The sequence below is a fragment of the Nostoc sp. genome, from assembly GCF_036917615.1.
GTDB lineage: Bacteria > Cyanobacteriota > Cyanobacteriia > Cyanobacteriales > Nostocaceae > Nostoc.
The window spans coordinates 57,672-288,357 of record NZ_JBALCZ010000031.1; the positions used below are offsets into that span (position 1 = coordinate 57,672).

189 protein-coding genes, 15 pseudogenes and 3 riboswitches (2 of these 207 only partly in view) are annotated in these 230,686 nt (G+C 41.6%); of the genes and pseudogenes, 126 read left to right on the plus strand and 78 right to left on the minus strand.

The window, feature by feature from the left end; translation table 11 throughout:
• The 8 genes and pseudogenes from V7K85_RS36480 to V7K85_RS11545 all read left to right on the plus strand — a co-directional run.
• Positions 1-230 (plus strand): annotated as a pseudogene (locus V7K85_RS36480) (type I polyketide synthase); its annotated part reaches 2,461 nt to the left of the window's first position; the annotation flags it as partial.
• Between the two features lie 567 nt (positions 231-797).
• Positions 798-2,786 (plus strand): annotated as a pseudogene (locus tag V7K85_RS36485) (SDR family NAD(P)-dependent oxidoreductase); the annotation flags it as partial.
• 132 nt (positions 2,787-2,918) lie between these two features.
• Positions 2,919-3,434 (plus strand): phosphopantetheine-binding protein, encoded by a 516-nt coding sequence (locus V7K85_RS36490; protein WP_442940578.1) that lies wholly within the window; start codon positions 2,919-2,921, stop codon positions 3,432-3,434.
• Complete coding sequence (locus V7K85_RS11525; RefSeq protein WP_334813686.1) at positions 3,427-5,007, plus strand: condensation domain-containing protein; 1,581 nt, start codon at positions 3,427-3,429, stop codon at positions 5,005-5,007. Before V7K85_RS36490 ends, V7K85_RS11525 begins: the two co-directional genes overlap by 8 nt.
• Positions 5,008-5,100: 93 nt before the next feature.
• Positions 5,101-10,875, plus strand: a complete 5,775-nt coding sequence (locus V7K85_RS11530) for an amino acid adenylation domain-containing protein (protein WP_334813687.1) — start codon at positions 5,101-5,103, stop codon at positions 10,873-10,875.
• Between the two features lie 72 nt (positions 10,876-10,947).
• Complete coding sequence (locus tag V7K85_RS11535; protein WP_334813689.1) at positions 10,948-12,351, plus strand: aspartate aminotransferase family protein; 1,404 nt, start codon at positions 10,948-10,950, stop codon at positions 12,349-12,351.
• A 90-nt stretch (positions 12,352-12,441) separates the two neighbouring features.
• Positions 12,442-13,194 (plus strand): class I SAM-dependent methyltransferase, encoded by a 753-nt coding sequence (locus V7K85_RS11540; protein ID WP_334813691.1) that lies wholly within the window; start codon positions 12,442-12,444, stop codon positions 13,192-13,194.
• A gap of 1 nt (position 13,195) precedes the next feature.
• Positions 13,196-13,378: a hypothetical protein gene (locus V7K85_RS11545; protein WP_334813692.1), complete on the plus strand. Its 183-nt coding sequence runs from the start codon at positions 13,196-13,198 to the stop codon at positions 13,376-13,378.
• 96 nt (positions 13,379-13,474) lie between these two features.
• Here V7K85_RS11545 and V7K85_RS11550 read toward each other — a convergent pair whose 3' ends face one another.
• From V7K85_RS11550 to V7K85_RS11560, 3 genes are all read right to left on the minus strand, one after another.
• The gene (locus V7K85_RS11550; RefSeq protein ID WP_334813694.1) at positions 13,475-13,936 is read right to left on the minus strand and encodes a hypothetical protein; all 462 of its coding nucleotides are present in this window, start codon (positions 13,934-13,936) and stop codon (positions 13,475-13,477) included.
• A 98-nt stretch (positions 13,937-14,034) separates the two neighbouring features.
• Positions 14,035-15,297 (minus strand): sensor histidine kinase, encoded by a 1,263-nt coding sequence (locus V7K85_RS11555; RefSeq protein WP_334813696.1) that lies wholly within the window; start codon positions 15,295-15,297, stop codon positions 14,035-14,037.
• A gap of 30 nt (positions 15,298-15,327) precedes the next feature.
• Positions 15,328-17,214 carry an ATP-binding protein gene (locus V7K85_RS11560; RefSeq protein ID WP_334813698.1) on the minus strand — a complete coding sequence of 629 codons (1,887 nt, stop codon included), beginning with the start codon at positions 17,212-17,214 and terminating at the stop codon, positions 15,328-15,330.
• A gap of 269 nt (positions 17,215-17,483) precedes the next feature.
• Here V7K85_RS11560 and petN point away from each other — a divergent pair, with 269 nt between their 5' ends.
• The 4 genes from petN (at position 17,484) to V7K85_RS11580 (ending at position 22,135) form a co-directional block, all read left to right on the plus strand.
• Positions 17,484-17,573, plus strand: a complete 90-nt coding sequence (gene petN / locus V7K85_RS11565; RefSeq protein WP_012408302.1) for a cytochrome b6-f complex subunit PetN — start codon at positions 17,484-17,486, stop codon at positions 17,571-17,573.
• A gap of 4 nt (positions 17,574-17,577) precedes the next feature.
• Complete coding sequence (locus V7K85_RS11570) at positions 17,578-17,742, plus strand: hypothetical protein (RefSeq protein WP_334814022.1); 165 nt, start codon at positions 17,578-17,580, stop codon at positions 17,740-17,742.
• A 156-nt stretch (positions 17,743-17,898) separates the two neighbouring features.
• Positions 17,899-21,039, plus strand: coding sequence for a GAF domain-containing protein (locus tag V7K85_RS11575; protein WP_334813700.1), 3,141 nt, complete (start codon positions 17,899-17,901; stop codon positions 21,037-21,039).
• A gap of 340 nt (positions 21,040-21,379) precedes the next feature.
• Positions 21,380-22,135 carry a hypothetical protein gene (locus V7K85_RS11580; RefSeq protein ID WP_334813702.1) on the plus strand — a complete coding sequence of 252 codons (756 nt, stop codon included), beginning with the start codon at positions 21,380-21,382 and terminating at the stop codon, positions 22,133-22,135.
• Positions 22,136-22,297: 162 nt separating this feature from the next.
• Here V7K85_RS11580 and V7K85_RS11585 read toward each other — a convergent pair whose 3' ends face one another.
• Together V7K85_RS11585 and V7K85_RS11590 are read right to left on the minus strand one after the other, a co-directional pair.
• On the minus strand, positions 22,298-22,609 hold the full coding sequence (locus V7K85_RS11585; RefSeq protein ID WP_334813704.1) for a hypothetical protein: 312 nt from the start codon (positions 22,607-22,609) through the stop codon (positions 22,298-22,300).
• Positions 22,593-22,736, minus strand: a complete 144-nt coding sequence (locus tag V7K85_RS11590) for a hypothetical protein (RefSeq protein ID WP_334813706.1) — start codon at positions 22,734-22,736, stop codon at positions 22,593-22,595. Before V7K85_RS11590 ends, V7K85_RS11585 begins: the two co-directional genes overlap by 17 nt.
• A gap of 88 nt (positions 22,737-22,824) precedes the next feature.
• Here V7K85_RS11590 and V7K85_RS11595 point away from each other — a divergent pair, with 88 nt between their 5' ends.
• Positions 22,825-23,598 carry a DUF3800 domain-containing protein gene (locus V7K85_RS11595; protein WP_334814014.1) on the plus strand — a complete coding sequence of 258 codons (774 nt, stop codon included), beginning with the start codon at positions 22,825-22,827 and terminating at the stop codon, positions 23,596-23,598.
• A gap of 360 nt (positions 23,599-23,958) precedes the next feature.
• Here V7K85_RS11595 and V7K85_RS11600 read toward each other — a convergent pair whose 3' ends face one another.
• The 4 genes from V7K85_RS11600 to V7K85_RS11615 form a co-directional block, all read right to left on the minus strand.
• A complete protein-coding gene (locus tag V7K85_RS11600) occupies positions 23,959-24,240 on the minus strand; it encodes a hypothetical protein (RefSeq protein ID WP_334813708.1) in 282 nt (93 codons plus the stop codon).
• Positions 24,241-24,420: 180 nt separating this feature from the next.
• Positions 24,421-25,827, minus strand: coding sequence for an NAD(P)(+) transhydrogenase (Re/Si-specific) subunit beta (locus V7K85_RS11605; RefSeq protein ID WP_334813710.1), 1,407 nt, complete (start codon positions 25,825-25,827; stop codon positions 24,421-24,423).
• The gene (locus V7K85_RS11610; protein WP_229547018.1) at positions 25,824-26,117 is read right to left on the minus strand and encodes an NAD(P) transhydrogenase subunit alpha; all 294 of its coding nucleotides are present in this window, start codon (positions 26,115-26,117) and stop codon (positions 25,824-25,826) included. The genes V7K85_RS11605 and V7K85_RS11610 overlap by 4 nt, the downstream gene beginning before the upstream one ends.
• A 31-nt stretch (positions 26,118-26,148) precedes the next feature.
• Entirely contained in the window at positions 26,149-27,315 is a 1,167-nt protein-coding gene (locus V7K85_RS11615) for a Re/Si-specific NAD(P)(+) transhydrogenase subunit alpha (RefSeq protein WP_334813712.1), read from the minus strand.
• Between the two features lie 357 nt (positions 27,316-27,672).
• On the opposite strand from V7K85_RS11615, the gene V7K85_RS11620 reads away from it, so the two are divergent.
• The 9 genes from V7K85_RS11620 to V7K85_RS11660 all read left to right on the plus strand — a co-directional run bounded on the left by V7K85_RS11620 (position 27,673) and on the right by V7K85_RS11660 (position 32,683).
• Positions 27,673-27,831: a hypothetical protein gene (locus V7K85_RS11620; protein WP_334813714.1), complete on the plus strand. Its 159-nt coding sequence runs from the start codon at positions 27,673-27,675 to the stop codon at positions 27,829-27,831.
• A gap of 242 nt (positions 27,832-28,073) precedes the next feature.
• Entirely contained in the window at positions 28,074-28,586 is a 513-nt protein-coding gene (locus tag V7K85_RS11625) for a DUF2808 domain-containing protein (RefSeq protein ID WP_334813716.1), read from the plus strand.
• Positions 28,587-28,884: 298 nt separating this feature from the next.
• On the plus strand, positions 28,885-29,019 hold the full coding sequence (rpmH, locus tag V7K85_RS11630) for a 50S ribosomal protein L34 (protein ID WP_099102484.1): 135 nt from the start codon (positions 28,885-28,887) through the stop codon (positions 29,017-29,019).
• Between the two features lie 25 nt (positions 29,020-29,044).
• Positions 29,045-29,467, plus strand: a complete 423-nt coding sequence (rnpA, locus tag V7K85_RS11635; protein WP_334813718.1) for a ribonuclease P protein component — start codon at positions 29,045-29,047, stop codon at positions 29,465-29,467.
• Positions 29,454-29,846: a PH domain-containing protein gene (locus V7K85_RS11640; protein ID WP_334813720.1), complete on the plus strand. Its 393-nt coding sequence runs from the start codon at positions 29,454-29,456 to the stop codon at positions 29,844-29,846. Before rnpA ends, V7K85_RS11640 begins: the two co-directional genes overlap by 14 nt.
• A 57-nt stretch (positions 29,847-29,903) precedes the next feature.
• A complete protein-coding gene (locus V7K85_RS11645) occupies positions 29,904-30,110 on the plus strand; it encodes a hypothetical protein (protein WP_334813722.1) in 207 nt (68 codons plus the stop codon).
• A gap of 50 nt (positions 30,111-30,160) precedes the next feature.
• Positions 30,161-31,312: a membrane protein insertase YidC gene (gene yidC / locus V7K85_RS11650; RefSeq protein ID WP_334813724.1), complete on the plus strand. Its 1,152-nt coding sequence runs from the start codon at positions 30,161-30,163 to the stop codon at positions 31,310-31,312.
• Positions 31,309-31,836 carry a Jag family protein gene (locus V7K85_RS11655; protein WP_334813726.1) on the plus strand — a complete coding sequence of 176 codons (528 nt, stop codon included), beginning with the start codon at positions 31,309-31,311 and terminating at the stop codon, positions 31,834-31,836. Before yidC ends, V7K85_RS11655 begins: the two co-directional genes overlap by 4 nt.
• Before the next feature lie 331 nt (positions 31,837-32,167).
• Complete coding sequence (locus V7K85_RS11660; protein WP_334813728.1) at positions 32,168-32,683, plus strand: YceD family protein; 516 nt, start codon at positions 32,168-32,170, stop codon at positions 32,681-32,683.
• Between the two features lie 278 nt (positions 32,684-32,961).
• Here V7K85_RS11660 and V7K85_RS11665 read toward each other — a convergent pair whose 3' ends face one another.
• Complete coding sequence (locus V7K85_RS11665; RefSeq protein WP_334813730.1) at positions 32,962-35,148, minus strand: NACHT domain-containing protein; 2,187 nt, start codon at positions 35,146-35,148, stop codon at positions 32,962-32,964.
• 9 nt (positions 35,149-35,157) lie between these two features.
• Complete coding sequence (locus V7K85_RS11670) at positions 35,158-35,610, minus strand: hypothetical protein (RefSeq protein WP_334813732.1); 453 nt, start codon at positions 35,608-35,610, stop codon at positions 35,158-35,160.
• A 425-nt stretch (positions 35,611-36,035) separates the two neighbouring features.
• On the opposite strand from V7K85_RS11670, the gene V7K85_RS11675 reads away from it, so the two are divergent.
• Complete coding sequence (locus V7K85_RS11675; RefSeq protein ID WP_334813734.1) at positions 36,036-37,547, plus strand: AAA family ATPase; 1,512 nt, start codon at positions 36,036-36,038, stop codon at positions 37,545-37,547.
• Positions 37,548-38,027: 480 nt separating this feature from the next.
• The gene (locus tag V7K85_RS11680; RefSeq protein WP_334813736.1) at positions 38,028-38,537 is read left to right on the plus strand and encodes an SH3 domain-containing protein; all 510 of its coding nucleotides are present in this window, start codon (positions 38,028-38,030) and stop codon (positions 38,535-38,537) included.
• 27 nt (positions 38,538-38,564) lie between these two features.
• Here the strand turns inward: V7K85_RS11680 and V7K85_RS11685 are convergent, their stop codons facing one another.
• A complete protein-coding gene (locus tag V7K85_RS11685) occupies positions 38,565-38,852 on the minus strand; it encodes an ATP-binding protein (protein WP_334813738.1) in 288 nt (95 codons plus the stop codon).
• A 206-nt stretch (positions 38,853-39,058) separates the two neighbouring features.
• On the opposite strand from V7K85_RS11685, the gene V7K85_RS11690 reads away from it, so the two are divergent.
• A complete protein-coding gene (locus V7K85_RS11690; RefSeq protein WP_334813740.1) occupies positions 39,059-40,501 on the plus strand; it encodes a peptidoglycan-binding protein in 1,443 nt (480 codons plus the stop codon).
• A 226-nt stretch (positions 40,502-40,727) separates the two neighbouring features.
• Here V7K85_RS11690 and V7K85_RS11695 read toward each other — a convergent pair whose 3' ends face one another.
• The 6 genes from V7K85_RS11695 to V7K85_RS11720 all read right to left on the minus strand — a co-directional run bounded on the left by V7K85_RS11695 (position 40,728) and on the right by V7K85_RS11720 (position 47,414).
• Positions 40,728-41,510: a hypothetical protein gene (locus tag V7K85_RS11695; protein WP_334813742.1), complete on the minus strand. Its 783-nt coding sequence runs from the start codon at positions 41,508-41,510 to the stop codon at positions 40,728-40,730.
• A gap of 130 nt (positions 41,511-41,640) precedes the next feature.
• Positions 41,641-42,720, minus strand: a complete 1,080-nt coding sequence (locus V7K85_RS11700; protein ID WP_334813744.1) for a WD40 repeat domain-containing protein — start codon at positions 42,718-42,720, stop codon at positions 41,641-41,643.
• A gap of 17 nt (positions 42,721-42,737) precedes the next feature.
• On the minus strand, positions 42,738-43,100 hold the full coding sequence (locus tag V7K85_RS11705) for a hypothetical protein (RefSeq protein WP_334813745.1): 363 nt from the start codon (positions 43,098-43,100) through the stop codon (positions 42,738-42,740).
• Between the two features lie 281 nt (positions 43,101-43,381).
• On the minus strand, positions 43,382-43,642 hold the full coding sequence (locus tag V7K85_RS11710) for a hypothetical protein (protein ID WP_334813747.1): 261 nt from the start codon (positions 43,640-43,642) through the stop codon (positions 43,382-43,384).
• A gap of 85 nt (positions 43,643-43,727) precedes the next feature.
• Positions 43,728-46,754, minus strand: a complete 3,027-nt coding sequence (locus V7K85_RS11715; RefSeq protein ID WP_334813749.1) for an SMC family ATPase — start codon at positions 46,752-46,754, stop codon at positions 43,728-43,730.
• A gap of 477 nt (positions 46,755-47,231) precedes the next feature.
• Positions 47,232-47,414: a hypothetical protein gene (locus tag V7K85_RS11720; RefSeq protein ID WP_334813750.1), complete on the minus strand. Its 183-nt coding sequence runs from the start codon at positions 47,412-47,414 to the stop codon at positions 47,232-47,234.
• Positions 47,415-47,570: 156 nt separating this feature from the next.
• On the opposite strand from V7K85_RS11720, the gene V7K85_RS11725 reads away from it, so the two are divergent.
• The 5 genes and pseudogenes from V7K85_RS11725 to V7K85_RS11745 all read left to right on the plus strand — a co-directional run bounded on the left by V7K85_RS11725 (position 47,571) and on the right by V7K85_RS11745 (position 50,525).
• Positions 47,571-47,882 (plus strand): NB-ARC domain-containing protein, encoded by a 312-nt coding sequence (locus tag V7K85_RS11725; RefSeq protein ID WP_334814015.1) that lies wholly within the window; start codon positions 47,571-47,573, stop codon positions 47,880-47,882.
• A gap of 7 nt (positions 47,883-47,889) precedes the next feature.
• Positions 47,890-48,579, plus strand: coding sequence for a hypothetical protein (locus V7K85_RS11730; protein WP_334813752.1), 690 nt, complete (start codon positions 47,890-47,892; stop codon positions 48,577-48,579).
• A 45-nt stretch (positions 48,580-48,624) separates the two neighbouring features.
• A complete protein-coding gene (locus V7K85_RS11735; RefSeq protein ID WP_334813756.1) occupies positions 48,625-49,173 on the plus strand; it encodes a tetratricopeptide repeat protein in 549 nt (182 codons plus the stop codon).
• A gap of 6 nt (positions 49,174-49,179) precedes the next feature.
• Positions 49,180-49,605 carry a tetratricopeptide repeat protein gene (locus tag V7K85_RS11740; protein WP_334813758.1) on the plus strand — a complete coding sequence of 142 codons (426 nt, stop codon included), beginning with the start codon at positions 49,180-49,182 and terminating at the stop codon, positions 49,603-49,605.
• Between the two features lie 75 nt (positions 49,606-49,680).
• Positions 49,681-50,525: pseudogene (locus tag V7K85_RS11745) on the plus strand (IS5 family transposase).
• Between the two features lie 21 nt (positions 50,526-50,546).
• Here the strand turns inward: V7K85_RS11745 and V7K85_RS11750 are convergent.
• A complete protein-coding gene (locus V7K85_RS11750; RefSeq protein WP_334813760.1) occupies positions 50,547-50,795 on the minus strand; it encodes a hypothetical protein in 249 nt (82 codons plus the stop codon).
• Positions 50,796-51,620: 825 nt separating this feature from the next.
• Between V7K85_RS11750 and V7K85_RS11755 the strand changes: the two genes are divergently transcribed.
• A complete protein-coding gene (locus tag V7K85_RS11755; RefSeq protein WP_334813762.1) occupies positions 51,621-51,935 on the plus strand; it encodes a hypothetical protein in 315 nt (104 codons plus the stop codon).
• 263 nt (positions 51,936-52,198) lie between these two features.
• On the opposite strand, the gene V7K85_RS11760 is transcribed toward V7K85_RS11755, so the two are convergent.
• From V7K85_RS11760 to V7K85_RS11775, 4 genes are all read right to left on the minus strand, one after another.
• Positions 52,199-52,396 carry a hypothetical protein gene (locus V7K85_RS11760; RefSeq protein WP_334813764.1) on the minus strand — a complete coding sequence of 66 codons (198 nt, stop codon included), beginning with the start codon at positions 52,394-52,396 and terminating at the stop codon, positions 52,199-52,201.
• Positions 52,397-52,457: 61 nt separating this feature from the next.
• The gene (locus tag V7K85_RS11765; protein ID WP_334813766.1) at positions 52,458-53,174 is read right to left on the minus strand and encodes a hypothetical protein; all 717 of its coding nucleotides are present in this window, start codon (positions 53,172-53,174) and stop codon (positions 52,458-52,460) included.
• Positions 53,134-53,628, minus strand: a complete 495-nt coding sequence (locus V7K85_RS11770) for a hypothetical protein (protein WP_334813768.1) — start codon at positions 53,626-53,628, stop codon at positions 53,134-53,136. The genes V7K85_RS11765 and V7K85_RS11770 overlap by 41 nt, the downstream gene beginning before the upstream one ends.
• On the minus strand, positions 53,621-54,076 hold the full coding sequence (locus tag V7K85_RS11775) for a hypothetical protein (RefSeq protein ID WP_334813769.1): 456 nt from the start codon (positions 54,074-54,076) through the stop codon (positions 53,621-53,623). The genes V7K85_RS11770 and V7K85_RS11775 overlap by 8 nt, the downstream gene beginning before the upstream one ends.
• A gap of 349 nt (positions 54,077-54,425) precedes the next feature.
• Here V7K85_RS11775 and V7K85_RS11780 point away from each other — a divergent pair, with 349 nt between their 5' ends.
• Both V7K85_RS11780 and V7K85_RS11785 read left to right on the plus strand, forming a co-directional pair.
• Entirely contained in the window at positions 54,426-54,869 is a 444-nt protein-coding gene (locus V7K85_RS11780) for a tyrosine-type recombinase/integrase (protein ID WP_334813771.1), read from the plus strand.
• Entirely contained in the window at positions 54,866-55,018 is a 153-nt protein-coding gene (locus V7K85_RS11785) for a hypothetical protein (RefSeq protein WP_334813773.1), read from the plus strand. The genes V7K85_RS11780 and V7K85_RS11785 overlap by 4 nt, the downstream gene beginning before the upstream one ends.
• A gap of 149 nt (positions 55,019-55,167) precedes the next feature.
• On the opposite strand, the gene V7K85_RS11790 is transcribed toward V7K85_RS11785, so the two are convergent.
• The 5 genes from V7K85_RS11790 to V7K85_RS11810 all read right to left on the minus strand — a co-directional run bounded on the left by V7K85_RS11790 (position 55,168) and on the right by V7K85_RS11810 (position 57,407).
• On the minus strand, positions 55,168-55,539 hold the full coding sequence (locus tag V7K85_RS11790; RefSeq protein ID WP_334813775.1) for a hypothetical protein: 372 nt from the start codon (positions 55,537-55,539) through the stop codon (positions 55,168-55,170).
• 445 nt (positions 55,540-55,984) lie between these two features.
• The gene (locus V7K85_RS11795; RefSeq protein WP_334813777.1) at positions 55,985-56,341 is read right to left on the minus strand and encodes a hypothetical protein; all 357 of its coding nucleotides are present in this window, start codon (positions 56,339-56,341) and stop codon (positions 55,985-55,987) included.
• A gap of 69 nt (positions 56,342-56,410) precedes the next feature.
• On the minus strand, positions 56,411-56,935 hold the full coding sequence (locus tag V7K85_RS11800) for a hypothetical protein (RefSeq protein WP_334813779.1): 525 nt from the start codon (positions 56,933-56,935) through the stop codon (positions 56,411-56,413).
• Positions 56,935-57,222, minus strand: a complete 288-nt coding sequence (locus V7K85_RS11805; RefSeq protein WP_334813781.1) for a hypothetical protein — start codon at positions 57,220-57,222, stop codon at positions 56,935-56,937. The genes V7K85_RS11800 and V7K85_RS11805 overlap by 1 nt, the downstream gene beginning before the upstream one ends.
• Positions 57,219-57,407 carry a hypothetical protein gene (locus tag V7K85_RS11810; protein WP_334813783.1) on the minus strand — a complete coding sequence of 63 codons (189 nt, stop codon included), beginning with the start codon at positions 57,405-57,407 and terminating at the stop codon, positions 57,219-57,221. Before V7K85_RS11810 ends, V7K85_RS11805 begins: the two co-directional genes overlap by 4 nt.
• Before the next feature lie 63 nt (positions 57,408-57,470).
• Between V7K85_RS11810 and V7K85_RS11815 the strand changes: the two are divergent.
• Positions 57,471-57,758 (plus strand): annotated as a pseudogene (locus tag V7K85_RS11815) (IS630 transposase-related protein); the annotation flags it as partial.
• A 47-nt stretch (positions 57,759-57,805) separates the two neighbouring features.
• A pseudogene (locus V7K85_RS36495) lies at positions 57,806-58,391 on the plus strand (IS110 family transposase); the annotation flags it as partial.
• Between the two features lie 183 nt (positions 58,392-58,574).
• On the opposite strand, the gene V7K85_RS11830 reads toward V7K85_RS36495, so the two are convergent.
• The 4 genes and pseudogenes from V7K85_RS11830 to egtC all read right to left on the minus strand — a co-directional run bounded on the left by V7K85_RS11830 (position 58,575) and on the right by egtC (position 61,513).
• Positions 58,575-58,811, minus strand: a complete 237-nt coding sequence (locus tag V7K85_RS11830) for a hypothetical protein (protein WP_334813788.1) — start codon at positions 58,809-58,811, stop codon at positions 58,575-58,577.
• Between the two features lie 227 nt (positions 58,812-59,038).
• Entirely contained in the window at positions 59,039-60,073 is a 1,035-nt protein-coding gene (gene egtD / locus V7K85_RS11835; RefSeq protein ID WP_334813790.1) for an L-histidine N(alpha)-methyltransferase, read from the minus strand.
• Between the two features lie 178 nt (positions 60,074-60,251).
• A pseudogene (locus V7K85_RS11840) lies at positions 60,252-60,586 on the minus strand (SUMF1/EgtB/PvdO family nonheme iron enzyme); the annotation flags it as partial.
• 138 nt (positions 60,587-60,724) lie between these two features.
• Positions 60,725-61,513, minus strand: coding sequence for an ergothioneine biosynthesis protein EgtC (egtC, locus tag V7K85_RS11845; RefSeq protein ID WP_334813792.1), 789 nt, complete (start codon positions 61,511-61,513; stop codon positions 60,725-60,727).
• A 1-nt stretch (position 61,514) separates the two neighbouring features.
• Between egtC and V7K85_RS11850 the strand changes: the two are divergent.
• A pseudogene (locus V7K85_RS11850) lies at positions 61,515-62,030 on the plus strand (nucleotidyltransferase domain-containing protein).
• 662 nt (positions 62,031-62,692) lie between these two features.
• On the opposite strand, the gene V7K85_RS11855 reads toward V7K85_RS11850, so the two are convergent.
• From V7K85_RS11855 to bchM, 4 genes are all read right to left on the minus strand, one after another.
• Positions 62,693-62,953, minus strand: coding sequence for a hypothetical protein (locus tag V7K85_RS11855; RefSeq protein WP_334813794.1), 261 nt, complete (start codon positions 62,951-62,953; stop codon positions 62,693-62,695).
• Between the two features lie 383 nt (positions 62,954-63,336).
• The gene (locus V7K85_RS11860; protein ID WP_334813796.1) at positions 63,337-63,717 is read right to left on the minus strand and encodes a DUF423 domain-containing protein; all 381 of its coding nucleotides are present in this window, start codon (positions 63,715-63,717) and stop codon (positions 63,337-63,339) included.
• Positions 63,718-63,803: 86 nt separating this feature from the next.
• On the minus strand, positions 63,804-64,283 hold the full coding sequence (locus V7K85_RS11865; RefSeq protein ID WP_334813798.1) for a hypothetical protein: 480 nt from the start codon (positions 64,281-64,283) through the stop codon (positions 63,804-63,806).
• Positions 64,284-64,531: 248 nt separating this feature from the next.
• On the minus strand, positions 64,532-65,218 hold the full coding sequence (gene bchM, locus V7K85_RS11870) for a magnesium protoporphyrin IX methyltransferase (protein WP_334813800.1): 687 nt from the start codon (positions 65,216-65,218) through the stop codon (positions 64,532-64,534).
• Positions 65,219-65,284: 66 nt separating this feature from the next.
• Between bchM and V7K85_RS11875 the strand changes: the two genes are divergently transcribed.
• Complete coding sequence (locus V7K85_RS11875; protein ID WP_334813802.1) at positions 65,285-65,497, plus strand: hypothetical protein; 213 nt, start codon at positions 65,285-65,287, stop codon at positions 65,495-65,497.
• Here the strand turns inward: V7K85_RS11875 and V7K85_RS11880 are convergent.
• The 4 genes from V7K85_RS11880 to V7K85_RS11895 all read right to left on the minus strand — a co-directional run bounded on the left by V7K85_RS11880 (position 65,479) and on the right by V7K85_RS11895 (position 67,835).
• Complete coding sequence (locus V7K85_RS11880; protein ID WP_334813804.1) at positions 65,479-65,670, minus strand: hypothetical protein; 192 nt, start codon at positions 65,668-65,670, stop codon at positions 65,479-65,481. The two genes, V7K85_RS11875 and V7K85_RS11880, sit on opposite strands and share 19 nt — an antisense overlap.
• A gap of 253 nt (positions 65,671-65,923) precedes the next feature.
• Entirely contained in the window at positions 65,924-67,039 is a 1,116-nt protein-coding gene (locus V7K85_RS11885; protein WP_334813806.1) for a carboxylate-amine ligase, read from the minus strand.
• 214 nt (positions 67,040-67,253) lie between these two features.
• Positions 67,254-67,448, minus strand: coding sequence for a hypothetical protein (locus tag V7K85_RS11890; protein ID WP_334813808.1), 195 nt, complete (start codon positions 67,446-67,448; stop codon positions 67,254-67,256).
• Between the two features lie 9 nt (positions 67,449-67,457).
• Entirely contained in the window at positions 67,458-67,835 is a 378-nt protein-coding gene (locus tag V7K85_RS11895; RefSeq protein ID WP_334813810.1) for a hypothetical protein, read from the minus strand.
• A 78-nt stretch (positions 67,836-67,913) separates the two neighbouring features.
• Here V7K85_RS11895 and V7K85_RS11900 point away from each other — a divergent pair.
• Together V7K85_RS11900 and glpK are read left to right on the plus strand one after the other, a co-directional pair.
• A pseudogene (locus V7K85_RS11900) lies at positions 67,914-68,968 on the plus strand (IS630 family transposase).
• Between the two features lie 516 nt (positions 68,969-69,484).
• On the plus strand, positions 69,485-70,999 hold the full coding sequence (glpK, locus tag V7K85_RS11905; RefSeq protein ID WP_334813811.1) for a glycerol kinase GlpK: 1,515 nt from the start codon (positions 69,485-69,487) through the stop codon (positions 70,997-70,999).
• Positions 71,000-71,319: 320 nt separating this feature from the next.
• On the opposite strand, the gene V7K85_RS11910 is transcribed toward glpK, so the two are convergent.
• Positions 71,320-72,486: a choice-of-anchor tandem repeat GloVer-containing protein gene (locus V7K85_RS11910; RefSeq protein WP_334813813.1), complete on the minus strand. Its 1,167-nt coding sequence runs from the start codon at positions 72,484-72,486 to the stop codon at positions 71,320-71,322.
• An 849-nt stretch (positions 72,487-73,335) separates the two neighbouring features.
• Here V7K85_RS11910 and argC point away from each other — a divergent pair.
• Positions 73,336-74,352, plus strand: coding sequence for an N-acetyl-gamma-glutamyl-phosphate reductase (gene argC, locus V7K85_RS11915; protein WP_334814016.1), 1,017 nt, complete (start codon positions 73,336-73,338; stop codon positions 74,350-74,352).
• Positions 74,353-74,881: 529 nt separating this feature from the next.
• Here the strand turns inward: argC and V7K85_RS11920 are convergent.
• Complete coding sequence (locus V7K85_RS11920) at positions 74,882-75,937, minus strand: DUF1350 family protein (RefSeq protein ID WP_334813815.1); 1,056 nt, start codon at positions 75,935-75,937, stop codon at positions 74,882-74,884.
• A gap of 865 nt (positions 75,938-76,802) precedes the next feature.
• On the opposite strand from V7K85_RS11920, the gene V7K85_RS11925 reads away from it, so the two are divergent.
• From V7K85_RS11925 to V7K85_RS11945, 5 genes are all read left to right on the plus strand, one after another.
• Positions 76,803-77,444, plus strand: a complete 642-nt coding sequence (locus V7K85_RS11925) for a hypothetical protein (protein WP_334813816.1) — start codon at positions 76,803-76,805, stop codon at positions 77,442-77,444.
• A 10-nt stretch (positions 77,445-77,454) separates the two neighbouring features.
• Complete coding sequence (locus V7K85_RS11930; protein WP_334813818.1) at positions 77,455-78,261, plus strand: pentapeptide repeat-containing protein; 807 nt, start codon at positions 77,455-77,457, stop codon at positions 78,259-78,261.
• A gap of 794 nt (positions 78,262-79,055) precedes the next feature.
• Positions 79,056-80,501: a PQQ-dependent sugar dehydrogenase gene (locus V7K85_RS11935; RefSeq protein WP_334813820.1), complete on the plus strand. Its 1,446-nt coding sequence runs from the start codon at positions 79,056-79,058 to the stop codon at positions 80,499-80,501.
• 375 nt (positions 80,502-80,876) lie between these two features.
• A complete protein-coding gene (locus V7K85_RS11940) occupies positions 80,877-81,104 on the plus strand; it encodes a hypothetical protein (RefSeq protein ID WP_334813822.1) in 228 nt (75 codons plus the stop codon).
• A gap of 511 nt (positions 81,105-81,615) precedes the next feature.
• Positions 81,616-81,758: riboswitch (cobalamin riboswitch) on the plus strand.
• Between the two features lie 764 nt (positions 81,759-82,522).
• Positions 82,523-83,524, plus strand: coding sequence for a methyltransferase domain-containing protein (locus V7K85_RS11945; RefSeq protein ID WP_334813823.1), 1,002 nt, complete (start codon positions 82,523-82,525; stop codon positions 83,522-83,524).
• Here V7K85_RS11945 and V7K85_RS11950 read toward each other — a convergent pair.
• Positions 83,507-83,635, minus strand: coding sequence for a hypothetical protein (locus V7K85_RS11950; protein ID WP_334813825.1), 129 nt, complete (start codon positions 83,633-83,635; stop codon positions 83,507-83,509). The genes V7K85_RS11945 and V7K85_RS11950 overlap by 18 nt on opposite strands.
• A 36-nt stretch (positions 83,636-83,671) precedes the next feature.
• On the opposite strand from V7K85_RS11950, the gene V7K85_RS11955 reads away from it, so the two are divergent.
• From V7K85_RS11955 to V7K85_RS11970, 4 genes and pseudogenes are all read left to right on the plus strand, one after another.
• Positions 83,672-85,009 carry a hemolysin family protein gene (locus V7K85_RS11955; protein WP_334813827.1) on the plus strand — a complete coding sequence of 446 codons (1,338 nt, stop codon included), beginning with the start codon at positions 83,672-83,674 and terminating at the stop codon, positions 85,007-85,009.
• Positions 85,010-85,525: 516 nt separating this feature from the next.
• Positions 85,526-86,659: a heavy metal-binding domain-containing protein gene (locus V7K85_RS11960; protein ID WP_334813829.1), complete on the plus strand. Its 1,134-nt coding sequence runs from the start codon at positions 85,526-85,528 to the stop codon at positions 86,657-86,659.
• Between the two features lie 612 nt (positions 86,660-87,271).
• Positions 87,272-88,582 carry a TonB-dependent siderophore receptor gene (locus V7K85_RS11965; RefSeq protein WP_334814017.1) on the plus strand — a complete coding sequence of 437 codons (1,311 nt, stop codon included), beginning with the start codon at positions 87,272-87,274 and terminating at the stop codon, positions 88,580-88,582.
• A 413-nt stretch (positions 88,583-88,995) separates the two neighbouring features.
• Positions 88,996-89,523: pseudogene (locus V7K85_RS11970) on the plus strand (ISAs1 family transposase); the annotation flags it as partial.
• 82 nt (positions 89,524-89,605) lie between these two features.
• Here V7K85_RS11970 and V7K85_RS11975 read toward each other — a convergent pair.
• Positions 89,606-90,016: a DUF1636 domain-containing protein gene (locus tag V7K85_RS11975; RefSeq protein WP_334813831.1), complete on the minus strand. Its 411-nt coding sequence runs from the start codon at positions 90,014-90,016 to the stop codon at positions 89,606-89,608.
• Between the two features lie 486 nt (positions 90,017-90,502).
• On the opposite strand from V7K85_RS11975, the gene V7K85_RS11980 reads away from it, so the two are divergent.
• Positions 90,503-91,120: a TonB-dependent siderophore receptor gene (locus V7K85_RS11980; RefSeq protein WP_334813833.1), complete on the plus strand. Its 618-nt coding sequence runs from the start codon at positions 90,503-90,505 to the stop codon at positions 91,118-91,120.
• Positions 91,121-91,140: 20 nt separating this feature from the next.
• Complete coding sequence (locus tag V7K85_RS11985) at positions 91,141-91,314, plus strand: PepSY-associated TM helix domain-containing protein (protein ID WP_334813835.1); 174 nt, start codon at positions 91,141-91,143, stop codon at positions 91,312-91,314.
• A gap of 462 nt (positions 91,315-91,776) precedes the next feature.
• On the opposite strand, the gene V7K85_RS36500 is transcribed toward V7K85_RS11985, so the two are convergent.
• From V7K85_RS36500 to cobW, 7 genes and pseudogenes are all read right to left on the minus strand, one after another.
• Positions 91,777-91,998, minus strand: coding sequence for a serine hydrolase (locus V7K85_RS36500; protein WP_442940576.1), 222 nt, complete (start codon positions 91,996-91,998; stop codon positions 91,777-91,779).
• A complete protein-coding gene (locus V7K85_RS36505; RefSeq protein ID WP_442940577.1) occupies positions 91,965-92,399 on the minus strand; it encodes a serine hydrolase in 435 nt (144 codons plus the stop codon). Before V7K85_RS36505 ends, V7K85_RS36500 begins: the two co-directional genes overlap by 34 nt.
• Positions 92,400-92,481: 82 nt before the next feature.
• A pseudogene (locus V7K85_RS36510) lies at positions 92,482-92,592 on the minus strand (AMIN domain-containing protein); the annotation flags it as partial.
• A 615-nt stretch (positions 92,593-93,207) separates the two neighbouring features.
• Complete coding sequence (locus tag V7K85_RS12000) at positions 93,208-93,549, minus strand: hypothetical protein (protein ID WP_334813837.1); 342 nt, start codon at positions 93,547-93,549, stop codon at positions 93,208-93,210.
• 431 nt (positions 93,550-93,980) lie between these two features.
• Positions 93,981-94,442: a hypothetical protein gene (locus V7K85_RS12005; RefSeq protein WP_334813838.1), complete on the minus strand. Its 462-nt coding sequence runs from the start codon at positions 94,440-94,442 to the stop codon at positions 93,981-93,983.
• Between the two features lie 175 nt (positions 94,443-94,617).
• A complete protein-coding gene (locus tag V7K85_RS12010) occupies positions 94,618-95,082 on the minus strand; it encodes a hypothetical protein (protein WP_334813840.1) in 465 nt (154 codons plus the stop codon).
• Positions 95,069-96,124 carry a cobalamin biosynthesis protein CobW gene (gene cobW / locus V7K85_RS12015; RefSeq protein WP_334813842.1) on the minus strand — a complete coding sequence of 352 codons (1,056 nt, stop codon included), beginning with the start codon at positions 96,122-96,124 and terminating at the stop codon, positions 95,069-95,071. The genes V7K85_RS12010 and cobW overlap by 14 nt, the downstream gene beginning before the upstream one ends.
• A 450-nt stretch (positions 96,125-96,574) precedes the next feature.
• Positions 96,575-96,715: riboswitch (cobalamin riboswitch) on the minus strand.
• Positions 96,716-96,860: 145 nt separating this feature from the next.
• Between cobW and V7K85_RS12020 the strand changes: the two genes are divergently transcribed.
• The 13 genes from V7K85_RS12020 to V7K85_RS12080 all read left to right on the plus strand — a co-directional run bounded on the left by V7K85_RS12020 (position 96,861) and on the right by V7K85_RS12080 (position 111,888).
• The gene (locus V7K85_RS12020) at positions 96,861-96,995 is read left to right on the plus strand and encodes a hypothetical protein (protein WP_334813844.1); all 135 of its coding nucleotides are present in this window, start codon (positions 96,861-96,863) and stop codon (positions 96,993-96,995) included.
• Between the two features lie 279 nt (positions 96,996-97,274).
• The gene (locus tag V7K85_RS12025; RefSeq protein WP_334813846.1) at positions 97,275-98,270 is read left to right on the plus strand and encodes a helix-turn-helix transcriptional regulator; all 996 of its coding nucleotides are present in this window, start codon (positions 97,275-97,277) and stop codon (positions 98,268-98,270) included.
• A gap of 127 nt (positions 98,271-98,397) precedes the next feature.
• Entirely contained in the window at positions 98,398-100,953 is a 2,556-nt protein-coding gene (locus V7K85_RS12030) for a TonB-dependent siderophore receptor (RefSeq protein ID WP_334813848.1), read from the plus strand.
• A gap of 23 nt (positions 100,954-100,976) precedes the next feature.
• Positions 100,977-101,117 (plus strand): hypothetical protein, encoded by a 141-nt coding sequence (locus V7K85_RS12035; protein ID WP_334813850.1) that lies wholly within the window; start codon positions 100,977-100,979, stop codon positions 101,115-101,117.
• Between the two features lie 124 nt (positions 101,118-101,241).
• Positions 101,242-101,475 (plus strand): hypothetical protein, encoded by a 234-nt coding sequence (locus V7K85_RS12040; RefSeq protein ID WP_334813852.1) that lies wholly within the window; start codon positions 101,242-101,244, stop codon positions 101,473-101,475.
• A 306-nt stretch (positions 101,476-101,781) separates the two neighbouring features.
• Positions 101,782-102,792, plus strand: coding sequence for an AraC family transcriptional regulator (locus V7K85_RS12045; RefSeq protein WP_334813854.1), 1,011 nt, complete (start codon positions 101,782-101,784; stop codon positions 102,790-102,792).
• A 192-nt stretch (positions 102,793-102,984) separates the two neighbouring features.
• Positions 102,985-105,708: a TonB-dependent siderophore receptor gene (locus V7K85_RS12050; protein ID WP_334813856.1), complete on the plus strand. Its 2,724-nt coding sequence runs from the start codon at positions 102,985-102,987 to the stop codon at positions 105,706-105,708.
• A gap of 29 nt (positions 105,709-105,737) precedes the next feature.
• Positions 105,738-106,907, plus strand: a complete 1,170-nt coding sequence (locus V7K85_RS12055; protein WP_334813858.1) for a PepSY-associated TM helix domain-containing protein — start codon at positions 105,738-105,740, stop codon at positions 106,905-106,907.
• Between the two features lie 153 nt (positions 106,908-107,060).
• Positions 107,061-107,438 (plus strand): hypothetical protein, encoded by a 378-nt coding sequence (locus tag V7K85_RS12060; RefSeq protein WP_334813860.1) that lies wholly within the window; start codon positions 107,061-107,063, stop codon positions 107,436-107,438.
• Positions 107,435-108,049: a helix-turn-helix transcriptional regulator gene (locus tag V7K85_RS12065; protein WP_334813862.1), complete on the plus strand. Its 615-nt coding sequence runs from the start codon at positions 107,435-107,437 to the stop codon at positions 108,047-108,049. Before V7K85_RS12060 ends, V7K85_RS12065 begins: the two co-directional genes overlap by 4 nt.
• A 60-nt stretch (positions 108,050-108,109) precedes the next feature.
• A complete protein-coding gene (locus V7K85_RS12070; protein ID WP_334813864.1) occupies positions 108,110-108,814 on the plus strand; it encodes a Uma2 family endonuclease in 705 nt (234 codons plus the stop codon).
• 411 nt (positions 108,815-109,225) lie between these two features.
• Positions 109,226-109,780, plus strand: a complete 555-nt coding sequence (locus V7K85_RS12075; RefSeq protein WP_334813866.1) for an AMIN domain-containing protein — start codon at positions 109,226-109,228, stop codon at positions 109,778-109,780.
• On the plus strand, positions 109,747-111,888 hold the full coding sequence (locus V7K85_RS12080; RefSeq protein ID WP_334813868.1) for a TonB-dependent siderophore receptor: 2,142 nt from the start codon (positions 109,747-109,749) through the stop codon (positions 111,886-111,888). Before V7K85_RS12075 ends, V7K85_RS12080 begins: the two co-directional genes overlap by 34 nt.
• Before the next feature lie 236 nt (positions 111,889-112,124).
• Here V7K85_RS12080 and V7K85_RS12085 read toward each other — a convergent pair whose 3' ends face one another.
• Positions 112,125-112,301 (minus strand): hypothetical protein, encoded by a 177-nt coding sequence (locus tag V7K85_RS12085; protein ID WP_334813870.1) that lies wholly within the window; start codon positions 112,299-112,301, stop codon positions 112,125-112,127.
• A 291-nt stretch (positions 112,302-112,592) separates the two neighbouring features.
• Between V7K85_RS12085 and V7K85_RS12090 the strand changes: the two genes are divergently transcribed.
• The 6 genes from V7K85_RS12090 to V7K85_RS12115 all read left to right on the plus strand — a co-directional run bounded on the left by V7K85_RS12090 (position 112,593) and on the right by V7K85_RS12115 (position 121,010).
• A complete protein-coding gene (locus V7K85_RS12090) occupies positions 112,593-113,615 on the plus strand; it encodes a serine hydrolase (RefSeq protein WP_334813872.1) in 1,023 nt (340 codons plus the stop codon).
• Between the two features lie 418 nt (positions 113,616-114,033).
• Positions 114,034-114,183: riboswitch (cobalamin riboswitch) on the plus strand.
• A 381-nt stretch (positions 114,184-114,564) separates the two neighbouring features.
• Complete coding sequence (locus V7K85_RS12095; RefSeq protein ID WP_442940579.1) at positions 114,565-116,607, plus strand: TonB-dependent receptor plug domain-containing protein; 2,043 nt, start codon at positions 114,565-114,567, stop codon at positions 116,605-116,607.
• A gap of 34 nt (positions 116,608-116,641) precedes the next feature.
• Entirely contained in the window at positions 116,642-117,514 is an 873-nt protein-coding gene (locus V7K85_RS12100; protein WP_334813876.1) for a (2Fe-2S) ferredoxin domain-containing protein, read from the plus strand.
• Positions 117,515-117,667: 153 nt separating this feature from the next.
• Positions 117,668-118,885, plus strand: a complete 1,218-nt coding sequence (locus V7K85_RS12105; RefSeq protein WP_334813878.1) for an ABC transporter substrate-binding protein — start codon at positions 117,668-117,670, stop codon at positions 118,883-118,885.
• A 2-nt stretch (positions 118,886-118,887) separates the two neighbouring features.
• Positions 118,888-119,976 (plus strand): iron ABC transporter permease, encoded by a 1,089-nt coding sequence (locus V7K85_RS12110; protein ID WP_334813880.1) that lies wholly within the window; start codon positions 118,888-118,890, stop codon positions 119,974-119,976.
• Positions 119,973-121,010: an ATP-binding cassette domain-containing protein gene (locus tag V7K85_RS12115; RefSeq protein WP_334813882.1), complete on the plus strand. Its 1,038-nt coding sequence runs from the start codon at positions 119,973-119,975 to the stop codon at positions 121,008-121,010. The genes V7K85_RS12110 and V7K85_RS12115 overlap by 4 nt, the downstream gene beginning before the upstream one ends.
• Positions 121,011-121,707: 697 nt before the next feature.
• Here the strand turns inward: V7K85_RS12115 and V7K85_RS12120 are convergent.
• On the minus strand, positions 121,708-121,950 hold the full coding sequence (locus tag V7K85_RS12120) for a hypothetical protein (protein ID WP_334813884.1): 243 nt from the start codon (positions 121,948-121,950) through the stop codon (positions 121,708-121,710).
• A gap of 572 nt (positions 121,951-122,522) precedes the next feature.
• On the opposite strand from V7K85_RS12120, the gene V7K85_RS12125 reads away from it, so the two are divergent.
• The 6 genes from V7K85_RS12125 (at position 122,523) to V7K85_RS12150 (ending at position 129,438) form a co-directional block, all read left to right on the plus strand.
• A complete protein-coding gene (locus tag V7K85_RS12125) occupies positions 122,523-123,005 on the plus strand; it encodes a hypothetical protein (protein ID WP_334813886.1) in 483 nt (160 codons plus the stop codon).
• A 194-nt stretch (positions 123,006-123,199) separates the two neighbouring features.
• Complete coding sequence (locus V7K85_RS12130; protein ID WP_334813888.1) at positions 123,200-123,340, plus strand: hypothetical protein; 141 nt, start codon at positions 123,200-123,202, stop codon at positions 123,338-123,340.
• A gap of 92 nt (positions 123,341-123,432) precedes the next feature.
• The gene (locus V7K85_RS12135; protein ID WP_334813890.1) at positions 123,433-125,343 is read left to right on the plus strand and encodes a lipoxygenase family protein; all 1,911 of its coding nucleotides are present in this window, start codon (positions 123,433-123,435) and stop codon (positions 125,341-125,343) included.
• A 113-nt stretch (positions 125,344-125,456) separates the two neighbouring features.
• Positions 125,457-126,806: a cytochrome P450 gene (locus V7K85_RS12140; protein ID WP_334813892.1), complete on the plus strand. Its 1,350-nt coding sequence runs from the start codon at positions 125,457-125,459 to the stop codon at positions 126,804-126,806.
• 76 nt (positions 126,807-126,882) lie between these two features.
• Positions 126,883-127,485 carry a hypothetical protein gene (locus V7K85_RS12145; RefSeq protein ID WP_334813894.1) on the plus strand — a complete coding sequence of 201 codons (603 nt, stop codon included), beginning with the start codon at positions 126,883-126,885 and terminating at the stop codon, positions 127,483-127,485.
• Positions 127,486-127,764: 279 nt separating this feature from the next.
• Positions 127,765-129,438: an alpha/beta hydrolase gene (locus V7K85_RS12150; RefSeq protein WP_334813896.1), complete on the plus strand. Its 1,674-nt coding sequence runs from the start codon at positions 127,765-127,767 to the stop codon at positions 129,436-129,438.
• 128 nt (positions 129,439-129,566) lie between these two features.
• On the opposite strand, the gene V7K85_RS12155 is transcribed toward V7K85_RS12150, so the two are convergent.
• Positions 129,567-129,776 (minus strand): hypothetical protein, encoded by a 210-nt coding sequence (locus V7K85_RS12155; protein ID WP_334813898.1) that lies wholly within the window; start codon positions 129,774-129,776, stop codon positions 129,567-129,569.
• Between the two features lie 171 nt (positions 129,777-129,947).
• Here V7K85_RS12155 and V7K85_RS12160 point away from each other — a divergent pair, with 171 nt between their 5' ends.
• Together V7K85_RS12160 and V7K85_RS12165 are read left to right on the plus strand one after the other, a co-directional pair.
• Entirely contained in the window at positions 129,948-130,580 is a 633-nt protein-coding gene (locus V7K85_RS12160; protein WP_334813900.1) for a DUF1003 domain-containing protein, read from the plus strand.
• A 108-nt stretch (positions 130,581-130,688) separates the two neighbouring features.
• Positions 130,689-130,904, plus strand: a complete 216-nt coding sequence (locus V7K85_RS12165; RefSeq protein WP_334813902.1) for a hypothetical protein — start codon at positions 130,689-130,691, stop codon at positions 130,902-130,904.
• 234 nt (positions 130,905-131,138) lie between these two features.
• Here V7K85_RS12165 and V7K85_RS12170 read toward each other — a convergent pair whose 3' ends face one another.
• The 3 genes from V7K85_RS12170 to V7K85_RS12180 all read right to left on the minus strand — a co-directional run bounded on the left by V7K85_RS12170 (position 131,139) and on the right by V7K85_RS12180 (position 134,773).
• A complete protein-coding gene (locus V7K85_RS12170) occupies positions 131,139-131,627 on the minus strand; it encodes a TIGR00725 family protein (RefSeq protein ID WP_334813904.1) in 489 nt (162 codons plus the stop codon).
• Positions 131,628-131,787: 160 nt separating this feature from the next.
• Positions 131,788-132,264: a hypothetical protein gene (locus V7K85_RS12175; RefSeq protein WP_334813906.1), complete on the minus strand. Its 477-nt coding sequence runs from the start codon at positions 132,262-132,264 to the stop codon at positions 131,788-131,790.
• A 676-nt stretch (positions 132,265-132,940) separates the two neighbouring features.
• Positions 132,941-134,773 (minus strand): iron uptake porin, encoded by a 1,833-nt coding sequence (locus V7K85_RS12180; protein ID WP_334813908.1) that lies wholly within the window; start codon positions 134,771-134,773, stop codon positions 132,941-132,943.
• A gap of 622 nt (positions 134,774-135,395) precedes the next feature.
• On the opposite strand from V7K85_RS12180, the gene V7K85_RS12185 reads away from it, so the two are divergent.
• The 6 genes from V7K85_RS12185 to V7K85_RS12210 all read left to right on the plus strand — a co-directional run bounded on the left by V7K85_RS12185 (position 135,396) and on the right by V7K85_RS12210 (position 142,344).
• Positions 135,396-135,584, plus strand: coding sequence for a hypothetical protein (locus V7K85_RS12185; RefSeq protein ID WP_334813910.1), 189 nt, complete (start codon positions 135,396-135,398; stop codon positions 135,582-135,584).
• Positions 135,585-136,479: 895 nt separating this feature from the next.
• A complete protein-coding gene (locus V7K85_RS12190; protein ID WP_334813912.1) occupies positions 136,480-138,900 on the plus strand; it encodes an arylsulfatase in 2,421 nt (806 codons plus the stop codon).
• A 296-nt stretch (positions 138,901-139,196) separates the two neighbouring features.
• Entirely contained in the window at positions 139,197-139,346 is a 150-nt protein-coding gene (locus V7K85_RS12195) for a hypothetical protein (protein ID WP_334813913.1), read from the plus strand.
• Positions 139,347-139,893: 547 nt separating this feature from the next.
• Positions 139,894-141,018, plus strand: a complete 1,125-nt coding sequence (locus V7K85_RS12200) for an acyl-CoA dehydrogenase family protein (RefSeq protein ID WP_334814018.1) — start codon at positions 139,894-139,896, stop codon at positions 141,016-141,018.
• The gene (locus V7K85_RS12205) at positions 141,008-141,757 is read left to right on the plus strand and encodes a PIG-L deacetylase family protein (RefSeq protein ID WP_334813915.1); all 750 of its coding nucleotides are present in this window, start codon (positions 141,008-141,010) and stop codon (positions 141,755-141,757) included. The genes V7K85_RS12200 and V7K85_RS12205 overlap by 11 nt, the downstream gene beginning before the upstream one ends.
• A complete protein-coding gene (locus V7K85_RS12210) occupies positions 141,754-142,344 on the plus strand; it encodes a class I SAM-dependent DNA methyltransferase (protein ID WP_334813917.1) in 591 nt (196 codons plus the stop codon). The genes V7K85_RS12205 and V7K85_RS12210 overlap by 4 nt, the downstream gene beginning before the upstream one ends.
• A 101-nt stretch (positions 142,345-142,445) precedes the next feature.
• Here the strand turns inward: V7K85_RS12210 and V7K85_RS12215 are convergent, their stop codons facing one another.
• On the minus strand, positions 142,446-143,660 hold the full coding sequence (locus tag V7K85_RS12215; protein ID WP_334813919.1) for a glycosyltransferase family A protein: 1,215 nt from the start codon (positions 143,658-143,660) through the stop codon (positions 142,446-142,448).
• Positions 143,661-144,057: 397 nt separating this feature from the next.
• Between V7K85_RS12215 and V7K85_RS12220 the strand changes: the two genes are divergently transcribed.
• The 4 genes and pseudogenes from V7K85_RS12220 to V7K85_RS12235 form a co-directional block, all read left to right on the plus strand.
• The gene (locus tag V7K85_RS12220) at positions 144,058-144,240 is read left to right on the plus strand and encodes a hypothetical protein (protein ID WP_334813921.1); all 183 of its coding nucleotides are present in this window, start codon (positions 144,058-144,060) and stop codon (positions 144,238-144,240) included.
• Between the two features lie 565 nt (positions 144,241-144,805).
• Complete coding sequence (locus V7K85_RS12225; RefSeq protein ID WP_334813923.1) at positions 144,806-145,231, plus strand: pre-peptidase C-terminal domain-containing protein; 426 nt, start codon at positions 144,806-144,808, stop codon at positions 145,229-145,231.
• On the plus strand, positions 145,228-145,446 hold the full coding sequence (locus V7K85_RS12230; RefSeq protein ID WP_334813925.1) for a hypothetical protein: 219 nt from the start codon (positions 145,228-145,230) through the stop codon (positions 145,444-145,446). Before V7K85_RS12225 ends, V7K85_RS12230 begins: the two co-directional genes overlap by 4 nt.
• A 582-nt stretch (positions 145,447-146,028) precedes the next feature.
• Positions 146,029-147,288: pseudogene (locus tag V7K85_RS12235) on the plus strand (peptidase domain-containing ABC transporter); the annotation flags it as partial.
• A 211-nt stretch (positions 147,289-147,499) separates the two neighbouring features.
• Here the strand turns inward: V7K85_RS12235 and V7K85_RS12240 are convergent.
• Positions 147,500-147,610: pseudogene (locus V7K85_RS12240) on the minus strand (IS1 family transposase); the annotation flags it as partial.
• Between the two features lie 309 nt (positions 147,611-147,919).
• Between V7K85_RS12240 and V7K85_RS12245 the strand changes: the two are divergent.
• Both V7K85_RS12245 and V7K85_RS12250 read left to right on the plus strand, forming a co-directional pair.
• Positions 147,920-148,231, plus strand: a pseudogene (locus tag V7K85_RS12245) (IS6 family transposase); the annotation flags it as partial.
• A gap of 448 nt (positions 148,232-148,679) precedes the next feature.
• Positions 148,680-151,334, plus strand: coding sequence for a beta strand repeat-containing protein (locus V7K85_RS12250; RefSeq protein ID WP_334813929.1), 2,655 nt, complete (start codon positions 148,680-148,682; stop codon positions 151,332-151,334).
• Positions 151,335-151,851: 517 nt separating this feature from the next.
• Here the strand turns inward: V7K85_RS12250 and V7K85_RS12255 are convergent.
• The 3 genes and pseudogenes from V7K85_RS12255 to V7K85_RS12265 form a co-directional block, all read right to left on the minus strand.
• Positions 151,852-152,313, minus strand: a pseudogene (locus V7K85_RS12255) (transposase family protein).
• 86 nt (positions 152,314-152,399) lie between these two features.
• A pseudogene (locus V7K85_RS12260) lies at positions 152,400-152,936 on the minus strand (IS5 family transposase); the annotation flags it as partial.
• Between the two features lie 515 nt (positions 152,937-153,451).
• Positions 153,452-154,594 carry a BMP family ABC transporter substrate-binding protein gene (locus tag V7K85_RS12265; protein WP_334813931.1) on the minus strand — a complete coding sequence of 381 codons (1,143 nt, stop codon included), beginning with the start codon at positions 154,592-154,594 and terminating at the stop codon, positions 153,452-153,454.
• Between the two features lie 283 nt (positions 154,595-154,877).
• Between V7K85_RS12265 and V7K85_RS12270 the strand changes: the two genes are divergently transcribed.
• The 4 genes from V7K85_RS12270 (at position 154,878) to V7K85_RS12285 (ending at position 157,941) form a co-directional block, all read left to right on the plus strand.
• Positions 154,878-156,380 carry an acyl--CoA ligase gene (locus V7K85_RS12270; protein WP_334813933.1) on the plus strand — a complete coding sequence of 501 codons (1,503 nt, stop codon included), beginning with the start codon at positions 154,878-154,880 and terminating at the stop codon, positions 156,378-156,380.
• A 207-nt stretch (positions 156,381-156,587) separates the two neighbouring features.
• Complete coding sequence (locus V7K85_RS12275; protein WP_334813935.1) at positions 156,588-156,932, plus strand: ArsR/SmtB family transcription factor; 345 nt, start codon at positions 156,588-156,590, stop codon at positions 156,930-156,932.
• Positions 156,922-157,419 (plus strand): SRPBCC domain-containing protein, encoded by a 498-nt coding sequence (locus tag V7K85_RS12280; RefSeq protein ID WP_334813937.1) that lies wholly within the window; start codon positions 156,922-156,924, stop codon positions 157,417-157,419. The genes V7K85_RS12275 and V7K85_RS12280 overlap by 11 nt, the downstream gene beginning before the upstream one ends.
• 120 nt (positions 157,420-157,539) lie before the next feature.
• The gene (locus V7K85_RS12285) at positions 157,540-157,941 is read left to right on the plus strand and encodes a VOC family protein (RefSeq protein ID WP_334813939.1); all 402 of its coding nucleotides are present in this window, start codon (positions 157,540-157,542) and stop codon (positions 157,939-157,941) included.
• A gap of 286 nt (positions 157,942-158,227) precedes the next feature.
• Here V7K85_RS12285 and V7K85_RS12290 read toward each other — a convergent pair whose 3' ends face one another.
• Positions 158,228-158,431: a hypothetical protein gene (locus V7K85_RS12290; RefSeq protein ID WP_334813941.1), complete on the minus strand. Its 204-nt coding sequence runs from the start codon at positions 158,429-158,431 to the stop codon at positions 158,228-158,230.
• Positions 158,432-159,215: 784 nt separating this feature from the next.
• Here V7K85_RS12290 and V7K85_RS12295 point away from each other — a divergent pair.
• The 5 genes from V7K85_RS12295 (at position 159,216) to cobJ (ending at position 162,795) form a co-directional block, all read left to right on the plus strand.
• Entirely contained in the window at positions 159,216-159,617 is a 402-nt protein-coding gene (locus V7K85_RS12295; RefSeq protein ID WP_334813943.1) for a hypothetical protein, read from the plus strand.
• A 115-nt stretch (positions 159,618-159,732) separates the two neighbouring features.
• Positions 159,733-160,068, plus strand: a complete 336-nt coding sequence (locus V7K85_RS12300) for a DNA methyltransferase (RefSeq protein ID WP_334813944.1) — start codon at positions 159,733-159,735, stop codon at positions 160,066-160,068.
• Between the two features lie 178 nt (positions 160,069-160,246).
• Complete coding sequence (locus V7K85_RS12305; RefSeq protein WP_334813945.1) at positions 160,247-160,618, plus strand: hypothetical protein; 372 nt, start codon at positions 160,247-160,249, stop codon at positions 160,616-160,618.
• Positions 160,615-161,001: a hypothetical protein gene (locus tag V7K85_RS12310; RefSeq protein WP_334813946.1), complete on the plus strand. Its 387-nt coding sequence runs from the start codon at positions 160,615-160,617 to the stop codon at positions 160,999-161,001. Before V7K85_RS12305 ends, V7K85_RS12310 begins: the two co-directional genes overlap by 4 nt.
• Before the next feature lie 63 nt (positions 161,002-161,064).
• A complete protein-coding gene (gene cobJ / locus V7K85_RS12315) occupies positions 161,065-162,795 on the plus strand; it encodes a precorrin-3B C(17)-methyltransferase (protein WP_334813947.1) in 1,731 nt (576 codons plus the stop codon).
• 255 nt (positions 162,796-163,050) lie between these two features.
• Here the strand turns inward: cobJ and V7K85_RS12325 are convergent, their stop codons facing one another.
• Positions 163,051-163,209: a hypothetical protein gene (locus V7K85_RS12325; protein WP_334813948.1), complete on the minus strand. Its 159-nt coding sequence runs from the start codon at positions 163,207-163,209 to the stop codon at positions 163,051-163,053.
• 287 nt (positions 163,210-163,496) lie between these two features.
• Between V7K85_RS12325 and V7K85_RS12330 the strand changes: the two genes are divergently transcribed.
• Positions 163,497-165,098, plus strand: a complete 1,602-nt coding sequence (locus tag V7K85_RS12330) for a GAF domain-containing sensor histidine kinase (protein ID WP_334813949.1) — start codon at positions 163,497-163,499, stop codon at positions 165,096-165,098.
• 400 nt (positions 165,099-165,498) lie between these two features.
• On the opposite strand, the gene V7K85_RS12335 is transcribed toward V7K85_RS12330, so the two are convergent.
• Together V7K85_RS12335 and V7K85_RS12340 are read right to left on the minus strand one after the other, a co-directional pair.
• The gene (locus V7K85_RS12335; RefSeq protein ID WP_334813950.1) at positions 165,499-168,393 is read right to left on the minus strand and encodes a glycerol-3-phosphate acyltransferase; all 2,895 of its coding nucleotides are present in this window, start codon (positions 168,391-168,393) and stop codon (positions 165,499-165,501) included.
• Positions 168,394-168,568: 175 nt separating this feature from the next.
• Positions 168,569-168,709 (minus strand): hypothetical protein, encoded by a 141-nt coding sequence (locus V7K85_RS12340; RefSeq protein ID WP_041565237.1) that lies wholly within the window; start codon positions 168,707-168,709, stop codon positions 168,569-168,571.
• Positions 168,710-169,006: 297 nt separating this feature from the next.
• Here V7K85_RS12340 and gatA point away from each other — a divergent pair, with 297 nt between their 5' ends.
• A complete protein-coding gene (gatA, locus tag V7K85_RS12345; RefSeq protein WP_334813951.1) occupies positions 169,007-170,467 on the plus strand; it encodes an Asp-tRNA(Asn)/Glu-tRNA(Gln) amidotransferase subunit GatA in 1,461 nt (486 codons plus the stop codon).
• 85 nt (positions 170,468-170,552) lie between these two features.
• Here gatA and V7K85_RS12350 read toward each other — a convergent pair whose 3' ends face one another.
• Positions 170,553-171,011 carry a helix-turn-helix domain-containing protein gene (locus V7K85_RS12350; protein ID WP_334813952.1) on the minus strand — a complete coding sequence of 153 codons (459 nt, stop codon included), beginning with the start codon at positions 171,009-171,011 and terminating at the stop codon, positions 170,553-170,555.
• A 193-nt stretch (positions 171,012-171,204) separates the two neighbouring features.
• On the opposite strand from V7K85_RS12350, the gene V7K85_RS12355 reads away from it, so the two are divergent.
• Complete coding sequence (locus V7K85_RS12355) at positions 171,205-172,107, plus strand: alpha/beta hydrolase (protein WP_334813953.1); 903 nt, start codon at positions 171,205-171,207, stop codon at positions 172,105-172,107.
• 298 nt (positions 172,108-172,405) lie between these two features.
• On the plus strand, positions 172,406-173,032 hold the full coding sequence (locus tag V7K85_RS12360) for a PadR family transcriptional regulator (RefSeq protein ID WP_334813954.1): 627 nt from the start codon (positions 172,406-172,408) through the stop codon (positions 173,030-173,032).
• A 66-nt stretch (positions 173,033-173,098) separates the two neighbouring features.
• On the opposite strand, the gene V7K85_RS12365 is transcribed toward V7K85_RS12360, so the two are convergent.
• On the minus strand, positions 173,099-173,785 hold the full coding sequence (locus V7K85_RS12365; protein ID WP_334813955.1) for an HAD family hydrolase: 687 nt from the start codon (positions 173,783-173,785) through the stop codon (positions 173,099-173,101).
• A gap of 214 nt (positions 173,786-173,999) precedes the next feature.
• Between V7K85_RS12365 and V7K85_RS12370 the strand changes: the two genes are divergently transcribed.
• Both V7K85_RS12370 and V7K85_RS12375 read left to right on the plus strand, forming a co-directional pair.
• The gene (locus tag V7K85_RS12370) at positions 174,000-174,773 is read left to right on the plus strand and encodes a glucosamine-6-phosphate deaminase (RefSeq protein ID WP_334813956.1); all 774 of its coding nucleotides are present in this window, start codon (positions 174,000-174,002) and stop codon (positions 174,771-174,773) included.
• Positions 174,774-174,931: 158 nt separating this feature from the next.
• Positions 174,932-176,992: a potassium channel family protein gene (locus V7K85_RS12375; RefSeq protein WP_334813957.1), complete on the plus strand. Its 2,061-nt coding sequence runs from the start codon at positions 174,932-174,934 to the stop codon at positions 176,990-176,992.
• Between the two features lie 487 nt (positions 176,993-177,479).
• Here the strand turns inward: V7K85_RS12375 and V7K85_RS12380 are convergent, their stop codons facing one another.
• Positions 177,480-178,421, minus strand: a complete 942-nt coding sequence (locus V7K85_RS12380) for a WGxxGxxG-CTERM domain-containing protein (protein ID WP_334813958.1) — start codon at positions 178,419-178,421, stop codon at positions 177,480-177,482.
• A gap of 955 nt (positions 178,422-179,376) precedes the next feature.
• Positions 179,377-184,086, minus strand: coding sequence for an amino acid adenylation domain-containing protein (locus V7K85_RS12385; RefSeq protein WP_334813959.1), 4,710 nt, complete (start codon positions 184,084-184,086; stop codon positions 179,377-179,379).
• A 234-nt stretch (positions 184,087-184,320) separates the two neighbouring features.
• Between V7K85_RS12385 and V7K85_RS12390 the strand changes: the two genes are divergently transcribed.
• Positions 184,321-185,424: an alpha/beta fold hydrolase gene (locus V7K85_RS12390; protein WP_334813960.1), complete on the plus strand. Its 1,104-nt coding sequence runs from the start codon at positions 184,321-184,323 to the stop codon at positions 185,422-185,424.
• A 54-nt stretch (positions 185,425-185,478) separates the two neighbouring features.
• Here V7K85_RS12390 and V7K85_RS12395 read toward each other — a convergent pair whose 3' ends face one another.
• The 4 genes from V7K85_RS12395 to V7K85_RS12410 form a co-directional block, all read right to left on the minus strand.
• Complete coding sequence (locus V7K85_RS12395) at positions 185,479-186,675, minus strand: glycosyltransferase (protein WP_334814019.1); 1,197 nt, start codon at positions 186,673-186,675, stop codon at positions 185,479-185,481.
• Positions 186,676-186,684: 9 nt separating this feature from the next.
• Entirely contained in the window at positions 186,685-186,984 is a 300-nt protein-coding gene (locus tag V7K85_RS12400; RefSeq protein WP_334813961.1) for a hypothetical protein, read from the minus strand.
• Between the two features lie 286 nt (positions 186,985-187,270).
• Complete coding sequence (locus V7K85_RS12405; protein WP_334813962.1) at positions 187,271-190,543, minus strand: non-ribosomal peptide synthetase; 3,273 nt, start codon at positions 190,541-190,543, stop codon at positions 187,271-187,273.
• A gap of 8 nt (positions 190,544-190,551) precedes the next feature.
• Positions 190,552-194,844: a non-ribosomal peptide synthetase gene (locus V7K85_RS12410; protein WP_334813963.1), complete on the minus strand. Its 4,293-nt coding sequence runs from the start codon at positions 194,842-194,844 to the stop codon at positions 190,552-190,554.
• A 326-nt stretch (positions 194,845-195,170) separates the two neighbouring features.
• On the opposite strand from V7K85_RS12410, the gene V7K85_RS12415 reads away from it, so the two are divergent.
• Both V7K85_RS12415 and V7K85_RS12420 read left to right on the plus strand, forming a co-directional pair.
• Entirely contained in the window at positions 195,171-195,332 is a 162-nt protein-coding gene (locus V7K85_RS12415; RefSeq protein WP_334813964.1) for a hypothetical protein, read from the plus strand.
• Positions 195,333-195,646: 314 nt separating this feature from the next.
• Positions 195,647-196,849: an AAA family ATPase gene (locus tag V7K85_RS12420; protein WP_334813965.1), complete on the plus strand. Its 1,203-nt coding sequence runs from the start codon at positions 195,647-195,649 to the stop codon at positions 196,847-196,849.
• 221 nt (positions 196,850-197,070) lie between these two features.
• Here V7K85_RS12420 and V7K85_RS12425 read toward each other — a convergent pair whose 3' ends face one another.
• Positions 197,071-197,958, minus strand: a complete 888-nt coding sequence (locus tag V7K85_RS12425; protein ID WP_334813966.1) for a response regulator transcription factor — start codon at positions 197,956-197,958, stop codon at positions 197,071-197,073.
• Positions 197,959-198,099: 141 nt separating this feature from the next.
• The gene (locus V7K85_RS12430) at positions 198,100-200,079 is read right to left on the minus strand and encodes a scytonemin biosynthesis sensor histidine kinase (RefSeq protein ID WP_334813967.1); all 1,980 of its coding nucleotides are present in this window, start codon (positions 200,077-200,079) and stop codon (positions 198,100-198,102) included.
• Positions 200,080-201,833: 1,754 nt separating this feature from the next.
• Between V7K85_RS12430 and scyA the strand changes: the two genes are divergently transcribed.
• From scyA to aroF, 17 genes are all read left to right on the plus strand, one after another.
• On the plus strand, positions 201,834-203,714 hold the full coding sequence (gene scyA / locus V7K85_RS12435; RefSeq protein WP_334813968.1) for a scytonemin biosynthesis protein ScyA: 1,881 nt from the start codon (positions 201,834-201,836) through the stop codon (positions 203,712-203,714).
• Positions 203,715-204,054: 340 nt separating this feature from the next.
• Positions 204,055-205,116, plus strand: coding sequence for a tryptophan dehydrogenase ScyB (scyB, locus tag V7K85_RS12440; RefSeq protein WP_334813969.1), 1,062 nt, complete (start codon positions 204,055-204,057; stop codon positions 205,114-205,116).
• A gap of 25 nt (positions 205,117-205,141) precedes the next feature.
• Positions 205,142-206,113 carry a scytonemin biosynthesis cyclase/decarboxylase ScyC gene (gene scyC / locus V7K85_RS12445; RefSeq protein ID WP_334813970.1) on the plus strand — a complete coding sequence of 324 codons (972 nt, stop codon included), beginning with the start codon at positions 205,142-205,144 and terminating at the stop codon, positions 206,111-206,113.
• Positions 206,114-206,143: 30 nt separating this feature from the next.
• Positions 206,144-207,424: a ScyD/ScyE family protein gene (locus V7K85_RS12450; protein WP_334813971.1), complete on the plus strand. Its 1,281-nt coding sequence runs from the start codon at positions 206,144-206,146 to the stop codon at positions 207,422-207,424.
• Between the two features lie 135 nt (positions 207,425-207,559).
• Positions 207,560-208,936 (plus strand): ScyD/ScyE family protein, encoded by a 1,377-nt coding sequence (locus tag V7K85_RS12455; RefSeq protein WP_334813972.1) that lies wholly within the window; start codon positions 207,560-207,562, stop codon positions 208,934-208,936.
• A 174-nt stretch (positions 208,937-209,110) separates the two neighbouring features.
• The gene (scyF, locus tag V7K85_RS12460) at positions 209,111-210,307 is read left to right on the plus strand and encodes a scytonemin biosynthesis PEP-CTERM protein ScyF (protein WP_334813973.1); all 1,197 of its coding nucleotides are present in this window, start codon (positions 209,111-209,113) and stop codon (positions 210,305-210,307) included.
• 199 nt (positions 210,308-210,506) lie between these two features.
• A complete protein-coding gene (locus tag V7K85_RS12465; protein ID WP_334813974.1) occupies positions 210,507-211,796 on the plus strand; it encodes a glycosyltransferase family 4 protein in 1,290 nt (429 codons plus the stop codon).
• Positions 211,797-211,814: 18 nt separating this feature from the next.
• A complete protein-coding gene (gene tyrA, locus V7K85_RS12470) occupies positions 211,815-212,912 on the plus strand; it encodes a bifunctional chorismate mutase/prephenate dehydrogenase (RefSeq protein WP_334813975.1) in 1,098 nt (365 codons plus the stop codon).
• Positions 212,913-212,928: 16 nt separating this feature from the next.
• The gene (locus tag V7K85_RS12475) at positions 212,929-214,125 is read left to right on the plus strand and encodes a 3-dehydroquinate synthase (protein WP_334813976.1); all 1,197 of its coding nucleotides are present in this window, start codon (positions 212,929-212,931) and stop codon (positions 214,123-214,125) included.
• A gap of 460 nt (positions 214,126-214,585) precedes the next feature.
• Positions 214,586-216,787 carry an anthranilate synthase gene (locus V7K85_RS12480; protein WP_334813977.1) on the plus strand — a complete coding sequence of 734 codons (2,202 nt, stop codon included), beginning with the start codon at positions 214,586-214,588 and terminating at the stop codon, positions 216,785-216,787.
• Between the two features lie 152 nt (positions 216,788-216,939).
• Positions 216,940-217,773, plus strand: coding sequence for an indole-3-glycerol phosphate synthase TrpC (trpC, locus tag V7K85_RS12485; protein ID WP_334813978.1), 834 nt, complete (start codon positions 216,940-216,942; stop codon positions 217,771-217,773).
• A gap of 194 nt (positions 217,774-217,967) precedes the next feature.
• Entirely contained in the window at positions 217,968-218,387 is a 420-nt protein-coding gene (locus tag V7K85_RS12490) for an alcohol dehydrogenase catalytic domain-containing protein (RefSeq protein WP_334813979.1), read from the plus strand.
• Positions 218,388-218,681: 294 nt separating this feature from the next.
• Entirely contained in the window at positions 218,682-219,515 is an 834-nt protein-coding gene (gene trpA / locus V7K85_RS12495; protein ID WP_334813980.1) for a tryptophan synthase subunit alpha, read from the plus strand.
• A 132-nt stretch (positions 219,516-219,647) separates the two neighbouring features.
• Entirely contained in the window at positions 219,648-220,877 is a 1,230-nt protein-coding gene (locus tag V7K85_RS12500) for a tyrosinase family protein (RefSeq protein ID WP_334813981.1), read from the plus strand.
• A 71-nt stretch (positions 220,878-220,948) separates the two neighbouring features.
• Positions 220,949-222,190, plus strand: coding sequence for a tryptophan synthase subunit beta (gene trpB, locus V7K85_RS12505; protein ID WP_334813982.1), 1,242 nt, complete (start codon positions 220,949-220,951; stop codon positions 222,188-222,190).
• 26 nt (positions 222,191-222,216) lie between these two features.
• On the plus strand, positions 222,217-223,308 hold the full coding sequence (gene trpD, locus V7K85_RS12510; protein ID WP_334813983.1) for an anthranilate phosphoribosyltransferase: 1,092 nt from the start codon (positions 222,217-222,219) through the stop codon (positions 223,306-223,308).
• 322 nt (positions 223,309-223,630) lie between these two features.
• Positions 223,631-224,731, plus strand: a complete 1,101-nt coding sequence (aroF, locus tag V7K85_RS12515) for a 3-deoxy-7-phosphoheptulonate synthase (protein WP_334813984.1) — start codon at positions 223,631-223,633, stop codon at positions 224,729-224,731.
• Positions 224,732-224,995: 264 nt separating this feature from the next.
• Here the strand turns inward: aroF and V7K85_RS12520 are convergent, their stop codons facing one another.
• Positions 224,996-225,808, minus strand: a complete 813-nt coding sequence (locus V7K85_RS12520; RefSeq protein WP_334813985.1) for an SDR family NAD(P)-dependent oxidoreductase — start codon at positions 225,806-225,808, stop codon at positions 224,996-224,998.
• 206 nt (positions 225,809-226,014) lie between these two features.
• Here V7K85_RS12520 and V7K85_RS12525 point away from each other — a divergent pair, with 206 nt between their 5' ends.
• A complete protein-coding gene (locus V7K85_RS12525) occupies positions 226,015-226,992 on the plus strand; it encodes a threo-3-hydroxy-L-aspartate ammonia-lyase (protein WP_334813986.1) in 978 nt (325 codons plus the stop codon).
• A 229-nt stretch (positions 226,993-227,221) separates the two neighbouring features.
• On the opposite strand, the gene V7K85_RS12530 is transcribed toward V7K85_RS12525, so the two are convergent.
• Positions 227,222-230,686 carry the 3' portion of a trifunctional serine/threonine-protein kinase/ATP-binding protein/sensor histidine kinase gene (locus V7K85_RS12530; protein WP_334813987.1) on the minus strand. Its footprint extends 1,878 nt past the window's final position, so 3,465 of the gene's 5,343 nt are visible here — the last part of the coding sequence; the start codon falls outside the window, past its right edge — the gene reads right to left on this strand; it ends in the stop codon at positions 227,222-227,224.

Sequence of the window (230,686 nt, forward strand, 5' to 3'; positions counted from 1 at the left end):
ATGAACTGATAGCACTAACCTCTATACGGCATCCTCAAGAGCAACAATCAGATGTAGCATTTTTACTCAACACCTTGGGTAGGCTTTGGTTATTAGGGGTTCAAATTGATTGGTCTGGTTTTTACGTAGATGAAAAGCGTCATCGCATACCTTTACCTACTTATCCTTTTGAGCGTCAGCGTTACTGGATTGAACCCCAAAAACAGGCACTTTTAGAAAGACAGGTCAAGCAAAAATCAACAGCATCAGAGCTTTGGAAATCTCTTGTGGAGGCTTGTCAGATACAAGACCGTACCCGAATCTCAGAACTGCATAGCCCAACTTATTTAGCGAAGAAACAGTCGTTAGATAGTTTACTCACTGCTTACATGAGTCTTGCACTAAGGCATTTAGGTGCTTTTAACAATCCCTCCAACAAATATTCTGTTGAGGAGTTGTTTGAGCAACTTCCAATTATTCCTCGCTATCGACAATTATTATATCGATGGCTGGAAGTACTGGTAGAGCACAACCTGTTACAGCAACATGAAAAAACCTTTACAAACCTTGTGCCACTTTCAATCAACTCTCTTAGTGCTCTTATACAAGATGTCAGAGTCAGATGGGCAGACATACCCCACGTAGTAGATGAAACTCAGTACATTGGCGAAAATCTAGCAGCCGTACTTACTGGTGAAAAAGAACCACTGTCATTATACGTTGGTCTGTCAAGACATACCGGAGAAAGTCCATCTCCGGAATTGCCTTTGTATGCTTACTTTAAAGCGATCATGCGGGCTGGCATTGAACAGGTGGTGAAATCATTGCCACCGCAAGTAAACCTAAGAATTTTGGAAATCGGGGCTGGAACTGGTATCGCCACGACCGAATTACTACCTTTGTTACCGCTGAAACAAACAAAATATACCTTTACCGACTTGGGCAGTTTCTTCCTGAACCAAGCCCAACAGAAGTTTGGTGCATATCCATTTGTCGAGTATCGTTTGCTAGACATTGAGCAGCCTCCTGAAGATCAAGGGTACTCTAGCCATAGCTTTGATGTGGTGGTAGCCGTAAATGTGCTGCACGTAACCCGGAAGATGGAAGAAACCCTGGAGCATGTTCGCTCTTTATTGGCTCCTGAAGGTATTTTCTTGCTTTGGGAGGTAACTCAACCTGAGCCAACGGTAGACATCGGTGTTGGTCTGCTTATGAATCCGCTAGAGGATGAAGAACGTAGTCGAGGTAACCCGTATTTATCAAAAGAGCAGTGGCATAAAGCACTCAATGTTCATGGGTTTGATAAAGTAGTGGCTTTCCCGGAAACTGATGATTTGGGGGAATATGTTTTAGTTGCTCAGGCTTCTTCGTCAGCAGCGTTATCAACACCTTCAGCATTTACAGTGTTAGTTGAGCAAAAAGATGCTGACAAGATCAGTCAAGTCTTATTAGACAAAAAGCCGGACATTGCCGACTGGTTTTACATCCCATCCTGGAAACGCTTGATGCCGCCACAACCTTTTAAATCTAAGGTTCAGGGGGTTCAGTCCGGATGCTGGTTAGTGTTTGTCGATGAGTGCGGTTTGGGTTTGAAAATGGTGAAGCAACTTGAACTTGAGGGTCAGGATGTTGTTACAGTAAGGGTCGGAGATCAATTTACCAATGAAAGCAAATTTCTTAAACGCGTATATACCATCAATCCTGGAGAACAAGAAGATTATTATGCCCTGCTCGAAGAACTTCGCGCACTCGACTTAACCCCAAAAACGATTGTTCATTTATGGAGTGTCACTCCGAAGGGTGATACAGAATTATCAATCGAGTCTCTTGAGCAGTCTGAAGTTCTGTGCTTTTACAGCCTGGTCTTTCTAGCACAAGCACTCGGAAAAGAAAATCTGACGGATTCCCTTCAAATTGGGATTGTGTCAAACAATATCCAGGAAGTGATAACTTCAGATCTGGTGTGCCCAGAAAAGGCAATAGCTCTTGGACCTTGTAAGGTCATTTCCCAAGAGTACCCGAACATAATCTGCCGTAGCATTGATGTTGTTATTCCCGAAACAGAAAGTTGGCAAGAAAAGAAACTTATAGATCAGCTGCTGGCGGAACTCACTACCGAGCTATTAGATCGGGTTGTAGCCTACCGTGGAAATCATCGCTGGGTGCAGACTTTTGAACCCGTCCGATTGGATGAAGCCGTCGAAGGAAAACCTCGGTTAAGGGAAGAAGGAGTTTATCTAATCACAGGCGGATTGGGAGGCGTTGGTCTGCTGAATGCAGAATATTTGGCAAAGACTGTACATGCAAAGCTAATACTGATAGGGCGTTCGGTTTTTCCTAACCGAGATGAGTGGTCACAATGGCTATTAGATCATGACGAGCACGATAGCATAAGTCATAAAATCCGGAAATTGCAAGAACTTGAGACCTTGGGAGCAGAGGTTCTAGTGATCAACGCCGATGTTACCAATCGAGAACATATGAAGGCAACAATCACTCAAGCAAACAATCGATTTGGTAAAATTCATGGAGTGATCCATAATGCCACAGAAAGTAAACAAGAATTAATTGCACAAAAAACGTTTGAAACGGGACGAGTTATTCTTGCACCCAAAGTCATGGGAACATTAATACTCCACGATCTTTTCAAAGATGCTGATCTGGATTTTTTTGTACTGACTTCATCACAAGCTTCAGTTATAGGTGGAATGGGGGAAGTAGAATATACCGCTGAATGTGCCTTTCTTGACGCATTTGCATACTATAGTGCCTCTAAGTATGACAGGTTCATTAGCTCCATGAACTGGAATAGATGGAACACTCCAGAATGGATAGCTAAAACAAACTTAACGCGTGTGTCAGAATTAACACTAGAAGAAGCAGCATTAACCCTTGAAGAAGGCATGGAGGCTTTTAGACGTATTCTGGTTTGTAGCACAATGCCTCAGGTAGTTGTATCGAGTAGTGATTTTAATCACCTAATTAATCAGAATTTGATCAACCTGAAAGATACTCTCGATTCCTTAGAAGAACAATTTAGTAGGGTTAGTCGAGCCAAACCAACTCACAAGCGCCCTAACCTGAAAAATGCTTATGTTGCTCCACATAACGAGATTGAATGGACTCTGGTTGACATCTGGCAAGAAACATTTGGTATTGAACAAGTGGGCATTTACGATAACTTTTTTGAGTTAGGAGGAGATTCTTTACTTGTCACAATTCTCCTTTCTCGGCTGCGCAAAACTTTCAAGATAGAACTGCCTTATAAAAGCTTCTTCGACGAACCCACTGTGGCTAAACTGGCTGAGGTTATTGCACAAATACTGGCTGAGCAGACAGATCAAGAACAGCAGACTCAGATGCTAGCAGAAATCGAGAAACTCTCGGAGGAGGAAGCACAAACAATACTTCTCTTGGAAGAGCAATTGATTGAGCCAGGAGATGAAAATGAGTGACCTTTCTCAGCAGATTGCCAATCTTTCCCCAAAGAAACGCGAGCTTTTTCTGCAAAGGCTTAACAAAAAAAAGGGTGATGTCTTCTCACAAAAACAAATCAAGTTCCAAAGTCGAAAGTCCAACTGTTTTCCCATGTCCTTTGCCCAACAAAGGCTGTGGTTTGTAGACCAACTGCAGCCTGGTAACTCTGCCTATCACATACCCATTGCTTTACGTATCACAGGTTTGCTCAACATAGCTGCACTCTTGCAAACCCTTAATGAAATCGTGCGGCGTCACGAAGTTTTACGAACTAGTTTCGCAACAGTCGAGGGACAACTTGTCCAGCTAATTACTCCCACCTTAAGTTTGACCTTGCCTATCATCAATTTGCAAGAGTTACCTGAGGTTGAGCGAGAGGCTGAAGTCCGCAAGTTAGTTATGCAAGAAATACAGCAACCCTTCAATTTGAACCAAGTTCCATTACTGCGAACCACTTTACTGCAGCTAAGTAAAGTAGAACATATTGTGATATTTACAATGCACCACATTGTCTCAGATGCTTGGTCATTGGGGGTACTCATTCAAGAATTTGTAGACTTATATAAAGCTTTCTTTAGAGGTGAGCTATCGCCACTTCCCGATCTACAAATTCAGTATGCAGACTTCGCTGTATGGCAAAGACAGTGGCTACAAGGGGAAAAATTAAAGACTCAGCTTTCTTACTGGAAGCGTCAGCTTGAGGGCGCTCCAACTGTGTTGCAATTGCCATTAGACCGTCCTAGGCCACAAGTCCAAAGTTCACGGGGTGCGCTGCAAACTCTGACTATATCTCAGAATTTAACTAAAGCCCTTAATTTTCTGAGTCGTCAGGAGGGGGTTACTCTATACATAACACTATTAGCAGCATTCAACTTATTGCTCTACTATTACACTGGACAGGATGATATCTTAGTAGGCTCACCAATAGCTAATCGTAATCGAGCCGAAACCGAAAGACTAATTGGCTTTTTTGTCAATACTCTTGTGATGCGTACAAATCTATCTGGTAATCCGAGTTTTCGAGAGTTACTGGGACGGGTACGAGAAATAGCTTTGGAAGCATATGCACATCAAGATCTTCCATTTGAGAAGCTAGTGGAGTCGTTACAGTTAGAGCGAAACCTAAGTTATAATCCACTGTTCCAGGTATGGTTCGTTCTGCAAAATGTCACTGTACAAACTTTGGAACTCCCCAACCTAAAAATATTTCCTCTGCAGATTGACAACAGGACAGCCAGACATGATTTAAAGGTCGATTTGACAGAAACTCATGAGGAAATTAGAGGTTCCTTTGAGTATAGAACAGATTTGTTTAATGCCACTATCATTGCTCGGATGACACAACTTTTTGAATTACTGTTACGCACGGTTACTGAACAGCCTGATACTAAAATGAACAATATAAAACAGATATTAATGGAAGTAGACAAGCAACAACAGAACATCACCGAAACAGAATTGAAAACGTCTCTGCATCAGAAGCTACAAAGTGGTAGGCGGAGAACTTCTAGTAATATTTCCCGTGTACAAGCAAATCATCAAGACAATTGATTCAATATTTAGAATCAAAAAATTGCAGCACCATATAGGGAAAAATCAGTGGATTACAAGCCAGCCTTATAAAAGTAGAATGGAGCTAGGAATATGCAAGAGCTAACTGTAGAAGGTTTTCGGCTTTCACTTCAGCAAAAGCGTGTATGGTCGCAACAAACTGATGGACAACAGCCTTATCGCACCCAGTTTGTTACTTTAATTAAAGGAAATCTTGATATAAAAGTCTTAGAGTCTGCCTTACAATATGTTATCAGCAGACATGAGATCCTACGTACTACATTTCATGCATTGCCAGGGATGACAATCCCTCTTCAATTTATTAATAATAACGCCATACCAATCGTTGATTTTTATGATGTCAAGGGGTTAAATCCACAGAGCCAGAAAATAAAAGTTGAGGAAATTTATCATGAGTTAAATCACTTAGATTTCGATTTTGAGCATAGTTCACTCTTACATATCTCCCTAGTTTTTCTTTCAGAATATTCCTATATTTTGCTTCTTTGCTTACCAGCTATGATTGCAGATGCAGTAACTATTAAGAATCTATTGCGCGAAATTAGTCGTTCTTATTCAGCTTGCTTGCATAATCAAGAAATTTCTGATGAACCCTTTCAGTATGTCGATTTTACTGAATGGCAAAATGATATCTTTGCAAGAGAAGAAGATAGAAATATCGGGAAAGAATATTGGCTAAAACAAGACTATTCTGCCCTTGGTAATTTCAAACTCCCCTTTGAAAAATGCTTATCAAAAAAATCGGAATTCAATCCTCAAATTTTCACTTTAACAATTTTCCCTGCTTTGGTAGAGAAAATAGAAGCTTTGGCACAGCAGTATGATACTACTACTTCCGTAGTCCTTCTGACTTGCTGGCAGATTTTGCTTTGGCGGCTCACTGGACAGTCAGAGGTTATGATTGGCATGGGCAGTGATGGTAGGAATTATGCAGAGTTAGAGGAAACACTAGGGCTTTTTGCAAAATACTTACCCGTGTATTGTTATTTACATGAAGATGATCAATTCTGTGAAACCTTAAAACAGACTACAGAATCATCGCGTAATGCCTTGAAATGGCAAGAGTTTTTTCGCTATGAGGACATTATTGAGTCAAAAATAAATGATGAAAAATCATTATTCTACTCACTGTGTTTCGATTTTGAAGAACAACCTATCAATTATTTCACTAATGATTTATCATTTTCTATTCAAAAGCAGTATATATGTTTTGAACCGTTCCAGATTAAACTTTCGGGTGTTCGTCAAGATAATTCTATAATTACCGAATTTCACTACAACTCTAACTCATTTTTTCAAGAAGATATAGAGCGTTTAGCAAACCAATTCCATAGGTTGTTAGAGAGTGTTATTCATTATCCAGAAGCGGCGATCGCAAAGCTAGAAATCCTTAACGAGCGCCAACGTCAGCAACTTCTAATTGAATTCAATCAAACCCACATCAATTATCCGCAAGATCAGTTAATTTACCATTTGTTTGAAACCCAAGCAGATACTATACAAAATGATGTTGCTGTTGTCTTTGAAGACCAACAAATCACCTATGGCGAACTCAACGCCAAAGCCAACAAACTTGCTCATTATCTGAGACGATTGGGGGTAGGCCCAGAAATCTTGGTAGGATTGTTTGTAGAGCGATCGCCCCAACTGATAGTAGGACTTCTCGGCATTCTGAAAGCTGGTGGTGCGTACCTACCCCTAGATCCAGCTTTACCACCAGAGGGTTTAGCTTTCAGGCTAGAGGATGCCCAAGTAGGGATAGTATTAACTCAACAGTCATTGGTTGATATGCTTCCTGAACATAAAGCACGGGTAGTATTATTAGATACTGAGTGGTCAGCGATCGCAACGGAGAGCGACGAAAATATTACCAGCGATGTGAAGCCTGAAAACTTAGCTTATGTGCTGTTCACTTCTGGTTCTACAGGTAAGCCCAAGGGAGTTGCTATTGAGCATCAACAACTGTTTAACTATGTAAATGCGATCACACAGAAACTAAACCTTGAAGTCTGTCGCAGCTTTGCTAACGTTTCCACTTTTGCCGCAGATTTGGGAAACACAACGATTTTTCCTTCTTTGTGTACAGGTGCGTGTCTCCACATCATCTCACAACAACGGGCTTCTGACCCTGATGCCCTTGCAGATTATTTTCGTCGTTATCCCATAGACTGTCTAAAAATTGTTCCTTCTCATCTTGCTGCTTTATTGACATCTTCTCACCCGAAAGATATCTTACCTCGCCAGCGATTGATTCTTGGTGGCGAAGCTTGTAGTTGGAAATTGATTTCGCAGTTGCAGCAATTAGCAACAGAATGTTTGATTTTCAATCACTATGGGCCGACAGAAGCCACAGTAGGGGTGTTAACTTATCAAATCCAGCTTCATGAAACAGGTCAAAATTCACAAACAGTTCCTATTGGTCGCCCCCTTTCCAATACACAAATATATCTGTTAGATTCTCATTTCCAACCAGTACCAGTTGGCGTAACTGGTGAGATATACATTGGTGGTGCAGGGTTGGCTAGGGGCTATCTCAATCATCCCGAACTGACAACAGAAAAGTTTATTTCTAATCCCTTTCAAACGAGCAGGGGAGTCAAAGAAGACCAATACTCAAATTCGGAACGACTTTACAAAACTGGCGACCTTGGTCGCTATCAACCAGACGGAAATCTTGAGTTTATTGGACGGATTGATCATCAAGTAAAAGTTCGCGGTTTCCGTATCGAGCTAGGAGAAATTGAAACCTTATTAGGTCAACATCCCACAGTTGATAAAACTGTAGTTTTGGCACGGGAAGATCAATCGGGCAATAAGCGTTTGGTGGCTTATGTTGTACTCCAGTCAGAAATAGCTCTTAATACAACTCAACTACGCGAATTTCTCCAGGCAAAACTGCCTGAGTACATGATACCTTCAGTCTTTGTGCGGCTGAAAGCTTTGCCGTTAACTGCTAATGGCAAAGTTGACCGTCAAGCATTGCCAGCACCTGATATCAGTAGGCTGGAATGGGAAGGAAATGTTGTGGCACCTCGTACAAGCGTAGAAAAAAAGCTGGCTCAACTCTGGAGTCAAATTCTGGGACTACAGCAAGTAGGAATCTACGATAACTTTTTTGAATTAGGAGGCGATTCTATCCTCAGTATGCAGGTTATTGCTAAAGCCAAGCAGGTAGGTTTACATCTGACACCCAAACAAATATTTGAACACCAGACTATTGCCAACTTAGCAGCAGTAGCTCAGACAAACATAGTCATTCAAGCAGAGCAAGGATTAGTTACTGGTGAAACTCCTCTGACTCCGATTCAGGAATGGTTTTTTGAACAAAATCAGCCGGAACTACACCATTGGAACCAAGAAATTTTGTTAGAAGTTCGGCAAGCTCTCGACCCAGTTCTATTGGAGCAAGCTATAGAGCAATTACTCAAACATCATGATGCTCTGAGGATGCGATTTGTTTGTCAGGAATTTGCTTGGGAGCAGTTTAACGCTGATTCTTGTCTTGAGATACCTTTTAGTCATGTCGATTTATCATCGTTTTCACCAGACAAGCAAGAGTCTGCTTTCGATGCAGTCGTTAGTGAACTACAATCTAGTCTAAATATTTTGCAAGGACAACTTGTAAAAATAACCCTATTTGATTTGGGTGCTAACAAATCGATGCGCCTGCTACTAATTATTCACCATTTAGTTGTTGATGGCGTTTCCTGGCGAATTTTGTTAGAAGATTTACAAACAGCTTATGAACATCTCAAGCGGAAGGAGGCAATTCAGTTACCATCTAAAACTACCTCATTCCGACAGTGGGCGCAAAAATTGCAAGAGTATGCATTTTCTACCCAATTACACTCAGAATTAGAATACTGGTTGGCTGAATCCCGTCGCCAAATCTCACCAATACCAGTAGACTTTGCTGAAGGCGTAAATAATAACACAGTCGCTGGAGCTACTACTGTATCTGTAGCCTTGAGTGTGGAAGAAACTCAAGCACTGTTACAGGATGTACCCGCAGCTTATCAAACCCAAATTAACGATGTCTTGCTGACAGCACTTGTACAAGCATATAAACAGTGGACAGGCTCTAGTTTTTTACTAGTTGATTTAGAAGGTCATGGAAGAGAAGAAATTTCCGATGATGTAGACCTTTCACGCACTGTAGGTTGGTTTACTACCATATTCCCAGTGTTGTTGCACTTAAAAGCAAGCGATAATCCTGGTGAAGCTTTGCAGGCGGTCAAACAACAACTGCAAACCATACCAAATCGGGGTCTTGGTTATGGTGTCCTCCGCTATCTCTGCAAAGACACGAAAATTATTGAACAACTGCAAACTCGGCCGTCAGCAGAGATGAGATTCAACTATTTGGGTCAATCTGACCAAGTGCTTGCGGAATCACCACTATTTGCTACAGCCTTACAAACAAAAGGGACTTCCCGCAGCTTACGGGGAAAGCGCAGTTATTTACTAGATATCAATGGAATTGTTGTTGGTAAGAAACTACAACTAGATTGGACTTACAGCCAAGGTGTGCATAGCCGTGAAACAATTGAGGCGATCGCTAAGAGTTTTGTAGAAGCATTGCGATCGCTCATTACCCACTGTCAGTCTTTCAAAGCCAAAATTGACACGACAAGTACCAGCGAAATTTTGGAAACACTGATTGCTGATACTGCTTTAGACCCTAAAATCTCCTGCGATGTCTACGACGGGCTACGCCTACGCACCTTGTTAAATTATGTAACTGAGCCAACTAAAATTTTCTTAACTGGCGCAACAGGCTTTGTCGGAGCTTTTTTACTTGATGAACTTTTGCGACAGACTCAAGCGGATATTTATTGCTTGGTGCGTTCAACGGATGCTGAGTCGGGTAAACAAAGACTGCAAAAGCACCTTGAATCCTATTTGCTTTGGAATGAATCTTTTAGCGATCGGATCATTCCAGTAGTAGGAGATTTATCTCAGCCGCTTCTAGGACTTTCTGATCAGCAGTTTCAATTAATCGCCAGCCAAATTGATTTGATCTATCACAATGGTGCAACAATTAATTTGATTTATCCTTACTCTGTTCTGAAAGCAGCGAATGTTTTAGGAACTCAAGAAGTTTTGTGGTTAGCTAGTCAAAACAAACTTAAACCAGTGCATTATATTTCCACCCTTAGTGTTTTGTCTTCAGACAATCCTGGAAAAGAAGGAGTACCTTATGGTGGCTATGCTCAAACTAAATGGGTCGCAGAACAATTAATTATAGCTGCACGTGAGAGGGGAATTCCTACTAGTATTTACAGATTAGGACGAGTATCAGGACATAGCAAAACCGGGGTTTGTAATCCTAGCGATCGTTTGTATAGAATGATTAAAGGCTTCATCCAGCTTGGCTCTGTTCCAGACATGGAAACAACTATAGATATGACTCCTGTAGACTTTGTTAGCCAAGCCATTGTTTCTCTAGCTCATCAGAAAAAATCACTGGGTAAAGTTTTTCATATCTACAATCCTCAACCAAGTAGTTTGACTGAGCTTTTAAACTGGATTCGCTCCTTCGGCTACCCTCTTCAAAAAATTGTAGATAACCAGTGGCAAACAGAGATGCTGAATAACCCAGAGGATTTTATAGATAACCCATTATATACTCTGATCCCTTTTTTCCAGGGTCAACAATCTGAGGATACCAGTGAAACAGAGTCTTTAAAACAATTCGATTTTCATCTGCAAAATACTCTTGATGAACTTGCAAGTACATCGATTACATGCCCACCCATAGATGCAGAGTTGCTAAATACTTACTTTTCTTACCTGATTCAAAGTAGTTTTCTGAATCCCCCACAACTAAGTGATATTATCACATAGCTAAAAAAGGGTAAATTTCTCAATCTAACTCTCTTAAAGTTTTAGCATGTTTTGATTCATTTAAATAGCATTATGATATCTAAATCTAACATCAAAATACATCAAAACCAGCATTTAGAAATGCTGATTGCGCGATATAACGAACGAACAAAAACGTCAAAAAAACTCACACAAACCTATCGCCAATTTTTGGCTGATCCACGAGTACAAAATGGGTTTAACTTGACTACAAAAGAAATGTGTTATCCCATTATTGGCAAAAGCTCTAAGGGTTCTAAAATATGGGATATTGATGGGAACCAATATGTAGATTTTATGATGGGGCTGGGAGTAAATCTCTTCGGTCACAATCCGCCCTTTATCAAAGAAGCTCTAGAAGAACAACTGGAAAAAGGTATACAATTAGGCCCACAATCAGAGTATGTGGGCGAGGTTGCTGAGATGATTTCTTCCTTGACGGGGATGGAGCGAGTTGCCTTTGCTAATTCCGGCACAGAAGCAGTTATGACGGCAATACGTTTGGCCAGAACATTAACAGGCCGCAATAAAATTGCGTTATTTTCAGGTTCTTATCACGGTCATTTTGATGGAACGTTAGCAAAAGCAAAGATAGTAGATGGAAATTCACAGGTAGTACCAATTGCTCCAGGAATACCATCAAATTTTATTGAAGATGTTTTGGTTTTAGATTATGGAAATCCTCAGTCTTTAGAGGTAATAAAAGCGCATGAAAATCAACTTGCAGGCGTCTTAGTTGAACCTGTACAAAGCAATATGCTCCACTTACAACCCAAAGCTTTTATTCAGCAACTTAGGCATTTAACAACAGCATCAGGGATAGCGTTAATTTTTGATGAAATGATTACTGGTTTTCGCATTCATCCAGGCGGCGCACAGGCGTGGTTTGACGTTGAAGCTGACTTAGCAACCTATGGAAAAATTGTCGGTGGTGGGATGCCGATTGGCATCATTGCAGGTAAAGCTATTTATATGAATGGAATTGACGGAGGTGTATGGAATTATGGAGATTCATCTTGTCCAGAAGCTAAAACAACATTTGTTGCTGGTACTTTTTGTAAGCATCCCTTAGCAATTGCAGCCGCACGAGCTGTACTGAAGTACATCAAAGCTCAGGGAGCAGGTCTTCAGCAGGAGTTAAATCAACGTACATTGCAATTTGTGGAAGCTTTAAATACTTACTTTGAAAAAGACGAAGTACCCTTCCGGCTAACAAATTTTGCTTCCTTATTTGGGCCTGACTATACGAAAATATCGGAGTTTTCTCAGGGATTAAGTCTCTTGCCTTATCATCTACTTGACAGGGGAATCATCCTGCGTGGTTCTGGTGGTTACTTATCTACAGCCCACTCAGATGAAGACCTCGATTACATGATTAATGCTATTAAAGATAGCATTAAGGAACTTCGAGAAGGTGGCTTTTTAGGTAGTGAATCTGATAAATATACCAAAACATGAAAATAATTTTACTTCAGCACTGTTGGGTGACAGTTAATCAATAGAATTTGCCTGAATTTTGGAACATTTAACTATAAAGAGGAAAGAAAGATGTCTTTAACAACTCATTATTCCGACTATGATATTTTTGCGCGGATATATAACGAACGATGGGGACAAGAACTGAGCGAATTTGCACTACGTCCTTTAGAAAAGCTGCTGTTACCTCATTTGAGCAAAGGATCACATATTTTTGATATTGGTTGTGGTACAGGACAGTTAGCACAACAATTGGTAATCAGAGGATATCAAGTTACCGGACTAGATGGTTCTCAGGCTATGTTGGACTATGCTCGCAAAAATGCTCCAAATGCTCAATTCATTTTAGGTGATGCACGCTTCTTTGAATTTCCATCAACCTTCGATGCGATCATTTCGACATCTGCTGCTTTAAACCATGTCATAAGTATAGACGAATTGATTAGCGTTTTTCGCAATGTTTATACAGCACTACTGCCAAAGGGACACTTTGTGTTTGATATGAATTTAGACGAACGGTATCAGTCTAATCTTTGGAACGGTGCTATACAAGGTAATATAACCGACGAGTATGCTTGGGCTATTCGACAATCTTATGCTCCAGAAGAAAAAATAGGCAAAAGTGAAACAACTACATTTCAACTTTTAAACGGAGCTTGGCAGCGTTCAGATGTAACGTGGTTAGTACAAGGTTATTCTAAATCTGAAGTTATATCTGCTTTAGAAAAGGTAGGTTTTACTGAAGTGAATATTTATGATGCAGAACATGATTTTGCTATAACTGGTAAGGCTGGTAATGCCTACTTTATTTGTCACAAATCCTAGAGTGGACACTGCCACCAGCATCAAAATTGAGGATAGAACAATAGGAGATGACGGTTATTTATCTACTACTCATACCAATGAAGATATTGGTTACGTAATTCAGGCAGTAAAAGAAAGTATTGGTGAACTTCGAGAGGCAGGTTTTTTGCCTAATTATTCTAATAAATTAGGACTTACGTATTGACAAGATGGGCAAGATATGAAGTAAACCACAAAAGGAAAATTTTCAGGCGATCGTTAAGAACTGGAGTTTAGACTACTTTTCAGACATCGTGTGAATTTAGATTGATGAAAAAGGTTTAACCCAACGCAGTTGAATAGCTATATTAAGAGCAATCGCAGCGATTCCAAACCACAATACACTTTCAAAAGCCAACACCAAAAAAGGCCAAATTGTGCTATTATAATTCCACCCAAGTTCTATCTGAGTTAACCCCCGCACCAAGCCAAAGGCCAGCACACCACCAGCTTTGAGTTGAGGATTTTTATCCGAGCGGATGATATAGCGGTAGGTGACACCAAATAGCAAACCAGTAAAAGTCGCAACTGCACCACTCACCCACAAGTGCCAATTAACATCACTTTGCAGACTTATGAGTGTCTGAAAATACTTTGCCAGTACTAAAGTATTCAACAGACTAGCGATCGCGAAGGTAGAAAATAGGGAAAAACCTCCAACTATTCCAGCCTTGAGAGATTCTAGGCGTTCCGCCATTAATTGAGGATCTAAAGTTGCGTTCATTCTATATAGAAATTAGGGGTTGGCTATTAGGAAAATTCTTCCCCAGTCTCCAATATGATAAATGCTAGAGCAGTTTTGTAATTAATTAAATGCTGTTTTCATGTGGGAATTTTGATGATAAACTCGGTTCCCATACCTGGTTGAGAATTCACATCTAATACACCTTTGTGTTTATCTACAACTATTTCATAGGCTATCGATAAGCCAAGTCCAGTGCCTTTCCCAACGGTTTTTGTGGTAAACAACGGCTCAAACAAGCGTTTTTTAAGCCGTTCAGGAATACCAATCCCATTGTCAGCAATCCGAATTACAACCAATTGTTCAGAATCTATTTCTGTTGCAACTTGAATCTGAGGAATTAGATTGCTCATTTTGCCTTGCGTTATAGCTTCATCAAGGGCATCAATTGCGTTTGCCAGAATGTTCATAAATACTTGATTCATCTGCCCAATATAGCAGTTTACCTCTGGTAATACTCCATAAGTTTTAATAACTTGAATGCCGGGACGATCGCCATTAGCCTTGATCCGGTGTTGCAAAATCATTAGCGTACTATCTAGTCCTTGGTGTAAATCAGCAGATATTTTGGCATCCCGATCCGAGCGACAGAAGTTGCGGAGTGAATTAGAAAGGTTCCGAATTCTTTCACTTCCTAGCTGGAGTGAGTTCAATATTTTTGCCATATCTTCGAGAACGAAGTTTAAATCCAAGTCCTCAATAGCAGTGGTAATTTTGGCTGTTGGGTTTGGATACTCTTGTTCATACAGTAGGAGCAAGTCGGTTACTGCTGCAATGTATGCTTGCAAGGGTGAAATATTGCTGGAAATAAAGTTGATGGGGTTGTTGATTTCATGTCCAATACCAGCAATTAACTCTCCGAGTGTTGATAGTTTCTCTTGCTGCACCAGCTTAACTTGGGCTTTTTGCAAAGCCTTGGTGCGATCGCTGACTTGTTGTTCCAAAGATTCAGTCAATTGTTTGAGTTGTAAATGCACGCGCACTCTAGCAATGACTTCCTCTTGTGCAAACGGTTTGGGTATATAGTCTACTGCACCAAGGGAAAATCCCTTAGTTTTGCTCTCCGTATCCGCTAAGGCAGTGGTAAAAATAATTGGAATGTTTTGGGTAACAGGATTGGCTTTGAGGCGACAACAAGTTTCAAATCCGTCAATACCCGGCATTTGTACATCCAGTAAAATCAACTCTGGTTGATTGCGTTCGGCTTGGGCGATCGCACTTTCTCCATCGACAGCAACACGGAAACGAAAACCTTCACTATTGAGCGCTTCACACAGGACAGATAAATTTGTCGGATTATCATCCACAATCAAAATAAAACCGTTATTTGGGGTTTTGCTCATGATGGATTTAAAAGTTAAATTTAACTCCAATTAATTGAGGGATTGTTGAATAAAATTTTCCAAACGTTTGAGTTGGAAATTACTAGCAAGCTGGACGATTTGCTGGGCGAAAGCGCTTAAATGCTGATCAGCTACAGAAAGTTGCTGAGTTATTTCTAAAATTCTTTGAATATCCCCGTCTTGTACCAGTTCGAGTAACTGTTGTAAAACCTCTTTGGCAGGAGAAATCATCTCATTTGGTTGCTCCAAACCACCTGGATAGGTTTTTTTGATTGCGTCTACCTTCCCGTCAAAAATCCATTCTAGTTGCAAAAATTGTCGTAGCATTTCCAGCAGCGTTTCCGCTTCTACAGGTTTTGGGAGAAATACATCTGCACCGACATCAATACTCTTGTGCTGGTCGATTGCAAACACACTCGCTGAGGAAGCGATGATCGCAGTCTCTCGAAATTGCCCAGACTCACGCAAACGATTTATCAACTCAAATCCATCCAATATAGGCATCACTAGGTCAGTGATAATCAAGTCTGGTTTGTGGGCGAGAGCCTGTTCCCATCCTTCCTCGCCCTGAGTAGCTTCTACAACAGTAAACCCAACTGGCTCTAGTAAATTTACAATTACTGATCGATTTTCCCATCTGTCATCCGCAATCAAAATGGTGCGCCTTTGTCCTTGATAACCAATAATGGTTCCCTGCTCAACCACTCTAGAAACCTTTGCCCAGTCTTTAGATTCTGGCAATTTTGCTTCAAACCAAAAATTGCTACCTTTGCCAAATTCACTTTCCACCTGAATTTGACCACCGATCAACAAAACAATTTTTTGGCTGATTGCTAATCCCAAGCCTGTACCTTCAGATTGTCGTTTTTGATTTCCCACTTGCTCAAACGGCTGGAAGATTTTCTCGGCTTGTTCAGGGATTATACCCGTGCCGGTATCTATTACTTGAAAACGGATTTTGTAGTTAATCTGTCCATTGGCATTTGATTCTTGACCAATGACCTGAACTTTGAAGGTGACACTGCCTTGATGAGTAAATTTAATCGCATTACCAAGCAAGTTAATCAGTACTTGCCGCAAGCGTTTTTCATCAGCATGAATGCCCGTTGGCAAATCAGGATCGAGTTCGACGTGAAATGCGATCACCTTTTGTTCTGCCCGGATGCGGCAAATTTCAGTCACGCTATCTATAAAGGCAGGCAAGTAGAAATCAACAGGATGCAATTCTAGTTTGCGGGCTTCTATCTTAGAGAGATCCAGAATATCATTAATTAGAGTTAGTAAATGGGAACCACATTGATAAATAATGCCAACTCCTTTGCGTCCTTTCTCACTTAAAGATTCTGTGCGTTGGAGGATTTGTGTAAAGCCCAGGATGCCGTTGAGGGGTGTGCGTAATTCATGACTCATATTGGCGAGAAATTCACTCTTGGCTTGGCTGGAGTTTTGAGCGACTTCTTGTGCAAGGCGTAGTTCTTTCTCAATGCGTTTGCGCTCTACAATTTCACTTGAAAGCGCTCGATTGATAGCTTCTAACTGGGCAGGGCTGGGTAGTGTCAGAGCTTGAGGCATGAGATAGAATAACGCAAATGCCGTATATATCGAAATAATGGCAGTTAAAGCTTTTAAAGCACCTGCAATCCAATAGTCTGGATGCCAAAGCGTCCAAATTTCCATCAAGTGTCCAGTACCGCAGACAATGATAAAAGCACCAAATAACAGAAAGACTCCATTGAAAGGAACGTCTTTGCGCTTGGAAATAAAGTAAATTAGCAAGAAGGGAATAGAATAATAGGCAAAAGCGATCGTGGCATCAGAAATAATGTGGAGCCAAACTAATCCAGTTTGCCAGAGATAACAATGTCCGTGGGGAATAAAACCGTTAGAGTGGAAAGGATAGTTGAAAAATGTCGGCATAATACTAGGGGTTGCTGGATTTGAAATATATACCAATAACCTTAGTATTCCCAAACCATCAAGTGGAAAAGCGCTACTTTTTTATATTAGTTTTTATTATTACGTAAAGGACTAGGGTATCAAGAAAAGATGGTGTCTGGTTTGAGGCAGCGACGCCCGTCGTAGACATCGCCCACAAAACTACAATCTCATTGATAAAAAAATCTCAGCCTGCCCTTTACCAGTATGATAAATATTAGAAACCTTTTGTAATTATTTGAAAACTAACTATGGAGATTTTGACACTAGGTTGGGTATCACTGTTAGTTGTGTTCACTTGGTCAATTGCAATGGTAGTCTGGGGACGTAACGGACTGTAGAGGCATGGTGGAAAGTCCATTATTGAGTATTTTGGCTTTATTTGCTGTAGTGCTGCTCGTAGTAGTCACTGGTGGTATTGGTTATTTAACCCTGGCAGATTGGCGCGATCGCCGCCGTCGAGATGAAGAGAAACGCACCACCCGCAGCGCCACTCCCAAACGGCGATAATTCGCTTGTGGTTGAAAAATGTTTTTTTGTAGGGACACGATAATATCGTGTCCCTACACTGTTTTTTCTGGCATTTAAAGGAAATAACTGTTACCTTTGCGATCGCTACGGGAATCATAAGATAGAAGACTTTCAATATTTTAAGTCCCACTGGGAATGGAAAACTCCTCTACTATTCAACCCATACAACCAAATTCAGAACAGCAAGAATCTCATTCAGATATGACATTCTCCCTGCATCAGAATGAGCAACAAAAAGCCTTGTCTGGAGTTATTGCCCGCATTCGCGAGTCTCTAGACATAGACGCTATCTTCAAAATTACAGTCACTGAAGTACGTCAGCTTCTGAAAACCGATCGGGTTAGTGTGTTTCGTTTTTATCCCGAATTGGGATGGGAAGGGGAATTTATCTATGAAGATGTGGGAGCAGAATGGGGTTCGGCACTAGCAGCCAAACTGCGCGACCACTGCTTTGCTGCGGAGTTTGCAGGACTATATCAGCAAGGTCGGATTAAAGCAATGGCTGATATATATCAAGCTAGTGTCAGTGATTGTCACCTCCAGATGCTAGAAAGATTTCAAGTACGTGCCAATATAGCTGCCCCCTTGATCAAAGGTAAAGATTTATGGGGATTGCTGTGTATTCATCAGTGTAGTAGTCCTCGCGAATGGGAAGCATTAGAAATTGAGTTTGTGCAATTAATCGCCGAACATCTGGCAGTTGGCTTGCAGCAAGCAGATTACCTGGAACAAGTAAAACTACAATCGGCACAACTAGCACAAGCAAAAGCTAGAGAAAAAGCAGCTCAATGGCAGAAAACCATAGCCATAACCATTGAGAAAATTCGTCAATTTCTAGACTTGAAAAGCATTTTCCACACAAGCACCGCAGAACTTAGGCAGCTGCTAAATGCTGATCGCGTGGCTATTTATCGCTTCAATCCTGACTGGAGTGGTGAATTCGTGTTTGAATCAGTGGCAGAGGGTTGGATCTCCCTCATGGAGCAGCAATTGCAGCGCCCGGAATTGAAAGAAAACGTCAGCGAATGTAGCACCAAAGATTTAGCTAAACCCCCAGTTGCTGATACCTACTTACAAGATACAGAGGGTGGTAGCTTCAGTCAGTGTGAAGTTTACCGGATTTGTAATGATATTTACAGTGCAGGCTTTAGCGACTGCTACATTAAAATCTTAGAAATATATCAAGCAAGAGCTTATGTGATCATTGCCATTTACCACGGTCAGAAGCTGTGGGGCATGTTAGCAGTATACCAGAACGCCCAAACCCGTGATTGGCAAAAAGATGAAGTTTACTTGCTTACCCAAGTGGGCACCCAACTAGGTGTGGCTTTGCAGCAAGCGGAATTTATCCAACAAATGCAGATCCAAGCAGCAGAGATCAGCAAAGCTGCTGAAAGGCAAAGGGCGTTGGCGAACACCGTAGAAAAAATTCGTCAGTCACTTGAAATTGAAGCTATTTTTAAAACCACTACTCAAGAAGTCCGTCGCCTATTAGAAGTGGAACGAGTCGCAATTTATCGCTTCTATCCTGATTGGAGTGGCGAATTTGTCGCTGATTCCATTGTTGATGGCTGGACACCAATGGTTAAGCCGCAGCCTCTGACACAAGGCGTTCTTGTGCAAGGAAAGCAAGCGGGTAAGTATGCACGTAATGAAGTTTTTGTCCCAATTTCTCAGGGCGAAAAGCTGTGGGGATTGCTAGTAGCTTATCAAAACTCCCAGCCCCGTTATTGGCAAGATGAGGACATCAACTTGCTAGCACAAGTTGGCGTTCAATTGGGGGTAGCATTACAGCAAGCTGAGTCCTTGAAACAGGTGCAGGTGCAAGCCCAACAACTAGCTAAAGCCGCCGAACGAGAACGGAAAGCAGCCGAAAGGGAGAAGGCCTTAGCCGCAACGGTGGAGAAAATTCGCCAGTCTCTTGATATTGACACCATCTTTGCCACCAGTACAGAAGAAGTCCGCCGGTTATTGGAAGTTGATCGAGTGACAATCTATCGATTCGGGACTGATTGGAGTGGCGAATTTGTTGCTGAGTCTTTAGCCCAAGCTTGGACACCAGTAAGGGAAATTGTACCTGCAATGTCTACCACGGGCTACGCCTACGCAGATGATTACTTACAAGAAACCCAAGGCGGAGATTTTATTAATAATAAAAGTATTGTCATTAAAGATATTTACAGCGCCAATTATTCTATCTGTCATATTGCCCTGCTTGAGCTAATGGAGGCTAGGGCATATATGATTGTGCCGATTTTTCAGGGTGAAAAACTTTGGGGATTATTAGCAGCTTATCAAAATATCAAACCCCGTGATTGGCAAGAGGATGAGGTAGATTTGCTGATGCAGATTGGTACTCAGTTAGGGGTAGGACTTCAGCAAGCGGAATTACTCGAACAGACTCAACGTCAAAAAGAAGAACTCACCCAGACTCTTAAAGAATTACAGCACACTCAGAGCCAGTTAATTCAAAGTGAAAAAATGGCAGGCTTAGGGCAGTTAGTTGCTGGTGTATCACATGAAATTAACAACCCGATTAGTTTCATTGACGGTAACATCACTTATGTTACTGAACATGCGGAAAATTTATTTAAAATACTGCGCCTCTATCAGAAACAGTATCCTAAGGCAACAGGAGAAATTCAAAAGCAAGCAGCAGCACTGGATTTAGATTTCATTAGTGATGACTTGCCCAAAATTCTTACTTCAATGAAGATGGGAGCAGATCGGATCTCTCGATTAGTCTTGTCATTACGAACTTTTTCTCGACTTGCCGAAGTAGGAATGAAGCCTGTTGACCTTCATGAAGGCATCGACAGTACTTTGCTAATTTTACAACATCGGCTGCAATCACAGACTAATTCTTTTGCTATTGAGGTAGTTAAGCAATATGGTGAATTGCCCTCATTAGTCTGCTATCCTGCTCAGATAAATCAAGTGTTTATGAATATTCTCAACAATGCGATCGATGCACTGGAAAACTCACAGAAAGCTGGAAAAATAATTGACAATCCTAAAATTTGGATTCGTACAGAAGTCATAGAAGGGAATACTATTCTGATTTGGATTGCTGACAATGGTTGTGGGATTTCAGAGATGATGCGATCGCGCATTTTTGAACCTTTCTTTACCACCAAACAACCTGGACAAGGTACTGGTTTGGGTTTATCTATTAGTTACCAAATTATTGTGGAAAAACACGGCGGTAATATCAAGTGTGTTTCTGAACCTGGTAACGGCTGTGAATTCTGGATAGAAATTCCGATGAAACGGTGAGTTAGCTAGAAGAACTCCAAGCCCAACACAGCACTGTCAGACGACGATAATTTTTTTATATTTCGTTTAAAGGTAGAAATATTTATTAGCACTTTTACACCTATGCTACAATCAGCCCCTAGCTTTGAGAACAGCTACTCTGTAGGAAAGCTTACAGAAAAAGTGAATACTACTTGTTTTTGGGCTTTCACTAAAGGTCTGAAAGGTTTGATTCCTATTAATATACATAATTATAGATTTATATAGTGCGTAAGTCTTACCTAAGAATGAGGGAAATCCCGCAGAGTCTTTATAAACTGATATCTGTACATTTACTTAATTTTGTTACGGAAATTACACCATGAGTTCTCAACAAAAATCCAATAGTAAACAAGGAGAGACTGCTGCCAAGAAAGAAAGCCCAGCAGCTAAAAAAGCTGATAAAGCTGATAACTTGGATTTAGATTCACTTCTTTCTGCACTTGAAGGAGACTTGACTGCTCTTGATAGTGAAACTGCTACTAGCTTAATCGACGATTGGTATACTTATTTACACAAAGCTAAAGAGCCAGAAATCAAAGAAATTGCCGATAACCTCAAGCAACTCAAGCAACTGGTGAAAAGTGGTAAGGCCACTGGTCATGAAATTGGTGAAGTGCTAACTGAAATTGGTGAGCAAGCAGGTAATGTTGCTTCTGATACTGATAATGAACTAAAAACTCTGTTACAGAAGTTGGGTAAGCAACTTCGCAATATAGGTGTTTCACTAGGTAAGGCGGAAGACCGCGAACAGATTGAACACATAGAATCAGTAATAGAAACGCTTGAAGGAGACTTGACTAAAATTGAACCGGAGGCGGCGCAAGGTGCAATTGATACGTGGTACACCTTATTGCATAAATCTGAAAACGAGAATCTCCAAGAAGTTGCTAATGGACTTAAAGAACTTAAGCAACTCTTGAAGCGCAAAACCGCTAAAGGCACTGGCTTTGCTGAGGTGCTGACGAAACTGGGTGAACAAACTCAACAAGTTGCAACTGAAGCCCCAAGGGGATTTAAAGGGCCAATTCAAAGATTGGGTAAGCTTCTAAGTAAAGCTGGCAAGTCATTGGATTAATTTTAAAGTCAGTTTAATTACCAATAATAAAAGCACCTCATTTCACTTTGGCTGAGGCTAATGTGGAGTGGGGTATTTTGTATAATCACATCACTACGTTTTTGCGTCTTACAACTGGTTTTTCTCAGTTACCAAATTATTTATTAACGAACCACAAACAGACTAAGACACAAAGGAAGAAGAGGCGATCGCATGGTGAAGATTTGGCGATCGCTTTTTTAACGAACCGCAGAGGGCATAGAAGAGGCGATCACACGGTAGAGTTTTGCAGGCGATCGCTTTTTTAACGAACCGCAGAGGACACAGAGGGCACAGAAGAAGGAGAGAAGAGGCGATCGCACTGTGCAGAATTTTGCAGGCGATCGCTCTTTTTAACCAACCACAGAGGCGTAGAGGACACAGAGGAAGAAAAGAGCGATCGCACAATGGAGATTTTGCAGGCGATCGCTTTCTTATCTCACCGCAAAGACGCATAGGAAGAAAAGAGCGATCGCACTGTGGAGATTTTGCAGGCGATCGCTTTTTTTAACGAACCACAGAGGCACAAAGAACATAGAGTCAGAAGAGAAGAGGCGATTGCTTTTTTATAATTTAGTAACATAAATATGTAATGCTAAGAGAAAATTTAATTTATTTGAATAAAATATTCTGCCAATGATAAAATATATGAAGATGAATTTGCTATATACATTGATGATTCTGGAAGTCCAAAGCCTGATCCCAAAGACCAATATCCCTTCTTTGCTATGGGTGGCGTTTTAATCAAAAGGAAGGATGAGCAAATAATTAAACAATTAGTATCAGAGTTTAAAAGTCGCTGGTTTATTCCTCAAGAAAAACCCTTGCACGGTAATGAAATACGATCTCGCAAAAAAGGCTTTGCTTGGTTAGGTAAGCTTCAAAAACCAGAGCAAGATAGATTTTTGGAAGACTTGACACTTACTATTATTAGTTGTCCAATAATTGTTCATGCCTGCGTAGTGTCTCGTCAAGGATATCTCAATCGTTATCTTGAAAAGTATGGTGAGCAAACCTGGGAGATGATGAGAAGTGCATTCTCTATTGTAGTTGAACGTAGTGCCAAGTATGCTGGGATGAATAATGGTAGTTTAATGGTTTATTTTGAAGCCGCAGGAAGAAACGAAGATACTTTACTTAAGCAATACTTTCATGATTTAAGAGCAAAAGGACATCCTTTTAATGCTAATAGATCGGATAAATATTCACCTTTATCTGCTGAATATTTATCAAACACACTACGTGGAATAGACAGTAAAATGAAGGCAAACGCAATTATGCAGATTGCTGATTTATGTTTGTATCCCATCGTTCGTAGCAAAGACAATCCCGATAACCAAGCATTTTTGTCTCTCAAGAATGCTAATCTACTTGTCAATTGTCGCTTGACACAGAATCAGATTAATACATTAGGAATTAAGTACTATTGCTTTGACAACCCCTAAAAACAACAAAACCGCCTTGTTAGCGGTTTGTGATGCGGCAGTCAGACGACTACCCCTAGGCTGTGCCTAATCACTATAATATCTTCTAACTTGCTAATTGTCAACTCAGAATCACTTAATGGAAATTTGGAGGTGCGATCGCCTTTTTTAACGAATCGCCAAGACGCACAGTAAGAAGAGGCGATCGCTTCTTGTTTTAAAGTTGAATTAGGTACTTGGATTTCTGCTTATTGCTACTACAAGAAGAACTGCCACTGGATAAAATCATTGTATTGGCATAGTGTCATTTCATACCCTTTGACTAATTCTTGGCTTCTTCTTTGAGTTTCTTGTTCTAGTTTTTGTGTTGGTGTAGCTAGATTAGCCAAATAGTGAGTAAGATGAACCAAATAGTGACTTGTGTGGTTGATTCATTCTTTTTTTTGTATATAATGCTGCTAATTGCATAGAATGCCGTGTCATTTCATATTGGTGCAGTTTTCTTTCATCCTCTTCGGCTAATTGTTTGCTTCTTCTTTGAGTTTCTTGTTCTAGTTTTTGTGTTAGTGTAGCTGGATTAGATGAGCCAAATAGTGACTTGTGTGGTTGATTCATTCTTGCTCCTGTATATAATGCTGCTAAGTAAATAGGATTGTTACTCATTTAATAAAAAACCTCTTGTAGTAAATCGTAAGACTTTTATTATAGAAATTTTATATAGAAGAATTACGGTATTAAGATTACTTTTGAGTAAAAAACTTGCCCTAGGAATATAACACCCCCAAGGCAAGCAAACTCTCTAATTCTTTTCTTACTTCGCGCTCTCTGCGCCTCTGCGGTTCGTTAAAGTTGCTTCACTTCAGAAACCAACTTCGCCACCATATCCTTAGCACTACCAAAAAGCATCGTAGTTTTATCCTTGTAGAACAACTCATTTTCTACACCAGCAAAACCTGTACTCATCCCGCGCTTAATTACAATCGTCTGCTTCGCCCGATCAACTTCCAAAATCGGCATACCATAAATCGGGCTATTTGTATCACTCCGCGCCGCCGGATTTACCACGTCGTTTGCCCCAATTACTAAAGCCACATCCGCTTGCTCAAACTGGGGATTAATATCTTCCATGTCGTACAACTGCGTATAAGGCACATTTGCCTCCGCCAGCAACACATTCATATGCCCTGGCATTCTCCCAGCAACGGGGTGAATGGCATACTTGACATCAACGCCCATTTTTTCTAACTGATCTGACAATTCCCGGACGCTATGTTGCGCTTGGGCAACTGCCATCCCATAACCAGGCACAATTACCACAGAACGGGCATAACCCAACATCATCGCCCCTTCTTCGGGATCGATACTACGGACGCTTTGATCAGTTGCACCACCACTAGCAGCAGCACCACCAGAAGTAGATCCTGTCCCAAAAGCGCTGAACAGCACACTAAATAAGGAACGGTTCATCGCCTTACACATAATCTCGGTGAGGATTAAGCCAGATGCTCCCACCAAAGCCCCAGCGATGATTAACATATTGTTCATCACCACAAACCCCGCCGCCGCCGCCGCCACACCTGACAACGAGTTTAACAGCGAGATTACCACTGGCATATCGCCGCCACCAATGGGGATAACGAACATCACGCCCAACACCAATGAAACGCCAACCACTCCCAAGAATATGGGTAAGCTATCTGGTGTAATGATTAAATAGACACTGCCGACTACATAAGCAGCCAGAAGCAAGAGATTAAATGGTTGCTGGAAAGGAAATGTAATCGGGGAACCGCTGATTAAACCTTGCAATTTGGCAAAGGCTAGAAAACTACCTGTGAAGGTAATACCACCGATTAACACATCCAAAAGTATGGAAATGTTGACATCTAGGGGTATCGGCTGAGAACTATCTAACAACCGCCAAAATTCGGCAACAGCTACTAGTGCCGAAGCAGCACCACCCAAGCCGTTGAGTAAACCCACCATTTGGGGCATTTCGGTCATTTGGACTTTGTAGGCTACGATCGCACCAATTCCCGATCCAATCGCCAAGCCCAACAATATCATCTCGTAGTTCAACACATGCTGATCCAGCATTGTCGCTGCGATCGCCAGCAGCATTCCCACAGACGCGACGAGATTACCGTTCCTCGCTGTAGCAGGTGATCCCAGCTTTTTCAAACCGAGAATGAATAACGATGCAGCGACTAAGTACGTCAGCTGAATGCCAGTTGGTAAAAAGTCGCTCACGCCTTAATCTCCTTCTTCTTGAACATTTGCAACATTCTGTCTGTAACTAAAAAACCACCCACAACGTTGACTGTTGCCAATACCACAGCAATCAAACCAAGAATTACTGATACATTCGTCTCTCTGGCACCAGCAGCAACTATTGCTCCAAGTACCGCAATCCCAGAAATCGCGTTTGAGCCTGACATTAAGGGCGTGTGTAAAGTCGGTGGTATTTTGTTGATGACTTCAAAGCCGATAAAAGATGCCAAAACAAATACAAACAAAGCAGCAAGTAATGCCTCTGTCATGAAATCAAAACTCCTTATGGTAATTTGGCTACTAACCTGCTCCAACGCCGCTCAATGCTTGTAGCGCATCCCGCACTCGTTGATTGCGAATTTCACCAGCGTGGGTAACGCAAGCTGCATCAACAATGTCGTCGCTAAAGTCAACCTGCAAAGCTTTGTCTTTAATTAGCAGTTGCATCAACGAAGTTACGTTCTTGGCATACAATTGGCTGGCGTGAATTGGCATCGATGATGGGAGATTGATGGGGCCGATAATTGTGACGCCGTTCCACACAATATCTTTACCGGGTTCGGTGCAGGCGCAGTTACCACCCTGATCAGCAGCCAAATCCACAATCACTGAACCTGGTTTCATTTGTGCCACCATTTCTTCTGTAACCAGCCGTGGTGCTTGTCTCCCAGGAACTTGGGCGGTGGTAATTACCACATCAGAATTTTTGACGTGTTCGGCGACAACTTCTTGGGTACGTTGTTTGCTAGCCTCAGAAATTTCCTTGGCGTAACCGCCAGCAGCGACGGTTTCTTCGTCTAATTTGACTTCAACGAATTTTGCCCCTAAGCTTTGCACCTCTTCTTTGACGGCGGGACGGATATCAAAGGCTTCTACCACTGCTCCCAAACGTCTAGCGGTGGCGATCGCTTGCAATCCGGCTACACCAGCGCCCATAATAAATACTTTCGCTGGAGCGATCGTACCTGCGGCTGTGGTTAACATCGGGAAATATTTCGGTAATGCAGCTGCGGCAATTAATACTGCCTTGTAACCTGCTAGTGAAGCTTGCGAGGATAAAGCATCCATACTTTGCGCCCTGGTAGTACGGGGAATCATTTCCATACTCAAGGCTGTGACTTTCCGATTTGCTAGTTGCTGTGCTACAACAGGATTTCCCAAAGGATTCAGGAAACTGACTAATACAGCCCCTTCTTTTAATAAGTCAATTTCTGAGCGTCCATCTTCTCGCTCTTGCGGGGGGCTGACTTTCAGCAGAATATCTGTTTCGCCCCATAATTTGGCAGTATCGCTGATTATTGTGGCTCCTGCTGCTTCATAGTCAGTATCGTTGAAAAAAGCTCGCTCTCCTGCACCTGTTTCCACCCAGACTTCCAAACCTTGTTTTATCAATCGAGCAACGGTGTCAGGAATTAATGCCACACGACGTTCACAAACTTCAATTTCTTTAGCAACTGCTATTCTCATGAAATCTCCTGAAGATAAATACCTAATCTGTGCCAGCGATTGTCTAGATGAGGGATATCCCGCACTCTATAGTACTTAAGCAGGAACATCAGCTATGACTTTTACTTGTAGATTGAACCTTGAAACTTTCCTCTCCCACTCTTAGCTGTCCAGGCAAAGCCTGACTTTGCCGCTCGCAGATGTCATATTTTCAGATAGTTGCAAACAGGGTTACGTATTGCACATCCTAGATTGATTCCCAAATTTTGCATCTTTATCTTCAGCTTATTTTCGGGATTGAGAAATTTTGGTATTCCTTTCTTATAGAGTAATATTGACCCAATTTTGAAAGCTTTATAATTTCCAAATCAAATTTTAATGATTACGACTTTGATTCAACTCATTTTAATCAATTTAGCCCAAGTTAACTGGCGATCGCTGATGGCACGCCTCAATTTTTATCATAAAATTCTCAAAATTCGATACAATTATACATATTTAGAAACACAATCCCATCCCAACTGTGTTTCTATCTAGTTAAAATTTGACCAACCTAGTCATCAAATCAGTACTCTGTAAGGGGAATGAAGTAAATTGATTATTATATGTCAAATTTAATAACTAAGTAATTTTACTGTCACCCAAATATCAGGGGGAATGGCACTTTTTGTTGTAACTGAACGTCAATTGTCAGGAAGTGAGTAGTAAACTTTAGTAACGAATACTAACACACGGTTATTTAGATAACAGATTTATATTTTGGTAGAGGAAGCCCAATTATGCGACGTTTACTTTCCGCTTTAGCCGTGACGAGCTGTTTAGTGACTGGATTTCCAGCCCTGACTTGGGCACAAAGCTTACCTGGATTTACGCTGTTTAGCGGCGTCAAACAAGAAAATCAACTGCCCTTTAGGTTAGATTTTGGTGGACAAGCTAATGGTTGGGATCGATACATATTGAGGATTCCAGCCAAAAGAATGAAATTGGCAGTTGGTCAATTTGCCATTACCTACCCTGATTATTACAAAGGAACTTTTGACCAGAAAGAAATTGAAGTCCGAGTCAAAGGCAAAGCAGTTCCGCTTTCTGAGGTGAAGTGGGACAAAGAAGGTAAGCTGATTAATATTTTTCCCCAAGAGCCGGTGCCAGCAGGTAGCGCAGTTGAGGTAGTCTTATCTAACGTGAAAAACCCAGCCTTCGGCGGAGTTTACTATTTTAACTGTCAAGTGCTCTCTCCTGGCGATGTGCCACTACTGCGCTATATGGGAACATGGATTTTGAGCATCACTTAAGTCTGGGGAGTGGGGAGTAAGAATTTTAGATTTTAGATTTTGGATTAAAGAATTGAAATTTAATCCAATCATACGCTCGATAGCCTAGCGTAAAGCCTTCTCTTCTCCTTTAAAGACGCTAACGCGAACGAGAGGCTTGTCTGCGACACGCTGTTCGCGTTCGCCAACGGCATGGCTTTACGCTACGCTATCGTCAATCCAAAATCCAAAATTGAATTGCCTAATCCCCAATCTACTAATAAAGTGATACAATTAGAGATTGTGAGTTTTTATAAAAATCACCTAAGAGGAGAACAGTATGAAAAGAACACTGGGCGGCACTAGCCGTAAGAGAAAAAGAACCTCTGGTTTTCGCGCCAGAATGCGGACACCAGATGGCAGAAATGTGATTAGCGCTAGGAGAAAAAAGGGACGTCACCGTCTGAGCGTTTAGAGTAGATCAAGCTAAAAGAGCATCTGTGGCTTTGCCCAAAGCAAATCGGCTAAAATCCCGCAAGGATTTCCAGGCAGTTTTCCGGGAAGGGATTCGGCGTCATGGCTCTTATTTAACATTGAGAGCCTTAAAGCCGTTATGTTCAACAAAACCTTCTTTGTCCACTGCTACCCAGACTACACAAGTAACTGACTCAGGATATCTTGCCAGCACACGGATTGGCATTTCCATAAGCACAAAAGTCAGCAAAAGGGCGGTAGTTCGCAACCGAATCAAACGGCAAATTACTGCTGCTTTGCACAACTTGCTGCCCAAACTATCACCAGGATGGCGGCTAGTGTTCATTGTGAAACCCACAGCAGCAGAATCTAAGTGCGTAAGCCCACAATTTCTGCAAGAATTAGAGCAGTTGTTGGCACAAGCTGAGGTGTTAGATGGGAATTCGTGAAGATGTATATTATGAAGGTGGCCCCCATATTGGGGATTTAATTATCAACCTGCTGATTGGGCTAACTATTGTAGGGATACCATTAACAGTTGGGGCAATTGTCAGGGCATTGTGGCTGCGTTTCCGTATTACCGATCGCCGAATTACCGTGACGGGAGGTTGGCAGGGGCGCGATCGCACTGACATAATTTACTCAGAAATTGTCAAAATCGTTAAAGTGCCCCGTGGCATTGGTTTGTGGGGAGATATGGCGCTAACCCTAAGAAACGGCAGTCGTCTGGAATTGCGTGCAATTCCCAAATTTCGGGAAGTCTATGACTACATCAACGAAAGAATTGCTGCAAAAAATCCCGAATATAGCGCCGCTGCTAACAAGTGATGAACTGGCGTTGCTGGCGTTGCTGGGGAGAATAACTTAACCAATACCCAATACTCAATGCCCAATACCCAATACTTCTCTACGAGAGACTGCGCCAACGACGCCGCCCTTACCTCGGATTCTCTACGAGACGCTACGCGAACGCTCGGCACAAGTCGGCTACGCTCAGGACAAGCTCAGTACAAGTGCCCTGTTTGGCCAATGCCCCATTTTAATGTGCGGCTATCCGTAGCGAAAGATAGTCGCCGAGAAATGATGATTTAGATAAATTAGATTCAGTCAGTTATACAGTACCTCAGGTTGAATTCAGAATAATGGATTTTGGTATCGGCTTTCTCTCGAACAACGTGATGCTGCCAATCATAGATTTTTTCTATGGTATTGTGCCTAGCTATGGATTAGCGATCGTTGCTTTGACACTGATAGTGCGCTTCGCGCTCTATCCCCTGAGTGCTGGCTCAATTCGCAATATGCGGAAAATGCGAATTGTACAACCTCTGATGCAAAAGCGGATGGCAGAAATCAAAGAGCGCTATAAGGATGATCCGCAAAAACAGCAGGAGGAAATGGTCAATGTCCAAAAAGAATTTGGCAACCCTTTGGCAGGCTGTTTTCCATTACTAGTGCAAATGCCAGTCTTGTTAGCGCTATTCGCCACTTTGCGGGGTTCGCCTTTTGCAAGTGCGAACTACAGCGTTAACCTGCAAATCTTTCCTGCAGAACAAATCGAACAAATTCAACCGCAAGCCTTTGCCACTGCTCCTCAAAATATTTACGTTGCAGATGGGGAACACGTTAAAGTAGCTGCAATCCTTCCCAGTGGTAACAAACTAACAGTGGGAGAACAAACCAAGATACAGTATCAGACCATTGAGGGCAAACCATTTCAGGTGCTCTTAGCAGAACACCCAGAAAATAAGCTGATTCCTGATTGGAAAATCACCAAAGGGGAAGATAGGATAAAAATTGATGCCCAGGGCAATGTAGAAGCCTTGCAACCGGGAGAAGTTTCCATTCAAGGAACAATTCCTGGACTAGCAGCAGAAAAAGGCTTTCTATTCATTGATGCCTTAGGCAGGGTTGGCGCAACTGATCCAGATGGCACAATCCACTGGGATATCGTCGCCATGATCGTCTTCTTTGGGATCAGCCTTTATGTTAGCCAAATGCTGTCCGGGCAAAATTCCAGCGGTGGCAATCCGCAGCAGGATACAGTTAACAAAATCACCCCCGTCATCTTTTCTGGGATGTTTTTGTTCTTCCCCCTACCAGCTGGGGTGCTGATGTATATGGTGATTGGTAATATTTTCCAAACCGCACAAACTTATCTTCTCTCCCGCGAACCTCTATCAGAAGAACTGCAAAAAATCGTAGAAACCCAGGAGAAAGAAGCAGTAGTCACAGAACAAAAGGCATTGCCATTTGAACCGAAAAGTTCTAAGAAAAAGGCGACAGGGGGATCATGAGCAACATTCCGATGCAGCGAGGTCAGCAGTGGTTAAAAACACTGCTGGAACTCACTGGAATACCTGCTGAGATTCAGGGTCATTTAGAAACTGCCCATTCTCAAGACAGCGATTCCCCAGAACCAGATAACTACTGGTTGACAATTGAGCAAAACAACTTGACGTCAGAACAAATCCAGGTATTAATTGGTGCCGATGGTTCTGTGCTAGATGCGATTCAGTATCTAGCAAATTCGGTTTTAAACCTAAGCCAACTCCCTGAGGAACAAGCCTCTTACACCATTGAGTTGAATAGCTACCGGGTCAAAAGAGAAGCCGAAATTCGCTCATTAGCAGAAGCAGCAGCCGATGAAGTGCGCTTTTCTGGTAGAGAAGTGGAAATCAAATCCCTTAGTTCTGCTGAACGGCGTCAAGTCCATACCTTTTTGAAGGAATTTGGAGATTTGGAAACCTTCAGTCGCGGTAAAGAGCCGCAACGTCATCTGGTTGTCCGTCCAGCTTCGTTGGAAGAAGTTAGGAGTTAGGAGTCGTTCAATTTTGGATTTTAGACTTCGACTCCGCTCAGTACAAGTTTGCTCGGCACAAGTCGGCAACTCTTTGAGAAGCTCTTGCTAGCTTGCTTCTCCGTAGGAGTACGCTCAAGGCAAGTCGCTCAGTCGAACGATTTTAGATTTTTTATTCAATCCAAAATCCAAAATTCAAAATCTAAAATTGGTAGAGTTAAGAGTTCATTGAAAGCTCATAACTATATAATTTCAAAATTTTTCTTGTTCCTAAAAGCTAAAATAAAGATGTAGTATCAGTATAATTCCTGGTAATCACCATTAATTTTCGTGAGGATGTCTCACAAATCCTATGGACGCAATTTATATTCCGCAGCTAACTAAAGCCCCGGAGCGGACAGAGGAAATTCAGGTTAAGGAATTTCTGCCTGGTCTGGAAACGTTGACACCAGTTCGCGGTCATGTGCGCGTGCAGCATCATGGCAATTACTTGGAAGTGTCCGCTCAGGCAGAAACAATTATCACTTGTACCTGCAACCGCTGTTTGCAGCAATACAATCGACGTTTAGGGCTTGATACGAAAGAAATCATCTGGTTAGACGAAACTGGAAATCAGCCAAATGACTTGCCCTTAGAAAGGGAAGTGATTATGGAAGATTTGCTTGAAACCCTACCGCCCGATGGTTATTTTTATCCTAACGAATGGCTGTATGAGCAGATGTGCTTGGCAATACCCCAGCGCCAGTTATGCGATCGCAATTGTCCAGGTATTCCTGTAAGTAGTACTGTTGATAGTTCTGATATTCCTGAAACTCCAGTTGATAACCGTTGGGCTTCTCTGGAAGCACTGAAAAAGCAACTTCCGTGATAAACAGGTTACTTTCAACTTGGGTAACGCACTATTAGTAGCGCGTTTATTTTAAGGAGTCAATTATTATATAGCAATCGTATTTGATTTGTAAGAATTGCAATCCGTAGATCCCCGACTTCGTAAAAGTTGTCGGGGATCTTGTTTCTTACGAATGGTTCAGGCTTGCTATAGCTCTAGGGTACATAGTAAAGCCAGCAACTGAAAGCAGTTAGCCGTAACAATAAACACAAATTGGCAAATAATGTTCTTTATTTATCATTATGGCTATGCTTAGTTTAGTTTCGGCTAATTGGTTGATTTAATCGTCTCCCACACTTGCTACAAAAGTTGAAATCCACCGGATTATTGCAACTACAATTGGTACATACTAGATTATTTTCAACTGGAGTTTGAGATGGAGTTTCTCTATTGAAATTGTTGGTTGAATTGAATTCAGTGAGTGCATTACTCCTATCAGTAGACTGATGAATTGGTTGTGAAGTTGATTGAATAACTACTGGCTCCATTTGGGCAAAATGCTCCAGCAGCATTCGATGGATAAAAATGTAACTACCTCCAACTTTTTGCAAAAAGATGTGTTCAGTTGCATATTCCAAAAAGTGGACATAGTTTCGAGGTATGGAATTTTGTCCGTAAAGAAAGAGGCGTAAGGTAAAGTGTTGTATGTAGGCTTGACCACCCCCAAACACAAGCCCAGCTACAAGCCCAAACACTAAACACAATTGCATCCATTCAGTTTTTCCGAAGACTTGTTCACCAATTAATCTCCCAAATAATGCGCCAAGTAATCCCCCGATCAATCCCATTATCAGGGCATTCTTCGCTGAGTTCCATATCCCTTGGTTAGGAATCGTTCTTATCATTATCTCTGGGCCTCTCAGTCCACCTAACAATCCTAAAATCAGTCCATCAATTAGCCCGTATACTAAACCTAATTGCAGCCCAGTTTTGAGATCAAATGGAGTATCAACTAATTGCAACCCAGTTTTGAGATCAAAGGGAATCTTAAATAGCTTGAAAAACAGTCCTATAATCAGCCCCAAAACTAATCCACGTGGTAGTCCATTCTTCAAAAAGTTTTTGGCTTCTTGCCAAGACCATTTCAAAGTTTCAACTGGTTTTATTTCTACTCTACTCCAAGTTAAAAGTATTGCAGCCGTAATTATACCAATTAACGCCCCGGATGATTGATGTATTAGCCAGCCGATAAACCCACAAATTATTACTCCAACCAGCCAATTTACAAATTGATAAAGTCTTTTTTGCACTCGATTTGACAACCATGTAGGCTGTATTCTTTCAAGAAGAAAGACCGTTTGAGACTTCTGGAACATCTGCTGTGCTAGCCAAATTAACCAGCGCATTGCTTGCAATTTTGAGTATCTTGGCTCATATTTACGATGCTTAAACATCCGTTCAATATAAGTATCAAACAGGTGCTTTCGGCGTTCCTCTTTAGAACCTGTATTGGGTAAATCTTCAAGTTTCTTACCTTTATAAGCCAGGGTCATAACACTTAAAGTCAGGGGAGACTTGGCTAACTCTTGCAGCGTAGTGTCTTCTTGAAGCAATGTTTTTACTGCTTTTAGTTGTTCACCAGCCCTGTCTAAATATTGGTTAACTTGCTGAAATGTCAAAGATTGGAGGCAGACAGCACCTTGCAATTGTAACCGAGTAGAGAGAGCTTCATAATCTCGGATACGGCTTGTCACCACAATCTCGATCAACCCATGTTCTTGCATAAATTCGTTGATGGCTTGAATGCAGGTTTCCCGACGCTCAATTTTCACCTCATCTAAACCATCTAACAGCAGTAATATTTGTTGATCTTCAATCCAGACTTTACCAAGTGCCTTAGAAATTTGATATGTACTATTCAATTCCTCAATCAGCCAATCAGCAATTGTTTGCTGTTTATTCCCCCAAGAAGATAAGTTCAGCACTACTGGAATAGGTTGGCTAAAATCTTTTTTGGTACGAGCAATTAATTCTTGTGCCAGCTTCAGGAGAGTAATCGTTTTGCCCGCGCCAGGTTCTCCTAAAATCAGTAAGGTTCGTCCTTTTCCCATCTGATTGAAGACATCAGAGACACTTTTACCTTCAGGTAAGGTTTGCCCAGACTCATCAGGAATTTCTTGAACAATGTTAGACGGGTGCTTTACTGCGTCTAATCGTTCTTCCAGTCCCAAATCAATTAGACCTTTGGTATACAAAGATTTTTCTAGTACGCCTTTAATCCAATACTGTTCGACTTTATTAAGTAAAACTTCTCGGAAACGGTACTCCTCTTTCCCTGAAGGAGGTTTTACCTGCCTATGACCTATTAGTTTAGCTAGGCTAAAGCTTTCATTCACAGTTAGATACTGAATTTGGTGCAAGTCGCGTCCAGCCTGTCCAATTTGAGCTTCCCGAATCAAAGCACCATCAATATTCAAATTCTGAAGGGGTTGTTCTTGATTCATAACCTTTCTTCATGTAAAAAATAAAAGACTTTTAACTGCGACTCCTAACCAAGGAGCTAATTGTTTGGCAATTGGCTCTAACTTTTGCCAAATTCCTTGGCCTGCATTAAACGTTTCGTTCGTTTCTTTGAGGACTTTACTAGCTTTTTGCAAACTTGTTACCGCAGTGTTTTTGTCTGGTTCTTTTTCCTTAACTGCGTCGGTTGCATAATCCAGATGTTTAAGTGCTTGTTTCTTTTGGTCTTCTGGTAAATCTGAATTACGAAATATGAATTCAATTTGTGCCATTAATTCCGCAACCTCAGGTAAGGTCAATTCTTTCTCAGCCCCACCCTGAGTATTTTGCTGGTTTTGGGTCATGTCGCCAGCAGCTTGTCCAACTTGAACACCTGAAAATTGACCACCGCCAATATTGAGGGACATTCCTTCAGTATTTTTGGGCTGTGAGTTATTTTCTGCCATTTTATTTGCTCGGGAAAAACATAATTTCATTTAAGCTTTAATACAAATCAAGCAGATAACTTTCCCGAATATTAAAAAAATTTGCGTATATAGTAGGCCAATTACTACATTCCCGGATGGGAGTGTAAATTCACTTGTTCCCAGTTTCCACCTGCAAATGCAAGCTCTGCGGCTTTGCTTCAACTTTTATCTAAGCAGAGCTTGTTCAAGTTTCATTAGTTGGTACCAGGTAAAGATATATATATAGCGATTCTCCTTTGAATGGGTACTGGGTAGGGACACGGCAATGCCGTGTCCCTACCTTGTATCTGTGGTTAATTATTTTTCTGTGCCTTACCCATACGGGAACCGCTATATTCGTTTTTAGTTGTGAGACACGATACAAACCTGAACAATGAGAGAATAACTAATAACCACAGCTACATATGAACTTCCGTGATGAGTTTAAACTGCTGCTACGCGCCCGCTACCCTTTGATTTATATTCCCACCTATGAGGAAGAACGGGTAGAAGCAGCTATCCGGGAAGAAGCAACCAACCAGGGTAATCGCCCAGTGTATACTTGGGATTTTGTCGATGGCTACCAGGGAAATCCCAATGATGTTGGGTTTGGGCGACGTAACCCGTTGCAAGCTTTAGAATTCATCGAAAAATTACCAGCCTCTGCACCAGCTGTGTTGATTTTACGAGACTATCATCGCTTTTTAGATGATGTAGCGATCGCCCGCAAACTCCGCAATCTGTCCCGACTCCTGAAGTCGCAACCAAAAAATATTGTTTTACTGTCGCCGCGCATCGCCATCCCTGACGACTTAACCGAAGTGCTGACAGTTGTCGAGTTTCCCTTACCCGCCGCCCTAGAAATTAAAACTGAGGTAGAACGCTTACTGCAAAGCACTAGTAACTCCCTTTCTGGCAAAGTTTTAGATGATTTGGTGCGCTCTTGTCAAGGACTTTCGATGGAACGGATTCGCCGGGTTTTGGCAAAAGCGATCGCTACCCACGGTGAATTGCAACCTGAAGACGTGGATCTGGTTTTGGAAGAAAAGCGCCAAACTATCCGCCAAACCCAAATCCTGGACTTCTACCCCGCCACTGAGCAAATTTCTGATATTGGCGGACTGGATAACTTGAAAGACTGGCTGATCCGCCGCGGAGGTTCATTTACTGATAAGGCGCGACAGTACGGATTACCGCACCCCCGTGGTTTAATGTTGGTGGGTATTCAGGGAACTGGTAAATCGTTGACCGCAAAAGCGATCGCTCATCACTGGCATTTACCCTTGCTACGTCTGGATGTGGGAAGGTTATTTGGTGGTTTGGTGGGTGAATCAGAATCTCGGACTCGCCAAATGATCCAAGTAGCTGAAGCCCTCGCTCCCTGTATTTTGTGGATTGATGAAATAGATAAAGCCTTTGCTGGACTTGGTAGCAAAGGTGATGCCGGAACAGCCAGCCGTGTGTTTGGCACTTTTATTACCTGGCTAGCGGAAAAAACCTCACCCGTTTTTGTCGTCGCCACAGCCAACGACATCCAAGCTTTACCGCCGGAAATGCTCCGTAAGGGGCGATTTGATGAAATTTTCTTTGTGGGTTTGCCCACTCAAGAGGAGAGAAAAGCAATTTATGATGTTCATTTATCCCGATTGCGCCCGCATAACTTAAAAAGTTATGACATCGACAGGCTAGCATACGAGACACCCGATTTTTCTGGGGCAGAAATTGAGCAAACTTTAATTGAAGCGATGCATATTGGATTTAGCCAAAACCGCGACTTTGCTACCGACGACATTTTAGAAGCAGCCAGTCAGATCATACCCTTGGCACGAACTGCTGTAGAGCAAATTCAGCAACTCCAAGAATGGGCTGCTGCTGGGAGAGCGCGTTTAGCATCTAAACACAGTCCTTTGAGCGAACGCCTCCGGCGCACTACGTGAACGCATTCAGTAGTAGCTACAATAATGAGTTAGTCAAAAGTCCATAGTCAACAGTTAATGATCAATTATTATGGACTATTGATTCTTATCCGCATGGGTTACTTGGTTCTCTACTCGTAACCCTTGAGAGCCAGTACAACGCCCGCGGTCTTCTCCCATTCGTGAGAAGCTAGCACCTTCTCTACGAGAGGCTACGCCAACGCGGAGCGTCTCGTAGAGAAGGGGGTTCCCCCCATGAGCGACTGCCGTGGGAAAATACGCACGTAACTGGCTCCCCTTGAGAGCCACTTGCTCTAATTGGGGAAACCCAGACGCTTGCGGACTCGTTCTAAGCGTACCCCTGCGCGGAAGCAAGCTACGCGTAGCGTCTCGTAGAGAAGCTATGCCGTTGGCGCAGCCTCTCGTAGAGAAGGCTTTACGCTACGCTAGCGCAAATCTAAAATCCAAAATTGTTTGACTCTTAATAATCAGGTTTTAACTATGTTGTCTGGCTTAACAAAGTTTATACTTGGGTTTTTCTTAGCGATCGCTGTGTTAGTAGGTGGCGGTGTTGCAGTTGCACTTTATTTCATGAATCGCACCGGACTAGCCCCTGCCAAACCCGTTTTTTCCAACGATAGCCCCTCGGTGAAAGCCCAAGCTCCAAAAGCAACTGAGCCTGGAGCAGGTAAACCCAGCCTTAAACCTGGGACTCAGACTAAATCGTCTTCAAGCTCAACTTCTACTTCTACAGAATCACCAAAGGCTACCCCATCACCAAAACCATTGCCATCGGGAGCTTACCGAGGGCGTGTTAGTTGGGCTGAAGGCTTAAGTTTGCGATCGCAACCAAATCAAGAAGCTGAAAAGATTGGTGGGGTTGGTTTTAATCAAAAAATTATTATTTTGTCAGAAAGCGAGGATAAAGCCTGGCAAAAAATCCGTTTGGAAGGTAGCGAACAAGAAGGTTGGGTAAAAGCAGGTAATACTGAAAAAGTTAATCAACAATAGCTTAAAAAATCAGAAAATCAGATGTGTCTACTCAATAACTTCATCTGGATCTAATTGAGATTGCTTTCCCAGAAAACTGGAAGTATGTATCAATGTATCAATTGCAAGCTCAATTTTAAAAGCAGTTCCTTGCCCCTTGGCAGAAATACAGTTTAGCTTACCACCATGTGTTTGAACGACAATCTGAGAGCTAATTGATAATTCTAATCCAGTTCTTTTTCCAACTGGTTTAGTTGTGAAAAAGGGATAATATATTTTATTTTGCATCTCTTCACTAATGCCAGAACCATTGTCAAAAACTTTAATGTTGCTCATGCTATGAAACCCAAATAGGTATAGCAAAAATTTTGTCAGGCAAATAGAAAACAAGCCTCCAAAGCTTTACGTTGCTTATTATTCCCTCTACAAAAGCTTGTATTTCATATCAGCTTGCAGAATTTATTGTAAGGAATCATACTAAAAAAAATTATAATACAGAGCAAATGGTACAATTTTGTATAGTCGTAACTTGAAATAAGCAAGTGAAAACAGGGGTAAATAGCTATTTAACCAAGCTTGCCTCAGTCTACGAGGCATCCGAAAGCGTCAAGGTTGTTCCTACCGTAGCTAATTTCAAATTTTTGAATTGGAAAAAGTTATCTAGCGGTGCAACGATGCGTCTTTTTTCTGTGGCACTGACTATGGGGCTTCTGAGTATAGCTGGGCAAGCTTTAGCACTTCAGAAAATAGGAAGTAATGGGCCTGAAGTTACCAGTAGCCAAAGGTGTTTAAAAAAGTTAGGCTACTTTAACGGCCCGGTGAGTGGCAAGTTTGCTAGCTTGACTCAAAATGCTGTGATCAAATTCCAGCAAGCCAATAGAATACCTGCTGATGGGGTTGTGGGTGGTAATACTCAACGAGCCTTGCAACGAGCCTGTCAAAGTAGAACTTCTAGTAGGAATACTAGTCGCGCATTGCAGCCAAGTGGTCAATATCCTGTTCTGTCTCAAGGCAAAACTGGTGCAGCCGTAACCAGGTTGCAACAGCGTCTACGACAGTTAGGCTATTTGAATGCTAATCCCAATGGGAATTTTGGCCCAATGACCAGAGATGCTGTAATTAGATTCCAACAAAATTATCGCATAGCTGCTAACGGGATTGTAAATCGACAAACTTGGAACACACTACTGGGTTACTCTCCGACTCCAATCAGATCAAGTCTCTCTACTCAACAAGTGAGAGAACTACAAGTGCGTTTGCGGCAGCTAGGTTATTTTAAGACTAATCCCACTGGGAATATTGGCCCAATTACTAAAAAAGCTGTCATTCAATACCAGCGAAATTCTCGCCTACCTGTTGATGGCATTGCCAATGGCCAAGTCTTGGAGTCAGTGCGTAGAACCTCCACAGGTGGATATGCTACTCAACAACAAGGCAGAAATTATCTGACTGTAGGCGATCAAGGAGAAAATGTCAGATTAGTTCAAGAGCGTTTGGGGCAGTTGGGTTTCTCTAATACCAATCCTGATGGTTTTTTCAACGAGTACACCAGACAATCTGTGATTGCATTCCAGCAATCTTCTCGATTGAATTCTACTGGAAATGTAGATTGGCAAACTTGGCAAGCATTAGGATTGAATAGCTCGAATGTAGGGAATTCTGCTGAGGCTAATGGTTATGTATTTGCTGAGACGAATGACTATGTAGCACCTCAAAATAATCGCTATTTACCTCCTACTAATAACGTAGTGCCTGTTACCAATGGCAACACATTAGTTGCTAATAATCCCTACAGAGTAATAGTGCCTATTTCCAATAATGATACTCTGAGTAAAGTGCGACAATATATACCCGATGCTATCGCGGAGCAATCCAATCTAGGGGATTATGTGAATGCTGGAGCATTTAGCGATCGCGCCCAAGCAGAAACATTATCGAAAAAGCTCCGCTCCTATGGTCTGGATGCACGGGTAAAATACAATTGAAGAAGAAATCAGAATTCAGAATTCAGAATCACCTAATGTCGTTTACAACGTCTACAACGTTTATTTGACAAACATTATACGTTGTTGACACTTTCTACAGCGTTGTTCATTTACCATACTCCTCTATCATCTCTTCAACAATTGCCTAGTGGCAGAGAGTCTATTGTACTATTGACGTTGCCAAGAGCATCTGCTATTTACTTCAGCCCTAACACTACCATTTGTTCTAAAAAGAGTTTAGAAAGTTTTCCCACCGTTCCATAAGTTCAATTTCAGAAGCATAGGGATAACTATCTTGAGTATTTTCTTGTTCATATTTTAAGTAATCTTCAAATGTTGGATTCTTAGATTCATCAGGTTCATAGATTATTGGTAAGTTGTTTAGCCTTTCTAACATTTCCAGGTTTTCTCTACTACTTTCTCCTAATAATCGCCTCAATCTTTCATCTATTGGATGGATTTTCTTAATTCTTTCTTCTAGTAGTCCACTGCTAAGAAAACCGTCCCTATCGTAAAAATAATCATTCTTGATGAAATCAAAAACTGAGTGTCCCCAAAAGCTTTCTACCAAAGGATCTAGTACCTCAAGGGAATAGAGTATCGTTAGTTCATCAAGTGCTTTTTTTGGGTTTGGTATTGAAAAGTGAATAATTTGATCCCTTATTTTACCGAATTCTTTATACTGCTGAAGTCGCTCAATTTTAATTCCAGTTGTTTCCAAAAGTTTCTCAGGTAACTTCTTATAACTTACAGTGTACCCATTTTCTATTAGCTCAATCAGACTAAGAGTATCATTAGATTCTTTTAGTTGAGTAGGCAATCTGGAGAATATTAATAGTAGGTCTTCTTGAGCAATTCTAGCTTTCAAAAGTATCTCTGCTGCATGAGCCGCGTGTACTACACACAAAAACTTCTCACCATGACAGGCTTCCATGAATGCGTCACGAAAAAGAAGCATCCCCGTTATTCTCATATTTCGGGGGACATCTTTCATAAATTGCTCAATCATATTTTTTGGAGTAAATTTATCTTCGTAAGCTTAGTTTAACCACAACTGATTAAAATGCAATTTCAATAACACCACCTCAAACTCCAGTAGTTCAGTTAGGGCTTTTGTTTCAATAAAATTTCAACAGTCATCACTGAGAAAATAGTCGCCAAATCTTGAGATTCCCGTAATCTCCACTTACCAAAGTGTTACCATCATGGCTTATAGCTAGGGAAAAAAATGTACTTGGATTAGCATGGAGAGTAGATTCTAACTCTCCTGTTTGTAGGTTCCAGATTTTGATAATGAGGTCATCACCTATACTGAAAAAGGTCTTACCATTTGGGCTAATAGCTACAGACCAAGTACAGTCATGATGCCCACTAAGTGTAGATTTCAATTCTCCTGTTTGCAGATTCCAGATTTTGATAGTTCTGTCACAACTCCCACTGAGCAAAGTCTTACCATCCGAGCTAATGGCTAAAGAAAAAATCGTATTAGAATGACCAGTCAGAGTGGCTTTTAACTTTCCTGTCTGCAAGTTCCAAATTTTAATAATATCAACACCTCCACTCACCAAAGTTTTTCCATCAGGACTGATTACTGAAGAACGAACTATCCGTGAGTGAGCAGGGATGGTTGATTTCAACTCTCCTGTTTGCAGGTTCCAAATTTTAATAGTATCATCCCTACTACCACTAACTAAGGTCTTTCCATCTGGGCTAATTACTACAGACCAAACTTCATCCTTATGACCAACAAGGGTAAATTTTAACTTTCCTGTTTGGAGATTCCAGATATTAATATTTTTGTCTTCACTTCCACTCGCCAAAAATTTGCTATCTGGGCTGATAGCAACAGAAAGAACCGAGCCTTTATGTCCACTAAGCGTCGATTTCAACTCTCCTGTTTGGAGATCCCAGATTTCGATATCGTCATCCTCCTTCCCACTAACTAAGGTCTTTCCGTCTGGGGTAATGCCTAATGTATAATACGAACCACCTCTCGGAAGAGTATTAACTAAAGTTGCAGTTGTAATATTTTTGCGTGAACGAGAGAAGCTAAGTGAATTACTTAAAGAAATGTCCTTCTTAGATTCATAATTTGAGACGTTTTTTGAAAAAATAGGGATGAGTCCAAGCTCTCCCATAAACACAATAAAAAGAGCTATTAATCCCAAAGTTAGACCTAATAACACTATTAAAATTTCGCTCTGTCTTGGCTGACTCATACTAAGCCTTTAGACTTTTAGTTGTATATATTATTTAAAAATGGTTTAGCGAAATACTTTAAACAATTTATAATTTCATTATATTGAAACCCTGTTTCATCAATCCTACGAATAACATAAATTTTATGTCCCCCAATCGTTTCGCTTAAAAATTCTTCTGCTTTCTTCTTTTCATGCATTAAATTTGCAAGAACTTCTATTAAACTATTTTCATTAAAAGTATAATTAGTTCCTAAATCAATATCAGTTTTAGTTCTAGCAAATTCAACAATTTTACTAATATCAGTTGGATAAGTTTGAGTTAAATATTTGACTTCTTGTTGTAAGTTATCATCAGCATCTAAATATTGTAGGAAATTAAAAACTGATAGTTTTGACATATTCAAAAATGTGGTAACTTTTGTTTATATGACATACCATCAATTTAAGTCTTTTTTGGTTAAGAACACTCAGGGTAATTACGGTTTTTAAGTTTATGGATTCCAGATTTAATAAGTTGTTGCGATAAAACCGTTGATTTACCGTTAAGCGGTAAGAAAAATAATTATCTTGATGGTGTTAATCAACTTTTTTCAGTTTCAAACTTTCTAGTGGGTATTGAGCAACCATTTCTTCAAAAGGAATCCATTCTCCGTCAGGGGTGCAAACGTGTAGCACTCCTTTACTCTGGTATTCCAAAGTCGTTATAGCCAATAATTTCATCGGGTGTTCTGCTATCAAGAGTTGGTAAATTTCTAATTTCATGACAGATACTGCGAACAAAATTAATATCAATCTTTTTCGCTTTTATATTTTGGAAGGAAATAGGATGAAGTTGATACAATAGTTTTCCTTTTATTTCCATACCTGCAAGACTTGGAGGCATTTTTAGGTAGAGAAAACCATTCTCATCTACACGGGCATCAACGTTGATTTCCTGCATTGTCTTATGCTCTAAATTAAATTACCTTATTTATTTTAGTCTTTCGCTTGTAGCTACATAAGAATTAATACTTTTTAGTGAATTGTTAAATTGACAAACTTAATTGCGAACCTTCCTGAGTTTTATTGACTTCAATCCTGGCTTGGAAAGCTTCTTTGAGGTGGGGCATATGGGTGACAGTGAGAATGCAGGCAAAATCGGAAGAGATCGCATTAATCGCGGCAATCAAGCGATCGCATCCTTCAGCATCCTGTGTACCAAAACCTTCATCTACAATCAGTAATTGCAACGCCGCCCCCGCGCGTTGCGCTAATAATTTCGCCAGGGCTAAACGGATGGCAAAGTTAATTCTAAACGCTTCTCCACCGGAGTAAGTTTCATAAGATCGCGTTCCTCTAGAATCGGCGATTAAAATATCCAAAGTGTCTATCAGCTTGACATTTTTCTTTGTTGACTTAGCACTGCGCCCAGCTTTTTGAGTAATAAATTGTACATGAAACTGATTACCACTCAGCCGCGAAAGTAGTTGATTTGTCTCGGCTTCCAGTTGGGGTAACACATTCTCAATCATCAGTGCTTGGATACCATTTTTACCAAAAGCTTGCGCTAATTCCTGATAGATACGATATTCGTGCTTGCAAGATTGTAGTTGCTGCTGCTGTTGTTCATACTGAATTTGCAGCGTTTCCAGTTGATGCGCCAGCTGTTCTAAACGCCCTAACTTGGCTATTTGCTCATCGAGTTGCCGTCTGCGGATTGCTAACTGCTGCTCTAAAGCTGGAATTTGGGCAGATGGGTTAGCTGTTGCTTGTAGTTGCTGGATAATACTTTCAATTTGTCCACCGAGTTTTTGCCGCTCGGTTAATCTGGCGCTTCTGGATTCTTCTAACTCTTGCAATCTCGTCTGGAGTTGGGGATACTGCTGCTGGGCTGATAGCAGTTGTTGATAGCGCAAATGCCAAGATTGAGCTTGGCGGACAGCCATCCGCAAATTGTTGTGCTGCTCGGAACTGTAGCCAATTTCGGCAATGTGATGCTCAAGAGCCGCAATTTGTTTAGCACATTCAGAATCAGTCTGATCCTGCTGGATTCTGACTTGTAATTGGGCAATTTGAGACTGGAGTTCTGGTTTTCGGGCTAAGAGTTGCACTTGTCGCTTAGTTGCATCTTTTATTTGCCCTTGTTTAATTTCTGCCCATCGCCACCGCTCAACTTCGCTCCGAGCGAGGGCGTGGTCTTGTTCATTATAATTAGCTTGTTGCAGATATTGGTCTAGCTGCCGGAGTTCGGCTTGTTTATCGGGAGCGTAATCACCACCTTGGAGCGATCGCTCTAAATGCTGTTTTTCGCCAGTAATTTGTTGTAACTGTTGTTGGACATCAGTTGTAGCTTCTAACTGTGCTGCCAACTGTCCCCGTTGTTCACGTAAACCATCGTAAATCGCCAATTGTTGGAAAATTTCCCGATATTCCTGCCTCAATACCTGAATTTCTCTATCTGACACAGCCATTTGTTCCCGGACTACCCAAAACTGCCCTTGAGTATCCTCTATCTCAGCCTGGGTTTTTTCCACCACCCGACTCCAGTGATGTTCATCTAAAGGACGCTCACATAATGGACAAAGTGCTTCCGGATTTTGGAGCATTTGCAATTTTTGCTCTAATTCTCCTAGCAGTTTTTCATAGTCCCGTTGGTGAGCTTGCAGACGTTCGATAAAGTGACGCCTTTCTTGCCCTTTTTCCTGCACTCGTTGCAGATAAACCCGCTTTTTCTCCAGTTCCTCAATCTGGATTGCTACATCCATCACTGCTTGTTGCAGTTGCGGTTGGCGTCGCTGCTGGCGTTGCAATTGGTTCTCAGTATTTTGGAGTTGTTCAAGTCGCGCTACTAAACCAGCATGAGTGCGATCGAGTTGGCTTTGTAAAGTTGCTCGTTGTTGCAACAAAGGAGTAACTTGCATTTGTAGTTGATCTAGGCGAGCAACATGGTGACGAGCTGCGGTTAGTTGTGCCAAAGCAGCTTCTACTTCACCTGATTTAGTCAGAGTTTGCTGAATTTCTCGCTCTTGTTGCTGTAAAGCTTCGATTTGGGCTTGGGCTTGTTGCAGTTGGCGTTCGATTTCGTGAATTTGTTTGGTAAGCTGTTGTTGCTTTTGTTGGCGAGTCTGCCCAGCGCGGGTGTATTCTTCAAATTTGGCAGCAAAAGCTTCTTCTTGAAATTGTAGACTTTGATATTGGGCATATCCAGTTTTAATCTCAGCTTCTTGGTGTAATATTTTTTCTAAATCTGATAGCTGAGAGCCAATAGCTGATTGTTCTTGTTGGAGGCGATCGCAATCTTGGGTAAGATTTTGGTATTGCTGCTTCACAAAGCTGAGTTGTTGTTCCCAATTTTGGCGCTGGTGCTGGACAACTTGCAAACTTTGTAACTGAATATTATCAAAGGCTTGTACCTGTTGCAGTTGGTTAAGTTCGGCTTCTAACTCGATTCTTTGCGCTTCGGTTGTCTGGCGTTGTTGCAGTTGAATTTTTATCGACTCCAAAGAACGCTCTAGCTCTAGCGCCTGTGCTTTGAACTGACGAGAAGATTCCTTTGCCCGTTCTTCCAAATCATCATACTGATTGAGTTTCAACAACTCCGCTAAAATTTCTTTGCGTTCCGTGGGGCGCTTGAGCATGAATTCATCTGCACGACCTTGACGTAAGTAGGCAGAATTAATAAATGTATCATAATCAAGCTTGATGTGTTCTAGAATCAAATCCTGTGTTGCTCTTACCCCTTTGCCGGTGAGTGAGCGAAACCCAGATGGTATTTCTATTTGAAATTCCAGGACGCTAGTAGCTCCCCGAATTCGGGTACGAATCACCCGATATTTTTGCTGGTTACTTTGGAAAGTAAAATCAACCCGAACTTCTTTGGCGCCAGAATAGATGACATCATCTTCAGCAGTGGCGCGGCTTTCACCCCAAATTGCCCAAGTGATTGCTTCCAGAAGTGAAGATTTCCCTGCACCATTGGAACCCGAAATACAAGCCGTATGCAAACCGCGAAAATCTAAAGTTGCATCACGGTAACTAAGAAAGTTTTTGAGAACAAGTTGTACTGGGATCATTCAAGCTATAGTGCCACACCTACTTTTAATAATTAACAGTACAGATGCACTGTTTGTTAGTTTAGCTATCTAAATATCAGGTTTCTAGTCTTGAAGACATCAATTTTACAAAATTTAACAATAAGATGAGCAAATTTCTCTTGTTGCATGAATAAGTTTTGCTGTCTTTGGAGAAAAATGAAACTTCTGTGGAGGTTTCTTGTTATTTCTGCCTGTTATCTGAGATAAAAATATTCATAGAAGAGTTGTTACAAGCATTGAGATTATCGGGCTAAATTTCGCGTCAAAGTCAAAGAATCAAGGTGATAGGGGAAAAAGCGTTAATATACTCAGTAAAATAGAATTCGCGGCTACACAAACAAAGTCTACCTACGTGGACTAAGGCAAAATTAAGGTTTTTAAGCCCTGAGTCGGCAGGATTTGCTTGTGTAGTTGCGGTTTCTAACCGCCCTTTTTACGTTAATTTGACTACAAATTTTAAAATTTCGAGTTCCGAACACCAGCTTCCGAGTTCTGAACACCAAGTTTCGAGTTGCGAACATCAACTTCCGAGTTGCGAACATCAACTTCCGAGTTGCGAACATCAACTTCCGAGTTGCGAACATCAACTTCCGAGTTGCGAACATCAACTTCCGAGTTCACAGCCACAATATCAAGCAAAATTTTTACCTGCTATCAGCAATGGTAGAAAAACCCAACCCCAGTAACTCAAACAATATCGAAATGAATGTCAACTGGCAAGGAAGAACAGCAGAAATCGCCTAAATACAGCAATGGTTAACTGATGAAAATACCTTTTTAATTGGTATAGAAGGCATCGGTGGCACAGGTAAATCCATGCTAGCTACGAAAATTTATGATGAAATTGCCGATTTCCCCAAGCGATTTTGGGCTGATGTCAGTAACGGGGCAGGTTTTAGCGATTTAGCCCGCCAAGTCCTCATAGAGTTTGGCTTTCCCGTTCCAGAACAAGAAGCGCAGTTAGTAGAGGCGCTAGTTAGGTGTTTACGTTCTGGGCAATTTTTACTGATTATTGACAACCTGGAGAGTTTATTACAACCTGATAGACATTGGGGAAGTCTATTATTACGGCGACTTTTTCCAAGCATGGGTGGAACATGGCAGTAATAGTAAGGTGCTAGTTACCACCAGGGAAAGACCAGAATTAAAAGGCTTTGAGTGGCTATCCCTGAAAGGTTTGCAAGTAGATGAAGGGGTAGCACTGTTAACTGCATTAGGCATTCGCGGAGATTTAACGCAGTTTGTGGAATTAGTAGATGGGCATCCCTTACTGTTAAAATTGGTAGCAGACTTATTAAAGGAAGAATATTCACAAGACCCGAATTTAAGCAGATTAGCAGATTTAGGCTTAGGAAATTTGCGGCAGTTGTTGACAGATTCCCAAGTAGTAGGTATCCATCGCCGGGAAAATGTGGGGATGGTGTTAGTGTTGGATGCCAGTTTTGAGCGGTTGAGTGAATTGCAAAAGGCGTTATTGCTGAATATTAGTGTTTATCGTGGTGCAGTTGACAGTGCCGCAGCAGTGGCTATGTTGCCGGAAAATTCAGCAGCCGAGATTGAAGGAGAATTAAGAAATCTGGTTAAACGTTCTTTGTTGGTAGACAAACTCAATGGTAGGCGGCGGTTTGAGTTTCAGCCTGTGGTTTTGGAATATGTGCGGTATCAGGCTGGCGATCAGACAGAGGTACATCAACGAGCCATTGATTATTATCGTTCAATCGCTAAACAACCACCTTGGATAACAAAAGATGATGTTAAAGAATACTTGGAAATCTTCGATCACTTTTATCAGTTGCAAGATTAGAACTCTGCCTTTGATGCACTTCAGGTTTGTTCTAGGTTCTTATTCTTGCGTGGTGATTACACAGTTTTAGTAGAGTTATATAGACAGTTGGTAAGTAAGTGGAAAGAAATTGGCAATAGAGAAAATTGGAACTATCGGGCTTCTCTCAGTTCATTGGGCAATCTTTACGCCTCTCTGGGACAGTACCAACGTGCAATTGAGTTCCACCAACAGTGTTTGGAAATATCTAGGGAGATTGGCGCTCGCAATGGTGAAGGTATTTGCTCAAACAATTTGGGTAGTGCTTACAATCACCCAGAACAGTACCAAAGGGCAATAGAGTTCCACCAGAAGTCTTTGGAAATCTATAAGGATATTGGTGATTCTCCAGAGGAGAGGCTTCACCAACGCAAGAGTGAAGGATATTCCTTAAATAATTTGGGTACTGCTTACAACTCTTTGGGAGAGTACCAACGGGCGCTTGAGTTTTACCAGCAGTCTTTGGCAATATTTAGGGAGACTGGTGATCGCAATGCCGAAGGTAATTCCTTAAACAATTTGGGTACTACTTACGCCTCTTTGGGAGAGTACCAACGAGCGATTGAGTTTCACTAGCAGTCTTTGGCAATAATATATCAGGAAATAGGCGATCGCGATGGAGAAGGTGGTTCTTTGGGTAATTTGGGCAGTGCTTACCGTTCTCTGGGAGAGTACCAACGGGCGATAGAGTTCCACCAGCAGTCTTTGGAAATCAAAAGGGAAATAGGTAATCGTGATGGTGAACGTATTTGCTTAAACAGCTTGGGCAATGCTTACGACTCCTTAGGACAGCACCAAAGAGCGATTAAGTTATTCCAGCAGTCTTTGGGAATAATTCGGGAAATAGGCAATCGTAATGCCGAAGGTAATTGTTTAAACAGTTTGGGCAATGCTCACAGTTCTTTCGGAGAGTACCAACTAGCGATTGAGTTTCACCAATTGTCTTTGGAGATATTTAGGGAAATAGGCGAGCGCAATGGCGAAGGTAATTCCTTAGAGGGTGTTTGAAAAGTCGGGTATGTTGTAAAAAAGCTCTCTCAGTATACGCTGTGAATAGATAATAAACAGCACCGAGAGAGCGACATGAGTAAAGCTTACCCCAGTAACCTGAGTCATGCACAATATGAATTTCTTAGCGACTTGATTCCAGAAGCGAAACCAGGTGGTCGTAAGCGTGAAGTCGATATGTGGGAAGTCCTGAATGTAATTTTTTACATCCTGCTAGAAGGAGTGAGATGGCGATGTCTGGCGACAAGCCGCTTTGCCTCTACGCTACCTGGGGACTTTCCTGCTTGGCAGACCTGAGGCGGAGCGTCTCCGACTCAGCAGTGTACACATATTTCCGAAACTGGCGTCAAAACGGGACATGGTTGCACATTCACGATAGTCTGCGAGAATGGACGAGAATCGAAATTGAACGTAATCCGAGTCCATCGGAAGCAATAATTGATCGCCAAAGCGTTAAGAGTGCGGCAATGGTGAGTCAATCAGTAGGCTTTGATGCCGGCAAGAAAATCAAAGGACGCAAGCGATTTATGACCGTTGATACCTTAGGATTAGTGCTGCGGGTCTTGGTAACAGCAGCTAATAGAGGTGAGCCAGAAGGGGGCAAACAAGTTCTCCAACGGGTCAAACAGTCAGGGGAGCAGGTATCTCGTTTGACCATCCTCTGGGTAGATGGTGGTTTCGACGGTGAGTTGTTTATGCAGTAGGTAATGGACTTTTGTCGTTGGATTGTACAGGTAGTGCTGCGACCAAAGCAAACCAAAGGCTTTGTTTTGCTCAAAAAACGTTGGGTGGTGGAACGCACTTTCGGTTGGTTAATGGGGTGTCGGCGATTAGTCCAAGATTATGAGTTATTGCCCGAAACATCTGAGACTTTTATCTACCTTGCCATGATCCGTATTATGGTGAGGCGACTAGCTTAATTTTTGACTCCCTAAAACTTTTCAAACACCCTCTAAAGCTACTCGGAGTGCACGGGAAGGTAGAACTGCACCTGAAGAATCGGTGTTTATCGTATTGACATGGGATTTGAGAAATACTTGTAACCCGCTTGGGCCCTGTTTCCGAAGCACAGAAACTTCTTGAGATAGCTTGGAAATTTCAGCTACAGGAGTTTGAGCATCAGCTGTCTGCAAAAAACTGAAGCTAACTAGCATGAGTGCGAAAGGAAATTTGAAGGTTCTAAATTTCATATATTTTCAGAAAAATAGGGAGTGCGGGTGTCGCCATCACTAATTAGAAAAGTTTAGTTTAACTTCTAAAAATGAACGAAAAAACTAAAACTGGGTTTCAAAGCCTCTTGACCTTTCGGGGAGAGGAATGGAAGCGGGGTAAAAAGCCATGTCACAAAACGAGAATCAAGACTTATGTATTTTTCTTTCTTCGTATGAAACCACCCTGCTTTTTAAGGGGGATAATGGGGTATCTTTAAAGACTGTGCAGCTTAACCGAACCGTATTGGAACAGCATACACGTATTTTTTATAAAAGTAACTTCATAAAACTCATGTTTTATGAAAACTTTATATATTATTTATTGTAGTTCATTAAATATGCGAATTAATAGCTGATTTACTTAAGTTCAGGTTATTCAAAAACTTCCGTAAAATTTCTCTTTCAATAACAAGATAAATACAACTAAATTATTAATAGTTCGGCTGGCTTGGTTGATGACAAAACTTCAATTATTCCAGGTGTATCTATTTAGAAACTCTCTATAAGACCGATTCTATAATCCTAGAATAACCGCTCTTCTTTTAGAAGACAGAAGTTTAGCTTACCCTTACTTTCTAGTCAAGGTAACTGAGGAGGTTAAGTTTTTGTGAGTGAATCGATGTACTAAGCTGTGTTCAAATCTAAAGCATACGCTAGTAGTCTATTTATCTGAAAATCGCTGTAATCAGGTTTTATTTGACAACGGAGTAATTTATCGGGGAAAATCACGGTTTTATTTCAAACTGAGAAAAAACACAGCTTCTTTAAGCTTTAAACATTTATTAACCAATTTGACAAATCCCCATGCAACAATATATTTCTAATCTGCTCATACTGGTAATAGGAACAAGTTCCGCTTTCATCGTTACTCCATCTCAAGCTCAAACTCCCGTAAAATCCAACAGCCAAAATACTGATAATATTACTTCCATATCTTCAAATTCACCTTCCACTATCCAATTAAGTGATTTTGCCAATTCTACTGCTAGCAAACCACGTATCCTCTCTGAGGCAGCTAATAACTCTTCTGCTGCTAATGCCAATATAACTGCAACTAAGCCTAAGTCACGGATTCCTGTATTCAGCAGAATTTTTCCCAGACCTTCTATGCAGCAATAATTAGCAGCTAAACATTTAGTTTACTTGCTTGGGCTGATAAAGAACTGCATCAATACATAATGTACAACCTTACAAGAGTGAAAATACTACCCCAGCAACAGAGATTCTAATTGTTCTCTCTTTTTGGGGTGTGACGAATCCCCAGAGAGTTACTCATGGTGATTAGTGCCTTGGTTGCGAATTAAATAAGATTCGACTCTAAGCATTAATTCTTTAAGATGATCTATTTTTTCCTCAACATCATCAAACCCGATGGTGATCCCTTACGAAATTTGTTTTTGGTTATTTAAAAGGTGATTGAAATCGCGTGCCTCATTTACCTTTTTCTCAGCAGCAGCTTCTGCTTGAGTAATAGCCTGCTCTCTTGAAAATTTTTGTTTATCGCTCCATCGAAAAAACCAACCTGATGCAGCAACAATTAAGAAAAGTGCAAAACCGGCCAAACTCAGATCAAACTTCATTGTGGTTAATATTCAGAAATTCCCATTTATTGCAATTTTGAAGCTGTTTTAAAATACCCTTTTAAGCCGCTAACGCTGCTAGGTTAGATACAACGTTAAATATTTCTAAAACCCTTCCTGTAAGTCTGCCTGTTGCTGCCAACGCCTGTTCACTTATACCTACAGCTTTCGCGCCAGAAACAATTGCATTACCCACACTTTTTTCAACCTTGGCAATTGCTCTTCCAAAGCCATCAACCTTTTCACCAATGCCATTAGCAAGATTTCTAACACCATCAACAGCACCACCAAGATTCAAAATGTCTTTTGCGTTTTCGGCTGTTTTTACCACGCTGGCTGCTGATTCCACTTTGGCTGCTTTGGCAACGTTTTCTGCGCTACCAGCAGTCTTGGCTGCTGCTTGTGCTTCTGTTCTCACAGTTTCTATTTTTCTTCCAGCATCTTGTGACTCCTCAGCTATTTTCAATATCATTTTGTCGTGTTCAGTTGCAATACCTTGTTTCAATCTCTCCTCGGCATCCGCCAATTCTTGTTTTGCTTGTTTCCATAGATCCATCATTTCAGCATTCGCCTGATCTCTGGCTCTTCTCTCCTCTAGGAAAGCCTTATTACGTTTTTCTTCTTCAGTTAATGCATATTCTTTTGCTATACGCATAGTTTCTGTGGATTCTTTTGCAGCATTTTGTTTTATAACTTCAATCTCTTGTTTAATTCTTTCAGCATTGGCTTTTATTCTTTCATCGGAGCTGTTTTTTAGTTCTATTATTTTTTCTATCAAACTCAGTCGCTATGCCTTGCCTCGCTCTTTCTTCTGCCTCAGCTAATTGTCTGTTAGCTTCTTTCGTTATTTCTTTGGCTTCATTTATTGCTCGTTCCGTTGCTCTTTTTTCTTCCAATATTTTGCCATTAAGTCGTTCTTGCTCTGTTTGTTGGTAACTTTTTGTTTCACTTGACAATGTGTGAACTTGTTTTAATGCATTACTGATATCTTCTGTATTCTTATCTATTTTTGGTGTTAGCTTATCAAACGCTACAGCGATCGCTCCAGCAATGGCTGATAGTAGTCCCGGCTCAATGGCACTTTTAGTAGCAGTAATAATTCCACTTTTGTTGGCATCGATAGTGGCTTGTGAAATACTACGTACCTGTTGCTTCGTCAATGATTGTATTTTCGCCACTTCCGCCCTTAATGCAGCAAGTTCAGCGCTTAAACTAGCGCAAGTATCAGCCATTCTTCAACCTCAATTCATTGGTAATGACTCTAATTTGTTCAGCGGTGGCATGACAATCAAGACAGCAATATCCAGGATATCCAGGCATTTCACATCGGCAATAACCTGGAGGACAATCACCGCAAGCCACCTCAATATTGCATGGTGCATCGCCTTCAACAGTAAAAATATCAGTAATAGAATCAACCCGTTTGATGTGTACTCTTCCTTTTTGTTTTGCTGTTTCAGTGTTAGCGCAGGTGATGGATTGATTGATGCTTATAGACGATGGATCAACATTGAATACTTTAGTGGTTTGACTTTGTAATATAATTCCGGTCAGCAAGCTTTCAGCCGTATTATTAGCACCAGGGGTTAACCGAGGGAGATTAGCCTTGGTAATTGTAATCGTGGTCGCTGTTTGCACAGCATCCGCGCCGAATACTTCCTGTAAAGTTGGTTCTGACATCTGACGGATTAATGAAGTGAATAAATCCGTTGTATGAGGGATTGAAAAATATGTAAATATACCACTTTTATGTAGAAGCGGACAATTACTGAAGACGTGTAAGTATTGCTGCTAATAGGATTAAGGCAGTTTTAACTAATAGTAAGTTTTAAAAATGCTCCGGTTTAACCATTGAGAGTGGTTAAACCGGACATTTGAAATTAGAAACAGAATGAAAAATAACCGCAATGGGCAAGCAGCTATTTTATCTAACACGGACTATTCTAAAATTCGTGGGCAGATAAAAAGCCAAAAATATAAACTGCTTTTGGATATAGCATGATACACCGGCGAAAGGTGGGGAGCTTTGGTGAAGTTGCAATTTCAGGATTGCTACGATTCGGAAGGGAAGCCACGAGAATATATCAATTTTTGCGCGGCTAGTCGCAAGGCCTCACCCAACGGTGAACGCAAAACTCGCCAAGTTCCAGTGCATCCAGTATTGCTTTCGTCGCTTTTGAGTTATAAGCCGGAGCATCAGTCAATTTGGCTATTCCCGAATCGGGAAAACAGGCTTCCAATAGAGATGAGGTGCGCTGACAAAATTTTACGTGCAGCTGTTGCCAAGGCTGGATTGGTTGCAATGGGGATTAGCACCCATAGCACCCGCCGGACTTTCATTACTAAGCTGCATCATAACGGCACAGACCTTTACACAATCAAGCAGATCACGGGCCACCAGGACTTCAAATCACTAGAACGCTATGTGGAAATTGACAGCGATCGCGTCCGTGGAGCAATCAACGCCCTATGAACGCCAAACTCCTGTTTCTGCAAATTGAGATATTCTTTGACCGCTTGCAACATGGGGAATACGACCATCCTCTGTACTTGGCTATGGCACTTGAGAATCTCGCAAATCAGGTATGGGATGAAGTGGATGAAATTTTCCCGAATCTCTGACAAACTGATGTGAAAGCGAATAAGCTGAAATGTTCAATGTCTTCAAAGTTACATTGCAATCGCACTCTCATCTCCAGTCAGTGCGATTGCATTTACTCCAAAAACGCTGTATCCTGCCTTGACACAGGCCTTTCAGGAAACAGTCCATGCTAAGACCCAGTTTTTTTGGTATCTAATATAACTTGCGCCCCAACACGAGGTTCTACTGTGGTTAAAACTGTCTCAGAAGAAACTTGCGCCCCAACACGTGTTCTCCACTCAGCCCAGGCACAATGATAATCATTCAGATTTTTATAATCGTCTGGTTCTGGTGGTTCATCTGAATCGTCGTAAAAAATTGTCAGTTGACCGTCAGAATCTGATTTGTGGGAGACTTCCCCAAAGTCGGCAGGATTCCACCTATCTTCTGGCCCAAGATGTTGGGGCACAATATCTACCTCATCCCAGTAAGGATCGTGAACGGGAGTAGGGAGTGAGGGATTAGTAAATGCTTTTAAGTCAAACAGTGCGGGTTGATTCATAATCAGACTGGTTATTATGGTCGCTGCTCTCTTCTGAGGGCAGTTTTTGTATGCATATTCCCTAGTAATCCCTTGGGAGTTTGCTAGGGAAACAAGAAGTTAAAGCTTGCAAAAATTCAGATAAACCAAACGTTTCATCTTGCCAGTAACGGTCACGCAAACAGTCAATTAGCCATCCTTGAGGAGTCTTGACTACCTGATGTCCCCGCTTTTAACAAAGTGCTTTAAAGCTAATCGCACTTCTGGAATCTCAAATTTAAACAGCTGTCTAGTCGGTTTTTTATTTGGGTCAAAGTATATTTGGTGTTTAGCACAAGCAATCAGTATCTCGTGTTGCCTTTCTAACTCCTCAAATTCGGACGTGGTGGGAGTAAGATCATTGTTGCTGCTGTCAACCCCCGTTTCAGCAGAGATATCATTTGAGGGGTCTATTTCGTAACTAGAATTATTGTTTTGGAAGTTTTTTTTTTCGCTGATTTTTCGGTGGATTTAACCACGATAATGGTCTTACAAGTAACTTGTGTATCTTCCATGAGTAGCGTTTAATTACTTGCAAAACACGGCATGATACCAGTATTTCAAATATCTTTTTGAGGTAGTTGTGAGCGTATGGTTTACCTCTTGACTTTGCCACTGTGGCATTAAATTCTGATAAATCTGACTCAATCTCAGATGCAATTTGCCCTTGCCTCATTAGCCATTGCCAAAGTGATTTTGCGGCAGGGCAGATATGATGTTGGTAACAGAATGCTTCGTGTGCTTCCGTCCACGGAAGATTGTTTTTAAATGTGTTTTGTGTCATGATTACTATTAGTAAATGTTTCAAGGAGCCACCAAGAGATTTAGCGATCGTGGTGGCTTTTTGGTTTTCTTAGTTCATCGGATGTTGATCATGGTGCTGTGGTTTGCTTCTTAGAAGTGCCCCTAGCTCTTTGATTTGCTCAATTATCGAGGTGTTTTTCATAAGCAATTCTGGTAATTGGCTCAGGATCTCTGCTGCGATCATCGTGGCTTGGTTAGATTTCAATTCCGGATCAATAGTGTGAACGTATGCGACCAATTTCTCTAACTCGTAGATGGCTAGAGTTTTAGGGTTAATCAAATTCGACGGAATTATACGTTTAGGTATTACCAGATGTGGCTCCTGCGATGCCTGCCCCGTCTTGCTACGCAAATTCAACTTTGTATTCAAGGGGTGGTCGTCGGGGAAAGAAGTTATTGCTTGGTAATCGGCATAATTGCACCCGACAGCCCCGAAAAAGGTTAGCCCATCCTGTTTGGCAACAGCGTCTCCAACCTCACTGGCCCTCTGTTTTTCGGTGTGCCAGCATACGGACACCAGTCCTTTGTCATCGCTGGTTACGGCATAAGCAACGTAAATTAGTTCTCTAGTCATTAGTTGTTACCCCCGTTGGACAATCGCACTTCATTAACAACAATTGGGGCACGAGCGCACTTACGCTTTTTGTGGATGTCTGTTGCTACGAGTTTTAGTTGGTCGAGTAGTGGGGGGTTGATTTGAAACAGTTGCGGCAAGTCATGCAGTGCAAATGGTGCTAGCACTGTTGTCTGGTCGAGACTCAATCTTGGTTCAACACTGTGGATGTAGTCGATAAATTTGTCTAATTCGTAGCTAGCGAGAGTTCTGGCATCAACTAACTTTGATGACATTCTTTTAGTCATGGGCTAATCTCCCCTACTTCACTTGGCGCAGCTGCTTTGCCGTTACCGCCAGCCATTAACAACGCCTTACTAAAAATCTCTGGTTTTTCGGTAAACAAGTCAGGCAATACCGTGATTATCTTTTCGGCTAATATTTCGGCGTGCTGGTCTTCTATTATCGGTATCTGGGTTTTGATATATAGCAACCGCCAGGATAGTTAGGACGTAAACTAAAGGTGTTATCGTGATCTGCTATCGTCTGCTCTGCCATGCCTAAACCCTACAGTTACGACTTCCGTCAGAAAGTGATCCAAGCGATCGAGTTAGATGGACTCAAGAAAAGCGAAGCGAGTGAACTGTTCAATATCAGCCGCAACACGATCAACCTGTGGTTGCAACGTAAAGCCGAAACGGGAGATGTGAGAGCATTGCCTAACCGACCAAGAGGCAACAACCATAAAATTACAGACTGGGAGCAGTTTCGGGCATTTGCCAAGACTCATGGAGATAAAACCCAGGTGGAGATGGCGCAATTATGGCAGGGTGAGATTAGCGATGCCAAGGGCGAGCTACGCTAACGCACAATCTCACGGCCTGCTACTAATTTGATTACCACGCTTCACCGCGGCGATTTGTGCAAATTCGCTCTAGCGTAATTGTCAAAATCCGCGAACTCGTGCTGAGACTCGCTCACCTCAACCGGGTGCAATCTCCGATCATCAATCGTGCGCGTCAAGACTTAGCTTGGCAGTTTCCAGAGGTGGCGCTGGTGCGATCGCGCCGCAGTGAGTCGGGTGAAGTGCCGCTACTGTGGGGCTGGCTTGCCGGTGAACGTAAAAGCAGCCGCTATAGACCGCCTTTACTCCCAAACAGTCGGTTTAAGCATCACCGATACAGTTCGCCAACACGCAAAACGCATTTGTGATCTCCAAAGGGAAGAATACGTCATCGAGGAAGAGTTGCGAGAATTGCTTGATGATCCTCGGTTTGACAATTATCGTACAGTTTTTAAAAAGTTTGGATTTGGCGATCACCTCTCCTCAGTCATTATCTCTCAGATTTACCCCATTGAGGGTTTTCTTGATGCTTCGGGTAAACCAGAGGTAAAAATACGCCTTGGGCGAAACTCTAAAAAGCCTACAAAACGTCACCTTTCACTGAGAAGATTTCAGAAAGCTTTGGGCGGGGCATTAGACGGTAAAAGTTTCTTTTACCCTACCTGGGATGACGCAATACAAGGGCATCTGAAAATATGCACTCAAGTTTTTAAGCTCTCAAATTGCTAGAGTGAATATCATCTATAGCGGTTCTCATTTGGATGCAATATACTTTGATCTCTGTGTTGAAAAGCTTTGATGCCTGTCTTGAAAAGTTCAGTTCGCCTTTGGCGTTGTCGCAGGCAGACGCTCTCTACGAGACGCCAAGGGCGAACGCGGACTCGCTCTAAGCGTTGGCGCAGCCTCTCGTAGAGAAGCTATGCCAAAGGCTTTACGCTGCGCTATCGGCGAGAAACGACGCGATACACTTTTCGCCGTGGCAAACCCTTTTCTACCAAAGGCTGCGCCAACGGGTTCGGGGGTGACGCTCGTTGCGCGGCATTGTCTTCCCATCTCCCAAAGGGAGAGGCTAGCGCCTGCCGTAGGATGCCCGTTCGCCTTTGGCGTCTCCTTTAGGAGAAGGGCTCTAGGGAGAAGACTCGCTCTCCAAACCTTTCTCCTTTTAGGAGAAAGGTTTGATGGTTACTCCCCAACGCTACAAGGGAAGGGGCTGTTTTTGTGAGGTCTATATTGGACTCAACTGAGAACCCCTATATATGTGAGGCATACCCTGATTTGCTTTATGCCTGCAGCTGACAGAGCAGTAAACCAAACCATTGATTTGAATCTGTCCACACATGAAGAGGTAATAAACCTTGTGTGGTGAGTTGCTGCTTGATAGTATTAAGGTCAAATTTGCGAGAAATTTCAGTGAGGATAGTCTCACCTAGTGCAAAATTCACCTTGAGGTTAAGAGCGCGTAATTCTACAATTTGCGATCGCAGGCTGCGTAAATGCATTTCTATTTGATGCTCACTTTCATTGTAAAATGCCCTGTGTTCAAACTGGGTGGTGTCAAAATTCCCCTCAAACCGCTGATTTAAATGCTCCAGCATATTAAGGTTAAATGCTGCTGTCACTCCCTGGCTGTCATTATAAGCTGGTTCCAAAATCTGTTTCGGCTTTCGTAAATCTATCCCCAACAATAAATATTCACTTACTTGTAGGGCTTCTGTAATTTCAGAAAAGAAGATATCACACTCATTAGGTGTCAGATTACCTAAACTGCTACCAATAAAACAAATCATCCGACTGGGTAATTGCGTAGGTATGAGTTGTGCAAGGGCTAATTCATAGGTTCCCGCTAGTGCATAAACTTGCAGTAAGGGATAATATTCTAATAACTGTTTAGCACTACTTTCCAACATACCTGCACACACATCAATTGGTAGGTAGTGCAGGGGATAGCCTAGCTGCTGGTAGGCATCTAGTAAAATGCGGGTTTTGCTAGAACTGCCACTGCCAAGTTCTACCAATTCACAAGCGCCAGTTATCTTGGCAATTTCACTAGCATACTGCTGTAAAATCGTGGTTTCTGTGCGTGTGAGATAATATTCTGGTAAATCACAAATTTGCTCAAACAGATTAGAACCACGGTCATCATAAAAGTAACAGGGGGGTAGAGATTTAAGTGTTTGAGTTAATCCCTTAATCACATCACTCCCAGCATTAGGTGCAACTATTTGAGTTGCTCCTACCAAACGCTCTATCTGCAAGCGTTTTTCAACGCTGTTTTGAGAAGTAACCTTGCTGTTAACAGCTTTAGATATCGACATTAAACCTCCGTATGCTTGGCGTAATAGGTTACCCTTAATAGCAGACCTTTACCCCAATCAGTGAAACACATAGTCATAGCTAATAAAATCATGCCTGAGCTATATTGCTCAAGCTTTAGAGCTATTTTTAGGCATTTTCCCATTAAGATGATAGCAAGTAAGTGCTTAAGTGCTATTGCTAACCCGTTACTTCATTAGCAGCACAGCGAAACCCTGCGAAAATCTGGCGCACACCAGGATAATACCAATTGCGAAAACTAGAACGCAGTACCCAAAGACGAGTTGCTCAACTACCGCGTTTTAAAAGGCGGTGCTTGTGGGCGATCGCAATCAAAGCGTTGGGCGGTTGGTTCTTCATCTCCCCAAGGATAGGTGCGGTGATTATTAGCTTGTGCATCCCAACTGACTGCTTATTTCCCATTTCGCTTCTGTGGGTAGCCGCTTACCCACAAATCGCGAATATGCCTCGGCTTCATACCAACTAACACCGGAAACTGAGTGATTATCCCAACTGCGTAGCTTGCCACCTTCTCTACGAGACGCTCCGCGTAGCTTGCTTAAGAGTAGGGGGTACGGCATCGCTGCACCAGTAAAAGTGCAAAAGTTTTCGGGCGACATTCATCCAAGGCTTGAGAAATAGCCTCCTTCACATTAGATTTGCTCAATTTGGATCTCACAGTCTGCTCCCACACTAATGATGCTATTTTCTGGGCAAGCAATCCAATTACCTATAAATAGAGGTTCGGACGCAATAATTACAGATTTTGGAAAAGTCGGATCATCTCGTATCCAGTAAAGAGATGGAGGCGGTGAAGTCGTAGCAACACGAGAAGCTATTAAGCGATGTCCGTCACTAAAGATTACATTGAGTGAGGTTTCTACTTGATAGCGCTTTGCCATCTCTAAAAGGGTTAATAATGTGGTACGTAAAGCATACTCTGGAGGTCGATGTTTGTTAATTTGACTTTGTGAAAGTAACAATGCAAAAATGTGTTCGGAGTCAGTACTGCCATTAATTTTTTCGTAAAAATCTTGAGTTAAAGTGCTGCGGATTTTTCTGTGTAATGTTTTCCGAAAATTTTCGATTCGTCCATTGTGAATAAATAGCTGTTGTTGATGGTTAAAGGGCTGACAATTAACAAAATCTACGGCTTGTTCGGATGTAGCACTGCGGACATAAGCAAGTACACACTTTGATTCAACGTAACGGCTGAGACTGGGTAGGTTGATATCATTCCAAATAGGTAGGGTATTTTTGTAAATAAAAGGGTCAGTATCTTTTTGACTATCATACCAACCCACACCAAAGCCATCTGCATTTATTACCCCAGAGGTCATTTCGCGGGGTTGATAACTCTGGACTATCAGCGAGTGTTCTGGTTTATACAGAAGATGATCTAAAGAAATAGGCGAACCGAGGTAAGCAAGTAAACGGCACATTATGAATATTCCACCTTCTATTAACACAATTATTGGGCAACAGCCTTACCCGCTTTTATTTACCATCATCAGTGGTTCGCACTTATATGGTTTTCCGTCACCTGATTCTGATTATGACTTGCGTGGTGTGCATATTTTACCAGTTAAAAAAGTGGTGGGATTAGAGACTGGGAATGAAACTATTGAAGTCTCAGAAGTTTGCGAATCTTTAGAAATTGATTTAGTCACTCATGATGTCAAAAAATTCTTTTTGATGCTACTTAAAAAGAATGGTTATGTATTAGAACAACTGTATTCACCTTTAATATTAACAATTTCACCCGAACATGAGGAATTAAAATTTATTGCCAAAAATTGTATTACCCGTCATCATAGCTACCATTATATTGGTTTTTAGGCAACACAGTGGAAACTTTTTAATCAAGAAAACACGCATCGAATTAAGCCATTACTTTATGTGTATCGTGTTCTATTGACTGGGATTTATCTGATGCAAACAGGGTATAGTAGAAGCTAATTTAATTAAGCTCAATGAGGTTTTTAATTTACCATATATTCATGATTTAATCGTCCAAAAGCTAGCAAGCACAGAAAAGTCTATTTTGTCAGATATTAATGTAGCTTTTCATCAAAGAGAATATGAACGTCTGCGTAATATGTTGCAGGAGGCCTATGAATCCAGTCCATTACCTGAAGTACCTTCAGCTAAGGTGGCTTTGCATAATTTGTTGCTACGCCTGAGAGCGAGGAGCTATGAATTATGAGTTCTTATATCAGGTTCGGTTAAACACTTATAATATGTGTAGGTTAGGGAGCCACTGCGTTGCGTACTTTCCAAGAGTTGTTCGCTCTTAGCGTTCCCGCTATGATAGCAAATGGCGTTTGAGGAACGTAGCAAGATCCTGAAGGGTAACCCAACCTACATTGTGAGATTTTATTATAAGTAATCACCCAAACTTGATATTAACTCCTCACTTTTAGCTTTTTTAAAAAAGAGAACTTTTTCAGACGGATTTTTAATTCTATGTTGGTTAGAGAGTAAAGGTACTAATTTGTTTGTGTCTTAATAGGTAGGACGATTACAAACTCTGTTCCTTGTTGAAGTTTTAATATTACTTCTATGTAACCTTTATTTTTGTCAATTCTTTGATAACAAATACTTAAACCTAACCTAGTACCTTATAACAGTGCTGGTGCTGCTGTGGTATTTTCTACAGGAAAAAACTCAAGTTTTATGCCCAATATTTTTTCTAATGTGGTACGAAAAAGTCCAAAATATCGTTGCAAGTCTTTAATTCCAGTAACATCTGTAACTACAAGTTTTAGATTTTTTTGTGCAGTTATTGCCATTTGATATGAGCTATTATTAATAAAAGTAACTCCTGTTATGCAACAAGCAGCAAACAGTAGCGAATACCAAAGAAAGTTGCGCCTTTTCATAGGTCTGAATGATATTACGAATGTAAAATTTTTTTATCTATTATTTAGTAATATACTTATGCAGTTTATTACTTATTTGTATTCGTGGCTTCTGTAATATTACGGAAATAAATTTTCGGAGTTTGGCAATTCTGTTTGTTGGAAAATATTCTTGTTGCTTTATTACTTTTTATACTTGAGCCTGCTTTTCCCTGCTTAAAAGGGAGGGAATTGAGCTCCAAGAAATGGAGTTATACCAATTCTCTGTAAACTTGCACTAAATAATGACTCTTCTCTTCCTTGGCGTTCTTGGCGGTTCGTTTAAAAAATTAAGTGCATCTTCATGGAGAATTGGTATTAGGAGTTAAAAACTCTTAACTCCTAACTCCTCATTTCTAACTTTTTTACAACTTCAAATTCCAAGCAGCAAAAGCTAAAGCACCCCAACCCGCAAGAAAGGCTGCACCGCCTAGTGGTGCGATCGCTCCTAAGGATTTAATCCCGGTTAAGCTAAGAGCGTACAAGCTACCTGAGAAAATAGCAATGCCAATGATAAACAGCCATCCACTGGCTACGAGTGTGGGTTGAGGGAACTCGGTACGACTAATTAATAGTGCTACTAGAAAAAGTGCTAGAGCATGATACATTTGGTAACGAGCGCCAGTCTCAAAAATTTCTAGCGATCGCTCAGTAAGTTTTTCCCGTAAAGCATGGGAAGCAAAAGCACCAGCAGCAACTGACAAACCGCCTAAAATGGCAGCTACGCTCAAAAAAATCTGCGTCATTAGACCTAGCCGTAAGTTGATTATTAGTCATTAGTCATTGGTCATTAGTGAATAACAAATGACAAAGGACAAATGACTAATGACAATTAGACATCAAAATGATATGATACAGCCCCTTCTTCGTTCACCTTAAAGTTTGCATTGAAGTCTTTAGCTTTTTCATCTAAATATTGCCTAGCATGGGCTGCGGGTAGTTGTGCCTGCATGGCAAAGCCTAAAACAGTTACGCGCCCATGATTTTCTTGTAGCATCTCATAAAAAATCAATTGTAGGCGATCGCTAACTTGTTGATTAAGCGCCTTTTTCTCCTGTCTGCTTTGACGGTACAATCCCAATGCTAACCATGTGCCTAGTGTTAGAGTAGGAATGCCAAAAATTAGACCACCAACAGCAGCATTATCATCTTCATAAGTAGCATTTGGTGCGGTAAAATCATACCCATCTTTCACTGGTATGTACACCTTAGGTGTAGCAAATTTTTCCAATGCCGCTGTTGCTGATATCATTACAAACATGAATCCGAGTGTCAGTAGCCAACCGGCAGCCAATTTTTCAGCAGTTTTCATAGTTCCACTTCAGATTTTAACTTTGCTAGCGATTTTAACCTGACTTTCGCAAAGGGATTTTAGAGTGCGATCGCTTCCTTTATAATAATTATTCATGCTTTCAATCAGAGCGATGTCTAAGGGCGGACTACGCCTACGCCAAGATAAAAAGCAGAACTAGATGCCAACTGCAATACCTACCAGTGTTAAACCTTGAGATTGTCAAATCGCAGCAAAGGTATAGTATTCATCCTGCTGCGATTCTAACTTCACTTACGTGTAGCTTCAAGTAGGCGGGAAAAATAAAAACGAGTCTTCGTCATCGCCTTTCGTTGCACTGAAAAACCATTTTTTTCCAAGATTCTTACCACATCAGCCTCACGATGTAAATATGCACGAGTCGCTTTACTTGGCCCAGGAAAGAAACTGCCAATTTTCTTGAGTATACTCAGGGCGCAGGTCTTCGGCGCAAAACTGAGAATTATCCGCGACTGTGCCAAAGAACAGAGGTGAGAAATCATCTCATCGGCTTTTTCTTGGGGATAGTGGATGAGAACATCCAAGCAAATAACAGTATGGTAACTACCACTCAACGATTCCAAATCCTGCACGGCAAAAGTGGGATTTTCGGTATTTTGCAAAGTTTGCTTGGCTCTATGCTTGCCTTCTTCCACCATTTTTTCTGAAATATCGGTGGCATACACTTTGGCACCATCTACCGCTAGGGGGATGCTAAGACTACCTACACCACAGCCTGCATCGCAAATTGATAAATCTGGTAAATTGTTATCAGCCTTCAGCCAGCCGAGAACTGTATCCACGGTTTGCTGGTGTCCATTGCGGATGTCTAGTTGGATTTTGTTGACTTCGCCATCGCCGTAGATTCGCCTCCAACGGTCAAACCCTGTGGAATTGAAATACTCACGAACAATCATTTTCTCGTCGGCTGCGTTCATAAACTTTGATTTTTAAGGGTTCCCAATGCTTAAAATTATCATTGATAGGAACCCATAAGAGCGGTCTTGCAGATTTTTCCAGATATAGTTTGCGGCTATGGGCTTGGAGCAAGTTTTTTCTTTGGCATCAGACACCGTATTTTCAGTTTCCCGCCGCATTGGTTAATTGCGATCGCTGTTGGGTCAGGTGATGAGTGTATCATTAGATGGGAATCGACAAGAGCGATCGCATGGTTTCCATGTCATGTTCTCCACAAGTCTTATAAAGGTAAGTATTGAACACGATTACTTAATTCTCCAAGATAGGCTGTTTTAGCAATAATTTCTAAATCACGAACACAATCGCCAACAGTAACTCTGAGTTTATGAGCATAAATAACACCAGCAAAATTTATTTGTTTGTCTTGACGACGGTTAGCTTCAGCAAGAAAATCTTCATCTTGGGAAAACAAAGCACGCTCTAAGCTCGACTTTATCCAAAATTAGGAACTCGGTTTTATTTATCCGGCAAAATCCTGGCTTTTTGACAAATACTTTTGGAACTTCACAGATGTATCTATGAAGTTCCAAAAGTCAAACTACCATCCCACAATAGTTTCAGCCATAGCGATCATGCAACCAGGGAGCAGGACTATCGCGTTACAAAAAAATGGATTTTGTCGAACTTAGAGTCATGGAAGAGCGCTAAAGTCGGCATATAAAAAGTTAAGCAATACCTTTCGCCGTCTGGGCGACGATGAAATCAACTACATCCTCTAGGCGTTCTGTACGCTTGTACACTTCACGCTGCCGTGTTGCCCCATTCCCATGCTGCATCGTCTGCTGTACAAGCGATGAAATCTCCTCCCAGTCTCCATACTCTTCTAGGGATGGCCGCACGAAGGCTAGAAACTTCTCAAGCAACTCCGGCGCTGGGACAGCACGCATTGCTTCAATATCTATTAGTTCTGTATCCAATCCATAGCGTGCAGCACGCCAGTGAGCAGCACGTATAAGTTCGTGGCGCGCAGCCGGGAACGGTTCGTCTATTTTTGCTTGCTCGTAACAAGTCCGTGCCAAGGCACGCACCAGTCCCGCAACCATTACCGCTTCGTCTACGGTCATGCATACATCTGTGACGCGAAATTCTACTGTTGGGTAACGCTCAGAAAGACGCGCATCCCAGTATATCTTTGTTGCCTCCTCTATACTCCCTGTTGCGATTAAAGCTTCTGCAAGCGCTTGATATTCAGCAAATGACTCAAAAATTAATGGTGGCCCTGATATCGGCCACCTGCCCCAAATTTCCGTGCGGTAACTTGCATATCCTGTATCCATGCCCATCCAAAAAGGCGAGGAAGCGGCTAGCGCCAGAAGGGGTGCTAGCCAGATTCGGGCGCGGTTCATGACGCAAAGTGCCATCTGAGGATCGCTAATCCCAACGTGTACGTGACAGCCAAAAATCATTTGTTCACGGGTAAGTTGCTGATAATCTCGCATCAGCCCTTGGTAGCGTTCTTTGGGCGTAATCTGCTGTTCTGACCACGAAGAGAACGAGTGCGTCCCAGCGGCAGCAATTTTGTTCCCGTCTTTGGCTGCTGCTGCAATTACTTCCCGCCGCAAACGTACAAGTTCTGCGCGGACTTCCGCCAGCGTTTTACAGACGGGTGTGCCAATCTCTATCTGCGAGAGATAAACCTCAGCTTGTACCTCTTCCCCAAGAGCTTTGTTGGCTATCTCTAAAATTTGCTGTTGACGCGAACAAAGCTCACGAGTTACCGGGTTGATAATTTGGTATTCTTCTTCGACACCGATAGTGAAGTCTTCTGTCTGAGATGCCATATAAAATGTCTCTGTAAGGGAGCAACTTTTAATATTAAACGAGGTTTTAGGCGATAAAAGCAAACTAAATGCCTAGCAAGAGTTGAAACTATAAACCTGCGATCGGGTCAACTTCTAGTTTCAATTTTCGTTTTGAACAAGTTCAAACCGCCACCTCTGAAGATGTCTATTCCAAAAAGGGCATTTTCAGACAGGCTATGTGAGTTCATTTTAATTATGCTCCCGAATTGTAGGCTTTATTTAGTTTGGTGGCTGACTCTTTTAATAAGTGTTGTTGATGAGCATTTTTTGGTAACACCAGTTGGCGTTCAATACCTATTGAGCTAATGATACATGGAAGTCCAAGAACAACTTCATTGCCAATTCCATAGTTAGAATCTGCTCTCACCGATACTAGAAATATCTGCATTTCGAGTAATTACATCTTTGTTAAGAAAAGATAAGTTGCCAGCCAATCAGGAAAATTGCTATATCTGCAAAAATATGGCTGATGTATCCAGGCCAGATTGAGCAATAAGTTAAGTAGCACCATGACCAAATCGCCCCTGCTAGGAACACGCCCAATGAGCATAATGTTGTCGCACGCCAGTCGAAGTAAGCTGCCAAACCAATAAACAATCAAGATGATGCATAGCATCAATAGCCCTAACCCAACTCCAGCTAACAAATCGCGTCCTTTGGGATATTGAACTTTTAAATTCTCTTTCTCGACAAATAACAACCAAATAATGGGTACTACCAACAACCAAATTTTAGATAATAAAGCTACTAAATGTCCTTTCGAGCCAGGGAGCATAAGTAGAACGAGGTGAAAAAACCAAACTATGTAAAGATAAGTAAATACGTAGAATTTTTCTATAAAGGTAACAGAGATATGGGCAGCCGTTTAAGGGTATTTCTGACTAGAGAGCAAGATAAAACTCTTTTTAACCTGAGAACAGCAGATGTACCCCAAAAGGTAAAAGACAGAGCAGAAGTCATCAGATTGAGCGCAGATGGTTGGTATGTATAAAAAATAGCGACTCACTTTAATTGGACTGCACAGACAGTACGAGAAGTCTTGCATAAATGGCAAGAACTAGGAATAGAGGGACTTTGGGAAAAACCAGGGCGCGGAGGAAAATCAAGGTGGGTGGAAGGTGACATGGTTTTTTTAGAAGAATGTTTAGAGAAAGAACCACGTACATACAACAGTGTTCAATTAGCCCAAAAATTAGAACAACAACGCTCCATCAAATTAAGTCCTGACTGGTTAAGACAGGTACTTAAAAAAAGGGGGTGATTTGGAAAAGAACGAGGAAAAGCCACAAGGGAAAACAAGACCCAGTAATACAGCAAATCAAACAGGCAGACTTAGAAATACTGGAATTATCTGCGGGTGTGGGTGAAATAGATTTAAAGTATATGGATGAATCAGGCTTTTGTGCATGGAGTGAACCAAGTTACAGTTATTACTTCCGAGGCGAACAAAAACGTTTAGAACAAAGCAAGCGTCGGGGTCGAAGGTTAAGTATTATTGGCTTTCTTCAACCGTTAATTAGTTTTGTTTACGGTCTGGTAATTGGAGGCGTTTCACGCAAATCTTATATTCAGATGATGGAGATTGAAGCAGCCCTTGCCCAAAAGTATGGACGCATCAGAGTCATAGTGCAGGATAACGGGCCAATACATCGGTGTAAAGAAGTACAGCAGTTATGGTCAAAGTGGGAAGACATGGGTTTGTACATCTTCTTTTTACCCAAATATTGTTCTGAGATGAATCCAATTGAATTAGAGTGGCAACACCTCAAAAAAGATGAACTTGCCTCGAAAACTTTTGAGGATGAGTTAGACCTTGCTTATGCTGTCATTGATGGAGTTCAAACAAGAGGAGAAAAAGGAAACTACAGTACACAGCGTGTAAGATTTAACTTTAACTCTTCTGCTTAATTGTTTGTTACATACTTATAAATTTTCTCCACGACTTACTTATACAGTTGAGTTGCAATACCAATGCTCGGAACTGGCACAAGCAACAATAGAGCTAGTAGTGCATTTCGATTTACATTAGGTTTGAACATGCGAAAGTTTTGTTGTATTTCGATGGTTTTAAGTTTTACTATTACTTTTTATACGCGAACTATAAAACCTTCGTCTCGTAATCAGACTTGAATCAAGTGACACTTTGTACGTTGTCACATAAATTTAATACTAAAACTTGTATGAAGTTGTGTGTAATATTCCCTCGCTCGCAGCATTTATATAATGATTTTTTGTGCCGCTCTACTTACAGATAATTAAAATGCATAGCGTCCTGCAACGTTGTGAAGGATCTGGGATTTGACGCGGACACAGCAAAGTAAGCGCAATGCTATGCAAACAGGGAATTCAAAATGTACACAAAATAATGTATATCTAATTTGACGTGTATTGCTAAAATCGCGATTGCAGCATGTCAAAGCGGCTATGCACACACTTTGCAACACAACTCCATCATCGGGCTACATCTTAGCATTGGACTTAGGTACGACAGGCAACCGCGCCTTTGTGTTTAACGCAGACGGCAAGATTGTTGGGCAGGCATACAAAGAACTAACTCAGTATTATCCTCACCCAGGATGGTTAGAGCATGACCCTCAAAAAATCTGGCAGGATACCTGTTGGGTGATGCAAACTGCAATTGGGAATGCCCAGATTGCTCCATCAGCGATCGCAGCCTTGGGACTAACTGTGCAGCGTGAAACCTGCTTGATTTGGGACAAAACTACTGGTAAACCATTCCATAGAGCAATCGTCTGGCAAGATCGCCGCACTGCTCCCCTTTGCCACCAGTTGCAACAGCAAGGGTATGCTGAAGAAATTTCTGATCGCACCGGATTAATTATCGATGCCTACTTTTCTGCTACTAAGCTCAGATGGTTATTAGACCAATTTACCGATATTGATTTGAACAATGTCTTAGCAGGCACCATTGATAGCTGGGTGCTGTGGAACCTCACAGGTGGGAAAGTCCATGCTACTGACCACAGCAACGCCAGCCGTACAATGTTGATGAATCTCAAAACCTGTGAGTGGGATGAGATTTTACTGGATCTGTTTCAGATTCCGGCTCATATTTTGCCCCAGATTCAGCCTAGTTTAGGAGTTTTTGGAGTTACTGATGCGACTTTGTTGGGCGCTGAAATTCCGATCGCTGCCATCTTAGGGGATCAACAAGCGGCTCTATTTGGTCATGGCTGCGATCGCCCTGGTTTGATGAAATGTACTTACGGTACTGGTAGCTTTTTGTTGGCTCACACAGGCTCTGAAATTGTGCGCTCGCCGCATCAACTCATTTCTACAGTGGCATGGACTCAAGGGAAGCCAAGGGAGACTTTAGATGTAGGCTATGCTCTTGAAGGCAGTATGTTTACTAGCGGTGCTTGTATTCAATGGTTGCGCGATCACCTGAAGCTGATTAAAACTGCTGCTGAAACTGAAGCGATGGCCAATCAGGTAAAAGATAATGGCGGAGTCTATTTTGTGCCTGCATTTAGTGGACTGGGCGCACCTTACTGGGATATGAGCGCTAGGGGAGCCTTTTTCGGCATTACCGCCAGTGTACAACCAGAGCATCTAGTTCGCGCCGTGTTGGAAGCGATCGCCTATCAAGTTCTGGAGGTGGTGCAGGCGATAAATGCATCTAGCAGTACTCCAGTTGGTCAATTAACTGTAGATGGTGGTGCTTGCGAGAATAATTTCCTAATGCAGTTCCAGGCTGATGTGTTGGGTATTCCAGTTGAACGTCCGACAATGCGCGATACGACAGTTCAGGGTGCAGCATTTGCAGCAGGTTTAGCTGTAGGATTTTGGGAGAGCTATGAAGCATTGGTGCAGCAACGGCAAATTGAACGTGTGTTTGAGCCGGGGAGCGATGACCCATTGTCCAATTTTGCTATTTGGCAAAAGGCAGTGAAACGCACTCTCGCTTGGGAAGAGTAGCCCTTCACTAAAAAGGAGTTGAAGCAAAATTCATAGCATGTTAATTGTTTTGCTCCATCATCAAGATATTTGGTTGTCTGGGAATGCAGCAATTCCACTTTCAGATAGTCACAGTTACTGCCTATCTGAAAGTGGAAAAACCTACATTAGACCTCTTGCAAAAGTTCCTAACACCCCACCCCCAACCCCTAAGAGCTTGCTCTTAGGGGAGACAAAGCGTAGCTTTGGCGGGGTGGGGTTCTTATTTTTGATTTATGCAAGAGGTCTATTTTTCAAATCTACATTCTACTATTTATTTGGCACGTAGATTGTATTTGAAGCTATGGTGTAAATTTAAACACGGTTCCTTGTCCAGAAGCACCACCAGTAGAGGTGGTACCATAAAATGCACCATTAGCAAGTTGAATTAGGGTAGACTCTGGCGTTGCCCCATTTGTGCCATTAAAACTAAATAACAAAGTGATGGTTCCTCCAGGTGTCAACCGATAGATGCCTCCTTTATTATTTGCACCACCTGTAGAAGTCGTACCGTAGAAGTTACCGTCGCTTCCTTTTGTGAGTCCACCTGTGGGGTTGGCCCCATTGCTACCATTAAAACTGGCAACTAAAACTGGTGTACCGCCACCGAGCGGAAACCTAAATATAGCTCCTTGATTACTGGCTCCACCCAGAAAACTTGGGCCATAGAGAAATTTATCAGATTCAATTAATGCAGCCCGAGGATTTCGCCCATTAGCGCCACTGAAGTTATATGAAGTTATTGCTCCTGCGGGAGTTAACTTGTATACCACACCATTATTAGTTGCTCCACCTGCTGAGGCGGTGCCATAGTAGTTTTTGTCACTACCTAATTGCAACCTTCCTAATGGAGTTGCTCCATTAGTACCATTGAAATTAACTAAGGTAGTGGGGACACCACCAGTCACAGGAATCTTGAATACAGTTCCTTTACTGTTGACCCCACCGGCAGAAGTTATCCCCACCAAGCTGCCATCGCTACCTGAAATCAATCGAGCTGCTGGGTTAGCTCCATTAGTGCCATTGAAATTTAAAAGGGTTGTCAGGGTTGTAAAAGTTGTTTTTCCTAACTTAAACACCGTACCAAGGTTATTTGTACCACCTGTAAAGGTTGCACCATATAGATTCTCATCACTTGCCTGGAATAATCTAGCAACTGGGTTAGTTCCATTGGTTCCAGTGAAGTTAACTAGTGTAGTCAGAGTACTTAAAGTAGAACCAGTTAATTTGAATGCTGTTCCTTTACTTTGCGAACCACCTGCGGAAGTGGTTCCATAAAGATTGCCATCCTTCCCTGCAAACACACCTGCTCTTGGGGTCGCTCCATTAGTACCGTTGAAATTTACAACGGTTGTTAATGTTCCTGCAAAAGCTTGTTGCAAGGGCAATACTAATGGAGACGCCAACACAGCCAGGGAAGTTAAAACCAATACTCTATTTTTGTTTTGACGTTGTTTGCACAGATTCATCTTGTTCACTTAACTCCTACAAAAATTTGCTCACACACAAATCCGAAATAAATCTCCAGCCTACCCTTCTGGTGGACGAGACCCTACGCGCAGCTTGCTTCCACGTACCACTTCGTGGAAGCAAGCTACGCGGAGCGTTCCGTAGGGAAGTGCTAGGGAACTGCTTTACAGAACGTGGTTTCACTGTGGGTGTAGTCGGTTATTCGTTATTAATCAGGCTGGAGATTTATTTTTATGAATCTCCCTGAGACTGGGTATAGCGATTTTCGTATGGATGCAATATGCTATGGGGCGCAAGACTTTGCACTCCTCAACAGATATGTATTCCATACAATTGAAAATAGCTACAATAGATTGACTGAACGGATTTTGTAATACGTGATCTCACAACTAATTTGTGAGATCACGTACTATAAATTCGTTATTTCAACCAGATTTTAGTGAGAACTCAGCAGGAATTTTGGTATAGTCTTGGTCAGAAAGAATTCAGAAATCCTCTGGCTGCCTATACCCCAATGGCTGTATTCACACTTAAGTTAATTGCTGAAAATGAGATCATTTATGATTTCGTTTAGTAACATAACATACTCATTATTTTTTAGATGTCGTGAGCAACACAAAAAATTTTAATTTAATTTTTAGCTTTGCTACAGGAATCCGATTTGATTTTTGAAAAAAACTAAGGGAGAATACCAGAGCAAACGCACGTAATTTGTATAATCCTTGCTGCATAAGGATATTGATTAAAAAATAGCCTAAATTATCAAATGCTCAAACCCTTGCTATTAAAGGATTATTATCCTTTAGATGCAAATAATACTACTTATAGATCAGGATGCTGGACGCATGATTACTAAACCTAAGATTTTTATTGATGGGGAATCGGGAACCACAGGCTTACAGATTTACTCACGCCTCAGCCAACGGGATGACGTCGAGTTAGTTAGCATTGAGGCATCTAAACATAGGGATGCAACTGAGCGAGCCAAGCTAATCAATGCCGTCGATGTTGTGATTCTCTGCCTACCTGATGACGCAGCCCGCGAAGCTGTTAGCTTAGTCAGTAGTAGTACGGTTAAGATCCTTGATGCTAGTAGTGCCCATCGCACAGCTAAAGGCTGGGTATATGGCTTTCCTGAACTAAATCCAGGACAGCGAGAGAAAATCGCTAGCGCCCAGTTTGTCAGCAATCCAGGCTGTTATCCTACAGGATTTTTAGCCTGTATCCGTCCGTTGATTGCCAAGGGACTCCTGAAGAGTAATTTTCCGATTACCGTTAATGCAGTATCAGGTTACTCTGGTGGCGGAAAGAATCTGATCAAACAGTACCATACCTTCCACGAACAGCAAGCTGGGGAAGAGTCGCTCTATCCTTATGGCATCTACGGTTTGCAGTTTGGGCATAAGCACGTTAAGGAAATGCATTACTTTTCGGGGTTAGCATCGCCGCCGCTGTTCGTACCGGCAGTGGGAGATTTTGAGCAGGGGATGTTGGTGCAGGTGCCTTTGCCGCTAGGCATTTTGGATAATCCACCATCAGGTGAGGTGATTTATCAAGCAGTTGCTGACTACTACCAAAGTGAAAAGTTCGTGCAGGTTGCGCCATTCCAAGATTCTACTCTGCTGCGAGACGGAACGTTTCTGGATGCGATGTCTACGACGGTCACTGAGCGCAGCCGAAGTGCGGGCTACGCCTACGCAATCAACGGCACTAATATTGTTCAGGTTTTTGTATTCGCCAATGACACTACTAAAGAAGCGTTGCTAGTTGCTCGTCTTGACAACTTGGGTAAGGGCGCATCGGGAGCCGCAATCCAAAACTTAAACATCATGCTCGGTTTTCCAGAAGAGTTGGGATTGTTATGAAAGAGCGTTAGGCATAAGGAAAAGGGAGTATGACTTTTACTCCATGCTCAATGACTAATGGCTTGTGCTAGACAGCGATAACTATTATTAGTGCGTAAATTACCCATTTGAAAAAGCAAAAAGGCAAATTGAGAAAGCAATATGCCTTTTTGCTTGTTGAATCTACCGAAATGAGAAAGCATTCAAGCCTTTTGAGAAAGCAATATGCTTTTTTGCTTGTTGAATCTACCGAAATGAGAAAGCATTCAAGCCTTTTGAGAAAGCAATATGCCTTTTTGCTTGCTAAATCTACCGAAATGAGAAAGCATTCAAGCATTTTGAGAAAGCAATATGCTTGAATGCTTATTGAAATCCAATACGCTTGGGTTAAAGCCAAAAACCTTAACCTACAATTATCCTTAACCCAAGCGTATTGTATTGAAATCGACTTCAGCAAAATAGAATAAAGGCATCAGGGGAAACTACCGTTAAGAATTCAGCTTGGGAAACCGCAAGGGCGGGGTGGGGTTATTGGCTGTGGTTAGCATAACTACTTATGCGAACCTGATATTATTGACTTAATGATTTTGGAACTTTCAGTACTTTTTTTTGGTGATTCTTTTTTCAGTTCCTCAAGCAATTGAATTACATAATGATCAAAGCCTCTATTTCGTTCTTGAACTGATTCAATCAAAGGTTTATCAAAAAGATTAATAACATACTTGCCTAGTTGGATACCTAAAGGTTTTAAATGTCCGCCCTCTAAAGATTTCAGAAACTCTTGGGGTGGTTTTTTTAGAATTTTACTAAACCATTTACAGGTTAATTTAGCAATATTATCAGACTTAAAACAGACTAAACCCATGATATTAAATAGCCCACTATCCTTGATTAAGTTCTTGGTTTCTTCAGGGGTTGGTTTTACACCCCAGCCAAGATTATCGATGATATCTGCTAAAAATTGCGGACGAATTGCGCTAGCTGTATCGCTAATATCAGGTGCTAAGAGGATAGAAACTTGCCCCTTAATAAAGACACTCTTAATTTTGATATTCCGATGCACGTAAGTATAAATTAATTTTTTAACTTCCGCAGTTTTTCGCGTCAGATCATCAAAGAGAATGTTAACATCTGCAATGACACTTTCTATCTGTGACTCATCCGAAGTATTAGATAACAGGCTCCGAATAAACTGTTTTCTATCTTGAGGCTTTGAAGGTAAGGCAGTAAATCCTTCTAAGAGGGAGATATATTTACAGCCAAGGCTATGTCCAATCCAAGAAAAGTTTTTATCATCTAGATAGGCTTCATAATCATATCCTGCAACATTTGCCATCCTTACAAGCTCTGGCAAAATTTCATACTGCTCTCTCATGAGAAAACCAGCTTCTACATAATGGTTAAAACTAAAATTAAACGGCAGAAGAATAATCGTATATCCCTGCTCGAATAGAGATTGAAGCAGATAGCGATAGAAAAGCATGGGGCCAAAAGTACCAAAGAAAGCCCCTGCAATAAATTGAATTACCCCTTTAGGCTGTGGATGTAGAGCAACCCAACTGTGAGAAACGGGTTTAAATCTCAGTTTTAAATTTGCATTTACCATGACTTAGCAATGAGTGCATCTCATTTTGGTAGGTGTATACTTAATCTCCAAACTTAGGTTGCTGCTTTTCGGATTATTTAAAAGATTTTTTGCAAAACTGAGATGTTCACCTTGGTAACATAGTAAATGCAAGTGGTTCTCAAAGCTTACAGCATTCACATTTATGAAAGGGAATAAGGAGTAGGGAATAGTGTAGTTCAATAGTAAAATTGAATTGGCGCAAAACTTCTAATAGACTCTTTTAGATTTCGGCAATTTCTTTAGCCAGAGTAATATCTGAACTCGGTCAAAAAGAGGCTGGGGGTAAAAATGTTTGAGAGATACTGGAATTTTACCACTTGTATTCGATCAGATAATCTTGCTGCGATCGCAGTTCATTCAACTTCAGGTGAAAGGACTGAGTTTGTGATTACCCTGCCAGTCAAAGTTAATTAGCGAATAGCCTGTTATTTCCTTGTTTACACTTACAGCACTTTTTGCCTACTTTGTCAATATGTAAATCTTAGCACTATCAGTTTGATTGGCTGCGGTTTTGGCAGCATTTTGAAGATATCGGCACAAGTCCAGTGAACTTTTTCCGCTTCAGTTTAGCTAAAAGCTTTTTTGTCACATCAAATTTATCAGTAAATGAAGCCAAGCATTGCTCGATTTAGGCATTGCAGGCAGCGATTTGTGCATAATAAAGCTTGTACAATTGTCAAGGCGGTTTTTACTGCCAGAATACTTCTCAGGTGTAAGATTTATCGACAGCAAAATTTTTATACTTTGTGTTTTTCCATCCTTGTCTTGTGGCAAAAATGCCCCAAGTTAGGCGCTCATATCTTGCAATAGATAACTTTTACCCTTATGACTGGAGAGCAAAATCTTGGGAATAGAGCTACGCAGTTTCGTATTTCTCGACAGCCTGCAACCTCAACATGCAGCATATATGGGAACAGTAGCCCAAGGCTTCTTACCATTACCAGGGGATACATCACTGTGGATTGAAATCTCTCCTGGTATCGAAATTAATAAAATTACGGATATAGCCCTGAAAGCTGCCTCTGTCCGTCCGGGAGTACAGATAGTTGAACGACTATACGGACTATTGGAAGTTCATTCTGCCTCCCAAGGCGAAACGCGAGCTGCTGGTCAAGCCATTTTGGCGGCATTGGGAGTCCGAAGAGAGGAATGTCTCAAACCGCGGGTTATTTCTAGCCAGATTATCCGCAACATCGATGCTTACCAAACACAACTGATTAATCGCACGCGACGGGGACAGCTACTACTAGCAGGGCAAACTTTGTATGTATTAGAAGTTGAGCCTGCTGCTTACGCCGCACTGGCTGCCAATGAAGCTGAGAAAGCGGCGGCGATTAACATCCTTGAGGTTCAAGCTGTAGGCAGCTTTGGACGGCTTTACTTAGGTGGAAAAGAACAAGATATTCTAGCAGGTGCGGCGGGAGCGTTAACGGCGATTGAAAGTGTAGCTGGTCGGGCAAATCCTCTGGGTGGGCGTCAGGAGTAAAAAAGAGAAAATGGCAAATCGAGAGCATCTAGCTTTATTGAAAGCAGGTGCAGTTACATGGATTGAGTGGAGAAAGAAAAATCCTCAGATTGAACCAGACCTGAGCGCTGCAAACCTGCAAGGGGATAACCTCAGAGGCGCAAACCTTCAGGGGGTAAACTTGAGCAAGGTGGATTTGGGTAATGCTTTACTGGTGCGAGCAAATCTCAGTGGTGCTGACCTGAGTAGTGCCAACCTCTACAAAGCCTTCCTCGTTGAGGCTAACCTGAGTGATGCTAACTTAAGTGTTGCTAACTTGAGTAATGCTATACTTACGCAGGCAGATTTGAGTCATGCCAATTTGATTGGAGCTGACTTGAGTGAGGCGAATCTTAGAGGCGCTGCGATCGCTCATGCTAATCTAATTGGAACTGACTTAAGAGGCGCTAACTTGAGAGATGCCGATTTAGGTGCAGCGAAGTTAATCCGGACTAATCTCTCTTTTGCCAACCTTACTGAAGCTAACTTGATTGCAGCTGACCTTAGCGAGGCAAGTTTGTACGAGGCGGAAATGTTAGGGGCTTATCTTTATAAAACTGACCTTTACAAAGCTAATCTGAACAAGGCTCACCTAAGTGGTGCTTATCTGCTGCGGGCTAACCTAAGTGAAGCTGATTTGAGTCAAGCTGATTTGAGTTGGACTAACCTTAGAGGCGCAAATTTGGCAGGGGCGAATCTCAGAGGAGCTAACCTTAGAGGAGCTGACCTTAGGTTAGCTCACCTCAGCGGCGTAAATCTTCAGGAGGCAATCATGCCTGACGCTTCAAGGCACAATTAGTTTATAAAAAAAAGTAATTGACGTTTAGATTCATTTTCTGGAATTTAAACTAATTTGTGCTGAAAAATTACCCAGCCTTGCTGAGTTAATTAGGTTCATTAAGCTTGAATTTAGCACAACGCTTTTTAGGGAATCCTTTCCTAGAATAAGTTTTAGTACTTAAAATAAGCATATAAAATTTCTGTAAAGCTTAAGTGTTATTGAGCTAAAAAATGCTCTGGATAATCTATCAATTTAACTTATGTTTTCTTAAATATATTTTTATAACATATAAATCTGTTTTCGGCAAATAAAAATACATATTGAAATATAAGTTAACTACAATCCTGTATGAAGCTGAAAATTTTTGTGTATTGTACTAAAAAAACAGTATGTTTAAAAAAAGACTTAATGAAAGGTTACAAAAATTTCTAACACTATCAATAATCATAAATTTTACATTTTTAAGATTTGGTAAAGAATTTGACGTAACCTTTCGCTCATGATAATTAAATAATTACAGGTGAGTTTAAAAATAAAAAATCTGAGGAAAACAAATAATTAAAATAAACAAATTTTGGTCTAATTCAATTACTTACCATTTGCATAATCAACTAACCAAATCAATAATTAGTATTTTCAAGGATACTTTTACTGCTGGCTAGAAGGACACAATGGCGTGTATTTTTTTACTCGACAATAGACTATTTAAAAGTTATTACCTATTGCTCATTTCACGCCGTAATCTCTAAAAACTTTTCCCTGCTCAAGAAGATTTACCAACAAAATCACCTAACTATTGTATGAACAAAATAATGAATAGCACTAAATCATCCAAGCCAGAACAACGCAGATTTATCGGTAATTTAGCTCTAAAAAGGTGCTTTTCCGCTGCCAAGATTCTGTTATTTACAATAATCATATTAAATCATGGCACTACCGGAGTAAATGCTGCACCTGAAGCCTTGCGTTCTGATATTAAGATTCGCAATATTCTCAATACATTATCGGTTTCTCCTTCTGTTCGGATTGCAAAAGATCCACGAAACAATACTCTCTATTACCTCAAACGAAATGGTGAGATTTATCAAGTCAATTTAGGCTCCTCTACTAAGACACTTGTCTACAACTCTAGTAATCATAATCTAACTGAGACTGAAGGTATGGCCATTGGTCCTAACGGTACAATTTATTTGGTTGGCAATGCAGACGTTGTGAATGACCAGACCAAAGGAATTATTGTTAAAGGCGTAATTAATTCGAGTACAGGAGGGCGCATCTGGTCTATCTTAGCTCAGAGTGCAAGCTATCCCAAAAGCAAAACAGCCTATGATCATCGCCTCAACGGCGTGGTTGTTAGCCCGGATGGTAACTTTATCTATGTAAATAGCGGTTCTCGTACTGATCACGGTGAAGTTCAGTCTGATGGTGGTAAATATCCCAATACTCGCGAAGTAGGATTAACCGCCTGTATACTCCGCCTTCCTAGTAATGGCAATAATCTCTTTCTTGTAAACAATCGAGCAACCTTAAAGACAGCTGGCTATATTTTTGCAGAAGGAACACGTAATACTTTCGATATGGCTTTTGCACCCAATGGGGATTTATTTGGCACAGAAAATGGTCCTGATCGCGACATGTCAGAAGAATTAAATTGGCTACGTCTAGGTGGTAATTACGGCTTCCCCTGGCGTATTGGTGGGACAGACAACCCACAACAATTCCCCAATTATAATCCTGCCAAAGACCGTTTGTTAAACCCAATATTTGGCGCAGTCATAAAAGGCTACTATCGTAACGATCCAACCTTTCCTAGTCGACCTGGAAACTTAATTGAACCAATTCCTAATTTTGGCCCAGACGCAGACAGTTACCGTGATCCTGTAGATGGCAAAGTCAAAGATGCCAGTGTGCTGGGGCAAAGTGTGAGCACTTTTACATCACATCGTTCTCCTTTGGGTTTAGTTTTTGATACGAAAGGAGTAATGAGTCCAGAATTCAACAAAGATGGATTCATGTTGAGTTGGACACCAGGCGACCCCACTGGCGAAACAATAGCAGGTCCTTTTAAAGATGCCAGCCAAGACCTACTGCATTTAAAGTTAACTAAAGTAGGAACTACCAACTATAAACTTAACGCCACGCGCATTGTCAAAGGTTTTAGTAATCCCATTGATACTGAGATTATCGGCAATAAAATTTATGTTCTGGAATATGGTGGAAATGAAGGAATTTGGGAAATTACTATGCCCACTAAATAAAGCACAATACGCTTGGGTTAAGAAAATTCCTCAGTGTAGGCAGGCAGTGGAAGCAGGGGAGGCAGGGGAAGAAAAATAGGCTTATCCCAAGCGTATTGAGATAAAGCAGACTGGATATTTTTGCATTACTTAGTCGAAATTCCAGTCATTTGAAGGCATGGCTAAAACTTCAGGAAATTTTGAACATTTTCAATAAACTCAATAGCTGCACTTCTAATTGCCTTTTGGGCGTCAGGCTTGGTGAAACAAGGGGCTTAAGCCCCTTGTTCTATGCAACCTCACAGGTAATCGCACCTAAACCATCTCGATTAAAATCAGTGTAATTAAACTATCTGCAAACATTAAACTAGTACTTTAAAATTAACTTGCCATATCGTGGTAACGATTCGTCCCTATCAATTAAATGATTTAGAAGACACCGTTCATCTGTGGTATCGAACTTGGCATCAGACATTTCCTGACATTCAACATCCACAACCGTATTTCACATGGAAAGTTCGATTTCGTGATGACCTTGCTGCACGCGGGGATGTTTGGCTGGCTGAAGTTGAAAATCAGATTGTAGGTTTTCTCGTGGTCATTAAAGAGGAACATAGGATTTAACATATTTCCCAATGGCAGAGATATAAAGTTTACAAGACCCAACGATCAGCGAGTCAGAATTTCAGATTTAAGTAATGATAATGGTTACAAAATTAAGATTTGGAACAAAGAGATTATCCTGAGAGAGCTACTGACTCTGATGCTGGCGATACTTTAACTTATCAGCTGTAATCAAGGTTTGCTTTGTGAGTCAGAATGCCCGCCGTTGGCAAAGCCTCTCGTAGAGAAGGCATCGCCTAAAAAGTGTCGAAAAATTTAAGTTTAATGCCTGAAATTCATACCCCATATTTGGTTTTTCCTGTCAATGCGTAAGTCCTAAATATTATTTTGGCTGTTGGCGATGCCTAGTACTGCAAGGCAGAAGTCAAAAGTCAAAAGTATTGTATTCCGGGCTTTTGTGCCATTTTGAATGGTCTGTTTATTTACGCCGTGCTGTACTAGGTTGGGCTACGCCTACGCCTTGGGTGTATATCGACCATTGATTTTCATGCAAGCAAATCACAGTTGTGTTAATATGCAGGGGAATCTCGGTTATAGTGGGGAACAACCATTAGAGGAAACGGGGAAAGTCCGGTGCAAATCCGGCGGTGTCCCGCAGTTGTAATCAAGGCTTGCCTTGTGAGTCAGAATGCCCGCCGAAGTTGACTTGTAAATTTTGTACATCTGCGAGGCACAGATAAGTATTTTTATGAATATTTTTACAACTAGGCTTTACATTCTCATAGCCTCCCATATCAGAACGCTACATGTTAGGGCTTTCTATGAGACGGTAGGCGATTAATTCACAATAGAAATTGCGTATGACCGATGCAGCGATGGTGACAGCTATTTCCTGTGGGAATATCGCTTAAAAATAGTCGCAGCAACAAGGAAACGCTGGATTAATTAACAGATGGAAGTTGTTCCAAACAGGTAGGAAATGGCGTGAATGACTTACACAGTCCTGTTCCATACCGAACAAATGCTTTCTCAATTACGCATATAAATTGCTAATTTACTAGATTAATACTTTGGTTAATTATCATGCCGAAATTCTATCTTCACGCCCGCTGGGAAGATACCCAATGCTGTTCATCCCTTTGTCAAACAAACGACTCTTCCCCAAGACAAACACAAGCTCCGTCTACTTTCAGGGAAAATTATTCGAGGTATGCAAAATATTGCAATGTCGATGTATGGGAGGATTTATACGGCGATCGCTTCGCTCGCCGTAGGCATCGCCGACTGCGGGCGGTAACGCCATCGCTCATCTGATTCCGGACGAGCAACGAGCAAACCGTTAGCTCGACTCCAAAAGCAAATCTTCTTTCTCTTTTACCCCTCTGCTTTCTTGTCAAGGGTTCCTGCTACAAAATTCATGGCTACGAGATTCGTGCAAAAAATCTATCTACGGTAGGCATAGAGGAGCGTTCAAAACAATGTCAACTTCATTATATTTTGTAATTGGTTTTCTTCTGCTTTTGGTGGTAGGAATTGCAACTTATTTCCTGACTGCCCGCAAGTATCAATCTTCAGCCACAGTTGCCAATTCCTACGATCAATGGACTCTTGACGGCATCCTAGAGTTTTATTGGGGGGAACACATTCACCTGGGTCATTACGGATCGCCGCCACGACAGAAGGATTTTTTGGCTGCTAAATCTGACTTTGTACATGAAATGGTTAAATGGGGGGGTTTAGATAAATTACCTCCTGGTACTACCGTCTTAGATGTTGGCTGTGGTCTTGGTGGCAGCAGCCGGATTTTAGCGCGAGATTATGGGTTTGCTGTCACAGGGATTACGATTAGTCCACAGCAGGTGAAGCGTGCCCAGGAGTTAACGCCCCAAGAGCTAAACGCCCAGTTTGCGGTCGATGATGCGATGGCATTGTCGTTTCCAGATGCCAGTTTTGATGTGGTCTGGTCAATCGAAGCAGGCCCCCACATGCCAGATAAAGCTGTTTTTGCTAGAGAATTAATCCGGGTGCTAAAACCTGGTGGAGTTTTGGTTGTAGCCGATTGGAATCAGAGGGATGACCGCCAAAAGCCGCTAAATTTTTGGGAGAAACCAGTGATGCAACAACTCCTAGATCAGTGGTCTCATCCAGCTTTTTCTAGCATTGAGGGATTCTCCGAGCTTTTGGCAGCGACTTCTTTAGTCGAGGGAGAGGTAATTACGGCAGATTGGACGCAAGAAACGCTTCCTTCTTGGTTAGATTCGCTCTGGCAAGGGGTGGTTCGACCGAGTGGATTTCTGCGTTATGGACTGTCTGGTTTCATCAAGTCTGTGCGCGAGGTGCCGACGTTTTTGCTGATGCGTTTGGCATTTGGTGCAGGGCTATGTCGATTTGGAATGTTCCGCGCTGTGCGGGCGAACGGGAGTACAGAATTGATAGACAGAAACTTTGCTAACCAAACTCCCTCAAGCTTGGTTAGGTAGCGATCGCACTCCCGGTTCAAAGGCGGCGCGATCATACCCCTTTTGGAAATTACAGATTACAAAGACACGCTCAAAAACAAAGTTGATGCTTCCGCGCTCAAGTTTTTGCACTCAATTGACTAGAGTGAAACGCTACAATAGATAGTCATGAACAATCCATTAAGTTGGTTTACTGTGGGCAAATTGCTGGCCGTGATTTTCTTGGTGCTAGCCAACGGATTTTTTGTGGCAGCAGAATTTGCCTTAGTTGCGCTTCGCCGTAGTCGTGTCGAGCAGTTGGTTGCAGAAGCCCATCCCCGTGCAAAAGCTTTACAACGGGCAGTGAATAACTTAGACGCTTATCTAGCAGCTACCCAACTTGGCGTTACCATATCCTCCTTGGGCTTAGGTTGGCTTGGAGAACCAGCGATTGCTGTACTCGTCGAACCCGCTTTCCACTGGCTGCCAAAATCTTTATCGCAAACTAGCGCCCATACCTTATCAGCACTGATTGCCTTCACAATCATCACCTCTCTCCACATCGTCTTGGGAGAATTGGCTCCAAAGAGTTTAGCACTCCAGCGCACGGAAAGAACTGCCTTCGCGGTTATCAATCTCTTAGAACTATACTTAGCTATATTTCGCCCCGCTGTCCAAGCTTTGAATAGTTTAGGAAATTTCGTTCTAAAGCTTATAGGTTTGGAACCAGGAAGTAGCGAAGAATTGCTTCATTCCACTGAAGAATTGAAACTCTTAGTGGCGGCTAGCCATGAAGGGGGTCTATTGGGAGAAGCAGAACAAGACGTAGTAGAGCGAGTGTTTAGCATTGGTAACAGACAAGTCAGTGCATTTATGACACCACGTACAGAGATGGTTTGGCTTGACATTGATCACCCTTTGTCAAAAATTCGCAGCCAAGTCATTGAAAGTATTCATTCTTTCTTCCCAGTCGGTCAACAGAGCGTTGATAACTTGCTAGGTATCGTGCAAACCAAAGAATTTTTAGCCCAAAATCCAACTCAACCGATTGAACTGCAAGCCTTATTAAAACCACTTTTATATGTGCCGGAAAGCATGAAGGCTTTGAAACTTTTGGAGTTATTTAAGAAATCTGCTACTCACCTTGCTTTAATCGTAGATGAATATGGCGTGACACAGGGTCTGGTTACAATCACTGATATTGTAGAAGCGATAGTAGGTGATATCCCAACCAGTGAAGAACTAGCTGACCCCGATGTGGTGCAGCGTGAAGATGGGTCTTGGTTGTTAGATGGACTATTGCCGATTGACGAGTTCAAAGAAATTTTAGATATTAGAAAGTTGTTACCAGGGGCAGGGATCAACTATCAAACTTTAGGGGGATTTGTCGTTAACGAACTTGGACATATTCCCTTGCTTGCTGAACGTTTTGAGTGGGCGGGACTAAGCTTTGAAGTAGTTAGTATGGATGGAAATCGAGTAGATAAAGTGTTGGTTGTGCCAATGCACACTGAAAAAGACTATTGAGGCATAATACATAATGTCTAATGGAAGCAAAACTTATAGAAGCACAAGTTCAAGAATTAGGCGAGAATTTGGAAATCTCTTGCTTACGAGATTTTTGATCCTGTATGCCGAGAGTACAATCTGAATGGCTTTCACTCTAGCCGAAGAGTTTGACTGCCAATTTTAGATTTTAGATTAAAGAACAAAGAATTATTTGGTTCACCGCCCCCAAGGGGCAAGTCAAAGGTCAAAGGTCACTCATTCAAAATTAATTAATTACTTTTGAATAAGTGACTTTTTATTTTTGACTTTGAGCAAAGCGAGTGTGGGCCGAACAAATCCAAAATCCAAAATCCAAAATCCAAAATTGATTGACTGTAAATGCTCCTTTCCTTTTAACTGGCTTTCTGGGTGGGTTAGAGCCAGCAGGACTCTCGAGTTATCAGCGCGAATATGAGTAATAATTTATAACTTATGACTAACCCTCATTTTGAACGGGGTTATCATACACTCATCTAAATTACTGGAGTCAAAGGCATGGTTGCAATCAGCGGACTCTCTGGCAATGAAATCTTTTGTCTTCGACAACAAGGTATGTATCCGGGAGATTTAGTCATTGGGAACAGTGTCTTTTCACTGGGGCTAATTGGAGGAATTGCATCAGGACTGAAAACCATTATCGGCGGAGAAGTCACCGAAGTCACCAGCATCATTCATGAAGGAAGGCAAAAAGCTTATGCCCGGATGTTGGCTGAAGCACAAAGGCATGGCGGAATTGGCATTACAGGTGTTAACAATGATTTAGTGCAACAAGTCGGCAATGTAGAATTCCTCTCCATTGGCTCCTGTGTTCACCAAGATGACGAAAAATCCGAAAAATTAGAATTTTCTACCTCCGCCGACGGACAGGAACTCTATTGCCAAATCGATGCCGGATTTGCACCGAAAAAGTTTGTCTTTGGCAATGTTGCCTACTCCATTGGATTAGGTGGTGGAATACTCGGTTCACTCAAAAGTTTAAAACGAGGAGAAATTAAAGAATTCTCCGAAATATTCAATCAAACCCGTCACTTAGCCTTAAAGCGAATTCTGTCTGAATCCTTACATGCAGGTGCTAATGCTGTGGTTGGAATTCAGACATCAATTGTTCCCTTTGCTGGGATGCAAGAGATGGTGATGATTGGTACTGCTTCTTACCATCCCGCCCTGACTGTAGCCTTTAGTCAAAGTCCTATTACCAGCGATTTAACTAATCAGGAAATGTGGAACCTGATCAACCTGGGTTATATGCCTTTAAAGTTGGTCTTGGGTGTTTCCGTATATTCTCTTGGTTTTGTCGGGGGAATCACATCAGCATTCAAGTCCTTTGTGCGTGGTGAAATTAATGAATTGACTACATTAATTTACGAAGCACGCGAACAAGCCATCGCTCACATTGCTACTGATGCTCGTAATAGTGGCGCTGACCTAGTTGTTGGGATTAAAACTTATGTTTATCAGTTAGGTAGTGGGATTATCGAGTTTATGGCGATCGGCACTGCTGTCAAAAAGCTGCCAGGAATTACCACTCACTCCACTACTTTAATACCCCAAGCAATTATTCCAGATCGAGACACCTTTGTAAACACCGCTGAAGGTACTCTCATGACCAAATTAAATCAACCCTCATAAACATCAGTTTTTATAGGAAAAATAAAACTCGTCCAAATTTATATTCAGGACGAGTCTTATTCAAAATCAACTCCTAAATCAAGAGCGTCAAATTGCTTATTTCAATATTTTTGTCTTGTTTTTAGGTGATTGACTGAAGAATAGTAGATTGAGCCTGTTATTAGTTTTGTAGCACAAATATTATTAGTGGGATAGGTTCCTTTAAAACCAATGGTGAATACTCATGATTTGTGATGGCTGAAACCCTTGTTTTTATGTTGGTTTTTAAAAGTTTATGGTTTAGTGATCTAGTGTTTGCGTAGCGTCTTGTAGAGAAGCAATCCCAGTCTTGATGAGATTGCTTCGCTTCGCTCAACACTTAGAGCGATCGCTGCAAGAACTTGAGCAAGCCCCGTTCTATTCGCCACGATGAGCATAACTAAGGATTGATTTCACAGAAAATAGTAAATAGCAGGGGCTTTGTTGCATGAAACCGAAAAAAGACACACCTATTCTTAATAGAGTTAGTAATTAGTTTTCCGCTTTATAACTGTCTGGTTTACCCAATTGGAGCATACAATTAAGGTCTACACATTGCAGAAATAACTCCACAATACCCAATTTGATCGAGGCATCGTCGCTATTGGTAACAGACCTGCCCCAATTCAGATTAGTCGCTTCTTAGGGGTTCCAGGAGAAAGTGATTCTAAAACCACAGCTTACAGAGCTGGCTACAGATTAGAACATCAGTTTAGTGAAAATTGGCAGCTTCGCAATTCCCTTTCCATTACTATAAACAAGGTAAATGATTTCCGGGCAGAGCCAGGGAGCTTACTCGATGATCGGTTTTTGGATAGGACTTTTACAAATGCTAAATTTGAAACTGACAACTACAGTCTCCAAACAGAGGTCATAGGAAAGTTTGCAACCGGGTCAATTATTCACCAACCGCTTTTAGGAATAGAGCTAAACCGAGGCGAAGGTCCGCTGATTTTTAGAAGAGGTATTTTGTCACCTATCGATATTTTTAGTCCGGTCAATAATAGTGTTCTCTCTACCGCTCCTCTACAAACTACTACAAAGACTCAAACTCGTACAGATAGATTAGGGATTTATCTTCAAGATCAGATTACCCTACTGGATAATTTGAAGCTGCTAGTCGGAGGGCGTTTCGATTTTAGCGAGCAGAAAAATGACAATTTACTTGCCTCAACTAGCATCAGTCAATCTGACCAAGCCTTTAGCCCTCGGGTTGGTCTTGTCTACCAGCCGATACCAGCAATTTCTCTTTACGCTAGCTACAGCAGTTCTTTCGTTCCTAACATTGGTACTTCAGTCAATGGTTCTACATTTGATCCTGCCCAAGGTACACAATACGAGGTGGGTGTCAAAGCCGATTTGAGTAACCGACTGTCTGCAACTCTGGCTGCTTACCAGATCACAAAACCTAACGTCTTGACCACCGATCCCAACAATCCTGATTTTTCCATTCTGAGCGGGGAGCAACGTAGTCGGGGCGTTGAGCTAGATATCGCTGGCGAAATCCTGATCGGATGGAAAATTATTGCTGCTTACGCTTATACCGATGCCCAAATCACCAAAGACAATCAATATCCAGTTGGGAATTTGTTGGACAGCGTTGCTAAGAATACTGTCAGTCTGTGGACAACCTATGAAATCCAACGTGGGAGTTTACAAGGTTTGGGATTTGGATTGGGATTGTATTATGTGGGCGATAGACAGGGCGATTTGGATAACAGTTTTGTGTTGCCCAGCTACTTCCGCACAGATGCAGCACTTTATTACAAACGCAACAACTGGAAATTTGCGCTCAATATCAAGAATCTCTTCGATGAGAAATACTACGAAACTAGCCAGGCAACAACTATCATCTATCCTGGTGCGCTATTGACAGTGTTGGGCACAATTTCGTGGGAGTTTTAGTGCCTGCGGTAGGCAGGGAAAACGCATCTAAATATTGACGAGCCTGAATCAGGGTGAAAGACACCAAGATTCAAACCACATAAGGCTTTCAGGAAATTAAATCTCACTAATTATGGAAATTATAATCATTATGAGGGGGAGTTAGAGGCAGCCGACGGCTGCCTGAATTTTCATGGTCAGTTCTCAAGTCACTAAATAGCGTAGGTTTTCTCACACTCTGATTCTCAATAGTTTTAGATTAATGAAAATGAATCACGAGAAGATCAGCGCAAAGAAAAACTCAATTTATGCGATCGCTAACCGACCAAAGTGACTTTTACAGATGTTGTGAAAAGTCAGGACGGCTGCTTGTCAAAGAACGTGGTATTCTCACATTTATCAGAAAGAAGAATTACGTTCTTATTCTCCTCTCTATGAAGCTCAAACCCAAAATTACCATTGCTGACCACTTTGCAGTGATACAAGATCCACGAATAGATCGCAGTAAACGACACAAATTAATTGATATCATGACGATTGCTATCTGTGCAGTGATTTCTGGAGCGGATGGTTGGGTGGGAATAGAGACTTATGGTTGTGCGAAGTACTCGTTTTTAAAAACATTTTTAGAACTCCCGAATGGCATCCCGTCACATGATACTTTTGCGCGAGTATTTGCACAAATAAATCCCCAACAGTTCCAGTCATGTTTTATTGATTGGGTGAAATCCATACAGAAGCTAACTAATGGTGAAGTTGTTGCAATTGACGGTAAAACTTTACGTGGTTCTTATGATCAAAGTGCAATTGTGATGGTGAGTGCGTGGGCAACTGTAAATAAACTAATCTTGGGACAAGTAAAGGTAGATGAGAAATCGAATGAAATTACAGCAATTCCAGAGTTGTTAAAGGTATTAGAACTGTCTGGATGGATTGTGACAATCGATGCAATGGGTTGTCAATAAGAGATGCTTTCTGTTCCTTTGAAGATTAATGATTTAGGTACTAAGGATTAGGAATTAGGAAATTTTACTCAGTCATCAATTAACAACAACTTATGTTTAATTTTGCCCACTTATTTAGTGGCGGAATCTTTGCTGAAATACCCTTTTTCAACGGTTCAGGTCGTTCTGACCAAGGCAATAAACCATCAGACTTGGTATAGTATTGACTCGCACATTCCAGTACAGCAGATGCACAGCCATCAACTGGTAAATCGCCAAAAAGATAGGTTGATTTTCCTTCTGCTACAAAGGCAATGACGCAAGAACGGTTACAAGCACTCATACATTCAACTGCCTGAATTGAGAATTTTCCTCGTAATTCCCAACCTTGTGAGAGTTCCTGAAGCCGCTGTAGAAGTTGTTCGCCTTCACTGATACCAACTCGTTTACCGTTTTGCCACACGCTGGCGCAGGTTGTGCAAAAAAATAAAGTATGTTGTTTGTCAAGCATTAATTTTGAAGTGTGTAGGAATAAATCTGAATTGCAGATATCATTCAGCGTTGTCAAAGCTGAAGTCTAGCGTTGCTGACTGCCGCAATACATCTATTGCCAATTATTGCTAATAACTAGCTAGTAGCTCATATGATCAGGCTGAGAAAAACTAGGAGGTGTAGTTTATACCTTAAATTGAGTGTCTATAATCTCGTAGCAAGCCGTAATCCATGCGGATCTCTGGCTCTTTAAAGAAATTAGATTGACTAATGGGATTTAAGTGCAGGTTTGGTATCACTCCTAGTGAATGTTTATTAGGAAAAAAAGTCCTTTCGGGATCATAAAAGCTTTTTTGGATAGACTCAATTACTAACTTTCCTATATATTCAATTTCAATTCATAGTTAAAAACTATTTGTAACGTGATGTTGAATACAACATTTGCTTACTTTTGTCAAAAGGGTTGATTCACAGTCCTGTTTGCTATGGAAGATTGGAGAAGTTGATGCAAGTTAACTCTTTCGGAATTTACCTTCAAGATCAGATTGCTGTGTTTGATAATCTCAAATTCCTAGTCGGTGGCAGATTTGACACTTATCATTCCGAAGAGCAAAATTTCCTCAATGACTCAACCACAGTCACAGATAGTGATGCGTTTTCACCCCGTGTGGGAGTCGTTTACCAACCAACGAAAGAAATTTCATTGTTTGCCAACTATAGTCGCTCGTTTGTTCCTGTGAGTTGTACCAGTAAAAACGGTGATGCTTTTGTGCCTACAAGGGGAACTGGATACGAAGTCGGCATCAAAGGAGACTTTTTAAATGGTCGCCTCTCCTCTACTTTAGCCTTCTACACAGTGACCAAAACCAATGTCTTAACTGCTGATCCCAGCGATCCCACCAATACCTTTTCAATTCAAGTCGGCGAACAACGCGCTCGTGGGATTGAGTTCGATATTGCTGGAGAAATTTTAGCGGGTTGGAACGTCATTGCTTCCTACGCTTATACAGATACAGAAATCACTCAAAACAATACATATCCAGTCGGAAATACTCTGGGTGGTATACCCCGACATAGTGGTTCATTGTGGACAACCAATACAGTGGTAAGGTTTTGCGAGTAGACAACTCCCAGAAAGAGTCCTTGGGCTCGCGTGTCCTCAATTCTTTCCCTTCCCTACACTATGGTACATTTGGCGGCTTGCCTACTCGCATTCTCTACGTATTTATTGGACTTGCACCGTTAATCTTGTTCGTTACTGGCTTTGTAATGTGGCAGTATCGCTACAAAGGAAAAAATCGCCGTCCTGCACTATGAAAATGGTTAAGTTGTAAGCAAAGAATTAGATTATAAATTAGCAATTTTACCATATCCCCTGTTGAACTAATTTGTATGCGTTGATATGTGATGATGTGAAAAGTTTTGATGGATTCAACCTTTATTCGGTTCTGATTCCAGATTTATCAACATTAATTTTGAGGAGTTTTTAAATCATCAAAATAGAAATTCACGCTGCACGTCATTTGCCCAAAAGCTCTAGAGAAGGGATGGCCGCAAAGTGTGTCGAGTCATTGGGTATGTTCCAGAGTCATCAAGGCAAATCAGGGTCATGTTCGCACAATTGCAACTCTACTAATCCTTAAGGATTAAAATCTCTACAGGGGACTTGCGGACATTATAGATTTAATTTCGTCAGGTGTCTTAAGTTACTAACGCACCTTTGTCGAGGCTACACAACAGAAGTTTTGCATTTGGTTTAATCAAGATTTATTAAGGTAACTAAGTTAATTTTGGTTGCTCTAGGTATGTATATACTAGTTGAGAAACTTGACGAACAAAATCCCTACCTCTAGTGTCATTATAAGGTCTTCTTACAAAAATTCCTGCTAAGTAACGCTTGCCATTAGGCATCTCAACAATACCTGCATCCCCAATTACAAATCCTATATCCCCTGTTTTATGAGCAATTAGCGCTCCCGAGCCCAAACCAGCAGCCAGCAACTTTTTGTTATGGCAATGACTAAAGCAATCAGAATTGGGAACTTAATCGTACTCGCAGCTGGAAATACCTTGTCGCCACTAATATTCAAATAGTTACCTGTCTCTAAATCCACAAAAAACATCCCTGGCTTGAGGAAACTATAGCGAGCCATCAATGCATTAATTTGTGATTTTAATTGTGGTAGTTCCTGACCTAAAAAAACTACCCCAGCAAACATAGAAGCATTGACTGGTTTGGTGAGTATATCTGGTGGACTGGGCTGATTAATACCTGGAATATTTTGTAAAGGCGCTTGGCAAGAGAAGTTGGGATTTTTTATGGAGATTAGGAGTAATGGAGATTGGTCTTTGAGAGGATTGTTCCCCAGTTTGTATTCCCCATTCCACAATTCCTGTCGCAAGCATTTTTTGAATTGATGATAATTTTATGACCCAATGAGAGGGAGAATCTCCTTTGACTATTACACTTTGGGGAGAGATGGTATAACCGGAAGCTAATTCAATTACGAGTCGAGTCGTCTGGGGGTCAAGCTGTGCTATCCGAATTTCTCGAATCGCTGAACCAAAGTTTTGTTTGGTTGTAGGATAACCCAAAATAGTTCCTGATAAATCAATGACAAGCCTTTTGGGGTTATCAATTAAAAAAACTCTAGGTTAAATACTTGAGTCAGTGGTTAGGTCAAGCTGATTTTGAGTGGGGTCAAAGTGCCAGGATTCTAATCGAGTTGCTTTTGCAGGAGAGGATAGCAGCAAAATACTAATTAAGCTAAATAAAAACCAGCGTAATTTCATACAGGATGGTGAAGATGATATTGAATTTACTTACAGAGGTTTTCTAGGATAGTAAATCAAATCAGAACTAATTGAGAATGATAAGTAAGAAAATATCAAATGTCAAGAATTTTAGATAGTAAATGAAAACTTATACAGTGAATATAAATTAGGTTTTATGAAACTCAGTATAATTTAAGTCACACCCATTTAAAAAACGGTTGGACAAAGTTTTATCAAATTATTATAGAAGCACCCATGCAATTGAGATTGTACTATTGAGAAATAGTTGATTGAGAATCGCTCTGTGTGTTTTTATCTGTACAGGGTGTGATTTTCTCTGTTAGTGGAAGATACTCACCTTCAACTCCGATAGTGATTCCTCGTGTCTGACGCAACGCATTTACAGCTTTCGGACAGTCACAGCCAAATTTGGCGTTAGCGATAGCTTACCGTTGGCGTAGCGTTCCGCAGGAAAGGTATCGCAGCGTCACTTTCTTCATCTGTCATGTTTAATTCTATTACCTTTTGATTATCAGCCTGAAAATTATCGGCTTTTGCCATAAATAGGCGATTAAAAGTTGCTAGATATGTATTTCCACTACAGTTTTGACGTTGACAATTTAAAGTAGCTGTATGAGCATTATTTGTGGAAGCATTCTCAGGTAATTTCTCCTGATTGGGATTATCTGCTTTCACGGATTTTTCTAAGAATAAATTCAGCAGCAACGAACTAACAAACGTTGAGCTTGCAAATAAAATCAGAGGTAGTTTTTTCACTACTTTATCCTAAATATGTGATTGAACTGTACAACCTTAACACCCTCAATTATTAATGTCAGTCTATTTTGTCATTAAAATTGAACTTTAATTATTTTTTAAAAAAATGTCAATATTTATCGGAGGAAAATGATAAACTTTTAATTTTTTTTAATAGAAATATCAAGGTATTCATTAAGTATAAACACATTTATATAAGGTGGATTAGATATAATCTAATCCACCTGACAATTGGGATAAATAATTTTGAGGTTTTTAAGACTTCGGTATTTTAAGCTTCAGCTTTACTAGGAAATCTCTATACATCCCAATGGTTACAAAAAATGCCCTGTTAGTAGAACCAATTAACAAGCGGAAAACAAAAACAAAAAAAAGACTTAGACTCATTACTTTTTGAGCATTATTTAAATGTTCTGGAAGTTCTACTTTAATTAATCTTGACATATTTTTTCTCCGCTCAAGGGGGTGAATATCGGTTGGAATTCTGCCCATTCTTTGCATATAAATTGGTAACATTGCGGTGGTGTAATTGGTAATTTAGTTAAATAGAAAAACCCAGCTTGATGACCGTACTCCAATAAAAACACAACGTCGGTCTGTGGATTATAATTATCTACAGCTTCGAGAATATGAGCATTCATGAAGTGTCTTTGTAACAGTACGGTATCCGGTGCTATTAACCACGCATTTAAAAACCCTGTAAGATTTTTACGCGAGATAAAATGCGCTTTAAATGTTTCGCCAACAATACCTAAATGTGGAGAATTGGTACTGCAAATTACGACACCACGTTCTCCTCCTAAATAACCAACCCAAGCGTTGTAACCAATTGCTAATATATTCGTAGCAATGAAAGCTTGTTGCCAATCTTGGGTGTTTGTTTCTGGGGTCATTTTGGTTAACCTTATGAATTGATAACTGCCAAAGTTGGATGGAATAACACTCAAAAATTGCGCGTGCTGCTAATCCCCTCGATAACCGATTTCTCCAGCCAGCGCTTGAATGCCCAATGACCGATCGCGTGTAATGGTGGAAGTGCGTAGGTGTAGCCAGCCGTAGGCATCGCTTTTAGGGCATTAGGCTTGGTTTAAACTCTGACCAACGCTTGCAAACTTGTTCGTAGCAATCGGGTGGAGTAATTTTTAGTTGGTGTAAAAAATTAACCTCAATCTGAGGTTCAGCCTTTAGCACCAGAAGAATATCTTGATGAGGATTATATGTTGCGACTGCTGGGAAAATTGATGAAATCATGGATGAGCAGATTGATTCCGATATAGCTCCGCAATCTTGAAACGTTCGCAAGTAAAACCTAATCAGATCGGAGGGGAGAAATTGGAGGGTGAAGGGAACTGTATCAAGACTTGTAATTGTGGGGTGAGTAACTTTAGTATCCACATCACAAATGACAACTCCCCGCCCAAATGACTGAAATCCTTTCCATCCTGTGTAACCGATTACCAGCAGATTGTTATGGATAAAGCTGTTTTGCCAGTAGCCAAAATTTCCTTGCCAGACACTATTAGAAGGTCGCATTCACTTCCTCCCCTAACACCAATGACTCAATGCGAACCTGCTCAAGCTCCCGTCCAATCAACACTAATCGTGTTTGACGCGGTTCGTGGGGTTGCCAAAGACGGTCATAAAAGTAGTCAAATCGATTACCAACTCCCTGTAATACCAGCCGCATCGCTTTGTTCGGAACTGCTACAAATCCCTTAATTCGATAAATTTCCTGCTGCTGCACCAATGTTTGCAAGCGTTTGACTAGGACAGATGGCTCAAATGCTTCGTCTAGCAGTAGTTGCACTGCATTAATCCCTTCATCATGTTCGTGTTCAGCTTCGTTGTCGTGGTGACTGGGACGACTATCCAAGTTGTCTTCTACCGCAGCGTTGAAACCCAATAACAAATCGCAACCGATTTTACCGTCCTGGCAAGGAATGACTTTTACACCAGGAGATAAATTCTGCTTCAGCCACTCCTGCACCCTAACTTGCGTTTGAAAATCAACGCGATCGCTCTTAGTAAGCAATACTAAATCAGCACAAGCAAGCTGATCTTCAAAAAGTTCCTCAATGGGTGTTTCGTGTTCTAGGCTAGCATCAGCTTGGCGCTGTGCCTCTAAGGCTTTTAAATCGCCTACAAATTGATTACTTGCCAACGCTTCACAATCCACCACAGTAATTACGCTGTCCACTGTAGCGCCTGTGCGAATTTCGGACCAGCGAAATGCTTGCACCAATGGTTTTGGTAGTGCTAGTCCAGAGGTTTCAATCAACATACAATCAAGGCTCGCGCGTCGTTTCAGCAATTCCTGCATAGCTGGCAGGAATTCTTCTTGCACCGTGCAGCACAGACAACCGTTAGTGAGTTCAACAATGTTACTGTTGGAGTCTTCTTCATCGTCACAAACTCGGCAGTCGCGCAAAAGTTCGCCATCAATTCCGATTTCTCCAAATTCATTTACCAAAACAGCAATACGTCGCCCTTCATTATTTTGGAGTAAATGGCGAATTAACGTTGTTTTGCCTGCGCCAAGAAATCCTGTAATCACTGTGACGGGAATTTTTTGCATATAAAGTATGTTGTTTGTTGATCGTTAATTTTGCGATGTCTAGGAGGTAGTTCAAACCGCAGATATCACATAAGGTGTCAGCATTGAAATCTAACTTTGCTGACTGTACAGTGTATCTCTTGCAAACTGTTGCCAATAATTGACTAATAAGGATTCAGATGATACGAAAATTAGATATTAGATGTGCTTTTGTCTTCTGACAAAAGGCAAGGGATAAAAAAGCTTATATAGTAAGCTTTTTAACCTTTTGAACTGGATAGTTATTTCAGCCACGCTGTACTAGTACAAATGACAGCTACACCAACAGGCGCAATTTGTACCGTCAACTAAGCGTCTATTGTCTCCTAGCAAGCCGTAACCTGAAGTGTATCTTTGGCGCTATGAAGAAATAGAACTGATCGATTGTGAAAATATTCATAGTAGCGTTCATCTATAACCTCGTAGATTGAAGCATCAGTTAACTATTCGGCGGGCATTCTGACTTACAAGGCAAGCCTTGATTACAGCTGCGAGACAGCACCGGGTTCACACCGGACTTTCCCCGTTTCCTCTAGTGGCTGTTCCCCACTAGAACCGAGATTCATTTTCAATATTAACACAACTGTGGTTTATTTGTGTAAAAATCAATGGTCGATTTCTACTGGCATTCGTCATTAGTCGGGGCTAGTCTCAACATTAACCAAAACTTGCTCTGGATTTTTATTGGACAATTATTCTGGCAATTTTTAAATTTGATTTGAATTACGCGATCGCATTACGTCAACAGAGCGATACTCTTTGGGAGTCACTTCTCTACTTTGGGCTGCGCTCTAAGCGTAGCTATGCCGCAGGCTTTACCCGATCGCACTACCTCAAGAGAGTGATCGCTTAACATTAGTGACCTACGACTAATTTACCCACAAAAGCGATGCCTACGGCAACCCAAAGCGCGATCGCTTGAACAAGAGGAATATTTTCTTTCTGTGCGGATTCGTGGCGATATAATATATCGGTATATGATTATAGCAAGTTTTCCAAATTAAGCAACATATCCAAATTCAGAAACCTAGATTACATCTGAGTTTCTTAATTACGAATTACATCATCAACCAGCCATAAAAAACATGAGATAATTTCTCAATATTCTTGAGAATAAGCTTAATTAACTAAAATGGCGGAAGTTTATACAAGTGCCCAATGGTCTGAAATCTACGAAGAAGGCTTACAAACTCGAAAGATTACCTCCCATTCTGATGAGATTGAAAGCGTTGAGATTTGGCAGCATCCACTCATAAAAGGTCTAATTAGTAACACTCCACTTTGTCTGGGACTGCGAGCAGAAATTATTAACTTGGAGTTACCAGAGACTGTTGGTTGGGATTTTGTGGATGGTGATACCTACGTGTCTCTGGTTTTTCGCAGCGCAGGGGTACTCAAAGAGGAAATTGAAGATATTTGCGAACAACCTGGAGAAAGTTATTTATTCTACAGCTTAGGAGAAGTCAGAGAGATTGAGAAATCTATGGCGGGACAAGATGTCAATGTCAGAATCCGTTTGGAACCGCATCTGCTGAGATTATTGAGTATGGGTCAGGAAGCATATTTACCCAGCAAACTCAAACCATTCTTGGAAACTGACACACCGCCTTCTTTTCATCAATCACTCGGCAAAATGACCCCGGCAATGCAATTAGCATTACAGCAACTGCTTCATTGTCCGTTTCAGGGAATCATGCGACGTACTTATTTAGAAGCTAAGACACTGGAACTGATCACCTTACAATTTGCTCAACTGTTTAATGATGGTACACCCTCCCAGCAGTTGATTAATTTGAAGATAAACGATGTTGAGCGCATCTATCAAGCCAGAGATATTTTGCTTCAAGATATTACCAACCCACCCTCATTAATTGAATTGGCAAAACAAGTGGAGTTAAACGATCGCAAACTCAAGCAAGGATTTCGTCAACTCTTTGGTACGACAGTGTTTGGATATCTGCATGATTATCGTTTAGAAAAAGCTTGTCAATTTCTTATGGAAGGACGGATGAATATAGCTCAGGTGTCCTACGCTGTGGGATTTGCCAACAGAGGCTACTTTGCTGCGGCATTCCGCAAAAAGTTTGGCATAAATCCCAGCGATTATCAAGCACAGTGGCGAAAATAGTCCGGCTAGCGATCGCTTTTGACCCTGTAGAGATCACCTGAAATCAGAAAATGCCCTATTCTACCTAAAAGTTATCGAAATTTACTTGCAACTGTTTTGGAAATCTGCGATTGTGGTGTGTGGAGCAATGAATCAAAAAAAATCTTATATTCTTTTCCTAGTCGGTGTAATCTCAATTCTGACGATGCGACCTGCTCAAGCAGATTCAGATAATATTTCTCGCCTTCAGGATGTTATTCATCCCCAGAGAAGTGCTGCACTGCTGGCTCAAGACTCTAGCGTAAAGGTAGTACAGGTGACGCGAGTGAAAGCCAATCCTACGAATCAAGGCGTGGAGATAATTTTACAAACTTCTCTTGGGCAACACTTGCAAGTTATAAATCGCAGTGCTGGTAATAGCTTTATCGCTGATGTTCCCAATGCTCAACTGCGTTTACCGTCGGGTGAAGCCTTTACATTCCGCTCCAATAAACCAATTGCAGGTATTACTGAAATAACAGTCACTAACTTTGATGCCAATACTATTCGGGTGACAGTTATCGGTGAAGGGAGTGTACCACAGGTCGAGTTATCTGACAGTCCAGACGAGGGTATAATCTTCTCTGTTGCCAGTGCTGCATCTAGAGCGCAAAACCCCACCCCGCCTACGCCTGGGACACAACAAACCCAGCCAGAGCAACCAACAGCTCAGGATAATCAGCCGATTGAATTGGTAGTCACGGGTGAGCAGGATACAGGATATAATGCACCAGATGCGTCAACTGCTACCAAAACAGATACACCCCTCAGGGACATTCCCGGTTCAATTCAAGTAATTCCCCAAGAGGTGATCCGCGATCAGGGTGCAATCAGCGTCAGAGAAGCAGTGCGTAATGTCAGCGGTGTTACCTATAGCAGTTCATCTGGCAATCGTGGAGAAAATTTTACTGTTCGGGGATTTGGTGCCGAGCCTTTCTTGAATGGATTTCGTGGTGAAGGCTTCTCGCGAACTCAAGAAGAGAGTGCAAACATTGATCACATCGAAATCTTGAAGGGACCTGCATCCATTCTGTATGGACGGGTAGATCCATCGGGAATCATCAATCGGGTTACCAAGAAACCGCTATTTGATCCTTTCTACGAATTGAATTTTACAGCCGGAAGCTATAGTTTCTACCGTCCAACCTTAGACTTTGCAGGTCTACTTAACGACGAGAAAACATTAGCGTATCGTTTGAACATTGCCTACGAGGACGCAGGGAGTTTTCGCGATCGCGTGCAGACTGAGCGATTCTTGTTTGCGCCATCCTTTACCTATCGGCTAGGCGAAAATACGACCTTAAACTTAGATGTGTCTTATCTGCGGGACGCACGACCGATTGATCGGGGACTGGTGGTACTGAGTGACAATAAAGTTCCCAATATTCCACTAGGTCGCTATCTGGGTGACCCGACTAGGCAGGAAAAATTCACCCAAACCCTAGCAGCCCTCTACCTCGACCATCGCTTTAATTCCAATCTCTCGCTCAAGTCTGTGTTTCGCTATACCGCAAGTACTGAAAGTGGCCCCGGTGCAACTCTACAAATCTTCGGTGATACAGAAGACGATCGCACCTTTGAACTTGGCAATTCTATTGGCGATCAATACTATGAAACCTACTCCTGGCAAAATGACCTGACTGCCAAAGTCAAAACGGGATCAATTCAACATACAGTATTGTTGGGCTTAGAACTCACACGACAGAAGAGCTTCTTCTCTGCCAGAGATCGCTCGGCAGGATTCATTGATGTTTTTAACCCCAACTACAACTTTACTTTTGGTGAGTTTGATCCCTTGAGAACTGGTAATGATCTCACCGAGACTTTTGGTATCTACCTGCAAGATCAAATTACCTTACTGGATAACCTCAAACTGCTGGTCGGTGGAAGATTTGATACCTATCACTATGAATCCACTACCAACGATGTTACAAATCCGCCTGACAACGCAGATGCATTTACCCCACGTGTAGGCATTGTATATCAACCGATACAAGAAGTGTCACTTTACACCAGCTACAGCCAGTCTTTTACCCCTAACAGCGGTAGAAGTCGGAGCGATCAACCTTTTGATCCCCAACGTGGCACAGGCTATGAAGTTGGAGTCAAAACAGAGTTGCTCAATAGTCGGTTATCTTCAACGTTAGCGTACTACAATACGACGCTGAAAAATGTCCTGATCGACGATCTAGATAATCCTGGCTATTCGCTTCAAGTCGGTGAACAGCGCAGCCGAGGTGTTGAGTTTGATATTGCAGGTGAAATTCTTCCAGGCTGGAAGGTGATCGCATCTTATGCTAACACCGATGCAGAAGTTACCAAAGACAACACATTCGCGGTCGGCAATCGGCTGAATAATGTGCCGCGCAATGGTGGCAGCCTATGGACAACCTACACCCTGCAAACAGGCAGTTTGAAAGGATTAGGATTCGGATTTGGGGCATTTTTTGTCGGTGAGCGGGCAGGAGATTTAGCTAATTCCTTTGTGGTTCCCGGCTATACTCGCCTGGATGCAGCGCTGTATTACCAAAAAGATAATTTGCGAATTGGACTCAATTTCAAGAACCTCTCGGATCTTCGCTATTTTGAGGGGTCACAAGGTAGAAGTCAGGTTATTCCAGGCGCACCCTTTATCGTGCAAGGTACGATTTCATATTCATTTTGATTGGTACAGCAGGAGTATCTACTATGACATCTAAAACGGTACGTAAAGTGCTCTTTGGTTTACACCGCTACATTAGGTTAGCCGTGGGACTGATTGCGATCGTTGTTGGTTTAACTGGTAGCCTGCTGGTTTTCCAATCCGAAATTATTGCCCATTCAAGTTGAAGTTTGACAAATTGGTATTTTTATTTATTAGTGGTTTCACACTCTGGAAACACAAAGCAAGGGCGATCGCATAGGAGTAATATAACTAATCAACAGCGATCGCCATTGGACAGTACAACACACAATGACAATTAACATCACGGTTTATGATTTTTGCGATTTGAGAAAAGCAGCAAATCAAAAATTCCTGATCGATCCAACCCATCCACAAGATTATCTTTGTCGATATCCTAAAGAACTGGGCGCAGGCTATTATCGCTGGATTCGGCTTCGTGAAGGCATCACCATCGAAATTCTAAAAACCTATTTACCGCGTCAATCAAGTGGATCACTCATGCCCATCAGCAAAACAGTTTAGAATTTGGATTTATTTTAGCTAGGTCAGGGCAAGATTATGATGGACAACGAAAAAAGTCAGGAGAAGACTATATTTTTGGTGGTGGGTATCCACAGTCGAATCAGAACGTTAATGCAGCAGGTAATCTCAGATGGGTGAGTTTAATAATTAAGCCAGAAACGCTGAGGACGTTGATCGAAAGTTACGGAGAACAACTACCGCAAGATATAGAAAAAGCGATTGTACGTTTACATTTCGCTCTGATAGTCATAAAAAATATGAGATGATTTTTCAATAAACTTGAGAAAAATTTAATTAGCTCCAACAATGACAATTACCCTTTCATCCTCAAACTATGATGAACTATGGGAGCAGAGCTGGCAGAATACCCATCGTCTATACCAATCAGACGACTTCGACGATATCTTTGATTACCCTAAGCACTTAGGGAAAGGATACAGACGATTAATTTTGCTTCAGGATGGGTTCTGGCTTCGCGTTCGGGAATTTGAATGCCGAGAATTTATTCGTTGTGATGATTATGAAGAAGGATGGACGGCATCAGTCCTGACATTTTTTATTTGCGGCGATGCTGGAGTAGTGATTCACAAGACAAACGACTACTTCCACGAAATTAGCGGACAGAATTGTTTCGGATTTGGCTCTGCTATGGAGACAGAAGAGTGGCCTGCCAACCAACGAATCTTCAGAGTCCAGATTTGCATGGAGCCTTCTTTCCTCAAATCCTATGGTAGCGCCCAGCTTGACTCTTTGCCATTGCAGTTAAAAAATTTGATTGAAGGAAACAAGCAGGAAGATTTCAATCTGCTGGGAATAACGACTCCAGCAATGCAGCTAGCAATTGGGCAGATTCTAACTTGCCCTTATCGGGGATGGATGAAACAGCGATATCTGGAAAGCAAAGCCCTAGAATTATTAGTTTTGCACCTAGAGCAAACCGTCAAGCGGGAACAGGGTTTAAATTTAGTCACAACCCTCAAGTCTACTGACATTGACCGCATTTATGATGCTAAAGAAATTTTACTGCGGCATTTCGATAATCCCCCATCAATACTCGACTTGGCAAAGCAAGCTGGAATTAATCACAACAAGCTCAAGCGAGGCTTTCGTGAGATTTTTGGCACAACTGTATTTGGCTACCTGCACGATTATCGTATGGAGAAAGCGCGGCAGTTGCTTTGTGAAGGCAAGTTGAGCGTAGCGACAGTGGCAAATATAGTGGGCTACGCTAATACTGGGCATTTTGCTGTGGCTTTCAAACGCAAGTTTAGCATTAGTCCCAGCGCCTGTCGCTTAGGAGAAAAGCCTGTTTTTTGAGAATTATCAAAGATTTGGTCTTATTAGAGTTGCAAGCGGTCTTCTTTGAGCGGAAATAGTCACTGAAATCCTGTATGCTCCGTATAACTTAATTAATTGCCAATTAATTCCAACAACTTTGTGAGTCGAAAAGGAAGTTTTCCTGGATGAGTTGCCAAGGAGGGTATTGGCTTTTTTGATGTGTGAGGAGCTATGAAGGTTCAGCGATCGCCTAATTTATTATCTTTTGTTGTCAGTTTATCTGGATGGATCACGAGTGTCTTGATGCCACTTGTTGCTCAACCTGTTTGGGCGCAAAGTACAAGAACTGCTCCGATTACAGCATCCACTGAGGCTAGTGCAGACTCTACTCAACTAATTACCAAAGGACAGGTTGTTGAACCGATTAAAAAGATTCAGCAACTTAAGCAGATAAAGCGTCCGATCAGCAGTGCCCAAATGTTACTGGTGCAGTCGCCAACACCACAAACAGTGCCAACTCCTGAATTAGTGCAAGTGACGCAAGTTAAAGCAAATCCTACCTCTAAGGGTGTGGAGGTGATTTTACAGACTAGCAAAGGGGAACAGTTGCAAATCACAAACCGCAGTGCTGGCAATAATTTTATCGCTGATATTCCTAATGCTCAACTGCGTTTACTTAGTGGTGAAGGATATACATTCCGATCCCAAAAACCAATTCAAGGGGTTACTGAAATCACAGTAACAAACTTTGATGCCAGTACTATCCGGGTGACGGTGACAGGTGAAGCGAGTTTGCCTGCTGTTGAGTTGTATGATAGTCCAGATGAAGGTCTGATATTTTCTGTGGTGAGTACTGCATCCTCAGCACAACAACCTCAACCTCAAACGTCACCAACTCCTGAACCAAGTCAACCATCAGCACAAAATGATGAACCGATTGAATTGGTGGTAACGGGTGAGCAAGATGGATATGGCGCAACTGATGCTTCATCTGCAACTAGAACTGATACACCCATCCGCGATATTCCTCAATCCATTCAGGTAATTCCCCGACAGGTGATTGAAGATCGGGTGATCACTGACCCGGATGATGCAGTCAGAACGGTGAGCGGTGTGATTCCGTCCAATCCCTCATATGAAGGAGCGTTAAGTGCTTTTTCTATTCGGGGCTTTGACAGTGGCTCGAATGTCCTCAGAAATGGTGTTAGAGAAATCGATTTCGGCTCAACATCAAGAAATGATCTCACAAATATAGAGCGCGTTGAAATCTTGAAAGGTCCGGCTTCTGTGCTATATGGTCAGGGATCTTTAGGTGGTGCAGTGAACATTGTCACCAAACAGCCATTACGCGACCCTTTCTATAACCTTGAGTTTCTCGCTGGGAGTTACGACCTCTACCGAGGTGCAGTGGATTTTTCCGGTCCACTCAACGATAGCCGAACTGTGCTATATCGCTTAAATGCTTTTTACCAAGACTCAAATACCTTCATTGACTTTAGTCGTAATAATCGTTGGTTAGTTAATCCGGTTGTTAGCTGGCAGATTAGCCCTAATACGAAACTTACCATTGAAGGAGATGTGTCGAAAACAGTCAGTCAAACTTCTGCCGGCTTACCTGCTGTGGGTACGGTGCTGCCCAATCCCAATGGTAAAATTCCCATCAATCGCTTTATAGGTGAACCAGGTGACTTAGAGACTTTCTCGTATGCCAGAATTGGGTACGACTTGCAGCATCAATTTAGCAAAGATTGGTCAGTACGAAATGTCTTTCGGTACGAAATTTCAAAAAGAGGAGGGGGTGGATTTACTGCTGCTAGTAGCCTTGGCCTTGACCCTGATGGTCGAACTCTCAGCCGCTTTTACTTCGACGATCCAAACCCAAATACCAATGATACCATAAACGGCTTTATTTTAGCGACTGATTTGACTGGTAAATTTAATACTGGGTCGATTAAGCATACACTTCTGTTTGGAACCGAGGTATATAACAGCAAACGAACAGGTTTTGAGTATATTAGTGGCGAAGTTGCACCGCTTGACCTGTTCAACCCGGTGTATGGCTCTCCCAGAGGTGCTGTTGAAGATAGAGGTAATAGTACTCAATCAAGCGGGTTTGTTGGGGTTTATCTTCAAGACCAGATTGCTTTCGCAGATAACTTGAAACTAGTGCTAGGCGGACGGTATGACTGGGCTAATCAGGACTCAAACGATTTGATTGCAAATACAAAAACTAGCCAATCAGATCAAGCATTTAGCCCCCGCGTCGGGATTGTCTATCAACCCATTCAGCCGATTTCTCTCTATGCTAGCTACAGTCGGTCATTCAATCCTAATAGTGGTGCAGATGCCAATGGCAATCTATTCGATCCAGAAAGTGGAACTCAGTATGAAGTGGGCATTAAGGGAGATTTGAGTAACAAACTGTCTGCAACTTTGGCATTATTTGACTTGACTCGCTCTAACGTGCTGACGACCGATCCGAATAATCCTAACTTTTCGATCCAAACTGGGAAACAAAGCAGTCGCGGCATCGAGTTGGACATTAGTGGTGAAATTCTGCCAGGATGGAGCATTGCAGCTGGTTATGCCTACATTAATGCTCGCATCAGTGAGGACAACGATTATGCCGTAGGCAACCGCTTGGTTAATGCACCAGAAAACTCTTTCGGCTTGTTCTCATCCTACAAATTTCAATCTGGCAGTTTAGAAGGATTGGGATTAGGCTTGGGTTTGTTCTATGTTGGAGAACGAGAAGGGGATCTGAATAATAGTTTTCAGCTGCCCAGCTATTTTCGTACCGATGCTTCCATTTTCTATAAACGCGATCGCTTGCGAGCTGCTGTCAGCATCAAAAATCTCTTCAACGTTGATTACTACGAATCATCTTCTGACATCCTAAGAGTCTTTCCAGGGGAGCCTGTGACGGTGCAGGGAACAATTTCGTGGCAGTTTTGACCCTAATAAAATACAAAGGAGTATAGTTTATGCACTCAAAAAAACTCCGAGACTTTGTATTTAGACTACACCGTTATATCGGGTTAGTTGTAGGTCTGATTGCAATTATTATCGGTCTAACGGGTAGTATGTTAGTCTTTCACGATGAAATTAGTGAGTTTTTATTGCATCGTCAGATTGGAACGATTACTCCTAGTGGCGATGCCTACGGCAACCCGAAGCGGGAACGCTTACCTGTGGAAGTTATCCTCAATCGGGTGAAAACAACCTATGCAAATCAACCAGGCGTAACAATCGATCGGATTTATATATCTGCAAAGCCAAATGCTCCCGCGATCGTTGTTCCCAGAAAACAGGAAAGCGATTTGGCTGAACTCTATGTCAACCCTTATACAGGAGTGGTTCTTGGAAACAGTCAAGAAATTTTTTCCGAGCGCTTTTTCTCCGTTGTCTACGAACTCCACTACAGTTTATTGGCAGGCAAAACTGGATATGCGATCGCTGGGATTACTGCCTTATTGATGTGTATCCTCAGTATTACAGGTATCCTCCTCTGGCCTGGTTGGAGAAAGCTGCTCAACGGCTTTAAAATCAAGTGGAATGCTCATCCGAAACGGGTTAACTTTGATATTCACAAAGTAGCAGGCATTGTTACGGCTATGTTTATTGTCCTAACAGGCTTCACTGGTTTCTGCTGGAATTTCTCTGATTTCACTAAACCGATCATTTATGCAGTGACATTTACCCGCAAGCCAATATCAGAACCTGTCTCTAAGCCTGTTCCAGGTAAAACTCCACTGGAACTGGCAGGTCAACTAAAAACTGCTCGTGCTACGTTCCCAAATGCAATGCTTGGAACGATTTACTTTCCCCATAAACCAGAAGATGCTTTGAGTATTCGCTTTAAATTACCCCAGGATGATGATGAGAACGGGCAAAGTTATGTTTATCTCGACCAATATAGCGGTGAAGTGTTGCGAGTGGATAATATGTTTCCGATGTCGTTAGGCGATCGCGTCCTCAATTCTTTTGAACCACTCCACTACGGCACTTTTGGCGGAATACCTACGCGCATTCTCTATGTCTTCGTTGGACTTGCACCGTTAATTCTATTTATCACTGGCTTTGTGATGTGGCAGTATCGTCACCGCACAAAACCACATATTTATACAACATCAAATTCAAATTTGCCGAATTAACATTTTTATGAATCAGTGATTTCGGACTCACGCAACAGCAATCAAAGGCAATAAACCTACGGTTTCTGGTGCGATGCCTGCCGCGGGCAAAGCCATCGCATAGATGTAATATATCTAATCAACAGCGATCGCCATTGCACAGTACAACACACGATGACAATTAACATCACGGTTTATGATTTTTGGGATTTGAGAAAAGCAGCAAATCAAAAATTCCTGATCGATCCAATCCATCCACAAGATTATCTTTGTCGATATCCTAAAGAACTGGGCGCAGGCTATTATCGCTGGATTCAGCTTCGTGAAGGCATTATCATTGAAATTCTAGAAACCTATTTGCCGCAGTCAATCAAGTGGATCACTCATGCCCATCACCAAAACAGTTTAGAATTTGGATTTATTTTAGCTGGGTCAGGGCAAGATTTTGATGGACACCGAACAAAGTCAGGAGAAGACTATATTTTATTTTTGGTGGTGTGTATCCACAATCGAATCACAACGTTAATGGAGCAGGTAATCTCAGATGGGTGAGTTTGATAATTAAGCCAGAAACGCTGAGGACGTTGATAGAAAATTATGGAGAACAACTACCGCAAGATATAGAAAAAGCGATCGCAGGTGTACCAGAATATTTTAACCTACGTCCTAGTTTAATTACCCCAGCCAAACAAGTCGCGCTCCAGCAGATTCTTCATTGTCCTTATCAGGGACTAACACGCAAAATGTATCTGGAGAGCAAAGTACTAGAATTGGTTTCCCTCAAGCTAGCAGATCAAGTAGCAGCGCCAACAAAAAAACTGTTACGGCTTCAAGAAATTGATCGCATCCATCACGCTAGAGACATTTTACTAAGGAATATCGGTAATCCACCTTCATTAATCGATCTAGCTCGACAAGTGGGTATTAACGAATACACTCTAAAACGCGGGTTTCGTCAAATTTTTGGTACTACAGTGTTTGGTTACTTACACGACTATCGCATGGAACAAGCCAGGCAATTACTGCTGTCAGGGGAAATGAAAATTGAACAAATTGCTCCAATAGTTGGTTATGTTAACCGCAGTCGGTTTGCGAGTGCGTTTAGGAAAAAATACGGCATAAATCCAAAAGCGTATCAAAAGCAAATAGATGGCATGATTTAGCAAACCTTCAGTGCAGGTTTGCTAAAGTCAAAAGTATCCGGCAACTTCAAGGATTGGCAAATGGTTAGAGAGTACTCACCCGAAACACAATCCAATTCGTCCCAGAGACATCTGCCTCCGCTTGAAAGTGGCGATCGCCTTACTCGCCCCGAATTTGAACGGCGTTATGCAGCTGCACCCCATATCAAGAAAGCAGAACTGATTGAAGGAATCGTTTACGTGGCATCTCCCTTAAGACATGAGCAGCATGGTAAACCCCACAGTCGAGTTATAACTTGGTTAGGAGTCTACCAATCACTGACTCCTGGTGTTGATTTGAGTGATGCACCGACAGTCAGACTAGATTTAGATAACGAACCCCAGCCAGATGCAGTGCTGTTTATTGAGCCGGACGCAGGCGGACAAACCCGTTTGAGCAGCGACGGTTACATTGAAGGCTCTCCCGAATTGATTGTTGAAATTGCAGCGAGTAGTGTCGCTATTGATAGAGGCAGCAAAAAGCAGGTTTATCGCCGTAATGGGGTATTGGAGTATGTAATTTGGCAATCCTACGAGAATCAAATTGAATGGTTTTACCTAAGTGATGGCGACTATCGATTGCAATCTCCCGATGCAGATGGAATTATTCGCTCTCAGGTGTTTCCGGGTTTATGGTTGGCGGTGGAAGCGCTGTTGAACAATCAGATGGTGCAGGTGTTAGAGGTGGTGCAAGCGGGGTTGAAATCACCGGAGCATAGTGCGTTTGTGCAGCAGTTGCAGAAATAAAGGTAGGAAGGCGATCGCGCAGACATACTATAACTAGTAAAAAGCGACGGAAATAAGCACACCACCCCAAATAAGTAAAAAGCTTACACAAAGAAAAGAATAGGAAGAAGTTCTTTACTTTTGTCTTGTTGTATAGCCGAAGGCAAGTAGATAGGCGATCGCACTGTTTCTAATCTTCTGATTGGCAACTTGGTATTAACAGTTGAAATTGCTCAACTATTGCTAACTCAATCTCAGCAATGCCAAAAATTCCAAGTTAGGGCGCAAAAAAATTCCGTTTTGGAGCCATTTTTTTGATTGAAATCCTGTATTGTATTATCAAGAGCAATTTGAGAATACTTCTCGCCTAACGAGCAAAAATATTTGCTCTATTGCTAACACCTGCTCTCTTTATCTTGGTGTGAGGAAAATATGTGGAATTTGCAACTGCCATTGTTGGCGGCTACTTTGCTGTCGGTGTTTTTTGCACAGACTGTATTGGCACGGGAAATTAGTAAGAGCCAGAATCTGACAAACAACCAAGAAAATCCAAGCTTAGGCCAGAAAAATTTGACAGCAACTCATGCAAATAGGAAGATTAGGCAATTAAGTGAGCTAGAACCCGTTTTGACTAGCGCTCGAACGTTATTAGTGCAATCGCCAACACCCAGATCAGAAATTGTCCAAGTTACAGCAGTCAAAGCAAACCCCACTTCTAAAGGTATGGAGGTAATTTTACAGACATCCAAGGGGCAACAGTTGCAACTAGTAAATCGCACTTCGGGCAATAATTTTATCACTGATATTCCAAATGCCCAACTGCGCCTACCATCGGGCGATGCGTTTACATTTCGCTCAGATAAACCAATAGCGGGTGTTAGCAAAGTCACGGTGACAAACTTTAATGCCAATACTATTAGGGTAACAGTCACGGCGAAATCAATCAGCCAGTTGTGGAGTTGTTTGATAGTCCAGATGAAGGGCTGATTTTCTCTGTTGCAAGTGCCGCATCTGCCATGCCATCACAGCAGCAACCGCAAACACAACCAACCCAAACTAGTCAGCCACAGAATCAGACACAACCAACTCAACCATCAGCTTCGGGTGATCAGCCGATTGAGTTGGTGGTGACTGGCGAACAAGATAATTACCGCGCCACAGATTCATCAACTGCCACCAGAACTGATACGCCTCTACGTGATATTCCCCAATCGATTCAGGTTATCCCGCAAGAGGTAATCAAAGACCAGCAAATCACGCGGATTTCCGATGCTACCCGCAATGTGTCTGGCGTGTCCCCGTTAACGGGCTTTGCCAATGCATTTGATATCTACACGATTCGAGGATTTACTAACTACAACATTCTGACAAATGGCTTCAAAACCGACAACCACTTCAGCTATGGTTCCAGCGTAGAAAGAGTTGAAGTTCTTAAAGGTCCTGCCTCTGTACTTTACGGTCAGATTGAACCGGGCGGTGTCGTCAATTATGTTACTAAGCAGCCCTTGAGCGACCCCTACTACGCAGCAGAATTTACAGCAGGTAGTTTCAGTTTTTATCGGGGTACCATCGACTTTTCTGGACCACTCACCACCGACAAAAAATTACTCTATCGCTTGAATGTTGCTTACGAGAATTCCGGCAGTTTCCGGGATTTCTATCATTACGATAATTTCACTGTGTCCCCTGTCATCACTTATAAGCCTAGCGAAAACACATCTCTCACTTTTGAATATCAGTATGGTAGACGACGTGGAGGATTTGATCGCGCCTTTCCACCGAATAACCCCGTTCTGACGCTTCCCATCACTCGCAACTTCGGAGAGCGTGATGACTTTGACAATCTAGACTATCATCGCGCATCTTTAACGCTGGATCAGCATTTCGGCAAAAGTTTACAACTGCGAAGCGCTCTTTTTTTCCAATCGTTAGTTGAGAACAGTGCCTATATTAACATTGACAGCATTCAACCAGATGGTCGTACTTTGCAACGCGACTACGCAGTAAACGACAATCTCCTCACTAAAGACTACTCCTGGCAAAATGATTTAATTGGTAAGTTCAACACTGGTTCAATTGCCCATCAATTACTTCTAGGTTTTGAGTTGAGTCGAAACACATCACCACCTGGTCTTTTATCTAACTACAACTATAGTACTGGCTTAATCGATATTTTCAATCCTGTCTATGGTGCTGGTCGTCCCACAACCCTAGAAAATGCTACTTATTATTCTGGCAAAACCGACACACTAGGTCTTTATTTGCAAGACCAGGTAACCCTACTATCTAATTTGAAGTTGCTGGTTGGTGGTAGATACGATTTTGTTGATAGCGTCAATAGTACAAGACCATTAGGTGGAGACATCAATAGCTCTGAGTTTAACGGTAATGCCTTTTCCCCCCGTGTGGGATTAGTCTATCAACCCATAGAGCCGATTTCGCTCTATGCCAGTTACAGCCGTTCCTTTGTTCCCAACACTGGCAGAACTGCTAGTGGAGAAATACTCGAACCTTCTCGCGGTACACAGTACGAAGTTGGTATAAAATCTGAGCTTTTTGATCGACGGCTTTTAGCAACACTAGCAGCCTATGATATTACCAAAACAAACATACTCACAACAGACCCTAACAATACCGACTTCTCAATTGCGGTGGGAGAAGTGAAAAGTCGAGGGATTGAACTGGATGTAGCAGGGGAAATTTTACCAGGTTGGAAGATTATTGCTTCTGGATATTTGAATGATGCATTTGTCAGCAAAGATAACACCATTCCAGTAGGACGTAGACTGGAAAATGCAGCCTATCATGGCGCTTCTTTATGGACAACCTACGAAATTCAAAAGGGTGACTTGCAAGGGTTGGCATTTAGTACAGGGTTATTTTTTGTCGGCTCGCGCATTGCCAACCAGAGTGATCCGTTTACTATTCCTTCTTACGTCAGAACTGATGCCGCAATCTCCTATAAACGGAGTAATTGGCGGGCTGCACTCAACTTTAAGAATATCTTCGATGTCAAATATTACGACACGAATGGCTACTTCGTCTTCCCTCAAGCACCGTTAACTGTGTTGGGAACGATTTCAGTGGAGTTTTGACCCCACCCTAACCCTCTTTCAAGGGTAGGTATTTAGGTTTGTGTTCCATAATTGAAAATGTTCTCAATTATGGAACATAGTTTTAAGGTTTCAGACAATGATTTTGGTTCTCAAACCCAAAAAATTGATGACGACAGCCATTATCAAGATGGAGCGTCAAAGGCAAGCGTTTTTAAAACAAAAGAAATCAAGGTGTTGAGCAGTAAAGTTTCTATCCCTGCAAACAGAGAAAGGGATCATAAAGTTATGCGATCGCCTCCGGCGGGCGGGTACGCCATCGCACACGTCAAACTTAATAATTGTCGCAATGCCAGATCCTTCACCAAGAATAAAGCGATGCCTAAGGCAACCCGAAACGGGAACGCTTGAAGAGGAGAGACATTTTCTTTCTCTGCGTCTTCGTGGTGATACATCGGTATACTTTTATATCATCAATCAATCATAAAAAGTATGAGATAACTGCAATCTTAATCTCTGACTATTTGTATAAATATATGATTAGGTAATATAATATATGTATAAATTATGTACTCATATTTTACTTTTGGTTCCTAGTTTTTCTCACCCAAGTTGCAGGTAATTATGTTATCTATAATATCTTGACATGGGAAATTTTAGTGAATATTATGTCAATCAATCCGGATTTCATTTACTTATCCGGAAAATCTCTGTAAATAAATCCACCCCTATCCTCACAGCACTACATGAAACTACGCTGGTTATTACTGAGTCTCACAAGTATTCTTCTACTGTCGTCACCAGTAAAGGCGAATCCTAATATAAATCAAGTTGACAGCGCAGATGGCGGGAGTGGAAATCAATCAGATTTACAATTACCAGAACTGAAATTCATTCCCCCAACTCCCTCAAGCGATTTTCTCAAGCCAACAGATAGGCCTAAATACACTGGTATAATTCCTCTAGGACGAGAAATATCGGAACTACAAACTCCAATTAAAGCATTAATGGCTCGTTACAGATTCCTCACTCCCGGAATCTTTTTTATGGACTTACAAACAGGGGATTATTTAAATATCAATGGTGGTCAAGCTTTCTCGGCCGCTAGCACAATTAAATATCCTATTTTGATTGCTTTGTTTCAAGGAATAGATGCAGGGAGAATCAAACTAAATGAAACATTGGTGATGCAACGTAAACACGTTACTGGTGGTTCTGGAGATATGCAGTATCGGCGGGTGGGAACTAAGATTAGTCTTTTGGAGACTGTAACCAAAATGATGACTATTAGCGATAACACCGCTACAAACATGATTATCGACCGTTTAGGTGGTAAGGTAAATTTAAATCAGCGGTTTCGCACTTGGGGATTACAAAGTACTGTGATTCACAATATGTTAGGAGACTTTAACGGAACTAATAAAACTAGTGCGAAAGACTTAGTACGCTTGTCAGCTTTGATTGCAAATAATCAGTTAATTTCTGATACAAGTCGCTCTCAAGTTTTAGGTATCATGATTCGTTGCCATAATAGAAGCTTACTCCCGTCTGGTTTGGGTTATGGGGCAAGTATTGCTCATAAAACAGGCACTTTGAGGTTTGTACTGGGCGATGCGGGTATCATTGAAACACCATCAGGTAAGCGTTATTTGGCAGGAATTTTCGTGCGAAGACCGAATAATGACGAGAGAGCAACAGCTTTTATTCGTCAAGTTTCTCAGATGGTGTATGGCTACTTTGAGCAAGCAAAAGTTAGCCATCTACCTTAATTATTGACGTTTATCCAGAAAAAATTCAATTCAAAATTTCATGATAGTAAGAGACTGACATTGATAATTAAGGCTGTTAAAGTTATGTAGTCTAGTAGCATATTTGGGATGAAGTAGTGAAAAAACTACCACTAATTTTATTTGCGGTGCTTCTATAGTAATTTGAGAAAGCTTTGTCCACCCGTTTGAAAAACGGGTGTGACGTAACTTATATTGTCTTTAATAAAACTTAATTTATCTCTATATTTAGTGTATAAAGTTTAATTTACTATCTAAAATTCTTGACATGGGATATTTTATGTGTGTTAACTGTGGTGCGAGTATACATCCCAGGTTTCATAAGTGATAGATATCGAGAATTGGAATATTTATCAAAATTATCATCGACTGAATTTGCACATAAACAGCAACTATGGTAATCTGACACATAACTGTCGGTTCTGATGGGGAGCAGCCATCAGGCGCAAGGGGGAAAGTTCGGTGTAAATCCGGCGCTGTCCCGCAGCTGTAATGAGACGAATATAACGTGTCTCAAAGTCAGAATACCCGCCGACTCACTCCAGACACAAAACATTTATCTGCGAGGTACAGATGATACATATAATTGATGAATTTCGTGAGTATAGGTATCGATTTAAGTTAGTACCCTCTGCAAGTTTTACTACTTCGCTTCGCTGTTAGTCATAAGGCTCGATTTTAGGTTTTTCTATAGAAATTTGGGTATTCATAAGGAATACCACAGAGTCTTTTTTGATATCCAAATAGTAGCCAGCATGATTTAGGTATGCCAATGCATTGCAGCAAGCTAGTTGAAGCCTAAATCCCAAAAACTCATAACACAAATAAATACCTGAATTTACTGAAAACGAGGAGTTTCATGTCCACTTTCCGTATAGTTACTTATTGTGAATTTTTCTCAAAAATCTTCGTTTTTACCGCAATTTATGGGATGGTCGGTGGAGGAAATGTAGCGATTGCTAATCAAGTTCCACAAATATCTGAGTTTCCCAAGTATGAAGGTTCTGCAAGAGACTTACAACCAGTTGCACAAGTAACACCTGAAAATACTCCAGCATCCACAGAAGAACCAGATATTGAATTAACAGTCATCGACAAGCTACTGAATGAACCCGTTTACTCACCCTTTCGCCGCGAGGGGACAGTAAAAGATTCCACCCGTCCGGTTTACGTCATTACCGGTGAAGAAATGGAAGCGCAAGGTGCTAGAACTGTCAGAGAAGCGCTAAAATTTCTTGCTGGTATTTTGCCTGATGGTACAGTTGGCACAGAAGTAAACGCCTTAAGTGGTCAATTTATCCGAGGTTCTAACTCTGCACAAGTCTTAATTTTGCTTGATGGTAGACCGATTAATGATTTAGGTTCGGGTGGTTTTGACCTTTCAGAATTTACTACCAATATTGTTGAAAGAGTCGAAGTATTACCAGGTGGTGGTTCTACCCTTTATGGTTCCGATGCAATTGGGGGAGTGATTAACATCATCACTCGTCGTCCCACAGAAAAAGTGACGACACAAGCAGGTGTTAATTTTGGCGCCTATGGACTAAATCAGCAGACTATCAATAGTAGTGGGAAAGTCGGCGATATTGGTTGGGTTGTAGGATATAACCGCACCCAAGCAAAAAATAACTACCCTTTTTCCATCCCAGAAGCTAACTTTCAGGGAACTAGAGAAAACAATGATGTTCTCTACAATAACTTTAATGTCAAGTTAGAGACGAATTTAGGTTCTCGCAATACCGTAACCCTTTCAACCCTATATTTAGGTAAAGACCAAGGAGTGCCAGGAGGAGTACCGATTCCTGAACCATTATATGGTCAAGGTTATTTTAACTCGTTGACGAATAGCGATCGCAAATACACAGACCAAGTTCTCACTGATTTAACCTGGAACTCAAAACTAGGAGGTGGGGATGATTCACTGCTAACAGCAAAAGTTTACGCAGATTTCCTTAACACTCGCTATGATAGTCGCAATTCATCCCAAGCACGATATGATAACAGGCAGACTTCTTATGGATTGCAAACACAACACAGTTGGAAATTTGCTAATAATCAAACCCTAGTTTATGGCTTTGATTATCGCAATGTAGCAGCTACTAACAGTACATTCGATTTTTCTGCTAATACAAAAACAGTCACTTACGACGATAGTATTAGTCAAGGGGCGCTATTTGCTAGATATGAAATTAACTTTACCCCAAGCTTCACTGCTAACTTAGGTTTACGCCAAGATTTTAGCAGCTTGACAAATGGTTCATTTACATCACCAAGTGTCGGGACAAAATTTGCAGTTACCGACTCTACCACCCTGAGAGCTAATTATATCAAGAATTTCCGCGCACCGAATCTTTTTAGCTTATATGCCAATGGTAGTACTTACGTTGGAAATCCTAATCTTCGTCCAGAAAAAGGCGATAGTTATGATATTGGAATAGACCAGAAGTTAGGTAATTTTGGTTTATTGCGCTTGACCTATTTCAACAACACAATATCAGATTTAATCGCTTATAACTTTGCTGTTCCTGTAGCTACTTACGAAAATATTGGTAAGGTTCGCACTAACGGAATCGAAGCAGTTTTAAATTTGCAGCTAGCGAAGAATATCTATGCCTTTATTAGTTATACAGCAAATTATCCGCGAATTCTAAAAAGTACAAACTCTACCGAAGTTGATAAAGAATTACGGTTTGCCGGTGCAGATAGTTTAAATGCAGGACTTTCTTATGAAACTCGCCAAGGTTTATATGCTGGAATACTAATGCATTCTTTGGGTGCATATCCCATAAACAATATTAATACAGAATCTTTGTCTGGGTACACTACTTTTGATTGGAAAATGCGGATTACTCTTAGTAATACATTAGTGTTGACAGGCAGTGTAGATAATATCTTTAACCAGAGATACCAATTATTCCCTGGTTTTCCTGATGGGGGGAGAGTTTTTCAAGTTGGTTTGAGTTCAACATTCTGATGCAATAAGGTGACTAATATAAGGAGAATATCTCATGGCTGAATTCAATTCTTGGGTAACACCATTAAATCAAGTTGTCACTGAGGCTTTATCTACGGAAGGGTCTATTGAATCTGAATATTTTGATTGTGGAAGTGATATTTTGTCATCGCTACTTTACACTTTATTTCAGCAAAATTGGCAACAGGTAGGAGTAGGGCATATTGTTCAAGGAGGTGTATTAGAATTAGAATTTAATGCTCCACCCAAAATTTGTATCCTCTATGATGGATATCTCACAGTAGTTACAGAAGGGTGGCATTTGCACCTATGTATTGAGGCTAATTTAGGTGGACCTCATTGTAAGACTCCTTTAGAATTAAGGCAACAACGTCAAGTAAATCGTGCTGCATTTTATCGACGGTTTAATGCAGAAGGTATCCCTAGAAGTTGGGGAATCGATTTTTGGAATGGTGCAGATGAAAACCTCATGACTATTTTATTGCCAAATCCATATGTAGAAGGTGAAAATTTATTACCAGAAGGTAAGCCTAAGTTATCAAAGTTAGCTCTTTATGAAGAACTACGAGACATTTATGTATTGGGGAACAAACCAATACCATTTACTAAAAATCCCCTAAAACATTCTTATATCTCGGTTTGTACTTCTACTCGCTGTCTTCCTTCACGCAAATGGCAACCTACATTTGATGCTTTGAAATCAGCAGTTGAAAAAGCAGGTGTAGATGTAGAAGTGAGAACATCTGGCTGTTTGGAAGTTTGCCAACTAGGACCAGTAGTATTTTATTCAGATGATAGGACTTGGTACACTCGCGTTAACTCAAATATAGCTGAAACTATTGTCAATGAACATTTGGTAAAAGGTAACAAAGTTACTGAACATTGTTATCCACCAGATTCTGTGTAATTTATTTTTTTTTAAATTTCACGCAAGGATATAAAGCAGTTCTCTATGGCATTCCTCTCTGCGCGACGGACACTTTCCTCAAGTCGGGCCGCCCACGAAAGTGTCCTCCTCCGCGTCTGGGGCGTGATAAAAATCATATTTCTCTCAAACCCCATGAAATTGATAAAACTTACTCACTCAAAACCGATTATTTTTCTATGCCAATTTTTTTTACTTGCCACTTTAATCATTGCTTGCCATAGTACAGCAATTAACACATCTACAAATACCAATAATAACGGCTGTATTCAAAAATATGACCCTAATACTGATTACTTTCCCAATAAAATCAAAATTACTCATGCCGCAGGCTTGGCGGTAGAATATCATAAACACTATAAAATCGTCATTATAAAAAATCCTTGGAAGAATGCCAATACAACATTTCAATATGTTCTAGTTCAATGTGGAACTCCTACACCACAAGGATTTAATCAAACACAGGTAATTACAGTCCCTATAAATTCCATAGTCACTCTATCTACTACTCATTTACCGCACTTAGTAAGGTTAGGAGTAGTTGATAAATTGATTGGCGTTAGTAATAGTAAGCAAGTAAATACTCCTGATGTGGTAGAAAGAATTAAAGCGAAAAAAGTATCACAAATAGGTAATAATGACAATGTAGATATAGAAAAATTATTAGAATTAAATCCTGACTTGGTAACAACTTATGGTACTGGAAATTCCCAAACTGATAGTTATGCCAAACTTACAGAGGCGGGTTTGAAAGTGGGGATAAATGCGGAATATATGGAAGACACACCATTAGGAAGAAGTGAATGGCTGAAATTTACGGCTTTATTTTTTAATAAAGAAGAACAAGCAGAAAAAATATTCAATGAAATTGCTCATAAATATAAACAAATAGCTCAAAAAGCCAAATCTGTAAAAAATCGCCCGACTGTATTTGTTGGATTTAACTTTAAAGGAACTTGGTATATGCCTGGAGGCAAAAGTTACGTAGCAAAATATCTGGCTGATGCTGGAGCAAACTACCTCTGGAGTGATGATAAATCATCTGGTAGTCTACCTCTATCTTTTGAAGTTGTTTTAGAACGTGCGGCTAATGCTGATTACTGGTTAAATTTCCGTCAATCTTGGAATACTTTAAAAGATTTAGTTGCTGAAGATAACCGTTATGCTGATTTCAAGGCTGTGAAACAGGGAAATCTTTATAATAATAATGCCCGTGTAAATGAAAGTGGTGGTAATGATTATTGGGAAGATGGTATTAGTAACCCAGATGTCGTTTTATCTGACTTCATTAAAATACTGCATCCAGATATATTACCTAATTATCAACTATTTTATTACCAAAAACTTATTTAATAATGTTAATTAAAAATTATAAATTTAAAATTTGCCTACTAAAGCAAAAAGCTCTGTCTCTAAAAATTATTATTTTTTCAAGTTTGCTGATAGGTTTAATATTTGCTTTTTTATTGGACTTAGCTTTAGGTTCAGTTGATATTCCCATTAATGAAGTAGTCAAAATTTTGCTAGGACTTGAACCAGAAAAAGCTACATGGGCTAATATTATTCTCAAATTTCGTTTACCTAAAGCTTTAACTGCAACTTTAGCTGGTGCAGCTTTAGGTGTGAGTGGCTTACAAATGCAAACTTTATTTAAAAATCCCTTAGCAGGGCCTTTTGTATTAGGAATTAGTTCTGGTGCAAGTTTGGGTGTAGCGTTAGTTGTGCTGACAGCAAGTGCTACAACACCAACATTATTAGCAGATTTGGGATATTTAGGCGATTTTGGTTTAGTCATAGCTGCAAGTATCGGCGCAGCATCAGTTTTAGGAATGATGTTAGTTGTTTCTCGCCGAGTGCAAGATACAATGACACTACTAATTTTAGGTTTATTGTTTGGCTACGCTACGAGTGCAATTGTCAGTATTTTGTTGCAATTTAGTTCAAAAGAACGCATTCAAAGTTATATTATGTGGACTTTTGGGAGTTTTGCTGGGGTAACTTGGAAACAGTTAGTTGTTTTAACTCCAGTTGTACTTTTGAGTTTATTGTTAGCAGTGCTGCAATCCAAATCTTTGAATGCACTTTTACTAGGTGAATCTTATGCACGTAGTCTAGGTTTAACGGTGCAAAAAACCAGATTTTCTATTATTACCAGTGCATCTATATTAGCAGGCGCAATTACTGCTTTTTGTGGCCCAATCGCATTTTTAGGTGTGGCAATTCCCCATCTGTGTCGTAGTCTGTTTAATACTTCCGACCATCGGATATTAATCCCTAGTGTAACAATCATGGGTGCAATATTAGCGTTAATTGCAGATTTGTTTTCCCAACTTTGGGTAAGTCAGATGGTTTTACCTTTAAATGCTATCACCGCTTTGATAGGAACTCCTGTTGTTACTTGGGTAATTCTGCGGCGTAATTCCCAAAAATCTTTTCCCTCATGAATGATGCGATTTTAACAACTCACAACTTGACTATCGGTTACAAAACATCCCGAAAAACTCTTCGGTGTGTTACGTCTGATATTTCTGTATCTCTCTTAGCTGGGGAACTGGTTTGTTTACTTGGCCCCAATGGTGCAGGTAAATCTACATTACTGCGATCGCTCGCCGGAATGCAACCACCAATCGCGGGCGAAGTCAGACTTTTGGGAGAAAATATTTACAAGTTACCACCACAAGACTTAGCCAAACGTCTGAGTTTGGTACTCACCGAGAAAATTGATGTGGGAATGCTATCAGCCTACACCTTGGTGAGTTTGGGACGATATCCTTACACTGACTGGTGGGGAAATTTGACACCCGAAGATGAAGCAATAGTACATTGGGCAATCAAATCTGTAGGAGCAATACACTTAGCACAACGCCAAGTTGGCGAATTAAGTGATGGTGAACGTCAAAAAATTATGATTGCTCGTGCGTTGGCTCAGTCGCCTATTGTTATGTTACTTGATGAGCCAACAGCATTTCTTGATTTACCGCGACGGGTGGAAATTATGCAATTGTTGCGCCAGTTAGCGCGGGAAACTAATCAAGCGATTCTCCTTTCCACCCACGATTTAGATTTAGCTTTGCGTTTGGCTGATAAAGTTTGGCTATTATCAACTAATGGTATTTTACATGTTGGCGCACCGGAAGATTTAGTGTTGAGTGGTGCGTTTGCTGATACTTTCCGCAGTGAAGGTGTAGAGTTTGATGTTGTTTCTGGAGAATTTAATCTCCACTTACCCCACAAAGGAGAAATTAATGTCATAGGTGAGGGTATCGGATCTGTGTGGACTATTCGTGCCTTACAAAGAGTTGGGTTTAGGGTTAAGCAAGGTGAGAATTTCTCTCCTATCCCAGACGCGATGCAAACACAAATCTCAATAAAAATTATATCAAACTCCGTACAACTTTTGTGGGAAATCACAAACAATAAGACTGTGTACACTCATCATTCATTGTATGCACTGATTAAATTTTTGGATTGTTTATAGAAGCATTGTATCCTAATTGATTAAGATTCTCTAACTGTATAATCAGGAAAAATTACGAAATAGCTCTAATATCTATTACCGCTAGCCGTAATAAGTAGGTAGGCATAATTAAATGTAAGATGTAATTGCGAGGAGGAACGACGTTCGCGCAGCGTGTCGCAGACAAGCAATCCCAGTCTTTGCGATTGCTTCGTTCCTCTCTACGAGACGCTACGCGAACGCGATGACAGAACATATTATAGCGGTTCTCAATTGTATGGAATACAGACCTAACAAGAACAGCCCCTTCCCTACAAGGGAAGGGGAGTAAGATTTAAAGCCTCCCTCCTTTTAGGAGAGAGGAATGGAAGTGAGGTCAGAGTGTATTGCATCCAAACGAGAAGCGCTATATATTTATTTACGCCCATCTACTTATTCAGCTTTCAGAACAGCAGTGTCTTGCTGTGGAGACAGCAGCTTATTCCAAAATCATAATCCTCATCGGTGGGTCTGGTTGCAGCAAGGCTGTCACTAAAGTAATTGTAAGTATAAATATAATAATTTTTTTAATTAATTGAGATTTTTAATATATATGCATGTTAATTAAATTGACTCAAACAAGATATTTTCATTTACTTTATAACTCTTACTTTTCAGACAACTTTTACAGAAGAGAGACTAACAATCCTACTTTAGTTGTTAGTCTCTATTAGAAATATTAAACTCTTACATTTACATAACGAGCCGGAACTCGAACCTTAACCCACCTGTTACCGCGTCGTACTGTTTCCCAACGTGCAGGAATTAACTTTCGTTGAAATCGGGCAACAACAGGTTTATGCACAACAACAGCTCTATGGACGTTGGGTCTGACAATGATTTCTGCTGCCGATGCCTGTGATGGTAAGGAAGAAATTGCAAATGGGAGAGCAAGTAATGTACCTAAAAGAATACGTTTCATGTTCAAATCTCTATCAATTAATTTGCTTGAGTTTTCTACAGCATTTCTCAATAATTTGTGAACATATATTCTTATCTAATCTTTAAGATTATAGTAAGTTTTGCTTGTTACACAATTTAATTGATTTGCTCTACTGTTCTAAGTTTAAAATACTAAATAAGAAGATACAGGGGAATAAAGTCATAAATTCAGTATGACTTTAGTCATATTATTGTTTGACCGACACTAACCCGACGTTTTTCGATTCGACCATGACCTTTATTTATCTGAGAGACAGTCAACTCCAGTATGAAATTTGCTTTAACATCTTGAAACACACCTGGTTGATTGCCTTTAAGAGCAGCAATGTAATCATGCGTTAGAATTGAAGTAATGAGAACTTGATTAAAGACTAGATTAAGTAATCTGGGATAAAAGTTGTTGAGGTCAGAAAGTTTTTGTAATTGGGCTAGGAAATAACTTGTCTACGCAGATTGTATATAAGGAAGCAAAATCTGTAAAATAAACTGTATACAGATGTTAGTAGGCAAAAATCGGTGATTTAGACATAAATATTTACAGGAGTTGAGAGTATGGTTAAAGTGTCAATTTCGATTCAGCTAAGTGATGCTGAAATAAAAGCTTTGTCAGCAATGCAAATTTCAGAGAATGAGTCATTAAATCAAGCAGCGACAAGATTGCTTAAGGGAATTCTGGGTCAGTCGAAAGCTGGGCTGATATTATCTGGTGATGATGACATTAAGGAAATAGTTAGACAAGAAGTGAATGCTTTAACTTTGTCTACACCATCTGATGATGAAGACATAAAACAGGTAATTAGACAGGAACTAGCGGATGCAATAGTCCAGATAAAAGGCTTAATAGATGAGCAATTGGGTGGAGTTACCAGCCCAACACAAGAGGCTATTTCTGTTGGGCAGCAAGAAAAGCCAGACTATGAAACAATACGCTCAAACGTCCTTTCTAAATTGAAAGTAGGCAAACTGTCCGCAGCCAAAGCAATTGACGCTTTTATTGAGGAACTGGATGCTGTCAAAATAAATCGTAATTTATAATTCGTAAGAGAGTGTGCGATTCGATGTCGCACGTAGTGAGTCAGAACGATGCGAACGGATGTCCCAAGGGTTTCTGCAAGCAAGTGTCCAATACTTCTCCTCATCTCCAAGGGGCGAGGTAAGTAATTACGTCGTCTTACAGCTATGGAGAAAAGTCTAACCTATACTGTTCAGTTGCAACTTGAGAACCATGTATGGCGAACACACCATTGGGTTACAATATGTCCGTTTCAGGTGCTGCTCACAACGCTGATTTGGTAGCATATTTAATGTGTTGGGTGTTAGCTATGGCTCAAAAGCCCAAATTTTCTATAGTACATATGTATAATGCGTAAGTCCTAACTTGATTGTGATCATCCGTTTAGCTAACTCAAACCTGTTTATCCTAAACTGTTAAAGTTCCCCGTACTACACGTGAGTAGGGTCAATGAATGCTTCATCACCAGATAATTCAATCAGTTCCTCAAGTTCAATCAGTTCCTCAAGCACTCATACCTTAGATATAGCTAGGCAAGAGTATCAATATAACTACACCCATATTCCATCTATTGCTATGGTGGATAAGCTTTCTCTGGCGGAAAAATTTACCACTAACTGGTATTTTTTATTAGCGCAACAGTTACGAATTATTTTTATCAATACCTTGATTGTCAACAGAGGCAATCAGGGTTCAAAATCGATTCGTGATGATGTCGAAAGGTTTATTTTAGAAGCCTTGCTTAAGGGAGCATTACCAGCCCGAATTAGCATTCTGCTGAGAATCCTGCAAATTATCCCTCAGTTTTTGCTCAAAGGAATATCTAAGGATCTTAAAGAACTCGACGACCTTTTCTTTTCTATTCTTAAAGAAAATGGACTTGTGATCCTCAGAGATGCTCTAAATCGGGTAATTACCCTTCTATATGAAGGACAGCCTACAGGACATGCAACCAGTCTCAAGGACTATGAAAATTTGTTTCCGGTGATTGGTGTACCAGCGATCGCTAAAATTTACCAGGAAGATGAAGTATTTGCCTACATGCGAGTAGCTGGCTACAATCCCGTCATGATCGAGCGAGTAACTACTCCAGGCGATCGCTTCCCAGTCACAGAGGAACATTACCAAGCAGTGATGGGAACTGACGATTCCTTAGCAGCAGCAGGACTTGAAGGAAGGCTCTACTTAGCTGACTATAAAATTTTATCCGGTGCGATCAACGGTACATTCCCACGTGAGCAAAAATATGTCTATGCTCCCCTAGCATTATTTGCCTTAGCCAAAGGCTCAGATCCCACCCGTCAATTGCGTCCGATAGCCATTCAATGCGGTCAAACTCCAGGATCAGATTATCCGATTATTACCCCTAATTCCGGTAAATACCCTTGGCTTTTTGCCAAAACAGTTGTCCAAATAGCAGATGCCAACTTCCACGAACCTATTACTCACCTAGCAAGAACTCACCTTTTCGTTGGTGTTTTTGCGATCGCCACCTCTCGACAACTGCCACTCACCCATCCCCTAAGAATTCTGCTGCACCCGCATTTTGACAGCACCTTAGCAATTAACGATGCCGCCCAACGGATTCTCATTGCTCCTGGCGGTGGCGTCGATAGATTACTCTCAGCATCAATCGATAACTCCCGCATTTTAGCAGTGCGAGGGTTGCAAAGCTATGGTTTCAATAGTGCCATCTTACCTAAACAATTCCAACAGCGCGGTGTGGATGATCCCAACCTATTGCCTGTTTATCCTTACCGGGATGATGCACTATTAGTCTGGAATGCAATTTTACAATGGGTTTCAGACTACCTAAACCTTTACTACACCACGGATGAAGACATTCAGAAAGACACAGCCCTGCAAGCGTGGGCAGCCGAAATCTCAGCTTACGATGGTGGTCGCATCCCCGATTTTGGCGAAGATGGTCGCATCAAAACGCTCAATTATCTAATTGATGCCACTACGCTGATTATTTTTACTGCTAGCGCTCAACATGCTGCGGTTAACTTTCCGCAAAAAGATTTGACGAGCTATGCCGCAGCCATACCAATGGCAGGTTATTTACCAGCCTCAATTCTCAAAAGAGAAGTTACTGAGCAAGACTACCTTAATTTGCTCCCCCCCTTAGATCAGGCGCAACGGCAATACAATTTACTTAGCTTGTTAGGGTCTGTATACTATAACAAGCTGGGCGAGTATCAACAAGGATACTTTACAGACCAGAAAGTAAAACCATTGTTACAAAAATTCCAGAGTCATCTTCAGCAGGTAGAAGATAGCATCAAGGAACGTAATTTGCACCGTCCAACCTATGAGTATCTGCTTCCTTCTAAAATTCCTCAGAGCATCAATATTTAAATTGGGGACTGCGGGAAATCAGGGAGTGGGGCAGAGGAGCAGGGGAAGCAGGGGAAGAATAAGAATACCCTGTTTGGCCCATGACCAATGACCAATGACTCAAAGTAAATATTATGACACTTAAAGATAAAGTTCTCAAAGGTCACGCTCGCCAACTTTTGCTTGCACCTATACTAGCCAAAGTAGGTTATGACACTGCGATCGGCAAGCTTATACGCTTAGTTTTTTATTACACGGATGCCTTAATCATACTCAACGCATGGCGGGATTTTCTCTATATCCGTAAGGACAGCATTGGAGATAAGTATTTTGCGGTAGACCAAGCAATTATGCATTCTTCTCACTCCCAGGTAAGAGAACTAATGCAAACCCAACCACAACTGCGGGGAAATGATTTAGGCATCATCAGAATATTAGCTCCTAGCTACCTGCTCGATAATCCTCTGAGCTTGGGAACGAACGGTAACGAACACACAGGACTGCGTACTATCTTCTTACAAGCCTTACCGGAACCGTCTCAAAAGATAGACTATTTAGGGGATCTAGTTGAGCAAAGCCTGTTAGAGGCTGCTAAACGGGGCAAATTACACATCGGCAATGATTTGCCAAAGATTATGCTGTCGATTTTGCACCAACTGGTTTTTCAGATATCTTTATCTGAAGAAGAAATCACAGCATCGAGTAGTTACATTAAAGGTTTTGTTCTGGCATCCTTGCCAAATTTTATTAGCAAGTATCTGCTGGCAATATTAACAGCGCCAAATATTCGGCATCGCAAGCATTTAACCAAGCGATATAAACAATCTGCCAAATGGGCATCTTACTTTGAAACAGGCGCTCAGTATCAGTTGAACGAACACCAAATCGCTAATAGCCTTTTCGATATGATTCATCTTGCCGGTACTGCCGGTACGAGTGCGCTTTTGGGATCTGTTATTGGTGTTCTATGCCTGGATAATGCCCTCAGAAATGATGTATTGTCAGAAATCAATGCAGTTTGGAATGGCAAGGAAAGTTTAGACCCAGACGCTCTAGAACAGTCAACACTTCTCAATCAAGTGATTTTAGAAACGGCTCGTCTCTATCCACCTGTGCGATTTGTTAGCCAACTCACCACTGAAGCGGGTGAAGTTGAGATTGGAGAACAAAAATGTCCATTCCAAAAAGGTACTCGCTTGCTTGGCTCTATTTTTACGGCTAATCGGGATACCAACAGATACCAAAATCCAGATGATTTTGACGTAACACGGAATTTTTCAGATATCTTATCTTGGAACGGCGATGGGCATGAGCGAGCCTGTCCTGGTAAATCCTTATCAATTGGCTTTATTAAGATTTTCTGTTTACATCTGTTCAAGAATTATCAATGGGATTCAATTACAGAAGTCAAGTGGGATTTTGAAAAAGTGACTGCCGTTACTCCTAATAATTTAGTGCTACAAGGTTTTGCTCAACGACTGTGAGTAGTGAGCGCTGATTTATCAGTTGGTAATTATTATGGCTTTTTGAGTTTGTCTTAGTTACAAATTAAAAATTAGTATGGCTGAATTAATCGAGAAAAAGCAACTCAATAATATTGCAACCTGGATGATTCCAATCAAAGAAACAAAATTACCATCTGTCCTTAAGGGTGTGTTTTTCATGGATGGCAATCCATTGCCAGATACTTGCATTACTATGTACAATTTAGAATGGGATACACAGAACAGAACTTTGGTTTTACCGATATTTGCACCATTACAGTGGACTTTTCATAACTCGATTGCTGGCTGGATATTACTACATTTAATTCAATGGTTTGAGGCAACTTACAAAATTCAGTTTGAAGATGAAACTTTGCAGCAAGCCCAAATCATACCTATTTTGCTGGGAATACCAATTTCAACATCGATTGTAAGTTTTACAATGTTCCAAGACAAAAATTGTCTTAATGGAGATATTTGGCACAGAAAGAACGTTTGGTTCGGCGGACTTTCTCGGGCTGGTGAGTATACTCTCCGTAGGGTTGTTGATGAATATGGTCGTTATACTCCTGCTTTTCACGATATGCTTCCCAAGGTTCCAAATGAGTGTTTAGTGATTGCAACAAACTCAAAAGATAATACCTCTAATAATATCAGTAACAGCCATTTTACCAGGTAATAAAATGAAATAATAATTAGGATACCGATATCTCAATCTGCTTATTGTCTAATAGCTAAAATTACAAATCATATTTGTTCAGCTTTTTTTAAACACTCAACAATGAATCGAAAAACTAAAGCTGTTTTCAGTAGCAAGCTTCCCCGACACAAATAAAAAGCGATTGCAAGTAGGCACTGCGGTGGTGGGGGATCGCATTCCTTCCACCCCTCACCGTTATAGAAGTTTAAAGGATAGTGAGCGCGATATACTTAACCTAAGTTCTAAAGGAAAATAGACATGGTCAACTCTCCTGATAACAAGAATTTGCTAGACAATCAACCGTATCAAATTTACGAATTTAACAAAAATAACCAGGAAAAAATATCTGGTTATTTAGTAGTTAGTACTGCCAAACTCAATGTTGAAACAGAAGAAAATAATTCTAACAAGTCTTCATCAAAACTTGTTAATCAAAACTTTTTTAATATCAATGAGGGACAAGCTGAACCTTCAGCCATGATTGAGAAAATTTGTAAAAGTTTGCAATCAAGCCTAGAACCAGAAATTATTATAAATATTCATGGATATAGTTCTACACCATCTGATACAGAGGTAGGCTGCAAAAAGATTTATGAATATGTTAATACACATATTCAGCAACCAAATAAGTATATTTTTATAGGATATAGATGGCCTGCTGAAAATCCCATAAAAACAGATGAGTCTGGTTCCTTTGGGCAAAAGTTAATCAACGCACTGTATTCTCTGCCAACTTTACTAGCTATCAATTTAGTTCTGGGACTAACAATTAGTATATGGTCTGCCATAGTTTTGTTATTCCTAAATATTTTGAGTAATAGTGCTGTTCACTTTTTCACAGTATTGTTAATTTTATCTGGGATTGTATCTTCAATTGTTTTTACATTAATTGTTCTCCGAATCTCTAATTATTTTCGTGATACTTATAGAGCGAATAATTATGGTGTAACAGATTTAGTTGAATTGATTAGACAGCTTGATTTTAATGTAAAATTACCCCCCAATAAACGCATTAAATTGTCATTTATTAGTCATAGTATGGGTTGCTTTGTCGTTACAGATGTAATTCGTATCCTTTCTGATGTTTTTGACGTTGAATCTATTAAGAAAAAACCGGATTCAAATATTGGTAATGTATTTTGCTTAGGCAGACTTGTGCTAGTTGCACCTGATATTCCTGTAGAAACTATTTTGCCAGGACGAGCTAATTTTCTTCGTTCTTCTTTACGTCGGTGCGAAGAATCTTATATTTTTTGTAATGAGGGAGACTTAGCGTTACGATTTACCTCCACTGCCGCAAATTACTTTAGTTTCCCAGCGCGAACTCGGATTAGTGGCTACAGACTTGGTAATATAACAGTTAAGCATTTCAACAATAAAAATGATTCAGTTGGTCACACACCCAGATATGGAGTTGTTAATTTACACAAACAAGACTCCGAAAAAGATTACACACTCGATAACCCTTATAAATATTTAGAAATTCGTTCTTCTAGTAGCGAACATAGAAGACTTGATGAGATAACTGAAATTTCCGATAACGAGGTACAACCCGCAGATTTATTTACATATTTTGACTGTACAGATTATAAAGATGATCAGAGTACTCAGATAGGAATTGTTAGTTCTGCACTACAAAAGCCAGCGATAAATTTTGTGAATTATATTTTACTAACTGTGGCATTTATTCGGAAGTCTATTAACAATACAGATCCTCAAGGTGTTGATACCCATAGTGGCTATTTTGAAGGTAGCTTTAGTCAAAAAGCTATCTACGAATTAGCTTTTTTAGGATTTCAGGGGTTTTTGAAATCTTTGTCAATTGAGGGAGACGAGGAAGCTCAAATTCGTGCTTTTTCTCAAAAATGCCAAGAAAAGCAAATTCAAGTCATTCTTGCACCGCAAATTTATCAACAAAAGACTCAAGATTAGACTTAAGCATTCCTAAATAATTCGTGATAAATAAGAATCCTAGTTTCTCAGATAAACTGGGATTCTGAAAATCTACTAAAATTGTATTCAATTAAGCTCTGTAAGCGTGGAAACTTCTAAAGTTATTCTCAATGACTGTTGCCATAAGCTTCATAAAAGTATTTTTCAACGACTTCTGGATTTCCCTCAAGTACCCCAGCCATCTTTAGCTTTTCCATACCTATAGGCGGCGATGCAGACCTCGAAACAATACCGTTATGCGACCATTTTTCAAAATTGGGAACGGGCAGTGCAGAACTGTCGCCCTCATGCAAGATTTTTGGCTCAATACATTTCAAATTTCAGGATTTAACTAATTCAAAAAATTTCCTTTGATTTCAGTAGCAATACTCGTATCATAAAATCTATCTGTAGGTACTTTTATTTATTTATTTGGCCTCAAACTATAGATCAGCTGTTAAAACTTGAGTTAATAAATTGGAAGAATCATTGATCAAGAAAGACTACTAATGCAAACTAACGATAAATCAAATCCAAAAGATTCACCGCAAGTATCGTGCGAAACACATCGCCAAAACATTCTGCCCACTGCCCCATTACCGGAATCTATTAGTCAAAACATTGAAACTATCATTGCGCTGCATAGACGTTACGAAAAAGACGTACCTCAACACCAACGGACTGTAGAAACGGTAACCGCCTTTTTTGCTCGTCCAGTATTCCTATATAGTATCCTGCTTGGGATTATTCTGTGGGTAACACCCAATGTTTTACCACGACGTTTAGGCATACCAAGATTTGATCCTGTTCCATTTCCTTGGTTACAATTTTCACTGACCACGGGTTCATTGTTAGTAACAACAGGGGTGTTGATTAAACAAGAGCGACAAGAGAAGTTAGCAGAGCAACGGGCGCAGCTTAGTCTTCAACTCAACCTGCTTTGTGAGCAGAAAATCGCTAAACTCATCGGTTTGGTTGAGGAATTACGCCAGGATATTCCCAATGTCAAAAATCGCTCTGATCCAGAGGCTGAAACGATGAAATACCCTACTGACCCGCACGCAATTGTAGATGTATTAGAAGAGACCTTAGCATCAGAGTTAGCAAATTTATCGCAGCAAAAAACATTAACTCAGGAGTAATAAAGTACTCAACCCACAGAGCCGTAGCAGTGTCAGTTTGCATTCAGCGAACCCCTCTGAACCGCCAGTTATTTAGGCAAACTACCTCTAGCACGAGAGTGATCTGCAATGCTTGAAGGAATCAAAGTTCCATGTCAATTGGCTGATTCTGGTACATTTGATGAATTTCTAGGTGAGGAAGTAACTCTTGGTGCAGACGTAGTTAGCGACGACGCCATTGCCGCATATATCCGGCAAGCCTGCGATGAAGAACACTGTGTTTTCTTCAAGCAGTCAGCAGCCAAAATGGCAGAAATATTTAGTTTTCAAAAAGCTGAACTTTGACATGAAGCGAGAGCAAAATTCTGTTGACTAGCCCAATTTTTCGGATAATTTTAAGTACTATTATTTATTGACAAAAGCTCTATAGCTTTACCCTATAACCGATGGTCGTTTCCTAATACTGGAAATTTAGTAAAAATACTACAGACAGTTACTACCACTACGAAGACAGGCAGTTACTGCATTTAGGAAAACCCCAAGACCCCCAAGTGCAGTGATTACCTCACAAATTACGAATTAGTATAAGATTGTTTTGGCGGTAGCGATCGCCTGATCCACACTCTCCACAATATAAACATTTTCTGGCGACAGCTTCTTGAAGAAAACTTTGCTTTCTTCATCGTTAGTCAACAAAATTACTTGCTTATTTCCTTTCAAAGCTAGGGCAATTTCTGAAGCAGTTCCTGCACCCATACCGCAGGCAATTACCACATCACTGGTGAGAACATTAATATTATTTCTAGCATTCCCCATGTCTGTGAGAATAGCAATATCCACTGATGAGGAAATACCATCTTGATCATCACTGGGAAGAATCCCAATAGTTAAACCCTGAGCAGATTTTGCACCTTTACTTACTGCATCCATTACACCTACATTTCTACCGCCAGTGAGTAAAATCCATCCTTGTTTGGCAATCAGTTGACCTAGTGTATAAGCATTCTGCAAATCATTTCCTGTCGCATTTTCTCCCCTGCCCATCACTCCAATAATAATTTTTCTCATAAAATTTCAAATTATAGCGGTTTCAGGGGCTGAGGAGCAGAATGTTATAGGGATTCTTTTGTGTGTCTTCTTCCAACTTATATAGCAATTCTCGTTTGGATGCAACACATGGTAGGGGCACAGCAATGTTGTGCCCTTACGAGTGGTCTGTTAAGACTGCCTAAAAGTTCTCGGGTGGCAGTGCTTTTCCTTGACTCCTAGGAATATTAACTACGTTTAAAGCTTTGGTAATTGCAATAACGTCATTATCTAAGCGTTGAGCTTTAGCATTGCCAGGACAGCTAATGTCTTGCGACTGCTGACCAGCTAACCTAATGATAGTACTTGTACCAAAAGAAACAGATTTGACACAACCTCTAACTGGCAAGTTAGATAAAGGTTCACCAACTTTCAGGTCGCGGAAAAACTTTTCCGTCAATTTTTCGGATAATTTACCTTGATTAGACCCTTTGCCATCAACATAATTAACTTCTCCAGATTGTGATACGTAAATGCGGTAACCAATCGTATTTGTAGAGCCACTATTGAGGATAACAGCAACGTTATTAGGTATAAGTGCCATTGCTGATTGAAACGAACAAAGCAAAAACGATATACCTGCTAACCCCAATAAGCTCTTAGAAAAAAGTCGATTCATATAAAAAACTTCCTCATTTGTGAGTTTGATTGCCAAAATTTAATGACCAATATGCATCTGGATAAGTTTCCTTTATTTCTTGATTTTAAACAGCCTGTTCTGTAAAAATGTCTGTTCATACTTTTGTTATAAGTTTGTCATAAGTACGTTAAGTCAATATGAAATAATTATTGATTGTGTTTTACGGCTTATGTGAGTTGGGGTAGCAAAAAAGAAGGGGAAACCTTAACTCATCCCCCGGCTTGAAGCCGGGGGGAAATCGAAGTCATTAGTAGTTATATCTAATCCCTAAAAGTTCAGTAATACTAATGACTATTGACCAATGACCAAGACGGCGAGCGGCTTTCTATCAACCGAACTCCAGGTTAATTAGTAGTATCTTGTGGCTCCTGCTTTTATTTTGGTCAAGCAATTTAATCATGCTGCTGACTCTGTGCTGGCCGAGTATTTTGTAGTTTGGCAGCAATTTGGAGACGAATGCTGCCACCACTGCGATGATTATACTGTAGCTTGATTTAAGATTTGTACTTTTGCTGGAGTCTGAGTCGCGGTGCTTGATTACGACCGTCAACTTGTCTTCTGCGTAGGCTAGCAAGAAACGCAGGCATCGCCTGAATTGGCAGTTACCAAGCGCATAATTTGATAACCCGCAACTTGAGTTACTAGTTTTTTGAGGTTAAAACCTGAAGGTAGTGCGGAGCCAAGCAACTACACTATCAGGATTGTCAGCATTAAAGTCAGGTGAAGTAATCCATATTACACCGGGCGTGATTGCAATATTGTCATTAAGTTGATATTGGTAAAAGCCCTCAATATGTAAGGAGGTATCTTTGTCTACTTGACCAGCGCCCGCTCCTAAATCGATGTTCTTACTCAGAGTAGTCAACTTTGGCTCCATACCCACAAAAATACCTCCCAAACTACCTTTGTGGAATAAATCGGGAAATGATAGTCCGGCACCCCAGTCCCAGACTTCTGCATCACCGCTCCCTAAGTAACGGTGCGCGGAATAACCTACCCATCCATTTAATGCCACAGATGGATTAATCCGATAAAACGCTTCTACACCGTAAGTATTCGCTAAAGTTGCTCTTCCAGCCACAGTGCTGTTTGCTAAGTTACTGCCGATGACTGGGCCGAAGTTTGTGCCACTTTGACCTGTAGTGTTTGGTGGACTATAAGTATTGGCGTAAGTCAAAGCCAGCCGGAAATTATTCTTGGGGCTATTGTATAGTAATTGTCCTAGAGCTACATACCTGCCTGCAAATAACCCATTATTGTCTGTAGGATTGTTACCGTTAATCGAGGTGTACTCCAACCCTAATTGAAATTGTTTACTAAAGTCATGGAGGATGGCAATTCCGGCTCCGGTATCTCCGTAGTCATAGACCATATTTCGCCGCGAATATCGTGAGATCCCATTAGCTGCTGACCCTTCAAAATACGGGTTGATGGTTCCACTCAAGCCTAGTTCAAAGGCTCCATCAGACTGAGCAAAAACATTAATTGCAGTATTACTACCAGCTAAAAAACGATAGCGAAGGCCAGAGAGGAAAAATTGATTGTTGGGAAAAAGTGGACTGGCGTAATCAGAAGTTTTGCCATCATTAGTTCTAAGTGTTCCACTTCTTGTTCCTCCGGAAGCGGTAATATTTCCTCCTGTGAGTGCTATCCGCAGTTGATCTGTACCGGTGAAACTGGTGTTTAAGCGCAAAACAACCCGATCTTGAAATGTGAAGTTGTGGGGTGCGGGTTGCTTGGTGACGACGTTATTGCCTGCCACAATTCCTCCAATCACAGTCTCAACTTCACCAACGAGTTTAGTTGTGGTAGAAAACTGCTGTGCTTGAAGAGTTGCTGTTCGTGCTTCCAACGAATCCAGTTTTCCCCGTAGTTCAGCCAGTTCTGGTGCAAATTGATTTTGGAGCTTTTGCAATGTTTCTAAATCTTCTTTTCTCAGCAAATCACTGGTTCCCGCACTCACCAACTCATTGATTCGAGCCAGCGCTGCATTTAGTCCGGCTGCAAACTCGTAACGAGTCATTGCCCGATTACCCTGAAAGGTTTGGTTAGGGTAGCCTGCAATCACACCATACCGTTCCACTAAAGATTGCAAGGCTTGAAACGCCCAGTCAGTAGGTTTGATATCTGATAACTGTGAAACAGAATTTACCTGGTTCATCACTCCATTGTCATTTGAAGATCCCACTTGATCACTGCTCACTGTGGGATCGGTAGTCTTAAGATTAGGTAATCGTTTAGGTACAGGTGAGAGTAATTGTGAAATAGGCGTAACTTGTTCTACCACAGAATTGTTGCGATTAGGAACAAATACAGGCAACTGGCCAGGAGCAGAAACAGGGGTGGTATCACTAGATGAAGTGAGAGATCCAGTAGATTCAGGTATATTAGCCTGACTTTTTGCAGGATTAATAACTAAGATAATTGAAATATCTAGCAAAAAAAGTAAGCAGAATGTAAATCTAGAATCCCAGCGAACAATCGACATAACTCCTCAACCTTAAAAGCGAAATAACTGACTACAAATTGAATATAAAAAGCCGCAGAAATAGTTTTTACAATACTTCTGCTAAAATGCGAATTAGATAAATAGCAATGATTTAATTGGCCAAATAACTGAAATTTTAGGTTCTAAAACCAGTCATACAGTGATTGAAGATGAAATCCAGAAACTTGCATAAGTTCTGATTTTTGAACTCATTCGAGAAGACTTGAAACATTTTGTTTATGATGCTGCTTATCTGACATCCTGTTTTATTGGTTATGGCACACGAAGTTCATCATTGGTTATTTCAATGACTAAAACTTAATTTGTATTCTAGTTATTTATGAGCAAATTGACATAGCTATATATCATGATTTGCAGTCATTCAAATAACTAAAAATACTATTAATTTTATTAAAATACTGTAAGTCGATAGAATTATAGTATTTTGTGCCAACCTATCTTTGCATAGAGATTTGGAAAATGCAAGTATTCCTACTCTAAGACAGTAAATTTTAATTCAAGATTTGCTAGTAGACTAATGCTTTACTCCCAATTTACAAGCATTGTTTGCCCAGAGTCGTCAGAGGCGGTTTAGCCGATGGTTGCACAATAGTCGCATTGTTTGCAGCTTTTTGGTACACCTGATCCACAGCCTGCGATCGCATCACAGAAACAGGCTCAGAAGGGTCAAGTCATACTGCTATGTTACTTGAGTACAGAAAACCAAGCCTGTGGGGAAGAACTGAAAACTGATCATAAAGGCTATTGTTTTGCGCCATCCGTCCCGAAGGAAAGAAAAATGGTCGCATGAGGCTATTGTTGCGACCAAGGCATTTTATTACTGGTAAGTGCCTAACCTTGGTTTTGATCAAGACTAATTTAGATGCACCCGCTCTGGTTGTCCCTCCCATCAGTACAATCCTCTTTACTGACAATCACATTCAGATTTTTGACACAATTATGTAATAGGTTTGTCAAAATCATGTGTTATGTATAATTATGAACACAATATAAACTATACAAGACAGGTACTCCCTATCTTTTCTCATCAATACTTTGTGTACAATCAAGTAATGTTGTCACAGTTTTGACATTACTTGTTCATAGCTGTGTCAAGATAAAGTGCAATATTAAATAGAACAATGATTATTGTCCTAAGTAAGGCAGGATTACTGATTACCTGCCTTTTCTAATCAATGTCTTCTGACTAAAACACCATCTTTGCTGCCATCGTAACTGCCAATGCCTCAGGCTTGTTGCGAATAAATCCTCTTTTTGTTTTACCATTAATTGCCATATTCTTTATCCTCTAGTCATTTCAGGGCATTTTGTCCCCACGCAAAAGCGATCGCCCAAACTCAATATTTGCTTTTGGGTGGGAGTACCTTTACGAGGTCTAAATCGGGTATCCTGCTTTTACTTAATTTAATACTACGATAATTCGATAGATATATAGTATGATATTTGCATTTATTTGTATTTGTACTATGAACCTTCTGTTAAGGGGAAGATATTACCATCAAAAAAACTGATGTACTGTTTGCATTGTGTACAACAGGAAAAGTAATTCCACCCTACACTCCCGAAGTAAACAATGTGGGTGTGGTTCCCCAATTTATCAGCAGGAATATGAGTGCATTTTTCAGATTATCCAGTGCAGATGATGTGCTGGCTTAACTACTATCGCTTGTAAGGAGGTAGGTCTGTTGAACAGAAAACGAAATCCATCATTCATTCAAAAAGTCAAGCAAAAACTTGTTTCACCCACTGCTTGGTTAGCACTGGTTGTCTTTAGCATCTTGCTAGTTACTGGCACAACGATCGCCAGCAGTTTAGCTCAGAACCCAGGCAATGCAAGGGAGCAAGCCTATGCTGGATTTCAAGGCAAAATCGGCAGAACTTTGGCAGAATCAACGCCCTGGTGGACTCCACAGCCTCCATCGGTTTTAGTCAACAAATCTCTGGCTTCATCCCGTACCACCACAGCACCAAAAGGGGCCCCCAACATTGTTGTTTTCCTAATTGACGATTTGGGGTTTTCGGATTTAGGCCCCTACGGTTCAGAAATCAGTACACCAAATATTGATAAATTGGCAGCTAACGGACTGCGGTTTAACAACTTCACAACGCATCAGCTTTGTTCTCCCACAAGAGCATCTTTATTGACGGGATTAAATGCCCACTCTGCGGGTGTCGGTTGGGTTGCTGAGGGAAACCCTGGTTTTCCCGGTTATGCGGGTGAAATTCAGAGCAATGTTGTGACTCTGGCAGAAATTTTACGTAGCAATGGCTATTCTACCCTGCTGACAGGTAAGTGGCATTTGACTCAAACTTACGATCGCACCGCTACCGCTTCATTAAATTCCTGGCCGTTACAACGGGGGTTTGAACATTTCTTTGGCTTCTTAGATGGATTAGAACATCCCCAGACACCCCATATTCTCTACGAAGACAATACGCCGATTTCAATCGATCGCTATCCTGAGAATTTCCTCACTACCGATTACTGGACAGAAAAAGCGATCGCATTGCTCAAACAAGCAAAAACCAAGTCAAAAGACAAGCCATTTTTCTTGTATTTTGCCAACAATGCTGTTCACTCACCGTTTAATATTCATCCAGCAGACCTTGCCAAATACAAAGGCAAGTATGATGTCGGCTGGGACGTGCTACGCCAACAACGGTATCAGAAGCAACTTGCATCAAAGCTAATTCCTGCCGACACTCAACTACCACCCCCAAATCCAGGCGTTAAAGCTTGGAGTACACTATCGGCTGAGGATAAAAAGCTATTTGCTCGTTACCAGGAAGCCTATGCAGCCTTCGTTGATAACCTGGATCAAAACTTTGGCAAACTCTATCAGTATCTAGAGTCCACTGGGCAACTCAACAACACAATTATCATTGTTGCTTCTGATAATGGGGGTTCTGGAGAAGGTGGGGCAAATGGCACGACGAATGTAGCCCGACATTACTCCGGTTTACCAGACGATAAAGCCTTGGATATCAGTCGGTTCGAGTTGATTGGTAGTCCTCAGACTGCGCCTCACTATCCTATTGGCTGGGCAACCGTTTCCAATACACCCCTGAAGCTGTACAAGTTCTTTACTCTTGGGGGCGGTAGACGGAATCCATTGATTGTTTCCTATCCAGCAAAAATCAAAGATTTGGGTGCTACCCGGACACAATTTACGCACATCACAGACATTACACCTACCCTCCTAGAATTGACAGGCATCAAGCATCCTGACAGGTTTAATGGCAAACCCACGAAACCTCTAGAAGGTATCAGCTTTGCCTATCTCTTGAATAATCCCAATACGCCCTCTCAAAGAACTGAACAATACTATGAGAATTCAGGCAATAGAGGGTATTACAAAGATGGTTGGTATGCTGTCACCGAACATCAGACTGGGAAACCATTTATTGACTCCGAGTGGCAGTTGTACAACCTCAACAAAGATTACTCCGAAAGCAACAATGTGGCAAACCAGTATCCAGAGAAAGTCAAAAAACTGGCAGCAGCCTTTGATGCGGCAGCATTCAAGTATCAAGTTTATCCCCTGTTAGAATCCCCGCAACATGGAGGAGTGCCGCCTTATATTAAGGAGAAAGTGAAACCAAAGACATTCCATAGAGGTGAGTTGGTACTGGAACCGGACATTTTGCCCTTGGTGAGCGATCGCGATTATACGATCCAGGTGAAGGCTCAGTATAAAGCAGGCGATCGCGGGGTGATTCTGGCCCACGGTGGACAGGAAGTTGGTTATATCTTCTATATTGAGGATGGCAAGCTGTTCTACGAACACAATAACTATGGTCAGTCGATTAAGTTTCCCGCAGTCCCGGTACAGCCAGGTCAACTTAACATCGATTTGAATTACGATGCACTGGGCAAGCGCCAGGGGTCTGGAAGACTCTCCGTCAACGGGCAGCAAGTTGCGGCAGGGAAACTGGGGCTAACGTTTGGTGGCTTTCCCTATGAAGGATTGGACATCGGTAAAGATGCTCGTAGTCCCGTGTCATGGGATCTCTACAAAAAATATGGGGTGTTTAAATACACTGGTGCGATCGAGCAAGTCAAATACATACCGGGTTCACCCCCACCTGATGCCGAACAGGGGTAAAGAAGAGGTATTTTTATGCTTCGTTATCAACTTCATTCATGGCGTCTATTGGATAAATATCTTTTTGTTTCGCGCCTTTGTGCCTAAGCTAATCGGTATTTAAGTTGCATAATTAGGGCGGGCTTTTCAGCCCACCCCACAAGATTTTGATGAAATCGAAATATGCAAATTAGATGTGTTTTAGCTTACCAGTAGGGGAGACGCAAAAAAACGACCTTTTTCCTGAAACAAGCTATCACGGGCGCATATAGCGGTTGGCAAACAGGTAAGTGAAAAAAGTTTCTGGCATGAGATAATTGAGTAATTATGCTCAAACATCGGGTAAAAGTGCGATCGCGGCACGTTTAACCCAAATCCGCGATCGCGTGGCTGCCTATCACTTCTGTCGTTCTGGGGATGTGGAAAAGACAATTTTTCATCTCCCTTTTTATATCATGTCCGCCTAATCACTTACGATATGTGATTGCGTTGGCGTAAGCCTTCCCGTAGGGTATGTAACGTTCGCGGAGCATCTCGTAGAGAAGTGGAATCAAGCAATCACAAGAGTTTGGAGATTGCCACGCTTTGCTTGTAATCACAACTAATCAGCCGGACATGGTATTATTTGGGATTATATAGTTTAAATGAACTACTAAGTGGCGATGGCGTATCCGCCCGGTGTAGGCGATGTCTACGATGGGCTGTTTGGTGACGCTATTCTGGGAAAGCCTGAAACACCAATTCTGTGATCAGTAGGAAAGAAAGGTCAGCTCGAAATAAGCGAAGGGACAGTTAAACATCCTCTTAAAGGTATTTTAATTTTCTCCCTTTTTATTGAGTATATAATCACACAAAAGATAGAGGTATTAATCGACTTAATTTCATTATTATTAACAAATATAAAAAAAATATTAACGAAAGGAGTCAGCTATTAGCATCCAATTATCAAAGAATATCGTCATTCCAAAATGGCATGATTCCAACATTGCTCTGGATCTCAAACGTGCAACGGAAATTGCTGATTATTGTGCAAACAATGCCACTGCAATAGATTACAATGGTGCTTTTCCTAAGCATGAGTTTGAGCTAATTGCTAAGGCTGGGTTGTTGACTGCACCATTGGCGAAAGAATTAGGCGGATGGGGTGCAGGAATTGATGCTAATGTTACCTATGAGCTTCTGATGCTATTAAAGCAGATGGGGCATGGCAATCTGGCAGTTGGTCGAATTTATGAAGGACATATCAACGCCCTGCAACTGATTCAGACCTTTGGTACTGTAGAACAAATCACAAGCTACGCTCGTGACGCTCGTGAACATCATAAAATATATGGCGTTTGGAATGCCGAAGCCTCAGATGGTGTCAAGGTAATTCCTTTGGAGAATGGACGTTATCGCCTGGAAGGTTCTAAGACGTTTTGTACTGGTGCAGGCTATGTTGAACGTCCTTTCGTTAATGGAGTATTACCAGACGGCGGTTGGCAAATATGCATTGTGCCGATGGACGAAGTTACAACGGTTAGTGACCCGGCTTGGTGGCAACCTTGTGGGATGCGAGCTACTGCTAGTTATAAAGTGGATTTTAGCGGTGTAGAGTTGGATCGAAGCGCTTTAATCGGCCAGCCAGGAGATTACCATCGACAGCCCTGGTTGTCTGTTGGGGTGATTCGGTTTGCCGCTGTGCAACTAGGTGGGGCAGAAGCACTGTTTAACCTGACTCGCCAGTATCTCCAGAAGTTGGAATACACAAATGATCCATATCAAAAAGAACGGCTGGGCAGAATGGCGATCGCTATTGAAAGTGGTAATCTCTGGCTACGGGGGGCTGCGGATCAGGTAGCAGCCTATGCGCCTGTGTTTGGTGGCGATCCCACAGTTAACCACCCGCAAGCAGACCAACTCGTCGCCTATGCAAACATGGTGAGGACAGCAATTGAACAAATTTGCATTGATGTGATGAATTTGTGCGAACGTTCTGTTGGGACTCGTGGCTTACTACCACCAAATCCGATGGAACGCATCATCCGAGATTTGACTCTGTATCTGCGTCAACCTGCTTTTGATGCGGCCTTGGCAAATGTCGGGCAGTATGTCTTGCATGAAACCAATCCGGCTTATCTGCTTTGGAATGATGAATAAATCTGGCTTGATTGGATTACCACTAAGCAATCCTAGTGTTTTGCCCTGGCGTTCAATTAATGAGATCGCTTGTAGTTCAGCACTAATCGTCGCACCCCATCCTGATGATGAGACGTTAGGTTGTGGGGGTGCGATCGCTTTATTACGGTCTTTAAATTGTCATGTGCAAGTTTTAGTCATCAGTGATGGTACTCTTTCACACCCTCGTTCCCTGAAATATCCCGCAGATAGACTCCTGGCTCTGCGGGAAGCGGAAACGCTATCAGCATTGAAATTGTTGAGTGTAGAGGCTAGTGCTGTCACCTTCTGGAGAATGCAGGATGGGTCAATTGCAACACAGTATGAAAGTGCAGTGGCTAGTTGTCGTGCTTACATCACAGAAATCGCCCCAAAAATTATCTTTTTACCGTGGCGATATGACCCTCATGCAGACCACCGAGCGACGTGGAAGTTAATCAAAGCAGCGCTGGATGATTTGCACTTATCCCCGCGATTGATTGAGTATCCTATTTGGGATTGGGATTCAGAGCAACGGGGAAGTCTGCCAGCATCTCTTGAGGTGACAACCTGGCGGTTGAATATTAGCGCGGTGGTGGAGTTAAAACAGCAAGCGATAGCTGCTTATCGTTCCCAAATTACAGACTTAATTGACGATGATCCAGAAGGCTTTCGCCTGAGTGCCGAAATGTTAGCCAACTTTACTCGTCCTTGGGAAGTTTATATAGAGGAAAACCGATGAACCCGTTACAATCCGACTCCTTACCACCCAGTTACTTTGATCAAATATACAGCGAAAACCCCGATCCGTGGAAGTTTGAAACAAGCGTTTACGAAGCTAACAAATATGCTGCCACAATCGCAGCTTTACCCAAAGAGCGCTATCGGTCTGCCTTTGAAATCGGTGGTTCCATTGGGGTTTTAACTGAGAAGCTGCAAAAGGGTTGTGACTCACTGCTCTCGGTTGATGTATCAAAACTGGCGCAGTCTAAAGCAATAGAGCGCTGTCAGCATCTCTCCAATGTCAAGTTCCAGATTATGCCTGTCCCAGAGCAATATCCTGATGAAATGTTTGATTTAACCGTGATTTCGGAAGTTGGCTATTACTGGAGCTGGCAAGACCTGAAAAAAGCACAGCAGTGCATCCTGGAACATTTGGAACCAGGAGGACATCTACTCTTAGTTCATTGGACACTCTATGCGCGTGATTATCCGTTGAGTGGGGATGAAGTTCATAACTCGTTTTTTGAGTTGACCCCAAATAAACTGCGGCATTTAAAAGGTCAACGGGAGGAAGAATATCGACTTGATTTATTCGAGCGAGTCTGAAAAATTAAATGAGCCTGATTTTTTGGTGTTTAGTTTTACCTTTTAGAAGAAACCGCTTTGGAAGCGTTACCCTAAAGTAGGGTAATGCTTCCCCTTAGCAATTACTGATACTGACGCAAACTCTCAAGACGCAAGCGCAAATCCCCAATTGCTTGTTCAATTTCCACGTATTTCCAGCGTGAAGCCCAAGTTCCTTCTTTCTGCTGGCGTTCTTCGATTAGTTCAAACAACTCACCAAAGGTATAAGGTTGCGTTAATTTCTGGACAAGCCATTGGGCTGAAACTCCCAGCATCTCTGCCAAAGACGCGACACTGGGATGACTTGGCTGATAGCCATTGAGAGCGCAACACCACATCACTCGTAATTGGCGACGTGCAATAAAACGAGTTTCGATAGCTGCTGCTGGCTCGACTACAAATGATTGCTGTTGCCGTCCCATTTCTGCCCACTCATTCAACTGGTTAGCCATACCATTGCTAGTGCGTCCAATTTGTCTTGACGAAGTTATTACTCGCACTAACGGACTGTGGCGAAAACGAGCGTTCACTCGCACTAAAGCACGATAAAACGCTACATCTTCGGGAGTCCGCACAGGTGGCAAGCCTCCTGCCAGTGCATACATTTCCGCCGTTACGGCCAGACTTGCCCCATTATGATAATAGTGCCGAGGAAAACTGTCATAAGGGTCGGGGTCGAGGTAAGTTTCTAATTCTGTAATTAAGTAACGGTAGCCTACATCGCGCAGATAGCAAGCTCTGGTGTAGGGGTCTAGGTTAGAGCGCTCGGTGGGATCGGTGAGAATTCGCCCACCGACAGCATCAGCACCACAGCTAATTTCGTACAGGTTGGCAGCAATCCAAGTTGGGCTTACCTGCGAGTCTCCATCAGTTGAAGCAATTACCCCCCTTGTGCGTCCTAAACTAGACAAACGGCGGTATGCTTCATCCATCAAAATCTGACGCACTCGACCAATATAGGCTTGTGCAGGTGGCAGAGTTTTTTCCACTACATGCAGTGCTATATCTGGATGTTGTTCAGCAAAACTCCGGGCTATAGCTGCTGAATCATCACTACAATTATTTGCCAACAAAATTATTTCGTAGCGTCTGGGATCTAAAAGCTTTCCTTCCAGATCAACCTGATGTATCAGAGCAGTAAGGGTTCCTGTCAAGGTCTGAGCTTCATTGCGAACAGGGACAATTACACAAACTTCACAATACGGTGACGGTGGTTTTTGGACTAAAGTTTGAGAAAAGTCTTTATCGAGTTGTACAGATGGAAAGTCAGCAACGAAGAGCAAGCGCTTACTTTCCATAAAAACCATTTTCCCATCTCCGGGAACAGCGACACAGTATATTCATCTACAATCAGAAATTATTACTATTTGTAATATTATTTTGGATTTTCTCTCATTTACTTGGAATCTACCTACAGTATGATTAGTGCTGATTAAAACTCTCCGAACACAAGCTATCAAAGACTACCGTCTGTCTGCTCTCACTAAAAGCTTTACTAATCAGCGCATAGTCCTTAGAGATTTTTTACTAATGTCAAACTTCAAACTATTAAATCATACTTAAATCATTTATTTTTGAAATAATATATTTTATTTAATTGTTTTAGTTAAAATCAGTCTTAAGAAGTAGACGACTGTTATTACAAATTATTAATGTTTGTTATTAAAAGTAATTAAACAAGACCAAAGCAGATTTATGCAAAAACTTCAATCAAGATTAATAACCTGCTTTTTGGTGGTTATAAACATTCAAAGGGTGATTTTAAAAGCACATCTTTTGATAGTTTATATCTGGCTCAACCTTTCCTTGGGCGATGTGCGAGATGTTTTTAAACCTGACTTGGCAATTTTCTTAACTACAGATCGTCATTGGAATTAAGTTCAAATAGGTATTGCTTTATTAACCACTAGTATTGCTGGAGTTCTAGCATAAACGCCAACGGACGCGCTAGTTGATGCCTCTCGTCACAAACGGTTACTGATTGCGATCGCACTTGTGAACTGTTTTTTTGTATCAATTACAACATTTTTTTGGCGGGACAAAGGTTTGCCAAAGCGATCGCCTGCTTCTTCACACATTCCTTATTTCATCAAACTCATTCTCGATGACGCGAAGGGTGAGTTATCAGACTTTTTATGACTAAATAATACAAAGCACTTTGAATTTCCTTTCAAACACCTAACTATTAAGGTCTTTTTCATGCTGTGTTTATTGAAGATACAGCTTAATTTAGATTCATGGTTAAACAACAGGTTCTGAACACGGCAAGCACAAAACCAAACAGCTAAGGCTCTCTTGAAAATAATAAATTTTCTTTATTTTCATCAAACTATAAGCTGCTACATCCAGTAAATACCGATTTAAATCGGAGGTTTACATATATGCAAACCACAACTTAATCTTAACTTGACCACATCACAATCAACACCTAAAGGACAAAAAAATGACACTTTTCAATCTTGGTACACTAGGTAGCACCCCTGTTGTTAAGGATAACGTTAATTTAAATGCATCTGAACCCACGGATGTCTTTCAGTTCAAAATCGCCAGTAGCAAAAACATCAACCTGTCTCTGACAGACATCAGTACTGGCGATAATACTGACATCCAACTGTTTACAGATAGTAACCTTAACGGTGTATTAGACGACTTCGACCGACAAGCTGGACTTGTTTCCCGTCAAGGAAGCAACTATGATGAGGCGATTAACTTTAAAACCAATTCAGGTACTTTTTTTGCTGAAGTATCTCGCTTTAGCACTAGTGTGGGCGATGTCAGTTACGATTTAGCCTTGTCTGCGACTGAACCTTCTGGAACTTTTCCCATTTCAGCCAGTTCCAGCAGCCTTCTACTATTTGCACAAATATGAATGAAGCATTACAACTAGGCAATGTCCACGACGGGCGTAGCAGCAGCCCCCTCTTGCCGCCAGAAATTATCCCCTTTTTAGCAAGTTACAATTTAATCCCGCAATTGTTATCTCAGAGCATTATCGAATTAGCGATCGCACCCATTACCTGCACCCAAGCCGAAACATCTCATGCTCTATTAGCATTATCTACCAAGGACAAGCGCGTTTATTAGGCTACAATTCTCAAGGACAAAATCCGGCGACACTGAAGTTACTCTCACCAGGAGAGGTTTTGGGTTGGGTAAGTCATGTGCGGGGTATTGCTTGTGAAACTGCGATCGCTTCTACTGAAGTTATCACCTTTAATCTGGCGATCGCTGATTTTCTGGCATTGATTCAGCAGGAGAAGGCTTTTGCCCAAGCATTAGACAATACTGCTTCCCTGATAGAAGTATATGAACTGCTGATGGAGGAACTGAGTCGTCGGGCAGATGGTAGCAGGAATTTAGTTAAACTTGCCCGCACAGCAACTCAAGCAGCAGTTATCCAAACATTTCCTACACGCAAAACATCTCTCCAGCAGTTAGATTCAGAATTCTTGTGGTTAGTTAGCAGTAGTTCGAGTGTTTACTTTCCTGTGGGGAGTCGCCTAGAGTTGGATGATCTCAACCCCAAGCTGAAATTTAATGCAAGTATGCGTCTAGTGGGGTTACCCAAGTCAATACTTGGAGAAAATCTTGCCCCCATATCAAAAACACTTTTACCCGCAGAGATTCCCTACGCCTCAGAAATTACTGTCACAGATGAACCAAGTGTTGACATTAGTTGCCTTAGCAACAGTGCCGTTGTTTGGTTTGCTCAACCTAATGGTATCACCTTTGATGCGGCGACAATTGCAAGAGAAAGCAGAATGCAATGCCGAGACGCAATCTTATTTAGTGGAAGTGATGGGAGGAATGCAGACAGTCAAGGCGCAAAATTTAGAAATGCGATCGCGTTGGCAATGGCAAGAACGCTATGCCCGTTACATCAGCGCTGGTTTCAAAACCGTCTCTACCCAAACTACCGCCAGTTCAGTTAGCAGTTTCCTCAACAAGTTTTCTAGTATGTTAGTACTGTGGGTAGGAGCTTTTCTCGTCCTCAATCAGCAACTTACCTTGGGACAACTCATCGCTTTCCGCATCCTGGCTGGTTATGTCACCAGTCCCCTGTTGCGCCTAATGCAACTTTGGCAGAACTTCCAAGAAACCGCCCTATCTCTGCAACGCCTTGCTGATATTTTAGATACTCCCCAAGAAACAGAAATCGGCAACTGTCAAAATATCCTTATGCCCAGTATTCAAGGTAGTGTCCGCTTTGAAAATCTCAGCTTCAGTTTTTCGGAATATGGGCCAATGCAACTATCTAATATTAATTTAGATTTTCCTGCTGGCTGTTTTATCGGAATTGTTGGTCAAAGCGGTTCCGGTAAAAGCACACTGCTAAAATTATTACCTCGACTTTACGAACCAAAATCTGGCAAAATCTTGATTGATGGCTACGATATCAGCAAAGTTGAACTCTATTCTTTACGCCGTCAAATTGGTATGGTGTTACAAGATACCCTCCTGTTTGATGGTACAATCCGCGAAAACATTGCCTTGGGATATCCTGATGTTAGTGATGAGGAAATTATTACCGCCGCCAAGGTAGCATTTGCCCACGACTTTATTATGTCTCTACCCAGTGGTTATAACACCCGTGTTGGCGAACGAGGTTCAGGACTGTCTGGGGGACAACGCCAACGAGTAGCGATCGCTCGTACTGTTCTACAAAATCCGCAATTACTGATTCTTGATGAAGCTACCAGCGCCTTAGATTACAATGCTGAAGCCCAAGTCTGCGGGAACTTAGCGAAAGCCTTCCAAGATAAAACAGTGTTTTTCATTACTCATCGCCTCAGCACAATTCGCAATGCCTATGTCATTTTGATGATGAAGCAAGGTGCTGTGGTAGAACAGGGGACTCATAAAGAATTGATGGCGCTCAAAGGTTATTACTACTGTCTGTATCAACAACAAGAAGCAAAACTGTAATGGGGAGTCAGGAGTTGGGAGTTGAGAGTTGAGAGTTAGGAGTTAGGAGTAAATATTATTGCTTCCACCTCTGAACTCGGAACTTCACCCTTTGAACACCAAGCGTCAAGCTTAGAACTCCAAACTCCTAACTCTTAACTCCTAACTCCCCATTCCCCATTTATTATGAATATTCAATATAAATTTTGGCGTTGCATAAATGCGGGATGAATTAACTAAATACAGGTATTTGTCTATACTTCAAATAATGGAGTAACAAACGAATTGAGTATTTAAGCATATCTAGTGATTTGGAATAGCATAATGTTTTGCGATGTAAGCGTATAGCCTTGCAGATATATTCACAGCCTGGAATGTAAGCACAGCATGGGTCGGAGATGTCGTAGAAAAGATGAGTTTCAGGATTTTATCCATTTGCGACATATTTTTTGGCTATTTGAGTGCGATCGCAGTTCTACGAGCATTGTTATTCTTACACAGGACAAACGCAACTGGCACAGGCGAACGCTAAAGTTTAGTACACCAGTATTGATGTGACAAACGCAACTGGCACGGTTGTGTTGCAAAAACTAGGGCAGGTCTGGTAGAAATGTGGTTATGTCAATAGTCTTGTATGAAAGTTAGCCCATTAATGAACCTAAAAGAACCGTTTAAATGGCGTCATTTTCAATCCGAGATCATCCTGCTATGTGTGCGGTGGTACTTGAGATATCCACTCTCGTATCGAAACTTGGAAGAAATAATGGTAGAGCGGGGACTATTGGTAGACCACACAACAGTGTATCGTTGGGTGCAAACTTATTCACCTGAAATTGAGAAGCGATGTAGACCGTACTTGAGCCAAACTAATGATTCTTGGCGAGTAGATGAAACATATATAAAGGTGAAAGGTGAGTGGAAGTATCTGTATCGAGCTGTGGATTCATCTGGTAACACTATCGATTCCACCGATTGGGGAGCAATCTGTGGAAAGCAAATTCTTTACCTGACTCTACGAAATAGCGATCGCACTGTGCCAGTTGCGTAAGTCCTGGGCTAGTACTTTTTCAGCCTCACATGAATCAACTGAGATCATAAAAGTCCCTCGCCCTTTATTCGAGCGTTTGAGGGATATTGCTGTTTATGCTGCTTAATTGGATAAAGTCGAGCTAAGAAGAAACGGTTCTTCGGCGAATGCATAATTCCTCAATCAACCTTTGTTAAATACAACAGTGTTGACTCAATAACACTCCTAAACCGAAACCAAAAACGGAAGTGAGTGTCAAAATTAGCCCAGTAAAGTATGCCGAAAGCATCACCCTTGAGGCGAATTTTTGTGCCCGAAAACAGCACTAAACTCTTCAGTTGAAAACTGAAGTTACTGAAAAAATCGATTTAGGTAAGTAAAAGTTATGGCAAATATCATTGGAACCAAGGGTAATGATACGCTAGTGGGCAGCGAGTTAGCAGACACGATTAACGGTCTTGCAGGCAACGATACCATCACAGCTAGCCAGGGCGACAACACCTTGATTGGTGGTGGTGGCAATGATCAATTTGTTTACAGTTCCTATAACGGCACTGATACTATCACTGATTTCGCTGGCGTCGGTAAAGGAACAAACCCGACTTCCGCAGTCATTGCCGAAGTGGACACATTAAAATTCCAGGACTATGACTTGTTCACTGCCCGAAATATGCTGCTGACTCAAAACGGCAGCAATCTGGAAATCACCTTTGAAGCACTTGTTGATGAAGATGCGCCTGGGACCGAAGTCATCCTGCAAAACTTCAAATTAGAAAACTTGGATAACCAGAAAGCTTCTGGAGCTAGATCAGCGATTGGCAATATCTTATTTAGTGGTCAAACTAGCATCACCGACAGCTTTAATGTCCTAGATGCCAACTCCACAGATACTAGCCTGGGCATCAAGAATACAGTGACCTTCCTTAATGACCTATCCAACAACATTACGGGTTTAGACGACTCAGATGATGTGGTTAATGGTCAGGGCGGTAATGACTCCCTCGACGGCAAAAGTGGCAACGACTTACTGCGGGGTGGTACAGGGAATGATACTCTCATTGGTGGTGTAGGCAAAGACACGCTCATTGGCGATGCCGGGGATAACTCCCTCTTTGGCGGTGCTGGGGATGATTATTTGAATGTTAACAATTCACAAGGCAATAACCTACTCTCTGGTGGCGATGGAAATGATGATCTATTTGCCCTTGGTAACTATAGCGCGTACCGAGGCTCAGTTTCATTTGGCAATCCGATCTCTGGCAATAACACCCTCAACGGTGGCGCTGGTGATGATAACTTGATTGCTAATTATTCAACAGGTAATAACACCCTCAACGGTGATGCTGGTGATGATCACTTGTATGTTGCATATTCAACAGGTAATAATCTGCTCTCTGGGGGCGATGGGAATGATTATCTTTCCGTTACTGGCTCCTCTGACGCCGGAGGTGGAGTTATTGTGAGATATTATGGCTCTGGCAATAACACCCTTAACGGTGGCGCTGGTGATGATAACTTGAATGCTAGTTATACAACAGGCAATAACACTCTCAACGGTGCTACTGGTGATGATAACTTCTATGTTGGTAATGCAGAAGGCAATAATCTGCTCTCTGGGGGCGATGGTAATGACTCTTTCAATGTAGGCATCCAATCTAACGGCTATGGAAACGGTATATATACTGATCCTTCTTCTTTAGTGACTCAAACAGTAGATGGAGGTATTGGTGATGATTTGTTGTCTGGCGATTACACGGATGCTACCGGAGGAATCACAACAACATTCAATACTACTACTAACATTGGATCAATTACAAAGGCCACGAATCGAGTTAGTTACAAAAATATCGAACGATTAAATATCTCAGGTACAGCCTACGATGACTTGATTGTGGGGAGCAATGGCAACGATACCCTCTCCACAGGCGATGCTGGCAACGATACGATAGATGGGGGTAAGGGCGACGATTTGTTGTCCGTCTATTACATAAATCCTACCAAAGGAATCACTTCGACATTCAATGCTACTACTAACATTGGCTCAATTACGGTGGGCACGAGTGGAGTTAGTTACAATAATATCGAACGATTAAATATCTCAGGTACAGCTTACGATGACTCGATTGTGGGAAGCAATGGCAATGATACGATAGATAAGTTCGGTGGTGGCAATGATACGATAGATGGGGGTAAAGGTGACGATTTGTTGTCCGTCAATTACCACGCTGTTAGCAATCTTACCAAAGGGATCACTTCGACATACAATGCCACTACTAACATTGGCTCAATTAGGGCGGGCACGAATGGAGTTAGTTACAAGAATATCGAACAATTAAATATCTCAGGTACAGCCTACGATGACTTAATTGTGGGAAGCAATGGCAATGATACGCTCTCATCAGGTGACTTCTCTAGTAGCGGTGGCAATGATACGATAGATGGGGGTAAGGGCGACGATTTGTTGTCCGTCGATTACATAAATGCTACCAAAGGAATCACTTCGACATACAATGCCACTACTAACATTGGCTCAATTACGGCGGGCACGAATGGAGTTAGTTACAAGAATATCGAACAATTAGATATCTCAGGTACAGGCTACGATGACTTGATTGTGGGAAGCAATGGGAATGATACCCTCAGGGGTGATTTTGGCAATGATATCCTCACAGGTGGCAAAGGTAATGATACTCTTTATGGAGAAGATGGTACTGACACCTTTGCTTTCAATAGTTTCAATGAAGGTGTTGATAGTATTGATGACTTCAACTTTTTCGACTATCAATCGAAAACGACTAATGAACTGATTCAGGTATCGGCTGACGGTTTTGGTGGCGGGTTATCATCAGGTTTACTTAAGGCAAATCAGTTTACTATCGGAACATCTGCAACCACTAACACTCAGCGATTTATATACAACAGCGCTACAGGTGGATTGTTCTTTGACCTTGATGGTAGTAAATCTGGGTTTACTCAGGTACAATTTGCACAATTATCTACTGGATTGTCACTAACCGAAAACAATTTTGTGGTTGTTTAATTTTTATTAGTGCTTTGCCATCAACAAGCGGTACGTTTTGCGAGGTGCTATTTTTAGCATCTCGCAAACGATGGTACTGAATGCAAGCTATTTTGGTAAGCGATAGCGATTCTTGTACAGATATTAAGATATTGCGATGCCTGCGGTAAATGCTTGCCGAAGCGTCGTCATCTCTAAACCGGAAGCGACACCGAATAGCCTAACTAATAGACTTATCCGTAAATGGCAAATGTATACAGTAAAAGGATTTTAGTGATTATGATTATAGGGGAATCTGCGTTAGCGTAGCTCGTCGTAGACATCGCTAAACTAGGTATACGCAAGAATAGGGCTTTGAGCATAAAATATGGCTAAATATCACTTTATGGGCAAAATATTGGTGTGAATAAAATTTATTGTTTCCTAAACAATTTAAATATTAATGGTTCGTAAAACCAAACAATTAAGCCGTAGTCTTACTAACCCACAAATTGTCATAATGACCTGGCTATATTTCTGACGAGCTAAACGAAATTTATCACTGGCAACTCGAAATATTTTTACTTTCCTTAATCATTTGTTCAACACCTATTCTTCTAGACGATAACTGCTGGGTTTCTTTTTTTTGGAATTCCGAAATTTCTTTTTTTCTCAGTTTTTTGTAAGGTGTAGTATTTGCTGACTCTCCTATATAAGCTTTATCCCCAATAAACTTCTGTTCGGAATCAAATTTACCTCGTGTTTCTCGGAATCAATTAATATCACTTTTTTTTCCTAATTGACCAATATAAATGTCAACAATATCTTCTCCTTTGGGTAACACAATAAACTGGTTTTTCAGAGTATGCATCTTTTTCTTGCCGGAGTAGTACTGTTTTTGTTCTTGATAGTCTACAGGCCTTTCTATAGCTTGTTCTGCGCTATCTACAATCAATTCATGTTCACATAGAATCTTACGTAGGTCTTGATATTTCTGACTATCTTTTTCTACCTCTTCCATTTGAGAAGCTGGTAAGATATCTCTCAAAACTTTCACCCAATAGTTAAATGCATCATTAGCTTTAGAGCTGATTCGTAAACAAAAGCTTAAGATGCCATTCGCTTGACCATCAGACGAATCAATGAGCCATAAATCATGGCTTCACTTAACTCTGTGTACAATTCATAATCCTTACTTAAACGCCGAAATCGATTCAGCCACCCAAATGTCCGTTCCACAATCCATCGTTTTGGCAATCGCTCAAATGTTTTCGATATCCTTTCAATCACCTCAACACGAACGTGCTCGCCACAAACCTTCTTAACGGCTTGAGCAAAGTTTTCCCCTGAATAGCCCTGATCTACCCAAACAACTTCCAATTTAGACAATTCACGACTCCGCTTCATGCAGTACCACCACAGCACCTAAACGTTCTGAGGCATTGGCTTGAGTAACTAAAACGCCAATCAACAACCCTTGAGAATCTACAACTATATGGCGCTTACGCCCTTTAACCTTCTTACCACCATCGAAACCGTAGACCTCCCACGCCAGTTGCTTCAAGTCGGTAGAGCCGCCCAACGCACTGGCTCCTTTTTTTCCGTGGTCTTCACCGATTGAGAATCAGCGATGTCTACGACGGGCTACGCCTACGCAACGGTAGAATGTTCATCTCGTCCTAAATCTTGCCGCAGGAGAGGAATGGAAGCGGGGTTTTTAGTATACTTTACGACTTTTCAAACATCCTCTCAATGAAAACAGATTTGCGATCGATGTTGTGATCGGGTCAATAAACAAAACTCACGTTAATCAAAGCCAATTCCTTCCATCCAGTGTCCAATTTGATCGCGGCTAGTATCTGCAATTGGCTTTAGGAGAGAAACTTGTCAAGAAAAAATTGAGTTGATTGGCAAACAGGAAGGTTGGAGAGTATTACATTGTAACCGCAACTCTTTTTTTGATGTTATTGAGTTATGGTTGGAAAACAAAGTCATGATAGAACTACTCACACCGGAAATGACTGCTCAATATTTGGCGGTAATGCAGCCATAAAATTTGAAGAAAGTTTTTAATTCATAATTCTGCTGCTGCTATTTTAACAACACCAATCACTAACTTAAAAAGCTAAAAACAGAAATCCTAGTATTGTTTAACAGTGTTAGGATTTTCCTTTAGGAATTGACCCTTCAATTCCCTCAACATACCAATCCATTGCTAGTTGTCCCTGATCATCCAACACCTTACCCTTTGGTACTCGCACCACCCCTTTTTGGTCTTTCACCGGACCATCAAAAGGATGTGCAGTACCCTGAATAAACTCATCGCGCTTCGCATTCACCAATTGTTGCACATCATCTGGAATCGTCTGATTCATCGGGGAAATATCCACCATTCCTTGACCAATCCCATCCCAAACCTCTTGAGACTTCCAAGTATTACTCATTACAGCCAAGGCTTTATCTGTATAGAATTTACCCCATTTGTTAATAGCTGATGTCAGGTGGGCTTTTTGACCAAACTTACTCATATCAGTGTTGTAGCCAAAAGCATAAATGCCTTTTTCTTCAGCTAATTGGACAATGGCACCAGAGTCGGTATGCTGCGTTAGTATATCCGCACCTAAATTCATCAAAGCTTGAGCCGTTTCTCTTTCTTTAGCTGGATCGTACCAACTTTGTACCCAAAGTACCTTAACTTTTGCTTGGGGATTTGTTAGCCTTACTCCTTGAGTGAATGCACTGATTCCTCGAATTACTTCTGGAATTGGGTATGCGCCAATAAAACCAACTACATTCGATTTTGTCATCTTGCCAGCAATCATGCCGGTTAAGTAACGCGGTTCTTCAAAGCGTCCTAGATAAGTACCGACATTGGCAGCACGTTTGTATCCCGCACAGTGTTCAAAGACAACATAACTAAAGTCCTTAGCAACTTTAATTGTTGGGTTCATGTACCCGAAGGAAGTTGTAAAAATCAACTTGTTACCATCTAATGCTAGTTGGCGAATCACCCTTTGGGCGTCAGCACCTTCGTTAACATTTTCGACAAAAGTAGTTGTTACCTTATCTTGAAGATTGGCTTCCATGTCTCTGCGGCCTAAATCATGGGCATAAGTCCAGCCAAAATCACCCACAGATCCCACATAAACAAATCCCACCTTCAGAGGTTCATTTACCGCTACAGGCGAAGCTGAGGGAGACACCTCACCCTGCGATTTGGAATATTTGCCTTGAACACAACTAGTTAAAGCAAAGCTAGATCCTGCTAAAGTGACATACTTTAGAAAATTCCGACGATCCATATTTTATCGATGGTTTAGTTGCTGAAAAAGATTTTTTTGATTTCTAGTAACGACAAATACACTATTGAGTTAATTTTAGCTCTTGTCTTTTGCCGTCAACTTACTTACAAAAGAAAGCAAATAATGGTTGAATTGGGCATGGGGAATGGGGGAATGGCACTAAGTTAGGCAGGGGGAGCAAATAAAGCAGGATAAAGGGGATAAGGAAAAAGTTTCTTTCCTAATGCCCAATCTTTTTTACTAACAACTCCCACAAGGGGATGCGGTTTACTGGAGGTTTTTAATGAACTTATTTGAGCTTTTAGCAGGGGAAGACAATCATCCAGCCCTAGTCTCGCCTGAGGGGCGATCGCTAACCTATAAGCAATTGCGCGAGAATGTTGTTGGACTGGTATCCCAACTCAACAACTTTGGATTGAAACCAGGAGAACGCATTGCCATTGCCATGACTAACGGTTCACCAATGGCTATTACCTTTTTGGCTGCCGCCCTGTGTGGCACTGCTGCACCCTTGAATCCCAAATATAAGCAAGAAGAATTTGCCTTCTACTACGAAGATACCCAAGCAAATGCACTGATTACTTTGTCTGGGGGGCCAGAAGCAGCTATTGCCGCCGTCACATCCAACATGATGCTGATTAATGCCAAGGTAAACACTGACGGCACATTGAGCTTTGAATTAGTCAAAACAGGCTTAGAACCAGCAGAATCCTTTAATCCCGCAGCCCCCAACGCCGATGATATGGCAATGATTCTCCACACTAGCGGCACTACCAGTCGTCCCAAGCGTGTGCCGATTCGTCATCGTAACTTAATCGCCTCAGCCAGCAACATCATTGCTGCTTACTCACTCACCGCAGCTGACACTACACTTTGCCTAATGCCCCTGTTCCACATTCACGGATTGGTAGGCTGCTTGCTGGCAACCCTGGCATCGGGTGGCACACTAATTTGTCCCAATGGTTTTAATGCCCTAGAGTTTTGGAAACTGGTAGATACCTACAAACCTACCTGGTACTCCGCAGCGCCAACCATGCACCAGACAATTTTGGCCCGCGCTAGCCGCAACACAGAAATTGTCAAAGCTAACCGCTTTCGTTTTATTCGCTCTAGTAGCGCTTCCTTGCCCCCGATTATCATTGAACAGCTAGAGGCAACTCTCAATGCTCCTGTGGTGGAATCTTACAGCATGACTGAGGCATCTCACTTAATGACCACCAACCCCCTACCGCCAAAAGTACGCAAACCAGGTACTGTAGGTTATGGCTTCGGTGTGGAAGTCGGCATTATGGACTCCGAAGGCAACCTATTATCTCTCTTAAGCTTGGGCGAAGTGGTGGTAAAAGCACCCAATGTCATAGATGGCTACGAAAACAACCCAGAAGCCAACGCTACAGCTTTTGTAAACGGTTGGTTCCGCACAGGTGATCAGGGCACACTGGATAAAGACGGCTACCTTTGCTTGACTGGACGGATTAAAGAATTGATTAACCGGGGTGGGGAAAAAATTTCTCCCTTAGAAGTGGATGATGTCTTGCTGCGCCATCCCGCCGTCGCCGAAGCCTTGTCCTTTGCCGTCCCCCATAAATCTTTAGGAGAAGATATCCACGCCGCTGTTGTCCTCAAGGCAGAAGCTGGCGAAAAAGAACTTTTAGCTCACTGTTCAACCATGCTGGTAGACTTCAAAGTTCCTAAGCAAGTTCACATTTTGGATCAACTACCTCGTGGTGCTACCGGGAAACTGCAACGGTTGGCTATGGCGAAATTGCTTAACATCGGGCAGTAGTGAGATCAGCAATCATTTGTTAGATCTACGACTAGCTTGGGTCAATGGACGCCTATTGTATGCAAACCAAAAGATATTGCCTTCTTGATGGGCTACAAGGCAACTCTATTTCAATGTAAGAGTTCAAACGACTGGTTAAGTCAGCGCTTGACATGATTCAATAGTACATTTAAACTATTAGTTAATTAACCGCGCGGTTAAATAAAAATGTCTACCGATCAACTGAGCGTCATCTTTGCCGCCCTTGCCGATCCCACACGGCGTGCGATCCTGGCTCACCTCGCCAAGGGTGAGGCATCGGTCACTGAGTTAGCCAAGCCCTTCGAGATGAGTCTTCCTGCAATTTCTAAGCACCTCAAGGTGCTGGAGCGTGCCGGATTGATCACGCGGAGTCGTAAGGCTCAATGGCGACCCTGCCAGATCGAAACACAGCCGCTCAAGGACGCGGCGGATTGGATCGAGCAATATCGCCAATTTTGGGAAGAGAGTCTTGATCGGCTGGATGATTACCTGCACGAATTACAAATCCAGGAGAAACAAAATGAGCAATAAAAATGATTCCACTGATGCTCAATCGGAACGCGAGATCGTTATCACCCGCGTTTTGGACGCGCCGCGCGAACTCGTGTTTAAGGCATGGACTGATCCGAAACACGTAGTGCAGTGGTGGGGACCAAAAGGCTTTACGACCCGGGTGACTGAATTGGATCTGCGTCCGGGCGGTAAATGGCGCTACGTCATGATTGGCCCAGACGGCACGGAGTACCCGGCCAAAGGCGTCTTCCGCGAAATTGTACCCTTTGAACGGATTGTTACTAGTGATGAATTTGATGAAGGTTTTGAAAAGGTCATGAACGCTGATCTGCCAAGGGGAATGGTTACGACGGCGGTTTTCGAGGATTTGGGCAGTAATACCAAACTCACACTCAGAATTATGCATGAGTCTGCTGAGGAGCGTCGCAAGCATGAACAGATGGGGGTGATCGAAGGCTGGAACTCCAGCTTTGACTGCCTCGACGAGTTATTGGCGAAGTTTTGAGTCTTCCTTTTCACCGATGAGACGGTCAACTAGCAGTCTGCATGAAACGACTCAAGCGGAACATTAGTGTCGGCTTGCCGAGACTTCATTCACGTAAATGAGCTTTCAAAAGGAGAAAACATGGCTACTAAAATTTTCGTGAATCTCCCAGTAAAAGACCTCAATTGGTCTGTCGAGTTTTTTAGTAAACTTGGCTTCAGTTTTAACGCCCAATTTACTGACGAGACGGCTACCTGCATGATCGTGAGCGATGACATATTCGTCATGCTATTGACTCACGAAAAATTCAAGACTTTTACTCCCAAAGAAGTCTCTGATGCCACGAAAAGCACAGAAGTGCTTGTGTGTTTATCTTCCCAAAGCCGAGAAAAAGTCGATGAAATGGTTCGTAAGGCAGTCACCGCCGGCGGAACAACCTACAATGAACCACAAGACCACGGTTTTATGTACGGACATGGTTTTAGTGACTTAGATGGCCATATTTGGGAAATTATCTATATGGAGCCAAGCCCAAGAAATTAAGATTGAAAATGCGATGACACAATGCGCTCTCCAAGGCGCAAAGCCGACCGTCTTGCCTCGGCTTTGCTATGGCAAAACGTCGGACGTCGGCGAACTGGGGCGTTATGCTGCCTGAGTGACCGCTGAGGGCAGCATTTGGAGATCATCTGTCGTTACTTCTGGATCTGAGCAAGAGGAGGAAGAACCACAAGATTGAATCCCTATATTATTCGCGATGGAAACTCACTAATAATATAGGGATTCTTTTATTTTTGCAAAATCAGGATGCTCGCTCTCCTTTTATGTTCTAAACACTTAGTTTTACTCCAGTTAAGTGGATAACTCCTCCTTTAAGGAAAATTTTAAGATTGTCTATGTTTAAAAGTACATTTGTGAATGATAAGTTAAGTTTATCGGCTGTAGCGATAATTGTTCCTCCCGATATAGATTCCTCTTCATTATCAAGTAATTCCACAAACATATTTTCAGTCTCTAAATTTGAGATCAGCATTGAGTTACTCCTGGTAATTTTTAAAAATCTTCCGATAGTCTCTGATTTTTATTATCAAATACTAAAAATAGATTATTAAGCATGTTCCAGATAAAAATTTAAATATGTAACATAAATTAACTTAACATTAGATAATTAAAAATTATTTGTGTATCTAGGTGTGAGGAGACAAACATTTAATGATGAGCCAGTTGTAGCGTTCGCGCAGCGTCTCGTAGAGAAGCGATGACTGAGCGCTCCTCCTAGATGTATAACTTTGACCCTGGAGTACAGACGTTCCTTTTGGGACGAAATACAGAGAAGAATTTATCCCCTTGATGATTGTCTGCTAAACATTAGTTCTAGTTCTGAGCAAGAGTCAGAATAACCACAAGATTGAATCCCCAGATTATTCGTGAGTCTACATTGCGAATAATCTTTCTTATTTTATTTTTGCCAAATTGGGATGCTCCCTCTAAACTTACTTGCATAGGCATGTAATAGGCAAAGTTCAAGAAGGATCTTAAAATCATACTGAGTTTTTTAAAAAATAAAATATGAATCCTTGATGCCTCTTATAATAAACATAAATGTTTCTGAGAAGATGGATATATAACAGAATAAGAAAGCCGTGGATTCTTCCGTAACAGAAGTAGATTTAACCCTCCATATTCGTTGAACGATTGAAAGTGAGCCTGATTATGGACTGTATTAATACTCACCAAGTTTAACGAATTATAACAATACTATTTTTAGTAACTTGGGATAAGCGATACACTAAGGAAAATTCCTTGAGGAAGCGTTGATGGCACGGTCAAACGGGGTTAAAGATGAAACATCTGCACAGGAATTGCCGACAATTTCAGACAAAGATACAGTGACAATTGAAGATTCGCTTGAAGATTCGCCCGAACCAGTAGAGGATACCCAGGATATTGACGACATCTTGAACTCACTCAAAAGCTTACTGAGTAACCTAGAAAAGCTCCAAAAAGTCCGTCAGGAAGTGGGCGACATCAAACCGTTAATTGGGCGGCTGCTTGATGGGGAACTGGTTGCTGGTGAAGAACTTGAGCAACTCAAGGCAGGTGTGAGCAGTCTTTCTCGCCTTGTTCGTGCTTATAATGACCATCAAGCAGCGTTGGCTAAAGCACAACCTGCTAGAAACTTGCTAGATCAAGTGCTCAAAGAGCGTAAAGCTAATTGAGATAAGAAGCGATCGCCTTTTTTAAGGAAATGCGATCGCCTCTCCATCATTTCAAATCACAGCTTCTTGGCGTTGACAATCAAAACCACCACGAAGCAAAATAATAAATATCTAAATGAATCAACAATTAGAGTTGCCATTTCAGAAATTTTCTTCTAACATTTCTAAATCCTTTGACAGTTCATCTACATTCATCGATAACATGAAATTGCCAGTTCATCGATGGTTTAGATTTAGTGCAGGTTTCTCTGCACAATGTGTCGAAACTATAATTACTCAATTTAAAGAAAGAGGAGAAACTACTGTCTTAGATCCATTCGCTGGTTCTGGTACAACCTTACTTGCATCTGAAAGGCTTGGAGTTGAATGTTTTGGAATTGAGGCTCATCCTTTTGTTGCGCGTATAGCAAGAGCTAAACTTTTATATAAAACTGATGCTGATAAATGTTAAGTGGAAAAATCGCAAGCACAGAGTTCCTCTTTGCGAAGGTTGTTTGTGGGTTTACGGATAGGCTAATCACAACATAAAATATTTTGCACAACTGTAATGGCAGAATCATTGTCAACATAAATGGGGTCAGATTTTAGGGAGTCTCATCCAAGAATTTATTTGTGAGACACTTCAGCAAGTGGCCGATGAGCATGGTTTTTACTTGGACTATCAGAGGAAGCGTAAGGTACGAATTAGTAAAAAGGTATCATGGCAGGATCGCTACGGTAATTATCATGACCTTGACTATGTACTGGAGCGGGGAGGTACAGAAGACACTCTCGGTCTTCCAGTGGCATTTATTGAGATTGCATGGCGGCGTTACACCAAGCATTCTAGAAATAAAGTTCAAGAAATTGAAGGAGCGCTTATTCCTTTGGCAGACACCTATAGTCACCTTAACCCATTTTTAGGTGCTATTCTAGCAGGTGTATTTACTCAAGGAGCGCTTGACCAATTAGAATCTAAAGGCTTTAAAATTCTGTATCTTAAAAGTATGAAAATATCGTGAAATCATTTACATCAGTTGGGATAAGTGCATCTTTCAATGAAAGTACATTAGAAGCAGAGTTTCAAAATAAAATTGAACAATTGAAAAACTTATCAACGCCAGATATTAATAATATAAAAAATCAAATACTAAGTCTGGGAAAATCTCAAATAGATAAATTTATCAATATTTTAGAACAATCCTTTGCTAGACTAGTCCAACAGGTAAATGTCATTGTTCTCTACGGACTATCTCAGCAAGCTGACACTATTAATAACGCAATTGAATATATCCAAAATTATCCAGATAATCAACCTACGTTTGCCTCAGCTATGAAGTACGAGATTGACATTCGTAATAATAACAGCGACATAATTCATGCAAGGTTTAAAAATAAAACTTAAGTACTAAAATTTCTGAGAACATTTGTTTAAAGCTCCAATTAAATAATTCGTAAATAAGTGATAATGAACGTTGCACCCGCCATTGTAGTACTAGGTCAAAATAGCGTGACATTAGCACGCAAAATAATCACTGTCCTACCAGGGGCAACATTATACGGTCTAGCGGGTCGCACATCCGGAGTTGATGTCAGCTTTACTAATTTTGGCGAGACGTTGCGCGAGTTATTCGCCCAAGGAACGCCACTGATTGGCATTTGTGCCGCCGGCATTTTAATTAGGACGTTAGCTCCCGTACTCTCGGATAAACAACAGGAACCACCAGTGCTAGCTGTGGCTGAAGATGGTAGCGCTGTTGTGCCCCTCTTGGGCGGACTTGGTGGGGTAAACGATTTGGCCCGCCGCATTGCCGAAGCGCTTGATGTCAAGCCTGCAATTACGACCACAGGCGACCTACGTTTGGGTACAACGCTGTTGTCTCCTCCCCCTGGATACCATTTAGCAAACCCAGACCATGCGAAGAAATTTATCTCAGATTTACTAGCTGGGGCGCAAGTCAAATTAGAAGGCACAGCAGCTTGGTTGAGCGATAGTAAACTGCCCATCGATCCAAAGGGAGATTTGACCATTCAAGTTACAGAACGTCTGGTGACTCTTAAAGCTAACTGCCTTGTCTATCACCCAGCAACTGTAGCGATCGCAATTAGTGGCATGATTGGCTATGCAGATGATCCAGTCGCTTTAGTACAGCAGCTACTAGCTGATGCCAGACTTGAAAGAGCATCAGTCGCCGGGATATTTGCACCGATCACCGCTGCTGCCGAGCCAGCAATCCACGCCGTAGCTAGCGCCTTTGGAGTGCCTGCCCGCTTTTTTACCCCAAATCAGCTAGAAAGCCTACTTTCACAAGGTTATAGCCCTACCCAAGCCGCAGCGATCGCCGCCACAGGCACATATCCCTTATCTGCTTCATCTTCCCACATCGCGATCGCCATTGCCCCTCAACCAATTGACCCCAATATCACAGGTCAGCCACGCGGACGGTTAGCGATTATTGGCACGGGCCCTGGTGGATCGCAATGGATGTCTCCAGAAGTCAAGGAGATACTCAAGTCAGCAACTGACCTAGTGGGTTACAAAACTTATTTAGATTTAGTTGGTTCTCTGGCTGATGGCAAGCAACGGCATGAGTCCGACAACCGCCAAGAAGAAGCACGGGCAAAAATGGCCCTTGATTTAGCGGCATCTGGACGATATGTAGCTGTAGTTTCATCTGGTGATCCCGGTATCTATGCAATGGCAACAGCGGTTTTCGAGGTATGCGATCGCTATGCCAAACCCGAATGGGACAGTATCGACATTCATGTCGCACCAGGCATCTCAGCCATGCAGGCAGCAGCAGCAGCGATTGGTGCGCCTCTTGGGCATGACTTCTGTGCTATTTCCCTCTCTGACATCTTGAAACCTTGGTCTGCGATCGCACAACGAATTGCCGCTGCTGCCGAGGCTGATTTCGTAATTGCTTTCTACAATCCTGTTTCCAAAGAGCGTACCTGGCAACTGGCAGAAGCAAGAAATATTTTACTGCTACATAGAACACCGGATACACCAGTAGTGTTGGCCCGGAATCTCGGGAGACCAGGACAGACGGTGAAAGTGATCACACTTGACCAGTTAGCACCAGCAACCGCTGATATGCGGACAATTATTCTCATTGGTTCCACAAAAACCCAAACCATCAAGCGCGGCGATGGTAATATCTGGGTTTATACACCTCGTCGTTATACCGATGCCTAAAAGTGCCAGAGCATCGCGATATTAGACTTCTTGGCATTGTCGGGAACTGGGGTTGGGGAAAGGGGGAAAGGTTTTGTATTTTCCCCTTTCCCCTTAACATCAACCTTTTTCCCATAAGAGTGCAAAAAGCACTTTTGCAAGAGGTCTAATGACCACCGTCAGGTTGGGAATGGCATCTTATGGGTACTAAGAACCGGGGCAGGTGGCGGGATCTACCAGAACGTTACCGAAAGTGGGAAAGCGTAGCAACAGGTTTTATCGGTGGCAAAAAGCCGCAGTCTGGAACAAACTCTTAGAACACCTACAAGCGATCGCCTCAAGCTTGCGGGCGCGTAGCGCCCACAGAGCCATACTACATTGTAATGCGTGTTTACCACGTTGCCGCCCATTTTTACGAATGTTAAGTTGATGCATATCTTGGACATTTCATACAGTGTGCCCGACTGCGGTGTAGGTCAAACAGCATTCCAGCTACATCAAAGGTGGGATAGCACTTGTATTTTTAACAAAAATTCCATACTTGCTACAACTGGTCAAAATTTAAATTTATTGCTCAAAAATTGAAGACAGATGCTCCTAAGATAACTTTATAATATCAGCGACAAATCTCATTTGTTCATAAAGAATTTAAGCAGAATTTAGGAATTTTTTTTAAATCTCATACTAGACTGATTGTTAATTATTTTAGATGATTATTAAAAATGGTATTACAACCCCAAAAATCCTTAGAAAAAGGTAGTTCCCAGTCTGTAAAACTATCACAAATAGAAGCACGAGTCAAAGCAGCAGAATCCCATAAAATTGTCGCTATCACCGTTGAGAAAATTCGTCAATCTCTTGACTTAGAATATATTTTCCAGACAACCACTCAAGAAATCAAGCAATTGTTAAACTCTGACCGCGTGGTTTTATATCGTTTCAATCCCGATTGGAGCGGAACATTTGTGGCTGAATCCTTAGCACAAGGGTGGTTACCTCTGATTCAGCAGCAGGTGCATCAACCAGAATTAGTAGAGAATGTCAGTGAATGTAACTTGAAAAATTTATCTATTCCTCCAATTGTGGATACTTACTTAAAAGATACACAGGGAGGACGCTTTTCTAAAAATGAAACGTATCGCGTTTGTCACGATGTTTATAGTGCTGGCTTCAGTAAGTGCTACCTGAAAATTCTAGAGCGATGTCAGGCAAGAGCTTATGTAATTACCGCTATTTATCAAAGTCAACAACTTTGGGGACTGCTGGCGGTTTACCAGAACGATGGTCCTCGAGAATGGCAAACAGATGAAGTATATATACTGACCCAAATTGCTTCTCAGCTAGGTGTAGCATTACAGCAGGCAGAATTACTCAAACAAACTCGAAGTCAAAAGGAAGAACTTGCCACAACTCTCAAAGACTTACAACAGGCTCAAGCTCAGTTAGTTCAAAGTGAGAAAATGGCTAGTTTGGGGCAATTAGTAGCTGGAATTGCCCATGAAATTAACAACCCAGTTAGCTTTATTTATGGCAACCTGAAACCGGCTGATGAATACACCCAAAATTTATTTTCACTGTTAGATCTCTATCAAAGACATTATCCCCAATCAGTCCAGGCAATTGAGGAGTTTGCAAATCTAATTGAACTAGATTTCTTAAGGTCAGACTTCCCCAAATTATTCAAATCGATGATCATGGGAGCGGAGCGGATTCGAGAGATTGTGCTTTCCCTGCGGACTTTCTCGCGTTTAGACGAAGCTGAAATGAAAGCGGTTGATATCCATGAGGGAATTGATAGTACGATGATGCTCGTTCAAAACCGCCTCAAGCCTACTAACCAGCGCCCGCAAATTGAAGTGATTAAAGAATACAGCAATCTCCCCTTGATTGAATGTTATGCTGGGCAGTTAAACCAAGTATTTCTGAATATTTTAGTAAATGCGATCGATGCTTTAGAAGATTCAGTGCTTAAAGGTCGGTGGGCAACACATAAACAATTAAAAATGGATAATCCCCGAATTTATATTCGCACTCAATTACTAACGCCAAATCAAGTCACGATTCACATTGGCGACAACGGACTGGGAATACCAGAAGATGCTTTAAAGCAAATATTTAATCCCTTTTTTACGACCAAGCCTGTTGGACAAGGTACGGGGATGGGACTGGCTATTAGTTACCAAATTATCACACAAAGACATGGCGGTTCTTTAGAATGCATTTCACAACCAGGAGTTGGTGCTGAGTTTATTATTCGCATTCCCCTGATTCAACAAGGTATTGATGCACCACACTCTATTTCCATTCTTGGGAACAATGCTTAATTTAGATGACTTTCAGCCTTAACCCAAGCGTATTGGCTTATTCTTGGGCATTCCATAATTTCAGCTTAGAATTACCACAGAGCAATACGACTGCATAAATCTTCTCCTGCATTGCAGCGATCGCCTAAATGGCACTGTCCCCTGAGTACGTTTCCCCTTGGGGTTGCATGACGGCATCGCGCTTCACTCCCGTCGCCAAGAAGCAATCCACACTCAGACAAACGGCAAAATGTCTTGGATTTCTCTACAAATTTGCTATATCTTAAGAGATCCTAACCTCTATCTTTGCCTAAACTTCTCATGGATATGCGCCGAATCATCAAAAAAAACTGAAAAGCTCCTGATCAAGAAAACAGACGCAACCCCAATAGAAGAATCTACTGTTGGCGAGAAGTGGTAATCATTCGGGTCTTAAATCGTTAGATAATTCCACAATACCCCTAGACCCATCAATCCTTACTCGTTGACCATCTTGCAGGAGCCATGTAGCGCCTCGAACATCCATCACTGCGGGAATCCCATATTCACGAGCAACGATCGCACCGTGAGAAAGCCGTCCACCAACTTCGGCAATTAATCCTCCAGCCCTTAATAACAAAGGTGCCCAGCCGGAATCTGTGTAAGGTACTACCAGAATCGTATCTCGGTCAATCTCTGGCAAGTCTTGTAAATTTCGCAACACCTTCACCTTACCTTCAGCTTGCCCGTGACTGGCTCCAATACCTTGTAAAATTTGGTCAGAATAGAGTGCAGAGGGAGCTAAAGGATGAGGGGGTGTATTGCCATAGACTAACAGAGGTACTTGAATTATCTGGCTATCTTGCAGAAATTGCGATCGCCTCAATTCCACTAACTTATCCAACTGCTCAATTAACCTGGAATCTCCACCCACAACTAGACGCCGCACTTCATCAAAGTTGAGAAAAAAGATATCTCCTGTTTTCTTGAGTAAGCTAGACTTTAGCCAAATCTTCTCTAAAGCGACAAAACTCCAACGCAATTCAGCCAAAAGCCGCGAATAAACTTCGGTAACTCGTCCTTTGATATCCACACGCCGTTGCACAAAAGAGCGTTTGCGCTTGCCATCAAAGATGCTATTAATCGCGTCTTTAGCGCCTGATTGTGGTTCGTTACCCTGCATTAACTGCACAAACATCTGCTTAATCATCTGGGGATTCTCCCGCCAAGTGGAAACGGAAATATCAGTTCCCACTTCACTTAGATAGCCGTAATCCTGAAGCAATTCGTCAAATTCTCGGAGGATCTTCTGTCCTTGGGGAGTTTGTTTCAACTGCTCAAACACCTGCTGTGGCTCAAACTCAAGCAATACTTCCTTGGCATCTGTAGCTAAAGCACTCAGCGATCGCAATGCCGCCACCTCTGGGGTGACGCTGTTATCAATTTGCCCATCCTTCACCCGAAAAATCCCCTGACGGAGGGCAGCGCTCAAGGGAGCTAAAATGCTGTAATACGTCCCTTGACGCAGCAACTCTAGGGTAAAGTCAATTCTTACCAACAGCTTGGATGGTTCAAAGTTATCTATATCTGACTGCGCCAATTGCGACAACCCAGGAATGAACCGTTTGTGATAATCCCGCTTGAAGTCTTTTTCTAAACTTAATTCCCGCCTTAGTAACTTCCCTAGTCCTGGCAAATTTTTCCAGGTTGACTCCCAAGACGGCTTACTTAATTTAGCTCCTCTGGTTAAAAATTCCAGACTTTCCGATGGTAGTCCCATGCGGATAAAAATATTCCCCAAGAGGGATGCATTAAAATAGGCTCTGGAATAGTGAAGAGTTGCTGTTTCGCTGAAATCTAACCCCAAGGCGCGTTCGCCCAAAACTAAAGTAAAAAGTTCTCCCCAAACTCCACAAGTTAAGGGACGATTAATTGACCATGTTAAGGGGTGAATTACTCCGGGAATTACTTCGGCGGCGATTTTGCGTGTCCACATGGGCAGCAGAGTGGTAATCGGTCGAGATTGCAATACCCAGAGTGTTTGACCGTCATAACTCCACTCTATATCTTGAGGAGTGCCATGATAGCGTTTTTCGATTCGGTAGGCTAAATATGCAACTTGTTTAATAAGTGCTTGTGGGACTCGTCCTTGACCCTCTAATTGCACAGAGGAAGAATTTTCTGTTTCAAGGACAAAAGCGCGATATTGTTCTGGTGTGACTTTTCCCGAAACGACTTGCGTCGGGCTTCCTGAAAGGGCTTCAATCATGATCGCATCACCTTGCTGAGTAATGGGATCACGGCTGAAAGCGACGCCAGAATATACACTCTGGACTTGTTGTTGAATCAGCACAGCCATTGCTGTGTCATTTAAGCCGCGATCGCGCCGATATTGCACGGCAGATGGCTGATTGTAGGAAGCTTGAACTTGGGCGATCGCTGACTGCAATGCCTGTGGGCTGGTAACATTTGAAACTGTTTCATACTGCCCAGCAGCGGAAGCCTGTTCTGAGTCTTCTCCAATGGCAGAAGAACGCACCACCAAGGGAGATAATTCTGAGGGCTGGAGAAATTCTGTCAACATTTCCGGATTGTCGATTGGGGCAAGTACCCACCCCTTTGGGACTGGATAGCCCCAGCGCTTAATTTGGGATAATGTAGCCGCCTTTTCTCCGACGATGGCAGCATCCAACTCTTCATCTAGAGAAACCATCACGCGATCGCCGCGTAAAAATTCCAACATCGCTTGCGATTCTGTTTGTGCCTCTTGGGCTGGCAGGTTTATATCATCAGGAATTTTTTTGTAAATCCAGCCCATTAAACCAGCTAAGGCAACAGCAGCAAAGATTCTGGGGATATCGCTAATGTGGAGAAGTGCCACAAACAGAGGAAAGAGAAGCAAAACCCCAAATTTGACTACCCGTCTTGATTGCAGAATTGTAAAGCTAATAACTGCAAAAAAAGATACGAATATTGCCACCAGTGGATCATGTACGACAAATCCCCAGACAACATTTGTCGTACCTGCCCCTCTGCCTATCCAGTATCTACCTATTACCAGAGCGATCAGCGCAATCAATTCCCAAGACGATCCCTCTGGGAAGAAAACGCGGGTGAGTAAGACTGCTGCAACTCCTTTAAAAGCTTCTGACAAAACTGCCAGAATTCCTACAAACCTACCGCCGTGATAAAAGGCAGCTGATACACTAATGTTTCCTGTACCAACTTGTGATAATTGCTTGCGCGTTAGCGCGTAAGTAATCCATGCAATCAGGGGTAATCCGCCCAAGAGGGGGCAGGCAATTAAAATAACTAAGACACCCCAAGGTTCAAACATTCTGGATTTTGGATTTTAGATTTAAATTTTCCATCTAAAACCTCAAATCTCAAATCTAAAGTTTTTCTGAAATTTTTGATGGTTAATAGGGCGTTTTTATTTACTAGTTACTTAATGGACACTTGGCTACGACGGAAACCGTTTTTGCCAGTGTCCTTCTAGACTACTAATGGTTTTAGTTTAGCGCATAGGCAGCTTGCAGCGCCCAGATGATCAGAGCAGCGATCGATCCCAGAAGCAACACGGTAGAGATAGTGACTACTTTTGGGGAATCTGCACCCTCAAATTTCATAATTCCTCGATTTAAGTCGGACACAGCTTTGTAATCCTCTTTTGTTGGAGCATGAGATATTTGTCCGTTTTGATTGTAGTCCTTCTATTTGCGGATGATGTTAAATTCCTAATATTATTTTGTTTAAGCTTGACAATATTTCCATCACCATAATTACTTATTTCTTTAGAGGTATTAATCTTATTTTTACAATGATTGGGAGTGGGGACTGGGAAGTGAGGAGCAGGGGAAGAAGAACTATTGATTATTGCCCAATGCCCCATACCCAATCTTGGTCAATATGTACTAAAATCAAGGACTTCAGTCACAAAGAGAGCAATCATGGCATCCATCCGCGAGTTGCACCAACAATTAGTTAAAAAAGAACGTTCTGCCGTTGAAATTACCCAAGAAGCTTTAGAGCGCATTCAAGCCTTAGAGCCGAAATTGCACAGCTTTTTATGTGTCACCGCAGAACGGGCATTAGAGCAGGCGGGTGCTGTGGATGCCAAAATTGCTGCGGGAGAAGAAATTGGGCTGCTAGCAGGCATTCCGATTGGGATTAAAGACAACTTATGTACTAAGGGAATTCCTACCACCTGCGCCTCCCGGATTTTGGAAAATTTCGTGCCGCCTTATGAATCAACGGTGACGCAAAAATTGGCAGATGTTGGGGCGGTAATGGTTGGCAAAACCAACTTGGATGAGTTTGCGATGGGTAGTTCTACAGAAAATTCTGCCTACCAAGTCACGGCTAATCCTTGGGATTTGTCACGGGTTCCGGGTGGTTCTTCGGGGGGTTCGGCAGCAGCTGTGGCCGCCCAAGAATGTGTGGTTGCTCTCGGTTCTGATACTGGCGGTTCGATTCGCCAACCTGCATCTTTCTGCGGTGTGGTGGGCATGAAACCGACTTATGGTTTGGTTTCCCGTTATGGTTTGGTGGCTTATGCTTCGTCTTTAGATCAAATTGGCCCATTTGCAAACTCAGTAGAAGATGCGGCAATATTATTAAGTGCGATCGCAGGTCACGATCCCAAAGACTCTACCAGCCTGAAAGTTGCTATTCCTAACTACGCCGCCAGCTTAAAACCAGACTTCAAACCTAGAGGCCAGCTAAAAATTGGTGTCATTCAAGAAACTTTTGGTGAAGGTTTAGACTCTGTAGTGGAACAAGCTATTACCAAAGCAGTAGATGAACTACAAGGTTTGGGAGCGGAGATTCAGATAATTTCCTGTCCCCGCTTTCGCTATGGCTTACCCACCTATTACATCATCGCCCCATCAGAAGCGTCAGCAAACCTGGCTCGTTACGATGGTGTTAAATATGGTTACCGCGCTCCTGATGCGGATAATCTGCTATCGATGTACACTCGTACCCGTGCCACTGGTTTTGGTACAGAAGTCAAACGTCGGATTATGATCGGCACTTACGCACTTTCGGCTGGTTATTACGACGCCTACTATCTGAAAGCACAAAAAGTCCGCACACTGATTAAGCAAGACTTTGAAAGGGCTTTTGGCGCGGTTGATGTGTTAGTTTGTCCCACATCTCCCACTACAGCATTCAAAGCAGGGGAAAAAACTACTGACCCCTTGAGTATGTATTTAACTGACTTGATGACTATTCCTGTGAATCTTGCTGGTTTACCTAGTTTAAGTTTGCCATGTGGTTTTGATGATCTGGGGCTACCGATAGGATTACAGCTAATTGGCAATGTGCTGCGAGAAGACCAACTATTTCAGGTAGCTTACGCTTATGAGCAATCCACTTCTTGGCATCTGCGTAAACCGCAAATATCTTGAAAATTGTTATTAGGCATTGGGAATTGGTTATTTTTCCCCTGCTCCCCCTGCTCAAGAACTGCCCATTTATCAGCCTGATTACTGTTCACTGATTATTGACCATTGACTGTTCACCACTGACTTTTGGAGTCAGGGATTCAGATCTAATTTGTGGTGGATTAAGTGTATATAAAAGACCAGCAGATGCAGCTACTAATAATAGAATGTAGGTAACAACAACAGGTATGTATGTATTTGGTTTGTTGTCTGAATCCTTATGATCATTATTGGAGTCATGGTGGACTACATTGCTTATAAGAGTATGTGATAAAGCATTTCCATCCAGTCCTAAAGCATCTCCATAGCGACGGATGAATCCTTGAACAAAAATAGGCTCAGGCAATTCTTCAAATCGTTCTTCTTCTAAAGCTTGCAAAATACCTGCTCGAATCAGTGTTTGAGAGGCTATTTCTTCTATGCGGATGGATTTTTCTTGTCTTACTTGTCGCAAGTGTGTAGTTATTTCCTTTAGCTGCTCTACTTGAGCTTCGTTTAAGAGCGTCACAGTCTTCTCCTGTATGGGCTAATTCTACTATTCATTGAGAAGACTTGAATGTGCATACGTAAATTTACTGAATATTTGTTTTTAGGATAAATTTTTTTGATAATGGCTTAATCCTGCATTTTTAAATGCTCAAGCGACACAAATTAAATAACATGTAGTTACAATCTATACTTTATAATTCTATAAATCAGGCATGAAAGTTAATAAACTGCAATTTATAATACAAGTATTTTTTCAACTGCTACTCTGGGCTGGGATAATTGCAGCGATCGCCTACTGTGCCATCTGTCTATTTCTTTTTATTGAGCAACCTCGATTCATTTTCTTTCCCTCTGCTGTGATTGAAAAGACACCAGAGTTTTTTAATCTCCCTGACGACGAGGTTTGGTTACCTGTAGGAGTTAAAACAGCTAAGGTAGAACACATTCACGGTTGGTGGATAGAAGCCAAGCAACCCAATGCTAAGGTATTACTATACTTACACGGTAACGGTATCAATATTGGCGCAAACATAGCTCATGCTAATCGGTTTCATCAGCTAGGGTTTTCGGTATTGCTGATTGATTATCGGGGTTATGGTCGCAGTGAGGGTATGTTTCCCAACGAAAAGCGGGTTTATGAAGATGCAGTCACAGCTTGGAATTACTTGGTGCAGCAACAAGAGATTCCACCCAGCCGAATTTTTCTTTATGGACATTCTCTAGGGGGTGCAATAGCTATCGATTTGGCAGTAAAACACCCACAAGCCGCTGGTTTAATCGTGGAAAGCTCTTTTACCTCCATCCGCGATTTAATAACTTATCGAAACATGTTTTGGATGTTTCCTGTGGATTTAATCTTGACACAGCGGTTTGATTCCATTAAAAAATTGCCAAACTTAAAAATGCCAGTTTTATTCATTCATGGCGCTGCTGATTCGACTGTACCCTCTTTCATGAGCCAAAAACTGTATGCCGTTGCTCCCGAACCAAAGCAACTATTGTTGGTTCCAGGAGCAGATCATAACGACACAGCAGTAGTTGCTGGTTTGCAATATTTGCAATGGGTAGAGTCTTTTGTGCAACAAGTGCAAGCTAGTAGCTATTTGAATTCCTGAGCATTCATCAGCTTCAACTAGCTTTGGGGACTTCCAAAAATTAAATTACTCAATTCCTGTAATCCAATACGACATCCGATTTCTTCTCCCCCTGCAACACCAGCTCCCCCTACTTACCAAAACGATTGATTATTTTTTTATTTGGAAGTCCCTTGCGTTGGTGCAGCCCGCCGCAGGCATGGCTTATGGTGTTGGTACAATTGCTTACTTCAAAAATCTTCATCAAAATTCTATTCCGATATATCGCGATATATTCCGATATATCGTATAGTAGAGAAAGTTGATGTGAGATTCATTTATGTTTAGACACTTTCGGTCACGCTTTGGGGCACCTGCATGGGCAGGAGTTAGTGAAGATGATTCATTGCTTGTTAGGTCTTGGTTTGGGCATGGCAAGCATCATGGTAGAGATCATGACAAACACTTCGGCAATGAAATGTTTGGTCGTGGTTGGGGAGATGAACATCGAACTCGTCGGGGTGACATCAAGTTCATCCTGCTGGAATTGTTATCCGAGCATCCTAGTCATGGTTACGACCTGATTAAAGAGATGGAAACTCGTTACGGTGGTTTCCGTCGCCTCAGTCCTGGCTCAGTGTATCCAACACTCCAGTTATTAGAGGAAGGTGGCTATCTCAAGAGCGCACAGGAAGGTGGCAAGCGGATTTACACGATCACCGATGAGGGTAGACAATTATTGGCAGAACGTTCCCAACAGGAAACTTCCGACTCTCCTTGGGATACCTTCAAAAGTTTCGTGAAAGGTAAGCCCCAAGAGTTTATTGAGTTGCGGAATGCCGCAACAGAATTAGCTGCTGTTGTGGTGCAGGTTGCTCGCAGTGGCAATATGGAGCGAATAAATCGGGTGCGTGAGCTTTTAGAGCAAATTAAACGGGAAATTTACGCGATTCTTGCTGAAAAATGAGTAGAGACAGAAAATTACACTTTCGCTTTTAAGGTGTCTCTACTCTGAAAGTTCTAAATTTTGCGCTCAAACATTAGAAGCGATCGCACTTAAATCTGGCTCGATGAGTGAGTTCAGGAATGTCCACAACTGCAAATCAGTAAAATCTGGAATTGCCATAAATGCGCCGACTTCCTGCAAAAGTTGGGGATCGTGGGTGGAGGCAATGCCAATAGTGCGGATACCTGCGCTCACCGCCGCCCAAATCCCAGAGGGAGAGTCTTCTAAGGCGATCGCTTCTTCTGCTGTAATCCCCAACTTATTCAGCGCAGCTAGGTAGGGCGCAGGGTCGGGTTTACCTGCAATACAATCATCCGCTAAAACAATTGTATGAAAAGCTTCTTTGATTCCCAAAACTTCTAGCATAAATTCTGCATTTAATCTAGGAGCATTAGTTACTAATGCCCGTTTTAACTGATGTGTATCTGTCCATGCTAGTAGTTCAGAAAATCCACTCAGCGGTTTGAGATGGGGGGCGAGTTTGCGGAAAAGCGCCTCTTTTTCGTCTGCAAATTTTTGCCCTTCTGCTACTGATAATTGTGGCAGAATGTCTTTGACAATTTCTGGATTTAACCGCCCACTAATTTGGGATTTATAAAATGTTTCGTCAATTTCAATGCTGTAATTTAACAGCATTTCCTGCCAAGCTCGGTAGTGTATAGGGTCAGTGTTGACAATAGTGCCGTCTAGGTCAAAGAGAATTGCAGCCAGCATGATTTTTAGGTAAAATGTAAATAATTGTTAACTTAATTTAAATAGTTTACATTGTTTTTTTCCTCTGAGTGATTGTTCTTTGGTCAATACAGGGCAAAAAGTCACAAATTAATCTGCTAAATCCTCAAACCTATACTGGATAAAGCATGTAAAGGCAGACACATACAGCCTCTCAAGTAACTGCCGCATAATTGATAATCTTCTGTGTAAGCAAATGCTAGCCGCTACAAACTTTTTTCGCGTTGATGATTTACTAGTGCAGATTTACAACTCTGAAGTCGAAATGGCCCAAGATGTTGCCGAAATCGCGCAAAAGCATTTACAGCAAGTTCTCAAGCAACAGGATACAGCCGCTGTATTGTTAGCAACAGGTAACTCCCAACTCAAATTTCTCGATGCTTTGATTGCATTGGGTAGTGTAGATTGGTCACGGATTATTCTGTTCCATCTAGATGAATATTTGGGAATTACTGCTGACCATTCTGCCAGTTTCCGGCGCTATATGCGAGAACGTGTAGAGAAGCGGGTTGTTCCTAAGGAATTTCACTATATAGAAGGTGATACATTGCAACCACTGGCAGAGTGCGATCGCTACACTAAATTATTGCAAGCACAACCAATTGACTTATGCTGTCTTGGTGTTGGCGAAAATGGACATTTGGCTTTTAACGATCCAGCAGTAGCAAATTTTCAAGATCCTTACAGTGTGAAACTAGTGAAACTGGATACAGTGAACCGTCAGCAACAAGTAAGCACAGGTCACTTTCCGAATCTAGAAACTGTCCCACAATATGCTTTTACTGTCACCATCTCGACGATTTGTTCAGCTAAAAAAATTATCTGTCTGGCTCCAGAAAAACGTAAAGCGAATGTGGTTAAAGAGATGTTGCAAGGGTCTATAAGTACAGATTGTCCGGCTTCTATTCTCCGCCAACAATCTCAAGCAACGTTATTTTTGGATGTCAATTCTGCTACTTTGCTGTCGTGAAGAGGGACTGCGGACTGGGAAAATAATTACTTTAATCTTAATCTCTAATCCCTAATTCCCAATGCCCCATACCCAATTCAAGCGATTACACGAACGGTAAGTTATAATCCTAGCAAACACATACTGTTAGCAGTATTGAATGCTGCCATCAACAGAAAGTGCATCCCCCTCCTACCAGCAATCAAAAAAAACCCCAAGACCTATTCTTAGTATGCGGACTCCAAAGTTTAGGGCAACATTGTGTTGCAGTCCTAAAGGAATACGATGTTAAAGTCAGCGCCATTGACGATGTGCAGCGCGAACATTGGGAAGTCCCAGAAGTACCAAGTTTACTAGAAAAGTTAATCATCGGAGACTGCCGCCAACCAAGTGTTTTAGAGCAAGCAGGTATAGCGCAGTGTCGTTCAATACTTTTAGTGACCAGAAATGAGCGGATAAATATAGAAGCTGCGTTTGCAGCACGGCGTCTTAATCCGCATGTTCGCCTGATTGTACGTTCTGACAAACAAAATTTTAACAAACTTTTGTACGAAAACTTAGGCAATTTTGTTGCCTTTGAGCCTACCCATCTCTCAGCTCATGCCTTTGCTTTAGCATCTCTCGGATCTGAAGCAATTGGCTATTCCACCTTAGAAGAGCAACTATTGCAAGTAATCAAGCATCAGGTACAAGCGAAGGATAGCTGGTGCAATGGCAAGCCAGTACATAGACTCAATCTCACAACTCGCCGTATCTTGAGTCACACAACAGTTTCATCTGATCCCCTTAAAGAATTATTTGGATGGAACCCAGAAGCAGAAGTGCAAGTAGGAGACACACTCGTTTACATTGATGTTGCATACGAACTAGCTTTATCTGAGCAATATAGAAATAAATCTCATCACCAAAGTTGGCAGTGGCAAGAGTTTGTCCAAGGCATCACAGCGAAGAATCTTAAACAGAAAATAGTACAATTTTGGCAATCTTACTACCAAAGCCAAAATCAAATTCGGCGAATTGCAACAATTTATGCGATTACCGTACTCATGCTGTGGTTCGTTGGAATAGTTCTTTACCGCTTGTATTATCCTGACATCACCCTGCAAGAAGCTTTGTATGCAACAGCAGTCTTGCTCTTGGGAGGATACGGAGATTTATTTGGCGGTGTTGAGTTTAGATCGCAATCCCAACCCTCAGACCATATGCCTTGGTGGTTGCGGTTGTTTAGCCTGGGACTGACGTTGACAGGTCAAGCTTTCGTAGGAGTATTATATGCACTGCTGACTGATGCTCTTGTCACTTCAAGATTCCAGTTTTTCAATTCCCGTCCTCCCATACCACAACGCAATCATGTGGTAATTATTGGCTTAAATCGTTTGGGACAGAGAGTGGCTGCTCTTTTGCAAGAACTCAACCAGCCGTTAGTAGGAATTCATACTACGACTCTCGACCAAGACACTTTACCCGATATGCCCCTTATCGTTGGCAATGCTAGCGAAGCACTAACTAAAGTGAATCTCTCCCATGCCAAAAGCATCGTTTTAGTTGGAGACGATAACATGGAAAATCTGGAAATTGGTTTGATGGCTCATGCAATGAATCCCGCCACTAACTTGATTATCCGTTCTCAAGACCGCCAATTTAGTGATAATGTAGCCCCTCTGTTTCCCTATGCCCAAGTTCTGTGTGGCGCGGCTTTGTCGGCAGAAGTCTTTGCTTGTGCTGCCTTTGGAGAAAATGTTCTGAGCTTGTTTCACTTGAGCGAGCAAATAGTCATGGTGACAGAATACAAGATTGAAGATGGCGATACCCTGAATGGGTTGCTTCTATCTGAAATAGCCTATGGCTACAGTGTTGTGCCGATTCTCTACCAGAAATATCAGCGAGACAATTACTCCTTGATGCCCTGGTATGATGTTAAGCTTTATGCTGGCGATCGCTTGATTGTTTTAGCCACAAGCAGTAGTTTGCAGCGAATTGAATGGGGTGAAATGCTGCCTCGCCTTTGGCAGGTGCAGATTCAAAAAGCTCTAACTACAAATGCTATTATCTATGGCGCTGAAGAAATAGTTTTGATTACGGGATGTAGTTCCATTACTGCTAGGCAATGGATGAATAATTTGCCTATGGTGTTGCCAATATCACTTTATAAACATCAAGCTCAACATCTTGTGCGCGAGTTAACAAAACTACAAGTTTTGGCAAATGTAATTTTCATTGGGCAACCATCAAATAACTAAATTACCTTAGAGTGTTCCAAAAAATAAATGATCCGAAACCCGTCATTGCGATCAAAACTTCCTCCAAAGGAGTACTCTCTATTCACAACGACAATTGGGCATTTTTTTACTTGGAGTACTCTTAAACCAAAACTTTGAAAATAATCTCTATCAATATATAGCGGTTTTCAATTGCATGGAATACAGACCATTCGTAGGGACACAGCAATACTGTACTGTGCCTCCATCGTGTGTTGCATCCATAGACGCATAGCGGTGAAGCAGCGCGATCTTGGGGGTTTCCCCCATGAGCGACTGCTGAACCCGGAGGGCTTCGCCCAGGGTACGAGAACCGCTATATTGTGCCTCTACGTGTGTGGTCTATTCTAATTGAAAACCTCTGTAATAGCCAGAGGCTTTTAACGAGGTAATGTTTCAAAGCCTCTTCTGAACTAGCTTTGTCCTGAAGTTAACATAAACGACGGCTGTACACCGAGTGTGGTGAATATTATTTAGGACGAGAACCTGTTACATCATTAGGATCGCTATAAGCCCGGACTTTATTATCGCGATTACGAACCAGACCTGCTAAACCAGCTAGACCAAGTAAACCTAGCCAACCCCAATCGAAACCGCGATCGCGAGTTCCTTCGGAAGTTACGACGCCTGTATTCCTGTTAGTGCCTGTAGTGTCAGTGCCTGTAGTGCCAGTGCCTGTGGAATCAGTGCCTGTTCCACTGCCTGTAGTGCCACTGCCTGTGGAATCAGTGCCTGTTCCACTGCCTGTAGTTCCACTGCCTGTGGAATCAGTGCCTGTTCCACTGCCTGTAGTTCCACTGCCTGTGGAATCAGTGCCCGTTGTTCCACTGCCTGTAGTTCCACTGCCTGTGGAATCAGTGCCCGTTGTTCCACTGCCCGTTGTTCCACCCCCTGTGGAATCAGTACCTGTTGTTCCACCGCCCGTTATTCCAGTACCCCCTGTTCCAGTACCTGTAGTGCCAGCACCTGTTCCAGTACCTGTAGTGCCAGTACCTATTCCAGTACCTGTAGTGCCAGTACCTGTTCCAGTACCTGTAGTGCCAGTGCCTGTTCCAGTACCTGTAGTGCCAGTACCTGTACCAGTACCTGTAGTGCCAGTACCTGTACCAGTACCTGTAGTGCCAGTACCTGTACCAGTACCTGTAGTGCCAGTGCCTGTAGTGCCAGTGCCTGTTCCAGTACCTGTAGTGCCAGTGCCTGTAGTTCCAGTACCTGAGCTAGTGCCACTACTGGAGCCGGAACTGCCTGAGCCGGAACCGCCCGAGCCGGAACTGCCTGAGCCGGAACTGCCTGAGCCGGAACCGCCCGAGCCGGAGCCTTGGGCAGAAACAGAAGGAGGCAAAGACATAGAAACGAAACTGATGGCAAAGACAGTAGCCAAAACAGCTTTAGATAAATCAAAAGACTTCATGATTATGGTTCCTTTTATGTTCTAGATTTCTGTGGTTGATTTTCAAAACCGATTTTGTCTACTCAATCTACTGCTAAATTAGGTAAATTTTTACAGGATAGATTGAGGAGTCTTTCACCTAGTTTTTTTTGGAATAATTGAAAGCATTTGAAGCTCCCACAACAACTGACTCTTCGTCAGACTCAAAGTAATTTATAAGGAGTAATTACTAATCCATGATTATGAACAAACGGCAAAATTCGCTTATTCACAACACACAAGGAATAAGAATATTTTTTAACTTTCAATATTACATTTCCTTGCGCTCATAATTAATTTTTAATTACTCTATTGTCAATTATTTTGTCATCATCGTTAAGAATAACTGCTAGTTTTTTGTCTGACTTCTACCATAAGAGTAAAACCACTTATATCGCAGGAATGAATTTGGCATTTCAGTTAGTTTCTGAACGTGAAGATAATGATAAATAAACTCTAAATTTAAAGCAGCCAGATGCTGCCAGCGTTTGAGACTGTATTAAGAATACTCTACAATCATATTTCACCTGAGAACTTATAACTTCATACTCCAGGTGTGTCTTAGTTTAGACTTAAGGAATATTTTGATTGTCAGTTAGTTTGTTATCTCATTTGACTTAATCAGGACTTACGCAAAATCATGATAAAACGAACCGCAAAGGACGCAAAGGACGCAGAGCAATAAGAGTTTCAGAGAGTTCTGGCGTAAGTCCTGTTAATGACTGATACAAATTGTTCCCCTGTGCTTCTGTGATGGCTATTTATCGCAACATTAAACTAAAATGGTATTCCCAAGGATATATTTAGAATATACAGGCGTTTAGTTCTCATCCATTTGGTATATCACGAAACTTCTTTGACGAGATAACCATCTTCCATATAAATTATCCGATTTGCAATATTTAAAATTCTGTTGTCGAAATTTTTTCATATACTACTAATGCCCCTTGCTCTGTTCGTTTAAGGAAGATAACTTAATCCGCCGACTTTCACGCGATAGTGGTACTAAAACTGGGGCTTGACTTTCAGTATTGCTTTCTTTAAAGCTTTCCACCACTTTAGATAGTTGTGCAATTGTCGATGCTTCAAATACGCTACGCAAAGGTAACTCCACACATAAGGCGTCGCGCACTCTAGAGACAAGCTGAGTTGCCAGTAATGAATGACCGCCTAATTCAAAGAAATTGTCATAAATTCCTACGTGCTTAAGTCCCAAAACCTCAGCAAAAATTTTCACCAGCATTTGTTCAACAGGAGTCCGAGGTGCGATGTAATTTTTAGGCAATTGGAGCTTGATTGGATCATAAAATGCTCTTAAGGCACGACGATTAACTTTACCATTAGCTGTTAGAGGTAAAGACTCCAATACTACAAAAGCTGATGGGATCATGTACTCAGGCAGTTTTTGTGCTACATAAGTCTGTAACTGCGGCACTAATTTACGCGCTGCTTTGGCTTGTAGGGGATTATTGGCATAAGATTGCCAAGGACGAAAGGGAGTCGTGCTATGTGGAAAAATAGTTTTCTTACCTACTCCATCTTGCCGTACAAAAACCACATCATAATGTCCTTCAATACTTGAAATTGACCAGGTAATATCAACCCTATAAGGTATATTTAGCGCATATAAATCTTCTGGATCTACTACGAAATTTTCGAGTTCTTGCAAAGCTTTACGTATTTGACCTACAGTTTTAAAACCTTCTACATCTGATAGCAATTCTGCTGTTTTAACTGCTGACATTACCCGCGCATTAGGTATATTAATAATGCTTAATATTTCTGGTTGATTCTCAATTAATAACTGACGCACTGCTGAGACTGTTAGATTCTCTTGGGACCAGTTCAGCACTGAATAATTTTCCGTATTCTTAAGAGTTTCGCTATTAATATGAAGAATCACATTGTAACGAAATTCAGTTAACTCATTGTGATGCTTACCCCGCATCAATTGAATTTGTACATGATTAATCTGCGGAAAGTGTTGCTTGATTGCAGTAAAAAAAGCTGGGTCAATGACTAACTCTGTTTCTTGAAACATTTGCATTTCTACCCGTTGCTGCAACTCGAAGCGGGTAAGGGAAGGTTCAGCTTGATACAGTTGCACTGACGCATGGAAAGCTTGCAAGAGTGGCAAACTACGCACATCTCCTATGAAGATAAAGCCACCCGGAGCAGTTGCCTGCACAGCACCTTCTAATACACGAATCAGATAATCAATAGTAGGAAAATATTGTACAACCGAGTTCAGAATTACTGCATCAAAAGCTGCTGTTTCTACTTTCTCGAAGTCAGTAGCCATTTGCTGATACAGCGTTACCTGCGGCATTTCCTGCTTTTGTAACTGCTGCTGAATGTAGTTAAGTGAAACTGAGGAAAAGTCTGTTGCCCAATATTTTGTACAGTCAGGTGCAATCCTAAACAGAATCAAACCTGTTCCACAACCAATTTCTAACACTCGTTTGGGTTGCAAAGCCAAAATATGCTCGACTTGGTTATTCACCCACTCACGCATTTGCTCTGCTGGAATAGGCTGATTTGTATAACTACTATTCCAGCCGACAATATTCAATTTTGGATCGGAATCAGCAGGTTGATTATAAGTTTCATTATAAAGCATTTGCCATTGCAAAACTTGCTCATTCTGCAATTGCATTAATTGCATATTCTCCTGTTCGCTGCTGTATTGGGTTTTTGGTACTACATAAGCTACTAGGCGCTTTTCTCCTTTATCCTCATGAATTATTACTACAGTTTGCTGCACTGCTGGATACTGACTCAGTACCGCTTCAATTTCTCCCAACTCAATGCGGTAGCCGCGAATTTTTACTTGCTCGTCGAGGCGACCTAAAAATTCAATGTTGCCATCTACTCGATAGCGAACTAAATCACCTGTTTTATAAAGTTGTGCTTTGAAGTCATTAGTAAAAGAATGATAAATAAAGCATTCAGCAGTTAAGTCAGGACGGTTTAAATAACCTCGTGCTAATCCATCACCACTTATGTATAACTCTCCCGAAACGCCAATGGGTACAGGTTGTAAATATTTATCTAGTATGTAAACTTGTGTATTGGCGATCGCACGACCAATTACGGATGCTAAATTATCTTTATTCTTAACAGAAATATGTCCAGAAGTTGTCACAACTGTGTTCTCAGTAGGCCCGTAATTGTTAACTAACTGGAAAGGATGGTCAACTAAAGGATATTGATTTAGTCTGTCGCCACCTGTAAGTAATATTCGTAAAGCTGCGTCATTAGCAAAATCTAATAAGAGAATTTTCTCTACTATAGGAGTTGGTAGAAAGGAAATTGTTATCGCTTTCGATATTAGCCAATCTCGTAAATGTTCAGGTATTTGCCTGATTTCATCATCTACAAAATAAATGCTAGCTCCAGCACTAAGATAGGGCCAAATTTCCCACCCATAAGCGTCAAAGCCAACTCCGGAAATCTGTGTTGCTCGGTCAAGGGGTGAAACTGTAAATGCTTTTTGATGCCAAAAAACTAGATTTAACAATCCTCTATGTTCAATTTTCACTCCTTTAGGTCTTCCAGTTGAGCCAGAGGTATAAATGACATAAGCGAGGGTATCTAGTTTAACTTGGCTAGTAAGATTATCTTCAAGTTCTTGAGCGATAATTTCCCAATCATTATCTAAAGCAATTACCTGTGAATTCTGATTCCCCAGACGTTTGATCCATTTATCTTGAGTTAATAAAACTGAAATTTTAGCGTCTTCAAGCATAAAGTTTAAACGTTCAGATGGATAGCTTGGATCTAAAGGTACATAAGCTCCGCCCGCTTTCAGAATGCCTAACATTCCGATTACCATATTAAAAGAGCGTTCTACACAAAGTCCTACTAAAACTTCGGCTTCAACTCCTAATTTTTTTAGATAATGTGCAAGTTTATTGCTGCGTATATTTAACTCTTTGTAGCTAAGTTGCTCATCGCCAAATATTAGTGCGATCGCATCAGGATTCTGCTCTGCAACGCTCTCAAATAACTGATGGATACACTTATCTTGAGGATAATATAACTGAGTATTATTCCATTCAACTAATAAATCATCTAGCTCAGATTCGCTTAAAAGTGGTAATTGTGCAATTCGATGTTCTGGATTTGCAACTATACCTTCCAGTAATGTTTGGAAGTGTCCTAACATCCTGGTGATAGTAGCGTCATCAAATAAATCAGTGCTGTAAATTACAAAACCACTAATTCCCTCTGAGCTATCTGCCCATAACCCATTTTGAGTATTTGGCTCCCACAAGTGGAACTCCAAATCAAAGCGCGTTGTTTCCGTTTCAAATGGTAGCGGACTTAAAGTCAAACTAGGTAACTCTAAGGCTGACATTGGCACATTTTGTAACGCAAAAACCACTTGAAATAGCGGATTTTGATTCAAATTACGCTCTGGATGCAGTTCCTCTACGAGTTTTTCAAAAGGCAAATCTTGATGAGCATAGGCCCCGAAAGCTACCTCTTTGACTTGACTCAATAATTCCCTAAAAGTTGGATTTCCACTTAGTTGAGTACGCAGTACTAAGCTATTGATAAAAAAACCAATTAATCCCTCAATTTCACTGCGGTTGCGATTGGCAATAGGTGAACCGATAGCAATATCTTCTTGTTGTGTGTAGCGGTAAAGAAAAACTTGGAATGCTGCTAGTAGGGTTATAAACAAAGTTACCCCTTCTTGCTGTCCGAGAGCTAAAAGTGCTTTGCTCAAACTTTTTGATAATTGCAGAGGTTGCCTTGCACCCTGGTAAGTTTGAGCAGGTAGTCTTGGTCTGTCGGTTGGCAGATTTAGCATAGAAACGCCGTCTAATTGCTTCTGCCAATAACCGAGTTGCTTTTCTAATACTTCCCCTTGCAACCATTGGCGTTGCCAGTATGCAAAGTCTGCATATTGGATTGGAAGTTTCGCTAGAGGAGAAGGCTGATTGCTAGCAAAGGCTGTGTAAAGTGCTGCTATCTCTTGAATCAACACCCCAATAGACCAACCATCAGAGACAATGTGGTGCATATTCAGCAGCAGGATGTATTCTGTCTCATCCAACCACAGCAGTTTTACTTGCAGCAACGAATCAGTTGATAAATTGAAAGGACGTTGAGCTTCTTGGGTAGTAAGTTGTCGTGCTTGTATTTCTCGTTCGGCTTGTGGGAGTTGCCGTAAATCTATTATTGGTAAAGTAATAGTTAGCGTCGGATTAATTACCTGAACTGGTTGCCCTGACTGCATAACAAAGGTGGTGCGTAAAGTTTCGTGTCGTCGCACAATTTCGTTAAAAGTTTGCTCTAGCGCGGCTTTATCTAGCGAACCTGTTAAATGTAGTGCTACTGGAATATTATAAAAAGGATTATTAGGTATTAATTGGTCAAGAAACCACAACCGTTGTTGAGCAAAGGAGAGGGGAAGATTTCCTGATCGCGAAATAGGCACCAGAGGTCTAAAGCTGTGGTTATTAGTACGATTAATTGCTTCTAAAAATTCAATAATTTCTGTTTTACGCTCTTGAATTTCTGCACGTAGCTCTGCTGTAAGAGTTCCTTCAGGCGCGTTACAGCGAAACTTTTTATCCGAAATAAAAACTTGAATATCTAAGCTGCGAAGATAAGATAATAAATCAACTGTATTCAAAATTACACCCCTTTGGAACAGTTGTTATTTAATAAAAAGCAGGAGGCAGAAGGAATATTGTTTGTTAATAATTATTTTTGCCACTGTACACTGTTTATCAACTAACCCAGCATTTTTATCACACTCACAATACTGTATAAATCATTCTTGGGAGTGAAAGTTGGATGATTTTAATTATGGTATGAAGCTAAAAGCAGTTAACAAAGTATCACAAGGTTTAGGCTCATGATATTCATGCCTCATAATTTTCTACTTGTATGGGTATGGCTGTTTCAACTGCTGTCTGTTGGAATACTTAGCGGGGGGATCTACATTCTCTATGAGTGGTACGAAGGAGAACTTGTAGGAACGTCCTACTTAGTAGCTGGACTAGTAATGTTTCTGTGGTCTTTTGGTGGTCGTTTTATCAGTTTGCCACTGCTGCGCCGTCCTGGAGCCGAGGAACCCAAGTTTATGCGTAGCAAAACCGTGCAGCGCTTGCCACGTCCAGATGGGAGCGTACTGCAAGTAGAGTTTTTTGGCCCTGAGGATGGTCAACCAATTATCTTGTCACACGGTTGGGGGCCAAACAGTACTGTATGGTATTATGCCAAACGACAACTGAGCGATCGCTTCCGAGTAATTGTTTGGGATCTACCAGGGTTAGGAAAATCCTCCAAACCGAAAAACAACGATCACTCTATAGAAAAATATGCCCGTGATTTAGAAGCTGTTGTTGCCATAGCAGGAGATAAACCTGTTATCTTGGTAGGGCACAGCATGGGTGGGATGATTAACTTGACATTCTGTCGCCTGTTTCCAGAGCAATTAGGGAGTCGGGTGGCTGGCTTAATTCTTGTAGATACTACTTACACCAATCCGGTAAAAACTTGTATTTTTAGCGGTCTGGTACGTAAATTGCAGAAACCGCTACTCGAACCTGTGTTATACCTGACTATCGTGCTGTGGCCGATTTTTTGGTTGATGACTTGGCTCTCGTATTTGAATGGTTCGCTGTACATCACCGTAGAACTATCTGGATTTACGGGTACTGAAACACGGGGTCAACTAAGTTTTGCAGGTCTGTTATCGGCATTGGGTTCGCCTGGGGTTCTGGCTCGTGGCACACTGGCAATGTTGAAATTCGATGAAACAGAAACACTTGCAACTATTAACGTACCTGTGTTGGGTGTTTGCGGCGCTTCAGATATAGCGACAAAACCTGTGGCGAGCGATCGCATGAAAGCAGAATTGCCTTATTCTGAAAGAGTCACCATCAAACCAGGTGGACATATGGCATTGATGGAACAAAACCAACAGTTTGCCGAAGCAGTCAGCACGTTTTGTGCTGGCTGCTGATAACTGGGATTGCTACCTGAAGCTTATCTAAAGGCTAGATGTACTTAGTACCTTTTAATTAGTTCCAAAGTAAAGCTCGCTCAATTCTTCCAAAGAAACATCGGTCTGCGATTCTGGATTACGGAAGTAGGGATGGATGGGAAGAAGTTCAGCGCGAGGGTGGGTTTCCGGTGAAGACAGAATCGAATCAAGCAAACTCAGGTAGTTTTCAGCAGTAGATTCCCAAGTGTACATCTTCAGCACCCGTTGCTGACCAGCTTGGGCAAAATACTCCCACTCGTGAGCATCACATAGCAACCGCTCCAAGCCCCGGACAATATCAGCAGGATCTTCTGGGTCAACGAGTACGCCATATTCCTTATTTCCCTGTCGCAAACTCTCGCTAGGGCCACCGTTCTTGGTTGCTACCACTGGCAAACCTGCTACTGCCGCTTCTAAGGGAGCAAGCCCAAAGGGTTCGTAGAGTGCGGTCAGCGCGAACACCGAGCGGCGTTTAACCATAAACCGATAGGCTGCTGCTAGTGACTCTTGAGACTGATCTAATAACCCAAATCCACTGATCTTGCCCCACAAGTCGTTTTCTTTGACCACCTCCCGAATGGGGGCTAATACTTCTTCAGTCATGTCATCACTAGCCTCCTCTCGTAAAGGATCGTCCAGCCCCCCTGTAAGTAGCACCAAGTTAGCTCGTTCCTGAAGTGTTGAACTCATTGCAAAGGCTTGCACTAACCCTAATACGTTTTTTTTAGGCTCTAATCGACTGGATGCTAGGATGACAGGCAAATTTCGACGTGGCTCTGGAATGTCCCGTGCCAATCGCTCCTGAATGAGTTCTTCGGTAGCCTCCTCGTTTTCGGAACGTGCCTTTGCACCGAAAATCGAGAAATCTGCTCCCGGTGGAATCACTGCAAAGCGGTTGTCGTTGTCTACATCCACTGCACCATCATAGACTCGATGAGAGTACTGTTCAAAGCGTTCCTGTTGTGTACTGGTGATATTAACGGCCGAGCGATTCATGCTCAGGCGTTCGGCTAAGATGCGGTATCTGAACTGGAATTGCTCGTCTATTTCTGTGAGATTTTCTGAGGTGACTTCCAGTTTGTCCATCTTTTGGGCACCCAGAGAATGAGCAGTAAAGGTAAAAGGTATGACTGTCTCCTCTTCAATCAGAACGCCACATAGTCCTCCATCGGCGTAGTGGGCAGTCATTGCATCGGGTAAGCCACCCTGCTGTTGATAAAATTTCAGGATGTTCGGTACCTACTCAGTAACCAGATGAGACCACAAAAACTCTTTAGGCAGAAATTCTTTTGGCCCTACTGGTAACCGGATAATGCGGACATTATCGACCCCTGGATAAGTGTCAATCGCTTGGGCAAACTCTGGCCACTCCCGGTCAATGATTTGACGGGTGAGAATATCAACTTTATGACCCATTTGAGCTATGGCTATGGCGACTTGCTTAACATAAATCAGCTGACCCCCAAAATCTGGGTGTTTCGTTATGTGACTATTGCCTGAATCAAAATTGCCTTGAGGGTTGAGAAATCCAATGTGCATCGCCCACTTCCTAATACAGGTTGATTTCTACTAGAGATTTTTGCTTGAAGACGGCAATAGAAAAGCTTAGTGAGCTTGTTAAAAACTCCCAAGACTGAAAAACGCAGGCAGCGAGGCTATACATAAATGCTATCAAGAAGTAAGTTAAAGGGCTTTTATTGGTTTCCTTTAGCTTAAACCTAGCCAATTCGCACATTTTCCTAATGCTTAAGTTAATCGCTACTGCGGCTGGCGCACATATACCGGATGGCATAAATGGCATGGTGATCTTTAACTCAGGGGTTTCTCAAAATTCGATTTCTTCTCGCGGAATTCCGGTAGTTTCAATCTTATCCATAGCTTTTGCTGCCCAACACATTGTGTCAATGTACCTAGCAAGTTGTTCAACAGTTGGTGTTTCAAACAAATTGCGTACAGGCAAATCTATTTGGAAGGTGTCACGGATGCGAGAAGTTAGCTGAGTCGCTAGTAGAGAATGACCGCCCAATTCAAAGAAATTGTCGTGAACGCCTACTTGCTCTTTTCCCAAGACTTTAGCCCAAATTTCTGCAAGTAACTCTTCAACTTGCGATCGCGGTGCCACATAATCTTGATTATTGAAAGTAATTGTATCAGGCGTGGGTAAAGCACGGCGATCCACTTTGCCATTAGGTGTTAAAGGTAGAGATTTCAGTACGACATAGGCTCTGGGCACCATGTATTCTGGTAACTTTTCTTTGAGAAATTGACGGAGTAAGGATGCAAAGCTTTGCACGTCTTGCGTCGGTATCTGTTTCTGGTTGGGAACAATATAAGCCACCAAGTACTGATCATCAGGTACGTCCTCACTAGCAATGACAACAGTTTCTCTTACTGCTAAATGTTGACTCAACACCGCTTCAATCTCTGACAACTCAATGCGGAAGCCACGAATTTTTACTTGATTGTCAATGCGACCTAAAAATTCAATATTGCCATCTGGTAAATAGCGAGCTAAATCACCCGTTTTATAAAGACGTGTTTTTGGTTTATTGCTAAAAGGATGAGGAATAAAGTATTTAGCAGTTAATTCAGTCCGACTGAGATATTCTCGCGCCAATCCATCACCACCAATATATAATTCACCCATAACGCCAATAGGCACAGGTTGTAAATGGGTATCTAATATATAAATATGCGTGTTTGTAATGGGACGACCAATAGGAAAAGATATGGCTGATGGTAACTCTTCTACGCAGTAATAAGAGGAAAATGTTGTATTTTCTGTAGGCCCATAAACATGAATTAAATGCTTTGGCGCACCAGATTTGAGAATCTTTTTAATCCATCTCGGATCAACGGTTTCGCCACCAAAAAGCAAATATTCCAAGGTTGCAAAAGCTTGCGGAACATCTCTGGCTATCTGTTGAAACAAGGCGGTAGTCAAAAACAGAACGTTGATACCTTTTTGTCGTAGTTGTAATCCAAATTCATGAGGCGAGAGGGTTACATCTTTACTAATTCCCACAAGTTGAGCGCCGTTAAGTAGCGCTCCCCAAATCTCGAATGTTGCTGCATCAAAGGAAGTGTTTGAGGCTTGGGCGATTTTATCGGATGGTGATAATTTTATATAGTTAGTATTGCACACTAACCGATTTATAGCTTTGTGAGGTACAGCCACTCCCTTGGGTTTTCCTGTAGAACCAGAGGTGTAAATAACATAGGCTAAATTATCACTATTTAAATCGCTTTTGAGATTATCTTCCTTTTCTTGGGTAATAATTTCGCAGTCTTGATCTAGAGAAATAATTTTATTTGAGAAACCTTCAAAATGCTTGAGCAATTTTTCTTGTGTCAGTAATACTGAAACTTGGCCATCTTCAAGCATAAAATTTAGGCGCTCTTGAGGATAACTGGGGTCTAATGGAACATAGGCTCCCCCTGCTTTAAGAATACCCAACAATCCAATGATCATTTCTATTGACTGTGAAAGACAAATGCCGACTAAAACTTCTGAACATACTCCTAATTTTCGTAAGTGTTGTGCTAATTGATTACTGCGAGTATTTAACTCTTGATAAGTGAGTTGCTCGTTAGCAAAGTTTATTGCTATAGAATCAGGATACTGCTGTACCTTTTCTTCAAACAATTGATGGATACACTTATCTTGAGGGTAATCTGCTTGAGTGTTATTCCATTCCACCAATATCTGATGTAACTCCACTTCACTTAATAAGGGTAAATTTGCAATTCTTTGTTCGGGATTTGCAACAATGCCTGACAACAGAGTTTTAAAATGTTTCAGCATCCGGCTAATGGTGGCTTTATCAAACAAATCTATGTTGTAAACCATTACGCCTCGAAGACCTTCAGAAGACTCCCAGTTTCCACCCCATAAGCTCCTAAAATCCTCAGAACACTTCCATAGATGCAGTTCCAAATCAAAACGTGTTTTTTTCAAGTCAATATTTATAAAGCTAGGTACTAACCCAGGCAGTTCTAGTGCTGACATTGGCGCATTCTGGAAACCAAACACCACTTGAAATAGTGGATGGTGGCTCAAGTTCCGCTCTGGATGCAATTCTTCAACTAACTTTTCAAACGGCAAATCTTGGTGGCTGTATGCTCCTAACGTTACCTCCCGTACTCTGCCTAATAGTTCTCGAAAAGTTGGGTTTTCAGATAAGTTGCTACGTAGCACCAAACTATTGACAAAAAAACCAATTATTCCTTCAATTTCGCTGCGGTTACGGTTAGCAATTGGCGAACCTAGCGCGATATCTTCTTGGCGTGTATAGCGATAAAGTAACGTTTTAAATGCTGCCACCAGTATCATAAATAGGGTGACACCTTCTTGCTGTGACAGCTTTTCTAGTGCATCAATTAGCTTAAGCGGTAACTCTAGAAATTGTGTTGCTCCTTGATAGCTTTGTATAGCTGGTCTTGGTTTGTCAGTAGGCAGATGCAGTATGGAAATACCGTTTAATTGCTCCCGCCAGTAAGCTAACTGGGTTTGAAGTACTTCTTTTTGCAGCCACTCGCGCTGCCAGTGAGCAAAATCGGCGTACTGAAGAGGCAGTTCTAATAGAGGGGAAGGCTGGTTTTGTGCAAAAGCTGCGTACAGCGTTCCCAGTTCCCGAATCAGTACCCCCATAGACCAATCATCACAGATAATGTGATGCATATTCAATAATAGAATATGTTCTGTGTCTGAAAGGACAAGGAGTATTACTCGCAGCAATGGCCCGGAGGATAAATCAAAGGGATGTTCTATCTCTGCGGTAATAATGCACTTTCCTTTAACCTCTTGTTGATCAGCTGGCAATTGCTGGAGGTTTAATACAGAAATAGGTATTGTTAAGCTAGGTGCAATTGCCTGTAGGGGTTGCCCATCCAACACAATAAAAGTGGTGCGTAAGGTTTCGTGGCGACGCACTATTTCGTTAAAAGTCTGTTCTAGTGCGGCTAACTTAAGCGAACCTGTCAAGCGAATAACTGTCGGCACATTGTAGATAGCATTGCTGGGGATCAATTGGTCGAGGAACCATAGCCGCTGTTGGGCAAAAGATGCTGGAAAGACAAAGACTTCTTCAAAAGACATATTGATCCTTATTTTAAATTTTGTGCTTTCTCAATACAAGCTTTTAGCTGTGTGGCGAGAATTTGGATATGGGGTTTTTTCAGCATAGTTAGATGATTGCCAGGAATATGATGAATTTCCGTTCCTCCCACAATTAGCTGATCCCAACCCATACTCGGATCTTCCTTGACAATGCTTGACTGAACCTTTGTTCTGAAAAGATTAATTCGTTTAGGGTAAGCTTGGGGAACGTAGTTGAGAACTGCTTGGCTATTGGCGTAGAAAACACGAAGCATCGGACGAATTGCTAACTCGCTTAAAAGTCTTAATTTGGATTCTTCAGATATCAGGTTGACTGTGACATCCTCTTTTAGGATGAGGTGAGAGAATAGATTTGTTGAGAGCGATCGCGTCAGCGACTCCCAAAAGGAGTTTCGCATAATTTTATGAAAATTAGTCAACCGATAGGTTAAACTGTTAATTTGATTCTTAGTGATAGCAATAATTAGATATAAATAATCGAGCAAAAAGGGCCATATATATCGCACCACTGTAGTCAAAAGAAACTTAAAACTATTACTTAAAGAAGGTATACTGCCCGGAATTGGTGCTAAAGTGTCAAGTACAGCAAGTAGAGCCACTTCTTCCCCAGACTTTTGGAGTTGTTGAGCCATTTCAAAAGCAACCCAACCTCCAAAAGACCAACCTCCTAAAAAATAAGGTCCTTTGGGCTGAACTTTCTGCAATGCTTCAATGTAGTGAGCAGCCATATCTTCAATGCGAGTTAGTGGACAACTTTTTCCATCAAGTCCAATAGGTTGTAGTCCATAAAATGGTTGATTTTTTCCCAAATTATCAGCTAATTCGTAATAAGGAAAGACAACACCAAAAATTGGATGGACGCAGAAGAAAGCTGGACTTGAACCAGCAGATTGAATCGTAACTAAGGGTGACCACGGGAGAGAATCTGCTTTTGAGGATAGAGAAGTTGCTAAACTTTCAATTGTGGGATTTAAAAATAAGCTAGATAGTGGTAATTCGCGCTCAAACTGCTTGTGTATTTGCTTCAACAGGTGTACAGTTAACAGCGAATCTCCTCCCAAGTCGAAGAAGTTATCGTGAATACCCACACACTCAACATTAAGGACTTCAGCCCAAATTTTTGCCAAGGTTGACTCGGTTAGAGTCCGAGGAGCGATAAATGCTTTATCTGTTGAGCGGCTAGTTGGAGTGTCGAGTCCTGTTAGCGCCAAACGCTCCACTTTACCACTAGCTGTTAGCGGCAGAGAATCCAGCATTACAAAAGCTTTTGGGATCATATATTCTGGTAATATTTCTTTTAAAAATTTACGTAATAGAGACGCAAAATTTTGCGTCTCTACATTGGAAATAATATAAGCCACCAAGTACTTATCGCCAGATATGTTCTCTTTAACAATTACTACTGCTTTTTGCACACTTTGATGCTGACTTAGTACTGTTTCAATTTCTGATAACTCAATGCGGAATCCCCGAATTTTTACTTGATTATCGATGCGGCCTAAAAATTCAATATTACCGTCTGGTCGATACCGAGCTAAATCACCCGTCTTGTAAAGTCGCGCTCCCTTTTCATGATTAAAAGGATTGAGAATAAACTTTTCACTAGTTAATTCTGTCCGGTTAATATAGCCTTGTCCCAATCCCTCACCACCTATGTATAGTTCGCCATAAATTCCAATTGGTAAAGGTTGTAAATGCTGATCTAATATATAAATCTGAGTGTTATCAATAGGGCGACCAATGGGCGGTTTTTCATTTATAGGACTAATCTCTGCAACGGTTGACCAAACTGTTGCTTCAGTAGGGCCGTAAGCATTAAAAAATCGGCGCTGAGAGTTCCACCAACGTTTGACAATATCATCAGTGCAGGATTCGCCTGCACAAATAATAGTTTGCAATGCCGGAAGTGATTCTGTAGGTAGGACTGCTAACACTGCTGGCGGAAGGGTGACATGAGTAATTGCTTTTTCGCGCAATAGTTGGAGCAAAGGTTGTCCGGGTAGAAGGGATTCTTTGTTTGCTAAATAAAGAGTTGCTCCTGTTTGCAGTGCCATAACAATCTCAAAAATTGAGGCATCGAAACTTAATGATGCGAATTGCAGAATGCGGTTACTCGGTTGCAAGTTGAAAACCTCAATCTGAGCTTTTGCTAAGTTAGATAATCCTCGATGCTGAAGTAAAACGCCTTTAGGTTTTCCTGTTGAGCCAGAGGTATAGATAACATAAGCTAGGTTGTCAAATGTGACGCAACTGGTTGGATTTTCTTGGCTGTGTTGTGTAATAGTTGCCCAATCTTCATCTATGCAAACTACAGACAAGAGATCCCCCCAACCCACGCCACTTGCTCCACTTGGGGAGACCCCAAGACCCTTCGGGTTCGGCAGTCCCCTATCGACGGGAACCGCCTTCGCGGAGCGTCTCGTAGAGAAGACGGGGGCTGCCTCACCGCAGTGGCTCCCCTTAAAAAGGGGGGCTAAAGAGAAATAAGTGAGCAAGACTGATACTTTCGCATCTTCTAGCATGAAGTTAAGACGCTCGTGAGGTAGGCTCGCATCTAAAGGCAGGTATGCTCCACCCGCTTTGAGAATGCCTAATAGAGCGATGATCATCTCTGGCGATCGCTCTACACAAATGCCAACTAAAGATTCGGTTTCTACACCTATTTTTTGAAGATAATGTGCAAGTTGGTTGCTGCGTATATTTAACTCTTTGTAGCTGAGTTGTTCATCCCCAAATACTAGTGCGATCGCATCGGGATTTTCCTGCATCCGCGCTTCAAATAACTGATGGAAACACTTGTTCTCTGAATAGTCTTTTTTAGTGTCATTCCAATCAATTAATAACTCTTGTCGTTCTTGCACAGTCAGCAAAGACAAATCTGAAAGACGCTGTTCTGGATTAGCGACAATGCTTTCTAGCAGCGTTTGGAAATGTCCCAGCATCCGGGTAATGGTCGTGTCATCAAATAAATCTGTGCTATAAATCATTTGTCCTTTCAAACTATCCAAGTCTTGCCACAGATGGAACTCTAAATCAAGCTTTGCGGTTTTGCTGTCGAACTCAAATAGCGAAAGCGTTAACCCAGGTAACTCTAGCGCAACGATTGGAGTATTTTGCAGGCTAAATACAACCTGAAAAAAAGGATGATAGCTTAAATCTCGCTCTGGATGCAGTTCTTCCACCAGCTTTTCAAAGGGCAAGTCCTGATGAGCATAGGCTCCTAAAGTTACCTCTCGCACTCGATTCAACAATTCTCGAAACGTCGGGTTACCTGAGAAATCTGTACGTAGCACCAAGCTATTGACAAAAAAACCAATTAATCCTTCAAGCTCGCTACGGTTGCGATTAGCAATAGGTGAACCGACTGTAATATCCTCTTGTTGCGTGTAGCGATAGAGCAAGGTTTGAAATACTGCCAGCAGAATCATGAACAAGGTCACACCTTCTTGGTAGCTAAGTGCCTCTAGCGCTTGAGTTAAGAAGTGTGGTAGCTCTAGAAATTGTTTTGCACCCCTGTAGGTAGGAACTGCCGGTCTTAGTCGGTCGGTGGGGAGATTCAGCACCGAAATTCCGTCTAATTGCTTTTGCCAATAAGCTAACTGGGTTTGTAGGGGCGAGGTGCTGTTTGCCCCCACTGCTTGCAGCCACTCCCGTTGCCATTGGGCGAAATCTGCATATTGAATGGGTAGTTCTGGCAAGAGCGATCGCTTATTTTCTACAAAAGCTTTGTATAATATCCCAAATTCTCTAATTAGCACTCCAATTGACCAGCCATCAGCAACAATGTGATGTAGATTTAGCAGCAGCAGATATTCTGCTTCATCTAGTTGTAGCAGCTTCACTCGCAGCAATGGCCCGGTGGCGAGATTGAAAGGATGTTGAGCCTCTGCGGTTGCGATTTGCCGCATTTGTGTCTCACGTTCTTGGTCGAAATTACGTATATCTATTAGGGGAAGAGGTATGGTTAAGCTGGGTGCGTTAGCGCAGCTTTCCGCAGGAATCACCTGCACTGGTTGCTGCTCTATGATAATAAACGTAGTGCGTAAGGTTTCGTGACGACGTACAATTTCGTTGAATGTCTGCTTTAAGGCGGTGAAGTTGAGGGAACCTGTCAGGCGAAGTGCTGTTGACACATTGTAAAATGGATTGCCCGGTGCTAACTGGTCGAGAAACCACAATCGCTGCTGGGCGAAAGAAGTAGGAAAAACGAAAACCTCTGCTTCTTCAGAAAAATTAAGTTCTTCATCATCTGTGAGACTACTGAGAATATACTGGCTCATAAGTGAATGGCAAACAGTTGTGGGGGAACAGGACAAATCGGAGCGCGTTAGCAGAGCGGTACGCACATCGCCTAGCTATTTGTACTGATTGGATTGTTCTTCTTGACTGCCAATTTTAGATTAAAGAAGAAAGAAGAAAGAAGAAAGAAGAAAGAATTATTTTGTTTATGCTCCGTAAAAGAGTAGGCGGAATAAATCCAAAATCCAAAATCCAAAATCCAAAATCCAAAATCCAAAATCCAAAATCCAAAATTGATTGACTAACCATAATATGCAACTTTATATTGACAAGAGCAATAATTTCCTGCAACTATTAGTAGCAAAGGTTGAGCCAGTCTGATCGCGTACCCGCCCTTTCCGGTGGCGATCGCTTGCTATATAATCCATATGAGTATGGAGCTATTGGTCTTTGGTGGGGATTGGCTATTGGTTTAGCTAGCGCCGCAATAATCCTTACTTGGCGGTTTAGCACCCGAAAAATCTGTTGAAAACCAAGCTGTTTGACCAACTCATAGATATCGTCTGTCAGCTTTAGCTTATCGTAGCCCGTCAGGCGCTTTTCTGAATCACCCGCACCTACTTACCAATTGCTTTGTCAAAAAAGTTGACATCGGTAGTTATTTTTATGTAACATAGTATATTACATAGGGAATGAGTTAGATTAAAAAGACTTCCTAGCCAGTACAGGACACTAGAAATAAAATTACCATTTGTACGCAATTAGTTGATATTACGAGAAAAATTTTTCAAAATCTCATACTTCACACAAAATAACTCGATTAACGCTGCATAACTAACAAATATGGATTTTGACTATTTTAGAAGCAATGAAGGCACTCCTACAAATAATACCCGGCAAAGCTTGCTTGCTAGCGGTTGGCGACCGTTTCACCGAGAATTAGACTGGGGGTTTTTGTGGCAACTGTTGTCCAGTGACTCTCGCGAATTAAGTCAAAAAAGTTTGAATTTAGCAAGTAATGTTGCTGATATTTTAGGACGAAATAATTATGCTTGGTGGGCTAATTTATTAAGTGTTGTATCTGATAATACCCGCTACGAAGTTGAAAAGTTTTGGAATTACATCACGCCAGATCCTCAATCACCAGATCATCGCTACAAAGATGTTTTGAGTACGGAAACGCCCATCGTCCAATTTGTAAGTCGTAGTAGCATTCCCATTGATTATGTTCTTAACCGACTGCAAGAAATTACTGTACTGCGAGTTTTACATGTGTTGGGTAGTCCCGACATTATTACCCAGTATTACTTAGAAAGAGATTTTTATTTTCCTACAGATAAATTTGTGAGTTGGGAACGCTTAGACGTTATCAATACTGTTTATGCTTACTGGTCGAAGTCTGACGTTTGGTTGCAAATTGATCCCTACGATCGCGGACGACGACAATATAGTTTAATGGCGAAAAATCTCGCGCCACTAATTAACAAAGCGACTTACGACTTAGCAATTATGCTGAGTGGATATCAAAGTCGTGTCGGCAAAGTTCATAGTCAATTTCCCATTCGCACATTTCCCGCAGATATCCAAAACTTTACTGATTCTGTACAGCAAGCGATTCTTAATCAAAACCAGTTAGCGGTTGTTGTACATGGGCAACCAGGTACAGGTAAAACAGTCTGGACACAGGCAGTAGCAAAAGAAATTCTTGTACCTTTAGGGTATGTAATTTTTATTTTAGATCATGATGCGATCGCTAACTTTGTCCCACCGACTTACATAGAGCGTATTTGTATCGTTATTAACGAAGCTGATAATCTAGCGCAAAATCGTGCTTCCGAGGTAGCGCAATATAATAACAAAACCGAACACATTCTGAGTTTGCTGGATGGCACTTTGTATCAGAGTGTAATTGATGACTCTGGTATTCAGATGCAGCAACGGTTAGTTGTCTTGATGACTTGCAACACTACTGAAAGATTAGATCCAGCCATGTTACGTAAGGGCAGGGTGGATTTAATATATGAGTTTACGCAACTATTTATTTGAATTGGGTAACTCGGTCGCCTTCTGAGAGAATATTTGAAAATTCGCAAACTTTTCCGAAGAACCCCGCTTCCATTCCTCTTTCCACAATCCCCAGAGGGGGCACCGAGTCCCCCATTCCCCAGAGGCTTTGAAACCTCCATTTCCTACGTTCGCGCAGCGGCACGAAGTGCGGGAATCGGGGCTAGAGGGGTTATGTTTCTTAGGGTTTGATGTTAACACTTTTACCAAAGTGTCACCTGTTTTTGCTCCCCAAGTTGATGCTCTTTGCGCCAAGCCTGGGGAGGTAAACCGTGATGTTGGCGAAACTGGCGGGAGAAATGAGACACATCCTGATAACCCAATGCTTTCGCTATCTTCTCGACTGTCTCATTATTATTTTGGAGTAAAGAACGAGCTCCCGCCATCCGGCGTTTGACAATCCAGCAGTTTACAGTCTCTCCTGTCTGCTTTGCGACTCGATTAGTTAAGTAAGCAGGTGAGTAACCAACTGCAACAGCCACATCACACAAAGTAATTCCTTGATGATAATGGGCTTCGATAAAGTCGAAAACTTCTTTTAATTGCGGAATGCAGGGAAAGATTGACGAATCAGGGATGATGGCTTCTCTACCAGAGGCTTCGGCAACGGCAACGGCAACGGCAACACCTACAGTGCTTGCTGTAGTATTAGCTGCAAATGGTGATTTTGGAGCTTTCTCGAATTGAATAGTGCACCAATATTGGAGAGTAGCTTGCTTTTGCAAGCGAGTAGTGATCGCTCTGAGCAATTCGTCTAATGTAGAGGGTTTGGTAACATAGTCGTCTGCTCCCAATTCCATAGCTTTGCGAACATCTGCTCTGGTAGTACTGCCAGTCAAAAAAATGAAGGGAATAATTGCTGTAAGAGGATCTTGGCGTAGTGTAGTTAAAACGTTATAACCATCCATATCGGGCATCGTGATATCGCAAATCACTAAGTCGGGTATACGCTCTTGTGCTTTTTGGATACCAGCAAGACCGTTATCAGCACCTATCGTATCAAAACCTTTAGCCTCAAGACCCTTTAAATAAAGATTGCGGGTAACGTTATCATCTTCAATGACGAGAATTTTCTTTGACGATTTGGACATGACTTTCTATTACCATAACTTGTTGCAGAAGCTGCTTACTAGACTCTTTGGTGAGTATGTAAATAGGCATGAGATTAATTACTTCGTTCCGAGAGTTATGAGCGTTAAGTTTTTAATTAACAACTTTCTTCATTTCAACACTCATAACTCGGAATTAGTCAACTCTGATTTGATTAATGGCAACATCACAGTAAATGTACTGCCCACACTAATTTGACTTTCTACAGAGACTTGACCGTGATGTAAATCTAGAAGGGTTTTAAGAATCGATAGTCCTAGTCCAGTACCAGGTATATGATCAATATTACTACCACGGTAAAATGGCTCAAATATTCTTTGTTGATCTACTAATGGAATACCGATACCCATATCTTTGACCTGGAAAATTACTTTCTCATTTTGGCAAGAGAGTTTCAAATCAATTGCTATGTGTGAGGGTGAATACTTGATTGCATTGTCGAGCAAATTTTTCAAAATAGGCTCTAACAGTTTTTCATCTATACAGGCTATTCGAGACTTATGTTGACTTACAAAATTAATCGTAATTTGGCTAACACTCATCTGCATTTGTGCAACTAAATCATTACAAAACTGAACTAAATCAAGCGGTTTTGGCTCAAAGTCTATTTTTGCTGATTCTGCTTTAGAGAAGAACAAAATATCATCCAACATCTGGCCAAGTTGTTCAGTGGCTTTTTGAATGTGATCGAGTAATGGTTGTATTTTTTTCTGTGTACGTTTGTCTACTTCTTCCTTTAGTAAGCTATTAGAAAATGAAACAATATTTAGCGGAGTCCGGAATTGATGGCAGACCATAGAAAGAAAACGCGCTCTAAGTTCGCTAAGTTGTTTTGCTTGTTCTAAAGCTTGGTTAAGACCTAATTCTGCATATTTGTAATCGGTAATATCGATGCCTGCAACCAGTTCGACTGGGTTTCCTCCAAAATCCAGCACTCCATCTAGCATGGCAACCGCGCAGGCTAGCCAGCGCTCCGTGCCATTTTTTGTCAAAATATTTATCTCCTGATATTCAAAGTTAGCTGCTTGACCTTGGTTGCGTACCTGCCTACGTTTTTTACTTTTAATCAGTCGGCGAAGATCAAAGCCTGTTAGCAGTTCCTCGGTTGTATAGCCAGTGAGTTTTTCTACTGCTGGATTTATGTAGCAAAGTCGCGTGCCTTGAATCAGAAAAGTGCTGGCATCTGTCGTTTCTGCTAAAGTCCGAAATCTAGCTGCGTTCAACCCTAATGCTTCTTCAGTCCGTTTCGATTCAGTAATGTCCCAAATACTCCACACTCTACCAATAATTTTGCCTTCGAGCCACTGAGGTTTAGAGTAGTGTGCAAAAACTCTCCCATCTTTCAACTCCAGAATGTCGTAGCTCTCGAAATCAGATTGGCTAGACACCTCCCAAATCAGCCGACTAAAGGCTTGTGGGTCTTTAAGTTGGTTCTCAAAAAAGGCTTTACATCGAGGACATTTCTTGGATAGTATTAGGGACGCCGGGATCTGCCACATATCCACAAATTTCTGATTCAAGCTCAGAATATCTCCCTCAAAGTTAACTGCGACAATACCAATAGCAGTAGATTCGAGAGTAGAACGAAGTAAAGAAAGAGATGTCTCTAATTCTACTTCTTTTGCCTTAAGTTCAGAAAATTCCTGTTGCAAATTGTCTTTAGCATCCCTTAATTCATCAGTCCACTTTTGCACGCTCAGTTCTACTATTTCATCAGTTTTCTCACGAGCGAAGGCACAGCCAAATTCCATATCTTGGTGTTTTACATGGCTAATGGATATTTCTACTAGAAAGATCCGACCTCCTTTTGTCCGGTAGCGAGATTTAAAAGTAAGGAAACCCTGTGAGCTAATATCTAACCAATTGTGTAGAGAAAAGTCTACATCTATATCATGCAGCCTCATAGAAAGTAATTCCTCACGGGAATACTCAGTCATCAGGCAAGTAGCATCGTTGACATAAAGAAACTGCGCGTTTGCTCCTAAACAGAAGGCAGCATCTACAGCCTGATTTATTAGGAAGTGAGCAAACTTCATCTCTACTTCTGGTTGTAGCGCCCATTGATTGCTTGATGTAGCTAATGTATATTCGCCAGAATTCATATTCCTAATTCCTCCTGGTAATCAATCAACACGATAGCCATTAATGAGTTAATACTCATAACTTATTAAAATCTTTGTTGCATTTTTATGCTGTTAAAGAATAAAATTAGTTAGTGAATTCAAAAATCATTACTAACTTAACATAACTTATCATATCAATAAAAAGGGAATTATTGAACTAAATTTTCCTAAAAAAAACTAAATATTTAGAATTTATTTTTAACTTAAACAGCTTTTATGACAACACAAAACTTAGACAAACCAAATTCCGATTAGTCAATAGACCTTATAGATTAAGAGTTTTAAACTCTTAATCTATAAGTAGAAAAAATATTTTAAATTTAAACTAGTGCTGCACCAGATAACTAATGGTTCCCCAACCTAAAATTGCTGGGTTTCGACTAAGGAAAGGTTAAAGAATAAAAATTTTTATCTTTTAACCTTTCCTGCACCAAGGACTTTGGCGAACTATTGATGTAAAGTCGTTTGATTCTCAACATAAATAAATTTGCAGTGCTGGGCTTGGCTTTAATGAGCATAATTTTACTCATTAATTTATTTTTTTAATTTATCTTAACTTACTCTTTCAGTAATTCAACTATAGAGAAATATGCTTGGTCATCCGTCTAAAGGAGTACATTAATATTAAATAAATACGTATATTATTAGGTATAGTATTATGTTTATTTTTTCACAAAGAAACGCTTTATTTATATAGCAAGTATAAATTAACAATAAATGTGTAACAAAAAGTCATTCATTCCTATTGAATCACTTAGGATAAGACCAGACTGTGTGATTATGGGGCTGGCTTCCCTAAATAAGCTTGACAAAAAAATATAACAGTTGTTTAAGTCATAAAGCAAAAGAATTGACAACTATATCAAAAGATTTTCTATTATAAATTTGGTGATGTGTCTTATACCAAGTTGTGATATAGGATTCCTCTTTGATTTTTGAACAAGACTCAGTACAACTCAAAGAGCTTTGCTTTCTTTCCTTTTGCTTCTTGCAAGAGTGCCTATTGCCTCTCTACGCAAGTAAGTTCAGGAATAAAATCGGATTGCTATAGATAGTATTATTTGCTTGAAAGCTACTCCAGCAGCGCTTAGATGCTAAACAATACTAACTTTGGCAACTTGGTATTAGTAGTGATCGCTGACTTTTAGTCTAAACTCCAGTTGAAAGTGACTAAGTTGGAAATGTCGCAATCACGATAAAAGCGAAAGAATTGACACCCCAATCAAAATATTTTTCATTGCAAATAAGTTTTCATCATAGTAACTCTCACAAGTTAAGAACCTCACCAAGCGGTTTAGTAAGTATATCGGTGCTATTAAAGCTAACTATAATCAAGCTATGTAAAGATTCTCAGATGTACTTGAATTCAGGTTAGTTGCTAGTTTATATACCTTTACATAATTTAGTTTTTCGCCGCCAACTTACATAAGTACTGTTGTCATCACAATAACAGCGAAAAATTTGACATCCCCATCAAAAGATTTTTGATTGCACAACAGTATTTATCTCCTTTATTCTGATCACAAGAAGCACAGTCTTGATTGCTGTATGCTTTTCAAAAATTTTTGGTAGTGCGCTCACAACCATCAATTAGCAGCGATTAACCGTTTCTACAATCGATAAAACTAGGTCATAGCTGTAAAAGCAACAGAGTTGTTTGTATTAAATATTGCTACCGCTATGATTATAAACTAAAAAGCCTTTGTGTAACTTTCTGTAATTACGTGAAACCAATGAGTCAAAACTATACTGGTTCAAACTCTCCTCTAATCACCACTGAGCCATACAAGGAATTTCCAGCACACAGCGGTGTAGAATCTATTCCTGACTCCCGTACGCTTGATGAATCGAAGAATAACAGGGGAATTCAGCCTTTTTTAGCCAACGAAACAGCCCCAACGCTCTCAGTTGCCGATGCGATCGCTCAGATGTTGGAAAATTTGGGAGTAAGCTACGCTTTTGGTGTCGCAGGCGGTGCGATGGCAAGCCTTTGGGGTGCGCTGTCGAATAGCAGTATAGAGGTGTTGAACTTCCGCCATGAAGCAGGAGCAGCATTTGCAGCGACTGAAGCATACTTTGCTAGTGATCGCCCTACTGTAGTTTTTACCACAGCCGGGCCAGGGATCACCAACGCCCTCACCGGATTATTTGCGGCTCGTGGTGAAGGTGCAAAGGTGATTTTGCTGTCGGCTTGCACCTCAGCACCGCAGCGTGGACGCTGGGCAATTCAAGAAACCAGCACTTACACATTGCCCAGTGGGGGAATTTTTACCTCAGGAGCGCTATTCAACTATGCAATCACTATTGAATCTGCGGCTCAACTCCCGCAGATTTTCCGCAAACTGGCTCTGGCTTTGGCGCAACCAGGCGGATTTGTTGCCCATTTGAGTATTCCCACCAGTGTGCAGACAAGTTTCGTTGAGGATATAGCTTTACCCCAACTAGATGTTTCTCCGTTTGCGATGACTGCTTCAAAAGAAGCGATCGCTAAATCTGTAGAGTTATTATCATCTGGCCCCTTTGCCATCTGGGTTGGTTTCGGTGCGCGTGACGCGGCAGACGAAATCCGCCAACTTGCTGAGAAAACTGGAGCAGCCGTCATGTGTTCACCCCGTGGTAAAGGTATCTTCCCCGAAGATCATCCCCAGTTTGTGGGTGTTACAGGTTTAGGCGGTCATGCTTCCGTCTTAACTTATATGGAACAGCAACCTCCACTACGCACACTCGTATTGGGAAGCCGCCTTAGTGAACCAACTTCCTTCTGGAGTCCGGCGCTAGTTCCAAAAGGAGGTTTTGTGCATGTAGATATTGACCCAGAAGTACCAGGAGTGGCGTATCCACACGTTGAAACTTTCGGGGTTCGGTCTGAGATCAAAGCCTTTGTGCAAGAGTTGTTGCAGCAATTACCAGATGCTCCTCGTTCCACAATCTCCCTACCTCGTCCAGAACACAAACCAATTGAACCGGCTCCAGACGTAGATTATCCAGTGCGACCAGAAGTATTGATGGCAGCAATTCAAAAAATAATTGTTGAGGGTAGCGATGCCGTAGTCATGGCAGAGTGCGGTAACTCCTTTACTTGGTCAACTCATCTACTGCAATTTGCCCAAGCCAATCGTTACCGAGTCAGCACCGGAGTCGGGGCAATGGGTCACGCCGTCACAGGAGTGTTGGGTGCAGCGCTGGCGAACAATGGCAAGGCTGTAGGTATTGTTGGCGATGGGGCAATGCTGATGAATAACGAAATCAGCACAGCTGTGAAACACAAAATCCCCGCCGTCTGGATTGTACTCAACGACGCGCGTTACAACATGTGTCATCAAGGGATGAAAATATTGGGATTAAAGGGTGCAGACGCAACGATTCCACCAACAAACTTCGCCATGATTGCTCGCGGTATGGGAGCAGAAGCGATCGTAGTCGTCAGAGAGTCAGATATTGAACCAGCATTAGAACAAGCGATCGCTTCAACTGTTCCCTTTCTAATTGATGTAGTGATTGACGCTGATCGACCAGCACCTTCTGGTGGACGTAATAAAAGTTTGGCAGCACAAGGAGTCAAATCAAGTCCGGCTAAAAGTCCAGTTAAGCAAGTTTCATTTCCAATGGTTTGATTTTAAAAACTTGCAATCTCATTCAATTGTTCTAAACACTAAGACACCTGAATCAAGCGGACTTTGCAACATAGATTCGGATTAATATATCCGCACTTTTTGTCCATCTACCAAAGGATAAAGTACGAATTTAGAAGCTACAAAAATTCTCTTCCAGCCAACAACTACCCCGCTAAAACTGGAAGTTCAAATTTTTGCTTTTTGAACGTTACTTTATTCTTACTTCATCCAATCTTAATATTTGAGGTTGTTTTTGTGTCTATATCTTTACATTTTTTAATGGTCATTACTTTCTCTAACCAATTCTCTAACCAATCCCAATCAATATCGAGAGGTCAAGATGCTGCTATTTGAAACTGTTAGAGAAATGGGTCACGAACAAGTTCTCTTTTGTCATGGTAAAAATCCCGAAATTAAGGCAATTATTGCCATCCATGACACGAGCTTGGGCCCAGCAATGGGAGCTACAAGACTATTGCCTTATGTCAACGAAGAAACTGCTTTAAAAGACGCGCTTCGTCTCAGTCGTGGTATGACATATAAAGCTGCCTGTGCCAACATTCCGGCTGGTGGCGGAAAAGCAGTCATTATCGCTAATCCGGAAAATAAAACAGATGATTTGTTGAGAGCTTACGGACGTTTTGTTGATAGCCTGAATGGACGTTTTATTACCGGACAAGATGTCAATATTACTCCTGATGATGTCCGGACAATCAGTCAAGAAACTAAATATGTTGTTGGCGTCTCAGAAAAATCTGGTGGGCCTGCTCCCATAACATCACTAGGAGTTTTTCTCGGAATTCAAGCCGCTGTGGAGTCTCGTTGGCAGAGCAAAAGACTTGATGGCATGAAAGTCGCAGTTCAAGGTTTAGGAAATGTAGGTAAAAATCTTTGTCGGCACTTACATGAGCATAATGTCAAGCTTTTTGTTAGCGATGTAAATCCAGCCAAAGCAGAAGAGGTAAGACGACTTTTTGGTGCAACTATTGTAGAACCAAACGAAATTTATGCTCTTGATGTAGATATATTTGCTCCTTGTGCTTTAGGAGGAATTCTGAATAGTTATACAATTCCTTTCCTAAAAGCTCACATTATTGCTGGTGCAGCTAATAATCAATTGGAGAATGAGCATCTACATAGTCAAATGCTTGCCAAAAAAGGGATTATTTACAGCCCTGATTATGTAATTAATGCCGGAGGGCTAATCAATGTTTACAACGAAATGATTGGTTATGACGAAGAAAAAGCTTTCAAGCAAGTGCATAACATTTATGACACGCTATCAGCAATTTTCGATATTGCTAAACAGCAGGGAATTACTACCAACGACGCTGCTAAAAGATTAGCAGAAGACCGCATTCAGAGCGTTAAACGAAGCAAGATTGAGGCGCTTGCAGCTTAATTATTATTATCTTAAGGAGTGATAAGTGGAAAAAAATACCTTTGCGACATCAGCTTACATTGCTACTTCACCAGAGAGCGCCTTTGACTACCTTTGTAGTTTAAAGAACTTGGACGAATGGACGCTTTATAGCCGGATGAAAGAGCAAATTGACGAAGATACTTGGCTCGGAACTGCATCTGGTTATCACAAAAATCTTTACTATCATGTTAAAAAGCTAGAAAATCCGCTGTTTTATGGCATTGAGTGGCACTGCGGATTAGAGTATCAGAAATATTTTCAGGTTTACCCTGTCTTGTTGTTTCCTACAGACTACATCGAGCCGGGGACAGATGAAAAAGGCGTGTACTTTCACTGGTTGAGCTTTGTCGATCCAAAACGGCAGACTCAGATGATTATGCAGGGAATTCATACAGTACACACTTCTGAATGTCGTTCTCTCAAAGGTAATTTGGAACGCAAGGCTGGTCTTACCGCAGCAGCCAAAGGAAGCCACTTTATTGATACAGACACCATCTATGTTGATGCCCCAATTGAAATTGGCATTGAATACTTAAAAGACTTACGAAATATAGATGAGTGGGCACATTTACTCCGACCAAATGGCGAGATTGGTCTGAAATCAGGTGAATTCAAAGATGAATATGACCAGAAGGTAAAAGTTTCTGTGCGAGTTCATAGTCTGAGTAAATACTACTTGGTTGAACAAGAACACTTTTATCCAGACTACGAATATTATCAGCGTTCTGTAGCGCTACTTATTCCAACTGCCTATGCTTTCGCTGATCCGGAAGCTCCTGGTTTTATTCTGCATCGGATCACATTCTGGAAAACAGATGGATCTGTCACCCACGGCAAACTTCAAATTGAAGATTTTGGGGCTGAGAGCATGAATATCAAACGTTTGCTCGAAGCCAAAGCTGGCAATCTGAAATCATTTGATCGGGGAATGAGCTATCTACCAAAAACTCAAGATTCACTAGTGGCTAGTAACTAGTTAAAGGGCTAAGAAGCAACATTGCAACACATGAAACTGAAACAACTTACTATTACTTTCCTCACTTTTTGTGTTGCCGCTTTTTCTGGAATGAAAGCTGCGTCAGCTACATCATTTTCGGTAATTGCCGACGGTCTATATAATGCCGGTGGTCTGAGCTTTGGCCCTGATGGAAATCTCTATGTTACAGAGGCGGGAATAGGGGGAAGTGGAGCTTGTGTTCCACCACCAAGTGGTCAAGGCGATTCTTTATGCTATGGCACAAGTGGTGCAGTTACCAAAATTGAGAATGGTAAGACCGAGCGGATACTTACAGGACTGCCTTCCTTAGCATTACCAGATGGTACTGGAGGCGCTGGCCCTCGTGATATCCAATTTGATGCTACAGGTAAACCTTATGTTCTGATTGGGTATGGGGCTAATCCAGCCTTTCGCGATCGCAATTTAGGTAACACTGACCTCGGTAAAATTATCGCTCCCAACTTTAAGACCAATTCCTGGACGAGTGTTGCTGATTTAGCTAACTATGAACTCGCCAACAATCCCGATGGTGCTGATGTGGATAGCAATCCCTTGGGTTTCGTAATAAATGGCAATAAATTGGTTGTAGCTGATGCAGGCGCAAACGACTTGCTAAGTGTGAATACTGATAAAAGTAATTTGCAAGCTATTACCACATTTTCCCAAGACATATTAACTAATCCAGTCTTTCCACCTGACGATACCCCATCCAATGAACCTGCACAGGTGCCATCTGAAAATGAACAGCCGCGATCGCAGTTTGCAACTCAACCAGTACCCTCAAATGTGGCAAAAGGGCCTGATGGTGCTTATTATATCAGTCAATTTACTGGTTTTCCCTTTCCAGAAGGTGGGGCAAAAATCTATCGAGTTGGTGCTGATGGCAAGCCAACAGTCTTTGCAGATGGTTTTACCCAACTCACAGACTTGGCATTTGATACTACGGGCAATTTATATGCTTTGCAGTACGCCAATCAGTCAGCCTGGAAGGGTAATCTTGATGGTTCTGTAATCAAAATTGCTACCGATGGGACACGCACAACTCTTCTGAGTGGCAATGGATTAGAGTCACCTAGCGCCCTGACTATTGGTTCTGATGGTGCAGTATACGTCACAAACCGAGGCGATAGCCCAGGACATGGACAAGTTCTCAAAATTGAAAATATCAAGTCTGTCCCTGAACCTGATTCTGCTTTAGGCGTATTAGCGATCGGTGCTTTGGGCGTTGGTTGGTTGCACAAGAAGAGAACTACCCAACCACTCATAGATAGAGTTGTGACGCTCAAGTAAAGAGTTTCAAACCAATATCAGTGCCTCTCAACAAGGGCATTGTCTACCCTGCGTTTCTCAAAGACTAGGATTCCTTGTCTTTAAAACCATAAAAGTTTCCACAAACAAATTACTTAACTCTCAATCTCCAAAGGTATGAAACTCAAATCATTTGCTCTTACATCTCTTACATTTTGTTTTACCGCTATTTGTGGAACACTGTCTGCACAAGCTGTAAGCTTAAAGCCAATAGTCGAAGGAGTCAGTAATGCACGGGGTGTTAGCTTTGGCCCTGACGGCAGTCTCTACGTAGCAGAGCCAGGTATCGGAGGAAACGGAAATTGCCAACCATCTCCGAGTACGCTGTTTCAGCCTATCTGTGCTGGTAACACTAGTTCACTGGTCAAAGTTTCACCAGACGGCACCACACAGCGTCTACTTAATAACTTTGAGTCTCTAGCAGAACAACCCACTGGCAATCAAGGGGCCGGTATTGAAGACGTGGAATTCGACTCTAAAGGAAATGCTTATCTTCTGACTGGGTATGCTGGTTATCCAGGAAACCGTGATTCAGAAACATTTAAACTAGGTACTCAATCCCCTATCCCACAAAATCAACTTGGTAGTTTTCCGCCATCAACAGCCGATAAAGTACTGAATACCCCACTTTTAGCACAACTGTACAAAGTTGACTTGAAGACGGGAGCTATCAAGAGTATTTTTGACTTTGCCAAGAATGAAATCACCAAAAATCCAGACAAAGGGGATGTGGTTACCAATCCCTATGATCTGACTATTAATGGCGATAATGCTTATGTCGTTGATGGGGGCGGGAACGCTGCTTACAAAATTAAACTTGATGGAAGTAAGTCTGAGGCGATCGCAATTCCTAAAACCATCATTAGTAACTCCGCCTTGCCACCAGGATTAAAATTACCTCCTGGGCTATTAGATGAGCTTCCAGGAGGAAAAATAGCAATTCAAGCAGTACCCACAGGTGGCGCAATTGGTCCCGATGGAGCTTTGTACGTTGGCGAATATACTGGTTTTCCTTATCCAGCAGGGAAATCACAGATTTTCCGCATTGGCAAAGATATGAAACCAGAAGTTTTTCTGAATGGGTTTACGCACATCACAGACCTAACTTTTGATCAGAAGGGTGATTTGTTCGTCTTACAGTTCAGCGACAAGTCCCAGTTAGGGGGTGACATCACAGATCTACCCGGTTCTCTGATCGAAGTTGCTCCTGATGGCACTCGCACAACACTTGTTGCAGCAGGTCAAGGGCTAGATTCGGCTGATGGAATTGCTATTGGCCCTGACGGCAAGATTTATATTACCAATCAGGGTGTCGGCAAAGGACGAGGGGAGGTTGTTCGGGTGGATGGTATCGTTACAAAAGTAGTCCCCGAACCAGGTTCAATAGTTGGCTTATTAGCACTTGCTGGTGTAGGTGCAACTGCTGCTCGCGCCAAGCGCAAACGCCAAGGAAAGTTGGGTGAAGAGTTGCTAGCCAAAGCAGAGACTGTCTAATTCCTCTTTCCCTGGCTCTGTCAGGGAATGCTTACAAAATAGGCTGCTGCCTCACACAGAAAGTTGCATTTCAAACAAGAGGCAGCAGCCCAAATTTCCGGGTTCCCAAACTGGGACTGGGAACAAAATTAGTCTAGGAAAGAGTATAACTCATACAACCAGGACTTAAAACTCATGGGATTAGTCAAAAATTTGTCAATCGGCATTCTCGGTACTGGATTCATGGTGCTGGCAACGGCCGCCCAAGCCAAGGCTGTAACATTAACTTACGACACAAGTATCGGCAGTCCCGGCTTCGGGCCTGGACAGCTGTTTGTTCCCCAAGGCATAACGGTGGATAAGCAAGGGAACACCTACATAGCTAACGGACGCGGTGTTAACCCGGATGGTACTCCTAACTACAACTTCGGTGACAACATTGAAAAATTTAGTCCAAGCGGTCAGTATATTGGAGCAATTGGCTCCGGCGGCACAGGACCCGGACAGTTTGATGAGCCAACAACTGTAGACTTTAATCCCGTAACAGGGGATTTGTACGCAGGTGATGTTCACAATAACCGCGTGAATCAATTCGATTCTCAGGGTAACTTTATTAGATCCTTTGCAAATGGAGATTTTACCGGTCTCATCCCAGGTAGGCTTTTCTTTGGACCATCTGGTGTAACATTTGATAAAGCTGGCAACGTTTACGTAGGTGATTTTAACGGCGAAAGGATCCTTAAGTTCACACCTGACGGAAAGCAAATTGGTGTCATTGGTGGCACTGTGGGCACTGCACTTGGAGAAACTCAAGGTGTAGCAGGTGTAAGAATTTCCCCAGTCAGTGGAAATATCTTTGTAGCAGACCAATATAACAACCGCGTTCAAGTACTCGATCCAAATGGTAAACCTCTGTACACATTTGGTTCAGCAGGTAGCGGACCTGGACAGCTTATTCACCCAATTGGCATCGAAGTGGACGACCAAGAGAATGTTTATGTAGCTGATTCTGTCAACAGCCGCGTTCAGGTATTTGATAAAAACGGTAAATTCTTGACTTCCTACGGTCAACCAGCCCTGGATGCATCAGGCAAACCAGTCCCACCTCCAGGATTAACTGACCCCCCATTTGGCAATCCCCTCGACCTCACTCCCGGCAAATTTAACTGGACGGGTGGCACAAGCTACAAAAATGGCAAGCTTTATGTGGGCGATTTCTTCCAAGGTCGTGTCCAAGTGTTAAACGTAGAGGGTAGAAAGCAAGTGCCTGAACCTAGTTCACTATTGGGTTTAGCATTGCTTGGATTTGGAGCTGCTACCGTCACATTGCGGAAACGTGGGCAACAAAAGCCAGTCTTCAGTTTAGAGAAGGAACTGCAAAAACAGTGCTGAGTTTTGATGCTTGAGTAACAGTTTCGTAGGGTGGGTTAGCCAAGGGTATAACGCACCATCTCAATAATTTTGGTGCGTTACGCTTCGCGGTAACACACCCTAGTGGCTCCCCTAAGAAATTTTCAAAACAAGGGAGATAAAAACTGGGTAACCCAACAAAGCCAACATTATCAAGGTGCTTCCAGGACATTAACAGCTCATGCAGATTCTGATTTATTCATACAACTATCATCCAGAGCCAATTGGTATTGCACCTTTGATGACTGAACTAGCAGAAGGGCTAGTGAAGCGAGGGCATCAAGTGCGGGTAATCACAGGTATGCCTAACTATCCTCAGCGTCAGATTTACGATGGATATCGAGGTAAGTTATACGTTACTGAACAGAAAAATGGTGTTACCATTCAGCGTAGTTACCTGCGGATTAAGTCTAAACCTAACCTTGTAGATCGGCTACTGTTAGAGTTGAGCTTTGTCTTTACGAGTTTGCCACAAGCTCTCAGGGGCCAGCGACCTGATGTGATTCTCTCAACAGTGCCGCCGTTACTAGTTTGCTTACCTGCAACCTTAATAGGTTGGCTATACAACTGCCCAATAGTGCTGAATGTGCAAGATATCCTTCCGGAAGCTGCTGTGCGTGTTGGGTTAATTAAAAATAAGTTGATGATTCTAGCTCTGGAAGCCTTAGAAAAATTTGCCTACCGAACTGCACATACCATTAGCGTGATTGCCGATGGCTTTGTGGATAATTTAATAAATAAAGGTGTACCTGCTCATAAAATTGCCTGCATTCCAAATTGGGTGAATCTAAATTTTATCCGCCCTTTACCGCCGGAGAATAACTCTTGGAGAGCTACCCATCAACTGGATGGTAAATTTGTAGTGCTTTATTCAGGTAATATTGCTCTGACGCAAGGTTTAGAGACAGTAGTAGAAGCAGCAGCTCGCTTGCGTCATATTAATGATATTGTCTTTGCGATCGCAGGCGAATCCCAAGCTCTTGAAAGGTTGCAAAAACATTGTCTTGCTTGTGGGGCAGATAACGTTTTGCTTTTACCATTGCAACCGCGAGAAAAGCTACCGCAAATGTTGGTAGCTGCTGATGTCGGGTTGATTGTGCAAAAGTGCAATGTGATTTCCTTCAATATGCCTTCTAAAATACCACTACTGTTAGCCAGTGGTCGCCCAATTGTCGGTTCAGTTCCCGCCGCTGGGACTGCTGCCAAAGCTATCAAAGAAAGTGGCGGCGGCATTATTGTTGAGCCAGAGTCAGCAGATGCTCTGGCCGCTGCGGTATTGGATTTATATAATCAGCCGGAACTAGCAGCGCAATTAGGGCGCAAAGGCAGAAAGTTTGCGGTAGAAAACTATTCCTTTGAGCAAGCGCTAGATCGGTATGAAGAGTTATTTTGTGATGTGATTGCCAAAGGAGCAACAACTTTGGATATCTTGCCCGAAATGAGTTCTAAAGAATCACTTGTTGATATTTGAAAATTGGGGACAAGAAAAATGTCTTTGAAATCCTCTGATTCAGATCAGCTTAAAAAAACTGACCAAAGCTTGATCGCCCTACTGAGCGATCGCCTATCATTATTAGCAGCATCAGAATTTCCTTCTTTAGATGAACAACTGGCTGATGTGGCTCCCCTACTTGCTGAAGCTGGTATTCCTGAGTCGGTTTGGGCAAGTGTGCTCAAGAGTTGTCATGCAACTCTGATTCCTAAATCTGCAACAAATCATGTCAGGCCCCGACAAATTACGATCATCGGTGGACATGGCAGAATGGGAAGATTATTTAAAGAGCAACTTTCGCTAGTAGGTCACAATGTTAGCGTTCTCGAATCCGAGGATTGGGAGTATGCAGATCAACTGTTGAGTCAGGCAGAATTAGTCTTAGTAAGCGTTCCCATTGAATATACAGTTGATGTTATCAAGCGTGCAGCTAAATACCTTGTCCCAAATACAGCTTTGTGTGACATCACAAGCGTAAAGACTCAGGCAACTCAAGCAATGCTCGAACACCATTCAGGCCCAGTCATGGGCTTACACCCAATGTTTGGGCCAAATATCAAATCGTTTTTCGGACAAAAAGTGGTTATATGCCCAGGTCGAAACGATGATTCATTCCAATGGTTATTAGACTTTATTAAAAGTCAAGGTGGAGAGTTAATTGTTTGCACACCTGAAGAACACGATCAAATGATGGTGATTGTTCAAGCAACGCAGCACTTCTGTAGATTTAGTCTTGGTGTTTTCTTGGCACATGCAAGAATTGACATAGAGCAGAGCTTAACAATGTCAACTCCTAACTACCGTCAAGAAATTGACATTGTTAAACGTTTGTTTTCCCAAAACCCTCACTTATGTGTGGATATTATGCTAGCTACAGAAGAAAGGTGTGATGCAATTAGCTTTTTAGCTAATACTTACAGCCGTTTGGCGAAACTGGTGGCGAGGAAAGATAGAGAGGCATTAATTCAAGAATTTGAAAATACTCAAAGCTTTTTTGAAGATGAAATCAAAACTTTTCTCCAGCCTTTAAGCATAACTGCTAAAACGGTTCAACGAGATTTGAAACCACAAATGCACACAAATATTAACTTATAGATATATCAGCAAAAATATGGTAGTTGACATCAAGCAAAAAAGTAGATTCAATCTGCAACCAATTCATCAACGTGTTTCGGTTAGTTTCAACTACGAGGTTTACTTCACCCAAAATTTATTTGAGTTGAAAAACCCCACCTTAGCCCAAGTGATTACTGCGGATGGGGAGACAAAGCCGAAGAAAGTAGTAGCAGTAGTAGACTCAGGAATATTGCAGTATCAACCTGAATTAGTTAAGCAATTAGTAGCGTATACCAAGTTTTATGCAGAGATAGTAGCGATCGCAGCCCAACCAATGATAATTTCGGGAGGAGAAGCTGCCAAAAACGATCCTACTTTATTAGAGCAAATCCACCAACTGATTGAAACAGCCGGATTATGTCGCCACTCCTACATATTAGCGATCGGGGGTGGGGCTATGTTGGATTTGGTAGGATATGCCGCTGCAACTGCTCACCGCGGAATTCGCCTTATCCGCATTCCTACGACTGTGTTAGCACAAAATGATTCCGGGGTTGGAGTCAAAAATGGCATCAATGCCTTTGGTAAAAAGAACTTTCTGGGCACATTTGCGCCACCTTATGCAGTTGTAAATGACTCTGCGTTCTTGACAACCCTAGACGATCGCGATTGGCGTTCTGGGATCGCAGAAGCAATCAAAGTGGCGCTGATTAAGGATGCTAACTTTTTTGATTTTATCCATTTGCACACCGCAGCCCTTGGGCAGCGAGACATGGACACTATGCAACAGATCATCTATCGTTGCGCCCAGTTGCACTTAGAACACATTGCCAACAGTGGCGATCCTTTTGAAATGGGTTCGTCTCGTCCCTTAGATTTTGGACATTGGGCGGCTCATAAACTGGAGCATTTGACAGATTATCGCTTGCGTCATGGCGAAGCAGTTGCGATCGGTATCGCTTTGGATAGCACTTATTCCTATCTATTAGGACTGCTGGATTGCTCAGAGTGGAAACGGATCCTAAATACTTTGTCGGCGTTGGGTTTCACGTTGTATGTGCCAGAACTAGCCCAGAAGTTATCACAACTGGAACATCCTCATTGTCTGTTCCGGGGTTTGACTGAGTTCCGCGAACATTTGGGTGGAGAATTGACTTTAACGTTGCTACGACGCATTGGAAAAGGAATTGAAGTTCATGAGGTGGATTTGTCTTTGTACAAACAAGCAATATCACTGTTGCGGGAGTTTTAGGATTCTTTTTCGTGGCAAATTTAGAGTTGAATTTTAAACGCATAGACGCTTCGCCTTCCCACAGGGTAAGAACGCTGAGGGAAGTGCGGAGGAACACAGAAGTTTGATGGAAAGCATTTTTTTATTACGAAGTTGTGAAATAATCTACCACTTTTGAGGGAGGCAGATAATTTTAAACAGTGATGTTAGTAAATGTTCTATAAAAATAGTCTAAAAAGCGAATAAATTGACACCTAATCTAAAAATTATTCAATGTATTGTCTACTTGATGTCTAGTACTCTTAAATAAGAAGCAAAATTTTTTTAATTGCATTTTCATAAATAATATAGGGATTAAAATAGGTTGGTTTAGATTGACCTCAAATTATCAAAATTGATTCTGGTTTAAAAAATAACTAATAACAATGATTAATGGTTTTCGACTAACGATTGACTAATAACTATTCCAGATAAATTACCCATGATTTTTGATTCACATTCCTACAAAACCCTTGGTGGTGTAAGTATTTATCGCTCGATCACCGAAGTTAAGATAGATACTGCCCTTGAAGATATTCTGTTCTACTTAAATTCTCAGCGCGGAGGCTTGTTAAGGAGCAGCTACGAATATCCAGGGAGATACAAGAGATGGGCTATTGGATTTGTCAATCCCCCATTGGAATTAACTACACAGGAAAATTCTTTCACTTTGATAGCGTTAAATGAACGCGGTCGAGTACTTTTACCATTACTATTTGAGTGCTTATGCAAGTCAGAACAACTTGAGAAAGTTACCCAAGATAACAACTATCTCATCGGCTTTGTTAAACCTGCAAAAGAGTTATTTGCTGAAGAAGAACGGAGTAAACAACCTTCAGTATTTACTGTTGTCCGGGAAATCCTACATATTTTTTCTAGTCAAGAAGACGAGCATTTAGGATTGTACGGTGCTTTTGGTTACGACTTAGTTTTCCAGTTTGAACCAATTACCCAACGTCTAGAACGTCCTACAGATCAGCGAGATTTGGTGCTTTATCTGCCTGATGAACTGATAGTTGTTGACTACTATCAGCAACGCGCATTTCGTCTACAATATGAATTTGAAACAGCGCATGGCAGCACTAATAATCTTCCCCGAACAGGTGAGTCTGTTGATTATCGTGGAAAACATCTTCTACCGAATCAAACTGCTGACCATAAAGTAGGCGAATATGCCAAAAAAGTTGAGGTTGCACTCGATTACTTCCGCCGAGGCGATTTATTTGAAGTAGTTCCGAGTCAAAACTTTTTTGAAGCCTATGAAGACCAACCCAGCAAACTATTTGAAACTTTAAAGGAAATCAATCCTAGTCCTTATGGGTTTATTTTTAATTTAGGTGGAGAATATCTGATTGGTGCATCTCCAGAAATGTTTGTGCGGGTTGAAGGTAGGCGCACAGAAACCTGTCCAATTAGTGGTACTATTAGCCGCGGACAAGATGCTCTTGACGATGCAGTGCAAATTCGTCAATTACTCAACTCACACAAAGATGAAGCTGAGTTGACGATGTGTACTGATGTCGATCGCAATGACAAATCCCGCATCTGTGAACCTGGTTCAGTACGAGTTATCGGGCGTCGCCAAATTGAATTATACAGCCACTTAATTCATACAGTAGATCATGTTGAGGGGACACTGCGATCGCAATTTGATGCTTTAGATGCATTCTTGAGCCATACTTGGGCAGTTACAGTCACCGGCGCACCCAAAAAAGCTGCAATAGACTTTATTGAACAGCATGAAAAGAGCGCTCGACGTTGGTATGGTGGAGCAGTTGGCTATTTAAATTTCAATGGTAATTTAAATACTGGATTAATTCTGCGGACAATTCGATTAAAAGACTGCATCGCCGAAGTGCGAGTTGGTGCTACTGTCCTTTATGATTCGATACCCCAAGCAGAAGAAGAAGAAACAATTACTAAAGGTGCTGCTTTATTTGAGACGATTCGTCGTGTTAAGCAAGCGAGTCAGAAAATTGATCAGTCTAGTTCTATAAAATCAAGTAAACGTATCCCAGGTGTAAAATCTGGCAAACGCATCTTATTAATAGACTATGAAGACTCATTTGTTCATACCTTAGCTAATTACATTCGCCAAACTGGTGCAAATGTTACCACACTCCGTCATGGTTTCTCGGAATCGCTATTCGATACAGAACGCCCTGACTTAGTTGTTTTATCTCCTGGGCCTGGTAGACCAAGTGATTTTCGGGTTCTAGAGACTGTCGGCGCCCTTCTTCATCGCCAAATTCCAATTTTCGGAGTTTGTCTAGGACTACAAGGCATCGTTGAAGCTTTTGATGGAAAATTGGGAATTCTCAACTATCCTCAACATGGTAAATCCTCACGTATTTTCGTCACCGATTCAGATTCTGTAACCTTCAAAAACTTACCGAAATCCTTTGCAGTAGGTAGATATCACTCATTGTTTGCCCTACCGCAGGATTTGCCAAAAGAACTCAAAGTAACAGCGATTTCTGATGACGACGTAATTATGGGCATTGAACATCAGACACTTCCCATCGCCGCCGTTCAGTTTCATCCAGAATCAATCATGACTTTAGCTGGAGAAGTCGGTCTGCAAATCATTAAAAATGTGGTGTATGCATATACGCAAACTGTAGAATCATTAGTTAGGAGTTAGTTTGGAGTTTGGAGTTAGGAGTTTGGAGTTTGGAGTTTGGAGAACTGAAATTATTAACTCAAAAACTCATAATTGATAACTCATAATTAATAACTCATAACTCTTAACTCTTAACTCCTAACTCTTAACCTCCCCATTCCCATAAGCAGTTTATGATTAACCAAGTTGCCCCTCCCCGCGATATTCTTGAAGAAATTGTGTTGCATAAAAAGACAGAAGTCGCAAAAATGCAGCAAGAACTGCCTTTAGCTTCTTTGCGACAACAGTTAAATGCAGCCCCGACTGTGCGAAATTTTCTGAATGCTTTGCAAGAAAATCCCAACCAACCGAGCTTAATTGCCGAGGTAAAAAAGGCATCACCTAGCCGGGGGATTATCCGGGCAGATTTTGATGCAGTGGCGATTGCTCAAGCTTATGAACGAGGTGGTGCAGCTTGTTTATCAGTGCTGACTGACCAAAAGTTTTTTCAGGGCAGTTTTGAGAATCTTGCTAATGTGCGATCGCAAGTAGCATTACCCCTACTGTGCAAGGAGTTCATCATTAACTCTTATCAAATTTATTTAGCGCGGACAGCGGGTGCAGATGCTGTATTGTTAATTGCCGCCATTTTATCAGATCAAGAACTCCAAGATTTTTTGCGAGTAATTCACGATTTGGGCATGAATGCACTGGTAGAAGTCCATACCTTAGCTGAACTGGATCGAGTGCTAAAGCTTGAGGACTTACGTTTAGTAGGAATCAACAATCGCAATCTAGAAGATTTTACCCTTGATTTAGGAACAACACAGCAACTTTTAGCACAGCGCCAACAACAATTACAAAGTTTGGATATCACCGTCGTCAGCGAGTCTGGACTGTATACACCTGCTGATTTATCTCTTGTCGCTGAAGCTGGTGCCCGTGCAGTTCTGATTGGAGAGTCTTTAGTTAAACAAAGTGATGTAGAGCAAGCTGTGCGTAGTTTGCTAAGACTTGATCCTCCCTAACCCTCCTTAAAAAGGAGGAAATTAGAGCAAGCCTTTCTAAGGCGGTTGGGTGAATCTTTACGAAAATAGGCTTCTCGCTAAAGATGGGTAAAGGGGACATTTAAGGGATCAGAGAAAATAATTCTTCCCTTTTCCCTTCCCCCTTAACCCTTTCCCTGTTCCTGATTTTGCTTTGAGGCAATTGTATGAAAGCGATGGTGATCACAAACTTCGGAAGTCCAGAAGTCTTTGTAGAAAGTGAAGTGGATAAACCAACACCAAGGAATAACGAAGTTTTAGTCAAGGTTTATGCCACCTCAGTCAACCCAGCCGACTGCGGGGTGCGCCAAGGAGTTTTCGGATTAAAGGTTAAACTGCCTGCAATTCTCGGCTTTGACGTTTCCGGTGTCGTAGAGGCAATGGGCGAAAATGCTAGGGATTTTCAGGTGGGTGACGAAGTTTATTATGTGATCCTAGATAAAGAAGGTGGTGGTGCAAATGCGGAGTATCATGTCGTAAATGAATTAACTCTTGTCAGTAAGACTTTTTCACTTCATCAGGTAGCCCAAGCGCATAAAACCTTTGAGCAAGGCGGTGAGGGTGTGCGCGGCAAGATTGTTGTACAGGTTGTATAAGTCAACGTTTATGATTTATCGCTCATGATTAATTTGTGTCTTTTTATAAACCATTACCTATTGCTAGAATCTCCAACCTAAAAAAATGAAGCTTTAATACTCGACGACGGAGTTCAAAGACTCGTTAACGGAGCTAAAAGACTCGCTCACCAGTATCAAAGACTCGTTAACGAGGCTAAAAAACTCGTTCACCAGTATCAAAGACTCATTAACAAAAAATTTAGCGTGGGCATCGCTAATTAGTAAGTGTTAATTATTCCAAAACTCTTAACCAATCATTAACTATTTTTCAGCATGACTTCTATCTCCGATTCCTTTCAAACTTTACGCGATCGCCAACAGTGTGCTTTAATCCCCTTTATCACAGCAGGCGACCCTAACTTAGAAACCACTGCCGAGGCTTTACGTATCTTAGATCGCAATGGTGCTGACTTCATCGAGTTGGGCGTTCCCTACTCCGATCCTCTAGCAGATGGGCCTGTAATTCAAGCAGCAGCAACCCGCGCTTTGCAAAAAGGCACGAAATTAGAGCAAGTGCTAGAGATGTTGCACATGGTGATTCCTAGCTTAAAAGCGCCGATAATTCTATTTACTTACTACAATCCCATTTTGTACCGGGGTATTAAGTCGTTTTTGGCGCAAATTGCTACTGCTGGGGTGCAAGGATTGGTAGTACCAGACTTACCCTTGGAAGAAGCAGAAGAATTAATACAGACTGCTGCATCTTTCGGAATTGAGGTAATTTTACTCGTAGCTCCTACCAGTTCTAAAGATAGAATTGAAGCGATCGCTCGTCAATCTCAAGGTTTTATCTACCTGGTAAGCGTTACAGGCGTTACAGGTGTCCGCGCTCAAATCCAAGACCGCGTAAAGCATTTAATTACAGATTTGCAAAGCGCCACCGATAAACCCATCGGCGTTGGTTTTGGCATCTCAGGGCCAGAACAGGCGCATCAAGTAAGGGAATGGGGTGCAGATGCGGTGATTGTTGGTAGTGCCTTTGTTAAAAGGTTAGCTGAAGGTAGCCCAATTGAAGGATTGCAAGCAGTAGAAAAGCTTTGTCGAGAACTTAAAACAGCCATTACAGAAAGTCGGCGCGAAAGTCCATCTCTTCAAGAGGTGGGATAAATTCACCCCCAGACCTGGGGAGTAGCAAATTAGTATCAATTATTTCTCTTTCTACCCCCCTGGTTACTGAGCGCACTTGTACTGAGCGCAGCCGAAGTAGTCGAAGTATGCCGCCCTGCTTCCATTAAGATAATGAAACTCCTGCTGAAATCCGTCAAAATATTAATTTATAGCCTACTTATAGTTAGCGCCTGTGCGCTTACAGTCTTTGCCCACGATCGCACTGATCACAGACAATACGAATATCATTGGCATTACAATTTTCCAGGAAAACAGGCTCACCTAGCTGTCAGAAAGAACGTAACTGACCTGACATCAGCAGAGAAAATAGCTTTCGTTAAAGCTATCAAAACCTTAAAAACGATAATTCACGCAGGTAGCAAGCTCAGTATTTACGACCAATTCGTTGCTGTACATTTAGGGGCAACACGCTTGATTCATAACCATAAAGGACATTCCGATGGTTCCGTTCACGAACTTGCTCATGAAAATGCCGCATTTTTCCCTTGGCATCGAGAATATATCCGCAGATTTGAACAAGCTTTGCAAGCAGTAGACCCAACTGTTAGCCTGCCATACTGGGATTGGACTGACGCCAAAGCACTTGATGTGATTTTTAACGATGACTTTCTTGGTTCTAACGGTCAAGGAGTAACTATCAAAATTCCAAATCAGGGGAATTTTACAGGCGGCCCAGTGCCTGGGGCTTTTGCTGCTGCAAATGGCTGGGTTATGAATCCAGCATTAAACATTGACCCAGATACCGGAACATCTTTAGGTACATCACTTGTACGCTTTCTCCGACTACCTCCTGCCAGTGATTACCCTTTGCCCAAAAAAGATATTGAGCGTGTCCTTGCTCTTAATGATTATTCTCTATTTCGCCCTGCTTTGGAAGGATTTATCTCTGTAGATGAGCAGGGTAAAGTCACGCCAGGAGGATTCATACACAACTACATTCATGGTTTAGTTGGTGGGGTACAGATAGACGCGACTACGACACCCATAAAGTTTAATAGTCTGGGTACGATGAGCAATATACCAAGTTCGCCCTATGACCCAGTGTTTTGGTTGCATCATGCGAACGCAGACCGCCTCTGGGCTGAATGGCAAGACAACGGTCATAAAGGCAGCGATTTTTATCCTCCCGATGGTCATAGTCAGCCTTATGGACACAATCCTAAAAACCTAATGTGGCCTTGGGACGGCGGTATGTCTAACCCGAAAGCTACGGCGTTAGGAGATTTACTATCGCTATTACCAAATTTTAACTCTGACGATTTGGTGCGCCCTATAGACGTTTTGAATCACAGGGAACTAGGCTATATCTACCAAACCTGGGAAAATCAAACGCAAAGATGATTTCACTGGCATAAGTTCTAAAAAGTTAGAACAAGAGTAAAAAATACTTGAACATGAAAGGATTTTCAACTATGGTAAGCATCCAAGATATCAACACTACGATTTCATCTACGACCGTGCAACCTGACTTTTTAGGTAGGTTTGGAAAATTCGGCGGTAAATACGTCCCCGAAACCTTAATGCCTGCATTAAGTGAGTTGGAAACCGCATTTAATCAATATCGCGATGAGCCAAGTTTCCAAGCAGAACTGCAAAACTTACTGCGGGATTATGTGGGACGCCCCAGCCCATTATATTTTGCTGAACGCCTGACAACAAACTACGCTAGACCAGATGGCACGGGGGCACAAATTTATTTAAAGCGTGAAGATTTAAATCATACAGGCGCTCACAAAATTAATAATGCTTTAGCTCAAGTGTTACTCGCTAAACGCATGGGCAAGCAACGGGTTATTGCAGAGACAGGTGCAGGTCAACATGGCGTAGCTACTGCAACTGTATGTGCGAGGTTTGGTTTGAAATGTGTGATTTATATGGGCGTCCACGATATGCAACGGCAAGCCCTCAACGTGTTTCGGATGAAGTTGATGGGGGCAGAAGTTCATCCAGTGGAGGCAGGTACGGGAACTCTCAAGGATGCAACTTCTGAAGCAATTAGGGATTGGGTGACGAATGTGGAAACAACCCATTACATCCTGGGTTCTGTTGCCGGGCCCCATCCCTACCCGATGATCGTGCGTGATTTCCATGCTGTAATTGGTGTAGAAACTCGCGCTCAATCCCAGGAGAAATGGGAGGGATTACCAGATATTCTACTGGCTTGCGTGGGTGGAGGTTCTAATGCGATCGGTTTGTTCTATGAGTTTCTGAATGAACCTTCAGTTCGCCTAATTGGAGTAGAGGCAGCGGGTGAAGGTGTGAATACAGAAAAGCACGCTGCTACCTTGACAAAAGGAAAAATAGGTGTATTGCACGGTGCGATGAGCTATTTACTGCAAGATGATGATGGTCAAATCATCGAAGCCCATTCAATTAGTGCCGGATTGGATTATCCTGGCGTTGGCCCTGAGCATAGTTATTTAAAGGATCTTGGTCGCGCCGAATATTACAGCGTTACCGATAAGCAAGCATTAGATGCATTTCAAAGACTTTCGCAACTAGAAGGGATTATTCCAGCCTTAGAAACTGCTCATGCGATCGCTTATCTCGAAACCCTTTGTCCTCAGTTAGAAGGCAGTCCCCGCATTGTCATCAATTGTTCTGGTAGAGGTGACAAGGATGTGCAAACTGTAGCGAAAGTCATTAGTCATTAGTCATTAGTCCTTTGCTAATAACCAATATGATAGCTGTAACTCAAACTCCACCCGATAACATCTTCATCCTTTCTGAGTTCTATAACTGGCCAGCTTTATTGCAACAGTTGCTGAATCGGCAATCGTTGACAGTTTCTCAAGCTGCGGATTTGATGCAAGGTTGGCTGATAAATGCCATTCCTCATGTACTATCAGGAGCGATTTTAGCCGCAATTCAAGCCAAAGGCATATCCGCCGAAGAATTGGTTGGCATGGCCAGTGTCTTACAATCCCAATCTTCTTTCCCTACTCCCTCACTCCCCACTCCTCTAATTGACACCTGTGGAACTGGTGGAGATGGCGCTTCAACCTTTAATATTTCTACTGCTGTCGCCTTTGTTGCCGCAGCCGCAGGGGTAAAAGTTGCCAAGCATGGGAATCGTTCTGCATCTAGCAAGGCTGGTTCCGCTGATGTGTTGGAAGCTTTGGGTATAAATCTCAACGCGACTCCTGAGAAAGTGCAAGCCGCAGTGGATGAAGTTGGAATCACCTTTTTGTTTGCTCCAGGCTGGCATCCTGCACTCAAAGCGATCGCTACTTTACGAAAAACTTTAAAAGTGCGGACTGTTTTTAATTTGCTCGGCCCGCTAGTAAATCCCATGCGACCGACAGGGCAAATTATTGGTGTCAACGACCCATTTTTACTAGAGGAGATTGTTCAAGCTTTATCCCAATTGGGATGTCAGCAAGCGATCGCCCTCCACGGACGGGAACGTTTAGATGAGGCTGGTTTGGCAGATGTCACTGACTTGGCTGTACTCCAAGATAAAAAAGTGCGTTGTCTAACGCTGAATCCTCAAGAACTTGGTTTGAGTTTTGCACCAACTGCGGCTTTGCACGGTGGAGATGTCCCAGAAAATGCGGAAATCTTAAAGGCAGTTCTCCAAGGGAAAGGCACTCAAGCGCAGCAAGATGTAGTCGCTTTAAATACAGCCCTAGCACTCCAAGTTGGTGAAGCCATTGATCGGCAAACGGATGTTTTAGCAGGTTGTGTCAAAGGTATTGCTCTTGCTAAGGAAATTCTGCAAAGCGGCGCGGCTTGGACAAAGTTAGAACAACTTGCGGAATTTTTGCGCTAACTCCTATTAGCCACTAAGTTATAACGATTCTCATTTTGATGCACATGCCCTACGGGCACAGCATTGCTCATCGGTGTCAACTTAAGCCCAAACACTCAATTCCCCGTTCTTTTAGATCCCCCAACCCCTTAAAAAAGGGGCACTCGATTCTAGTTCCCCCCTTTTTTAAGGGGGGTTAGGGGGGATCAAAATCTAGGTGGTACATCGAAAAATTTTCACTCTTCTTATCAGACTAAGCTTTCACGTTAAGTTGACACGTATGAGCATTGCTGTGCCCCTACAGACTCTATTACACCCAGTAACTATACGCAAGGAAAAACAGATGATTATCATACTTAAGAGCGGTACGCCTGTTGAGAAAATTACTCTGATCAGCCAAGAACTGAGTGACATTTGGGGAGTCACAGTAGAAAAAAGTGTTGGCACTCATAAAGTTGTGCTGGGGCTAATTGGTGATACCACTAGCATCGATAAATTGCAGATTCAGGAGTTCAGCCCTTGGATTGAGCAAGTAGTACGAGTGCAGCAACCTTTCAAGCGGGTTAGTCGAGAATTCCGAGATGGAGAAGCTAGCGAGGTTGTTGTACCTACGCCTAACGGTAATGTCTACTTCGGCGAACATCATCCGATTGTAGTGGTAGCTGGGCCTTGTTCCGTTGAAAATGAAGCGATGATTGTGGAGACAGCAAAGCGGGTGAAGGCAGCTGGAGCACAGTTTCTGCGTGGCGGAGCCTACAAACCTCGCACTTCACCTTATGCGTTTCAAGGTTATGGTGAAAGCGCTTTAGATTTGTTAGCAGCAGCGCGGGAAGCTACGGGTTTGGGTATTATCACAGAACTGATGGATGCTGCCGATTTATCAGCAGTGGCGAGAGTAGCTGATGTGATCCAAATTGGGGCGCGGAATATGCACAACTTTTCGTTGCTCAAAAAGGTAGGCGCTCAAGATAAACCAGTGCTGCTGAAGCGGGGGATGTCTGCCACAATTGACGAGTGGCTGATGGCGGCAGAATATATTTTGGCATCAGGAAATCCAAATGTAATTCTTTGTGAGCGGGGAATCAGAACCTTTGATGGCAAATATGCCCGCAATACTTTAGATTTATCTGTACTTCCGGTGTTGCGATCGCTTACCCATTTACCGATTATGATTGACCCCAGTCACGGTACAGGTAGGTCTGAATATGTTCCATCTATGGCAATGGCTGCGATCGCCGCTGGTACAGATGCGTTGATGATTGAAGTTCACCCCAATCCAGCAAAGGCTTTATCGGATGGCCCCCAATCTCTCACCCCTGATAAATTTGACCGTTTGGTTCAAGAAATGTCAGTTTTAGGCAAAGTAGTCGATCGCTGGTCTATACCTGCATTTGATAATATTGTTGAAAGCCACATTCTCTTCACACCAGAACTCTCAAAGTAGATAGAGCATAATCTTCACCGATTTTTTGCAAACGGCTAAACCTGATCAACAGATTCTTTTCTCTAAAAAATCCGTTGATCAGGTTTTCTTGAAAATAATATAGGATATCGAAACTGACAATTCAGGTTATGTAGAAAAACCAACGCGAAACCTAACCCCCCAGCAAGCTTCCCTAGTCGGGAAGGGGGAAAATCAAACCTTCTCCCCTTTTAGGAAAGAGGAATGGAAGTGAAGTTTCTTAAGAGTGAAAAATCAGATATCGGACTACCTATTTTTTTTGAGTTCGTGCATACTTCTCACAATTTTTGTGACTAAATTTCTGGGTGTAAATCTGACGCTTTCAGTCAATATCTTATTTTTCATCCCAGGAACGATAACAGTTTTGTTTGTCATTAAGCCCCGGTAACCAATCTTAGCAACGGTTTCCGTCTCCATCATTCTTTTAATGCGAGCAATCTTTGAATCTTCCATTGCAGCTATTCGTTGAAATTCAGATGCTGGTGGCCCTGGACAAAGAACAGTCACGCTGACACCTGTGCCCTCTAATTCATTAGCGATCGCTTCTGAAAATGATAAGACATAGGCTTTAGTAGCAAAATAAACTGCCATTAAAGGCCCTGGTTGAAAAGCAGCGGATGAGGCCACGTTTAATATTTTTCCATAGTTTTGCTCGACCATATCCTTGAGGAATAACTTAGTTAAATCAGTCATACTCACTATATTTACCTGTAGCATTTTCAGTTCAAGGGTGAGGTCTGTTTCGTTAAATGCTCCATAAGTACTAAAGCCAGCATTGTTAATCAGTACATCAATTTTGATGGATGCTTGCTGTAGTTCGGTGAAAATTTCTTCTGGGGATGTTGGGATAGATAAATCCTTAGCAAAAATTTTCACAAAAATACCAAATTTTTGCGGAAATTCATCTATAATTTCATTAAGTTTTTCTTCATTATTATCCACTAACACCAGATTATAACTATGACGAGCAAAAATCTGGGTTAATTGATAGCCGATCCCACTAGCCGCTCCTGTAATTAGAGCAGTTTTTTTTCGCCGACTTTCGGATGTTTGATTCATGTGACAAAAATGACTAATTTGAGTTAATGAATTTAACTTTTATAAAAGTAGCTACAGCAATATATAATATTTGCTGTAGCTATTTTTATGATGAAAAAAATGATGCTATCACCTGAAATGAGTATGCTTCAATCAAAGATATTAGTCACAAATATAAAAATCTGTATCCATATAAACAAGAGCAAGAATATTTAATATCGTCATCAATGCCACAGCATAATTCCGTTGCTATAACTGACGTGCAAGCAGCACAAGAGCGGATTTTGGGGATTGCCCACCGCACACCTGTGCTGACTTCTAGAATCGTTAATGATCGCACCAATAGCCAAGTGTTTTTTAAGTGCGAAAACTTTCAACGCACGGGAGCATTTAAATTTAGAGGTGCATACAACGCCCTAGCCCAACTATTGGTAACAGAAAAACAAATAGGTGTTCTTACCTATTCATCGGGAAATCATGCCCAAGCGATCGCCTTGGCTGGACAATTACTAAATATTCCCACCACCATTGTCATGCCTGATGATGCTCCTGCTGTCAAACAAACTGCGACTCGTGGTTATGGTGCAGAAATAATTTTGTACAATCGCCAAGAAACAAACCGAGAAGAATTAGCCCAAAATCTAGCACACGAGCGCTCTTTGACACTCATTCCCCCTTACGATCATCCCCATGTAGTCGCAGGACAAGGGACAACTGCTTTAGAACTGATCCAAGAAGTTGGTGAATTGGATTTACTATTAGTTTGTTGTGGCGGTGGCGGATTACTTTCAGGTTGTGCGATCGCAGCTAAAGCACTTTTACCCAATTGTAAAGTAATCGGGGTAGAACCAGCACTTGCCGACGATGCTACCCGCTCCTTTCACACCAAAACGCTGCAAACTGTGAAGAATCCTGATACCATCGCCGATGGTGCACGGACTCCTAGCCTTGGTCAAATTACTTTCCCCTTAGTGCTGCATTACGTCGATGATATGGTGACAGTATCTGAAGAAGCAATTCTTCGCACCATGTTTTTCTTGTGGGAACGTCTGAAAATTGTCGTTGAACCCACCGGAGTGCTGGCAGCAGCAGCCTTACTCGAAGGTGTGGTGACAGCACCAGAGGCGAGGATTGGTGTGATCATCAGCGGTGGGAATGTAGATTTGGCGCAAGTTGGTAAATTGTTTTCTCTAGGATTGTATTGAACCGAGTGTGCGCTGCCCAAGTCATCAAGTCTGTGTTAACCCAGAAAGGAGAGGGTAGTTTCTATTTTTACGATCCAAATAGACATCTCTAGAAAAGAATGTAGAGACGCGAAATTTCGCGTCTCTACAAGGGTTTGAGTGAACGCATAATTAATTTTCACCAGATGTCTAATGGTCATAACCTGAAAATATTAATCTGTGCATAAATGTTTGGTTGACACATCTCATGCTAGATTACCCGCTTTTGCCAACGGGGAATTTGAATGATAAACTCTGCGCCCTGTCCAAGCGCAGAAATGCACTCTATTGTACCGTGATGTTTGTCTACTACGATTTGATAAGTGATTGATAATCCTAAACCAGTACCTTGTCCTACAGGTTTAGTAGTGAAAAAAGGATCAAATATTTTTTGTCTAACACTATCACTCATACCTACCCCATTATCCTTAATGGAAATGACGACTAAATCAGCATTGACTATTTGGGTACGAATAACGATCGCGCTAAAATTGCTCTTAATTTCCTCTGCTTTTCTTTCCTTATTTAACTTTTCCAAAGCATCAATCGCATTATTCATAATATTCATAAATACTTGATTTAGTTGCCCAGGATAACATTCAATTTTTGGCAAATTACCGTAATTTTTGATAATCTCAATTGCAGGCTTACCTGGTTTGGCTTGGAGACGGCTTTGCAAAATTAATAAGGTACTCTCAATTCCCTCATGAATGTTAACAGGTTTCATGTCAGCCTCATCTAACCGAGAGAAATTACGCAATGTCAGCACAATTTCCTCAATACGTTGCGTGCCAATTCTCATAGAAGATAAAATTTTAGGTATATCTTCTTTAATAAAATCAACATCAAATTTTTCTAAAAAATTTTTAATTTCTGGTGCAACATCAGGAGATAAGTTTTGATAAATCTTAATTAAATTAAGTAAATCTTGTGTGTAATCCTCAATGTGATCTAGGTTGCCATGAATAAAACTTACAGGGTTATTAATTTCATGAGCAATACCAGCAATCATTTGCCCAAGACTGGACATTTTTTCTGTCTGAATAAGCTGGCTTTGAGTTATTTTTAATTCGTGTAATGTTTGCTTTAATCGCATATTATTTTCATTTAATTCCCTAGTTCTTTCCTGTATCTTATCTTCTAAATTGGCGTAGAGTCGGGCATTTTCTAAAGAAATAGCTGCTTGTGAAAACAGGATTTTTAATATTCGTATTCTATCGGAAGTAAATGCTCCCACTGTTAAATTATTTTCTAAATAAAGTAAACCAATTAATTTGCCTTGATTAACGATACAAGTACAGATAAGCGATTTAATTTGATAGTCAATAATATACGGATCTATCGTAAAACTTCCTTCGTTAGTGGCATCAGATAAAACTACATCTATTTGGGTTCTTGTGACATAATTAATTACAGATATAGGTAATTGTTGATAACTTTCTAATGGAATAGATTGACAAACAATTAAATCACCTTCAACTATACTTGCTTGAGCTTCAATAAATAATCTTCCTCCTTTATCTAGAAGCAAAACACCAGTCTGAGCGCCAGCATTCTCAATCACAATTTCCATTAATTTTTCTAGCAAATTTTCCAGTAGAATTATTTCTGATAAAGCTTGTGATGCTTTAATAACTGTGAGTAAATCTAGTCCACTTGACTTTTCATTGATAGTGGAAATAGTAATAGTATTACTTGTAAACCCTACTTGAGAATGAGGGAAAATTTTAGCAATTAATTCTGGGTATTTTAATTCCAAATCTTTAAATTTAGCATCTGCTCCCCAACGACGATAACCATAATGTGCTTTTGTCATGTATAAGGAAGCAAATTCATTTCTTCCTAGACTGAGATAAAATTCTGCTGCACATTCATAAGTTAACGCCTCTTCATGAATATATCCAGAATTATGAGCGCCTTGAATTGCACAATCATAGTGTTCCATCGCTACTAATACTTGTCCTAAAAGTCGTGCTTTTTCTGCTTCGACTAATTCATATTTGTGCTGATTATTTACAGGTGCGTGAGCCGCCCATTCTTTTAATTGTTTTTGATTTTCTTCCACTTTATCCATAACAGTTTTTATATCTGTTTGGAAAGTACTATTTAAACACTGAGCCAACAATGCTAGAGAATAATAAAACTTATATTGAGGTAGAAAAGCAGTCCCACTAGCTGCAATTTCATACTGTTGTGCTAATTGAGCATTTTTAACAGACTGATCATAATCTTTAAAGAAATAACTTAAAATACTTTTGGCAAGATAAGTATAAAAGATGGCTGTAATATTCCCTGCCATTCTCTGCATTACTGATTCATTAAAACTCTCACCCTCTAAGTAAGATGTATTATCCTGTGTTTTAACTAATTCAATTACCATCTGTTTTAAGATAAGCAAACAAACAGTAAAATGTTCTTGCTGTATTTTGTGTGCTAAATTAATATATTGTTCTAGTTTTTTTTCTAGAATATCTAAATTTTCTCCAGCCCAAAAAGGATGCCAACAAACTAATAAGCCATTGTAACCCACATACTCAATATCCCCTGTATCTAAACCACTTTGAACACCATCTTGTAAAGGTTCTATAGTTGCTTGAATATGTTCTTTCCAATGTCTAACAAAAATATTAAATAATCCATACACTTTAGATTTAATTTCTCTAGCGTTGAATTGCTCTAAAATCTGCAAAGATAATTTACCAAAACGATATCCTGATTCAATATCTTTAAGAGGCCCACATAAAATTAGCCCATAAAAACCATAGGCATAAGCTGCAAAAGATGAATTGCCATACTGCACACATAAATGAACCATCGTAAAAGCAATCAGTGGTAAAAGTGCAGGATCTGCTAAATAAGCGGGAGGCATGGCTGTCATTAGTATCCTCATCGCAGCTAGCTTATGAGCATCAGTCATTTCTGGCAAATTAATTAATTCTTCAATTGTTAGCTCTGCTGGTGGAGTTTTAAACAATGAAACTCCCAGTATCTCTAGCACCTGCAAATCTAAATCTAATGCTTCTCGCATTCGATTTTGAGCAACATAAAACTGAATTTTTTTCTCATATACTTTAACAGCATCAAGAATAGTTTTACTATTACTTGTAACACTGATAAATAATGCTTCCGCCTGCTCAAAATTTGTATTTAAATATTCTGCTTCTACGGTTTCTACATGAAGATAAAGAGTTAATTCATAATAATTTTGCCAACAATCAACGGCAAGTAAACTTAGACCTTTTTTAAGAAACTTTACAGCAGATTCGTAAGCAGCAGAATTTTTAGCTTTACGTCCAGAAATAAGATTTAACTCAGCTAGTTTATATCTTTCTTTTGGAGAAAAAATTAGTTCACTACCGATATTCAAATGGTTAACAATATCGAATATTTTCTGTTCGAGTAAACTTTCGTCAATATTCTTTAATAGCAGCCTACCAATATTTAAGTGAATCTCCTTTTTCTGCTCATCGGGTATCAACGCATAAGCTGCTTGTTGCACACGATCATGAAGAAACTTATAATCAATTACAAAAATATCAACATTATCTAATAGCTGTGGTAGTTTATAGCTATCACTTAAAGGTATAACTAAACCAGCTTGTAGTGCTTCCCAAATATCTGATGCTGTGTCATTATCAGATTTTTCGTTAACATAAGAGAGTATATTTAAATTAAA

Coding starts and splice junctions, on each gene's coding strand:
- V7K85_RS36490 (WP_442940578.1), top strand. CDS start 2,919: ATGCCTCAGGTAGTTGTATCGAGTAGTGATTTTAATCACCTAATTAAT.
- V7K85_RS11525 (WP_334813686.1), top strand. CDS start 3,427: ATGAGTGACCTTTCTCAGCAGATTGCCAATCTTTCCCCAAAGAAACGC.
- V7K85_RS11530 (WP_334813687.1), top strand. CDS start 5,101: ATGCAAGAGCTAACTGTAGAAGGTTTTCGGCTTTCACTTCAGCAAAAG.
- V7K85_RS11535 (WP_334813689.1), top strand. CDS start 10,948: ATGATATCTAAATCTAACATCAAAATACATCAAAACCAGCATTTAGAA.
- V7K85_RS11540 (WP_334813691.1), top strand. CDS start 12,442: ATGTCTTTAACAACTCATTATTCCGACTATGATATTTTTGCGCGGATA.
- V7K85_RS11550 (WP_334813694.1), bottom strand. CDS start 13,936: ATGAACGCAACTTTAGATCCTCAATTAATGGCGGAACGCCTAGAATCT.
- V7K85_RS11555 (WP_334813696.1), bottom strand. CDS start 15,297: ATGAGCAAAACCCCAAATAACGGTTTTATTTTGATTGTGGATGATAAT.
- V7K85_RS11560 (WP_334813698.1), bottom strand. CDS start 17,214: ATGCCGACATTTTTCAACTATCCTTTCCACTCTAACGGTTTTATTCCC.
- petN (WP_012408302.1), top strand. CDS start 17,484: ATGGAGATTTTGACACTAGGTTGGGTATCACTGTTAGTTGTGTTCACT.
- V7K85_RS11570 (WP_334814022.1), top strand. CDS start 17,578: ATGGTGGAAAGTCCATTATTGAGTATTTTGGCTTTATTTGCTGTAGTG.
- V7K85_RS11575 (WP_334813700.1), top strand. CDS start 17,899: ATGGAAAACTCCTCTACTATTCAACCCATACAACCAAATTCAGAACAG.
- V7K85_RS11580 (WP_334813702.1), top strand. CDS start 21,380: ATGAGTTCTCAACAAAAATCCAATAGTAAACAAGGAGAGACTGCTGCC.
- V7K85_RS11585 (WP_334813704.1), bottom strand. CDS start 22,609: ATGCGTCTTTGCGGTGAGATAAGAAAGCGATCGCCTGCAAAATCTCCA.
- V7K85_RS11590 (WP_334813706.1), bottom strand. CDS start 22,736: ATGTTACTAAATTATAAAAAAGCAATCGCCTCTTCTCTTCTGACTCTA.
- V7K85_RS11600 (WP_334813708.1), bottom strand. CDS start 24,240: ATGAGTAACAATCCTATTTACTTAGCAGCATTATATACAGGAGCAAGA.
- V7K85_RS11610 (WP_229547018.1), bottom strand. CDS start 26,117: ATGACAGAGGCATTACTTGCTGCTTTGTTTGTATTTGTTTTGGCATCT.
- V7K85_RS11615 (WP_334813712.1), bottom strand. CDS start 27,315: ATGAGAATAGCAGTTGCTAAAGAAATTGAAGTTTGTGAACGTCGTGTG.
- V7K85_RS11620 (WP_334813714.1), top strand. CDS start 27,673: ATGATTACGACTTTGATTCAACTCATTTTAATCAATTTAGCCCAAGTT.
- V7K85_RS11625 (WP_334813716.1), top strand. CDS start 28,074: ATGCGACGTTTACTTTCCGCTTTAGCCGTGACGAGCTGTTTAGTGACT.
- rpmH (WP_099102484.1), top strand. CDS start 28,885: ATGAAAAGAACACTGGGCGGCACTAGCCGTAAGAGAAAAAGAACCTCT.
- V7K85_RS11640 (WP_334813720.1), top strand. CDS start 29,454: ATGGGAATTCGTGAAGATGTATATTATGAAGGTGGCCCCCATATTGGG.
- V7K85_RS11645 (WP_334813722.1), top strand. CDS start 29,904: ATGCCCAATACCCAATACTTCTCTACGAGAGACTGCGCCAACGACGCC.
- yidC (WP_334813724.1), top strand. CDS start 30,161: ATGGATTTTGGTATCGGCTTTCTCTCGAACAACGTGATGCTGCCAATC.
- V7K85_RS11655 (WP_334813726.1), top strand. CDS start 31,309: ATGAGCAACATTCCGATGCAGCGAGGTCAGCAGTGGTTAAAAACACTG.
- V7K85_RS11660 (WP_334813728.1), top strand. CDS start 32,168: ATGGACGCAATTTATATTCCGCAGCTAACTAAAGCCCCGGAGCGGACA.
- V7K85_RS11665 (WP_334813730.1), bottom strand. CDS start 35,148: ATGAATCAAGAACAACCCCTTCAGAATTTGAATATTGATGGTGCTTTG.
- V7K85_RS11670 (WP_334813732.1), bottom strand. CDS start 35,610: ATGGCAGAAAATAACTCACAGCCCAAAAATACTGAAGGAATGTCCCTC.
- V7K85_RS11675 (WP_334813734.1), top strand. CDS start 36,036: ATGAACTTCCGTGATGAGTTTAAACTGCTGCTACGCGCCCGCTACCCT.
- V7K85_RS11680 (WP_334813736.1), top strand. CDS start 38,028: ATGTTGTCTGGCTTAACAAAGTTTATACTTGGGTTTTTCTTAGCGATC.
- V7K85_RS11685 (WP_334813738.1), bottom strand. CDS start 38,852: ATGAGCAACATTAAAGTTTTTGACAATGGTTCTGGCATTAGTGAAGAG.
- V7K85_RS11695 (WP_334813742.1), bottom strand. CDS start 41,510: ATGATTGAGCAATTTATGAAAGATGTCCCCCGAAATATGAGAATAACG.
- V7K85_RS11700 (WP_334813744.1), bottom strand. CDS start 42,720: ATGAGTCAGCCAAGACAGAGCGAAATTTTAATAGTGTTATTAGGTCTA.
- V7K85_RS11705 (WP_334813745.1), bottom strand. CDS start 43,100: ATGTCAAAACTATCAGTTTTTAATTTCCTACAATATTTAGATGCTGAT.
- V7K85_RS11710 (WP_334813747.1), bottom strand. CDS start 43,642: ATGCAGGAAATCAACGTTGATGCCCGTGTAGATGAGAATGGTTTTCTC.
- V7K85_RS11715 (WP_334813749.1), bottom strand. CDS start 46,754: ATGATCCCAGTACAACTTGTTCTCAAAAACTTTCTTAGTTACCGTGAT.
- V7K85_RS11750 (WP_334813760.1), bottom strand. CDS start 50,795: ATGAAATTTAGAACCTTCAAATTTCCTTTCGCACTCATGCTAGTTAGC.
- V7K85_RS11755 (WP_334813762.1), top strand. CDS start 51,621: ATGCAACAATATATTTCTAATCTGCTCATACTGGTAATAGGAACAAGT.
- V7K85_RS11760 (WP_334813764.1), bottom strand. CDS start 52,396: ATGAAGTTTGATCTGAGTTTGGCCGGTTTTGCACTTTTCTTAATTGTT.
- V7K85_RS11770 (WP_334813768.1), bottom strand. CDS start 53,628: ATGGCTGATACTTGCGCTAGTTTAAGCGCTGAACTTGCTGCATTAAGG.
- V7K85_RS11775 (WP_334813769.1), bottom strand. CDS start 54,076: ATGTCAGAACCAACTTTACAGGAAGTATTCGGCGCGGATGCTGTGCAA.
- V7K85_RS11785 (WP_334813773.1), top strand. CDS start 54,866: ATGAACGCCAAACTCCTGTTTCTGCAAATTGAGATATTCTTTGACCGC.
- V7K85_RS11790 (WP_334813775.1), bottom strand. CDS start 55,539: ATGAATCAACCCGCACTGTTTGACTTAAAAGCATTTACTAATCCCTCA.
- V7K85_RS11795 (WP_334813777.1), bottom strand. CDS start 56,341: ATGACACAAAACACATTTAAAAACAATCTTCCGTGGACGGAAGCACAC.
- V7K85_RS11800 (WP_334813779.1), bottom strand. CDS start 56,935: ATGACTAGAGAACTAATTTACGTTGCTTATGCCGTAACCAGCGATGAC.
- V7K85_RS11805 (WP_334813781.1), bottom strand. CDS start 57,222: ATGACTAAAAGAATGTCATCAAAGTTAGTTGATGCCAGAACTCTCGCT.
- V7K85_RS11830 (WP_334813788.1), bottom strand. CDS start 58,811: ATGGGAAGACAATGCCGCGCAACGAGCGTCACCCCCGAACCCGTTGGC.
- egtD (WP_334813790.1), bottom strand. CDS start 60,073: ATGTCGATATCTAAAGCTGTTAACAGCAAGGTTACTTCTCAAAACAGC.
- egtC (WP_334813792.1), bottom strand. CDS start 61,513: ATGTGCCGTTTACTTGCTTACCTCGGTTCGCCTATTTCTTTAGATCAT.
- V7K85_RS11855 (WP_334813794.1), bottom strand. CDS start 62,953: ATGAAAAGGCGCAACTTTCTTTGGTATTCGCTACTGTTTGCTGCTTGT.
- V7K85_RS11860 (WP_334813796.1), bottom strand. CDS start 63,717: ATGACGCAGATTTTTTTGAGCGTAGCTGCCATTTTAGGCGGTTTGTCA.
- V7K85_RS11865 (WP_334813798.1), bottom strand. CDS start 64,283: ATGAAAACTGCTGAAAAATTGGCTGCCGGTTGGCTACTGACACTCGGA.
- bchM (WP_334813800.1), bottom strand. CDS start 65,218: ATGAACGCAGCCGACGAGAAAATGATTGTTCGTGAGTATTTCAATTCC.
- V7K85_RS11885 (WP_334813806.1), bottom strand. CDS start 67,039: ATGGCATCTCAGACAGAAGACTTCACTATCGGTGTCGAAGAAGAATAC.
- V7K85_RS11890 (WP_334813808.1), bottom strand. CDS start 67,448: ATGCAGATATTTCTAGTATCGGTGAGAGCAGATTCTAACTATGGAATT.
- V7K85_RS11895 (WP_334813810.1), bottom strand. CDS start 67,835: ATGCTCCCTGGCTCGAAAGGACATTTAGTAGCTTTATTATCTAAAATT.
- glpK (WP_334813811.1), top strand. CDS start 69,485: ATGCACACACTTTGCAACACAACTCCATCATCGGGCTACATCTTAGCA.
- V7K85_RS11910 (WP_334813813.1), bottom strand. CDS start 72,486: ATGAATCTGTGCAAACAACGTCAAAACAAAAATAGAGTATTGGTTTTA.
- V7K85_RS11920 (WP_334813815.1), bottom strand. CDS start 75,937: ATGGTAAATGCAAATTTAAAACTGAGATTTAAACCCGTTTCTCACAGT.
- V7K85_RS11930 (WP_334813818.1), top strand. CDS start 77,455: ATGGCAAATCGAGAGCATCTAGCTTTATTGAAAGCAGGTGCAGTTACA.
- V7K85_RS11935 (WP_334813820.1), top strand. CDS start 79,056: ATGAATAGCACTAAATCATCCAAGCCAGAACAACGCAGATTTATCGGT.
- V7K85_RS11945 (WP_334813823.1), top strand. CDS start 82,523: ATGTCAACTTCATTATATTTTGTAATTGGTTTTCTTCTGCTTTTGGTG.
- V7K85_RS11955 (WP_334813827.1), top strand. CDS start 83,672: ATGAACAATCCATTAAGTTGGTTTACTGTGGGCAAATTGCTGGCCGTG.
- V7K85_RS11960 (WP_334813829.1), top strand. CDS start 85,526: ATGGTTGCAATCAGCGGACTCTCTGGCAATGAAATCTTTTGTCTTCGA.
- V7K85_RS11975 (WP_334813831.1), bottom strand. CDS start 90,016: ATGCTTGACAAACAACATACTTTATTTTTTTGCACAACCTGCGCCAGC.
- V7K85_RS11980 (WP_334813833.1), top strand. CDS start 90,503: ATGCAAGTTAACTCTTTCGGAATTTACCTTCAAGATCAGATTGCTGTG.
- V7K85_RS12005 (WP_334813838.1), bottom strand. CDS start 94,442: ATGACCCCAGAAACAAACACCCAAGATTGGCAACAAGCTTTCATTGCT.
- V7K85_RS12010 (WP_334813840.1), bottom strand. CDS start 95,082: ATGCGACCTTCTAATAGTGTCTGGCAAGGAAATTTTGGCTACTGGCAA.
- cobW (WP_334813842.1), bottom strand. CDS start 96,124: ATGCAAAAAATTCCCGTCACAGTGATTACAGGATTTCTTGGCGCAGGC.
- V7K85_RS12025 (WP_334813846.1), top strand. CDS start 97,275: ATGGCGGAAGTTTATACAAGTGCCCAATGGTCTGAAATCTACGAAGAA.
- V7K85_RS12030 (WP_334813848.1), top strand. CDS start 98,398: ATGAATCAAAAAAAATCTTATATTCTTTTCCTAGTCGGTGTAATCTCA.
- V7K85_RS12035 (WP_334813850.1), top strand. CDS start 100,977: ATGACATCTAAAACGGTACGTAAAGTGCTCTTTGGTTTACACCGCTAC.
- V7K85_RS12040 (WP_334813852.1), top strand. CDS start 101,242: ATGACAATTAACATCACGGTTTATGATTTTTGCGATTTGAGAAAAGCA.
- V7K85_RS12045 (WP_334813854.1), top strand. CDS start 101,782: ATGACAATTACCCTTTCATCCTCAAACTATGATGAACTATGGGAGCAG.
- V7K85_RS12050 (WP_334813856.1), top strand. CDS start 102,985: ATGAAGGTTCAGCGATCGCCTAATTTATTATCTTTTGTTGTCAGTTTA.
- V7K85_RS12055 (WP_334813858.1), top strand. CDS start 105,738: ATGCACTCAAAAAAACTCCGAGACTTTGTATTTAGACTACACCGTTAT.
- V7K85_RS12060 (WP_334813860.1), top strand. CDS start 107,061: ATGACAATTAACATCACGGTTTATGATTTTTGGGATTTGAGAAAAGCA.
- V7K85_RS12070 (WP_334813864.1), top strand. CDS start 108,110: ATGGTTAGAGAGTACTCACCCGAAACACAATCCAATTCGTCCCAGAGA.
- V7K85_RS12075 (WP_334813866.1), top strand. CDS start 109,226: ATGTGGAATTTGCAACTGCCATTGTTGGCGGCTACTTTGCTGTCGGTG.
- V7K85_RS12085 (WP_334813870.1), bottom strand. CDS start 112,301: ATGTATCACCACGAAGACGCAGAGAAAGAAAATGTCTCTCCTCTTCAA.
- V7K85_RS12090 (WP_334813872.1), top strand. CDS start 112,593: ATGAAACTACGCTGGTTATTACTGAGTCTCACAAGTATTCTTCTACTG.
- V7K85_RS12095 (WP_442940579.1), top strand. CDS start 114,565: ATGGTCGGTGGAGGAAATGTAGCGATTGCTAATCAAGTTCCACAAATA.
- V7K85_RS12100 (WP_334813876.1), top strand. CDS start 116,642: ATGGCTGAATTCAATTCTTGGGTAACACCATTAAATCAAGTTGTCACT.
- V7K85_RS12105 (WP_334813878.1), top strand. CDS start 117,668: ATGAAATTGATAAAACTTACTCACTCAAAACCGATTATTTTTCTATGC.
- V7K85_RS12110 (WP_334813880.1), top strand. CDS start 118,888: ATGTTAATTAAAAATTATAAATTTAAAATTTGCCTACTAAAGCAAAAA.
- V7K85_RS12115 (WP_334813882.1), top strand. CDS start 119,973: ATGAATGATGCGATTTTAACAACTCACAACTTGACTATCGGTTACAAA.
- V7K85_RS12120 (WP_334813884.1), bottom strand. CDS start 121,950: ATGAAACGTATTCTTTTAGGTACATTACTTGCTCTCCCATTTGCAATT.
- V7K85_RS12125 (WP_334813886.1), top strand. CDS start 122,523: ATGGTTAAAGTGTCAATTTCGATTCAGCTAAGTGATGCTGAAATAAAA.
- V7K85_RS12130 (WP_334813888.1), top strand. CDS start 123,200: ATGGCGAACACACCATTGGGTTACAATATGTCCGTTTCAGGTGCTGCT.
- V7K85_RS12135 (WP_334813890.1), top strand. CDS start 123,433: ATGAATGCTTCATCACCAGATAATTCAATCAGTTCCTCAAGTTCAATC.
- V7K85_RS12140 (WP_334813892.1), top strand. CDS start 125,457: ATGACACTTAAAGATAAAGTTCTCAAAGGTCACGCTCGCCAACTTTTG.
- V7K85_RS12145 (WP_334813894.1), top strand. CDS start 126,883: ATGGCTGAATTAATCGAGAAAAAGCAACTCAATAATATTGCAACCTGG.
- V7K85_RS12150 (WP_334813896.1), top strand. CDS start 127,765: ATGGTCAACTCTCCTGATAACAAGAATTTGCTAGACAATCAACCGTAT.
- V7K85_RS12160 (WP_334813900.1), top strand. CDS start 129,948: ATGCAAACTAACGATAAATCAAATCCAAAAGATTCACCGCAAGTATCG.
- V7K85_RS12165 (WP_334813902.1), top strand. CDS start 130,689: ATGCTTGAAGGAATCAAAGTTCCATGTCAATTGGCTGATTCTGGTACA.
- V7K85_RS12170 (WP_334813904.1), bottom strand. CDS start 131,627: ATGAGAAAAATTATTATTGGAGTGATGGGCAGGGGAGAAAATGCGACA.
- V7K85_RS12175 (WP_334813906.1), bottom strand. CDS start 132,264: ATGAATCGACTTTTTTCTAAGAGCTTATTGGGGTTAGCAGGTATATCG.
- V7K85_RS12180 (WP_334813908.1), bottom strand. CDS start 134,773: ATGTCGATTGTTCGCTGGGATTCTAGATTTACATTCTGCTTACTTTTT.
- V7K85_RS12205 (WP_334813915.1), top strand. CDS start 141,008: ATGATGAATAAATCTGGCTTGATTGGATTACCACTAAGCAATCCTAGT.
- V7K85_RS12210 (WP_334813917.1), top strand. CDS start 141,754: ATGAACCCGTTACAATCCGACTCCTTACCACCCAGTTACTTTGATCAA.
- V7K85_RS12215 (WP_334813919.1), bottom strand. CDS start 143,660: ATGGAAAGTAAGCGCTTGCTCTTCGTTGCTGACTTTCCATCTGTACAA.
- V7K85_RS12220 (WP_334813921.1), top strand. CDS start 144,058: ATGCAAAAACTTCAATCAAGATTAATAACCTGCTTTTTGGTGGTTATA.
- V7K85_RS12225 (WP_334813923.1), top strand. CDS start 144,806: ATGACACTTTTCAATCTTGGTACACTAGGTAGCACCCCTGTTGTTAAG.
- V7K85_RS12230 (WP_334813925.1), top strand. CDS start 145,228: ATGAATGAAGCATTACAACTAGGCAATGTCCACGACGGGCGTAGCAGC.
- V7K85_RS12250 (WP_334813929.1), top strand. CDS start 148,680: ATGGCAAATATCATTGGAACCAAGGGTAATGATACGCTAGTGGGCAGC.
- V7K85_RS12265 (WP_334813931.1), bottom strand. CDS start 154,594: ATGGATCGTCGGAATTTTCTAAAGTATGTCACTTTAGCAGGATCTAGC.
- V7K85_RS12270 (WP_334813933.1), top strand. CDS start 154,878: ATGAACTTATTTGAGCTTTTAGCAGGGGAAGACAATCATCCAGCCCTA.
- V7K85_RS12275 (WP_334813935.1), top strand. CDS start 156,588: ATGTCTACCGATCAACTGAGCGTCATCTTTGCCGCCCTTGCCGATCCC.
- V7K85_RS12280 (WP_334813937.1), top strand. CDS start 156,922: ATGAGCAATAAAAATGATTCCACTGATGCTCAATCGGAACGCGAGATC.
- V7K85_RS12285 (WP_334813939.1), top strand. CDS start 157,540: ATGGCTACTAAAATTTTCGTGAATCTCCCAGTAAAAGACCTCAATTGG.
- V7K85_RS12290 (WP_334813941.1), bottom strand. CDS start 158,431: ATGCTGATCTCAAATTTAGAGACTGAAAATATGTTTGTGGAATTACTT.
- V7K85_RS12295 (WP_334813943.1), top strand. CDS start 159,216: ATGGCACGGTCAAACGGGGTTAAAGATGAAACATCTGCACAGGAATTG.
- V7K85_RS12300 (WP_334813944.1), top strand. CDS start 159,733: ATGAATCAACAATTAGAGTTGCCATTTCAGAAATTTTCTTCTAACATT.
- cobJ (WP_334813947.1), top strand. CDS start 161,065: ATGAACGTTGCACCCGCCATTGTAGTACTAGGTCAAAATAGCGTGACA.
- V7K85_RS12325 (WP_334813948.1), bottom strand. CDS start 163,209: ATGCATCAACTTAACATTCGTAAAAATGGGCGGCAACGTGGTAAACAC.
- V7K85_RS12330 (WP_334813949.1), top strand. CDS start 163,497: ATGGTATTACAACCCCAAAAATCCTTAGAAAAAGGTAGTTCCCAGTCT.
- V7K85_RS12335 (WP_334813950.1), bottom strand. CDS start 168,393: ATGTTTGAACCTTGGGGTGTCTTAGTTATTTTAATTGCCTGCCCCCTC.
- gatA (WP_334813951.1), top strand. CDS start 169,007: ATGGCATCCATCCGCGAGTTGCACCAACAATTAGTTAAAAAAGAACGT.
- V7K85_RS12355 (WP_334813953.1), top strand. CDS start 171,205: ATGAAAGTTAATAAACTGCAATTTATAATACAAGTATTTTTTCAACTG.
- V7K85_RS12360 (WP_334813954.1), top strand. CDS start 172,406: ATGTTTAGACACTTTCGGTCACGCTTTGGGGCACCTGCATGGGCAGGA.
- V7K85_RS12365 (WP_334813955.1), bottom strand. CDS start 173,785: ATGCTGGCTGCAATTCTCTTTGACCTAGACGGCACTATTGTCAACACT.
- V7K85_RS12370 (WP_334813956.1), top strand. CDS start 174,000: ATGCTAGCCGCTACAAACTTTTTTCGCGTTGATGATTTACTAGTGCAG.
- V7K85_RS12380 (WP_334813958.1), bottom strand. CDS start 178,421: ATGAAGTCTTTTGATTTATCTAAAGCTGTTTTGGCTACTGTCTTTGCC.
- V7K85_RS12390 (WP_334813960.1), top strand. CDS start 184,321: ATGCCTCATAATTTTCTACTTGTATGGGTATGGCTGTTTCAACTGCTG.
- V7K85_RS12400 (WP_334813961.1), bottom strand. CDS start 186,984: ATGCACATTGGATTTCTCAACCCTCAAGGCAATTTTGATTCAGGCAAT.
- V7K85_RS12405 (WP_334813962.1), bottom strand. CDS start 190,543: ATGTCTTTTGAAGAAGTCTTTGTCTTTCCAGCATCTTTTGCCCAACAG.
- V7K85_RS12410 (WP_334813963.1), bottom strand. CDS start 194,844: ATGAGCCAGTATATTCTCAGTAGTCTCACAGATGATGAAGAACTTAAT.
- V7K85_RS12420 (WP_334813965.1), top strand. CDS start 195,647: ATGGATTTTGACTATTTTAGAAGCAATGAAGGCACTCCTACAAATAAT.
- V7K85_RS12425 (WP_334813966.1), bottom strand. CDS start 197,958: ATGTCCAAATCGTCAAAGAAAATTCTCGTCATTGAAGATGATAACGTT.
- V7K85_RS12430 (WP_334813967.1), bottom strand. CDS start 200,079: ATGAATTCTGGCGAATATACATTAGCTACATCAAGCAATCAATGGGCG.
- scyA (WP_334813968.1), top strand. CDS start 201,834: ATGAGTCAAAACTATACTGGTTCAAACTCTCCTCTAATCACCACTGAG.
- scyB (WP_334813969.1), top strand. CDS start 204,055: ATGCTGCTATTTGAAACTGTTAGAGAAATGGGTCACGAACAAGTTCTC.
- V7K85_RS12450 (WP_334813971.1), top strand. CDS start 206,144: ATGAAACTGAAACAACTTACTATTACTTTCCTCACTTTTTGTGTTGCC.
- V7K85_RS12455 (WP_334813972.1), top strand. CDS start 207,560: ATGAAACTCAAATCATTTGCTCTTACATCTCTTACATTTTGTTTTACC.
- scyF (WP_334813973.1), top strand. CDS start 209,111: ATGGGATTAGTCAAAAATTTGTCAATCGGCATTCTCGGTACTGGATTC.
- V7K85_RS12465 (WP_334813974.1), top strand. CDS start 210,507: ATGCAGATTCTGATTTATTCATACAACTATCATCCAGAGCCAATTGGT.
- tyrA (WP_334813975.1), top strand. CDS start 211,815: ATGTCTTTGAAATCCTCTGATTCAGATCAGCTTAAAAAAACTGACCAA.
- V7K85_RS12475 (WP_334813976.1), top strand. CDS start 212,929: ATGGTAGTTGACATCAAGCAAAAAAGTAGATTCAATCTGCAACCAATT.
- V7K85_RS12480 (WP_334813977.1), top strand. CDS start 214,586: ATGATTTTTGATTCACATTCCTACAAAACCCTTGGTGGTGTAAGTATT.
- trpC (WP_334813978.1), top strand. CDS start 216,940: ATGATTAACCAAGTTGCCCCTCCCCGCGATATTCTTGAAGAAATTGTG.
- V7K85_RS12490 (WP_334813979.1), top strand. CDS start 217,968: ATGGTGATCACAAACTTCGGAAGTCCAGAAGTCTTTGTAGAAAGTGAA.
- trpA (WP_334813980.1), top strand. CDS start 218,682: ATGACTTCTATCTCCGATTCCTTTCAAACTTTACGCGATCGCCAACAG.
- V7K85_RS12500 (WP_334813981.1), top strand. CDS start 219,648: ATGAAACTCCTGCTGAAATCCGTCAAAATATTAATTTATAGCCTACTT.
- trpB (WP_334813982.1), top strand. CDS start 220,949: ATGGTAAGCATCCAAGATATCAACACTACGATTTCATCTACGACCGTG.
- trpD (WP_334813983.1), top strand. CDS start 222,217: ATGATAGCTGTAACTCAAACTCCACCCGATAACATCTTCATCCTTTCT.
- aroF (WP_334813984.1), top strand. CDS start 223,631: ATGATTATCATACTTAAGAGCGGTACGCCTGTTGAGAAAATTACTCTG.
- V7K85_RS12520 (WP_334813985.1), bottom strand. CDS start 225,808: ATGAATCAAACATCCGAAAGTCGGCGAAAAAAAACTGCTCTAATTACA.
- V7K85_RS12525 (WP_334813986.1), top strand. CDS start 226,015: ATGCCACAGCATAATTCCGTTGCTATAACTGACGTGCAAGCAGCACAA.